General features: G+C 72.1%; 163 protein-coding genes and 10 pseudogenes (2 of these 173 only partly in view). 98 read left to right on the top strand and 75 right to left on the bottom strand.

What is annotated here, in order from left to right:
• Positions 1 to 1,577, bottom strand: the 5' portion of a protein-coding gene (locus tag R2E43_RS07495; RefSeq protein ID WP_011030705.1) for a PucR family transcriptional regulator. It extends 133 nt beyond the left edge of the window; only the first 1,577 of its 1,710 coding nucleotides appear in the window; the start codon lies at positions 1,575 to 1,577; the stop codon falls past the left edge of the window.
• 316 nt (positions 1,578 to 1,893) lie between these two features.
• Here R2E43_RS07495 and R2E43_RS07490 point away from each other — a divergent pair, with 316 nt between their 5' ends.
• From R2E43_RS07490 to R2E43_RS07465, 6 genes are all read left to right on the top strand, one after another.
• Positions 1,894 to 2,784 (top strand): FAD binding domain-containing protein, encoded by an 891-nt coding sequence (locus R2E43_RS07490; RefSeq protein ID WP_011030706.1) that lies wholly within the window; start codon positions 1,894 to 1,896, stop codon positions 2,782 to 2,784.
• Positions 2,784 to 3,374: a (2Fe-2S)-binding protein gene (locus tag R2E43_RS07485; RefSeq protein ID WP_011030707.1), complete on the top strand. Its 591-nt coding sequence runs from the start codon at positions 2,784 to 2,786 to the stop codon at positions 3,372 to 3,374. The genes R2E43_RS07490 and R2E43_RS07485 overlap by 1 nt, the downstream gene beginning before the upstream one ends.
• Before the next feature lie 2 nt (positions 3,375 to 3,376).
• Positions 3,377 to 5,863 (top strand): xanthine dehydrogenase family protein molybdopterin-binding subunit, encoded by a 2,487-nt coding sequence (locus R2E43_RS07480; protein WP_332056041.1) that lies wholly within the window; start codon positions 3,377 to 3,379, stop codon positions 5,861 to 5,863.
• Between the two features lie 157 nt (positions 5,864 to 6,020).
• Positions 6,021 to 7,478 (top strand): NCS2 family permease, encoded by a 1,458-nt coding sequence (locus R2E43_RS07475; RefSeq protein WP_011030709.1) that lies wholly within the window; start codon positions 6,021 to 6,023, stop codon positions 7,476 to 7,478.
• A gap of 51 nt (positions 7,479 to 7,529) precedes the next feature.
• Positions 7,530 to 8,717 (top strand): XdhC family protein, encoded by a 1,188-nt coding sequence (locus R2E43_RS07470; protein ID WP_265700573.1) that lies wholly within the window; start codon positions 7,530 to 7,532, stop codon positions 8,715 to 8,717.
• A gap of 4 nt (positions 8,718 to 8,721) precedes the next feature.
• Entirely contained in the window at positions 8,722 to 9,705 is a 984-nt protein-coding gene (locus R2E43_RS07465; RefSeq protein WP_037897355.1) for an alpha/beta hydrolase, read from the top strand.
• A gap of 8 nt (positions 9,706 to 9,713) precedes the next feature.
• On the opposite strand, the gene R2E43_RS07460 is transcribed toward R2E43_RS07465, so the two are convergent.
• The 3 genes from R2E43_RS07460 to R2E43_RS07450 all read right to left on the bottom strand — a co-directional run bounded on the left by R2E43_RS07460 (position 9,714) and on the right by R2E43_RS07450 (position 11,966).
• Positions 9,714 to 10,595: an endonuclease/exonuclease/phosphatase family protein gene (locus R2E43_RS07460; protein ID WP_030865254.1), complete on the bottom strand. Its 882-nt coding sequence runs from the start codon at positions 10,593 to 10,595 to the stop codon at positions 9,714 to 9,716.
• Positions 10,596 to 10,680: 85 nt separating this feature from the next.
• Positions 10,681 to 11,121, bottom strand: coding sequence for an SRPBCC family protein (locus R2E43_RS07455; RefSeq protein WP_003972747.1), 441 nt, complete (start codon positions 11,119 to 11,121; stop codon positions 10,681 to 10,683).
• Between the two features lie 20 nt (positions 11,122 to 11,141).
• A complete protein-coding gene (locus R2E43_RS07450; RefSeq protein ID WP_162495273.1) occupies positions 11,142 to 11,966 on the bottom strand; it encodes a polysaccharide deacetylase family protein in 825 nt (274 codons plus the stop codon).
• Positions 11,967 to 12,095: 129 nt separating this feature from the next.
• Between R2E43_RS07450 and R2E43_RS07445 the strand changes: the two genes are divergently transcribed.
• From R2E43_RS07445 to R2E43_RS07390, 12 genes are all read left to right on the top strand, one after another.
• Positions 12,096 to 13,088: an NAD-dependent epimerase/dehydratase family protein gene (locus tag R2E43_RS07445; RefSeq protein ID WP_011030715.1), complete on the top strand. Its 993-nt coding sequence runs from the start codon at positions 12,096 to 12,098 to the stop codon at positions 13,086 to 13,088.
• Positions 13,089 to 13,208: 120 nt separating this feature from the next.
• Positions 13,209 to 14,849, top strand: a complete 1,641-nt coding sequence (locus R2E43_RS07440; protein WP_093457259.1) for a carbamoyltransferase family protein — start codon at positions 13,209 to 13,211, stop codon at positions 14,847 to 14,849.
• A complete protein-coding gene (locus tag R2E43_RS07435) occupies positions 14,846 to 15,880 on the top strand; it encodes a glycosyltransferase (RefSeq protein WP_011030717.1) in 1,035 nt (344 codons plus the stop codon). The genes R2E43_RS07440 and R2E43_RS07435 overlap by 4 nt, the downstream gene beginning before the upstream one ends.
• Positions 15,877 to 16,734 (top strand): D-glycero-alpha-D-manno-heptose-1,7-bisphosphate 7-phosphatase, encoded by an 858-nt coding sequence (locus tag R2E43_RS07430; protein WP_078653084.1) that lies wholly within the window; start codon positions 15,877 to 15,879, stop codon positions 16,732 to 16,734. Before R2E43_RS07435 ends, R2E43_RS07430 begins: the two co-directional genes overlap by 4 nt.
• On the top strand, positions 16,731 to 17,738 hold the full coding sequence (locus R2E43_RS07425) for a glycosyltransferase family 9 protein (RefSeq protein WP_011030719.1): 1,008 nt from the start codon (positions 16,731 to 16,733) through the stop codon (positions 17,736 to 17,738). Before R2E43_RS07430 ends, R2E43_RS07425 begins: the two co-directional genes overlap by 4 nt.
• Positions 17,735 to 18,685, top strand: coding sequence for a glycosyltransferase (locus tag R2E43_RS07420; protein WP_011030720.1), 951 nt, complete (start codon positions 17,735 to 17,737; stop codon positions 18,683 to 18,685). Before R2E43_RS07425 ends, R2E43_RS07420 begins: the two co-directional genes overlap by 4 nt.
• Complete coding sequence (locus R2E43_RS07415; RefSeq protein WP_193485382.1) at positions 18,682 to 19,902, top strand: glycosyltransferase family 4 protein; 1,221 nt, start codon at positions 18,682 to 18,684, stop codon at positions 19,900 to 19,902. Before R2E43_RS07420 ends, R2E43_RS07415 begins: the two co-directional genes overlap by 4 nt.
• Positions 19,899 to 20,594: a D-sedoheptulose-7-phosphate isomerase gene (locus tag R2E43_RS07410; protein WP_011030722.1), complete on the top strand. Its 696-nt coding sequence runs from the start codon at positions 19,899 to 19,901 to the stop codon at positions 20,592 to 20,594. The genes R2E43_RS07415 and R2E43_RS07410 overlap by 4 nt, the downstream gene beginning before the upstream one ends.
• Before the next feature lie 8 nt (positions 20,595 to 20,602).
• On the top strand, positions 20,603 to 21,982 hold the full coding sequence (gene rfaE2 / locus R2E43_RS07405) for a D-glycero-beta-D-manno-heptose 1-phosphate adenylyltransferase (protein ID WP_161270276.1): 1,380 nt from the start codon (positions 20,603 to 20,605) through the stop codon (positions 21,980 to 21,982).
• Positions 21,983 to 22,662: 680 nt separating this feature from the next.
• A complete protein-coding gene (locus R2E43_RS07400; protein ID WP_161270568.1) occupies positions 22,663 to 23,679 on the top strand; it encodes a glycosyltransferase family 9 protein in 1,017 nt (338 codons plus the stop codon).
• On the top strand, positions 23,676 to 24,629 hold the full coding sequence (locus R2E43_RS07395; RefSeq protein WP_011030725.1) for a glycosyltransferase family 2 protein: 954 nt from the start codon (positions 23,676 to 23,678) through the stop codon (positions 24,627 to 24,629). The genes R2E43_RS07400 and R2E43_RS07395 overlap by 4 nt, the downstream gene beginning before the upstream one ends.
• Positions 24,626 to 25,522: a glycosyltransferase family 2 protein gene (locus R2E43_RS07390; protein ID WP_106518870.1), complete on the top strand. Its 897-nt coding sequence runs from the start codon at positions 24,626 to 24,628 to the stop codon at positions 25,520 to 25,522. The genes R2E43_RS07395 and R2E43_RS07390 overlap by 4 nt, the downstream gene beginning before the upstream one ends.
• Positions 25,523 to 25,570: 48 nt before the next feature.
• Here R2E43_RS07390 and R2E43_RS07385 read toward each other — a convergent pair whose 3' ends face one another.
• Positions 25,571 to 26,509, bottom strand: a complete 939-nt coding sequence (locus tag R2E43_RS07385) for a polysaccharide pyruvyl transferase family protein (RefSeq protein WP_016327645.1) — start codon at positions 26,507 to 26,509, stop codon at positions 25,571 to 25,573.
• 414 nt (positions 26,510 to 26,923) lie between these two features.
• On the opposite strand from R2E43_RS07385, the gene R2E43_RS07380 reads away from it, so the two are divergent.
• Complete coding sequence (locus R2E43_RS07380; protein WP_106518872.1) at positions 26,924 to 28,030, top strand: winged helix DNA-binding domain-containing protein; 1,107 nt, start codon at positions 26,924 to 26,926, stop codon at positions 28,028 to 28,030.
• A 322-nt stretch (positions 28,031 to 28,352) separates the two neighbouring features.
• Here R2E43_RS07380 and R2E43_RS07375 read toward each other — a convergent pair whose 3' ends face one another.
• Together R2E43_RS07375 and R2E43_RS07370 are read right to left on the bottom strand one after the other, a co-directional pair.
• Positions 28,353 to 31,184 (bottom strand): helix-turn-helix transcriptional regulator, encoded by a 2,832-nt coding sequence (locus R2E43_RS07375; RefSeq protein WP_332056040.1) that lies wholly within the window; start codon positions 31,182 to 31,184, stop codon positions 28,353 to 28,355.
• Positions 31,185 to 31,343: 159 nt separating this feature from the next.
• A complete protein-coding gene (locus tag R2E43_RS07370; protein ID WP_011030730.1) occupies positions 31,344 to 32,183 on the bottom strand; it encodes a helix-turn-helix transcriptional regulator in 840 nt (279 codons plus the stop codon).
• A 124-nt stretch (positions 32,184 to 32,307) separates the two neighbouring features.
• Between R2E43_RS07370 and ibuL the strand changes: the two genes are divergently transcribed.
• Together ibuL and lbuL are read left to right on the top strand one after the other, a co-directional pair.
• The gene (gene ibuL, locus R2E43_RS07365; RefSeq protein WP_193485381.1) at positions 32,308 to 33,984 is read left to right on the top strand and encodes an isobutyrate:CoA ligase IbuL; all 1,677 of its coding nucleotides are present in this window, start codon (positions 32,308 to 32,310) and stop codon (positions 33,982 to 33,984) included.
• Complete coding sequence (gene lbuL / locus R2E43_RS07360) at positions 33,981 to 35,606, top strand: linear/branched/unsaturated fatty acid:CoA ligase LbuL (RefSeq protein WP_106518886.1); 1,626 nt, start codon at positions 33,981 to 33,983, stop codon at positions 35,604 to 35,606. Before ibuL ends, lbuL begins: the two co-directional genes overlap by 4 nt.
• A 185-nt stretch (positions 35,607 to 35,791) precedes the next feature.
• Here lbuL and R2E43_RS07355 read toward each other — a convergent pair whose 3' ends face one another.
• Entirely contained in the window at positions 35,792 to 36,334 is a 543-nt protein-coding gene (locus R2E43_RS07355) for a hypothetical protein (RefSeq protein WP_011030733.1), read from the bottom strand.
• Positions 36,335 to 36,910: 576 nt separating this feature from the next.
• Here R2E43_RS07355 and R2E43_RS07350 point away from each other — a divergent pair.
• Positions 36,911 to 40,381 carry an ALF repeat-containing protein gene (locus tag R2E43_RS07350; RefSeq protein ID WP_003972727.1) on the top strand — a complete coding sequence of 1,157 codons (3,471 nt, stop codon included), beginning with the start codon at positions 36,911 to 36,913 and terminating at the stop codon, positions 40,379 to 40,381.
• A gap of 231 nt (positions 40,382 to 40,612) precedes the next feature.
• A complete protein-coding gene (locus R2E43_RS07345; RefSeq protein ID WP_241965818.1) occupies positions 40,613 to 42,760 on the top strand; it encodes a trypsin-like serine protease in 2,148 nt (715 codons plus the stop codon).
• An 8-nt stretch (positions 42,761 to 42,768) separates the two neighbouring features.
• Here R2E43_RS07345 and R2E43_RS07340 read toward each other — a convergent pair whose 3' ends face one another.
• Positions 42,769 to 43,461, bottom strand: coding sequence for a hypothetical protein (locus tag R2E43_RS07340; protein ID WP_030865303.1), 693 nt, complete (start codon positions 43,459 to 43,461; stop codon positions 42,769 to 42,771).
• Positions 43,462 to 43,608: 147 nt separating this feature from the next.
• Here R2E43_RS07340 and gcl point away from each other — a divergent pair, with 147 nt between their 5' ends.
• On the top strand, positions 43,609 to 45,393 hold the full coding sequence (gene gcl / locus R2E43_RS07335; protein ID WP_011030737.1) for a glyoxylate carboligase: 1,785 nt from the start codon (positions 43,609 to 43,611) through the stop codon (positions 45,391 to 45,393).
• Between the two features lie 153 nt (positions 45,394 to 45,546).
• On the opposite strand, the gene R2E43_RS07330 is transcribed toward gcl, so the two are convergent.
• From R2E43_RS07330 to R2E43_RS07310, 5 genes are all read right to left on the bottom strand, one after another.
• Entirely contained in the window at positions 45,547 to 46,194 is a 648-nt protein-coding gene (locus R2E43_RS07330; RefSeq protein WP_093457272.1) for a TIGR04222 domain-containing membrane protein, read from the bottom strand.
• Positions 46,195 to 46,261: 67 nt separating this feature from the next.
• Positions 46,262 to 46,522: a hypothetical protein gene (locus R2E43_RS07325; protein WP_161270281.1), complete on the bottom strand. Its 261-nt coding sequence runs from the start codon at positions 46,520 to 46,522 to the stop codon at positions 46,262 to 46,264.
• A 442-nt stretch (positions 46,523 to 46,964) separates the two neighbouring features.
• A complete protein-coding gene (locus R2E43_RS07320) occupies positions 46,965 to 48,428 on the bottom strand; it encodes a catalase (protein ID WP_003972723.1) in 1,464 nt (487 codons plus the stop codon).
• A 204-nt stretch (positions 48,429 to 48,632) separates the two neighbouring features.
• Positions 48,633 to 49,523 (bottom strand): 2-hydroxy-3-oxopropionate reductase, encoded by an 891-nt coding sequence (locus R2E43_RS07315; RefSeq protein WP_003972722.1) that lies wholly within the window; start codon positions 49,521 to 49,523, stop codon positions 48,633 to 48,635.
• Positions 49,524 to 49,570: 47 nt separating this feature from the next.
• Positions 49,571 to 50,410, bottom strand: coding sequence for a TIM barrel protein (locus R2E43_RS07310; protein WP_003972721.1), 840 nt, complete (start codon positions 50,408 to 50,410; stop codon positions 49,571 to 49,573).
• Positions 50,411 to 50,552: 142 nt separating this feature from the next.
• On the opposite strand from R2E43_RS07310, the gene R2E43_RS07305 reads away from it, so the two are divergent.
• The 9 genes and pseudogenes from R2E43_RS07305 to R2E43_RS07265 all read left to right on the top strand — a co-directional run.
• The gene (locus tag R2E43_RS07305; RefSeq protein WP_063646595.1) at positions 50,553 to 50,819 is read left to right on the top strand and encodes a hypothetical protein; all 267 of its coding nucleotides are present in this window, start codon (positions 50,553 to 50,555) and stop codon (positions 50,817 to 50,819) included.
• Entirely contained in the window at positions 50,816 to 51,184 is a 369-nt protein-coding gene (locus tag R2E43_RS07300) for a helix-turn-helix domain-containing protein (protein WP_003972719.1), read from the top strand. Before R2E43_RS07305 ends, R2E43_RS07300 begins: the two co-directional genes overlap by 4 nt.
• A gap of 149 nt (positions 51,185 to 51,333) precedes the next feature.
• Positions 51,334 to 51,849 (top strand): 2-oxo-4-hydroxy-4-carboxy-5-ureidoimidazoline decarboxylase, encoded by a 516-nt coding sequence (uraD, locus tag R2E43_RS07295; RefSeq protein ID WP_003972718.1) that lies wholly within the window; start codon positions 51,334 to 51,336, stop codon positions 51,847 to 51,849.
• The gene (gene uraH / locus R2E43_RS07290; RefSeq protein ID WP_003972717.1) at positions 51,846 to 52,247 is read left to right on the top strand and encodes a hydroxyisourate hydrolase; all 402 of its coding nucleotides are present in this window, start codon (positions 51,846 to 51,848) and stop codon (positions 52,245 to 52,247) included. The genes uraD and uraH overlap by 4 nt, the downstream gene beginning before the upstream one ends.
• A 7-nt stretch (positions 52,248 to 52,254) precedes the next feature.
• On the top strand, positions 52,255 to 53,190 hold the full coding sequence (gene pucL / locus R2E43_RS07285; protein ID WP_003972716.1) for a factor-independent urate hydroxylase: 936 nt from the start codon (positions 52,255 to 52,257) through the stop codon (positions 53,188 to 53,190).
• Between the two features lie 64 nt (positions 53,191 to 53,254).
• Positions 53,255 to 54,668 (top strand): annotated as a pseudogene (locus tag R2E43_RS07280) (nucleobase:cation symporter-2 family protein).
• A gap of 73 nt (positions 54,669 to 54,741) precedes the next feature.
• Positions 54,742 to 56,139 (top strand): 8-oxoguanine deaminase, encoded by a 1,398-nt coding sequence (locus tag R2E43_RS07275; protein ID WP_332056039.1) that lies wholly within the window; start codon positions 54,742 to 54,744, stop codon positions 56,137 to 56,139.
• Positions 56,140 to 56,394: 255 nt separating this feature from the next.
• The gene (locus R2E43_RS07270) at positions 56,395 to 57,783 is read left to right on the top strand and encodes a nucleobase:cation symporter-2 family protein (RefSeq protein WP_003972712.1); all 1,389 of its coding nucleotides are present in this window, start codon (positions 56,395 to 56,397) and stop codon (positions 57,781 to 57,783) included.
• Between the two features lie 400 nt (positions 57,784 to 58,183).
• Positions 58,184 to 58,321: pseudogene (locus R2E43_RS07265) on the top strand (winged helix-turn-helix transcriptional regulator); the annotation flags it as partial.
• Positions 58,322 to 58,337: 16 nt separating this feature from the next.
• Here the strand turns inward: R2E43_RS07265 and R2E43_RS07260 are convergent.
• The 3 genes from R2E43_RS07260 to R2E43_RS07250 are packed head-to-tail and all read right to left on the bottom strand — an operon-like array spanning position 58,338 to position 60,125.
• Entirely contained in the window at positions 58,338 to 58,760 is a 423-nt protein-coding gene (locus tag R2E43_RS07260) for an acyl-CoA thioesterase (protein ID WP_003972711.1), read from the bottom strand.
• A gap of 56 nt (positions 58,761 to 58,816) precedes the next feature.
• Positions 58,817 to 59,467, bottom strand: a complete 651-nt coding sequence (locus R2E43_RS07255) for a hypothetical protein (RefSeq protein ID WP_038534274.1) — start codon at positions 59,465 to 59,467, stop codon at positions 58,817 to 58,819.
• Between the two features lie 58 nt (positions 59,468 to 59,525).
• Positions 59,526 to 60,125, bottom strand: a complete 600-nt coding sequence (locus tag R2E43_RS07250) for a histidine phosphatase family protein (RefSeq protein WP_003972709.1) — start codon at positions 60,123 to 60,125, stop codon at positions 59,526 to 59,528.
• Positions 60,126 to 60,314: 189 nt separating this feature from the next.
• Here R2E43_RS07250 and R2E43_RS07245 point away from each other — a divergent pair, with 189 nt between their 5' ends.
• The 3 genes from R2E43_RS07245 to R2E43_RS07235 all read left to right on the top strand — a co-directional run bounded on the left by R2E43_RS07245 (position 60,315) and on the right by R2E43_RS07235 (position 71,341).
• Positions 60,315 to 64,100 (top strand): LamG domain-containing protein, encoded by a 3,786-nt coding sequence (locus tag R2E43_RS07245; protein WP_332056038.1) that lies wholly within the window; start codon positions 60,315 to 60,317, stop codon positions 64,098 to 64,100.
• Between the two features lie 136 nt (positions 64,101 to 64,236).
• Complete coding sequence (locus R2E43_RS07240; protein ID WP_332056037.1) at positions 64,237 to 70,788, top strand: RHS repeat domain-containing protein; 6,552 nt, start codon at positions 64,237 to 64,239, stop codon at positions 70,786 to 70,788.
• 91 nt (positions 70,789 to 70,879) lie between these two features.
• Positions 70,880 to 71,341 carry a hypothetical protein gene (locus tag R2E43_RS07235; protein ID WP_332056036.1) on the top strand — a complete coding sequence of 154 codons (462 nt, stop codon included), beginning with the start codon at positions 70,880 to 70,882 and terminating at the stop codon, positions 71,339 to 71,341.
• A gap of 10 nt (positions 71,342 to 71,351) precedes the next feature.
• Here R2E43_RS07235 and R2E43_RS07230 read toward each other — a convergent pair whose 3' ends face one another.
• Positions 71,352 to 72,560 carry a pyridoxal phosphate-dependent aminotransferase gene (locus R2E43_RS07230; protein ID WP_093457275.1) on the bottom strand — a complete coding sequence of 403 codons (1,209 nt, stop codon included), beginning with the start codon at positions 72,558 to 72,560 and terminating at the stop codon, positions 71,352 to 71,354.
• Positions 72,561 to 72,647: 87 nt separating this feature from the next.
• On the opposite strand from R2E43_RS07230, the gene R2E43_RS07225 reads away from it, so the two are divergent.
• Positions 72,648 to 73,298 carry a winged helix-turn-helix transcriptional regulator gene (locus R2E43_RS07225; protein ID WP_332056035.1) on the top strand — a complete coding sequence of 217 codons (651 nt, stop codon included), beginning with the start codon at positions 72,648 to 72,650 and terminating at the stop codon, positions 73,296 to 73,298.
• A 53-nt stretch (positions 73,299 to 73,351) separates the two neighbouring features.
• Here the strand turns inward: R2E43_RS07225 and R2E43_RS07220 are convergent, their stop codons facing one another.
• The 3 genes from R2E43_RS07220 to R2E43_RS07210 all read right to left on the bottom strand — a co-directional run bounded on the left by R2E43_RS07220 (position 73,352) and on the right by R2E43_RS07210 (position 77,021).
• Positions 73,352 to 74,167, bottom strand: a complete 816-nt coding sequence (locus tag R2E43_RS07220; RefSeq protein WP_003972703.1) for a hypothetical protein — start codon at positions 74,165 to 74,167, stop codon at positions 73,352 to 73,354.
• Positions 74,167 to 75,432 (bottom strand): vWA domain-containing protein, encoded by a 1,266-nt coding sequence (locus tag R2E43_RS07215; protein WP_332056034.1) that lies wholly within the window; start codon positions 75,430 to 75,432, stop codon positions 74,167 to 74,169. Before R2E43_RS07215 ends, R2E43_RS07220 begins: the two co-directional genes overlap by 1 nt.
• A 62-nt stretch (positions 75,433 to 75,494) precedes the next feature.
• A complete protein-coding gene (locus tag R2E43_RS07210) occupies positions 75,495 to 77,021 on the bottom strand; it encodes an IucA/IucC family protein (protein WP_319230116.1) in 1,527 nt (508 codons plus the stop codon).
• Between the two features lie 139 nt (positions 77,022 to 77,160).
• On the opposite strand from R2E43_RS07210, the gene R2E43_RS07205 reads away from it, so the two are divergent.
• Both R2E43_RS07205 and R2E43_RS07200 read left to right on the top strand, forming a co-directional pair.
• The gene (locus tag R2E43_RS07205; RefSeq protein WP_319126959.1) at positions 77,161 to 78,714 is read left to right on the top strand and encodes an IucA/IucC family protein; all 1,554 of its coding nucleotides are present in this window, start codon (positions 77,161 to 77,163) and stop codon (positions 78,712 to 78,714) included.
• Between the two features lie 66 nt (positions 78,715 to 78,780).
• Positions 78,781 to 79,395, top strand: a complete 615-nt coding sequence (locus tag R2E43_RS07200) for a TOPRIM nucleotidyl transferase/hydrolase domain-containing protein (protein WP_210984296.1) — start codon at positions 78,781 to 78,783, stop codon at positions 79,393 to 79,395.
• A gap of 7 nt (positions 79,396 to 79,402) precedes the next feature.
• Here R2E43_RS07200 and R2E43_RS07195 read toward each other — a convergent pair whose 3' ends face one another.
• The 3 genes from R2E43_RS07195 to R2E43_RS07185 are packed head-to-tail and all read right to left on the bottom strand — an operon-like array spanning position 79,403 to position 82,620.
• Positions 79,403 to 80,284, bottom strand: coding sequence for a carbohydrate ABC transporter permease (locus tag R2E43_RS07195; protein WP_319126958.1), 882 nt, complete (start codon positions 80,282 to 80,284; stop codon positions 79,403 to 79,405).
• On the bottom strand, positions 80,281 to 81,255 hold the full coding sequence (locus tag R2E43_RS07190) for a carbohydrate ABC transporter permease (RefSeq protein WP_011030753.1): 975 nt from the start codon (positions 81,253 to 81,255) through the stop codon (positions 80,281 to 80,283). Before R2E43_RS07190 ends, R2E43_RS07195 begins: the two co-directional genes overlap by 4 nt.
• A 42-nt stretch (positions 81,256 to 81,297) precedes the next feature.
• Complete coding sequence (locus R2E43_RS07185) at positions 81,298 to 82,620, bottom strand: ABC transporter substrate-binding protein (protein WP_003972696.1); 1,323 nt, start codon at positions 82,618 to 82,620, stop codon at positions 81,298 to 81,300.
• A gap of 271 nt (positions 82,621 to 82,891) precedes the next feature.
• Between R2E43_RS07185 and R2E43_RS07180 the strand changes: the two genes are divergently transcribed.
• The 3 genes from R2E43_RS07180 to R2E43_RS07170 all read left to right on the top strand — a co-directional run bounded on the left by R2E43_RS07180 (position 82,892) and on the right by R2E43_RS07170 (position 87,785).
• Complete coding sequence (locus tag R2E43_RS07180) at positions 82,892 to 85,354, top strand: glycoside hydrolase family 2 protein (protein WP_319215647.1); 2,463 nt, start codon at positions 82,892 to 82,894, stop codon at positions 85,352 to 85,354.
• Complete coding sequence (locus R2E43_RS07175) at positions 85,351 to 86,379, top strand: LacI family DNA-binding transcriptional regulator (protein ID WP_003972694.1); 1,029 nt, start codon at positions 85,351 to 85,353, stop codon at positions 86,377 to 86,379. Before R2E43_RS07180 ends, R2E43_RS07175 begins: the two co-directional genes overlap by 4 nt.
• A 251-nt stretch (positions 86,380 to 86,630) precedes the next feature.
• The gene (locus R2E43_RS07170; RefSeq protein ID WP_030865343.1) at positions 86,631 to 87,785 is read left to right on the top strand and encodes a cellulase family glycosylhydrolase; all 1,155 of its coding nucleotides are present in this window, start codon (positions 86,631 to 86,633) and stop codon (positions 87,783 to 87,785) included.
• A 63-nt stretch (positions 87,786 to 87,848) separates the two neighbouring features.
• Here the strand turns inward: R2E43_RS07170 and R2E43_RS07165 are convergent, their stop codons facing one another.
• Both R2E43_RS07165 and R2E43_RS07160 read right to left on the bottom strand, forming a co-directional pair.
• Positions 87,849 to 88,094, bottom strand: coding sequence for a DUF397 domain-containing protein (locus tag R2E43_RS07165; protein WP_059300404.1), 246 nt, complete (start codon positions 88,092 to 88,094; stop codon positions 87,849 to 87,851).
• Entirely contained in the window at positions 88,091 to 88,933 is an 843-nt protein-coding gene (locus R2E43_RS07160; protein ID WP_332056033.1) for a helix-turn-helix domain-containing protein, read from the bottom strand. The genes R2E43_RS07165 and R2E43_RS07160 overlap by 4 nt, the downstream gene beginning before the upstream one ends.
• Before the next feature lie 149 nt (positions 88,934 to 89,082).
• On the opposite strand from R2E43_RS07160, the gene R2E43_RS07155 reads away from it, so the two are divergent.
• Together R2E43_RS07155 and R2E43_RS07150 are read left to right on the top strand one after the other, a co-directional pair.
• Positions 89,083 to 89,565 carry an ATP-binding protein gene (locus tag R2E43_RS07155; protein WP_136208362.1) on the top strand — a complete coding sequence of 161 codons (483 nt, stop codon included), beginning with the start codon at positions 89,083 to 89,085 and terminating at the stop codon, positions 89,563 to 89,565.
• Positions 89,566 to 89,617: 52 nt separating this feature from the next.
• On the top strand, positions 89,618 to 90,283 hold the full coding sequence (locus R2E43_RS07150; protein ID WP_332056032.1) for a maleylpyruvate isomerase family mycothiol-dependent enzyme: 666 nt from the start codon (positions 89,618 to 89,620) through the stop codon (positions 90,281 to 90,283).
• Between the two features lie 225 nt (positions 90,284 to 90,508).
• Here the strand turns inward: R2E43_RS07150 and sigJ are convergent, their stop codons facing one another.
• Both sigJ and R2E43_RS07140 read right to left on the bottom strand, forming a co-directional pair.
• Positions 90,509 to 91,480: an RNA polymerase sigma factor SigJ gene (gene sigJ, locus R2E43_RS07145; protein WP_332056031.1), complete on the bottom strand. Its 972-nt coding sequence runs from the start codon at positions 91,478 to 91,480 to the stop codon at positions 90,509 to 90,511.
• 83 nt (positions 91,481 to 91,563) lie between these two features.
• Positions 91,564 to 92,298 carry an SDR family oxidoreductase gene (locus R2E43_RS07140; protein ID WP_030865358.1) on the bottom strand — a complete coding sequence of 245 codons (735 nt, stop codon included), beginning with the start codon at positions 92,296 to 92,298 and terminating at the stop codon, positions 91,564 to 91,566.
• Positions 92,299 to 92,532: 234 nt separating this feature from the next.
• Here R2E43_RS07140 and R2E43_RS07135 point away from each other — a divergent pair, with 234 nt between their 5' ends.
• Positions 92,533 to 92,865: a hypothetical protein gene (locus R2E43_RS07135; RefSeq protein ID WP_332056030.1), complete on the top strand. Its 333-nt coding sequence runs from the start codon at positions 92,533 to 92,535 to the stop codon at positions 92,863 to 92,865.
• A 96-nt stretch (positions 92,866 to 92,961) separates the two neighbouring features.
• Complete coding sequence (locus tag R2E43_RS07130; RefSeq protein ID WP_003972685.1) at positions 92,962 to 93,876, top strand: HipA family kinase; 915 nt, start codon at positions 92,962 to 92,964, stop codon at positions 93,874 to 93,876.
• 66 nt (positions 93,877 to 93,942) lie between these two features.
• Here R2E43_RS07130 and aceB read toward each other — a convergent pair whose 3' ends face one another.
• Together aceB and R2E43_RS07120 are read right to left on the bottom strand one after the other, a co-directional pair.
• On the bottom strand, positions 93,943 to 95,565 hold the full coding sequence (gene aceB / locus R2E43_RS07125) for a malate synthase A (protein ID WP_093457286.1): 1,623 nt from the start codon (positions 95,563 to 95,565) through the stop codon (positions 93,943 to 93,945).
• A gap of 184 nt (positions 95,566 to 95,749) precedes the next feature.
• Complete coding sequence (locus R2E43_RS07120) at positions 95,750 to 96,373, bottom strand: nucleotidyltransferase family protein (protein WP_011030764.1); 624 nt, start codon at positions 96,371 to 96,373, stop codon at positions 95,750 to 95,752.
• A gap of 153 nt (positions 96,374 to 96,526) precedes the next feature.
• Between R2E43_RS07120 and R2E43_RS07115 the strand changes: the two genes are divergently transcribed.
• Positions 96,527 to 96,841, top strand: coding sequence for a DUF5955 family protein (locus tag R2E43_RS07115; protein WP_003972682.1), 315 nt, complete (start codon positions 96,527 to 96,529; stop codon positions 96,839 to 96,841).
• Positions 96,842 to 96,863: 22 nt separating this feature from the next.
• On the opposite strand, the gene allR is transcribed toward R2E43_RS07115, so the two are convergent.
• The gene (gene allR, locus R2E43_RS07110) at positions 96,864 to 97,676 is read right to left on the bottom strand and encodes an allantoin degradation transcriptional regulator AllR (protein WP_003972681.1); all 813 of its coding nucleotides are present in this window, start codon (positions 97,674 to 97,676) and stop codon (positions 96,864 to 96,866) included.
• A gap of 255 nt (positions 97,677 to 97,931) precedes the next feature.
• Here allR and allB point away from each other — a divergent pair, with 255 nt between their 5' ends.
• Both allB and alc read left to right on the top strand, forming a co-directional pair.
• Entirely contained in the window at positions 97,932 to 99,269 is a 1,338-nt protein-coding gene (allB, locus tag R2E43_RS07105; protein WP_003972680.1) for an allantoinase AllB, read from the top strand.
• 64 nt (positions 99,270 to 99,333) lie between these two features.
• The gene (alc, locus tag R2E43_RS07100) at positions 99,334 to 100,464 is read left to right on the top strand and encodes an allantoicase (RefSeq protein WP_011030765.1); all 1,131 of its coding nucleotides are present in this window, start codon (positions 99,334 to 99,336) and stop codon (positions 100,462 to 100,464) included.
• 71 nt (positions 100,465 to 100,535) lie between these two features.
• On the opposite strand, the gene R2E43_RS07095 is transcribed toward alc, so the two are convergent.
• Positions 100,536 to 101,312, bottom strand: a complete 777-nt coding sequence (locus R2E43_RS07095) for an SDR family oxidoreductase (RefSeq protein WP_332056029.1) — start codon at positions 101,310 to 101,312, stop codon at positions 100,536 to 100,538.
• Positions 101,313 to 101,436: 124 nt separating this feature from the next.
• On the opposite strand from R2E43_RS07095, the gene R2E43_RS07090 reads away from it, so the two are divergent.
• Together R2E43_RS07090 and R2E43_RS07085 are read left to right on the top strand one after the other, a co-directional pair.
• Positions 101,437 to 101,967 (top strand): MFS transporter, encoded by a 531-nt coding sequence (locus R2E43_RS07090; protein WP_240804637.1) that lies wholly within the window; start codon positions 101,437 to 101,439, stop codon positions 101,965 to 101,967.
• A gap of 88 nt (positions 101,968 to 102,055) precedes the next feature.
• A complete protein-coding gene (locus tag R2E43_RS07085) occupies positions 102,056 to 102,613 on the top strand; it encodes an NADPH-dependent FMN reductase (RefSeq protein ID WP_003972676.1) in 558 nt (185 codons plus the stop codon).
• A 297-nt stretch (positions 102,614 to 102,910) separates the two neighbouring features.
• Here R2E43_RS07085 and R2E43_RS07080 read toward each other — a convergent pair whose 3' ends face one another.
• Positions 102,911 to 103,111, bottom strand: a complete 201-nt coding sequence (locus R2E43_RS07080; protein WP_003972674.1) for a hypothetical protein — start codon at positions 103,109 to 103,111, stop codon at positions 102,911 to 102,913.
• A 178-nt stretch (positions 103,112 to 103,289) separates the two neighbouring features.
• Here R2E43_RS07080 and R2E43_RS07075 point away from each other — a divergent pair, with 178 nt between their 5' ends.
• Both R2E43_RS07075 and R2E43_RS07070 read left to right on the top strand, forming a co-directional pair.
• Complete coding sequence (locus tag R2E43_RS07075; RefSeq protein WP_003972673.1) at positions 103,290 to 104,543, top strand: sensor histidine kinase; 1,254 nt, start codon at positions 103,290 to 103,292, stop codon at positions 104,541 to 104,543.
• Between the two features lie 44 nt (positions 104,544 to 104,587).
• Positions 104,588 to 105,277, top strand: a complete 690-nt coding sequence (locus tag R2E43_RS07070) for a response regulator transcription factor (protein WP_332056028.1) — start codon at positions 104,588 to 104,590, stop codon at positions 105,275 to 105,277.
• 59 nt (positions 105,278 to 105,336) lie between these two features.
• Here R2E43_RS07070 and R2E43_RS07065 read toward each other — a convergent pair whose 3' ends face one another.
• Positions 105,337 to 106,350: a Gfo/Idh/MocA family protein gene (locus tag R2E43_RS07065; protein WP_003972671.1), complete on the bottom strand. Its 1,014-nt coding sequence runs from the start codon at positions 106,348 to 106,350 to the stop codon at positions 105,337 to 105,339.
• 128 nt (positions 106,351 to 106,478) lie between these two features.
• Here R2E43_RS07065 and R2E43_RS07060 point away from each other — a divergent pair, with 128 nt between their 5' ends.
• The 9 genes from R2E43_RS07060 to scbB all read left to right on the top strand — a co-directional run bounded on the left by R2E43_RS07060 (position 106,479) and on the right by scbB (position 118,584).
• The gene (locus R2E43_RS07060; protein ID WP_011030772.1) at positions 106,479 to 107,216 is read left to right on the top strand and encodes a myo-inositol degradation transcriptional regulator; all 738 of its coding nucleotides are present in this window, start codon (positions 106,479 to 106,481) and stop codon (positions 107,214 to 107,216) included.
• A gap of 228 nt (positions 107,217 to 107,444) precedes the next feature.
• Complete coding sequence (locus R2E43_RS07055; RefSeq protein WP_136208369.1) at positions 107,445 to 108,449, top strand: sugar ABC transporter substrate-binding protein; 1,005 nt, start codon at positions 107,445 to 107,447, stop codon at positions 108,447 to 108,449.
• The gene (locus tag R2E43_RS07050; RefSeq protein WP_136208370.1) at positions 108,446 to 109,486 is read left to right on the top strand and encodes an ABC transporter permease; all 1,041 of its coding nucleotides are present in this window, start codon (positions 108,446 to 108,448) and stop codon (positions 109,484 to 109,486) included. Before R2E43_RS07055 ends, R2E43_RS07050 begins: the two co-directional genes overlap by 4 nt.
• The gene (locus R2E43_RS07045; protein WP_011030774.1) at positions 109,483 to 110,274 is read left to right on the top strand and encodes an ATP-binding cassette domain-containing protein; all 792 of its coding nucleotides are present in this window, start codon (positions 109,483 to 109,485) and stop codon (positions 110,272 to 110,274) included. Before R2E43_RS07050 ends, R2E43_RS07045 begins: the two co-directional genes overlap by 4 nt.
• Before the next feature lie 115 nt (positions 110,275 to 110,389).
• Positions 110,390 to 111,538 carry an ROK family glucokinase gene (locus R2E43_RS07040; protein WP_011030775.1) on the top strand — a complete coding sequence of 383 codons (1,149 nt, stop codon included), beginning with the start codon at positions 110,390 to 110,392 and terminating at the stop codon, positions 111,536 to 111,538.
• The gene (locus R2E43_RS07035; RefSeq protein WP_319711186.1) at positions 111,535 to 112,116 is read left to right on the top strand and encodes a sugar kinase; all 582 of its coding nucleotides are present in this window, start codon (positions 111,535 to 111,537) and stop codon (positions 112,114 to 112,116) included. Before R2E43_RS07040 ends, R2E43_RS07035 begins: the two co-directional genes overlap by 4 nt.
• A gap of 157 nt (positions 112,117 to 112,273) precedes the next feature.
• Positions 112,274 to 115,207 carry a DEAD/DEAH box helicase gene (locus R2E43_RS07030; RefSeq protein ID WP_319711185.1) on the top strand — a complete coding sequence of 978 codons (2,934 nt, stop codon included), beginning with the start codon at positions 112,274 to 112,276 and terminating at the stop codon, positions 115,205 to 115,207.
• Positions 115,204 to 117,633 carry an SWIM zinc finger family protein gene (locus R2E43_RS07025; protein ID WP_332056027.1) on the top strand — a complete coding sequence of 810 codons (2,430 nt, stop codon included), beginning with the start codon at positions 115,204 to 115,206 and terminating at the stop codon, positions 117,631 to 117,633. Before R2E43_RS07030 ends, R2E43_RS07025 begins: the two co-directional genes overlap by 4 nt.
• Before the next feature lie 162 nt (positions 117,634 to 117,795).
• Positions 117,796 to 118,584, top strand: a complete 789-nt coding sequence (scbB, locus tag R2E43_RS07020; protein ID WP_011030779.1) for an A-factor type gamma-butyrolactone 6-reductase ScbB — start codon at positions 117,796 to 117,798, stop codon at positions 118,582 to 118,584.
• Positions 118,585 to 118,699: 115 nt separating this feature from the next.
• On the opposite strand, the gene R2E43_RS07015 is transcribed toward scbB, so the two are convergent.
• Positions 118,700 to 119,347 carry a ScbR family autoregulator-binding transcription factor gene (locus tag R2E43_RS07015; RefSeq protein ID WP_003972660.1) on the bottom strand — a complete coding sequence of 216 codons (648 nt, stop codon included), beginning with the start codon at positions 119,345 to 119,347 and terminating at the stop codon, positions 118,700 to 118,702.
• Positions 119,348 to 119,464: 117 nt separating this feature from the next.
• On the opposite strand from R2E43_RS07015, the gene scbA reads away from it, so the two are divergent.
• Positions 119,465 to 120,409, top strand: coding sequence for a gamma-butyrolactone biosynthesis protein ScbA (gene scbA, locus R2E43_RS07010; RefSeq protein ID WP_003972659.1), 945 nt, complete (start codon positions 119,465 to 119,467; stop codon positions 120,407 to 120,409).
• Positions 120,410 to 120,524: 115 nt separating this feature from the next.
• Positions 120,525 to 121,379 (top strand): butenolide phosphate reductase ScbC, encoded by an 855-nt coding sequence (gene scbC, locus R2E43_RS07005; protein ID WP_011030780.1) that lies wholly within the window; start codon positions 120,525 to 120,527, stop codon positions 121,377 to 121,379.
• 50 nt (positions 121,380 to 121,429) lie between these two features.
• On the opposite strand, the gene R2E43_RS07000 is transcribed toward scbC, so the two are convergent.
• The 4 genes from R2E43_RS07000 to R2E43_RS06985 all read right to left on the bottom strand — a co-directional run bounded on the left by R2E43_RS07000 (position 121,430) and on the right by R2E43_RS06985 (position 127,033).
• Positions 121,430 to 122,251, bottom strand: a complete 822-nt coding sequence (locus tag R2E43_RS07000) for a sensor histidine kinase (protein ID WP_332056026.1) — start codon at positions 122,249 to 122,251, stop codon at positions 121,430 to 121,432.
• Between the two features lie 68 nt (positions 122,252 to 122,319).
• Positions 122,320 to 123,372, bottom strand: a complete 1,053-nt coding sequence (locus R2E43_RS06995; protein ID WP_332056025.1) for a 2-oxoacid:ferredoxin oxidoreductase subunit beta — start codon at positions 123,370 to 123,372, stop codon at positions 122,320 to 122,322.
• Positions 123,365 to 125,257, bottom strand: coding sequence for a 2-oxoacid:acceptor oxidoreductase subunit alpha (locus tag R2E43_RS06990; protein ID WP_332056024.1), 1,893 nt, complete (start codon positions 125,255 to 125,257; stop codon positions 123,365 to 123,367). Before R2E43_RS06990 ends, R2E43_RS06995 begins: the two co-directional genes overlap by 8 nt.
• Positions 125,258 to 125,260: 3 nt before the next feature.
• Positions 125,261 to 127,033: an acetyl/propionyl/methylcrotonyl-CoA carboxylase subunit alpha gene (locus tag R2E43_RS06985; RefSeq protein ID WP_332056023.1), complete on the bottom strand. Its 1,773-nt coding sequence runs from the start codon at positions 127,031 to 127,033 to the stop codon at positions 125,261 to 125,263.
• 308 nt (positions 127,034 to 127,341) lie between these two features.
• Between R2E43_RS06985 and R2E43_RS06980 the strand changes: the two genes are divergently transcribed.
• On the top strand, positions 127,342 to 128,988 hold the full coding sequence (locus tag R2E43_RS06980) for an FAD-binding oxidoreductase (protein WP_332056022.1): 1,647 nt from the start codon (positions 127,342 to 127,344) through the stop codon (positions 128,986 to 128,988).
• 93 nt (positions 128,989 to 129,081) lie between these two features.
• On the opposite strand, the gene R2E43_RS06975 is transcribed toward R2E43_RS06980, so the two are convergent.
• From R2E43_RS06975 to R2E43_RS06965, 3 genes and pseudogenes are all read right to left on the bottom strand, one after another.
• Positions 129,082 to 135,501, bottom strand: coding sequence for a thioester reductase domain-containing protein (locus R2E43_RS06975; RefSeq protein ID WP_456300771.1), 6,420 nt, complete (start codon positions 135,499 to 135,501; stop codon positions 129,082 to 129,084).
• A gap of 95 nt (positions 135,502 to 135,596) precedes the next feature.
• Positions 135,597 to 146,324: pseudogene (locus R2E43_RS06970) on the bottom strand (SDR family NAD(P)-dependent oxidoreductase); the annotation flags it as partial.
• 160 nt (positions 146,325 to 146,484) lie between these two features.
• Positions 146,485 to 160,161 carry a type I polyketide synthase gene (locus tag R2E43_RS06965; RefSeq protein WP_332056019.1) on the bottom strand — a complete coding sequence of 4,559 codons (13,677 nt, stop codon included), beginning with the start codon at positions 160,159 to 160,161 and terminating at the stop codon, positions 146,485 to 146,487.
• A gap of 326 nt (positions 160,162 to 160,487) precedes the next feature.
• Between R2E43_RS06965 and R2E43_RS06960 the strand changes: the two genes are divergently transcribed.
• The 6 genes from R2E43_RS06960 to R2E43_RS06935 all read left to right on the top strand — a co-directional run bounded on the left by R2E43_RS06960 (position 160,488) and on the right by R2E43_RS06935 (position 169,753).
• Positions 160,488 to 161,810 (top strand): FAD-dependent oxidoreductase, encoded by a 1,323-nt coding sequence (locus R2E43_RS06960; RefSeq protein WP_003972649.1) that lies wholly within the window; start codon positions 160,488 to 160,490, stop codon positions 161,808 to 161,810.
• Entirely contained in the window at positions 161,807 to 162,667 is an 861-nt protein-coding gene (locus tag R2E43_RS06955) for an alpha/beta fold hydrolase (RefSeq protein ID WP_003972648.1), read from the top strand. Before R2E43_RS06960 ends, R2E43_RS06955 begins: the two co-directional genes overlap by 4 nt.
• Before the next feature lie 42 nt (positions 162,668 to 162,709).
• The gene (locus tag R2E43_RS06950) at positions 162,710 to 164,347 is read left to right on the top strand and encodes an MFS transporter (protein ID WP_016327682.1); all 1,638 of its coding nucleotides are present in this window, start codon (positions 162,710 to 162,712) and stop codon (positions 164,345 to 164,347) included.
• A 10-nt stretch (positions 164,348 to 164,357) separates the two neighbouring features.
• Positions 164,358 to 165,914 carry an aspartate aminotransferase family protein gene (locus R2E43_RS06945; RefSeq protein WP_003972646.1) on the top strand — a complete coding sequence of 519 codons (1,557 nt, stop codon included), beginning with the start codon at positions 164,358 to 164,360 and terminating at the stop codon, positions 165,912 to 165,914.
• 318 nt (positions 165,915 to 166,232) lie between these two features.
• On the top strand, positions 166,233 to 167,852 hold the full coding sequence (locus R2E43_RS06940) for an AfsR/SARP family transcriptional regulator (RefSeq protein ID WP_234308216.1): 1,620 nt from the start codon (positions 166,233 to 166,235) through the stop codon (positions 167,850 to 167,852).
• 263 nt (positions 167,853 to 168,115) lie between these two features.
• Complete coding sequence (locus tag R2E43_RS06935; RefSeq protein WP_011030793.1) at positions 168,116 to 169,753, top strand: FAD-binding oxidoreductase; 1,638 nt, start codon at positions 168,116 to 168,118, stop codon at positions 169,751 to 169,753.
• A 201-nt stretch (positions 169,754 to 169,954) separates the two neighbouring features.
• On the opposite strand, the gene R2E43_RS06930 is transcribed toward R2E43_RS06935, so the two are convergent.
• Positions 169,955 to 170,725: an SDR family oxidoreductase gene (locus tag R2E43_RS06930; protein ID WP_003972643.1), complete on the bottom strand. Its 771-nt coding sequence runs from the start codon at positions 170,723 to 170,725 to the stop codon at positions 169,955 to 169,957.
• A 144-nt stretch (positions 170,726 to 170,869) separates the two neighbouring features.
• Here R2E43_RS06930 and R2E43_RS06925 point away from each other — a divergent pair, with 144 nt between their 5' ends.
• The 3 genes from R2E43_RS06925 (at position 170,870) to R2E43_RS06915 (ending at position 173,752) form a co-directional block, all read left to right on the top strand.
• Complete coding sequence (locus R2E43_RS06925; protein ID WP_003972642.1) at positions 170,870 to 171,715, top strand: NAD(P)H-binding protein; 846 nt, start codon at positions 170,870 to 170,872, stop codon at positions 171,713 to 171,715.
• A gap of 166 nt (positions 171,716 to 171,881) precedes the next feature.
• Positions 171,882 to 173,474 (top strand): acyl-CoA carboxylase subunit beta, encoded by a 1,593-nt coding sequence (locus R2E43_RS06920; RefSeq protein ID WP_003972641.1) that lies wholly within the window; start codon positions 171,882 to 171,884, stop codon positions 173,472 to 173,474.
• A gap of 14 nt (positions 173,475 to 173,488) precedes the next feature.
• The gene (locus tag R2E43_RS06915) at positions 173,489 to 173,752 is read left to right on the top strand and encodes a hypothetical protein (RefSeq protein WP_003972640.1); all 264 of its coding nucleotides are present in this window, start codon (positions 173,489 to 173,491) and stop codon (positions 173,750 to 173,752) included.
• Positions 173,753 to 173,913: 161 nt separating this feature from the next.
• Here the strand turns inward: R2E43_RS06915 and R2E43_RS06910 are convergent, their stop codons facing one another.
• Entirely contained in the window at positions 173,914 to 174,588 is a 675-nt protein-coding gene (locus tag R2E43_RS06910; RefSeq protein ID WP_003972639.1) for a ScbR family autoregulator-binding transcription factor, read from the bottom strand.
• A 237-nt stretch (positions 174,589 to 174,825) separates the two neighbouring features.
• On the opposite strand from R2E43_RS06910, the gene R2E43_RS06905 reads away from it, so the two are divergent.
• From R2E43_RS06905 to R2E43_RS06875, 7 genes are all read left to right on the top strand, one after another.
• The gene (locus R2E43_RS06905; RefSeq protein ID WP_003972638.1) at positions 174,826 to 175,632 is read left to right on the top strand and encodes a thioesterase II family protein; all 807 of its coding nucleotides are present in this window, start codon (positions 174,826 to 174,828) and stop codon (positions 175,630 to 175,632) included.
• A gap of 145 nt (positions 175,633 to 175,777) precedes the next feature.
• A complete protein-coding gene (locus R2E43_RS06900) occupies positions 175,778 to 176,623 on the top strand; it encodes an AfsR/SARP family transcriptional regulator (protein WP_016327685.1) in 846 nt (281 codons plus the stop codon).
• Positions 176,624 to 176,803: 180 nt separating this feature from the next.
• Complete coding sequence (locus tag R2E43_RS06895) at positions 176,804 to 177,967, top strand: NAD(P)/FAD-dependent oxidoreductase (protein WP_408649138.1); 1,164 nt, start codon at positions 176,804 to 176,806, stop codon at positions 177,965 to 177,967.
• Positions 177,964 to 178,218 (top strand): (2Fe-2S)-binding protein, encoded by a 255-nt coding sequence (locus tag R2E43_RS06890; protein WP_326648099.1) that lies wholly within the window; start codon positions 177,964 to 177,966, stop codon positions 178,216 to 178,218. The genes R2E43_RS06895 and R2E43_RS06890 overlap by 4 nt, the downstream gene beginning before the upstream one ends.
• Positions 178,211 to 179,728 carry an FAD/NAD(P)-dependent oxidoreductase gene (locus R2E43_RS06885; protein WP_332056017.1) on the top strand — a complete coding sequence of 506 codons (1,518 nt, stop codon included), beginning with the start codon at positions 178,211 to 178,213 and terminating at the stop codon, positions 179,726 to 179,728. The genes R2E43_RS06890 and R2E43_RS06885 overlap by 8 nt, the downstream gene beginning before the upstream one ends.
• On the top strand, positions 179,725 to 180,621 hold the full coding sequence (locus R2E43_RS06880; RefSeq protein ID WP_011030799.1) for a dihydrodipicolinate synthase family protein: 897 nt from the start codon (positions 179,725 to 179,727) through the stop codon (positions 180,619 to 180,621). Before R2E43_RS06885 ends, R2E43_RS06880 begins: the two co-directional genes overlap by 4 nt.
• Before the next feature lie 2 nt (positions 180,622 to 180,623).
• On the top strand, positions 180,624 to 181,625 hold the full coding sequence (locus R2E43_RS06875; RefSeq protein WP_011030800.1) for a proline racemase family protein: 1,002 nt from the start codon (positions 180,624 to 180,626) through the stop codon (positions 181,623 to 181,625).
• Between the two features lie 244 nt (positions 181,626 to 181,869).
• Here R2E43_RS06875 and R2E43_RS06870 read toward each other — a convergent pair whose 3' ends face one another.
• Entirely contained in the window at positions 181,870 to 182,547 is a 678-nt protein-coding gene (locus tag R2E43_RS06870; RefSeq protein WP_016327688.1) for a GntR family transcriptional regulator, read from the bottom strand.
• A gap of 259 nt (positions 182,548 to 182,806) precedes the next feature.
• On the opposite strand from R2E43_RS06870, the gene R2E43_RS06865 reads away from it, so the two are divergent.
• Complete coding sequence (locus R2E43_RS06865) at positions 182,807 to 184,777, top strand: ABC transporter ATP-binding protein (RefSeq protein ID WP_332056016.1); 1,971 nt, start codon at positions 182,807 to 182,809, stop codon at positions 184,775 to 184,777.
• On the opposite strand, the gene R2E43_RS06860 is transcribed toward R2E43_RS06865, so the two are convergent.
• The 5 genes from R2E43_RS06860 to R2E43_RS06840 all read right to left on the bottom strand — a co-directional run bounded on the left by R2E43_RS06860 (position 184,716) and on the right by R2E43_RS06840 (position 190,001).
• Positions 184,716 to 185,195: a thioesterase family protein gene (locus tag R2E43_RS06860; RefSeq protein ID WP_003972629.1), complete on the bottom strand. Its 480-nt coding sequence runs from the start codon at positions 185,193 to 185,195 to the stop codon at positions 184,716 to 184,718. The genes R2E43_RS06865 and R2E43_RS06860 overlap by 62 nt on opposite strands.
• The gene (locus tag R2E43_RS06855) at positions 185,192 to 186,148 is read right to left on the bottom strand and encodes a 3-hydroxyacyl-CoA dehydrogenase NAD-binding domain-containing protein (protein WP_189285365.1); all 957 of its coding nucleotides are present in this window, start codon (positions 186,146 to 186,148) and stop codon (positions 185,192 to 185,194) included. Before R2E43_RS06855 ends, R2E43_RS06860 begins: the two co-directional genes overlap by 4 nt.
• Positions 186,145 to 187,071, bottom strand: coding sequence for a BKACE family enzyme (locus tag R2E43_RS06850; RefSeq protein WP_016327689.1), 927 nt, complete (start codon positions 187,069 to 187,071; stop codon positions 186,145 to 186,147). Before R2E43_RS06850 ends, R2E43_RS06855 begins: the two co-directional genes overlap by 4 nt.
• A 106-nt stretch (positions 187,072 to 187,177) precedes the next feature.
• Positions 187,178 to 188,035: a TetR/AcrR family transcriptional regulator gene (locus R2E43_RS06845; protein WP_003972626.1), complete on the bottom strand. Its 858-nt coding sequence runs from the start codon at positions 188,033 to 188,035 to the stop codon at positions 187,178 to 187,180.
• Positions 188,036 to 188,153: 118 nt separating this feature from the next.
• Entirely contained in the window at positions 188,154 to 190,001 is a 1,848-nt protein-coding gene (locus tag R2E43_RS06840; RefSeq protein ID WP_093457306.1) for a glycoside hydrolase family 3 protein, read from the bottom strand.
• Positions 190,002 to 190,257: 256 nt separating this feature from the next.
• On the opposite strand from R2E43_RS06840, the pseudogene R2E43_RS06835 reads away from it, so the two are divergent.
• Positions 190,258 to 190,470 (top strand): annotated as a pseudogene (locus R2E43_RS06835) (DUF6215 domain-containing protein); the annotation flags it as partial.
• A gap of 68 nt (positions 190,471 to 190,538) precedes the next feature.
• Here the strand turns inward: R2E43_RS06835 and R2E43_RS06830 are convergent.
• Genes R2E43_RS06830 through R2E43_RS06805 form a run of 6 tightly spaced genes read right to left on the bottom strand, consistent with a single transcriptional unit; the run spans position 190,539 to position 196,659 of the window.
• Positions 190,539 to 191,510, bottom strand: coding sequence for a fumarylacetoacetate hydrolase family protein (locus tag R2E43_RS06830; RefSeq protein WP_319217684.1), 972 nt, complete (start codon positions 191,508 to 191,510; stop codon positions 190,539 to 190,541).
• Between the two features lie 47 nt (positions 191,511 to 191,557).
• Positions 191,558 to 192,490: a VOC family protein gene (locus tag R2E43_RS06825; RefSeq protein WP_003972622.1), complete on the bottom strand. Its 933-nt coding sequence runs from the start codon at positions 192,488 to 192,490 to the stop codon at positions 191,558 to 191,560.
• A gap of 5 nt (positions 192,491 to 192,495) precedes the next feature.
• The gene (locus R2E43_RS06820) at positions 192,496 to 193,494 is read right to left on the bottom strand and encodes an amidohydrolase family protein (RefSeq protein ID WP_259332916.1); all 999 of its coding nucleotides are present in this window, start codon (positions 193,492 to 193,494) and stop codon (positions 192,496 to 192,498) included.
• Between the two features lie 50 nt (positions 193,495 to 193,544).
• Positions 193,545 to 194,675 carry an FAD-dependent oxidoreductase gene (locus tag R2E43_RS06815; RefSeq protein WP_319217686.1) on the bottom strand — a complete coding sequence of 377 codons (1,131 nt, stop codon included), beginning with the start codon at positions 194,673 to 194,675 and terminating at the stop codon, positions 193,545 to 193,547.
• Between the two features lie 23 nt (positions 194,676 to 194,698).
• The gene (locus R2E43_RS06810) at positions 194,699 to 195,661 is read right to left on the bottom strand and encodes a cyclase family protein (RefSeq protein WP_332056015.1); all 963 of its coding nucleotides are present in this window, start codon (positions 195,659 to 195,661) and stop codon (positions 194,699 to 194,701) included.
• Positions 195,658 to 196,659, bottom strand: a complete 1,002-nt coding sequence (locus tag R2E43_RS06805; RefSeq protein WP_136208144.1) for a fumarylacetoacetate hydrolase family protein — start codon at positions 196,657 to 196,659, stop codon at positions 195,658 to 195,660. Before R2E43_RS06805 ends, R2E43_RS06810 begins: the two co-directional genes overlap by 4 nt.
• A 127-nt stretch (positions 196,660 to 196,786) precedes the next feature.
• On the opposite strand from R2E43_RS06805, the gene R2E43_RS06800 reads away from it, so the two are divergent.
• The 3 genes from R2E43_RS06800 (at position 196,787) to R2E43_RS06790 (ending at position 200,165) form a co-directional block, all read left to right on the top strand.
• Positions 196,787 to 197,758 (top strand): LysR family transcriptional regulator, encoded by a 972-nt coding sequence (locus tag R2E43_RS06800; RefSeq protein ID WP_332056014.1) that lies wholly within the window; start codon positions 196,787 to 196,789, stop codon positions 197,756 to 197,758.
• A 461-nt stretch (positions 197,759 to 198,219) separates the two neighbouring features.
• On the top strand, positions 198,220 to 199,563 hold the full coding sequence (locus tag R2E43_RS06795) for a cytochrome P450 (protein WP_003972616.1): 1,344 nt from the start codon (positions 198,220 to 198,222) through the stop codon (positions 199,561 to 199,563).
• 179 nt (positions 199,564 to 199,742) lie between these two features.
• Positions 199,743 to 200,165 carry a hypothetical protein gene (locus R2E43_RS06790; RefSeq protein WP_003972615.1) on the top strand — a complete coding sequence of 141 codons (423 nt, stop codon included), beginning with the start codon at positions 199,743 to 199,745 and terminating at the stop codon, positions 200,163 to 200,165.
• A gap of 48 nt (positions 200,166 to 200,213) precedes the next feature.
• Here R2E43_RS06790 and R2E43_RS06785 read toward each other — a convergent pair whose 3' ends face one another.
• The 3 genes and pseudogenes from R2E43_RS06785 to R2E43_RS06775 all read right to left on the bottom strand — a co-directional run.
• Complete coding sequence (locus tag R2E43_RS06785) at positions 200,214 to 200,861, bottom strand: ScbR family autoregulator-binding transcription factor (protein ID WP_003972614.1); 648 nt, start codon at positions 200,859 to 200,861, stop codon at positions 200,214 to 200,216.
• Positions 200,862 to 200,988: 127 nt separating this feature from the next.
• Entirely contained in the window at positions 200,989 to 201,294 is a 306-nt protein-coding gene (locus R2E43_RS06780) for a hypothetical protein (RefSeq protein WP_003972613.1), read from the bottom strand.
• A gap of 138 nt (positions 201,295 to 201,432) precedes the next feature.
• Positions 201,433 to 202,239 (bottom strand): annotated as a pseudogene (locus R2E43_RS06775) (DUF475 domain-containing protein); the annotation flags it as partial.
• A 23-nt stretch (positions 202,240 to 202,262) separates the two neighbouring features.
• Here R2E43_RS06775 and R2E43_RS06770 point away from each other — a divergent pair.
• From R2E43_RS06770 to R2E43_RS06750, 5 genes and pseudogenes are all read left to right on the top strand, one after another.
• On the top strand, positions 202,263 to 202,691 hold the full coding sequence (locus R2E43_RS06770; protein WP_003972611.1) for a DUF3500 domain-containing protein: 429 nt from the start codon (positions 202,263 to 202,265) through the stop codon (positions 202,689 to 202,691).
• A 38-nt stretch (positions 202,692 to 202,729) separates the two neighbouring features.
• Positions 202,730 to 202,933: pseudogene (locus tag R2E43_RS06765) on the top strand (IS5/IS1182 family transposase); the annotation flags it as partial.
• A gap of 668 nt (positions 202,934 to 203,601) precedes the next feature.
• Positions 203,602 to 204,273: a hypothetical protein gene (locus R2E43_RS06760; RefSeq protein WP_234328594.1), complete on the top strand. Its 672-nt coding sequence runs from the start codon at positions 203,602 to 203,604 to the stop codon at positions 204,271 to 204,273.
• Positions 204,270 to 204,926 carry a Fic family protein gene (locus tag R2E43_RS06755; protein WP_332056013.1) on the top strand — a complete coding sequence of 219 codons (657 nt, stop codon included), beginning with the start codon at positions 204,270 to 204,272 and terminating at the stop codon, positions 204,924 to 204,926. Before R2E43_RS06760 ends, R2E43_RS06755 begins: the two co-directional genes overlap by 4 nt.
• On the top strand, positions 204,923 to 205,318 hold the full coding sequence (locus R2E43_RS06750; protein ID WP_030862982.1) for a DUF5958 family protein: 396 nt from the start codon (positions 204,923 to 204,925) through the stop codon (positions 205,316 to 205,318). The genes R2E43_RS06755 and R2E43_RS06750 overlap by 4 nt, the downstream gene beginning before the upstream one ends.
• 18 nt (positions 205,319 to 205,336) lie before the next feature.
• On the opposite strand, the gene R2E43_RS06745 is transcribed toward R2E43_RS06750, so the two are convergent.
• Positions 205,337 to 205,636: a DUF4253 domain-containing protein gene (locus tag R2E43_RS06745; protein ID WP_106517828.1), complete on the bottom strand. Its 300-nt coding sequence runs from the start codon at positions 205,634 to 205,636 to the stop codon at positions 205,337 to 205,339.
• A 213-nt stretch (positions 205,637 to 205,849) separates the two neighbouring features.
• Entirely contained in the window at positions 205,850 to 206,383 is a 534-nt protein-coding gene (locus tag R2E43_RS06740; RefSeq protein WP_030862984.1) for a TerD family protein, read from the bottom strand.
• Between the two features lie 448 nt (positions 206,384 to 206,831).
• Here R2E43_RS06740 and R2E43_RS06735 point away from each other — a divergent pair, with 448 nt between their 5' ends.
• Positions 206,832 to 207,569 carry a DUF3152 domain-containing protein gene (locus tag R2E43_RS06735; protein ID WP_332056012.1) on the top strand — a complete coding sequence of 246 codons (738 nt, stop codon included), beginning with the start codon at positions 206,832 to 206,834 and terminating at the stop codon, positions 207,567 to 207,569.
• 126 nt (positions 207,570 to 207,695) lie between these two features.
• On the opposite strand, the pseudogene R2E43_RS06730 reads toward R2E43_RS06735, so the two are convergent.
• Together R2E43_RS06730 and R2E43_RS06725 are read right to left on the bottom strand one after the other, a co-directional pair.
• A pseudogene (locus R2E43_RS06730) lies at positions 207,696 to 207,872 on the bottom strand (transposase); the annotation flags it as partial.
• Positions 207,873 to 208,338: 466 nt separating this feature from the next.
• Positions 208,339 to 208,998 carry a ScbR family autoregulator-binding transcription factor gene (locus tag R2E43_RS06725; RefSeq protein ID WP_003972602.1) on the bottom strand — a complete coding sequence of 220 codons (660 nt, stop codon included), beginning with the start codon at positions 208,996 to 208,998 and terminating at the stop codon, positions 208,339 to 208,341.
• Between the two features lie 394 nt (positions 208,999 to 209,392).
• On the opposite strand from R2E43_RS06725, the gene R2E43_RS06720 reads away from it, so the two are divergent.
• A complete protein-coding gene (locus R2E43_RS06720; protein WP_003972601.1) occupies positions 209,393 to 210,103 on the top strand; it encodes an HAD family hydrolase in 711 nt (236 codons plus the stop codon).
• 109 nt (positions 210,104 to 210,212) lie between these two features.
• Here R2E43_RS06720 and R2E43_RS06715 read toward each other — a convergent pair whose 3' ends face one another.
• The 6 genes from R2E43_RS06715 to R2E43_RS06690 all read right to left on the bottom strand — a co-directional run bounded on the left by R2E43_RS06715 (position 210,213) and on the right by R2E43_RS06690 (position 214,071).
• On the bottom strand, positions 210,213 to 210,476 hold the full coding sequence (locus tag R2E43_RS06715; RefSeq protein ID WP_003972600.1) for a hypothetical protein: 264 nt from the start codon (positions 210,474 to 210,476) through the stop codon (positions 210,213 to 210,215).
• Positions 210,473 to 211,948, bottom strand: a complete 1,476-nt coding sequence (locus R2E43_RS06710) for a diacylglycerol/lipid kinase family protein (protein WP_332056011.1) — start codon at positions 211,946 to 211,948, stop codon at positions 210,473 to 210,475. Before R2E43_RS06710 ends, R2E43_RS06715 begins: the two co-directional genes overlap by 4 nt.
• A 27-nt stretch (positions 211,949 to 211,975) precedes the next feature.
• On the bottom strand, positions 211,976 to 212,422 hold the full coding sequence (locus tag R2E43_RS06705; RefSeq protein WP_003972598.1) for a DUF7144 family membrane protein: 447 nt from the start codon (positions 212,420 to 212,422) through the stop codon (positions 211,976 to 211,978).
• Between the two features lie 30 nt (positions 212,423 to 212,452).
• Positions 212,453 to 212,926, bottom strand: a complete 474-nt coding sequence (locus tag R2E43_RS06700) for an SHOCT domain-containing protein (RefSeq protein WP_003972597.1) — start codon at positions 212,924 to 212,926, stop codon at positions 212,453 to 212,455.
• A 382-nt stretch (positions 212,927 to 213,308) separates the two neighbouring features.
• A complete protein-coding gene (locus R2E43_RS06695; RefSeq protein WP_003972595.1) occupies positions 213,309 to 213,512 on the bottom strand; it encodes a hypothetical protein in 204 nt (67 codons plus the stop codon).
• A 25-nt stretch (positions 213,513 to 213,537) separates the two neighbouring features.
• Entirely contained in the window at positions 213,538 to 214,071 is a 534-nt protein-coding gene (locus R2E43_RS06690; protein ID WP_332056010.1) for an HdeD family acid-resistance protein, read from the bottom strand.
• A gap of 339 nt (positions 214,072 to 214,410) precedes the next feature.
• On the opposite strand from R2E43_RS06690, the gene R2E43_RS06685 reads away from it, so the two are divergent.
• Positions 214,411 to 215,043: a potassium channel family protein gene (locus R2E43_RS06685; protein ID WP_003972593.1), complete on the top strand. Its 633-nt coding sequence runs from the start codon at positions 214,411 to 214,413 to the stop codon at positions 215,041 to 215,043.
• The gene (locus tag R2E43_RS06680) at positions 215,040 to 216,449 is read left to right on the top strand and encodes a DUF2252 domain-containing protein (RefSeq protein ID WP_003972592.1); all 1,410 of its coding nucleotides are present in this window, start codon (positions 215,040 to 215,042) and stop codon (positions 216,447 to 216,449) included. Before R2E43_RS06685 ends, R2E43_RS06680 begins: the two co-directional genes overlap by 4 nt.
• A gap of 46 nt (positions 216,450 to 216,495) precedes the next feature.
• On the opposite strand, the gene R2E43_RS06675 is transcribed toward R2E43_RS06680, so the two are convergent.
• The 4 genes from R2E43_RS06675 to R2E43_RS06660 all read right to left on the bottom strand — a co-directional run bounded on the left by R2E43_RS06675 (position 216,496) and on the right by R2E43_RS06660 (position 221,814).
• Entirely contained in the window at positions 216,496 to 216,693 is a 198-nt protein-coding gene (locus R2E43_RS06675; RefSeq protein ID WP_003972591.1) for a hypothetical protein, read from the bottom strand.
• Positions 216,694 to 216,834: 141 nt separating this feature from the next.
• A complete protein-coding gene (locus tag R2E43_RS06670) occupies positions 216,835 to 217,368 on the bottom strand; it encodes a hypothetical protein (RefSeq protein WP_003972590.1) in 534 nt (177 codons plus the stop codon).
• Entirely contained in the window at positions 217,365 to 219,038 is a 1,674-nt protein-coding gene (locus tag R2E43_RS06665) for an MFS transporter (RefSeq protein ID WP_003972589.1), read from the bottom strand. Before R2E43_RS06665 ends, R2E43_RS06670 begins: the two co-directional genes overlap by 4 nt.
• 97 nt (positions 219,039 to 219,135) lie before the next feature.
• Positions 219,136 to 221,814 carry a LuxR C-terminal-related transcriptional regulator gene (locus tag R2E43_RS06660; RefSeq protein ID WP_016327708.1) on the bottom strand — a complete coding sequence of 893 codons (2,679 nt, stop codon included), beginning with the start codon at positions 221,812 to 221,814 and terminating at the stop codon, positions 219,136 to 219,138.
• Between the two features lie 909 nt (positions 221,815 to 222,723).
• Here R2E43_RS06660 and R2E43_RS39115 point away from each other — a divergent pair.
• Positions 222,724 to 223,822 (top strand): annotated as a pseudogene (locus R2E43_RS39115) (IS110 family RNA-guided transposase).
• A 748-nt stretch (positions 223,823 to 224,570) separates the two neighbouring features.
• Here the strand turns inward: R2E43_RS39115 and R2E43_RS06645 are convergent.
• Positions 224,571 to 227,948 (bottom strand): type ISP restriction/modification enzyme, encoded by a 3,378-nt coding sequence (locus R2E43_RS06645; protein WP_332056009.1) that lies wholly within the window; start codon positions 227,946 to 227,948, stop codon positions 224,571 to 224,573.
• A 265-nt stretch (positions 227,949 to 228,213) separates the two neighbouring features.
• On the opposite strand from R2E43_RS06645, the pseudogene R2E43_RS06640 reads away from it, so the two are divergent.
• Positions 228,214 to 228,410: pseudogene (locus R2E43_RS06640) on the top strand (VapC toxin family PIN domain ribonuclease); the annotation flags it as partial.
• A 3-nt stretch (positions 228,411 to 228,413) separates the two neighbouring features.
• Here R2E43_RS06640 and R2E43_RS06635 read toward each other — a convergent pair.
• Positions 228,414 to 229,496 carry a hypothetical protein gene (locus tag R2E43_RS06635; protein ID WP_332056008.1) on the bottom strand — a complete coding sequence of 361 codons (1,083 nt, stop codon included), beginning with the start codon at positions 229,494 to 229,496 and terminating at the stop codon, positions 228,414 to 228,416.
• A gap of 920 nt (positions 229,497 to 230,416) precedes the next feature.
• On the opposite strand from R2E43_RS06635, the pseudogene R2E43_RS39110 reads away from it, so the two are divergent.
• A pseudogene (locus R2E43_RS39110) lies at positions 230,417 to 230,686 on the top strand (IS110 family RNA-guided transposase) (it continues 842 nt past the right edge of the window).

The raw sequence follows: 230,686 nt of genomic DNA, 5'->3' as shown, positions 1-230,686 counted from the left end.
CGCGTCCAGGATCCGTCGCTGTCGAGGAACGCCTCCAGCGTCGGGATCAGCTCGGCGCGGTGGCGGCGGTCGTAGTCCCGCAGCGGGTCCAGCAGCCGGGCGGTGAAGGCGCGCCGGACGTCGTCGGGGACGAAGGGGAGCAGCAGCACGTGCGAGGCCAGCTCCTGGTGGCCGGCCGCGCAGACCCGGCCGGGGCGGGCCGCGGCGACCCGGCGCGCGTGCCGGGCCTCCTCCAGCGCCCCGCGCAGCCCCTCCGCCGAGTGCACGGCCGCGCTGACGCCGAGCGTGACGCGCCCGTCGCCGTCCAGGCCCGCCGTCAGCGGCTCCCGTACGGAGGCGAGCAGCGCTTCCGCGAGGACCCCCGCCTCGGAGCCGTCGTGCTCGCTGGAGACCGACGGCAGCGGTACCAGGGCGACCGCCTCCTCACCGGTGTGCGCCACGGCGATACGGTCCGACTGCTCGGGCCCGGTGGCGTGCGGGTCGACGAGTATCTCCTCCAGCAGGGTCTGCGCGACCCGGCCGGTCTGCTCGTCGCCGTCCTCCCACTCCACCCGGGCCACCACGACCTGCCAGTGCGGCGCGGCGCCGAGGCCGGGCAGCAGCACCGGCGCCGCCACCCGGAGCCGGGCCGCGATCTCGGCCGGCGCGGCGCCCGTCTGCACCAGCTCCAGGACCTCCTGGGCCAGCCGCCGCCGCACCGTGCGCGCCGCGTCCCGCCGGTCCCGCTCGACCGCGATCAGCTGGGTGACGCCGTACAGCAGGTCGAGGCGCTCCTCGGCCCAGTCCCCGGCGTCCGCCTCCACCACCAGCAGCCAGTCGGACAGCACCGTCTCGCGCACGTCCCGCCCCGCACCGGCGCCCTGCGGGGAGCGCGCCCCCGGCGGCGTGACCGGGGGCTGCCCCCGGCCGCGCACCGGGAAGAGGCTGTACGTCGTCGCGCCCACGGTCACCCGGTGCGGCGCGCGCCGGCCCGTGCGGGTGGCCGCGAGGTGCTCGGCCGCCAGCTCGGCGCACACCTGCGCGGAGAGCGCGGGCTCCGCGTCCTTCGGCCCGGCGACCTGCCGCCCGGTGGGGGAGAGCACCCACGCCCGCAGGTCGAGGTCGGAGCCGAGCAGGTCCAGGACCACGTCGGGGCCGCCGCCCGCCGGTCCCGAGGTCATCATCCGGCGGTGCCGGTCCACCACGGCCGCCAGGTCCCCGGCCCGCTCGCCGGACACCTGGCGCACGACGTGCTCGGTGATCGTCGCGAAGGCCACCGACTCGTGCACCGCGAAGAGCGGCAGCCGGTGCCGCGCGCACGCCGCCACCAGGTCCTCCGGCACGTCCCCCAGCTCCGCCTCACCGGCGGCCAGCGCCGCCACCTGGGCCTGCACCAGGAGGCGGACGAACGGTTCGGAGTCGGCGGCGCCGCGGCGCCAGGCCAGACCGGTGAGCACCAGTTCGCCGCCCGACAGGTAGCGGCTGGGGTCGCGCAGGTCGGTGGTCATCACGCCCCGGACCGTGCGGTCCAGCTCGTCCTCGCCGCCGAGCAGCTTGAGGCCCAGCGCGTCGGTGTCCAGCAGTGCGCGCAGCCGCATTCTCGTCGCCGCCGTTCTTTGTCTCGAAGTGTTCCAGGTCACGCGGCTGTGTCGCCCGATTCCAGAGGAGAACAAGGAGGCAATTGAGCACCTCCGTTCATACGAATCTACAAGATGCCCGCCCTGGCCAGCCAACTCCTTCATGGTTTCTGCGACTGACCCTGGTGGAGTACACGACGGTGTACTGAGGCCATTCCACGTGAACAGCACATGAACGAGCCGGGCCTCCCGTACCCGCAGGTGGCTCAATCCGTACGCCCCGGTCCGCGACGCCCCGAGCCATGCGCACCCGATCAGACGAGGAAGAGAGCCGGTCATGGACTTCCTTCGCCCCGCCAGCTGGGAGGAGGCGCTCGCCGCGAAGGCCGAGCACCCCACCGCGGTGCCGATCGCGGGCGGTACCGACGTGATGGTCGAGATCAACTTCGATCACCGCAGGCCCGAGTACCTCATGGACCTGGGCCGCATCGGCGACCTGACCGAGTGGGAGGTCGGCGAGACCTCCGTACGGCTCGGTGCCTCGGTGCCGTACACCCGGATCATGGAGGACCTGGGCACCGAGCTGCCGGGTCTCGCCCTCGCCTCGCACACGGTCGCCTCCCCGCAGATCCGCAACCGCGGGGGCGTGGGCGGGAACCTCGGCACCGCGTCCCCGGCCGGCGACGCCCACCCGGCGCTGCTCGCCGCCGGCGCCGAGGTCGAGGCCGAGTCGGTGCGCGGCACCCGCCGCATCCCCATCGACGCGTTCTACACCGGCGTGAAGCGCAACGCGCTGGAGCCCGACGAGCTGATCCGCGCCGTGCACGTCGCGAAGGCCGACGGACCGCAGCAGTTCTCCAAGGTCGGCACCCGCAACGCCATGGTCATCGCCGTGTGCGCCTTCGGCCTCGCCCTGCACCCCGCCACCCGTACCGTCCGCACCGGCATCGGCTCGGCCGCGCCCACCCCGATCCGCGCGACGGCCGCCGAGGAGTTCCTGAACGCCGCGCTCGACGAGGGCGGCTTCTGGGAGAACGGGAAGATCGTCACCCCGTCGGCGGTCAAACGGTTCGCGGACCTGTGCGCCGCCGCCTGCAACCCCATCGACGACGTCCGGGGCACCGCGGACTACCGCCGCCACGCGGTCGGCGTCATGGCCCGCCGGACGCTCACCTGGACCTGGGAGTCGTACCGCGGCGCCCGCCGCACCACGGAAGGAGCCGCGTGATGCGCGTCAACCTCACCGTCAACGGACGTCCGCAGGAGGCCGACGACGTCTGGGAGGGCGAGTCCCTGCTGTACGTGCTGCGCGAGCGGATGGGCCTGCCCGGTTCCAAGAACGCCTGCGAGCAGGGCGAGTGCGGCTCCTGCACGGTCCGCCTGGACGGCGTGCCGGTGTGCTCCTGCCTGGTCGCGGCCGGCCAGGCCGAGGGCCGCGAGGTCGTCACCGTCGAGGGCCTCGCCGAGTACGCCCGCCGGCGCGCCGAGGGCAGCACCACGACGGGTACGCGCGCCGGGGAGAGCGCCTCGCTCGACGCGGCACGGCGCTGGCAGGCCGGCGGGACCGACTCACAGACCGGCGAGAACATCGAACTGGCCCCCGTGCAACAGGCGTTCATCGACGCCGGCGCCGTCCAGTGCGGCTTCTGCACCCCCGGACTGCTGGTCGCCGCCGACGAGATGCTGGAGCGCCACCCGAACCCGAGCGACGAGGACATCCGCGAGGCGCTGTCGGGCAACCTGTGCCGGTGCACCGGCTACGAGAAGATCATGGACGCGGTCCGCCTGGCCGCCGCCCGCCGGTCCGAGGAGGCCTGAGCATGGCTGCCAACGGCGCACCCGCCGGCCTCACCCAGGGCTCCGGGACCAAGGGCGGCATCGGCGAGTCCACGCTCCGCCCGGACGGCGTCCTCAAGGTCACCGGCGAGTTCGCGTACGCGTCCGACATGTGGCACGAGGACATGCTCTGGGGCCAGATCCTGCGCTCCACCGTCGCACACGCCGAGATCGTCTCCGTCGACACCGGCGAGGCGCTCGCCACCCCCGGCGTGTACGCCGTCATGACCTACGACGACCTGCCTACCGACGTGCGCCACTACGGGCTGGAGATCCGGGACACCCCGGTCCTCGCCCACGGCAAGGTCCGCCACCACGGCGAGCCGGTCGCGATCGTCGCCGCCGACCACCCGGAGACCGCGCGCCGCGCCGCCGCCAAGGTCAAGGTGGAGTACCGGGAGCTGCCGCTCGTCACCGACGAGGCCTCCGCCACCGCCCCCGGCGCGGTCCTCGTCCACGAGCACCGCACCGACCACCACAGCGGCCACGTCCCGCACCCCAACATCGTGCACCGCCAGCCGATCGTGCGCGGCGACGCCGCCGCGGCCGCCGCGCGCGCCGACGTGATCGTCGTGGGCGACTACCACTTCGGCATGCAGGACCAGGCCTTCCTCGGCCCCGAGTCGGGTCTCGCCGTGCCCGGCGAGGACGGCGGCGTCGACCTCTACATCGCCACCCAGTGGCTCCACTCCGACCTGCGCCAGATCGCCCCCGTGCTCGGCCTGCCCGAGGACAAGGTGCGGATGACCCTGTCCGGCGTCGGCGGCGCCTTCGGCGGACGCGAGGACCTGTCGATGCAGATCCACGCCTGCCTGCTGGCCCTGCGCACCGGCAAACCCGTCAAGATGGTCTACAACCGCTTCGAGTCCTTCTTCGGCCACGTCCACCGCCACCCGGCCAGGCTCCACTACGAGCACGGCGCCACCCGCCACGGCCGGCTCACCCACGTGAGGTGCCGCATCGTCCTGGACGGCGGCGCCTACGCCTCCGCCTCCCCGGCCGTCGTCGGCAACGCCGCCTCGCTCTCGGTGGGACCGTACGTGGTCGACGACGTGGACATCGAGGCCCTCGCCCTCTACTCCAACAACCCGCCCTGCGGCGCCATGCGCGGCTTCGGCGCGGTCCAGGCGTGCTTCGCCTACGAGGCGCAGATGGACAAGGTGGCGGCCGGACTCGGCCTGGACCCGGTGGAGTTCCGCCGGATCAACGCCATGGAGCAGGGCACGCTCATGCCCACCGGACAGCCCGTCGACTCCCCGGCGCCGGTCGCCGAACTCCTGCGCCGCGTCAAGGCGATGCCGATGCCGCCGGAGCGCCAGTGGGAGTCCAGCGAGGGCGCCGACGTACGGCAGCTGCCCGGCGGCCTGTCCAACACCACGCACGGCGAGGGCGTCGTGCGCGGCGTCGGCTACGCCGTCGGCATCAAGAACGTCGGCTTCTCCGAGGGCTTCGACGACTACTCCACCGCCCGGGTCCGCCTGGAGGCCGTCGGCGGCCGCCCCGTCGTCACCGTGCACACGGCGATGGCGGAGGTCGGACAGGGCGGTGTGACCGTCCACGCGCAGATCGCCCGCACCGAGCTGGGCGTCACCCAGGTCACCATCCGGCCCGCCGACACGCGGGTGGGCTCGGCCGGCTCCACCTCCGCCTCCCGGCAGACCTACGTCACCGGCGGCGCCATCAAGCACGCCTGCGAGCTGGTGCGGGAACGGGTCCTGGAGCTCGGGCGCCGCAGGTTCGGCTCGTACCACCCCGCCTGGGCCACCGCCGGACTGCTCCTGGAGGGCGGCAAGGTCGTCACCGACGGCGGCGAGGTCCTCGCCGACCTCGTGGACGTCCTGGAGGACGAGGCGGTCGAGGTCGAGGAGGAGTGGCGGCACCGGCCGACCCAACCCTTCGACCCGCGCACCGGCCAGGGCGACGGACACGTCCAGTACTCCTTCGCCGCGCACCGCGCCGTCGTCGAGGTCGACACGGAACTCGGCCTGGTCAAGGTGATCGAGCTGGCCTGTGCCCAGGACGTCGGCAAGGCGCTGAACCCCCTCTCCGTGGTCGGCCAGATCCAGGGCGGCACCGTCCAGGGCCTGGGCATCGCGGTGATGGAGGAGATCGTCGTGGACCCGGTGACCGCCAAGGTCCAGAACCCGTCCTTCACGGACTATCTCCTCCCCACGATCCTCGACACGCCGGCCCTACCGGTCGACGTGCTCGAACTCGCCGACGACCACGCGCCCTACGGGCTGCGCGGCGTCGGGGAGGCGCCCACCCTGTCGTCCACCCCGGCGGTCCTCGCGGCCATCAGGGACGCGACCGGGCTGGCGCTCGACCGCACGCCCGTACGACCGGAACACCTCACCGGCACGGCGGGCTCCGATCGGCACCCCCAGGACCCTCCGGGCGGCGCACGGAACGTCACACCCTCCGCGCCGCCCGGAGCACCGGCCAAGTCCCGCTCCGCTCGCGGCACTTGAAGTACCACCAGTGTCACCCGTACCAGTACCAGTACCAGCACCAGCACCACCACACATGCGTTCGTCTCGGGCCGTCCCCCGGGTCGTGCATATCCCAAATCCCGCGGCCGCCCCAGCGGTCGGCCGGGTGCACCTATGAACCTTGGGAGACGGCCCCATGACCCAGCAGTCAGTGGAGCCCGAGATCACCGCCGAAGACGCGGGCGCGGGCTCCCGCGTCCCGGGCGGACGGTCTTGGCTCGACCGGTACTTTCACATATCCCACCGGGGATCCACGGTCGCGCGTGAGGTGCGCGGCGGCATCACCACCTTCATGGCGATGGCCTACATCGTCCTGCTCAACCCCGTGATCCTCTCCGGCAAGGACGCCGCCGGGGACACCCTGGGCCAGAAGGCCCTGATCACCGCGACGGCCTTCGCCGCGGCGCTCACCACGCTCCTGATGGGCTTCGTCGGCAAGGTGCCGCTCGCCCTGGCCGCCGGGCTCTCGGTGTCCGGCGTGATCGCCGGCCAGGTCGTCCCCCAGATGACCTGGCCGCAGGCCATGGGCATGTGTGTGATGTACGGCGTGGTGATCATGCTGCTCGTGGTCACCGGGCTCCGCGAGATGATCATGAACGCGATCCCGCTCGCCCTCAAGCACGGCATCACCATGGGCATCGGCCTGTTCATCGCCATCATCGGCCTGGTCAAGGGCGGCTTCGTCCACGCGGGCGAGGCGACCCCGCTCACCCTCGGCCCGGCCGGGGAGCTGGCCGGCTGGCCGGTCCTGCTCTTCGCGGGCACCCTGCTGCTGATCTTCATGCTCCAGGCGCGCAACATGCCCGGCGCCATCCTGATCGGCATCGTCACCGGCACGATCGTCGCGGCGATCCTCAACGCCACCGGGGTCATCGACCCCGAGCAGTGGGCCAACGGTGCCCCCGAACTGCACGGCAGCGCGGTCTCCATGCCGGACTTCTCGCTCTTCGGCGACCTGGAGTTCGGCGGCTGGGGCGAGGTCGGCGCGATGACGGTCGGAATGATCGTCTTCACGCTGGTGCTCGCCGGGTTCTTCGACGCGATGGCCACCATCATCGGCGTCGGTACCGAGGCGAAGCTCGCCGACGACAAGGGCCGCATGCCGGGCCTGTCGAAGGCGCTGTTCATCGACGGCGCCGGCGGTGCCATCGGCGGCGTGGCGGGCGGCTCCGGCCAGACCGTCTTCGTCGAGTCCGCGACCGGCGTCGGCGAGGGGGCGCGCACCGGGCTCGCCTCGGTCGTCACCGGCCTGTTCTTCGCGGCCTGCCTCTTCTTCACCCCGATCACCGCGATCGTCCCGCAGGAGGTCGCCTCCGCCGCGCTGGTCGTCATCGGGGCGATGATGATGATGAACGCCCGGCACGTGGACTGGGCCGACCGGGCCACCGCGATCCCGGTCTTCCTGACCGTCGTCCTGATGCCGTTCACGTACTCGATCACGGCCGGTGTCGCCGCCGGAGTCATCTCCTACGTCGCCATCAAGGTCGCGCAGGGCAGGGCGCGGGAGATCGGGGCGTTCATGTGGGCCCTGACGGTGATCTTCGTCGTCTACTTCGCCCTCAACCCGATCGAGAGCTGGCTGGGCGTGCACTAGCCGCCACGACGGGAACCCTGCACGTACCCGTCGGCCGAGGAGGACCGGAACATGCTGGACATCGCCGAAGAGCTGCACCGGTGGGTCGAGCAGGGGCGCGACTTCGCCGTGGCCACCGTGGTGGCCGTGGGCGGCAGCGCCCCCCGGCCGACCGGCGCCGCGCTCGCGGTGGACGCCGGGGGCACGGTGGTCGGCTCGGTCTCCGGCGGCTGCGTGGAGGGAGCCGTGTACGAGCTGTGCCGGCAGGCCCTCCAGGACGGCGAAACCGTCCTGGAGCGCTTCGGCTACAGCGACGAGGACGCCTTCGCCGTGGGGCTGACCTGCGGCGGGGTCATCGACGTCCTCGTCACCCCGGTACGGGCGGCCGACCCGGTCCGCCCGGCCCTGGCCGCGGCCCTCGCCGCCGCCGCACGCGGTGAGACGGCGGCCGTGGCACGCGTCGTGAGCGGCCCGGCGCAGCTGCTGGGCCGCGCGCTGGTCGTCCGGGCGGACGGCTCCCGCACCGGCGGCTTCGGCGGCCACCCCGAGCTGGACCGCACGGCGGCCGCCGAGGCCGGCGCCTTCCTGGACGCGGGGCGCACCGGCACCCTGGAGACCGGTGAGCGGGGCTCGCGCTGCGGAGCACCGCTCACCCTGCTGATCGAGTCCTCCGTCCCGGCACCCCGCATGATCGTCTTCGGCGCGATCGACTTCGCCTCGGCGCTGGCGCGGGCCGGCAAGTTCCTCGGCCACCACGTGACCGTGTGCGACGCCCGCCCCGTCTTCGCCACCCCGGCCCGCTTCCCGGACGCGGACGAGGTCGTCGTCGAGTGGCCGCACGAGTACCTGGCGCGCACCGCCGTGGACGCGCGCACGGTGCTGTGCGTCCTCACCCACGACGCCAAGTTCGACATCCCGCTGCTCCGGCTGGCGCTGCGCCTCCCGGTGGCGTACGTCGGCGCGATGGGCTCCCGCCGCACCCACCTGGACCGTGCGGCGCGCCTGCGCGAGGCCGGGGTGAGCGACCTGGAGCTGTCCCGCCTCAGGTCGCCGATCGGCCTCGACCTCGGCGCCCGCACCCCCGAGGAGACGGCCCTGTCCATCGCCGCCGAGATCGTCGCGGTCCGCCGCGGCGGCACGGGCACCTCCCTGACCGGCGCCCACACCCCCATCCACCACGACGGCCCGCCGGCAGGGTGGTCCTGGGTCCACCCCCGTGGGGGTGCTGGACCGCTGGTGGGCCGAACGGGCCCTTCATAGCGTTGTGTTCATGACGGATGACACGAACGAAGAACGAGAAGGCGCCACCCGGCGGACGGCGCTGCGCGGGCTGGGACTCGCGGTGGGAGGCATGGCGCTGGCCGCCGGGCCCGGAACCTCGCCGGCCGCGGCGGCCCCGCGCCGCCGACTCGTCACCTACGTGCTGGTGCACGGTACGCACAGCGCCGGCGCGTTCTGGACGCCGATCGCGCGGGAACTGGGGCTGCGCGGCCACCGCGTCGTCATGGTGGACCAGCCGCGGCACGGAGCGGAGGCCTTCGTGGCCGAGTCGTACCAGCGGCAGGACCTCGCGGCGATGGCGGTCGAGCCCTCCCCGCTGAAGGGCCTCGGGCTGGACGACTACGAGGCGCGCGTCACGGGCATCGTGCGGCGGGCCGCACGGAACGGCCCGGTGGTGCTGGTCGGGCACAGCCTGGGCGGCGTCTCGGTCAGCCGTGTCGGCGAAGCCGTCCCGCACCTGCTTCACCACATCTGCTACATGGCGGCCTTCTGCCCCAGCCGCGTCCTGCCCACGGCGGACGCCTGTACGGCGGCCCCCGAGAACGCGAACGCCGTCAGCCCGGTGGAGCTGACGGTGGGCGACCCCGACCGGCTCGGAGTACTGCGGCTGAACTTCCGTACGGGCGTCAGCGGTGAGCTGGCCCTCCTGAAGGAGATGATCTGCGCGGACTACCCCGACGCCGACTTCCGCCGGATCCTGGCCGGCATGCAGACCGACGAGCCCGTCGCCGCCTATGCCGGCCGAGCGGTCGGCCGGGCCGGCCGGTGGGGACGCGTCCCGCGCACGTACCTGCGTTTCGGCAGGGACCGTACGATCGCCACCGCGCTCCAGGACCGGATGATCGCGGAAGCCGACGCGGCCACACCCGGCAACGGCTTCCGCGTGCACGATTTCCCCGAGGCGTCACACGTCGGCCCGCTGGACCCCACCCCGGTCGCGGACGTCCTGGACAGGCTCGCGGGGTAAGGCCGGTCTCAGTCCCGGCCGGGGGTCCTCCTGGGCAGGGACACGTCCGCGACCACCGGGCGGTGGTCCGAGGCCGCGGGCTCCTCCGGCACCGCGGTGCGCCGGATCCGCACGTCCTTGCCGGCGGTCACGTAGTCGATGCGCTTCACGGGGGCCTGGGCCGGATACGTGGCGGGGGTCCCCGCCCCCGCGTCGCTCAGCTCCTTCCACAGCGGCGCCAGTTCGGGTGCCGCGGGCTCGGCGTTGAAGTCGCCCAGCAGGAACTGGTGCGCGCCCGGCAGCTCGGCCCGCTCCCGGGCCATGATCCGCCGGGTGTCGGCGACCTGGGCCCGGCGCACCGCCGGGTCCGCCCGGTAGTCGAGGTGGGTCACGAAGACCTGCACCGGAACCCCGCGCACCTTGAGCGTCACCTCGCCGAATCCGGGCGCGGGCGCCGGCAGCGGGTTCTCGTCCTGCGTGGACAGGCGCGTGATCTCGTGGTTCGTCGCGGAACGGACCGGGAAGCGGGAGAGCACCGCCACGCCGTACTCGCGCCGGGGTTCCCCCGCCGTCACGGGGTCGAGGCTGTAGATCGGCGCGAAGGACACCCGCATGCCGAGCCGCCGGGCCAGCTCCCCGGCCAGGTCGAGCCCCTGACTGCGGGCTCCCCAGTGCACGTCGACCTCCTGGAGGCCGATCACGTCCGCGTCGAGGGCGCGCAGCGCGGCGGCCTGCCGGTCGAGGTCGAAGACGCCGTCCGAGCCCGCCCCGGCGTGGATGTTGTAGGTGGCGATGCGCAGCGGGACCGAGTGGCCCCGGTCGGCGGCCAAAGCGGGCTGGGCGGTCACGGCCAGGGTCAACAATGCACCCGCGAGGGACAGTTGGGTGAAGGTGCGCGCTCTGAGAGACATGCCGGCACGGTACGCGGGAATCGGCCTCCGCGAGGCGTGCGGCGCGGTTGTGACCGCGCCCCGTCCCCGGCCCGCAACCTCCGGTTCACGGGTGCCGCAGCAGGTGGGTGACCGTGCGGCCGAAGACGTGGCGGCCCGAGCGGGCGAGGAGGCCGTCGAGGAAGGACGGGAGGAGCCGGACGTCCAGTTCCTCGCGCCACACCACGCGCGCCCGGCCGCCGGGCCCGGCCCCGACCTCGATCTCCGCCCAGCCCCCGACCACCCGGCCGCGCTTCTCCAGCCGGCACCGGCCGGGGGCGTCCTCGCGCGGCGGCCGCCAGACCGTCACCTCCATGGTGTCGTCGAAGGCGAGCGGCCCGGCCCCGGTGCGGGCCACGACCAGCGTGCCCGGGCGGGTGGGGCCGGGCGGGCGGGCGGTGACCCGGGTCAGCGGCACGGTGTCGCCGTGCCGCTCCCACCGGGTGAGGCGGCGCCAGGCCTCGTCCGGGGCGAGCGGAACGGTGCGTTCGAGCGAGAAGACGGCCACCGGACGATCGTAGGCACAACTCAGCGGTAGACCTTGCCCGGCTCGGCCTTCCCCGGGGCCAGCAGCTGCGGAACCGTCACGAAGACGTAGCCCCGCTTCTTGAGCGCGTCGATGATCCCGGGCACGGCGGGCACCGTGCCGTCGTAGATGTCGTGCAGCAGGATGATGCCGTCCCGCGACGACTGGTCCAGGACCCGCTCGGTGATCAGGTCGGAGTCGTTCGTCTTGTAGTCCTTGGCGGTCACGGTCCACAGCACCTCCGCCAGCCCCAGCTCGCGGGAGATGTCGTGCACCGTGTCGTCCGTGCGGCCCTGCGGCGGGCGCATCAGGGTCGGCCGCTCGCCCGTCAGGCGCTCTATCTCCTTGTTCGGGCGCTCCAGCTCCTCGCGTATCTCGTCCGGCTCGGCGTCCGTGAGGATCTTGTGCGTCCAGGTGTGGCTCGCCACCTCGTGACCCTCGTCGGCCATGCGCCTGACAAGCTCGGGGTACGTGTCGATGTGCCGCTTGCCGAGCAGGAAGAAGGTCGCCGGGACCTGCTTCTCCTTGAGTATGTCGAGCAGCCGGGCGGAGTTCTCGCTCGGTCCGGCGTCGAAGGTCAGCGCGATGCACTTGGTGTGCGCGCAGTCCACGGTGCCGAGCCCGCCCGCGCGGGCCTGGGTGCCGGACGCGTCGGCCTTGCCGTCGGCCGCCTGGGCGTCGGCGGCGTTGCGGACGGAGCTGGGGGAGTGCGTCTCCAGCTTCGTGCAGCCGCTCAGCGCGAGGGTCAGCGAGGCGGCGGCCGCGAAGGTCGCGAGCACACGCAACCTGGTCCCCGTTTTCGTCGTCTTCCTGGTCAGCGAAGGCATGCGAGGACTATACGCTGCGTGTATATACGCGGTTCATAGTGCCCCCTCGAATAACAGTTCGAGATAGATGAGGGGCGGCCGGGCTACTCAAACCGACACATAAGTGACGGTGAGCGTGAGGAGAAGCCCGTGACCGAGAGTCCCGGGGCCACCGGCCCCCGAAGCGGACGCACGTGGCGCCGGGCCCTGGTGACCGGCGGAGCCGGATTCGTGGGATCCCACCTGTGCGGCCGGCTGCTCGACGCCGGTACCGAGGTCGTCTGCCTCGACAACCTGGCCACCGGCTCCCGCGCCAACGTGGCCGACCTGGAGCGCCGGCGCGGCTTCCGGTTCGTCCGGGGCGATGCCACCGACCCGGCGGCCCTGCGCGGCCTGCCCGGCCGGTTCGACCTGGTCCTGCACTTCGCCTGCCCCGCCTCGCCCGCCGACTACCTCCGGCTGCCCCTGGAGACCCTCGACGTCGGCAGCACCGGCACCCGCAACGCCCTGGAACGGGCCCACGCCGACGGCGCCCGCTTCCTGCTCGCCTCCACCTCCGAGGTCTACGGCGACCCGCTGGAGCACCCGCAGCGCGAGACGTACTGGGGCAACGTCAACCCGATCGGCCCGCGCAGCGTCTACGACGAGTCCAAGCGCTTCGCCGAGGCACTGGTCACCGCCCACCGCCAGGTGCACGGCACCGACACCGCCATCGTCCGGATCTTCAACACCTACGGCCCCCGCATGCGCACCGGCGACGGCCGGGCCGTCCCGACCTTCATCGCACAGGCGCTGGACGGCATGCCGCTCACCGTCGCCGGCGACGGCGGCCAGACCCGCTCCCTGTGCTACGTCGACGACACCGTGGCGGGCGTCCTGGCCCTGGCCGCGTCCGGAGAGAGCGGCCCGATGAACATCGGGGGCGACGACGAGATCACCATGCTGGAACTGGCCCGCCGGGTCGTCGGCCTCACCGGCTCCGGCTCCCGCATCCGCTTCGTCGAACGCCCCGTCGACGACCCCTGCCGACGCAGGCCCGACACCACCCTGGCCCGGGAACGGCTGGGCTGGCGGCCGGGCGTGAGCTGGAACGAGGGGCTGGAGCGGACCATCGGCTGGTTCGCGCACGCCGTCGCCGCCTGACACGGGTCCAAGAAGGCTACTTACGGTGATACATCCGCCTTTCTCCGGAAGCGACCTGTCTCCAAGTGTTTGAGGCAACCGCCCCGCGGCACCCGCGACGCCGAGAGAGGAGCCCGCCCCATGCGCATCCTTGGTATCAACGCCCTGTTCCACGACCCGGCCGCCGCGCTCGTCGTCGACGGCCGGACCGTTGCGGCCGCCGAGGAAGAGCGGTTCAGCCGACGCAAGCACGGCAAGCGCCCGGTGCCCTTCTCCGCGTGGGAGGTCCCGGAGCTGTCCGCGCGGTGGTGCCTGGAGCACGCCGGGGTGCGGCCGGGAGAACTGGACGCCGTCGCCTACTCCTTCGACCCCAAACTCGCCCGGCCCGCCCGCGACATGGGCCTGGACGACCCCTGGGACCCGCTGCGGCTCGAGTACGCCCGCCGGGCCCCCGAGTTCCTCGCCGACGCGCTGCCCGGGCTCGACCCCGACCGGGTCGTCTTCGTCCCGCACCACGTGGCGCACGCCGCCTCCGCGGGACCGGCCTCACCGCACCCGGACAACGACGTCCTCGTCCTCGACGGCCGCGGCGAGTCCGCCTCCCACCTGGCCGGCCGCTACCGCGACGGCAAGCTCGACGTCCTCGCCACCCAGGCGCTGCCGCACTCGCTCGGCCTCGTCTACGAGGAACTGACCGAGCACCTCGGCTTCCTGCGCAGCAGCGACGAGTACAAGGTGATGGCCCTCGCCTCCTACGGCACCCCCCGCCACCTCGACCGGCTCCGTGAGCACATCCACGCCACCGGCGACGGCGGCTTTAACGCCCACGGCGTCGGCTGGGCCGCCCTCGCCCCGCCGCGCGCCAAGGACGAGGACTGGACGAAGGACCACGCCGACCTGGCCGCGAGCACCCAGGCCGTGCTGGAGGAACTGCTCCTCGAACTCGTCCACTGGCTGCACGGGGAGGCCGGGGGCGAGGCCCTGACCATGGCCGGCGGCGTCGCGCTGAACTGCGTGGCCAACTCGAAGATCGCCGCCCGCGGTCCCTACCGGCACGTGTGGGTGCAGCCCGCCGCCGGTGACGCGGGCACGGCCCTCGGCGGCGCCCTGCACGTGGCCGCCGCCCAGGAGGGTGCCGCGCCCGAGCCGATGCCCGGCGCCGACCTCGGCCGCGGCTGGCGCGACGACGAGATCCGCGCCTGGCTGGAGACGGCCGCGATCCCCTACGAGGAGCCGGACGACATCGCCGAGACCGTCGCCGAGGAACTCGCCCGGGACGGCATCGTCGCCTGGTTCCAGGGCCGCAGCGAGTTCGGGCCGCGCGCCCTCGGACACCGCTCCCTGATGGCCCACCCAGGCCGGTCGGAGAACCTGGAGCGCCTCAACCATGTGAAGGGCCGCGAGGAGTTCCGCCCCGTCGCCCCCATGGTGCTCGCCGACCGGGCCGCCGACATCTTCACCGGGCCGGTCCCCAGCCCGTACATGCTCTTCGTGCACGACGTCGCCCCCGCCTGGCGCGACCGCGTCCCGGCCGTCGTCCACGTCGACGGCACCGCCCGCATCCAGACCGTCGAGGAACGCCGCGAGCCGCTCGTCGCGCGGATGCTGGCCGCCTTCGAACGGCGCACCGGGCTGCCCGTCGTCGTCAACACCAGCCTCAACACCGCCGGGCGACCCATGGTCGACGACCCGCGCGACGCCCTGGAGTGCTTCGGGTCGGCACCCGTCGACCTGCTGGCCATCGGCCCCTTCGCGGTGCGCCGGGGACGGGCGTTCGCATGAGCACCGCCCCCGGAACCGGCGGCCCGCGCACCGGCTACGCCGTCGTCGTCCCCACCCTCGTGCGCGACACGCTGGCCGACTGCCTGGCCGCGCTGGTCGCCGCGCACGGACCCGACCCCGACGAGATCGTCCTGGTCGACGACCGGCCCGCCCCCGACGCCGACCCGGACGCGCTGGAACACGCCCTGACCGTCCTCGGCGACCTGCGCGAACGCACGGTGGTGCTGCGCAGCGGGGGCCGCGGGCCCGCCGCCGCCCGCAACACCGGGGCGCGCGCGGTCACCTCCCCCTGGACCGCCTTCCTCGACGACGACGTCCAGGTCGGCCCGCACTGGTGCGACCAGCTGCTCCAGGACCTCGCCGAGGCGGCACCCGACACCGGCGCGGTGCAGGGCGTGATCGCCGTACCGCTGCCGGGCGAGCGCCGCCCCACCGACTGGGAGCGCGGCACCGCCGGCCTCGCGCAGGCCCGGTGGATCACCGCCGACATGGCCTACCGCACCGACGTGCTCAAACAAGTCGGCGGCTTCGACGAACGCTTCACCCGCGCCTTCCGCGAGGACGCCGACCTCGCGCTGCGCGTCCTCGACGCGGGCTGGCGCATCCGGCGCGGCCGCCGCACCACCCGCCACCCCGTGCGCCCCGCCGCGCGCTGGGTCTCCCTGAAGCAGCAGCGCGGCAACGCCGACGACGCCCTGATGCGGCGGCTGCACGGCCCCGACTGGTGGGCCAAGGCGGTCGCACCCCGGGGCCGGATCCGGCGGCACGCGGCGATCACCGCCGCCGGAACCGCGGCGCTCGCCCTCGCGGTGGCCGGCCGCCCCCGGGCCGCCGCCGTCGCCGGGGCCGGCTGGGCCGCGGGCACCGCCGAGTTCGCCTGGGCCCGCATCGGGCCCGGACCGCGCACCCGGCACGAGATCACGACCATGCTGATCACCAGCGTGCTCATCCCGCCCGCCGCTACCTGGCACCGGCTCAGCGGACTCTGGCGCCACCGCGACGCCCCCGCGTGGCGGGAGGTGACCGCATGAACCCCGCCGACAGCCCGGTCAAGGCCGTCCTCTTCGACCGCGACGGCACCCTCGTCCACGACGTCCCCTACAACGGCGACCCGGAGCGGGTCCGTCCGGTCGAGGGCGCACGCGAGGCGGTGGCGCTGCTGCGCGCCCACGGCATCCGCGTCGGCGTCGTCACCAACCAGTCCGGCGTGGCCCGCGGCCTGATCAGCGACGGCGACGTCCGGCGGGTCAACCGCCGCATCGACGACCTGATCGGCCCCTTCGACGTCTGGGCCGTCTGCCCGCACGGCCCGGACGACGGCTGCCACTGCCGCAAGCCGCGGCCCGGCCTGATCCTGTGGGCGGCGGGCCGCGTCTGCGCCGCCCCCGCCGACTGCGTCGTCATCGGCGACATCGGCGCCGACACGGAGGCCGCCGAACGCGCCGGCGCCCACGGCATCCTCGTCCCCAACGACCGCACCCGCCCGGCCGAGACGGCCGCCGCGGCCCACGTCGCCCCCGACCTCCTCACCGCCGTACGGGCCCTCGTCACCGGCCCGCCCAGGGGCCGGGTGCCGGCCGACGAGCGGCCCGTCGAGGCGGCGTACGGGACGGACCCGGCGAGCACCGGTCCGCGGACCGCCGCCGCCCAGGACGACGACCTTCCCGGCCCCGCGGGGACCCCGTTCGCCACGGCTCCCGGACCAGGCGCCTTCCGCCCCGGTGACGCCGCCCACCGGCCGCCCCCCGAGCCCCGCCCGGGCGGGGCCGGCACCCCGGCCGGGAACGGGGCGGACACCGCCGAGCCGGCCCGTACGCGTGCCGTGCCGGATGCCGGGGCGGTACGCGGGCCGGGCGTCGGTCACAGACGCGGGAGGTCGTCGTGAAGGCGCTCGTCACCCGGCTCGACAGCTTCGGCGACGTGCTGCTCGCCGGGCCCGCCGTGCGGGCCGTCGCCGCGCGGGCCGACCACGTGACCATGGTGTGCGGATCCCGCGGCGCGCCCGCCGCCCGGCTGCTGCCCGGCATCGACGAGGTGCTGGTGTGGGAGGCACCCTGGGGCGGGTTCGAGCCGCCCGACGTCAGCCGCCCGGACATCGACGCGCTCGTGGAACGCATCGACGCCGACACCGCGCTGATCCTCACCTCCTTCCACCAGTCCCCGCTGCCCACCGCCCTGGTGCTGCGCCTCGCCGGCGTCCGGTACATCGCCGCCGACAGCGAGGACTACCCGGGCTCCCTCCTCGACCTGCGCCACCACCGCGCCCCGCACGCCCACGAGGCCGAGGCCGCGCTCGACCTCGCCGAGGCGGCCGGGTTCCCCGCGCCCGACGACGGCCGGCTGCGCGTACGCACCCCGCCGCGCGCCGACGCCCTCACCGGGCCCGGCCCCTACGTCGTCCTGCACCCCGGCGCCAGCGTCCCGGCCCGCGCCTGGAGTCCCGGGCGCGCCGCCGAGGCCGTACGCGAACTCGCCGCCGCCGGACACCGCGTGCTGGTCACCGGCGGCCCCGACGAGCGCGGCCTCACCGCGCACGTCGCCGGCGCCCACGGCACCGACCTCGGGGGCCGCACCGACGCCCCCACCCTGGCCGGCGTCCTCGCGGGCGCCGCCGCCGTCGTCACCGGCAACACCGCGCCCGCGCACCTCGCCGCGGCCGTCGGCACCCCCGTCGTCTCCCTGTTCGCCCCCGTCGTACCCGCCGAGCGCTGGCGACCGTACGGCGTCCCCCACGTCCTGCTGGGCGACCAGGACGCGCCCTGCGCCGACAGCAGGGCCCGGGACTGCCCCGTCCCCGGGCATCCCTGCCTGGACACCGTCACGGCCACCGACGTGGCCGCCGCCGTCGAGAAGCTGATCGCCGTCACGCAACCGATGGGGGAGACATGAGGATCCTCATGTGGCACGTGCACGGGTCGTGGACCACGGCCTTCGTGCAGGGCCCGCACACCTACCTGGTCCCCGTCACCCCCGACCGCGGTCCCGACGGCCTCGGCCGCGCGCGCACCTGGGACTGGCCCGAATCCGTCGTCGAAGTACCGCCGGAGCGGCTGCGGGACGAGGACATCGACCTGGTGATCCTCCAGCGCCCGCACGAACTCGACCTGGTCGACCGCTGGCTGGGCCGGCGCCCGCCGCTGGTCTACCTGGAGCACAACGCCCCCGACGGCGACGTGCCCCGCACCCGCCACCCGGCCGCGGACGTCCCGGGCGTCACGCTCGTCCACGTCACCCACTTCAACCGGCTGATGTGGGACGCCGGTCCGACGCACAGCACCGTCGTCGAGCACGGCATCGTCGACCCCGGCCACCGCTGGACCGGCGAGCTGGAACGCGCCGCCGTCGTCGTCAACGAGCCGATCAGGCGCGGCCGCACGACCGGGACCGACCTGCTCCCCGTCTTCTCCCGGGCCGCGCCGCTCGACGTGTTCGGCATGCGCACCGAAGGCCTCGCCGAACACCTCGGCGTCGACCCCGGCCGCTGCCGCACCCGGGACGTCCCGCAGAGCGAGCTGCACACCGAACTGGCCCGCCGCCGCGTCTACGTCCACCCCGTCCGCTGGACCTCCCTCGGCCTGTCCCTGCTGGAGGCCATGCACCTGGGCATGCCCGTGGTCGCCCTCGCCACCACCGAGGTCACCGAGGCCGTGCCGCCCGGCGCCGGGGTGGTCTCCAACCGTATCGACGTACTGACCGACGCCGTACGCGACTTCCTCGCCGACCCGCCGCACGCGCGGGCGGTCGGTGAGGCGGCCCGTGCGGCGGCCCTGGCCCACTACGGGCTGCCCCGCTTCCTGGACGACTGGGAGCGGCTGCTCAAGGAGGTGACCCGATGAGGATCGCCATGGTGTCCGAGCACGCGAGCCCGCTCGCCGCGCTCGGCGGCGTCGACGCCGGTGGACAGAACGTCTACGTGGCCCGTCTCGCCGAGGAGCTGGCGGGACGCGGCCACGACGTCACGGTCTACACCCGCCGGGACGCCACCGACCTGCCCGCCCGGGTGCCGCTGCCCGGCGGCGCGGTCGTGGAACACGTGCCGGCCGGGCCGCCCGTGGCCGTCCCCAAGGACGAACTCTTCCCCCACATGCCCGCCTTCGGCGCCCACCTGGCCCGCGCCTGGGCCCGGGAACGGCCCGACGTGGTGCACGCCCACTTCTGGATGTCCGGCATGGCCTCGCAGATCGGCGCGGCCCCGCACGGCATCCCCCTCGTCCAGACCTTCCACGCCCTCGGCACCGTCAAGCGCCGCCACCAGGGCATGCGCGACACCAGCCCCTACGAGCGCATCGGCATCGAACGGCAGCTCGGCCGGACCTGCGAACGGGTCCTGGCCACCTGCACCGACGAGGTCGTCGAACTCGGCGACATGGGCGTCCCGGCCCGGCAGGTCTCCGTCGTGCCCTGCGGCGTGGACGCCGAGCACTTCCACCCCGCCGCCGACACCGGCCGCACCCCCGAACGACGCCTGCGGCACCGGCTGCTCGCCTGCGGACGACTCGTCCCCCGCAAGGGCTACGACCAGGCCGTCCGCGCCCTGGCCCACATCCCCGACGCCGAACTCCTCATCGCCGGAGGCCCGCCGGCCGGTGCCCTGGAGACCGAGCCCGAGGCCCGGCGCCTGACCGGCATCGCCCGCCGCGCCGGCGTCGCCGACCGGGTCCGGCTGCTCGGAGCGGTCGACCCCGACGACATGCCCGCCCTGCTCCGCAGCTCCGACCTGGTGCTGTGCACCCCGGTGTACGAGCCGTTCGGCATCGTGCCGCTGGAGGCCATGGCGTGCGGTGTACCCGTCCTCGCCACCGACGTCGGCGGCCACCGCGACTCCGTCGCCGACGGCGTCACCGGCCGCCTGGTCGCCCCGCAGGACCCCGGGGCCGTCGCGGCGGCCGCCCGCGAACTCCTCGCCGACGAACGGCTGCGCCGCCAGTACGGCAGGAACGGCCGCGAACGCGTCCTGCGGCACTACACCTGGGCGCGCGTCGCCGACGGCGCGGAACAGGTCTACCGGCTGACCCGCTCCGAGCACGCGCTGTCGACGGAGGTGGCGTCATGACCGTGCACCCGCCCGTCGTCGGGCACTGCGACGAACTCCAGGTGGCGCTCGGGGCGTTCCGCGCCTCCGCGCACGTCACCCAGCGGTGGGGCGACCGGCTCGCGGCGGTACTCGGCGGCGGCGGCCGGCTGCTCGCCGCGGGCAACGGCGGCAGCGCCGCCCAGGCCCAGCACCTGACCGCCGAACTCGTCGGCCGCTACCGCGACGACCGCCCGCCGTTCTCCGCGATCGCTCTGCACGCCGACACCTCCTCCACCACCGCCATCGCCAACGACTACGGCGTCGACGAGGTGTTCGCCCGCCAGGTCCGCGCCCACGGCCGCAAGGGCGACGTCCTGATGCTGCTGTCCACGTCCGGCGCCAGCGCCAACCTGCTCTCCGCGGCGGACGCGGCCCGCGCGGCCGGAGTACGGGTCTGGGCGCTCACCGGCCGCGCCCCCAACCCGCTCATGGCGGGCAGCGACGAGTCCCTGTGCGTCGAGGCGCCGTCCACGGCCACCGTGCAGGAGATCCACCTGGTCGCCGTCCACATGATCTGCGCGGCCTTCGACGCGGCCCTGGAGCGGGGGGAGCACGGCGCACGGGCCGCGGGGAGCGCGGCGAGCACGGGACGTGCGGCGCGCAGGGAGCGTGCGGCGAGCACGGGACGCGCGGCGGGCGCGGGGCGCGCGGCGCAGCGGAAGCGGAGGTGACCGGACCCATGGCCGTCAGGACGGACAGGACCCCCCTGGTCGTGGTCGGCGACGCGCTGCTCGACCGCGACCTGACCGGCACCGCCGACCGGCTCGCACCGGACGCGCCCGTCCCGGTTGTCCAGGAGTGCGCCGAGCGGATCCGCCCGGGCGGCGCCGCCCTCGCCGCGTACCTCGCCGCCCGCGACGGCCGCGAGGTCACGCTGATCGCGGGCGTGGGCGAGGACCCGGCCGGTCTCGCCCTGCGCGAACTGCTCGCCCCCTGGCTGAAGCTGATCCCGTTGCCGCTGACCGGCACGGTGCCGGAGAAGACCCGGGTCCTCGCCCAGGACCGCCCCGTGGTCCGCCTCGACCGCGGCGGCGGCCGGGTCCGCGAGGCGACGGACGAGGCCCGCGACGCGCTGGGTTGCGCCCGTGCCGTCCTGGTCTCCGACTACGGCCGCGGCGCGGCGGACGCCCTGCGCGACGTGCTCGCCGCGCGCCCGCCGCTGGTCTGGGACCCGCACCCGCGCGGTGGACCGCCGGTTCCCGGCACCCGCCTGGTGACGCCCGCCGAGAAGGAGGCGCACGGCTTCGCGCCGTCCGAGGGCCGCCCGGGGGGCGGGCTGCGGGCCGCCGCGCTCAACGCCGCCGCCCTGGTACGCGACTGGCGGGTGGCCGCCGTGACGGTCACCCTCGGCTCGCGCGGCGCGCTCCTGTCCTACGGCGAACACCCCCTCCTCGTCCCCGCGCCCGCCGCCCACCACGGCGACTCCTGCGGCGCGGGGGACCGGTTCGCGGCCACCGCGGCCGGGCTGCTCGCCGACGGCGCGCTGGTGGGCGAGGCCGTCGAGGGCGCGGTGGGCGCCGCCACGGCCTTCGTCGCCGCGGGCGGCGCGGCCGCCGTGCCGCCGGCCGGCTCCGAACGGGCGCTCGCCGCACTCCCCGACACCGACGACCCCGGCGCCCTGGCCGCCCGGATCCGCGCCGAACACGGCACGGTCGTCGCCGCCGGCGGCTGCTTCGACCTGCTGCACGCCGGACACGTCGGCCTCCTCCAGGCCGCCCGGCGGCTCGGCGACTGCCTGGTCGTCTGCGTCAACTCCGACGCCTCGGTCCGGCGCGGCAAGGGCGGCGGCCGCCCCGTCAACCCCCTCGCCGACCGCGTCCGCGTCCTGCGCGCCCTCGCCTGCGTCGACGCGGTCGCCGTCTTCGACGAGGACACCCCCGAACGCCTCCTCGGCGAACTGCGCCCCGACGTCTGGGTCAAGGGCGGCGACTACGCCGGCGCCGACCTCCCCGAGGCCGGGCTCCTGAAGGAGTGGGGCGGACAGGCGGTCCTCCTGCCCTACCTCGACGGCCGCTCCTCCACCGCCCTGCTGGCCCGCGCCGCCGAGGGAGCCCGATGAGGCCCGCCGCCCCGGCCCGCCCCCCGGCCGGCGCCGCGCCGGTCCGTCCTCTCGTCGGCGCCGCGGCGGTCCGTCCCCTCGCCGCCGGCACCGAGCCGGGCACCCAACCGCCCGCGGTCGTCGTGAGCCACCCGACCGACCCGCCCCCGCCGACGCACGCGCTCCGCGCGCCGGGACCGGGACCGCAGCCCTCACGGCACGGCGCACGGCCCACGTCGGCCACGGCGTACGACCGTCCACCGGCCGGCCCGGGAGGGCCCGCCCGGGCGACGAGGATGACGGGCCCGGCGTCCGGCGTCCGGCCGTCCGCCGTCCTGAGAGGGCACACGAACGGCGCGGGGACGGTGGCGTCGCCGGCCGGGCCGGTCCACAAAGCGCCGGTCCGGGCGGCACGCGGCGGGATCGTCGGTGCCGGGCGGCGCGGCGGGGACCGGGCCGTCGTCGGCCAGGGGCAGGGGGCCCGTGCCGTGCGTGCCGCCCGTGGCGCGACCCCGGCCCGGCCGGCGGACGCCCGTGACGTGTCCGCGGGCGGCCGGGTGGCCGGTTCGGGTGCGGCGACGCCGCTGTCCCAGCCCGGGGAGGGCCGCTCCGGGTTCCCCGGGTCGGCCGGCGGGCCGGTGACTGGTGACCCGGTGCATCCGCCGGTCGCCGCCACTGTGCGCCGGGGTGGTGCCGGGACGGTGCGGGAAGGACCGGACCCGGTCGGCAGCGGCGAGGGCGGAGGCGTCCCCCGCGTGCTCGTGCTGCGGGCCCTCGGGCTCGGGGACCTGCTGGCCGCAGTGCCCGCCCTGCGGGCGTTGCGGCGGGCTTATCCCGGGCACGAGCTGGTGCTGGCCGCCCCCGCCGAACTGGCCCCCGTGGCCGCGGCCACCGGCGCCGTGGACCGGGTACTGCCCGCCGCCGCACCCGGGCGGGCCGTCCCGCACGCCCTCGACTGGACCGGGCCGCCCCCCGACGTCGCCGTCGACCTGCACGGCAACGGGCCGCCCAGTCACCGCCTGCTGAGCCGGCTCGGCCCGCGGCGGCTGCTGGCGTTCGCGCACCCCGGGACCCCCGAGGTGGACGGCCCGCCCTGGTACGCCGAGGAACACGAGCGCGAGCGGTGGTGCCGGCTGCTGCGCGGGTACGGCATCGACGCCGACGCCCGCGACCTGCGGCTGCCGCGCCCCGACGCACCGTCCCCCGCCCCCGGCGCCGTCGTCCTGCACCCCGGGGCGGGCGCCCCCGCCCGCTGCTGGCCCGTGGAGCGGTACGCGGTCGTCGCCGAGGCGCTGCGCGCCCGCGGGCGCCGGGTCGTCGTCACCGGGGGAGCGGACGAGGCGGACCTGGTGGCCCGGCTGGCCAAGCGGGCCGGCCTGCCCGACACGGACGTGTTCGGCGGCGGCCTGCCCTACGGCCGGCTCTCCGCCCTGGTCGCGGACGCCCGCGCCGTCGTCAGCGGCGACACCGGCATCGCCCACCTCGCCGTCGCCCACGCCACGCCCTCCGTGACCCTCTTCGGCCCGGTCCCGCCCAGCCGTTGGGGCCCGCCGCCCGACCCCCGCCACCGCGCCCTGTGGCATCCGGGCCCGGACGGCGACCCGCACGGCCGACGCACCGACCCCGCGCTGCTGCGGATCACCCCCGACGCCGTACTCGACGCATGTGACGCGCTCGACGCGCTCGACACCCCGGACGCCCCGGAAGAGGGACCATGAACCACCCCGCGCACCACGGCCCGACGGTCACCCCAAAACGGCGCCACCCCGACTCCACCGGAGCGGCCCCCGTCGGCATCGTCATCGCCACCCGGAACCGCCGCGCGAGCCTCGCCGTCACCGTCCGGAACCTGCTCGCCCTGCCCGAACGGCCCGACGTCCTCGTCGTCGACAACGCCTCCACCGACGACACCCGCGCCATGCTGGCCCGCGACTTCCCCCAGGTCCGCGTCCTCCCCCTGCCGTACAACCGCGGCGCCCTCGCCCGCACCCACGGTGTGCGCGCCCTCGACACCCCGTACGTCGCGTTCAGCGACGACGACTCCTGGTGGGCGCCGGGCGCCCTCGGCGCCGCCGCCCGGCACTTCGACGACCACCCCCGGCTCGGCCTGCTCTCCGCCCGCACCCTCGTCGGCCCCGGCGACGCCGCCGACCCCCTCAACGACCTGCTCGCCGACTCCCCCCTCGGCACGGCCACCGACCTCCCCGGCACCCAGGTGCTCGGCTTCCTCGGCTGCGCCGCCGTCGCCCGCCGCACCGCCTACCTGGACGCGGGCGGCTACCACCCGCTGCTCTTCTTCGGCGGTGAGGAGACCCTCCTCGCCTACGACTTGGCGGCCCGCGGCTGGGGCGTCACGCACTGCCCCGACGTCATCGCCCACCACCACCCGCACCCCCGCCCGCGCACCGGCCGTCCGGCCGTCGTACGGCGCAACGCACTCCTCACCGCCTGGCTGCGCCGCCCGCTGCCGCACGCACTGGCCCGCACCCGGGCCCTCGCCGCCGACGCCCGCCGCGACCCGCACGCCCGGCACGCCCTGCGCGAGACCCTCACCCGCCTGCCCGCCGCGCTGCGCGCCCGCAGGCCCCTGCCCCCGCACGTGGAACGGGCCGCACGCCTCCTCGACGGAGCCGACGGACCCGACGGACCCGGCGGGGCGGTCTCATGACGGACGCCCGGACCACCGTCGTCGTCATCACCCACAACCGGTGCGCGGAACTCCTGCGCACCCTGGACCGGCTCGCCGAACTCCCCGAGCGGCCGGCGGTGATCGTCACGGACAACGGTTCCACCGACGGCACGGCCGCCGCCGTCGCCCGCCACCACCCCGGCGTACGGCTCCTGCGCTCCGGCCGCAACCTGGGCGCCGTCGGCCGCAACCTGGCGGTCCGCCAGGTCACGACCCCCTACGTCGCCTTCTGCGACGACGACTCCTGGTGGGCGCCCGGTTCCCTGTCCGGGGCCGCGGACCTGCTCGACCGGTACCCGGCGGTCGGCTCGGTCACCGCCCGCATCCTGGTCGAACCGGAGGGCACCGAGGACCCGATCGTCGAGGAACTGCGCGACTCGCCCGTGCCCCGCCCCGACTGGCTCCCGGGACCGGCGCTCGGCTCCTTCCTGGCCGCCGCGACCGTCCTGCGCACCGACGCCTTCCGGGCCGCGGGCGGCTTCCACCCCCGGCTGTGGCTGGGCGGCGAGGAGGAGCTGCTCGCCGCCGACCTCGCCGCGAACGGCTGGTGGCTGACGTACGCCGGACAACTGACGATCCATCACCATCCGTCCGGGATACGGGACTCGACCGTGCGCCGGTCCCACGGCATCCGCAACACCCTGTGGTTCACCTGGCTGCGCCGCCCGGTCGGCCCCGCCCTGCGCCGCACCCTGCACCTGGCCCGTACCGTGCCCCGCGACACCGCGTCCCTGCGCGCCTTCGCGGAGGCGACGGCCGCCCTGCCGTGGGTGCTGCGCGAACGCCGGGTGCTGCCGCCGGAGGTGGAGGCCCGGCTGCGCGCCCTGGAACCCGCCCAGCGCGACTCGACGGCCCGCAGCTACACCGGCTGACCGGGCCCGTCGCCGTGCCGGGACCCGGCCAACCGCCCGGCGGCGCCGTCATCGCCACCGCACCGCGTCCGACGTGTCCCGCAAGGCCGCCACCAGGCCGTCCGCCGCGTCCGGCACCGGGTCCGCCGCCCGGAACTCCGCGGCGATCCGCGCCGCCGCCGCCCGCCCGTCGGCCAGGCACCAGTCCCACCAGGGCCCCAGCACCCCCTCCGCGGGTGCCCCCGCCAGCCGTTCGGCGGCCACCAGCGCCGGCCAGGCGCAGGCACGGGCCTGCGCCGTCACCTTAGCGCCGCCCTCGACCGGATCCACCGCCAGCACCGGCACACCGGCCCGCAGCGCGAGCACCAGACCGTGCAGCCGGTCGGTGACCACCAGGTCCAGGCGGGCCAGCACGGCCTCCAGCTGGGCCGGTGTGCCGCACAGCCGCCAGTCGTGCGCGTCCAGCCGGGTCTCCAGCTCCAGCCGGGCACAGTCCCGCCCGGCCAGCCAGCCGGTCAGCGCGGCGGCGACCTCCTCGTGCCGTCGCCGCCCCGCGTACTCGTGCTGCCCGTGGGTGAGCACCACCCCGACGACGGGCACCTCGGGGAGCGCCGGAGCGCGGGCCGCGAGGTCCACGCCCGGACCGGTGCCGGCGGCGTCCCGGGCCAGCACCCGGTGGAAGCCGGTGACGGCGGGGGAGCGGGGATCGACCACGGAGACCCCGACGGCGATCCGCACGCAGTGCGCGAACCGCCGGTGCAACTCCTCGACCTGCGGCCCGTGCACCGGCCCGCACACGAACACCAGCCGGGAGTACGCCGCCGGGTCCACGTCGTCGAAGTGCGTGCCTTCGGCGCGGAACCCGGGGCTCCACACGACGTCGTACGCCAGCCCCGCGTCCCGCAGCACCCGCTCCACCCGCGCCAGCGCCAGCACGTCCCCGGCCGTCGCCTCCCCGTGCAGGAAGCTGAACCAGCCGGTCACCAGGATTGCGTCCCGTCCGTGCACAGTGCCACCGGGTGCCCAGCCGACGGCCCGGCAACCAACGGCACGGCGACCGCGTGCGCCGGGGCAGCGGGTCCCCGGGGCCGGGGAGACGGCGCCGGGACCCGGAGCGGAGGGGAGCGGCTCGTGAACCCGTCGCGCAACGCGGTCAACCGCACCCTGCTGACCGGGGCCGCCCTGCCGGCCGGCGGCGGACGGCTGGCGCTCACCTCGGACCCGGTCGCCGGGCGACTGCCCGGATGCCTGTCCCCCTGGCAGCGGGGACGGTGCCGCTGGACCGGGGCGGCCCCGCCGGCCTGCGCGACCGCGCCCGGCCCGGCTCCGGGAGCGCGCCGTGCCCCCGTCCGGCCGCGGACCCCGGCGCTCGCCGGGGAAAGAGGACAGGGTCCGTCCTCGATCCCGGCTACCGTGCAGGGCATGACGACCAAGGCAGGAACGACCGCCCCCGTCCTCGGTATCCGCGCCCTCAACCGCGCCACCCTGGCCCGCCAGTTGCTGCTGCGCCGCGCGTCGATGTCCGCCGAGGCCGCGGTCGCCCACCTCGTCGGGCTCCAGGCCCAGAGTGTGAAGCCCCCGTACTACGCGCTCGCCGCCCGCCTCGACGGCTTCACGCCCGAGGACCTGTCCGCGCCGATGGCCGACCGCCGCGTCGCCCGGCTCGTCACCCTGCGCTCGACCATCCACACCCACACCGCCGACGACTGCCTCACCCTGCGGCCCCTGGTGCAGGCCGCCCGCGAACGGGAGTTGAGAACGTTCCGCGAGGGACTGACCGGCGTCGACCTGGACCGGCTCGCCCGCCTCGCCCGGGAACTGGTCGAGGCCGAGCCGCGCACTCCCGGGCAGTTGCGTCAGGCCCTCGGCGCCGAGTGGCCCGACGCCGACCCGCAGGCCCTGTCCGTCGCCGCCCGCTGCCGGCTCCCGCTCGTCCAGGTGACGCCGCGCGGCCTGTGGGGCCGCAGCGGTCAGGTCACGCTCACCACCGCCGAGCACTGGCTGGGCCGCCCCGCGCGTCCGGAGCCCGCACCGGACGACACCGTGCTGCGCTACCTGGCCGCGTTCGGACCCGCGTCGGTGAAGGACATGCAGACCTGGGCCGGCCTGACCCGGCTCCGGGACGCCTTCGAGCGGCTGCGCCCCCGTCTCGTCACCTTCCGGGACCCCGGCGGCACCGAACTCTTCGACCTCCCCGACGCGCCGCGCCCCGACCCGGACACCCCGGCCCCGCCGCGCTTCCTGCCCGAGTTCGACAACCTGCTCCTCTCCCACGCCGACCGCGCCCGCGTCGTCCCGCCCGCGCACAAGGGCCGCACCTGGAAGAAGAACCAGGCCTACCGCGTCCTGCTCGCCGACGGCTTCGTGGCCGGACTGTGGAAGCTCGAGGACGACGCCCTGGTCGTCGAGGCCTTCGACCGCCCCCCGAAGCGGCAGCGGGACGAGATCGCGGCCGAGGGCGAGCGGATGCTCGCGACCATGCACCCCGGCACCGCGTACGACGTCCGCTTCGGGACCGTACGGGACTGACATGGAGAGGGGGCGCTGCGGGCCGCTCGTGGAGGCCCGCAACGCCCCCCGGTCTTGCACCTGAGGGATGCTCAGGGTGTCAAACGGTGGCGGTCGGTCTGGAGCGGGTGAGCCCGGACATGAGTCTCCTCAAGGGGTAGCCGGTGGGGGGTCGCACGGGCGTGGGGGGTTTGACGGGGGTCTCGGGACAGACCCCCGTTTGCCCGGGCGAGCGGCACAGGCTCACGCTAGAACCGGCGGTCCGGACCGCCCAATGAGGGAACCCCCTAAGGGCGTCGGGCAGGGAAAACCCTCGGTTTACCGCCGGTAAACCCGGCCGTTCTCAGTCGGGGCGCCGGCCCGCCGCCAGGCGGACGATGTCGACCCGGGACCGGATCCCCAGCTTGCGGTAGACGCGTGTGAGCGTCGCCTCCACGGTCTTGACGCTGACGAACAGCCGGGCGGCGATCTCCCGGTTGGTCGCGCCCTCCATCACGAGCGCGGCCACCTGACGCTCCATCGAGGCCAGCCCCGCCAGACCGTCCGGCTCGGCGGCCGGCACCGGGGCCGGTCCGGACGCCCGCACCGCGACGGCGGCCTCCACCCGCCGCAGCCAGGGCAGCGCCCGGCACCGCCGGAACAGCCGCGCCGCCTCGTCGTACGACGCCGGCTCCGGGGCCCGCCCCGGCCGTTCGGCGTGCAACTCGGCCAGCGCGAAAACCGCCCGGGCCTCCTCCAGACCGAAGCCCAGCCCGGCCAGCCGCTCCCGTGCCGACGTCAACCGGGCGACGGCCGCCCGGTGTTCGCCCCGCGCCGCCCGCACCAGCGCCTCGGACCGGTCGAGGGCGGCGAGCACGCTCTGGCGCCCGAGCCGCAGCGCGTGCGCCCGGGCGACCTCGATGACGTCCATGGCCTCGGCCGGCTCCCCGGTGCGCACCAGCGCCTCCGCGAGATCGCCCTGCCACCGGCCGCGCGCCGGGTCGGTGATGCCCGCCCCCGCCTCCAGCTCCCGCACCCGGCGCAGCGCCCGTACGGCCGCCGTCGCGTCGCCCGCCACCAGGTGCGCGTGACCGAGCGCGGCCAGCGCCCGGGACAGGTACACGGCGTCCCCGTCGCCCTCCGACCGCCGTACCGCCTCCCGGGCCAGCTCCAGGGCCCGGTCGGGGTCGCCGCCCGCGGCCTCGGCGAGCGCGGCCTGCATCGCGCCCGCGCCCTCCCCGATGCCCGCGTCGCGCGCCAGGGTGAGGCTCTCCCGGGACAGTTCGAGGGCCCGGCCGCAGTGGCCGGAGTGCAGCTCGGTCTCCGCGAGGAAACGCAGGTAGTGGACCTCGCTCTCGGCCATGCCGCGGCGGCGCACCTCGCGCAGCAGCGCGGTGACGGTGGTCCGCGCCTCGGCCAGCCGGTCGCTCATCACCAGCCACCGGAAGCGGGAGGAGCCGGCCCCGTTGTGATGGCACGCCACCCGCGGGTCCTGCGGCTCCTGGAGCGCCCGCTGGATGGTCGCCGGAGCACCCGGATGACCCATCAGCGTCTCCGCCTGCGCCTGGAACGCGAGCGCGAGCAGCTCGGTACTCCGCTCCCCGGCCCGCGCCGCCAGCCGGGCCGCGTGCGCGGCCTCCTCCCGGCCCTGGGCGAAGTCGCCCTGCACCACCAGGGAGCGCCAGGCCAGCTGGTAGTGGACCAGGGCGAGCAGCCGGGGATCGTCGCCCGCGTCGGCCAGCGCCTGCGGGAAGACGGCGTCGACCTCGCCGATGGCCTGCCCGGCCGCCTCGATCACCGCCATCCAGGCCCGCACCCGCTCGCCGGGCGCGGTGGCCCGGGTCAGCACCTCCCGGGCGACGTCCCGCGCGAGGTCCTGCTCGCCCGCGGTGATCGCGTCCTCGGCGGCCGTCAGCCGGCGCTCGTCCGGGCCCGGCGTGCCGTCCGCCGGGGTGTGGCGGGCGGCGAGCAGCCCCAGCGAGGCGGCCACCGACGGCGCCCCGCGGTCCCGGGCCAGCGCGGCGGCCTCCGCCAGCCGGGCCGCCACCTCGGGGTCGGTGCCGGTGGTGGCCAGCGCCAGGTGCCGGGCGCGCTCGATCGGGTCGGAGGCGGCCGTGGACAGCGCGGCGTGCGCGGCCCGCCGTTCCGGCGCCGGAGCCTCGGCGTACAGCGCGGCCGAGATCAGCGGGTGCGCGAACCGCAGGGTCGGGCCCTCCGGGTCGGGCGCCAGCAGCCCGAGCGCCGCCGCCTGCGCGGTCTCCGCCTCGGCGTTCTCCCGGCCGGCCGCGCGCAGCAGCGCCGGGGTGGGGCGGGCGCCGGCGCTGGCCACCAGGAGGGTGCGGCGGGCCTCGCCCGAGAGCATCTCCAGGCGGGACAGGACCAGGGCGCGCAGCGAGGTCGGCACCGGCAGCGGCTCGCCCGGGCGCGGTGCGGCGGGGCTCTCGGCCAGCGCCCGGCCCAGCTCCAGGGCGAACAGCGGGTTGCCGCCGCTGGTGCGGTGGATGTCCCGGACGGTGGAACGGTGCAGGCCCGAGTAGCCGCGTTCGTCGAGCAGCGCCGACACCTGGGCGCGGGTCAGCGGCCCGAGGCGGACCGCGCGGGTGTCCGGCGGCGAGGCCCGCAGATGGCGGTCGTACTCGGCGTCGTCCGTCTCGGTCCCCTCGGTCCGCACCGCGCACAGCAGCCGTACCGGGGTCTCGCCCAGGCGGCGGGCGGCGAAGCCGAGGAGCTCCGCGCTGGCCGGATCGAGCCACTGGAGGTCGTCGGCGACGACGAGGACGGGCCCCTCGGCGGCGAGGGCGCGCAGCGCGGACAGCACGGCCAGGCGCAGCGCCAGCCCGTCGCGCCGCAGGGTGGACTCGCCGCGGCCGGTGAGCGCCGACTCCAGCGCGGTGCGCTGCGCGGCGGGCAGCGCACCGGAGACCTCGTCGAGGACCTGCCCCAGGAGGTCGGCGAGGGCGAGGAAGGGGAGATGGGACTCGGACTCGGTGGCCGAGCAGCGCAGTACGGTGTGCGCCGTGCGGGCGTACTCCGCCGCCAGGGTGCGCAGGACCGTCGACTTTCCGATTCCGGCGGGGCCGTGCAGCAGCACACTGCCGCCCCGGGCGAGCTGCTCACGCGCCGCGCCGAACGACCCCTCCCGCCCGATGACCAGGTCGGAGCGGTATCCGGCAGCCTCCGCGAAGTCCCGTGGCACGGTGACCGCTCCCCTCCGTGTGGCGTGTCCGGGCCAATATTAGGCAACGGCGCATCGCGTTACGGAGGGTCGGCGAGGTGACCCGAACAACAAACGGGCCACCGGAGAGAATCGAGCACGGCCGGAAAGGCCCGCGCCCGCCGCGTCCCGGCCCGCCCCCTACGGCAGCCACCCCGTCCGGCGGGCGGCCGCGACGGCCTCCGTGCGGGTGCGGGCGCCCAGCTTGCGCATCGCCGAGCGCAGATAGCTCTTGACGGTCTCCGGACCCACCCCGAGCCGCTCCGCCGCCGCCCCGTTCGTCGCGCCCGCCGCCACGCAGGCCAGTACGTCCACCTCGCGCGGCGCCAGCCGGGGCCCCGGCACGGGGCCGCTCCCCGCCACCAGCAGACCGCACGCGCGCAAAAGCTCGTCCCGCAGCGCCGGGTCCGTGATCCTCGGGACCAGCGCCCGCAGCGCCGCGTGCGCCTCCCGCACCTGTTCCCAGCCCGCGCCGCCCGCCGCACCCGGCGCGGGCGCACCCGGCGCGGCCGCCGCCAGCAGGTCGTCCGCCTCGTCCCGCAGCACCAGCGCCTGCTCCGCGTCCCGCGCCGCCGCCACGGCCGCGCTCAGCGTGCGGTCGCCCAGCGGCTGGGCCGTGCGCAGGGCGCCGTACAGGACGCCGCGCACCCGGCGCCGTACGACCACCGGCACCGCGAGGACCGAGCGCAGGCCCTCGGCGGCGACGGGCAGGTCGTACTCGTGGCTGATCTGCCGGGAGACGGAGTAGTCCGTCACCGCGCAGGGCCGCGACAGCGCCACCGCCCGGCCACCGAGCCCGTTGCCCGCCGTCACCGCCAGCGCGCTGAGCGCCGTCGTGGCGGTGCCGCTCAGCTCGCTGATGCGCACCTGGCGCCGTCCGGACTCGACGAGACCGCCGAAGGCGACGGGCAGCCCGGTCGTGCGCCGCAGCCGCACCAGCGCGCTGCGGATCTGAGCCGCGTCCACCGCGTCCACCGCCACCCGTTCCGCCCTCCCTCGTGATCGTTCCGGGACGCACACCCCCGTTCGGGGGTAGTGAGACCCACATCACGGATTACACGATGGCACAGAGCCGCCCGGCAAGGTCCGGCACCGAGGAGGACAGATGACGACGGCCACGGAGCTGTTCCGCACCGCACGGGACTTCCTGCTGGAACACCGCGAGGACTACACCGCCGCCTACGAGGGGTTCCGGTGGCCCCGCCCCGCGAACTTCAACTGGGCGCTGGACTGGTTCGACGTCGTCGCCGAGGGCAACGGGCGCACCGCCCTGCACATCGTCGAGGAGGACGGCCGCGAGGTCCGGGTCTCCTTCGCCGAGATGTCCGCCCGCTCCAACCGGGTCGCGAACCGCCTGCGCGAATGGGGCGTCGGCCCGGAGGACCGCATCCTCGTGATGCTCGGCAACCAGGCCGAGCTGTGGGAGACCGCGCTGGCCGCGATGAAACTGCGCGCGGTCGTCATCCCGGCCACCACCCTGCTCGGCCCCGCCGACCTGCGCGACCGCGTCGACCGCGGCCGGGTCGGGCACGTGATCGCGCGCGCCGAGGACACCGGCAAGTTCGACGACGTGCCCGGCCACTACACGCGCGTCGCCGTGGGCGGCGCAACGCCGGCCGCCGGCTGGCGGGCCTACGAGGACGTGTACGGCGCCTCCGACACCTTCACCCCGGACGGCCCGACCGCCGCCGACGACCCGCTGATGCTGTACTTCACCTCCGGCACCACCGCCCGCCCCAAACTGGTCGAGCACACCCACGTGTCGTACCCCGTCGGCCACCTGGCGACCATGTACTGGATCGGGCTCAAGCCCGGCGACGTGCACCTCAACATCTCCTCGCCCGGCTGGGCCAAGCACGCCTGGTCGAACCTGTTCGCGCCGTGGAACGCCGAGGCCACCGTCTTCCTGTACAACTACACGCGGTTCGACGCGACCCGCCTGATGGCCGAGATGGACCGGGCCGGGGTGACCACCTTCTGCGCCCCGCCCACCGTGTGGCGCATGCTCATCCAGGCCGACCTCACCCGGCTCGCCACCCCGCCGCGCGAGGTCGTCGCCGCCGGTGAGCCGCTCAACCCCGAGGTGATCGAACAGGTCCGCCGCCTGTGGGGGAGGACCATCCGGGACGGCTTCGGCCAGACCGAGACCGCCGTCCAGGTCTCCAACAGCCCCGGCCAGGTGCTGAAGACCGGCTCGATGGGCCGCCCCAGCCCCGGCTACCGCGTCGAGCTGCTCGATCCGGTGACCGGCGCGCCCGGCGCCGCCGAGGGCGAGATCGCCCTGGACCTGTCCGACCACCCCGTGGGCCTGATGACCGGCTACCACGGCGACCCCGACCGCACCGCCGAGGCGATGGCCGGCGGCTACTACCGCACCGGCGACATCGGCGCCCGCGACGAGGACGGCTACCTCACCTACGTGGGCCGGGCCGACGACGTGTTCAAGGCCTCCGACTACAAGATCAGCCCCTTCGAGCTGGAGAGCGCGCTGCTGGAGCACGAGGCGGTCGCCGAGGCCGCGGTCGTGCCCGCCCCGGACGCACTGCGCCTCGCGGTGCCGAAGGCGTACATCGTGCTCGCGGCGGGCTGGGAGCCCGGACCGGACACCGCGAAGGTGCTCTTCGAGCACTCCCGCGACACGCTCGCCCCCTACAAGCGGGTGCGCCGCCTGGAGTTCGGCGAGCTGCCCAAGACCGTCTCGGGCAAGATCCGCCGCATCGAACTGCGGGAGGCCACGGCGGCCGGTTCCGTGAACGAGTACCGCGAGGAGGACTTCCGGTGACCGCACCCGCGCCCCAGCCGTCGTACGCGCACGGCACCAGCACCACCCCGCTGCTCGGCGACACCGTCGGCGCCAACCTCGGCCGCGCGATCGCCGCCCACCCGGACCGCGAGGCCCTCGTCGATGTCCCGTCCGGACGGCGCTGGACCTACGCCGAGTTCGGCGCCGCCGTCGACGAGCTGGCCCGGGGGCTGCTCGCGAAGGGCGTCACCAGGGGCGACCGGGTCGGCATCTGGGCGGTCAACTGCCCCGAGTGGGTCCTCGTCCAGTACGCCACCGCCCGCATCGGCGTCATCATGGTGAACGTCAACCCGGCGTACCGGGCTCACGAGTTGGAGTACGTCCTCCAGCAGTCCGGCATCAGCCTGCTGGTCGCCTCCCTCGCCCACAAGAGCAGCGACTACCGGGCGATCGTGGAGCAGGTCCGCGGCCGCTGCCCCGCGCTGCGCGAGACCGTCTACATCGGCGACCCGTCCTGGGACGCGCTCACCGCGGGCGCCGCCGCGGTGGAGCAGGACCGGGTCGACGCCCTGGCCGCCGAACTGAGCTGCGACGACCCGGTCAACATCCAGTACACCTCCGGCACCACCGGCTTCCCCAAGGGCGCCACCCTCTCCCACCACAACATCCTCAACAACGGCTACTGGGTGGGCCGCACGGTCGGCTACACGGAGCAGGACCGGGTCTGTCTGCCGGTGCCCTTTTATCACTGCTTTGGCATGGTGATGGGGAATCTGGGTGCCACCTCCCACGGCGCCTGCATCGTCATCCCCGCCCCGTCCTCCGAGCCGGCGGCCACGCTGGAGGCGGTGCAGCGGGAGCGGTGCACGTCCCTGTACGGCGTCCCGACCATGTTCATCGCGGAGCTGAACCTGCCGGACTTCGCCTCCTACGACCTCACCTCCCTGCGCACCGGCATCATGGCGGGCTCGCCCTGCCCGGTGGAGGTGATGAAGCGGGTGGTCGCCGAGATGCACATGGAGCAGGTCTCCATCTGCTACGGCATGACCGAGACCTCCCCGGTCTCCCTGCAGACCCGCATGGACGACGACCTCGAACACCGCACCGGCACCGTCGGCCGCGTCCTGCCGCACATCGAGGTCAAGGTCGTCGACCCGGTCACCGGCGTGACCCTGCCGCGCGGCGAGGCGGGCGAACTGCGCACCCGCGGCTACAGCGTGATGCTCGGCTACTGGGAGGAGCCCGGGAAGACCGCCGAGGCCATCGACCCGGGCCGCTGGATGCACACCGGGGACCTCGCGGTGATGCGCGAGGACGGATACGTCGAGATCGTCGGCCGCATCAAGGACATGATCATCCGGGGCGGCGAGAACATCTACCCGCGCGAGGTCGAGGAGTTCCTGTACGCCCACCCGAAGATCGCGGACGTCCAGGTCGTCGGCGTCCCGCACGAACGCTACGGCGAGGAGGTCCTGGCCTGCGTCGTCGTGCGCGACGCCGCCGACCCGCTCACCCTGGAGGAACTGCGCGCCTACTGCGCCGGGCAGCTCGCCCACTACAAGGTGCCCAGCCGCCTCCAGCTCCTCGACTCCTTCCCGATGACCGTCTCGGGGAAGGTGCGCAAGGTGGAGTTGCGGGAGCGGTACGGAACGCGCCCCTGACGGAAAAGGCCACCGACTGTTTCGGAATCAGCTTGATCCATCGCTTTCGGCACCGGTATCGGCCGCGGCGAAGAGGACCCTGAATTCCCATCCGGGGTCGGAATAAGGGGTTGCCCGCAACACGCCGGCCGGTGCGGCGAGGCGCACCGGCCGGGGGAGGGGCCGACGATGCTGATTGCAGGTCTCTACTTGGACGTCCTGATCTCGAGCAGCGCGAAATCGCGTCCCTCTTCGTCCGCGGTTTGCCCGACAGCCGTCCAGAGGTTCTTCTCGACGTCGAAGCTCTTCTCTTCGCCCTCGGTGGTCATGTCGACCTGAGTGTTGAAGTCGTTGCCCCGGATGCCGAAAACGGAGGGGATTTCCAGTGTCAGCCACCCGGATTTTCCGGAGACGTTGAAGCAGATCGCTTCGACCGACTCGTAGGACCAGACTTCGAGCTGATTGGTTCCGCTCTTGCAGTCGGCCAGCACGATGTGGCCGTCGCCCCGCTTGAGCCGGATACCCTTCTCCGCGAAGATCTGGTCGGCCTGCGGGTAATTGAAGTCCTCGACCGCGTAACCCGGGGCCTCGTCGGCGGCCGGCACGGCGGTTCGAGCCGCCGCGTCCGGCGAGCTACCCGAGCCGAAGACCACGATTGAGGCAACTCCGGCCGCCACGCAGACGGGCAGGGCTCGCCGCAAGAGCACTCTCCGCTTCGAACGCGACCCGTTCACACTGGTTGTGCTCATCACCACTCCCCCAGCAGCCCATTTAGCTGGCTATCCATACGAAGATCCATTGGCGGGCCCATTGAAGCCCACCATTTGAGCTTTGTCCACCGCAGCCGGTAGTCAAAATTCAGCCACGGGCTCGACGGGCGGGGGTGGGAGTCACTTGGTGTGATGTCGCCCCTTTTGTTCGCTGACGCGTTGTTGATCCCCGTCGTGGATAAAGCCTCATATGCCCTCACAGAACGTACGTGGTCAAGCTCCCGTATGTGTCGTCGACCGGACGCGCCGGGGCTGAAACGCGTCGTTCGAAGCCGGTTCCTGCAAAACGAGATATGCGAAGGAATGATTCCGGTTTGCATTGTTGAATGCAAACTCGGCCAGCTGTTCAATCGTGATCCTTGTCACGGATCGAACCCGATCAACTTCTGGTCAACTACACGCCTGCTCTTCTACGTTTCTTCCGGATGTCATTCATACGTGCGCGTCGCTTCCTTTCTGAGCGCACCGGTCCGGACAGAAACATGCCCAGTCGGCACGCCCAGCGGTCGCCCGCCGCCCCGCGTCGTGGACCGGGCTCCAAATCGAGGGGATTTCATGGACACCACTTACTGGAGCAGACGTCGCGTCCTCACCGTGCTCGGCGCCGCCACCGCGGCGACCTCGATCCCTCTCGCCGCCCCGTCCCGCGCTCTCGCCGCCGTCGGCGCCTCGTCCGTGGGTGACCTGCCGAAGCTTCCCGAACTGCCCGACACCGCTCGCGCCAAGGCCGTCACCGCCTGGAAGGTCGGCGGCCCCACGGTCAAGTTGACGGGAGCCCGGGCCCTCGCCGGTTCCGCGACGGACATCGACGGCTTCCTGGCCGAGGGTCTGGCGAAGGCGACCGCCGAGGACAATCGCCGGACCGTTCTCGGCGCCATGGCCCTCTCCGGCCGGGGCATGGCCACGGCCTCCGCGGCGGCACTGGAGGCCGGCGAGGAGGCCGTCGCCGCCTTTCTGGACGGCGGGTTCAAGACCGCCGAGCTCCAGGACCTGCGCTTCAACACGCTGAGTATCCAGAACAGCGCCGGAAGAGGGCTCAAGAACGCCGCTCAGACGGCGCTCAGCGACGGAACCAGCGACGCCCTCTCGGTCTTTCTGCTCGACACGCAGTTCACCGCGCGGAACACCGACGAGCGGGTCGAGGTGTTCACCATCCTCGCCAACGCCTCCCCGGAGGTGGCGAAGTACGCCCAGCGCGCCCTGGACGAGGGCACCCCCTCGGCGATCCACTGGTTCCTTGCCATCGGCCAGTACATCGCGCGGGCCCGGGACGAGGAGACCGCCACCGTCGACCAACTGGTGGCGATCGTCGAACGCGAGGGCAAGCGGGCGCAGATCACGTCCGACCGCGCGGTCGCCGCCTCGGACAAGGCCAAGGAGGCGGCGGCCAAGGCGAAGGAAGCGGCGCTGACAGCCGCCGCCGAGGCGGAAGCGGCCCGTGAGGACGTCGCCAAGTCGGCCGCCGCGGCGCGCAAGGCCGCCAACGCGGCCAAGGGCGCGGCCTCCGCCGCTCGCACCGCCGTTCAGGCCTCCTCGGCGGCGCACAACGCCGCTCGTCGGTCCGCGTTCGCCGCCACCGCAGCCGCCCAGGCGGCGGCCACGGCCGGACGGGCCGCCTCCCTCGCCTACTCGGCAGCCGTCGCCGCGGCGCGGGACGCCTCCAAGACGAAGGCCGCCCGGCTGGCCGCCGAAGGAGCGCGCAACGCGGCCGCCAAGGCCCGTAAGGCGGCGCAGGCCCTGGCCGCCGCGCAGACCGCCACTCAGGCGGCGGCTGCGGCCGGCATCTCGGCTGCCGCCACGGCACGGGACTCCGCGGCGGCGGCCCAGCAGGCCGCGGTGGCGGCCCAGGCCTCGGGCGCGGCCCAGTCGGAAGCCGCCGTGGCCAGGGCGGCCGCCGCCGAGGCCGACGCCCAGGCGGCGCGTGCCACCAAGGCCGCGAACCGGGCCCAGTCGTTGGCGAACACGGCGGCGAGCGCGGCGGCCGCCGCCCGGAAGGCGGCCGACTCGGCCGCCGCCCACGCCGAGAAGGCGGCCGATGCGGCGGACGCGGCCGCGGATGCCGCCGGCGAGGCGGACGACTACGCCAACAAGGCGAAGGCCTGGGCCGCTGATTCGGTCGCGGCCGCCGAGTTGGCGGCGAAGGCGGTCGACGACGCCAGGGCCGTCGAGGCGGCCGCGCGCGAGGCGGAGGCCGAGAAGCTGGCGCACGACACGGAGCAGTCCCTGGCCGAGGCCCGGGAGATGGCGGCCGCCGAGGCCGAGGACCGGGAAGCGGCCCGCAACGCAGCGACGGAGGCCGACCGGCTGGACGCCCAGACCAAGGACTTCATCAGCCGGGCCGAGGCGGCGTACGCCTCCGGGGACACCGCTTCGGCCCTGGCCAACGGCCGCAAGGCCGCGGTGAACCTGATCTCCACCACCATCGGCACCTGGTCCCGGGCCGCCGCCGAGTACGCCCTGGCGGGAGAGGACGAGGACGTCCTCACCTGGGTCTCCACCGACCGGCAGATCGCTCAGCGCCAGGACGACAGCGAAACGGCCCTCGCCGTGGCAAACGTCTCCACCGAGGCCGTCGCCAACGCCGCCGCGGACGCGATCGAGAACAGCGACCCGCAGTCCGTACGGAACTTCCTGACCACCGGGATCCACGAAGCCGCCGCCCTGGACAGGCGGGTCGACATCCTCCGGATCCTGGGCGACAACCCCGGCAAGGCCGTCAAGGACGCGGCGCAGGCAGCCCTGGACGACGGCTCCCCCTCGGCACTGCACGCGTTCTTCAGGGCCCTCCCCGACAAGGCCGCCCTGGACGACCGGGCCACCATCCTCACCATCCTCAACACCGCGGGTCCCTACACCGCCGCGGCAGCCCAGGTGGCCCTCGAGGGAACCTCGTGGATGCGCCGCGACTTCATCACCACGGTGCAGCACAGCGCCGCCCAGCTCGACTACGACAACGCCGCGCACATCGCGGCCATCCGCTCGACCATCGCCCGGGCCGCGAAGATCGCCCAGGACGCGCAGAAGGACGCCTACGAGGCATCCAAGGCCGCGGCCGAGGCGCGCAACGCCGCCGACGACGCAGAAATGTGGGCGAACAAGGCGAAGGCTTCGGCCGACAAGGCCAACACCTACGCCACCGAGGCCGACACGCACGCGGACGACGCCGAACAGTCCGCGCGAGACGCGCAGGCGTCGGCCAACAAGGCGAAGAACGCGGCCGTTTCCGCACGCCGCATGGCACGGCAGGCGAACTATTCCGCGAACCAGGCGACGGCCTCCGCCTCCGCCGCGGCACAGTACTCCGCCCAGGCTCAGGCGTCGGCCAACGCCGCCGCCCAGTCCGCCCTCGAGGCCGAGCAGGACAAGCAGGCTGCCGCCAAGGCGGCCTCCGAGGCCCGCCAGATCTACACGGAGAAGAAGAGGCAGGAGGACGCCGCCGCCGCACGCGCCGCCGCCGAGCGCGCGAAGGCGCGCAAGGAGAGCGGCGTCGACCCGGCCGACAACGCCGACAACGACGTCGTCAACTCGGCCCGCGGTGACGGTTCGGACGACGGCGCTTCGGGCTGGCAGAAGACCGCCCAGGTCCTCAACGTCATCAGCGGTGTCTCCGGAACCGTGGCCGCGTTCTCCCTCCTCATTCCGCCGCCCGCCGGTGAGGCGATCGCCGGCGTGGCCGGAACCATCTCCTGGGTCACGGGCATCGGCTCGGCGGTCATCACCGGATTCACCGACGGCCCGGAGGCGTTCCTCCAGTCGGTCGGCGGACTCGCCGTCGGCGCCATGTGCGGCGGCCTCAAGTTCGCCAAGCAGATCCCGTACCTGAGGAAGATCGACATCAAGGGAGTGTCCCAGATCCTCGAGGACGCGTCCCAGGGCCTCAAGAGCGGGGCCGTGACCGCCTCGCGGATCGGCCACGAACTCGTGGGATCGGCGATCACCTTCGGCACGACGTCGTGGGACACGGTCGGCGACGTGGCAGGGGACATCGGGGGCGCGATCTCCGACGGCTGGAACTCCATCTTCTAGGCAGCCGGAACACTCTTCTCCATGAAACCCGCGTAATCGCCGAGACCTCATGAGCGCCCACGCTCATGAGGTCTCGGCTCGAAACGGGACGCCGGTCGTCGTTCACACCTTGTACATGTCCGGTGGTCCCCTCTTGAGAGGCTGTTCGTGCACCGCACAAGACCCGGGGGCCACCCCCGATCCATACGCTTCGCCACACTCGCGATCTCCCTGACCGCGGGCTCCGCGCTCATGACGGCGTCACCGGCCGTCGCCGTCACCGGCCCCGCCGCCGCCGACTCCGACACCACGCACGCCTACACCGCGCAGCTGGTGATCGGCGACCACGACCGCGGCTGCTCCGGCGTCCTGGTCGACACCGAGTGGCTGCTGACCGCCGCCAGTTGCTTCGCCGACAACCCCGCCGAGAGCCTCGCCGTGCCCCCGGGCAAGCCCGCCCTGGCCACCACCGCGACCATCGGCCGGGCCGACCTCACCGGTTCGGGGGGCGCCGTCCGCAAGGTCGTGGAGCTGGTGCCGCGCACCGACCGTGACGTGGTCCTGGCCCGGCTGAACCGCCCGGTCACCAATGTCACCCCGCTCGCCCTGGCCACCGCCGCCCCCACCGCCGCCGAGGAGCTGACGCTCGCCGGGTACGGCCGCAGCGCGTCCGAGTGGGCGCCGCTGAACCTGCACACCGGCGTCTTCTCGGTGGACGCGCCGGACGCCACCACCGCGACGGTGACCGGCAAGGACGGCGCGGCCGCGTGCATGGGCGACACCGGCGGCCCGCTGGTGCGCACTGTGAACGGCACCCAGCAGCTCGCCGCCCTGAGCAGCCGCTCCTACCAGGGCGGTTGCTACGGCATCGACGCCGCCGAGACGCGCACCGGCGGCATCGTCGCCCGCGTCGACGACCTCGGCTCCTGGGTGGCGTCCAAGACCGGCGCCAACCGGATCACCGACTTCAACTGCGACGGCGTCGAGGACGTCGCCGTCGCCGACCCGATGGCCGACGTCGACACACACGCCAAGGCGGGCCTGGTCAGGGTCGTCTACGGCGGGGGCAAGGGCACCGCCGAGATCACCCAGGACCTCGACTGGGTCCCGGGCGGCTCCGAGGGCAACGACCAGTTCGGCACGACGCTGGCCGTCGTCGACTACGACGAGGACGGGTGCAGCGACCTCGCGGTCGGCACCCCGCGCGAGAACCTCGGCGAGGCCGTCGACGCGGGCATGGTCGACGTCCTGCACGGTGGCCGGGGCGGTCTCGGCACCTCGGCGACCAAGGCCACCCACTTCGAGCAGGGGGCCGGAAACGGGACCATCGGCGCCTCCGCGTCGGAGACCGGCGACCTGATGGGGCAGGCCCTCGCGGCCGGTACCACCGCCGCCGGTGAGCCGTTCCTCGCCATCGGCGTGCCGGGCGAGAGTCTCGGTTCCGTCGCCAAGGCGGGCCAGGTCTACTACGTCCGGGGCGGCACCAACGCGGGCATCCACCAGGACCGGCTGGACGTGCCCGGCGCCGTCGAGGCGAACGACGGTTTCGGCGCGGTGCTCGCCGCCGACGCCAACCACCTCGTCATCGGGGCACCCGACGAGGCCATCGGCGCCGACGCCGCCGCCGGCAACCTCGCGGTCTTCTCGCACACGCTGAACAGCGAGAAGCGGCCCACCCCGCTGTTCGGTCTCGACCAGGACCTGGACACCGTCTCCGGCGGTGCCGAGGCCGGCGACCGCTTCGGCGCGGCCCTGGCCCTCGCCCCGTACCGTCCGTCCGGTGCGGCGCGCGCCGACGAGTCGATCCTCGCGGTCGGTTCACCGGGCGAGATGCTGAGCATCAACGGTGCGAACAAGGCGGAGACGGGCAGCGTCTACACCTTCAGGATCGCCGCCGACGGCACCTACAAGCAGCTCAACGGCTTCTACTCCGGCACCAACGAGGACGACATCTCCGGCGCCTCGGAGGCGGGCGACCACTTCGGGTCCACCCTCACCGCCGTCAACACCGCGCCGCGTGCGGTGAGCACCACGGCGACGATGAAGCTGGCCGTCGGCATCCCGGACGAGGCACTCGGCTCGACGGCCAGTGCCGGGGCGGTGCACGTCTTCTCGCTGCTCGGTTCGCCCGGCGCCAACGACAAGTGGATCGAGTCCGGCGACGGCGACGGCATCCCCGGGACCCCGGGAGCCAACCAGCGCCTCGGCTCCAGCATCCACTTCACCGGCACCCACCTGTACGTGGGCATGCCCTACGGTCCGACCAGCACCGGCGCGCTGTACGCCCTGCCGATGTCCAACGTGACCCTCGGCGAGACCAACACCGCGGTCACCGCCTACCAGCCGGGACAGGGCGGTCTCCCCGCCTCCGGCACCACCTTCGGGTTCGCGGCGCGGTAGTCGCCGCGTCAGTCCCAGCCGGCCGTGGCGTCCAGCGCCACGGCCGGCGCGTTCGCCGGGCGCGGCACGCCCGACGGGTCGAGCACGAACAGCGCGACGTCCAGCAGGTCGCCGCGGACCCGGGCGTCCTCGGCGTAACCGGCGAGCGAGAAGTACACCCCCCGCGCCGACTCCGCCATGGCCGTCAGCCACAGGCACTCCACGTCCCGCACCGAGGCCGGGCCCACCGTCGGATCCACCTGGACGACGAGGCCGGGCGCGGCCAGCCCGATGCCGGGCAGCGGGCGCTGGTCCGCGCGGCGCACGTCCCGGTGCCCGAGGCCGCGCAGATACAGCACGGCGGCCGTGACCGCGTCGCGGGCGGTGCGGATCGGCACGGCCCGGTGCGCCGGGACCCGTGACCCCGGAGTGCGCCCGGACCGGCCCGCGGCCGCGGGGTCCACCGGCACGCACAGCACCGTCCCGCAGGGGCAGCCCAGCTCCGGGCGCGGCCACCGGCTCTCGGCCCCGCAGGCCGCACAGCGCACCCCGGTCCACTCCTCGTCCCAGGCCCGGTGGGTGACCGCGGTCGCGGCCCCTCGCGGGTCCAGCTCCGGGGCGACGGGCGCCCCGCACACGCAGGGGTACGACGGTGCCGTGTAGCGGTGCCGGCGCCCGCAGGCGGTGCAGCACACCGAGATGGTCTCGGACATGACCCCCATCGTCCTCTCTTGACGGCCCCCGGCTGCCCACTTACATTACTTCCAGATCGTAGAAAACAAATTTCGCTATACGGAAGTTGCTACGGAAGAAGCTCACCGCGGGGCGCGACGGGAGTGCGAATCCGACAGCCGGATCAGGAGTACTCGATGGCTCGTATGACCGCTGCCCGAGCGGCAGTTGAGATCCTCAAGCGCGAGGGCGTCACCGACGCGTTCGGTGTGCCCGGTGCGGCGATCAACCCCTTCTACGCGGCGCTCAAGGCGTCCGGCGGTGTGCAGCACACCCTCGCCCGTCACGTCGAGGGCGCCTCGCACATGGCCGAGGGCTACACCCGCACCCACCCCGGCAACATCGGCGTCTGCATCGGCACCTCGGGCCCGGCCGGCACCGACATGATCACCGGTCTCTACTCGGCGATCGGCGACTCGATCCCGATCCTGTGCATCACCGGCCAGGCACCGACCGCCGTGATCCACAAGGAGGACTTCCAGGCCGTCGACATCGCCTCCATCGCCAAGCCGGTGACGAAGATGGCGGTCACCGTCCTGGAGGCCGCGCAGGTCCCCGGGGTCTTCCAGCAGGCGTTCCACCTGATGCGCTCCGGCCGGCCCGGACCGGTCCTGATCGACCTGCCGATCGACGTCCAGACGACCGAGATCGAGTTCGACCCGGAGACCTACGAGCCGCTTCCGGTCTACCGGCCCGCCGCCACCCGCGCCCAGATCGAGAAGGCGATCGGCCTGCTCAACGCCGCCGAGCGGCCGCTGATCGTGGCCGGCGGCGGTGTCATCAACGCCGACGCGGCCGACCTGCTCGTGGAGTTCGCCGAGCTGACCGGCACCCCGGTCGTGCCGACCCTGATGGGCTGGGGCCTGCTGCCCGACGACCACGAGCTGAACGCCGGCATGGTCGGCCTGCAGACCTCGCACCGCTACGGCAACGCGACCTTCCTGGAGTCCGACTTCGTCCTCGGCATCGGCAACCGCTGGGCCAACCGCCACACCGGCAAGCTGGACGTCTACACCGCCGGGCGGAAGTTCGTCCACGTCGACGTCGAGCCGACCCAGATCGGCAAGATCTTCGCCCCGGACTACGGCATCGCCTCCGACGCCAAGGCGGCCCTGAAGCTGTTCGTCGAGGTCGCGCGCGAGCTGAAGGCGGCCGGCAGGCTGCCCGACCGCTCCGCGTGGGCCGCCTCCGCGCAGGAGCGCAAGGCCACCCTCCAGCGCCGTACGCACTTCGACGACATCCCGATCAAGCCGCAGCGCGTCTACGAGGAGATGAACAAGGCCTTCGGACCGGAGACCCGGTACGTCTCCACCATCGGCCTCTCCCAGATCGCCGGCGCCCAGATGCTGCACGTCTACCGGCCGCGGCACTGGATCAACTGCGGCCAGGCCGGCCCGCTCGGCTGGACCGTCCCGGCCGCCCTCGGCGTCGCCAAGGCCGACCCGGACGCCCAGGTCGTGGCGCTCTCCGGCGACTACGACTTCCAGTTCATGCTGGAGGAGCTGGCCGTCGGCGCGCAGCACCGGATCCCGTACGTGCACGTCCTGGTGAACAACTCCTACCTGGGCCTGATCCGCCAGGCGCAGCGGGCGTTCGACATCGACTTCCAGGTCAACCTGGAGTTCGAGAACATCAACTCGCCCGAGCTGGGCGTCTACGGCGTCGACCACGTCAAGGTCGCCGAGGGCCTGGGCTGCAAGGCGATCCGGGTGACCGACCCGAACGAGCTGGGCGCGGCCCTGGAGCAGGCCAAGAAGCTGGCCGCCGAGCACCGGGTGCCGGTCGTCGTCGAGGCGATCCTGGAGCGCGTCACCAACATCTCCATGTCGGGCACCAACGACATCTCCAACGTGGTGGAGTTCGAGGAGCTGGCCACGGAGCCGGGGCACGCCCCGACCGCGGTCAGGACGCTGAAGGTCTGACGGACCCGGCGTCAAGGGCCGAGAGCGGCCCGTCCCTCTCCTCGGGGGGACGGGCCGCTCTCACCTGTGTACGCGCCTCACTTGGAGGGACCCCACGTGTACGGACCCCACGTGTGCGAGCCCCACATGTGTGCGGACCCCATGTGCGTTCGCTCAGTCCGAGCCGCCGCCGCCCCCCGAACCGCAGCCGCCCGAGTGGTCCCCGTGGCCCGTGCCGCCCCAGTCGCCCGAGACCGAGTCCTCGTACTCGTCGCGCCACCTCAGGAACCTGCCCCGGCCCAGCGAGAAGCGCACCCCGTCGGCCGGTGCGCCCGGATGCATCAGTCCGGTCCGCAGCGCGAAGCGGGGCAGGAGCAGGCGCAGGGCGGCATCACCGTGCAGGGCGACCGCGAGCAGCGTGTCCTCGTCCGTCAGCCCGTGCCTGACCGCCGGCAGCGGATGCCGCTCCCGCCAGAACGCCACGCGCCGGCGGGCGCCCCGGGTGGGCCTGAGCCAGGGGTGGGTCAGCAGTCCGTCCTCGGCGAGCGGGATGCGCGTCAGGGCCAGGGCCAGGCGCACGTCGGCGTGCCGGACCAGCTCGCGGGCGGTGAGCGGCTCGCGCAGACAGTCCAGGACGGTTCCCTCGAACGGCCCCAGTCCCTCCGGCTCCGGGCCCGTCGCGCACAGCGTCCTGCCCGGGCCGGTCTCCACGGCACCCAGCAGGTGCAGGGCGACCAACGCCACCGTGACGGCGGCCCGCGGTCCGCCGCCCAGCAGCGCGACCTCGTGCGGCTCCCACCCGATCTCCGTGCCACCGTCCACGACACCACCCCCGTGCGCCCCGTGTTGTGCCGGGGTTGTGCCCGCTGCGGGTGGCTCCTACGCGCCTTCACTCACCGCGGTGCTCGTGGTGCTCGTGGTGCTCGTGCAGCCCCGGCCAGTCCTCCGGGCCGCCGCCCTGCCACTCGACCAGGTCGCTCGATTCGACGTCGGTCACGTACAGGTCGGCCAGCCGCAGCAGCTCGGCCACGTCGTCGACGTGCGAGGCGATGCCCAGGGTCTCCTCGCCCGAGGTGACCCGGCGGGAGCCGTCGAGGGCGGGGGAGTGGACGACGATGTGCGGATGCTCGGGCGGGTGCGCGGTTGCCATGCCTCCAGGCTGCTGCGCGGGAGGAGAATCCGCACCCGGTAGAACGCCGGGCAGCGCCGGATGCGGGACCGTCCGCATCCGGCGCTGCCCGGCCGGTGAAGGTTCTCGGTGCGAGGCGTCTTCACGTGGTGCCCGTCCGGCGGCGCGAGGCTGGGCGCGACAGGTCGTTCGCGCCGCCGGACGGAGTGTGTGGGGCCTCTGGATCAGGAGAGGCGGGTGGCTGGGACCGCGGCGGTGCGACGGGCCGGAACGGTTCCTCCCCTCAGGTCGTAGGAGGAACGTCCTTGCCCTTCACCACCGCACTGGCTCGCTGGCCGCCGCGGTCCTCGCCCTGCCCGCGCCGGCACCTGGCGGTCACCCCTCATCCGGGTCGCTTCGGTGCCTGCGCGGGCCGCGCACACGGTCCCGGCCTCCCCGCCGGGTGCCGTGCGCGAGCCGGTGGTCAGTCCTCGCGCAGGGCGCGGACCGCCTCCTCCACGCGCTTGCCGTACTCGGGGTCGGCCGCGTGGAAGTGTGCGAGGTTCTTCTCGACGACGTCGTTGCGCGAGACCTGGGACAGACCGCCGGCCAGGTTCGCGACCAGGCGCTGCTTCTCGTCCTCGCTCATCAGCCGGTACAGCGCACCGGCCTGCACGAAGTGGTCGTCCTTGGTGTGCAGCGGCGCCTCGTGGGTGCCGGTGTGGCCGGACACCGCGAGCGGAGCCGCCAGCGGCGTGCCGGTCTCGGCCGGGCCGTCGTAGGAGTTCGGCTCGTAGTTCTTGGCGTACCGGCCCTGCGGGTTGGCCGCCATCAGGCCGTCGCGGCCGTAGTTGGCGGCGCCGCCGGGCACGGCCTTCGGGGCGTTCACCGCGAGCTGGGTGTGGTTGACGCCCAGGCGGTAGCGGTGCGCGTCCGCGTAGGCGAACAGGCGGCCCTGGAGCATCTTGTCGGGGGAGGGACCGATGCCGGGGACGAAGTTGTTCGGGGAGAACGCGGCCTGCTCGACCTCCGCGAAGACGTTGTCCGGGTTGCGGTCGAGCACCAGCCGGCCGACCCGCTTGAGCGGGTAGTCGGCGTGCGGCCACACCTTGGTCACGTCGAACGGGTTGAAGCGGTAGTTCGCCGCCTCGGCCACCGGCATCAGCTGCACGTGCAGCGTCCAGGACGGGTACACGCCCCGCTCGATCGCCTGCACCAGGTCCGTCTGGTGCGAGGTCGGGTCCTCGCCCGCGAGCTTCGCGGCCTCGTCGGCGGTCAGGCAGCGGATGCCCTGGTCCGTCTTGAAGTGGTACTTGACGAAGAAGGACTCGCCCCTGGCGTTCGTCCACTGGTAGGTGTGCGAGCCGAAGCCGTCCATGTGGCGGTACGAGGCCGGGATACCGCGGTCGCCCATCAGCCAGGTGATCTGGTGCGTCGCCTCGGGGGAGTGCGCCCAGAAGTCGAAGACGTTGTCCGGCTCCTGACGGCCCGTGAACGGGTCGCGCTTCTGCGAGTGGATGAAGTCCGGGAACTTGATGGGGTCCTTGATGAAGAACACCGGGGTGTTGTTGCCGACGAGGTCGTAGTTGCCCTCCTCGGTGTAGAACTTCAGCGCGAAGCCCCGCGGGTCGCGGACCGCGTCCGCGCCGCCGAGCGAGTCGGCCACCGTGGAGAAGCGCAGGAAGACCTCGGTGCGCTTGCCGACCGTGTTCAGGAAGTCGGCGTGGGTGAAGCCGCTGACGTCGTCGGTGACCTCGAAGTGGCCGTAGGCGCCGGAGCCGCGGGCGTGCACCACGCGCTCCGGGATGCGCTCGCGGTTGAACCGGGCGAGCTTCTCGATGAGGTGCTGGTCCTGGATCAGGAGGGGGCCGCCGATGCCGGCGGAAGCGGAGTTCTGGTTGTCGGCGACCGGGGCGCCGGACTCGGTGGTGAGCACGCGCTGCGACATCGTGGACCTTCCGTGGCCTTGCAGACGAGGGTTCAGCGGAAACATTTAGTGGAAACTTGTTTCCGCTTCGTGGAGCCTAGATTTGGGACGGTGGCACGTCAACAGTTTGTTGAAGTGGGTTCCGGGCGGCGCCGCCGCTCGGGCGCGACATGACAGGTGTCAGCGACCGCGCCGCCCGGAGGTCTCAGGGGGCCGGTGCGGCGGTCAGACCTGGTCGCCGGAGAGGCGCTCCACGGCGCGCAGCAGCGCCGAGTGGTCCAGGCCGCCGTCGCCCTGGGCGCGCAGCGAGGCGACCAGCTGGGCCACCACGGCGCCCACCGGCAGCGCGGCGCCCACGTTGCGGGCGGCGTCGGTGACGATGCCCATGTCCTTGTGGTGCAGGTCGATGCGGAAGCCCGGCTTGAAGTCGCGGCCGAGGAAGTTGTCCTTCTTCCGCGTCAGCACGGTCGAGCCGGCCAGGCCGCCGTTGAGGACGTCCAGGGCGGCCTTCAGGTCCACGCCGGACTTCTCCAGGAAGACCACGGCCTCGGCGCACGCCTGGATGTTGACGGCGACGATCAGCTGGTTGGCGGCCTTCACGGTCTGGCCCGAGCCGTGCGGACCGCACAGCACGATGGTCTTGCCGAGCGCCTCCAGGAGCGGCTTGGCCTCGTCGAAGTCGGCCTGCTCGCCGCCGACCATGATGGACAGCACGGCCTCGATCGCACCGGCCTCGCCACCGGAGACGGGGGCGTCCAGGACGCGGATGCCCTTGTCCTTCGCGGCCTTCGCGAGGTCCACCGAGGTCTGCGGGGTGATCGAGGACATGTCGACCAGCAGTGCGCCGGACTTCGCGTTCTCCAGGATGCCGTCGGGGCCGTAGGCGATGGCCTCGACCTGCGGCGACGCGGGCACCATGGTCACGACGACGTCGGCGTCGCGGACGGCCTCGGCGATCGAACCGGCCACGCCGCCGCCGGCGGCGGCGAGGCGGTCCAGCTTCTCCTGCTCCAGGGTGAAGCCGGTGACCTGGTAACCCGCCTTGATCAGGTTCTCGGACATGGGCGAGCCCATGATGCCGAGACCGATCCAGGCGACCTTGGGGAGCGTGCTCATGATGGGTACCTCTCTGGAAAATCTCTGAAGAGTTCTGCGGGTGGCGCTCAGCGGGCCGCGCGGGCCCCGGCCGGCAGCCAGGAGAAGGACTGGGCGCTGGGGTCGTCGCCGGGCTTGTACTCCAGGCCGACCCAGCCGTCGTACCCGGCCTTCGCGAGGCGGTCGAGCAGGTCCTCCAGCGGGAGGGAGCCCGTACCGGGGGCGCCGCGGCCCGGGTTGTCGGCGATCTGCACATGGCCGGTCTTCGCGGCGTACGCGTCGATCACCTGCGGCAGGTCCTCGCCGTTCATGGACAGGTGGTAGAGGTCCATGAGGAACTTGGCGTTGCCGAGCCCGGTGGCCTCGTTGACCCGGTCCACGACCGCGATCGCGGCCGGCGCCGACACCAGCGGGTACCGCGGCGACTCGGGCTTGTTGAGCGCCTCGACCAGCAGGACCGCGCCGATCCGGTCGGCCGCGCGGGCCGCGAGGACCAGGTTCTCCAGCGCAAGCCTGTCCTGCTCGGCCGGGTCCACGCCCTCGACGCGGTTGCCGTACAGGGCGTTGAGCGCCGTGCAGCCCAGTGACCTGGCGAAGTCGGCGGCCACGTCGATGTTGGCGCGGAAGCGCTCCGACTCCTCGCCGGGGATGGACAGGGCGCCCCGGTCGGGTCCGGGCAGCTGCCCGGCGTAGAAGTTGAGCCCGGTGAGCTGGACGCCCGCGTCCTCGATGGCCGACTTCAGAGCGTCCAGCTCGGACTGCTCGGGGGTGGGCGAGTCGATCCAGGGCCACCACAGCTCGACCGCGGTGAAGCCGGCCGCGGCGGCGGCCGCGGGGCGCTCCAGGAGCGGGAGTTCCGTGAAGAGGATCGACAGGTTGACGTTGAAGCGCTGGTCTGCGAATCCCATAGGGTGCCGCGCTCCCTTCCGCTTGAGGGTGTATTTCCGTATTACGGAAGTTCGTTTCTGCTTGATGGAAGGTTGCCCGGGGAGTGCGGCTGTTGTCAAGAGGGGGCGGCGCAAAGCGGTCACCCCGCGTTAGGTTGACCGCGTGCGATTGAGAGTGGAGTTCACGACCGAGCCCTTCGACCTCGACGAGGCGCCCGCCCATGCGGTGGTGGCCCGGGAGGTCGTCGAGGCGGCCGAGCTGGACGCGGTCGACGTCGGCCCCTTCGGCAACACCGCCGAAGGCGGCGCCGACCGGGTGCTCACCGCCGTGGACGCGCTGCTGCGCCGTTCCCTGGAGGCAGGTGCGACCCGGATCTCGCTCCAGGTCAACGTGGTCGGAGCGGCCGTCGAGGGAGAGGGTGAGCGGTGACCGGCCCCGCCGAGGAGCCGTTCATCGCGGCCGTCAAGCCCCTGGTCGACGCCATGGGCGGCGAGATGCTGCCGCCGGACGAGGCGGGTCTCGAGGACGTCGTGCTCTCCTGGGAGGGTGCCGACGTCGTCGCCGTACGCCTGCCCCAGCTCGCCGACTCCCTCGACCACATCCTGGCCGCCATGGAGCGCCGGCAGGGCAGACCCCTGGCCGACCTGGACCGCCGCACCAAGCAGGAGGTGGTCCGGGCCCTGGAGGCGCGCGGCGCCTTCGCCGTACGGCACGGCGTGGAGACCGTCGCGAGCGCCCTCGGCGTCAGCCGCTTCACCGTGTACAACTACCTCAACCGCGAGAAGGGCACCTGACCTGCACGGTTCCTTCGCGTCGCCAGCCGCCGTCCGGTCACCGGGCGGCGGCTTTTCTGACCCCGAATTTTCAACAAAGTGTTGACGGCTTGTTTCCGAGGGCGTTAGCTATCGGCACGCCCGCTCAGCACAAGGCCACGGAGGCTCCCGTGACGTCCACTTCCGCGTCGGGCCTGGCCCGCTTCAACACCCTCGAGGAGACCGCGGCACTCGCGGAACTCCACGAGGCGTGCGCCGCCACGGCGTGGGCCCGGCACCTGCTCGCCGCCCGCCCCTTCGCCACCGCCGAGGACCTGTACGCCGCCAGCGACGCCGCCATGGCCGAGCTGAGTGCCGAGGACCTCGCCGAGGCGATGGCCGGACACCCGCCGATCGGCCGCCCCAAGCCGGGCGATGCGACCTCGTCCCGCGAACAGGCGGGCATGGCCGGCGCCGCCGAGGAACTCAAGGCGGAGATGCTCGAACTGAACCTGGCCTACCAGGACAAGTTCGGCCACGTCTTCCTCATCTGCGCCACCGGCCGGACCGGTGAGCAGATGCGCGACGCGGCTCTGGAGCGGATCGGGAACTCGCCCGAGCAGGAACGGGAGATCGTCCGCACCGAACTGGGGAAGATCAACCGCATCCGCCTGACCCGACTCGTCGAACAGGACGCCCGACCATGAGCACCAGCACCACCGCCTCCGTGTCCACGCACATCCTGGACACCAGCGTCGGCCGCCCCGCCGGGGACGTCGCCGTCCGCCTCGCCGCCCGTGCGGGCCGCGAAGCGGACTGGCAGGCACTCGGCGGCTCCGCGACCGACGCCGACGGCCGGTGCAAGGACCTCCCGGCCCTGCCGGAGGGCACCACCCACGTACGGCTCGACTTCGACACCGAGACGTACTTCGCCAAGAAACAAGCCGCGGCCCAGCAGGACGCCCCCGCGCTCCGGGACAGCGAGAACGGCCGGCCCGTGTTCTTCCCCGAGGTCACCATCACCTTCGCGGTGGTGCCCGGCGAGCACTACCACGTTCCGCTGCTGCTCAACCCGTTCGGCTACTCCGTTTACCGAGGGAGCTGACCGAATCATGACCCGTTTCGTCCTGGGACAGAACCAGTACGGCAAGGCAGAGAACCGCGTCGTCAAGATCACGCGTGACGGCGACACGCACCACATCAAGGACCTGAACGTCTCCGTCGCCCTGTCCGGCGACATGGAGGAGGTCCACCGCAGCGGTTCCAACGCCAACGTCCTGCCGACCGACACCACCAAGAACACGGTGTTCGCCTTCGCCAAGGAGCACGGCATCGAGAGCGCCGAGGACCTCGGCGTCAAGCTCGCCCGTCACTTCGTGGACAACAACGAGCCGATCCACCGGGCCCGCATCCGCATCGAGGAGTTCGGCTGGGAGCGGATCGAGACGTCGAAGGGCGGCGCCCGCTTCGTCGGCGCGGAGGAGATCGCCCACTCCTTCGTCCGCACCGGCCAGGAGACCCGCGTCGCCGAGATCACCTACGACGGCCACGGCATCCAGGTGCTCTCCGGCTTCAAGGACCTGACCGTCCTGAACTCGACCAACTCCGAGTTCTTCGGCTACCTGAAGGACAAGTACACGACCCTCAAGGAGGACTACGACCGGATCCTCGCCACCACCGTCTCCACCTGGTGGCGGCACAACTGGGACGGTGTCGACTCGCACGCCCCGGACTGGGACCGCTCGTACCACGGAGTGCGCAAGCACGCGCTCCAGGCGTTCGCCGAGACCTACTCGTACTCGCTCCAGCAGACCCTCTTCGAGATGGGCGTGCGGGTGCTCAACTCCCGCGACGAGGTCGACGAGATCCGCTTCTCGATGCCCAACAAGCACCACTTCCGCTCGGACCTGTCGCCCTTCGGGATCGACAACGAGGCCAAGGACGGCGCCGTGTACTACGCCGCCGACCGCCCGTACGGCCTGATCGAGGCCACCATCCTGCGCGACGGCGCCGAGCAACTCATCCCGGTCGACATGACCAACCTCTGACGCGGGACGCGCGCCACCGGCCCGGCCGCTCGGGCCGGTGGCGCGTCACACCGGAGGGAACACCATGGCACAGCCTGCAACGGAGCCGGCGAAAGGCTCAAGTTCCACCCCGTCACCGGAGCACACCGAGGACGCCGTCACGTCCGTGCACCCGGTGGACGAGAAGCTCCACCCCTCGCGGCTCGTCCCCGCCGCACTCCAGCACATCGCCGCCATGTACGCGGGCGTTGTCACTCCTCCGCTCATCATCGGGCAGGCCTGCGGACTCGACATCGAGGGCCGCACCCGGCTGATCGCGGCCTCGCTGCTCATCGCGGGCGTCGCCACCCTGCTCCAGACCCTCGGCGTCAAGGGCTTCGTCGGCAACCGCCTGCCGTTCGTCAACGCCGCCCTCGGCCGGCATCGCGCCCATCCTCGCCATCGTCGAGACCAACGCGAAGGGCAGCCAACTCCCCGCCGTCTACGGCGCGGTGATGGTCGCCGGCGTCTTCTGCCTCGCCGTCGGCCCGTTCTTCGGCCGACTGCTGCGCTTCTTCCCGCCGCTGGTCACGGGCGTCGTCATCACCCTCATCGGCGTCACGCTGATGCCGGTCCCGGTCGGCTGGGCCCAGGGCGGCGACAAGACCGCCGCCGACTTCGGCTCGATGCGCAACCTCGCGCTCGCCGCCTTCACCCTCGCGGTCATCCTCGTCATCCAGCGCTTCGGCAAGGGCTTCGTCAAGCAAGTGGCCCTGCTCTTCGGCCTGTTGATCGGCACGCTGGCCGCCATCCCCTTCGGCATGGCCGACTTCGGCGCCCTGAGGTCCGCGCCGGTCGCCGCGCTGCCCACGCCCTTCGCCTTCGGCGCCCCCGAGTTCCAGCCCGCGGCCATCCTGTCGCTGTGCATCGTCATGCTGGTCCTGATGACGGAATCGTCCGCCGGCATGCTCGCCCTCGGTGAGATCTGCGACCGCCGCGCCGACGCCAGGGTCATCACCCGCGGCCTGCGCACCGACGGCCTCGCCACCCTGGTCGGCCCCGTCTTCGGCGGCTTCCCCACCTCCGCCTTCGCGCAGAACGTCGGCGTCGTCTCCCTCACCCGGGTGCGCAGCCGCTACGTCGTCGCCGTCGCCGGCGCCACCCTGCTGGTCCTCGGCGCCTTCCCGGTCCTCGGCGCGGTCGTCTCGCTGGTGCCGATGCCGGTGCTCGGCGGCGCGGGCATCGTCCTCTTCGGCTCCATCGCGGTCAGCGGCATCCGTACGCTGTCCGAGGCCGGACTCGACGACAGCTCCAACATCATCCTGGTCGCCGTGGCGCTCGGCGCGGGCATCATCCCGCTCGCCGCGCCGACCTTCTACGCCGAGTTCCCCGCCTGGGCCCAGACCGTGCTGGGCTCCGGCATCAGCGCCGGAGCGATCGTCGCGGTCGCCCTCAACCTGTTCTTCCACCATCTCGGCACCCGGAGCCGCGGCACGGTTCCGGCACTCAAATCCTCCTAGGGTCCTGCCGTGCCCTCCCCGTGGGTACTCGACTCCCCGCCCCGCGGGCCCCACCGAAAGGCAAGGAAGCAGCATGGCAGCCATGGCAGCAGCATCGGCAACCGAACGCACCGTCATCGAGAACTGTGCGATCGCCACCGTGGACGCGGGCGGCACCGAGTACGCCTCCGGTCACATCGTGCTCGCCGGCAACCGCATCGAGTCCGTCGGCGCGGGCGGGGCGCCCGAGGACCTGGCGAACGTCGTACGCCGGATCGACGCGACCGGCCATCTGGCCACCCCCGGACTGGTCAACACCCACCACCACTTCTACCAGTGGCTCACCCGCGGCCTGGCCACCGACCACAACCTGTTCGACTGGCTGGTCGCGCTGTACCCGACCTGGGCGCGCATCGACGAGCCGATGGCCCACGCGGCCGCCCAGGGCTCGCTGGCCATGATGGCCCGCGGCGGCGTCACCACCGCCGCCGACCACCACTACATCCACCCGCGCGGCGCCGGCGACCTGTCCGGCGCGATCGTCCGCGCCGCCCGCGACCTGGGCGTCCGCTTCACCCTCGCCCGCGGCTCCATGGACCGCGGCGAGTCCGACGGCGGGCTGCCGCCCGACTTCGCGGTGGAGAGCCTGGACGACGCGCTCGCCGCCACCGAGGCCACCGTCCGGGAGCACCACGACCCCTCCTTCGACGCGATGACCCGGGTCGCCGTCGCACCCTGCTCGCCCTTCTCCGTCTCCACCGAACTGATGCGCCAGGGCGCCGAGCTGGCCCGCCGGCTCGGCGTGCGGCTGCACACCCACGGCTCGGAGACCGTCGAGGAGGAGAAGTTCTGCCACGAGCTGTTCGGCATGGGCCCGACCGACTACTTCGAGTCCACCGGCTGGCTCGGCGAGGACGTGTGGATGGCGCACTGCGTCCACATGAACGACTCCGACATCGCCGCCTTCGCCCGCACCGGCACCGGCGTCGCCCACTGCCCGTCCTCCAACGCCCGCCTGGCCGCGGGCATCGCCCGCGTCCCCGACCTGCTCGCCGCCGGCGTCCCGGTCGGCCTCGGCGTCGACGGCACCGCCTCCAACGAGTCCGGCGAACTCCACACCGAACTGCGCAACGCCCTGCTGATCAACCGCCTCGGCGCGCACCGCGAGGCCGCGCTGAACGCCCGCGGGGCGCTGCGCCTGGGCACGTACGGCGGCGCACAGGTCCTCGGCCGGGCCGCCGAGACCGGCTCCCTGGAGCCGGGCAAGCTCGCCGACCTGGTGCTGTGGCGGATGGACACCCTCGCCCACTCCTCGATCGCCGACCCGGTGGCCGCCCTGGTCCTCGGCGCTCCCGCCCCGGTCACGGCGTCGTTCGTGGACGGACGGCAGATCGTCGAGGACGGCAGGCTGCTCACGGTCGACGAGGACGCCGTCGCCCGCTCCACTCGGGACGAGGCACGGCGCCTGGCGCGGACCGCCGCGCGGGGCTGAGCCGGACGCCGCCGAACACCGCACAACACAACACCACTTGATCTCCGGCCGGGAGGGACGGCTCCCGGCCGGTAACCGTGGACCCGAGCGGGGTCCACGGTGGCCTACTCCGGGGTGTGCGCCCCTGCGCGCACGCCCCGGAGCGGTCGCCCGTTCCCCCGAACGGTCCGTCCCGGTCCCGCACGACCACCACTAGCTCCACCTCCCTGACACCCACGTCAGAGCCGACGTGTAAACGACCGGAGGAACGCCGCCGTGGCCGACCACCCTGTTGACGAGAAACTCCCGCCACTGAAGATGGCGACGACCGGCCTGCAACACGTGGCCGCCATGTACGCCGGGGTCGTCGCCCCGCCCCTGATCGTCGGCGCGGCCATCGGCCTGAGCGCCACCGAGCTGACCTTCCTCACCGGCGCTTGCCTGTTCACCGCGGGCCTGGCCACCTTCCTCCAGACGCTGGGCATCTGGAAGATCGGCGCCCGGCTGCCCTTCGTCAACGGCGTCACCTTCGCCGGTGTCGCCCCCATGACCGCGGTCGTCGCCTCCACCGACGACAAGTCCGACGCGCTGCCGATCATCTTCGGCGCCGTCATCGTCGCCGGACTCCTCGGCTTCGTCGCCGCCCCCTTCTTCAGCAAGGCGATCCGCTTCTTCCCGCCGGTCGTCACCGGCACCGTCATCACCCTGATAGGGATATCCCTGCTGCCGGTCGCCTTCGGCTGGGCACAGGGACCCAGCCCCACCGCGGACGACTTCGGCTCGGCGACCAACCTCGGCCTGGCCGGGATCACCCTCGCCATCGTCCTCTTCCTGCGCCGCTTCACCCGGGGCTTCGTCAAGCAGATCGCGGTGCTGCTCGGCCTGGTCGCGGGCACGCTCGTCGCCATCCCGTTCGGGGTCACGGACTTCGGCCCGGTCGCGGACGCGGACGTCGTCGGCTTCCCGACACCGTTCCACTTCGGCGCCCCGCAGTTCCAGATCGCCGCGATCATCTCCATGTGCGTGGTGATGGTGGTCTCGATGACCGAGTCCACCGCCGACATGCTCGCCCTCGGCGAGATCGTGGACCGCCCGGCCGACGAGAAGACCATCGCCGCCGGGCTGCGCGCCGACACCCTCGGCTCCGCCCTGAGCCCGGTCTTCAACGGCTTCATGTGCAGCGCGTTCGCCCAGAACATCGGCCTGGTCGCGATGACGAAGATCCGCAGCCGCTACGTCGTCGCGGTCGGCGGCGGCTTCCTGGTCCTGATGGGCCTGTGCCCGATGGCGGCGTCGCTCATCGCCGTGGTCCCGCGCCCGGTCCTGGGCGGCGCCGGCGTGGTCCTCTTCGGCTCGGTCGCGGCCAGCGGCATCCAGACCCTGGTCCGGGCGAGCCTGGACAAGGACAACAACGTCCTGATCGTGGCGGTCTCCCTGGCCGTCGGCATCATCCCGATCGCGGCGCCGGAGTTCTACCACTCGTTCCCGGAGAACGCGCGCATCATCCTCGACTCGGGCATCTCGACCGGCTGTGTGGCCGCCGTCCTGCTCAACCTGGTCTTCAACCACATCGGCGGCCGGGGACGGGACGCGGAGGACGTCACCCACCCGATGGAGGCGGGCGACGAGATCACGGAGTCGTCCCGGGAGGCGGCGATGAAGTGACGCCGGCGTCCCGTGCGGTCTGACCGCCGGACGCGTCCCGGGCGGCACGCCGTGTGCGGGCATGCCGCCCGGGACGAAGCGTGTGCGCGTGCCGCCCGGGACGAAGCGTGTGCGCGTGCCGCCCGGGACGAAGCGTGTGCGCGTGCCGCCCGGGACGAAGCGTGTGCGCGTGCCGCCCGGGACGAAGCGTGCGGGCGTGCCGCCCGGGACGAGATGTCCCGCCCCGGTCGACCGCGGGCCCCCGCGCGACGCCGCAGCACGACCGCCGCCAGGCCCAGGGCGCCCGTCGCGACCACGGCCGCCACCCGGAACGCCAGTTGGCAGCCCTCGGCCGTGGCCGTCACGGCCGCCACCCCCTCGTCGAGCAGTCCGCCGGTGCGGGCCGCCGCCCGCGCCGACAACGCTGACGCCCGTGGCCCGGGAACTGCACGCGTCGCTGTAGCAGCTGACGGACTGGGCCGAGCGCAACCGGCTGTACGTCGCCGGGGCCCGCGCGGCCTACGACATCGAGCACGACCCGGAGCTGACGGACGCCTGACGCGGCCCCGCCCCGCCTACAGTCCGAACAGGCCCGGCTCCGCCGCCAGTTCCTTGAAACGCTGCCGCGGGTCCGGCACCAGCCTGCGCTCGCCCAGGTCCATCAGCCCGCCGACGGCCTCGATCTCGGCGGCGACCGTGCCGTCCGCCTTGGTGACGAGCTGCCGGATCCGGAAGGTCTTGCCCGTACCCCACTCGAAGGCACAGGTCACCGTGACCTCGTCACCGGCGAGCAGTTCCCGCTGGAACCGGATGGTCGTCTCCAGGGCCACCGGACCGACCCCGCGGGCGACCAGGTCCGCCTGCCGGATCCCGGCCGCCTGGAGCAGCGACCAGCGGGCGTGCTCGGCGTAGTTCAGGTACACCGACTGGTTCAGGTGGCCCTGGGTGTCGGTCTCGTACCCGCGGACGGTCACCGGTACGGAAAACGGCTCGCTCACCGCTGCTGCCTCTCTTCGCACATCTACGGACGGGTCCCGATCCTGACATGCGGGCCTCACACCTTCCGCGGGGAGGCCAGCAGATAGCGGGCCCGGGTGCGCGCCTCGGTGTGCTCCCCGACCTGCCAGCCGGCCCGCTCCAGCGTCGCCGCACAGGCCCGCAGCGCGCCGCCGTCCGGCTCGTACACGGCGACGGCCTCCGGCTGCGGCGTCGCCCGCACCCGGTACCCGTCGCCGCCGCCCGGCCCGGCCGGACGGTGCCCGGCCGCCTCCAGGGCCAGCGCGGCGGCCCGCACGAGATGCGACCGCTCCCACGCGCACGGCCGGTCCGTGCTCCCGTCGGGATGCGTCATCCGGCGCAGCTCCAGGAGCCCCTGCCAGGCGCCGCGCACCTCCCGCAGCCGAGCGGGTCCCGGGTCGCCCGGGGCGGCCTCCTCCCCGCCGACCCGCGCGGCGAACACACCCCCGGTGTCCGGTGCGGCGGGCGCCTCGGACGGCACCGCCACCGCCTCCGGACCGTCCGCCGCCTCCCGTATCCGGTGCCCGGCCGGGGTCAGGAAGTGGTCGTGCGGCGGGCGCGGATGCCGGAAGGCGAGCCCCCGCTTCACCAGCGCCGCAAGCTGCGCCGGCGTACCCCGCAACCGCCCGGTGACGGGATCGGCGGCGTCGATGATCCGCCGCTGCGCGGCGGTGGGGGACAGGGCCACGGCGCGGCCCCCCTTCTCTCGTCTTCTCTCGTCGGCTCACCGGTGACGCCTTCGAAGACTACGACGGGGGTCTGACATTCCAGGCGGCGATCACCGGCCGCCCATGCTCCGTGCCCAGCCGGCACAGCGTGCCCGTGCCCAGCTGGAACAGCGCCCCGTGCGAGGGCGGAAGGCCCAGGTGCCGGGCGGTCAGCACGCGCAGGAAGTGCCCGTGCGCCACCAGCACCACGCACCCCTCGGTGTTGGCGAACGCGGCATCCACCGTGGCCAGCACCCGGTCGGCCCGCTCACCCACCTGCTCGGGCGTCTCCCCGGGGTGGTCCGGCGGTCCGGGCGTCACCCCGTCCGTGAACAGGAACCAGTCCGGCCGGCTCCGGTGGATCTCGACGGTGGTGATCCCCTCGTAGCCGCCGTAGTCCCACTCGTGCAGGTCCGGTTCGATGCGCACATCGTGCAGCCCGATCAGCTCGGCCGTCTCCCGCGCCCGCTGGAAGGGGCTGACGAACGCCGCCCCGATCCGGTGGGACCGGATCAACGGCACCAGACTCCGCGCCTGTTCCCGCCCCTTCTCGGTCAGCGGGACGTCCGTCAGCCCGGTGTGCCGGCCCGAACGCGACCACTCGGTCTCACCGTGCCGGACCAGAAACAGATCACCCATGGACCTCCGCCTTTCCACCGTACTCATCAGCACGGTGTCACATGGGAGAGCGTTCCCCGTACATCAGGCGGCGTCATTTTGTCCCCATGGCATATGTGTTGGGCATCTGTGTGATCACGAACACGCTTGTCGTGGGCGACGCGCCGCTATTTACTGACGCGGACATTGTGAAGATTGCATGAGAAATCCATGGGGGATGCGCGAGTGCGCTGGTACAACCTGGCCGGGGGCACCCGGCACAGACGGGCTGTCAGTCCGATCCGACTGACGGCCGGAATCACCTCGGCGGCCCTGGTGGCCTCCCTGTCGGCGTTCACCGTGCCCGCCGTCGCGGCCCCCGCGGACCGGGCGGTGACGACCTCGGCCTCCTCGGACGCCGTGATCGACCACGCCACGGCCGCCCGGCGCGCCGCGGCCAGTGGGGAGCAGGTGGAGGTCACCGGTGAGCGCACCGAGTACACCACCACCACGGCCAACCCGGACGGCACCTTCACCCTGGTGCAGTCCGCGGTACCGCAGCGGGCCGAGGGCGACGACGGCACCTGGCATGCCGTGGACGCCACGCTGGAGCGCAGGCCGGACGGCACCGTAGGCCCCCGGGCCGCCGTGGTCGACCTGTCCTTCTCCGGCGGCGGAGACGGCTCGGGCCTGATCCGCCTGGCCAACGACGAGGGCAGCCTGCACCTCGACTGGCCCGGCCGGCTGCCGGAGCCCCGGCTGGAGGGCGCCAAGGCCGTCTACCCCGAGGTGCTCGACGGCGTCGACCTGGAGCTGACCGCCACCGCCGAGGGATACCGCGAGGTCCTCGTCGTCAAGACCGCCCAGGCCGCCGCCGATCCGGCCCTGGAGCAGATCGAGCTGACCGCCTCCACCACCGACCTGCGGCTGATGCCGGGCGCGGGCGGTGGTGTGCGCGCCGTCGACACCGACGGCAACACCGTCTTCAAGGGCCCGGCCGGCCAGATGTGGGACTCCGCCGGCCAGGACGGCCGTCCCGCCGCCGACGGCGTGCGCACCCAGCTCGCCACCGCCGCCGGCACGGGCGGCGAGGTCCCCGACCCGGTCGAGGAGGGCACCCAGCCCGGCGCCGGGGACGCCAGCGCCGTCATGCCCGTCCAGGTCGACGGCGACAGCGTCACCGTCGCGCCGGACCTCGGCCTGCTGCGCGGCAAGGACACCGTCTACCCCGTCTACATCGACCCCTCGGTCGGCCTCGGCGTGTCCGAGCGCACCGTGCTGTCGTCCGACGGCGACAAGTTCTGGCAGTTCAACGGCGACTACGGTGTCGGCCGGTGCAGCGTGTCGGGCCCGTACTACTGCGGCAGCAACTACACGAACCGCATGTACTTCGAGTTCTCGCCGTCCAAGCTCGCCGGCAAGTACGTCCTCGACGCCACCTTCCGCGCCTACGAGACGTGGTCGTTCAGCTGCTCCGCCAAGTGGGTGGACCTGGAGCGCACCAACAACATCTCGGAGGGCACCCGGTGGCCCGGCCCGACCCAGCTGGACCAGATGGGCGACCGGTACGTCTCCGCCGGACGCGGCAGCCAGTGCAGCCCGGACCAGCCCGACCAGTGGATCGAGTTCAACGACAACCCGGACGAGACCGACGAGAACCTCGCCTCCACGGTGCGCAAGTTCGCCGACGGCAAGATCAGCCGGCTCACGCTGATGCTGCGCGCCAAGGACGAGTCCGACCCCGAGGCGTGGAAGCGGTTCGACGACAACGCCGAACTGAAGGTGACCTACGCCTTCAAGCCCGGCGTGCCCACCAGCGTCGGCGTCATCCCGGGCGACGGCACCACCGCCTACTGCCGTACCTCCTCCTCCGACCCGCTGATCGTCACCCGGATCGACCCCATGGTGCAGTCCCGGGTGCAGACCCAGGTCGAGCACCACCTGGGTGACGAGGAGGGCTCCCTCCAGGCCGAGTTCGTCGTCGAGCGCGGCGACGACGCGGCCTGGCACCAGGTGTGGTCCGGCTACCGGCCCTCCTCCGGCTGGGACCCGGACGAGACACTGGAGAAGATGCGCACCTCCAACCGGGCCGACGGCGGTCTGTACCGGCTGCGCTCACGCACCCAGTCCCACTGGTCGTACAGCGGCAAGTCCGGCGACCTGTTCTCCTCGTACTCCTCGTGGTGCTACTTCAAGATCGACTCGACGGCCCCCAAGGCCCCGGTCATCACCTCGCTCTCGCCCTACACCCAGTGCACCGCCGACCTGTGCGAGGGCAAGGGCGGTCCGGGGACGGCCGGTTCCTTCACCTTCCAGCCCAACGCCGCCGACACCGACATCACCGGCTACCGCTGGCGGCTGCTGACCACCTCGGCCAAGGAGGCCAAGGCGGTCACCGGCAAGTCGGTCACCGTCTCCGACGTGACACCGTCGCTGTCGGGTACGCAGGTGCTGTCCGTGGAGGCCAAGGACGTCCGCAGCCGCTGGGGCGCCCCGGCGGAGTTCAGCTTCAAGGTCGCCCCCGCGGCCGGCGCCACGGGCACCTGGCACTTCGACGACGCCCTGCCCGGATCGGGTGTGACGATCGCCAAGGACACCGCCGCCGAGGGCACCCGGCACGACGCCACCCTCTACACCGCGGGCGCCGGCTGGTCCACGCTGGCCCGGCGCGGCGACGCCGACAACTCGCTGTGGCTCAACGACGGTTCGGACACGACGCAGCGGGCCGGCTACGCCGCGACATCGGCCCCGGCCGTGAACACGAGGGACTCCTTCACCGTCTCGGCGTGGGCCTATCTGACCGACACCTCCCAGACCCGGGTGGTGATGGCGGCCCCCGGCACCTATGGTTCGGCGTTCACGCTGTACTACTCGGCCTCGTACAAGAAGTGGGTCTTCAACCGGACCGCCGGCGACGTCAAGGACAAGCCGGTCTACCTCCGGTCGCTCGGTGACGCCACCGCCCCGCCGTTGAAGGTGTGGACCCACCTGGCCGCGGTGTTCGACACGAAGAAGGACACGAACAAGGCGAACGACACCATCCAGCTGTTCGTCAACGGGCGCCCGCAGGGTGAACCCGTCGTACTCGACGGCGTGTCGACCGCCTATCAGCCGTGGGTCTCCTCCGGCGGGCTGCAGATCGGCCGCTCCCTGGTCGGCGGTACCTGGGGCGAGCACTTCCGCGGCCGCCTCGACGAGGTGAACGTGTGGCAGCGCGTGCTGACTCCGGACGAGATCACCCAGCAGGCGCAACTCCTCGAGGAGGGCGTGCCGGCCAACGAGCTCGTCGCGCAGTGGGACGCCGCCTCGTCCACCGGCACCACGGTCAAGGAGCTCTCCTCCTACCCCGCCCCGAGCCTGACGCTGTCGGCCGCCGGGGCGGTGCTGGACGAGGAGAACAACGCCCTCGTCCTGGACGGATCGGCGGGCTACGCCTCCGCGACCGGCCCGGTCGTCGACGAGACGGGTTCCTTCACGGTCTCCGCCCGCGTCCAGTTGGACTCGGCCAAGCTCGCCTCGAAGCCGGTCGGTTATGAGGCACTGGTGGCCGGGCAGCAGGCAAGCGCCGGTGAGTCCTCCTGGGCACTGTGGGCGGTGAAGCCCGCCGACGGCGTCTACCAGTGGAAGTTCACCCGCACCGACGTCGGCGCCGACGGCAAGGTGACCCAGTCCGCCGAGGCGCCGGGCGGCGACATCGCCGAGACCGACACCTGGGTGCAGGTCACCGGCGTCTTCGACGCCCAGGAGCCCTGGGAGTGGACGGACCCGGCCGACTCGGCGAAGACGGAGACCCGCTACGGCAGACTCCACCTCTACGTCGGCGAGTTCGACCAGCCGTCGGAGACCGCGTCCGGGTTCACCACCCCCCAGTACGGCGCCGGTGCCCTGGCCGTGGGCCGCGGCAGCCGGGGCGGCACCACCGGGCACCACCTGCCCGGCGCCCTGGAGGAACTGCGGGTGTGGACCGGCGCGATGAGCGCCGACCAGGTCCGGTCGCAGGTCCTCGGCGGCGTCTGAACGACGCCCTCCCCCCCTCTGAACCGGTCCGGGGCGCGGTCACCCGTGCCCCGGACCGGCCCGCTGCGTCCGTCGTGGACCGGCGTCCGCCTTGGCGCCGCGTCCCTTCGACGTGCCTTCTCGGACAAGGAATCCCATGAGACACCACCCCCTGGGGGTCCCCGGCGCGGGGACCGGACCAGGCCCCCACCGGCGCCGGGCGGTACGCCCCTGGATGCGCCGTGTGAGCGCGGTCGTCGGCATCGCCCTGCTGCCCGGCCTGCTCGCCCCCGCCGCCACCGCCGACGACGTGGACCCGCTCGGCCGGCCCGAGCTGTCCACGCCGCGCGCCCAGCACGTGGCGCCGTTCAAGGCGAGGCCGGACGCCCGGACCGCGGCCGTCGTACGCGACTCCGCCCGCGCCGACCAGTCGGCGGCCGGCCGTGCCGTCAAGGACCGGTCCCGCGGCACCAGTTGGCCCACCGCCGGCTCGGCCCGGCTGACCGCGTCCGGGGGCGCGGCCGACGAGGCCGCCCCCGGTCGGCTGCCCGTCACCCTTGCCCCGCCGGCGGCGAAGAAGGCCAAGCGCGCCGACCGCGTCAAGGTCGATGTCCTCGACCAGAAGGCCGCCCGCCGCCTCGGCGTCAAGGGCGTCGTCCTGAAGGTCACCGGCCCCGCCGACGGCGGCGCGGCCCGCCTCGGCATCGACTACTCGGCGTTCGCCGCCGCCTACGGCGGCGACTGGGCCGGCCGCCTCCAGGTGCTGCGCCTGCCCGACTGCACCACCGCCTGCCCGCCCGCGACGCCGGTGAAGTTCACCAACGAGCGGGGCGACGAGCGGCTCACCGCCGATCTCGCCTTCGCCCCGAAGGCGGCTTCCGGGCAGACCATGACTCTCGCCCTGGCGGCCGGCACCGCCTCCGCCGACGGCGACTACAAGGCGACACCGCTCGCGCCGTCCTCGACCTGGGAAGCCGGCGGCAGCTCCGGCTCGTTCACCTGGTCCTACCCGCTGAAGGCGCCCGAGCCGGCCGCCGGCGAGGCCCCGAAGCTGGAGATCTCCTACGACTCCGGCAGCGTCGACGGCCGCACCTCCACCAGCAACAACCAGGGCACCGAGGTCGGCGAGGGCTTCGACATCACCTCGTCCTTCATCGAGCGCAAGTACGGCTCGTGCACCGACGACGGGCACGCGGACCGGCACGACCTGTGCTGGAAGTACGACAACGCCTCCCTGGTCCTCAACGGCAAGGCCACCGAGCTGGTCAAGGACGACACCACCGGGCAGTGGCGGCTGAAGAACGACGACGCCTCCAAGGTCACCCACTCCACCGGCGCGGACAACGGCGACGACAACGGCGAGTACTGGACCGTCACCACGGGCGACGGCACCCGCTTCGTGTTCGGACAGAACAAGCTCGACGGCGCCGCCGCCGACGTCCGCACCAAGTCGGTGTGGACCGTGCCGGTCTTCGGCGACGACGAGGGCGAGCCCGGTTACGCCGACGGAACCGGCTTCACCTCGCGCGACGAGAAGCAGGCGTGGCGGTGGAACCTCGACTACGCCGAGGACACCCACGGCAACGCCACGACCTACTGGTACGAGGACGAGACCAACAACTACGACAAGCTCGGTGACGACGACACCGGCACGTCGTACGTCCGCGGCGGCTACCTCAAGGAGATCCGCTACGGACAGCGGGCCGGCGCCCTCTTCTCCGGCACACCCCAGGCCTCGCACAGAATCGTCCTCGGCCACGACGAGCGCTGCCTGGCCTCCGGCACCGGCTGCGACGCGCTCACCGAGGACACCCGGGACAACTGGCCCGACGTGCCCTTCGACCGGATCTGCAAGGACGGCGACAAGTGCCCGTACCTGGACAGCCCGTCGTTCTTCACCCGCAAGATGCTGACCTCGGTCAGCACCTACGCGTGGGACGCCGCGGCGGCCACCCCCGCCTTCTCGCCGGTCGACACCTGGACCCTCGAGCACCTCTACCTCGACCCGGGCGACACCGGTGACTCCACCGACCAGTCGCTGTGGCTGGACGAGATCAAGCACACCGGCAAGCGGGGGACCGACCTCTCCCTGGACGCGGTGAAGTTCTCCCACGTCTTCATGCCGAACCGGGTGGACGGCCCCAGCGACGACATCCTCTCCTTCGAGCGGCCCCGCCTGCGGACCGTCGTCTCCGAGACCGGGGCGCAGACGATCGTCGACTACCTGCCCGCGGACTGCGTGGCGGGGCAGACCATGCCCAAGGCGGACGAGAACACCAAGCGCTGCTTCCCGGTGTACTGGTCGCCCTACGGCCAGGAGGAGCCGATCCTCGACTGGTTCCAGAAGTACCCCGTCAGCTCCGTGCGCACCACCGACCCGCTGGGCGGCTCCGAGGCCGTGCAGCACACCTACGAGTACTCCGGCGGCGGAGCCTGGCACTACAACGACGACCCGCTGACCCCCGCCAAGGAACGCACCTGGTCCCAGTGGCGCGGCTACGGCAAGGTCACCCACTACACCGGGCCGTCCGGCGGCACCCGGGCCAAGACCGTCACCGTGTACCTGCGCGGCATGGACGGTGACCGGGTCCTCGGCGGCGACGGCAAGACGCCCGACCCGGACCGGCGCCGGAAGGCGGAGGTCTCCGGCGTCACCGCCGCGGCCGTCACCGACTCCGACCAGCTGGCCGGCTTCCAGCGCGAGAGCGTCGCGTACGACGGCGACAAGGAGGTGTCCGGCACCGTCAACGACCCCTGGTCCAAGCGGACGGCGACCCAGCACAAGTCGTACGCCGACACCGAGGCGTACTACGTGCGTGTGGGCGCCTCGCACGCCCGCACCCGCATCACCAGCCGGCTCAACCCCTACGACCGGGTGCGCACCACCAGGACGGGCTACGACGACTACGGCATGCCCGTGTCGGTGGAGGACCTCGGCGACGACTCCGTCACGGGTGACGAGAAGTGCACCCGCACCTGGTACGCGCGCAACGACGCCGCGGGGCTGACCGCGCTGGTCTCCCGGACCCGCATCGTCGGCCGGGCCTGCTCGGTCACCGACTCCGCCCTCGACCTGCCGGCGGACGCCGCACGCCCCGGCGACGTCGTCTCCGACAAGGCCACCGCCTACGACACGACCACCTGGTCGGCGACGCAGAAGCCCACCAAGGGCGACGCCCGCTGGTCCGGCCGCGCCAAGGGCTACGGCGGCGACGACCGCCCGCTGTGGCAGACGACGGCCGTCACCGACTACGACACGCTGGGCCGCCCGGTCCAGGTGAGGAACACCGACGACGTCATCACCTCCAAGACCGAGTACCAGCCGCCCGCGGCCGGTCCGCTGACCTCGACCACGGTCGTCAACGCCAAGGGGCACCGGACCACCACGGTCAAGGACTTCGCGCTGGGCGCGGACCTGAAGGTCACCGACGCCAACGGGAAGGTGACCGAGTCCGCCTACGACAGCCTGGGCCGCGTCACCTCCGTGTGGCTGCCGAACCGCTCCCGCGCGCTCGGCAAGACCGCCAACTACGTCTACGGCTACAGCGTCAAGTCCACGTCCCTGCCGTGGGTCTCCAGCGCCACCCTGAACGGCGACGGCTCCGGCTACCGCACCACCTACGAGATCTACGACTCGCTGCTGCGCACCCGACAGGTGCAGGCGCCCTCGGCGCAGGGCGGCCGGGTCATCGCACAGACCCTCTACGACGGTCGTGGCCTGCCGGTCACCGCACAGGCGGACATCTGGGACGACACCGCGGCCCCGGCCGGCAAGATCGTGCAGATCGACGGCGGCCAGGCGCCCCGGCAGACCGACAGCGTCTACGACGGCATGGGCCGCGTCACCAAGGCGGTCACCAAGAGCTACGGCGTGACCGAGTGGGCCGTCGACACCGCCTACCGGGGCGACCTGGTCCTCACCGGCGCCCCGGAGGGCGGCTCGGCCAACGCGGTGGTCACCGACGCGTTCGGACGGACCGTCGAGCGCCGTGACTACGCGGGCACCCAGCCGGCCGGCACGGACTACATGACCACCCGGTACGCCTTCGACGCCGCCGACCGGCAGAAGTCGATCACCGCGCACGACCGGTCCGCGTGGACCTACACGTACGACCTCTTCGGCCGCCAGGTGTCCGTCACCGACCCCGACAAGGGCACGACGGTCACCGAGTACGACGCGCTCGACCGGGCGGTGAAGTCCACCGACGGCCGCGGCGAGGTGCTGCTGTTCGAGTACGACGTGCTCGGCCGCAAGACGGGCATGTGGCAGTCGGCCAAGACCGGCGCGAACAAGCTGGCGGCCTGGTCCTTCGACACCCTCGCCAAGGGCCAGCAGGACACGGCCGTGCGCTACGAGGGCGGCGAGACCGGCAGGGCCTACACCCAGAAGGTCACCCGCTACGACCCCCTGTACAAGGTCACCAACAACGAACTCACCCTCCCCGCGAACGACCCCCTGGTCGCGGCCGGCGTGCCCGCCAGGCTGGCCTTCTCCACGGGCTACAACCTCGACGGCACCGTCAAGCAGGCGGCCGCGCCCGCGGTGGCCGGCCTGTCCGCCGAGACCGTGTCCTACACCTACGACGGGCTCGGCCAGGTCCTGACCGCCAAGGGCACCACCGGCTACCTCCAGCAGGCGGCCTACTCGCCGCTGGGCGACCTGCGCCAGATGACGCTCGCCACCGACCCGACCGGGGCGAAGAAGGTCTACCTCAACAACGACTACGAGGCCGGCACCCGCCGCCTCACCCGGTCGTACGTCACCGACGACGTCCACGGCTTCATGCTCCAGGAGCTGAAGTACCAGCAGGACGACGCCGGCAACATCACCTCCGTCTCCGACGCCACCACGCTGGGCGGCACCGGCAAGGCGGACCACCAGTGCTTCACCTACGACGGCCACCGCCGGCTGAGCGAGGCCTGGACGCCCGAGACCGCCGACTGCTCCACGTCCGGCCGCACCGTCGCGGGCCTCGGCGGGGCGGCGCCGTACTGGACCAGCTACCAGTACGACGACTCCGGGCTGCGCTCGAAGCAGACCGAGCACCGCATGTCGGGCGACGACGTCACCACCGAGTACGAGTACGGCACGGCTGAGGGTCAGCCGCACGCCCTGTCCGCCACGGTGACCGGCGCCGAGAACGCGTCGTACACCTATGACGAGACCGGCAACACCGAGACCCGGCCCGGGGTCCGGGCCACCCAGACCTTGGACTGGAACGCCGAGGGCAGACTCGCCGGCGTGAGCGAGCCCGCCGCGGGCGGCAAGCCGGCCACCGGCACCGCCTACGTCTACGACGCCGGTGGCGACCTGCTCATCCGCCGCCCCACCACCACGGACGGCGAGACCGTGCTGTACCTGGGCACCACCGAGGTCCACCTCAAGGTGAGCGGCAACGGCGCGGCCAAGGCGCTGTCCGGCGCCCGCACCTACAAGGCGGGCTCGGCCGTCATCGCCGTCCGCACCTCCACCGCGGGCGTCTCCGGCACGAAGCTCACCTTCCTTGCCGGCGACCACCACGGCACCTCGGGGCTGGCGATCAACGCCGACACGCTGGCCTTCGCCAAGCGCTGGTCGACGCCGTTCGGCGCTCCGCGCGGCACGGCCTCCGGCGCCTGGCCCGACGACAAGGGCTTCCTGGGCAAGCCGGCCGACGCCGCGACCGGCCTCACCCAGCTCGGCGCCCGCCAGTACGACCCGGACACCGGGCGGTTCCTGAGCGTCGACCCGCTGCTCGAACCGGACAAGCCGAACACTCTCAACGGCTACGCCTACGCCAGCAACAGCCCGGTCACCAACTCCGACCCGAGCGGCACCAGTGACGGTCTCGGCGGTCTCCTCGGTGCCATCGGGGCGATCATCGGCGGTGTCGTGGGCGCGGTGATCGGCGCGGTCGGTGCCGCGATCATGGCCGTCGGCTCGCTCGGCGGTGGTGGCGGCGGTGGCTGGGGCGGCACGGCGCCCACCTCGTCCGGCGGCTGGACACAGCCGCTGACCAAGCAGTGGACGCCGGGGGCGACCTACAACTTCATCACCAAGTCGTGGGACCTGCCCTTCAACCCGCCCTCCCAGAGCCTGGAGGAGATGCTGGCGTCGATGCCCGACTGGGGCATAGTCAGCGACCCCAAGGCCGCCAACCGCTGGGAGACCTCGCGCTCCCTGTTCTTCGGCTGGCTGTGGGGCGGTGGCTACCCGCTGCGCGAGCACCAGGACTTCCGCGGAGGCGACGCCTTCACGTCCATCCTGGCGCAGGACGAGACCATCTCCGGCCTGCGGTCGAAGATGGTCGGCCAAGCCCGCAAGGGCACGAAGGGCGCCTTCGCCAAGGAGGTCGGCTTCCAGTACGTGGACGAGGGTCCCGAGCCCGGCAGCCCCTGGTACAAGTTCAACTCGCTGCGCGGTGCGGCGAAGGACATCGCCGGTGTGCTGACGAACGGCGCCGTGGGCACCGGCAACCAGGCCGACGCCTTCCTGGGCACGTACAGCGGCAAGGCCAGGATCAGCTCGATCAACAAGAAGGAGGGTTCGGTCACGCTCAAGTTCAGCGCCTGGAACGGCTCCGACTGGCGGTCCGCGACCCACGTCGTTCCCCGTTCGTGGAACCCCGCGTTCGAGGACACCTTCGGGGCGGCGGTCCGGGAGGACTTCTCGTGGGAGGAGAAGTGGCCCATCAACGAGTGCGTGAACTACTCGGAGTGGCTGGAGTAGCACTACCGCGTCCGTGACAGACGCCCGGTGGTCCGGGGCGGCCCGCCGCCCCGGACCACCGCCGTATCCTGCACCCTTCTAGGATTCCTCCGTGCTCAAGACACCCTTCGCACCCGCCGTCCGCTGGACGGCCGCCGTGCTGATCACCCTGTTGGCGGCCACGGCGTGCGACGACACCGGCGCTCGGGCCGCGACGGTCCCCGCCGACCGCGTCACCGGCGCCTGGCAGGCCGGCGGCGGCACGGCCCTCACCCTGTCCGCCGACCGCACCTTCACCGCGTCCGGGCTCGACTCGGGCAAGCTTGCCGGCACCGGCTGCCCCGGTGGGGACACCGGCGGCGACTGGGCCTTCTTCGCCGACGACGGCGACGGCCTGTACATGACCTCGCCGCGGGCCCGGTCGGGATCGGAGATCGGCCTGTCCTTCGCCGAGCAGTCCGACCAGCCCTGCCGGCTCACGCTGACGGTCGTCGACGACGGAGACACCCTGTGCGCCACGTCGGACCCGGAGACCCCCTGCGACCTGGGCGTCCGCTTCACCCGGAAGGACTGAGGTCCGGCCGCTACTGCCGGTAGCCGCTCAGGAAGCGCCCGATGCGCCCGATCGCGGCCTCCAGGTCCTCCGCGTGCGGCAGGGTCAGGATGCGGAAGTGGTCGGGGGAGGGCCAGTTGAAGCCCGTCCCCTGCACCACCTGGATCTTCTCCCGCAGCAGCAGGTCCAGGACGAAGCGCTCGTCGTCGTGGATCTTGTGGACGGCCGGGTCGATGCGCGGGAAGGCGTACAGCGCGCCCTTGGGCTTGACGCAGGAGATGCCGGGGATCTCGTTGAGCTTCTCCCAGGCGACGTCCCGCTGCTCGTGCAGCCGTCCGCCGGGGGCCGTCAGCTCGCGGATGGACTGGCGGCCGCCGAGCGCGGCCTGGATGGCGTACTGGGCGGGCGCGTTGGCGCACAGGCGCATGGAGGCCAGCATGGTCAGGCCCTCCAGGTAGTCCTTCGCGTGCTGCTTCGGCCCCGTCACCACCAGCCAGCCGGAGCGGAAACCCGCCACCCGGTACGTCTTGGACAGGCCGCAGAAGGTCAGCACCACCAGGTCGGGGGCGAGGGACGCGGCCGAGTGGTGCACGGCGTCGTCGTACAGGATCTGGTCGTAGATCTCGTCGGCGAGGACCATCAGGCCGTGCCGGCGGGCGAGGTCGAGGATGCCCTCGACGATCTCCTTGGGGTAGACGGCGCCGGTGGGGTTGTTGGGGTTGATGATGACGACCGCCTTGGTGCGGTCGGTGATCTTCGCCTCCATGTCGGCCAGGTCGGGGTACCACTCGGCCTGCTCGTCGCAGAGGTAGTGCACCGCCTTGCCGCCCGCGAGGGTGGTCACCGCCGTCCAGAGGGGGAAGTCGGGGGCGGGGATCAGGACCTCGTCGCCGTCCTCAAGGAGGGCCTGCACGGCCATGGAGATCAGCTCCGAGACGCCGTTGCCCAGGAAGACGTCGTCCACGTCCACCTCCAGGCCGAGCGCCTGGTAGCGCTGGGCGACGGCCCGGCGGGCGGAGAGGATGCCGCGCGAGTCCGTGTAGCCGTGCGCCCGCGGCAGCATGCGGATCATGTCCTGGACGATCTCCTCGGGCGCCTCGAACCCGAAGAGCGCGGGGTTGCCGGTGTTCAGGCGCAGCACGCTGTGCCCCGCCTCCTCCAGCGCGTTGGCGTGCTCGATGACCGGGCCGCGGATCTCGTAACAGACCTCGCTGAGCTTGTTCGACTGCCGGAACTCCATGCGCGGCTTCCCCTCCGGAATCTGGTGTTGCTTGGTTTTACCAAGTAGTCGCTTGGAAAGTCCAACAACTTGTCTACACTGCGTCGCATGTCACCTCGCCGTAGCTACGACCAGTACTGTTCCGCCGCCCGCGCGCTCGACGCCGTCGGCGACCGCTGGACCCTGCTGATCGTCCGGGAGCTGCTCGCCGGGCCGCGGCGCTACACCGACCTGCACGCCGACCTGCCCGGCGTCAGCACGGACGTACTCGCCTCGCGGCTCAGGGACATGGAGCGCGAGGGGCTGACGACCAGGCGCCGGCTGCCCCCGCCGGGTGCGGCGTACGTCTACGAACTCACCGCACGGGGACGCGGCCTGCTGCCCGTCCTGGAGGCGCTCGGCGCATGGGGGGCGGGCGACTTGGGGGAGCGGCGGCCGACCGACGCCGTACGCGCGCACTGGTTCGCCCTGCCCCTGCTGCGGGCCCTGCGGGAGGCCGGGGCGGGGGAGGGGCTGGTCGAAGTCCGGCTGGAGGAGGGGGACTTCCATCTGTACGCCGACGCCCGCGCCGAGGGGGAGGACGGTCCCGTGTACGGCGAGGGGCCCGCACCGGGCGAGCCCGACGCCCGGCTCGTGCTGGACGCCGTGACGTGCGCGGCCCTCGGCCGCGGTGAGACGGGTCTGCGGGAGGCGGTGCGGGACGGCCGGGTCCAGGTGACCGGCGACGGCACGGTGGCCAAGGCGCTGCGGGAGGGGTGAACAGGAGGGGACAACGACAGGAGGCCCGCCGGAGCGGGCCTCCTGAGGACGCGTCAGGCGCCCGGCGGCACCCGGGTCGGACGTCCCGAACCACGGGTCAGCGCGTAACCGCCGATGCCGGCGAGGGCGGCCAGGACGGCCCCGATCCCGCTCCACACCCAGCGGTCCGACCACCAGCCCGACGACCAGCCGTCCTCCGGCTCGATCGCGGACAGCACGGCGCCGCGGTCGTCCTCGTCGTCCTCGGAAGCGCTGCCGGTGCCCGACGTCACCGCGATGCCCGGCACCAGCGGCTCGGCCAGCGAACCGTCCACCGCCGCGGCCCCGCCGATGTCCTTGGAGTCCGCCCGCACCTCGGCGGAGACCGGTACACCGAGGTCGGAGGTGGGCACGTTCACCGCCGTGAGCCGGACGTAATAGGTGCCCGGGAGAGGGTCGTTGGCCCACGGCTCGGTCCAGGCGCGCACGGTGCGCAGGACGCAGGCCAGCTCGACGGAGGAGGTGCCCGCGTCCGCGGTGCGGGCCTGCGCGCCCCACTGGCAGGCCTGGCGGCGGCGCAGGCCGTCGTACACGTCGACCCGCCAGGTCTGGGCGGCGTGCGTCTCGGGCAGCTTCACCGTGGCCTTGACGGTGGGCCGCTGCCCGGCGTCGGCCGGGAACGACCAGTACAGGTAGTCGCCCGCGGCCCCGCTCGCCGTGGCCGCCTGCCCCTGCTCGAACTCGGTCGCCGTACGGAAGGACGTGCCCGCCGTGGTCGGCGCGTCACCGTCCCCCGAAGGGCTCGCGGAGGGCGAGGAGTCGGCCGCCGCGGGAGCCGCGGCCAGGCCGAGCAGCACTACGGCCGCGCTCAACGCTCGGGTGAATCGCATCAGTTGGTCCTCCAGATCGCGAACCGCCAGCGCGAGAGCCAGCCCCACAGCAGACCGGCGACGAAGCCGACCAGCACCAGCAGGCCGAGCAGCCACCAGCCGCGCCCGAGGCCGAAGGCGGCCACGTCGTCGGAGTCGCCCGGGCCGTCCACGACGTCGACGGTCAGCTCCAGCGGCAGACCCGGCGTGGTCTTCACGCCGTTGGCCACGGAGAAGGAGTTGGTCACCTGGAGGCACACGGCCTCGGCCGGGGCGTCGTCCTCGTCGCTCTTTGCCTTCGGGTAGCGCAGCCCCGTCGAGAGCACGTCGGTGCGGCCGTTGCCCGCCGCCTCACCGCGCACGATCTCCCGGCCGTGCACGGTCACCGCGCGCAGCAGCACCCCGTAGGACGGGTTCACGGCGCGGTCGGCGCCCACGCTCACGGAGGCGCGCAGTTCCTGGCCGGGCTCCACGTCCACCCGGTACCAGCGCTGCTGCCCGAACTCCTCGCGGTCGGTGTACAGCCCCGACTTCAGCGTCGGCGCCTTCGCGCACGCGTCCGCGCCCTCGGTGGCCACCGGCGTCACCACCGGGTCGGCCGCCCGGTCCACCAACTGGTTCACCTTGTCGGTCAGTTCGTCGGTGTGCTCGACCGAGGTGTACGTGCCGCCGGTCGCCTCGGCGATGCAGCTGAGCTGCTGCCGCATCTTGGTGTTCGGGACCAGTCCCAGCGTGTCGATGGTCAGCCCGATGCCCTTGGCGGCGATCTCGCGGGCCACCTCGCACGGGTCCAGCGGGGCGCAGGTGTCCTCGCCGTCGCTGATCAGCACGATCCGCTTGGAGCCGTCGCCGCCGTCGAGGTCGTCGGCCGCCTTCAGCAGCGCGGGCCCGATCGGCGTCCAGCCGGTCGGCGACAGGGTCGCCACCGCCGTCTTCGCCTCGGTGCGGTCCAGCGGGCCGACCGGGTAGAGCTGCGCGGTGTCCTTGCAGCCGGTCTTGCGGTCGTCGCCCGGATAGTCCGCACCGAGCGTCCGGATGCCCAGCCGCACCTCTTCCGGCGTCGCGTCGAGCACCTCGTTGAACGCCTGCTTCGCCGCCGCCATGCGCGTACCGCCGTCGATGTCCCGCGTCCGCATCGAACCGCTGACGTCGAGCACGAGGTCGACCTTCGGCGCGTCCTCACCCGTGGGTTCACCGGCGCTCGCCCCGGCCGGGAACGCCATCCCGGCCGCCAGCGCGGCGAGCAGGGCACAGGCACCCGCCGCCAGCCGTGTTCTTGTGATCATCGGCGGATCCTATTGATCAGTGGTGCCGCGCTCCAAAACGAGACCGCGCCGAGGCCCCGGCTTCACCTCCACCGCAGTGGATTGGGCAGCTCCGTCCACAGATCGCCCGCGATCCCCGGCGAAGTCCGCATCACCGTCAGCGCCTTGACCGGCAGCGGCTCCTCGCACAGGGCCACGACGTCCTCGGTGCGGGGCAGTTCGGGCACCGCCGCTGCCAGGGCCGCCCGCAGGGCCGGACCCGAACCGGCCGTGGCCGCCAGCGCGCCTCCCACCAGCGAGCCGAACAACTTCCGGCGCAGTGCGAGCGGTTCGTCGGTCCGTACCCGGGCGGGCAGGCCGTGGGCCGCGATGCCGTGCCGGGCCAGGCGGGCCGGGGAGACGCGGATGTCGGCCAGGTCGCGGTAGACCAGGCGCAGCGGGTCGCCCGCCGCGGACAGCACGACCAGGAGGTTCTGGCCGTGCGCCTCCAGGGCCACGCCCAGCTCCAGCGCGCGCAGCCCGACGGTGAGCGCCAGACGGGCGAAGGCGGCGAGCCACGCGGCGGAACGCGGCAGTCCGGTGGTCGCCAGCGCGGCCACCGGAACGACGTGCTCGCCGCCCGAGGCGTACACCTCGGGCGCTTCGCGCAGTACGGCGGCCAGGTCGGGGGAGTGGGCGGTGGCCGCGCCCAGCGTGCGGGTCACGTGGAGCAGGCCGTCCAGACGCGCCGCCAACCGCTCCCCGAACGACGACAGATCGGCCGACGCGGCGATCGAGGCGACCGAGATGTCCCGCACCGAGGACGTCAGCCGGGCACTCAGCGCGGTCTTGACGTGCACCGAGCCGGGCACGGCGAGGGTCCGCAGGGACATCAGCGGATGCGCGGCGGGCCCGGTCGCGTACGACTGCTTGAGCACGTGCGCGGCCTGCCACGGATGCACCGGGACCAGCACCCGCGCCCCGTCCCGCAGCTCCCCGGGCCACACCCCCGTCACCAGGCACTCCGCCGCCGGGACCGGCACGAGCCCCAGCTCCACCACCGGCCCGTGCTCGGGCCCGTAGGCGAGCTGCTCCGCCACCGAGAAGCCGGGCCGCGCACGGCAACCGGGGTGGTACGGGTGCCCGTCGACCACCCGCCGCTCCCAGCCCCAGCCGCTGTCCGGCCACTCGTCCGGGTGATTCCCGGGCGCCCCCTCCCGGGCCGCCCGGGGCTGTGCCGCACGCGACAGCGCCAAGGACGCCGCACTGTGCCCGAGTTCGGCGGCGAAGGAGGCCGAGTGCGGTACGGCCAGGTCGGTCAGCAGCCGCTCCGGGTCGTCGTACGCGACCTCGTCCAGCCGTACCACCGGGACATACGCGTCCGTGCGGTACGGGTCGGCGCTCGGACCGCTCAGCCGGCGGCCGTCCCGCAGGCGCAGGACGAGCCCGTCGCCGGACCGCTCCCGGCCCTCGATCCACGGCAGCGGTTCGAAGGCGAGGGCACGCCACAGTCGTGACAGCACGGCCGCGCGGGCCCCTGGCCGCTCGGCCGCGAACCGGGCGGCCAGAGCGGGACGGACGGCCGCCAGCTCCTCGGCGACCTCGGCCGCCGCACTGGGGGGACGATGCACGGGCAGGCTCCTCGGGTACGGGTCGGAGTACGGGTACGAGTACGAGTACGACGTCACGGCGGAGGACCGACGACTGTCATGACGAGAGACATACTGATCGTCTCCGTCCTCTCCGCCATGGACCGACCGTAGGGAACGAGTGGAACGCGTGGATCTCCTGCCCCCGCCCACCGGCGCCGACGCCCCCCTCCCGGACGGCGCCGCCGCCCAGGACGACGTGGCGCGCCGCGCCGACGCCCACGCGGCCGTACCGCTGCTGAACTGCCTGCTGCGCGAGGTGGCCGAACCGCTGCCGGGCCCCGGCGCCCGCCCCGTGTACCGGCTGCCCGGCGGCAGACTGCTGCGGGTGCGCCCGGGACGGCGGCCCGCCGAACCGGAGGTCCGCACGCAGGGCGGGTGGCACCGGGTCGACCACGCCGAACTGGTGAAGCTCGTCGCCGAGGCCCTGCGCCGGCACACCGGTGTGCCCAACCACGAACTGCCCACCGAGATGACCGACAGCCGCGACGCGATGGCCGCCCTGCTGACGGCACGCGCGCGTGCCACCCCGCCCGCCGACCCGTACCTCCGCTCCGAGCAGGCCCTGCTCACCGGCCACACCCACCATCCCGCCCCCAAGGCACGCGGCGGCGGCCCGCACGCCGGGTGGCTGCCGTACGCGCCCGAGGCACACGCCCGCTTCCCGCTGGCGCTGCTCGCCGTGCGCGAGGACACCGTCGTCGACGAGGGCGACACCGCCGCCCTGGACGCCCTCGGCAAGGCCCCGCCCGGCTACCGGCTGCTGCCCGCCCACCCCTGGCAGCTGGAGCTGACGGCACCGGCCCTCGCCCCCGCCTTCGCCGACGGCCGGCTCGTCCGGGTGGGCACGACCGGCTTCTTCGCCTGGCCGACGGCCGCGATCCGCACGGTGTACGCGCCCGAGTACCTGCCCGGACGGGACCTCTTCCTGAAGTTCAGCCTCGACGTGCGCGTCACCAACGACATCCGCCGCCTGTGGCGCCACGACCTGATGCGACTGCGCCGCACCGACACCGCGGTCACCGAGGCCTTCGCCTCCGTCGGACCCCCCGCCGCCTGGCTCGCCGACCGCGGCCACCGCACCGCGGACTTCGCCTTCGAGGAACTGGCCGTCGTCGTCCGCGACGGCCTGCGCGACCACCTCCTGCCCGGCGCGACCCCGCTCCTGGCCGCCGCCCTCGTGGAGGGCTTCCCCGGCAGCCCGCTGACCGCCACCGCGGACCCGGCGGCCTGGTGGGAGGCGTATCTCGCCGCCGTCGTGCCGCCCGTCCTGACCGCCTTCGCCGACGACGGCGTCGTCCTGGAGGGGCACCTGCAGAACACCCTGGTCGCCGTGGACGCGACCGGCATGCCGGTGCAGGCCCTGTTCCGGGACGCGGAGGGCGTCAAACTGCTGCCGGACACCCCCCGGGCGGCCGGCTGGGAGCGCCTGGTCTACTGCCTGGTCGTCAACCACCTGTACGAGATCGCCGCCGCCCTCGCCGAACACCACCCCGGCCTCGACCCCTGGCCCGCCGTCCGCCGTGAACTGGCCCGCCACGACCTCCCCGAGATCCCCGCGCTGCTCACCGCCCCCGCCCTCCCCGCCAAGACCAACCTGCTGCTGCGCTGGACCGGCGCGGACGGCGCCGACGCCCGCTACCGCCCCCTGGCCAACCCGCTGCGCGGGGTCTGAGCGGCGACCCTCCACGCGCCCGATAATCCCGTGCCGTACCGCTCCCCGGTGGTGCACACTCACCGCATGGCGGACATGGACGCGTTCCGGGACGAGATCGCCCGCTGGGCGGCGGGCGGCGCCGGGGACACGGCGGCGGAGCTGGCGGCAGGCCTCGGACTGCGGACGGCGGTGCTGCTGGAGGGCCCCAGCGACCTCGCCGCCGTCCAGGCCCTGGCCGCCCGCGAGGACCGCGACCTGACCGCCGAGGGCGTGGCCGTGGTGTCCATGGGCGGCGCGATGAGCGTCGGCCGCTACGCCGGCCTGCTCGGCCCGCCCGGCCTCGGACTGCGCCTGACCGGCCTCTGCGACGCCCGGGAGGAGCCCTTCTACGTCCGCGGCTGGCAGCGGGCGGGCGCCGCGCGCGACTTCCACGTCTGCGTCGCCGACCTGGAGGACGAGATGATCCGGGCGCTGGGCCCGGCGCGAGTCGAGGAGGTCATACGGTCCGAGGACGAACTCCGCCCCTGGCAGACCTTCCTGGCCCAGCCCGCCCAGCACGGCCGCCCCCGGGAACAGCAGCTGCGCCGCTTCCTCAGCACGAAGAAGGGCCGCAAGATCCGCTACGGCAGCCTCCTGGTGGAAGCCCTCGACGGCGGACGGCCACCGGCCCCGCTGGCGGATCTCCTCGCGGGGCTGTGACCGTCGGCTACTTCGTGGCCCCCTGGGCGAAGCCGTTGTAGATGTAGCGCTGGAGGAACAGGAAGATCACCAGCGTCGGCACGATGACGAGGACGGCCCCGGCGGAGATGTTCTCCCAGTGCGCCCCGAAGGGCCCCTTGAACCGGAAGAGGGCGGTCGACATGGTCCCGAGATCCTCGTCCGGCATGTAGAGGAACGGGATGTAGAAGTCGTTGTACGTCGTGATGCCCTTGATGATGACCACGGTCGCGACGGCCGGCTTCAGCAGCGGAAAGATGATCTTCCGGTAGATGGTGAAGGAGTTCGCGCCGTCGAGTCGCGCCGCCTCGTCGAGGGACCGGGGTATGCCGCGGATGAATTGCAGGAAGATGTAGATGGCCACGATGTCGGTGCCCATGTACAGCAGGATCGGCGCCCAGCGGGTGTTGAACAGCCCGAAGCCGTTGACGACCTGGAAGGTGGCGACCTGGGTCGTCACCGCCGGCACCAGCGTGGCGATCAGGAACAGCGCCATGACGAGCTTCTTGAGGCGGAAGTCGAAGCGGTCGATGGCGTACGCGGTCATCGAGCCGATGATCACGGTGCCGGTGATGGAGAACAGCAGGATGAAAGCGGTGTTGCCGAAGGCTTGCAGAAGGTGGCCGTCGCTGAAGGCGGTGGCGTAGTTGGAGAAGTTGAGCCAGTCGTCGGGCGGGGCCAGGGCGCCCTGGCCGTCGGAGACCTCCCCGTAGGACTTCAGCGAGGTCAGGAAGACCACGAGAAGCGGCAGCAGCACCACGGCGGACGCGACGACCAGCGACAGGTACGTCAGGGCGGTGCTGATGCGCGGACGGCCGCGCGGACGGCTGCGCGGCCGTTCCTGCGGGCGGACGGGGGCCGTGAGGGTCATACGAGGTCCACCTTCTCGTCGGGCACGAGGCGGCGCTGGATCCAGGTGATCAGCAGGATGATCGCCAGCAGCACCACCGCACAGGCCGAGGCCAGGCCGGTCTTGTTGAACTGGAAGGCGTACTTCACCGTCTGGATGACGAACGTCGAGGTCTCCGTCGCGCCGCCGGTCATGATGTACGGGATCTCGAAGACGGAGAGCGAGCCGGAGATCGCCAGGATGACGCTCAGGCTCAGCACCGGCCGGATGCTCGGCGCGATGATGTGCCGGAACTGCTTCCACCGGCCGGCGCCGTCCAGTTGGGCGGCCTCGTACAGCTCGCCGGGGATCGACTGGATCGCGCCGAGGAACAGCACGAAGTTCAGGCCGGTGAACCGCCACACGGACACCCCGGCCATGGAGGTGTTGGCCGACTCGGGACTGCCCAGCCAGGCGTGGTCGGTGCCGGCGCCGAACCAGGAAAGGACCGAGTCGAGGGTGCCGCCGTCCTGGAAGAAGTACAGGAAGACGAAGCCGATCGCGACGCCGTTGATCAGGTACGGGAAGAACAGGATGCCCTTGAACAGGTTCCTGAAGCGCAGGTCGAAGCTGAGGACGGCGGCGAAGTACAGGGCGATGACGATCTGCACGACGGACGCCGCCAGGTAGTAGAAGCTCACCGCGAACACCCGGAGCAGCTCGGGGCGGGTGAAGATCTCGGTGTAGTTCTCCGCGCCGACGTAGTCGCGGTCGGGGCTGACACCGTCCCAGTCGGTGAAGCTGTAGTAGATCATGTTGCCCACCGGCACGTACGTGAACGTGATCAGCAGGGCCAGCGGTGCCAGCAGGAACAGCCACGGGGTGAGCTTGCGCAGCGGCCGGCCGCGCCACGGGGAGCCGGCCCGTGCGCGATGCCGGGAGGGTCGTTTCCCGGTCCGCCCCGGCCCGGCGGCCGGGGCGGGTGGCGAAGCGGTGGAAGCGGTTCGGGTCATTGCGGAGCCAGGGCCTTTCGTCGTCCGCCGAGGGCGCCGGGGTCAGGAACCGACCGTCTGCCTGGCCGCTGACCAGCGCTTGTTCAGGTCGTCGAAGTAGCCCTCCAGGGACCCGTCCGTGACGCCGCGGGCGATGTCGATGAGCTTCTTGCGGTAGTCCGGCTTGTTGAGCCCGATCTCGGAGGCGTTGTCGATGGCGTTGACGTCGGCCGTCTTCGCCTCGGAACGCTCAATCATCTTGACATCGTTGTCAACGTAGTCCTGGAGTGTCTCCGGCATCCCCTCGGACTTCAGGGCGGAGACGGCGCCCTCCTCGGCCGCGTACCCGGACTTCTCGGTGAACCAGTCGATCCACGCCCGGGCGGCCTCCTTGTGGTCGGAGTGGATGTTGACCGCCTGCTGGTAGTCGGAGACCAGGGTGGCGCAGAACGTGCCGTTCTTCTGGGACGGCACCGGCATGAAGCCGATGTCGTCCGGGTTCTGCCCGGCCGCCTCGGCCGCGTCCCGCATCTGGTCGACCGCCCAGGAGCCGAGCATCATGCTCCCCACCCGGCCCTTGGCCAGGAGGGTCTTGGAACTCTCCCAGTTGGTGGTGGCCGGGTCCTTCTCCGAGAGCTTCTCGTGGACGATGTCGTAGAGCAGCGTGTCGAGGGTGTTGAGGTCGTTGCCCTCGGTCCAGGGTTCGTCCATGGCGGCCAGCTTGTCGGAGGCCTGGCTGTCGCAGCTGATCGAGCCGACGCCGTTGGTCCAGGGACTCTCCAGCGGCCAGCCGTCCTTGAAGTTGGTGTAGTACGGGGTCGCCCCGGTCTTCTCCTTGACGGCCTCGAGGTCGTCGAGGAACTGGCCGGTCGTCGTCGGCCAGTCGGTGATCCCGGCCTTCTTCCACAGTGCCTTGTTGTAGACGAGGCCGTTGGCGGTTCCGAAGGTGGCGATGCCGTAGGTCCTGCCGCCGACGTCCGTCTTGTCGGTGAAGCGGTACTTCGGCTCCATCGACGAGGTCTCGCCGAGCGGGGCGAAGAACTTCGGGTAGTCGCCCTTGGCGACCGCCGACGGGATCAGCAGGACGTCGCCGTAGTCCTCCGTGTTCATCCGGATCTTCACCTCCCCCTCGTAGTCGGTGAGGCCCTCGAACTCGACCTTCACGTCGGGGTAGGTCTTGTTGAACTCGGCGGCGTACTTCTTCATCGTCCCGTCCTCGACCAGGTCGGTGCGATTGGTCAGCACGGTGATGTCCCCCGAGACGCCGTCCGGGTTGACCGGCGCGGCGGCGGTCTCGCCGGCGTCCGCGCCGCCTCCTGCGCCGCACCCCGCGACGGTCAGCATCGTGGTGGCGAGCAGTGCGACGCTCAGCGTCCTCTTCCCCATGTGCCCAGCTCCTTTCCAAGGATCACGGCTCGGGCTCCGGTGTGGTGACGGCGACTATGTCAGCCGCTCGTTAACCGGTAAAGCTCGTGCATCTCTCGCGATATCCAATCGTTACCTCTGGTGGTGCAGGGGACTTGGCCGAACCGTGTTTCGGAGGGGTGGGTATCGGTGCTCTCGTCAGGTAGTCAGGACTAGACCGGTTCACTTCCCTGGCGTTAGGTTGAGGCGCGTTGCCCACGACACCGAGTCCGTCCCGCCGAAGGAGCCGTACATGAAGGAAGTCGTCCCGCTCGCCGAGGGCTGGAGCCTCCGCCACAGTGATGACCTGCTGCCCGCCCAGGTCCCCGGCTGCGTCCACACCGATCTGCTCACGGCCGGCCTGATCCCGGACCCCTTCCTCGGCGTCAACGAGTCCGACGTGGCCTGGGTCGGACAGCGGGCCTGGACCTACGTCCGCGACCTGCCGGCCACCTGCACCGATACCGCCACCGCCGCGCCCGAGCACGAGCGGACGGACCTGGTCTTCGACGGCCTGGACACCGCCGCGACCATCACCCTGGACGGACGGGAACTGGGCCGCACCCGGAACATGCACCGGCGCCACCGCTTCGACGTCACCGGGCGCCACGGGCTGCTGGAGGTGGACTTCGCCTCCGCGTACGACGAGGCGGCCTCGGTGCGGGCACTGACCGGGGAGCGTCCCAACGTCTACCCGGAGCCCTTCCAGTACATCCGCAAGATGGCGTGCGGCTTCGGCTGGGACTGGGGCCCGACCCTGGTGACCGCCGGCATCTGGCGTCCGGTCCGGCTGGAGCGGTGGTCGACGGCCCGGCTGGCCGGCGTACGCCCGCTGGTGACGGTCCACGGCGGCACCGGCCGCGTCGAGCTGCGGGTGGAGGTCGAGCGGACGGCGCAGGGGACGACCCGCCCGCTCGCCGTGCGCGCCACCGTCGGAAACGGCCTCGCCGAGGCGCGCGGCGCGGTGGAGGGGACGCACGCGGTGCTGACCCTTCAGGTGCCCGACGCCGACCTGTGGTGGCCCCGCGGCTACGGCGACCAGCCCCTGTACGACCTGGAACTCGCGCTCGTCGAAGAAGCCGCCGGTCCCGGTGGCGAAGAGCGCTCCCTCGACACCTGGCACCGGCGGATCGGCTTCCGGACCGTGGAAGTGGACCGCTCGGCGGACTCGCACGGCACCGGATTCACCCTCGTCGTCAACGGCGAACGCGTCTTCGCACGCGGCGTGAACTGGATCCCCGACGACGTCTTCCCGTCCAGGATCACCCCGGAGCGCTACCGCACCCGGCTGCGTCAGACGGCCGACGCGGGCGTGGACCTGGTACGGATTTGGGGCGGCGGCATCTACGAGGACGACGCCTTCTACGACGCCTGCGACGAACTGGGCCTCATGGTCTGGCAGGACTTCCTCTTCGCCTGCGCCGCCTACCCGGAGGAGCAGCCGCTGCGCGGTGAGGTCGAGGCCGAGGCCCGCGACAACGTTGTCCGGCTCATGCCGCACCCTTCACTCGTCCTGTGGAACGGCAACAACGAGAACCTCTGGGGCTTCCGCGACTGGGACTGGGAGCCCGAGCTGCGCGGCGACTCCTGGGGCGGCGGCTACTACCTGGACCTGCTCCCGCGGATCGTCGCCGAACTCGACCCCACCCGCCCCTACACCGCGGGCAGCCCCTGGTCCGGCTCCTGGGACCACCACCCCAACGACCCGGCCCACGGCACGTACCACTCCTGGGAGGTCTGGAACCGCCGCGACTACGCCGAGTACCGCGACTCGGTGCCCCGGTTCGTGTCGGAGTTCGGCTGGCAGGCGCCGCCCGCGATGGCGACCCTGCGGCGCGCGCTGCCCGGCGAACGGCTGGCGCCCGACTCGCCCGGCATGCTGCACCACCAGAAGGCCGAGGACGGCAACGGCAAGCTCAACCGCGGTGTGGAACGCCACTTCGCACTGCCCGAGGGCGACTTCGACCGCTGGCACTACCTCACCCAGGTCGTGCAGGCCCGCGCGATCGCCACCGGGATCGAGCACTGGCGCTCACACTGGCCGGTCTGCGCGGGCACCGTCGTCTGGCAGATCAACGACTGCTGGCCGGTCAGCTCCTGGTCGGCCATCGACGGCGACGGCCGGCTCAAGCCGCTCTACCACGAGCTGCGCCGGGTCTACGCGGACCGGCTCCTCACGGTGCAGCCGGGTGACGGCCACGGGGGCCCGCCCGTGCTCGCCGTCGTCAACCAGTCCGCCGAACCCTGGCAGGCCCGCGTGACCCTGCGCCGCCTGCGCGCGGACGGCACCGAGGCGGCCGGGCGCGCGATCGACGTGACCGTGCCCGCCCGTTCGGTGCACCGGCGGACCGTGCCGCAGGAACTGGCCCCCGCCCCTCGGTCGGCCAAGGAGTTCCTCGTCGCCGACAGCGAGGATCTGCGCAGCGTGCACTTCTGCGTGACGGACCGGGACTTCGCCTACCCGGTACCGCACTACGACGTGGCCGTGGAGTCCCCGGTGGGATCCGGTACCGGTAATGTCGAGGTCGTGGTAACCGCACACACCCTCGTACGCGACCTCCTCCTCCAGGCCGACCGACTCGGGCCGGACGCGGTCTGCGACACCGGACTGCGCACCCTGCTCCCCGGCGAGCGGCTGCGCCTGCGGGTCACGGGCGCGGCCGAGACCGGGGCCAACGCCGTACGGGCGGCTCTGTTCTGCGTGGAACCGGCGTGAGTACACCGTCCGTCCGCGTGACCATCAAGGACGTCGCCGCGGCCGCCGGTGTGTCCAAGGGCGCCGTGTCCCTGGCCTTCAACGACAAGCCGGGCGTCTCCGACGCCACCCGCGAACGGATCTTCGCGGTGGCCCGGCAGCTGGGCTGGGCCCCGAACTCCTCGGCCCGCAGCCTGTCGCGCCAGTCCGTCGACACCGTGGGGCTGGCGATCTGCCGCCCCGCGCGGCTGCTGGGCCTCGAGCCGTTCTACATGGAGTTCGTCTCGGGCATCGAGAGCGTGCTGGCCGAACGCGACTGCTCGCTGCTGCTGCGCCTGGTCGGCTCCCTGGAAGAGGAGATCGGGCTCCAGGAACGCTGGTGGCGGGAGCGGCAGGTGGGGGGCTCGATCCTGGTCGACTTCCACCAGGAGGATCCCCGGATCGGCCCGCTCGGGCGGATCGGCCTGCCCGCCGTGGCGGTCGGCCACCCGTCCCTCACCGGCGGGTTCCCGTCGGTGTGGACGGACGACGCCGCCGCCGTCGCGGAGGCGGTGCGCTACCTGGCGGTGCTGGGACACCGGCGCATCGCGCACGTGGGCGGTCCCCGGGGGCTCGGGCACAGCGCGATCCGGACGACGGCGTTCGAACGGACCCTGAGCGAACTCGGGCTCGACCGCGGGCCGCACGTCGAGACGGGCTTCTCGGGCGAGGACGGCGCGCGCGCCACCCGCTCCCTGCTGCTGTCCGCCGAGCGGCCCACGGCGATCCTCTACGACAACGACATCATGGCCGTCGCCGGACTCGGCGTCGCCGCCGAGATGGGCGTCTCCGTGCCGGACGACCTGTCGCTGCTCGCCTGGGACGACTCCCAGTTGTGCCGGCTGACCCATCCGACGCTGTCGGCGATGAGTCACGACGTGCACGGCTTCGGCGCGCAGGTGACGCGGGTGCTGTTCGACGTGCTGGCGGGCAAGGACGTGACGTCCCGGCCGGTGGCGACTCCGTCACTGGTGCCGCGGGCGTCGACGGCGTCGCCGCGTTCGTAGCGGCGGAACGGCCACCGGGAGGGGCGCGGCATCATGTCGCGCCCCTTCTTTTTGCTAAACCGCTAAACGCGCTGACCAGAGTGTGAAGCCCGCGTATCCAGGTCGTTCACCTGCGTCAACTGCCCCTGCATGACGGATTGACAGGCTTGCCAGGTGTCCCTACGGTCCCTATCGGTTAACCGGTAAATGTCCGCCCCGGGGTGCGGGACAACGTTGTCAGGTGCATGCTCGCCCGCCATCGAAGGAGACACATGCGTAAGCCAAGAAGCACGCTGATCACGACCGCGGGGATGGCGTTCGCCGCCGTTCTGGGCCTGCTGTTCGCACTCGCCGGTCCTTCCGCCGGAAGGGCGGAGGCCGCGGCCGGTGGCATCCACGTCAGCAACGGACGTGTCGTCGAGGGCAACGGCAGCGTGTTCGTCATGCGCGGGGTCAACCACGCCTACACCTGGTATCCCGACCGCACCGGCTCCATCGCCGACATCGCGGCCAAGGGAGCCAACACCGTCCGCGTCGTGCTCAGCAGTGGCGGCCGCTGGACGAAGACGAGCGCGTCCGAGGTCTCGGCGCTCATCGGCCAGTGCAAGGCCAACAAGGTCATCTGCGTCCTTGAGGTGCACGACACCACCGGCTACGGCGAGGACGGCGCCGCGACCAGCCTGGACCAGGCGGCCGACTACTGGGTCAGTGTGAAGAGCGCGCTGGAGGGCCAGGAGGACTACGTCGTCGTCAACATCGGCAACGAACCCTTCGGCAACACCAACTACACCGCGTGGACCGACGCGACCAAGTCGGCCATCGGCAAGCTCCGCGGCGCCGGCCTCGACCACGCCCTGATGGTCGACGCGCCCAACTGGGGCCAGGACTGGTCCGGCACGATGCGGTCCAACGCGGCCTCGGTCTTCGCCTCCGACCCCGACCGCAACACCGTCTTCTCCGTCCACATGTACGGGGTCTACGACACCGCCGCCGAGGTGCGGGACTACCTGAACGCCTTCGTCGGCAGCGGACTGCCCATCGTCGTCGGTGAGTTCGGCGACCAGCACAGTGACGGCAACCCCGACGAGGACGCCATCATGGCGACGGCCCAGTCCCTCGGCGTCGGCTACCTCGGCTGGTCCTGGAGCGGCAACGGCGGCGGCGTCGAGTACCTCGACATGGTCAACGGCTTCGACCCGAACTCGCTGACGAGCTGGGGCAACCGCATCTTCTACGGCAGCAACGGCATCGCCGCGACGTCCAGGACGGCCACCGTGTACGGCGGTGGCGGCGGCAGCACGGGCGGCACCGCGCCCAACGGTTACCCGTACTGCGTGAACGGCGGTGCGTCCGACCCGGACGGTGACGGGTGGGGCTGGGAGAACAGCCGGTCCTGCGTCGTCCGGGGCAGCGCGGCGGACCACTGACCCGACCGACGGCGACGCCCCACCCTGGGGTTCCGGGGCGGGGCGTTTCCAGTGGGCGGCCGGTCAGCGGTCGGTCGTGTACGTGAGGAAGCGGGTCCACGCCGTGGGGGAGACGGTGAGCTGGTCCCCGTCCCGGACCTTGGAATCACGGACGTGCACGGTGTCAGGGCAGGAGGCCACCTCGACGCAGTCGCCGTCACTCCCGCTGCTGTAGCTGGACTTGTGCCACGTCATCGCCACTTCGACGCAGTCGTCGCCTTGGGAGCCGCTGTAACTGCTCTTGAACCAGGCCAGGTCGGACGTGTTCATAGCGCTCCTCGCATTCGCCTCAACAGGCCCACGGAGTCCTCGGGGGTCAGGGCCTGTGAACGCATCTTGGCATAGCGCTGGTGAAGTCGGCTGATCTCCTTGCGATCAGTGATCAACCGCCCGTTCTCCTGTCCCTCTGAGTAACCGAACCACTGGTTGTCCGGCGTCTCCGCCAACCGCATCGGGCCGTCCAGCCCTGCATGCACCGGCTGCCGCAGCGGCATCAGTTGCAGCTCCACGTTCCAGTGGCGCTCGATCACGCCCAGCAGGTGGTCGTACAGCTCGCGCGTCACCTCCTCGCCACCGGTGCCGCGCTCCAGGACCGCCTGCTCCACAATGAAGCTGAACGCCGTCGGAGGGGTCCGGCTCGTCGCGAGGAGTTCGTGCCGGGCCATGCGCGCCGTGATCCGGTCGTTCATCTCCTGCTCGGCGGGCAGCGGCGGCACGCTGAACGACACCGCCCGCGCGTACCCCTCCGTCTGCAACAACCCCGGCACCACCCGGCATTCATAGGTATACAGACTCACCGCCTCCGCCTCGAACCGCGTCCACTGCCGGAACCAGCTGGCCAGCCCTGGTTGCCGCGACAGGTGCCGTGCCGCACCTCGCAGCGCGCCGAACGCGTCGAGGGCTGCCTCCGCGCGCTCCACGAAGTCCACCGGAGGGAACCGTCGCCCCTGCTCGATGGAGGCCACCGTCGGCACCGAGTACCGCACTTGTGGCGCGAACTCCTCCTGGGTCAGTCCCGCCCGTTTGCGGAAGGCCTTGACGACCTCGCCGAACGCCTTGAGGCTGTCCGACGCCTCCGGTTCACCCGCGCCGCCCGTACCGTCCGTCATCCGGGACACCTCCCACCCGTCACGCCCACTCAACGGGCCCATGGTCACGGACGGTTACTCCTACTGTCCACCGTCCGCACCCGTACGCTCACCGTGCGTACCGGTCGCGGATCTGGTGGGACGGCGTCATCCCAGGTGGGATGGGTGGCATGAGACCAGCCTCCACTCCCCGACTCCCGGTCACCGCGCGTGTGTTCGTCCAGCGGTTCAGCTCCACCCCGCGCGGCGCCCGCCTGGCCCGGCATCTCGTCGTGCACCGACTGGACGCGTGGGGCGTCCCGTACGGCTCGGCTCTGTCCGACACGGCGGCGCTGCTCGTCGCGGAGCTGGCGGCGAACGCCGTGACGCACGGGCGGGTGCCGGGGCGGGACATCGAGGTGCTGCTGCGGCTGGACGCGTACACGCTGCGGATCGACGTCTCCGACAGCCGGGGTGAGCGCCGCCCGACGGTCACGATGGTCACGGCGGCCCCGGAGGCCGAGCACGGGCGGGGGCTGCTGCTCGTGGAGGCGCTGGCGGACCGGTGGGGCGTGCTGGACCGCGTACCCGTCGGCAAGACGGTCCGCGCGGAACTGGATCTGCTGCCCCGCGACCAGAGATCCCGCACGGCCGATGACTTCGCGCGGGAATGAGAGTCTCCTTCACGACCCCGGTCCGTGAGATGACGACAGGAGACCTTCCCGCATGACTGATCCGGAGCTGACCGCGGAACGTGGCCAAGGGACGGGCGTCTGGCCCTTGATCCGTACGGAGCGGGCGGCGCTGGCCGCCGATCTCGCGGAGCTGACCGGCGAGCAGTGGGCGACGCCGTCGCTGTGCGCCGGCCTGACGGTGCGCGAGGTGCTGGCGCATCTCACGGCGGGCGCGAGCCTCAACACCGTGCGCTGGTTCGCGGGCGTGATCCGCTGCCGGTTCGACTTCGACAAGCAGGTGGCCGTGCGGCTGGCCGAGCAGCTGGGCGCGGATCCGGCCGAGACGCTCGCCCGGTTCCGGCGCGTCGTGCCGAGCACCACCAAGCCGCCCCTGCCCGCCATCGCCATGCTGGGCGAGACGCTGGTGCACGGTGAGGACATCCGGCGTCCGCTGGGCATCCGCCACGACTACCCGGTCGACGTCGTCACGCGCGTGGCCGAGTATTACCGGGGCTCGGACCTCGTGGTCGTCGCCAAGAAGCGCGTCGGGGGGCTGAGACTGGCCGCGGACGACGGGCCCTTCACGACCGGCTCCGGGCCTGTCGTGTCCGGCCCCACCATGGCCCTGGTGATGGCCATGACCGGACGCGAGTCGTACTGCGACGACCTCGAAGGGGACGGTGTGGAACTCCTCCGCGACCGCTGCCGGACGGCGTGAACGCGTCCCCGCTCGGCTGGGAGCTGCTTTGGCGACCATGTGCGGAGCCGGATGGGTAAAGGCCGCAGCGGTTGCGTTTCTTGTACCGCTCTTCGTCGAAGCCGGGTGGACGTCCGCCGTGACACCGTTTGGCTGCGTGCGCGGCCTGCCCCGGCCGGACTTCGCAACGCGGATCTTCTCCAGCACCGGCCTGCCTGGCTTGGGTAGGTCGTCAGTCTGAGACGATCAGCAGTCGAGTGGCCAGTTCGTCAGCTTCATTGGATTCAGCATGAGCCACACGTTCGTGACGCATTCACCACTGACGTCAAATGTGACCATTCCGTATCGGCGCTCTTCGTCTCGAAGAATGTATCCGAGACCGTCAGCTGTTTCGCGTCGTTCAAGGCGGAGGCCGGGCTGTTTGCGCATGACTCCCTGGAACCACCGGGCTACGTGATTCGACCCGTGGATGACCTGAGGTGCGGCATTGACGAAGCCACCGCCGTCTACTCGTAGTTCGACGTCTGGAGCCAACACGCGGAGCAGGTCCTCGATGTCCCCTCCGACAGTTGCGTCACGGAAAGCCCGAACGACCTCATCGTGCTGGTGGGGAGAAACCCGTGCGCGTCTTCCTCGTCGAACGTGGCGGCGTGCGGACGTCGCCAATTGTCTTGTTGCTGCCGCTGAACGACCTACGACGCCAGCGATCTCGCCGAACGGGACGCCGAACACGTCATGCAGCACGAACGTCACTCGCTCCGCTGGGGTCATGGCCTCGAGAACCGTCAGCAGTGCCATGCTGACGGCATCATCGAGGGTGACGCGATCGAGTGGATCAGCAGCAGAACTACCGGAGTTCAGTGGCACCTTCGCTGTGTCGGCAAAAAGGTCGGCCGGAACGGGCTCCGGTAGCCATTGCCCGACGTACATCTCCCGTCGTGCCCGCGCGGAACCCAGCAAGTCGAGTGAGATGCGGCTGGCGACTCGCATCAGCCATGCTGCGGGCACGGCAATGCTGTCGCGTTCCTCGGGCTCAAGGCGGTACCACCTGACATATGTCTCTTGTACGACATCCTCGGCATCGGCCAGGGTGCCCATCATGCGAAAGGCCAGCGACAGCAGGCGATGTCGCTCTGCCATGACTGAATCGAGAGCTGTTGATTCATCACCCTCGGCTCCTCCGAACTCGGCGGATTCCGCAGGAGTGTCTTCCGGCATGGGGGCACCCTTTCCCATTGGAGTGCAGCGCGCCCAGCCCATTGCCTGGCGCTCAGGCGTCCCTCCTCCATTCACTATCGCATTCAGGCGGTGGGGATCCCTGTAATCGGGTACCGCACAGTGCCTGTCCGGTACGCGCCGCGCGGAACCATGACGTCGGGTGCCCCTTCCGCGTCCACGGTCACCACCTCACGATCGTCTCCGCGGTCAGCCAGAGTGGCACGGAAGAGGTCGTCGTGGTAAAAGCGGTCGGGTCCGGCGATCTCGACCTCGCTTCCCGGTTCCAGCGTCGTGGCGGCCTCGGCGAGCAGCTCGATGACTTCGTCCAGCTCGACGGGCTGGACGAATGACCTTGGAGCAATAACCTTGCCGTCCACGGTGTGCTGGTCGATGAGGACAGGAATGTAGCTCTGGAACTGGGTGGCCCGAATGATGGTGGCGGGGATCGAAGCGGATCGCACGGCCTTTTCCTGCGCCACCTTGCCGAGGTAGTACCCGACCTCAGACGCGTCCCCTTGCCCAACGCCGACGATGGAGAGCACGATGTGATGACGCACGCCTGCCCGCTCTCCCTCCGCAGTCAGGTTGTTGATCGCTCCCTCGAAGAACGAGATTGCCCCCTCCGCATCAAAGCGGGGGGTGTTGAGGACATTGACGATGGTGTCGACTCCGGCGAGAGCCTCGGTCAGCCCCTTGCCCGAGATGACGTCGATCCCGTCCTCAAGCCCTCCCGAGACCACCTCGATGCCCTTGGCCTCCAGGTTGTCAGCAAGGAGGGACCCCACGCGGCCGCGCCCACCAGCGATGAAAACCTTCATTTTCCGTACTCCGTTCCGGGGCACCAGTCGCTGCCCTCAGCAACATGACGACGCAGGCCGGAAGAATGTGAGGTTGCGACGGCAGAGTCTCCTCGCCCGCCTGATGGAGGTGTGCAGACGACCGGGCGACCGACTGGCTCGAGCCCGCCAGAGCAGTAGCCGCTCGCTCCGGCAAGCGCGGCTACGGCTTCCTCCGGATCGCGACCGCCGAAGCCCCGTCATCTGGCTCCGTGCATGATCGGCCGGGCACGTCATCGTTACCGAAACGGTCATGAGGTCTGCGGCTGCCGTCCGCGGAGCTGTTCGGTCAGCCGCTCGACCGGCCCGGGCGAGGACACGGTCCGCGAGCGCTACCTCGCGGCCTTCGCGCGCGTCCTGCCCGGCCTTTCCCCGGGGGAGCTGCGGTTCCGGATGCGGGGGATCCTCGCCGTGACGGCCGTCGACCGCCTCGAGGTCCACCAGCAGCCCTCCCCGGGCTGCGCGTCCCCGGCAGCGGACGAGGCGGCCCAGCGATGGGCGATCACGTTCCTGACGGCAGCGATGAGTGCGCCACCGACCCGGACCTGACGACCCAGGACAGACGCCGGCGGCGGGGGAGCGAGTGGGCCCGGGACGGCGCGTGCGCGTTCCGCGCCCGGGCGCGCGCGTCCATATGCTCGTCCCATGCTCACCGAAGTCACCGCCACCCGCTACATCGAGCCCCTGCACTCCGGCGGCTCCGTGCCCGCCGTGGTCGAGGCCGACGATCTCGGCACCTACGTCCTGAAGTTCACCGGCTCCGCGCAGGGCCGCAAGGCGCTGGTCGCCGAGGTGGTCGTCGGGGAGCTGGCGCGGGAGCTGGGGCTGCGGGTGCCGGAGCTGGTGCTCGCGCACTTCGACCCGGCGATCGCGGAGGCCGAGCCGCACCAGGAGGTGCGGGAGCTGCTGCACGCCAGCGCGGGGCTCAACCTCGGCATGGACTACCTGTCGGGCGGCGCCGACTTCACGCCCGAGCTGGCCGAGGTGTTTCCGGTGGACGCGCGGGAGGCCGGGCGGGTCGTCTGGCTGGACGCCCTCACCGTGAACGTCGACCGGACGGTGCACAGCTCCAACCTGATGGTCTGGCCCACCCGCGGCACCGTGCCCCCGCGCCTGTGGCTGATCGACCACGGCGCGGCCCTCGTCTTCCACCACCGCTGGGGCGCCTCCCCGCCCGAGAAGGCGTACGACTTCCGGCACCACGCCCTCGGCCACTACGCGCCCGACCTCCCGGCCGCCGACGCCGAGCTGGCGCCGAAGGTGACGCGGGAGCTGCTGCGCGAGGTGGTGGGGCGGGTGCCCGAGTCCTGGCTGACCTGCGAAGGTGACCTCGACACGCCGGAGAAGGTGCGCGCCGCCTACGTGGACTACCTGCACGCGCGCGTACAGGCCTCCCGGCAGTGGCTGCCCACCGGATTCCCGAGCCGCGAGGAACTCGCCGCCGAGAACGCCGCCCGCGCGGCGCGCACCCAGCGGGGGCGGCCCGACTGGCTGAAGCGCGTCCCCGACCTGCACGGCAAGCCGCCCGCCGAGCAGGACTGGTCGGTCCACCTCGGCTGACACACGCCCGCGCCCCCGGTGCCGTGCTGCGGCACCGGGGGCGCGGACCAGGGAGCGTGTGCGGCGTCAGCCCTTGAGCTGCTCGTACGCCGGCAGCGTCAGGAAGTCGGCGTAGTCCTCGTCGAGCGACACCGTGAGCAGCAGGTCGTGGGCCTGCTGCCAGTTGCCGGCCGCGAAGGCCTCGTCGCCGATCTCGGCGCGGATGCCCGCCAGCTCCTCGGCGGCGACCTTGCGGGCCAGGTCGGCGGTGACCTGCTCGCCGTTGTCCAGGACGACCTCCGCGTTGATCCACTGCCAGATCTGCGAGCGGGAGATCTCGGCGGTGGCCGCGTCCTCCATCAGGTTGAAGATGGCGACCGCGCCGAGGCCGCGCAGCCACGCCTCGATGTAACGGATGCCGACCTGGACGGCGTTGACCAGACCGGCGTACGTCGGCTTGGCCTCCAGGGAGTCGACGGCGATCAGGTCGGCCGCCTTGACGTCGACGTCCTCGCGCAGCCGGTCCTTCTGGTTGGGCTTGTCGCCGAGCACCTTGTCGAAGGACTCCATGGCGATCGGGACCAGGTCCGGGTGGGCGACCCAGGAGCCGTCGAAGCCGTCACCGGCCTCGCGGTCCTTGTCGGCGCGGACCTTCTCGAAGGCGACCTTGTTGACCTCGGCGTCCCGGCGGGACGGGATGAACGCCGCCATGCCGCCGATCGCGTGCGCGCCCCGCTTGTGGCAGGTGCGGACGAGAAGTTCGGTGTACGCCCGCATGAACGGGGCGGTCATCGTCACCGCGTTGCGGTCCGGCAGGACGAACTTCGCGCCGCCGTCACGGAAGTTCTTGACGATGGAGAACAGGTAGTCCCAGCGCCCCGCGTTCAGCCCGGAGGCGTGGTCGCGCAGCTCGTAGAGGATCTCCTCCATCTCGTACGCGGCCGTGATCGTCTCGATCAGGACGGTGGCGCGGACGGTGCCCTGCGGGATGCCGACGTAGTCCTGCGCGAAGACGAACACCTCGTTCCAGAGGCGGGCCTCCAGGTGCGACTCCGTCTTCGGAAGGTAGAAGTACGGGCCCTTGCCGAGGTCCAGCAGACGCTGCGCGTTGTGGAAGAAGTACAGGCCGAAGTCGACCAGGGCGCCGGGGACCGGGCGGCCGTCGACCTGGAGGTGGCGCTCGTCGAGGTGCCAGCCGCGCGGGCGCATGACGACCGTCGCCAGTTCGGCGTCCGGGCGCAGGGCGTAGGACTTGCCGGTGCGCTCGTCGGTGAAGTCGATGCTGCGGGTGTAGGCGGAGGCCAGGTTGAGCTGGCCGAGGACCACGTTCTCCCAGGTCGGCGCGGAGGCGTCCTCGAAGTCCGCGAGCCACACCTTCGCGCCCGAGTTGAGCGCGTTGATGGTCATCTTGCGGTCGGTGGGGCCGGTGATCTCGACCCGGCGGTCGTTCAGCGCGGCCGGGGCGGGGGCCACCTTCCAGGAGTCGTCCGCGCGGATCGCGGCGGTCTCCGGGAGGAAGTCGAGCGTGGAGGTGCGGGCGATCTCGGCGCGGCGCTCCGCTCGGCGGGCGAGGAGCTCGTCACGCCGGGGCGTGAACCGCCGGTGCAGCTCGGCCACGAAGGCGAGCGCCGCATCGGTGAGGACCTCCTCCTGCCGGGGCAGGGGCTCGGCGTCGACGATGGCCAGCGTGGACGGCGCTGGTGCGGACATGAGCTGTCACTTCCTTCAGCGGTGGCACCGGGTGCCAGAGGGTGCGTATGGGGCATTACGCACTCGCCGTGCAGCGGAGTGCTTCTGGTCAGTGGATAGTAGTTTCCTCATCGTGGAACTTCAATGGTTTGTTGATGTCGAGATTCTCCGGGTCGAGGCAAGGTGGCGCTCGGTGCCACCTCGCTCACTCAAGGTGGACCAGGTCCGCCTCGGTGTCGATGTCGTACGGCCGTGCCACGTCCCCGCACTCGACGAGGGCGATCTCCGCCTCGTGTTCCCTCAGATAGGCGCGGGCACCCCGGTCCCCGGAGGCGGTCGCCGCGACGCCCGCCCAGTGCGCGGCGCCGAGCAGTACGGGATGCCCGCGCACGCCCGCGTACGCCGCCGAGGCCAACGACGTCTCGTCCCGGAACCGGGCGCGCACCCGGGCCGTCGCCGCCGCCCCGATGCCGGGCTGGTCCACCAGGCAGACCAGCGCGGCCCGCGCCCCGGTCGCCGCCAGTGAGCCGAGCCCGGCGCGCAGCGACGACCCCATGCCCTGCTCCCAGTCGGGGTTGTCCACGAGGGTGCAGCCGTCGAGCGCGGCCCGCGCGCGCACGTCCGCGGCGCGCGCCCCCAGAACGACGTGCACGCGGGCGCAGCCGGCCGTGCGGAGCACTTCGACCGCGTGTTCGACGAGTGGGTGTCCGCGATGTTCGAGCAGTGCCTTGGGGCGGCCGCCGAGCCGCCTGCCGCCTCCGGCGGCCAGCAGCAGCCCCGCCACCCGGTCGCCCACCTGGTCTTCTGCCGGGGTCTCGTTGTCGGTCATGGCTCCTGCATACCTGACCGACCGCCAAACGCTCCCGCGTGCAGGGGATTTCCGGAGACTTTCCGGAGGCTGAATTTCGGTCCGCGCGGTGGCGCGTGCGGTGCGCGGTGGCGTTTACTGACCCGCGCACAACGGAGTGCTAGGGGGAGGGCTGTGTTGCGGAGCTTGGGGCAGAGGCACGTGACCGTCGGCGACGAGGACGTGAGGGTGGTGGCGTTGCGGACCGCGGTGTCGCGGTTGCGCCGCCGGCTCGCGCTGCTGCCCGCCGACTTCCCGGACCGCCAGATCGCGGAGGACGAGCTGGCCGACCTCGCGGCGATGGTGGGTCACGGCGTCCCCGAGGTGCCGCGACTGCGCCGCTCCCTGCTGCTGATAGCGGGCGCGATCGGCTCCGTCAGCGCCCTCGCACCGGGACTGACGGAGGTCCGTCGCGCCGTGGAACTCTTCGGGGACCCGCCGCGCCGCTGAGCCCCGTGACGGGAGGGCCGCCTCAGGCGGCCGGGTTGCCGTTCGAGCCGTTCGAGGTGAGCAGGGCCTCGGACAGCTCCGCCGCCACCTGCTGGAGCAGGGGTACGATCCGGTCGGTCGCGGCCTCGGTGACGCGGCCCGCGGGGCCGGAGATCGAGATGGCCGCGGCGGTGGGGGAGTCCGGCACCGGGACGGCCAGGCACCGGACGCCGATCTCCTGCTCGTTGTCGTCGATCGCGTAGCCCTGGCGCCGCACGTCCTCGAGCGCCGCGATGAAGCCGTCCGGCGTGGTGATGGTCTTGTCGGTCGCGGCCGGCATGCCGGTACGGCCCAGCAGGGCCCGCACCTCGTCTGCCGGGAAGCTCGCGAGCAGCGCCTTGCCGACACCCGTGGAGTGCGGCAGGACGCGCCGCCCGACCTCGGTGAACATGCGCATGGAGTGCTTGGACGGCACCTGGGCGACGTACACGATCTCGTCCCCGTCGAGCAGGGCCATGTTCGCCGTCTCGCCGGTCTCCTCGACCAGGCGGGCCAGGTGCGGGCGGGCCCAGGTGCCCAGCAGCCGGGAGGCGGACTCGCCCAGGCGGATCAGGCGGGGGCCGAGCGCATAGCGGCGGTTGGGCTGCTGGCGTACGTATCCGCAGGCCACGAGCGTGCGCATCAGGCGGTGGATGGTCGGCAGCGGCAGCCCGCTGCTGGCGGAGAGCTCGCTCAGCCCGACCTCGCCCCCCGCGTCCGCCATCCGTTCGAGCAGGTCGAAGGCGCGCTCCAGGGACTGGACGCCACCGGTGGCGGACCTGGCGGAGTCGGTGGTGCTGGCGCTGGACGTCGGCACGGCACGTTCCTTTCGGGGCTGGCGGGAGGAAAGAAGCGTACCCGGCACCCGGTTGACTACCGGCTTGTACGTAGCTACGTTCTGCTTGCTGGAATTCTAATTCCGCTTTGTGGAAACGTCCAGAGCGGGGTCATTGGGCATGCCGTCACAAAGGGTGCCTCTTGACGGCCTCGGAGTGGGAGTGAAGACTCCTTCAACAGAACGTTGAAATTCGACGGCAGAGGCAGACACGTACAGGCAGAGAAGGGGATCCGGGTGTCCGAAGCTGAACTGGTGCTGCGCTCGACGCGCGTCATCACTCCCGAGGGGACCCGCGCCGCGTCCGTCGCGGTCACCGGGGAGAAGATCACGGCCGTGCTGCCGTACGACGCCCCCGTCCCGGCGGGCGCCCGGCTCGAGGACGTGGGCGACCACGTCGTCCTGCCCGGCCTGGTCGACACCCATGTGCACGTGAACGACCCCGGGCGCACCGAGTGGGAGGGCTTCTGGACCGCCACCCGTGCCGCGGCCGCCGGCGGCATCACCACCCTCGTCGACATGCCGCTCAACTCCATTCCGCCGACCACCACGGTCGACAACCTGCGCACCAAGCGCGAGGTGGCCGCCGACAAGGCCCACATCGACGTCGGCTTCTGGGGCGGCGCCCTGCCGGACAACGTCAAGGACCTGCGCCCGCTGCACGAGGCCGGGGTCTTCGGCTTCAAGGCCTTCCTGTCGCCGTCCGGCGTGGACGAGTTCCCGCACCTCGACCAGGAGCAGCTCGCCCGGTCGCTGGCGGAGATCGCCGCCTTCGACGGCCTGCTGATCGTGCACGCCGAGGACCCGCACCACCTGGCCGCCGCCCCGCAGCAGGGCGGCCCCAAGTACACCCACTTCCTCGCCAGCCGCCCGCGCGACGCCGAGGACACCGCGATCGCGACCCTGCTCGCGCAGGCCAAGCGGTTCAACGCGCGGGTGCACGTGCTGCACCTGTCCTCCAGCGACGCCCTGCCGCTGATCGCCGAGGCCCGCGCCGACGGCGTGCGGGTGACGGTCGAGACCTGCCCGCACTACCTCACGCTCACCGCCGAGGAAGTGCCGGACGGCGCCAGCGAGTTCAAGTGCTGCCCGCCGATCCGCGAGGCCGCCAACCAGGACCTGCTCTGGCAGGCGCTGGCGGACGGCACGATCGACTGCGTCGTCACCGACCACTCCCCGTCCACCGCCGACCTCAAGACCGACGACTTCGCCACCGCCTGGGGCGGCATCGCCGGACTCCAGCTCAGCCTGCCGGCCATGTGGACCGCGGCGCGCGGGCGGGGCCTCGGCCTGGAGGACGTCGTGCGCTGGATGTCGGAGCGCACGGCCGCCCTGGTGGGGCTGGACGCGCGCAAGGGCGCCATCGCCCCGGGCCACGACGCGGACTTCGCCGTGCTGGCCCCGGACGAGACCTTCACCGTCGACCCGGCCGCCCTCCAGCACCGCAACCGCGTCACCGCGTACGCGGGCAAGACCCTGTACGGCGTCGTGAAGTCCACCTGGCTGCGCGGCGAGCGCATCGTGGCGGACGGCGCGTTCACCGACCCGAAGGGACAGCTCCTCGACCGGGCCTGACGCGCCCGGACACTCCCTGAACCCAGTACCCCCCGAACAGCCCCGAAAGGAACACCTGATCACCGTGACGGCCCAGCAGAACACCTCGTTGGCCAGCTTCACCGGCGACGCCCAGCCCTACGGAGGCGGCGACCCGTACGCGGACTACCGCACCGCCGACCTCCCCTTCACCCAGTACGCCAACCTTGCCGACCGGCAGCTCGGCGCGGGTGTCGTCGCCGCCAACGACGAGTTCTTCGCCCAGCGCGAGAACCTGCTGGTGCCCGAGCCCGCCGAGTTCGACCCCGAGCACTTCGGGCACAAGGGCAAGGTCATGGACGGCTGGGAGACCCGCCGGCGCCGCGGCGTCTCGGCCGAGCAGCCCTGGCCCACCGAGGAGGACCACGACTGGGCGCTGATCCGCCTCGGCGCCCCCGGCGTGATCCGCGGCATCGTCGTCGACACCGCCCACTTCCGCGGCAACTACCCGCAGGCCGTCTCCGTCGAGGGCGCCTCGGTCGCGGGCTCCCCCTCCCCGGAGGAACTGCTCGCGGACGACGTGAAGTGGACGACCCTCGTCCCGCGCACCCCGGTCGGCGGCCACGCGGCCAACGGCTTCGCCGTCTCGGCCGAGCAGCGCTTCACCCACCTGCGCCTCAAGCAGCACCCCGACGGCGGCATCGCCCGCCTGCGGGTGTACGGCGAGGTCGTCGCGGACCCCGCCTGGCTCGCCGCCCTCGGTACCTTCGACGTGGTGGCCCTGGAGAACGGCGGCCAGGTCGAGGACGCCTCCAACCTCTTCTACTCCCCGGCCACCAACACCATCCAGCCGGGCCGCTCCCGCAAGATGGACGACGGCTGGGAGACCCGCCGCCGCCGCGACAAGGGCAACGACTGGATCCAGTACCGCCTGGTGGACCGCTCGCAGATCCGCGCGATCGAGATCGACACGGCGTACCTGAAGGGCAACAGCGCCGGCTGGGCCTCCGTCTCCGTCAAGGACGGCGAGGCGGGCGAGTGGCGCGAGGTGCTCCCGCGCACCCGGATGCAGCCCGACACCAACCACCGCTTCGTCCTGCCGGAGGCGGCCGTCGGCACCCACGCGCGCGTGGACATCTTCCCCGACGGCGGCATCTCCCGGCTGCGCCTGTTCGGCTCCCTGACCGAGGACGGCGCGGCCCGCCTCGCCGCCCGCCACCAGGAACTGGGCGGCTGACCCGCCGCACACCGACCCGCGGGGCGCACCGGCAGGACAGCACCGGTGCGCCCCGCGTACGCGCGGGACGGCTACGCCGCGTGGCCGCCGTCGACCGCGAACTCCGCGCCCGTGACGTACGTGGCGGTCGCCAGGTACGCCACCGTCGACGCCACCTCGTCGGCCGTGCCGAAGCGGCCCAGCGCGGTCAGGGCCGCCTGTCCGTCCGCGTAGGGGCCGTCCGCCGGGTTCATGTCGGTGTCGATCGGCCCCGGGTGCACGATGTTCGCCGTGATCCCGCGCGGGCCCAGTTCCCGGGCCAGCGCCTTGGTCAGCCCGATCAGCGCCGACTTGCTCGTCGCGTACAGCGTCCCGCCGGGCCCCGGCACCCGCTGGGTCATACAGGTGCCGACGGTGATGATCCGCCCGCCCTCGGTCATGCGGGCCGCGGCCGCCTGCGAGGCCAGGAAGACGCCGCGGACGTTCACCGCCAGCAGCCGGTCGACGTCGGCGGGGGAGAGGCTCTCCAGCGGGCCGAGCAGGCCCAGGCCCACGTTGTTGACCAGCACGTCCAGGCCGCCGCCGAGCGCCGTGGCGGCCCGCTCGACCGCCCCCGCCGCCTCGCCCGCGTCGGCGGAGTCGGCCCGCAGGGCGACCGCCCGGCGCCCCAGCGCCCCGACGGCCCGTACGACGTCCTCGGCCGCGTCCTTGCCGTTCACGTAGGTGAGGGCCACGTCCGCGCCCTCCCGGGCCAGCCGCAGGACGGTCGCCGCGCCGATGCCCCGGCTGCCACCGGTCACGAGGGCGGTACGGCCGGCCAGGGGAGCGGTGGTGGGGGCGAGTGGGTTGGGGTGCGTGTTCGTGTTCATGGGTCCATCCCAGCCCGGCCGCCGTACCCGTGCTGGCGGTGAACGGACGTCGACCTGAGCGGTGCGCCGCCGGATCGTCTGCCAGACGGCCGCGACGGCCGGCCCGTCGCCGAGGCCCTCGTCGGTGGCTACCGCCGTGGTCTCCCTGGCGCTCTCGCCCAGGCTGAACCTCCGCTTCGGCTCCCGCAACGTCCTGCTCGCCGGGCTGCTGCTGATCGCGGGCGCTCTGGTGCTGGCGGGCCGCGCACCCGTCGAGGCCGAGTACTGGATCGACGTCCTGCCCATGATGGTGCTGCTCGGCGGCGGCGCCGGTCTGTCGATGCCCGCGGTGATGACCCTGGCCATGTCGGGGGCCACGCCCCAGGACGCGGGCCTGGTCTCCGCGCTGGCCGGCACCACCGGCATGGTCGGCGGCTCACTGGGCCTCGCCGTCTGGACGGCGCTCGCCGCCGGCCGCACAACGGACCTGCTGGCCGACGGCCGGGCCCCGCTCGAAGCGCTCAACGGCGGCTTCCACTACGTCTTCTACCTGTCGGCGGGCGTGGTCGTGGTCTCCGCGGTCGTCGCCTTCCTGATGCTGCGCACCCCCGTCGCCCCCGCCGGGCCGCCGCCCGCGCCCGCCACCACCGACGAACCGGCCGCCAGCGCGGGCTGATCCACCGCACCGAGCTGCTACCCCCCTCTTCTTCTCCTTCACGCCTCCCGCCAACCGTGGGTCAGGCATGTCCTCGAAAGGTACGACCATGACCGAAGTCGCCATCGTCATCGGTTCCACCCGCCCCGGGCGCGTCGGCGAAGCCGTCGCGCGCTGGGTCCACGAACTCGCCGCCAAGCGGGGCGACGCCGAGTTCGAGCTGGTCGACCTCAAGGACTACGACCTGCCGCACCTCGACGAGATGATGCCGGCCGCCATGGGGCAGTACAGCCAGCCGCACACGCGGGCCTGGGCGGAGAAGGTCGCGGGCTTCGACGCCTTCGTCTTCGTCACCCCCGAGTACAACCACTCCACCACCGGCGCCCTGAAGAACGCCATCGACTTCCTGCACGCCGAGTGGCACAACAAGGCCGCCGGCTTCGTCAGTTACGGCAGCAACGGCGGCGTGCGCGCCGTGGAGCACCTGCGCCTCGTCCTCGGCGAGCTCCAGGTGGCGGACGTCCAGGCCCAGGTCGCGCTCTCCGTGTTCACCGACTTCGAGCACTTCACCGCCTTCAAGCCCGGTGAGCACCACGAGGCCACCCTGAACACGATGCTCGCCCAGGTCGTCGCCTGGGGCGAGGCGCTCGCTCCGCTCCGCACGTAGTCAGGCTCTCCCCGTCCCTCCCCGCCGACGAGTCCAGGACATGCGGGCGGCATGCGCGCGAGGCCGGCGGCGCGGTCCGGGCCGCCGACGAGAGCGAGGCGTACACGAAGCGGGCGGCCTGAGCGGCAAAGCCGTCGTCGAGGAGACAGCGTGGTCAACGCGACCCGCTACCAGGCGTTCTTCCGGCTCGACGAGGCCGTCGAGGGCATCGGTCGCACAGGGGAGTGAGAACCGGCCGCAGCGCTTCGCCCCGAGCGAGCCGCACGTCGCCCGCGCGGAGTCCGCCTGCCGCCGGACTCACCCGGAATCGCGGCTCTCGGCGGCGGCGAACAGCGCACCGCCGAGAGCCAGCAGCGCGACGCTCGCGTAGACCTCGTAGCCGTCCAGGAAACCGATCCGCCGCACCAGTCCCAGGTTCCAGTCGGTGAATTCGTGCACCAGGCCCATCACGCCCTGGAGTACGGCGAGCAGACCCAGGAACTCCAGCAATTGCTTCATGATCCCGACTCTCGCCCTGCGGTGCCCGCACCCGCATCGGCCGCGGGGCGAGGCCTGCCCGACCGAAGGCTTCTTCGCGCGCCGGCCGCGCGCCGAAAGTCGCCGCCCGTGCGACTTTGGTCGACGGTCCCGCGCGACCGGCCGTTCCCGGCGTCAGCCCTGCGTAGATTTGTCGACTGTGAACAGTAGTGACGAGCGGACCACGGTGCCCCCGGCCTTCGCGAAACGGCGCTGGGTACTGCCGGCGGCGCTGGTCGAGGACCTGTACCCGCAACCCCGGCGGCCCGGCGGCCGGCCCCGGCGCACCGCACGCGACTGGGCCGTCGACTTCGCCTGCTTCCTGCTCGCGGTCACCATCGGCCTGCTGGCCGCCGACGCGCTGGACCAGGAGCCGGGCCTCTCACCCGCCATGGCCGTCGCGGACCAGCTGATCGGCGCCCTGGCCTGTGCCGCCGTCTGGCTCCGGCGGCGGTGGCCGGTCGGGCTGGCCGTGGCCATGGTGCCCGTCTCCCTGGTCTCGGCCACCGCGGGCGGCGCCGTCCTCGCCGCCCTGTTCACGCTCGCCGTGCACCGGCCCTTCCGGTACACGGCCTGGATCGGCGGCGCGAGTCTCGCCGTGACGCCGCTCTACTACTGGATGCGCCCGGAGCCCGGCCTGCCCTTCCTGGCGTCCCTCGTCATCGCCGTCCTGCTCGCGGTCACCGTGCTCGGCTGGGGCCTGCTCGTCCGCTCCAAGCGCCAGCTCCTGCTCAGCCTGCGCGACCGGGCCCGGCACGCCGAGGCCGAGGCGCGGCTGCGGGCCGAGCAGGCGCAGCGGCTGGCCCGCGAGGCCATCGCCCGCGAGATGCACGACGTACTCGCCCACCGGCTGACGCTGCTCAGCGTGCACGCGGGCGCCCTGGAGTTCCGGCCCGACGCACCCCGGGCGGAGGTCGCGCGGGCGGCGGGCGTCATCCGGGAGAGCGCGCACGAGGCCCTCCAGGACCTGCGGCAGATCATCGGCGTGCTGCGGGCGGCGGACTCCGACGACGCGGGCCGTCCCCAGCCCACGCTCGCGGCGCTCGACGCGCTGGTCGCCGAGTCCCGCGAGGCCGGCATGAAGGTCACCCTCGCGGAGCGCGTGCCCGACCCCGACGCCGTCCCCGCCGCCGTCGGCCGCACCGCGTACCGCATCGCCCAGGAGGCGCTGACCAACGCGCGCAAGCACGCGCCCGGCACCGAGGTCACCGTCCGGGTCACCGGGGCACCGGGCGACGGACTCGCCGTGTCGGTGCGCAACGCCCCGCCCCGGGGCGAGGTGCCCCCCGTGCCCGGTTCGGGTCAGGGGCTGATCGGGCTGACCGAGCGGGCGACGCTCGCGGGCGGCACCCTGGAGCACGGGCCGACTCCCGGGGGCGGCTTCGAAGTACGGGCGAGGCTGCCGTGGGGCTGAGCCACCCCCAAGCGGCCGGTGGCGACCGTGATTACGTAGGACGCATGACTGCGATCAGACTGCTCCTCGTCGACGACGACCCGCTGGTGCGGGCCGGGCTGTCCCTCATGCTGGGCGGTGCCGAGGACGTGGAGATCGTCGGCGAGGCCGCCGACGGTGACGAGGTCGTGGCGCTCGTCGACCGCACCCGCCCGGACGTCGTCCTCATGGACATCCGGATGCCGGGGACGGACGGACTCACGGCGACCGAACGGCTGCGGAGCCGCCCGGACGCGCCCCAGGTCGTCGTGCTCACCACCTTCCACGCCGACGAACAGGTGCTGCGGGCCCTGCGCGCCGGAGCCGCCGGGTTCGTCCTCAAGGACACGCCGCCCGCGGAGATCCTCCGCGCGGTGCGCAGGGTCGCGGCCGGCGACCCCGTCCTGTCGCCCGCCGTGACCCGACGGCTGATGGAACAGGCGGCCGGTACCGCCCCCGACGCACGTCACGCGCGCCGCACGCGCGCGCGTGCCCGCGTGGACACCCTCAGCGACCGCGAGCGCGAGGTCGCCGTCGCGGTCGGCCGCGGCATGGCCAACGCCGACATCGCGTCCCACCTCTTCATGAGCGTCGCCACGGTCAAGGCCCACGTCTCCCGCATCCTGGCCGGGCTCGACCTCGACAACCGGGTCCAGATCGCCCTGCTGGCGTACGACGCGGGGCTCCTCGACGGCTACCACGACGACACGCCTTAAGGCCGACGGGTACCGGGACGGCAACCCCTGAAGGCCGACGGGTACCAGGACGGCACGCCTCAAGACGTGAGCGTCTCGGGCACCTCCGCCAGCCGTACGGGTCTGCGCTCGCGGCGCGAGACGTCGCAGGCCTCCGCGATCCGCAGGGCCTGCAACGCCTCGCGCCCGTCGCACGGGTTGGCCCGCTCGCCGCGCACCACCTGCACGAAGGTGGTCAGCTCGGCCTCGTAGGCGGGTCCGAAGCGCTCTACGAAGCCGGTCCACGGCTTGTCCGCGGCCGGGGGCCCGGTCGGCTCGGTGGACGCGATCGGCGTACGGTCGTCCAGGCCCACGACGATCTGGTCCAGCTCCCCGGCCAGCTCCATGCGCACGTCGTACCCCGCCCCGTTCAGCCGCGCCGCGGTCGCCGTCGCCAGCGTCCCGTCGTCCAGCGTGAGCAGCACCGCGCCGGTGTCCACGTCGTCCGCCGCGCGGAACATCGGCGGACCGGCGTCGGACCCGGCGGCGTACACGTCGACGACCTCCCGCCCGGTCACCCAGCGCAGGACGTCGAAGTCGTGGATGAGCGTGTCCCGGTAGAGCCCGCCGGACTGCGGGAGGTAATCGGCCGGCGGCGGGGTCTGGTCGCTCGTCACCGCCCGGACGGTGTGCAGCCGGCCCAGCCGCCCGGACCGCACCGCCTCCCGGGCCCCGGTGTAGCCGGTGTCGAAGCGGCGCTGGAAGCCCATCTGGAGGACCGTCCCGGCGGCCTCCACCTCGGCGATCGCCTGTAACGTGCCCGGCAGGTCCAGGGCGATGGGCTTCTCGCAGAACACCGGGAGCCCCGAGCGGGCCGCCCGGCCGATCAGTTCGGCATGGGCCGGCGTCGCCGTGGTGATCACCACCGCGTCCACGCCCCACTGGAAGATCTCGTCCACCCCTGGTGCCGCCGTCTCGCCCAGCCGGTGGGCCAGCTCCTGCGCCCGCGCGATGTCGGCGTCCGTGAGGATCAGGGATCCGACGTCGCGGTGGCGGCTGAGCGTGTTGGCGTGAACGGTGCCGATGCGGCCCGTTCCGATGACCCCGATGCGCATGGAATCAAAGTGGGCTCACAGCCGCTTTCTGTCAATGCGTATGTCCGGACAATCGAACTGCGCAGCTTCCCGTCACCTCGGCACGGAGCTACGCTCGGCCCGTGCCGAAACCAGAAGTGGACCCGACCGTGTCGCTGGACCTCAGCGTGGATCGCAGCAGCCCGGTGCCGCTGTACTTCCAGCTGTCGCAGCAGCTGGAGGCGGCGATCGAGCACGGCGCGCTGACCCCCGGCAGCCTGCTGGGCAACGAGATCGAGCTGGCCGCGCGGCTCGGCCTGTCCCGGCCCACCGTCCGCCAGGCCATCCAGTCGCTCGTCGACAAGGGCCTGCTCGTGCGCCGCCGCGGCGTCGGCACCCAGGTCGTGCACAGCAAGGTCCGGCGCCCCCTGGAACTCAGCAGCCTCTACGACGACCTGGAGGCGGCGGGCCAGCGCCCCGCCACGAAGGTCCTGGTCAACACCGTCGTCCCGGCCACCGCGGAGATCGCCGCGGCGCTCGGCGTGGCCGAGGACAGCGAGGTGCACCGCATCGAGCGGCTGCGGCTGACGCACGGGGAACCGATGGCGTACCTGTGCAACTACCTGCCGCCCGGCCTCGTCGACCTGGACACCGGACAGCTGGAGGCCACCGGTCTCTACCGGCTGATGCGCGCCGCCGGGATCACCCTGCACAGCGCCCGGCAGTCCATCGGCGCCCGCGCCGCGACCTCCGGCGAGGCCGAGCGGCTCGGCGAGGACGCGGGCGCCCCGCTGCTCACCATGGAGCGCACCACCTTCGACGACACGGGACGCGCGGTCGAGTTCGGCACCCACACCTACCGGCCGTCCCGCTACTCCTTCGAGTTCCAGCTGCTCGTGCGGCCCTGAGCCCCGCGTCCGGCGACCGCGTCCGGCGGTCGCTCCCCGGCCGCTCCCACCGGCGGCCCCACCGTGCGGGTTCGTCGCAATGTCCGGACAATGTGACCGTCGGCCGATCCCCGGAGGCAAGCGCTCCGCTTGTGTGTCGGACAATGGGGCGTTTGGGGTTTCCAGACCCGGCCGGGGCCGGGCAGGCCCCGCACGCACAGCACGGCACAGCAAGAAGGGCACGGCCTCGTGGCACGGTTTCGGACATGGGTGGGCATCGCGCTGGCAGGGGCACTGTCGGTGTCCCTGGCCGGCTGCAGCAGTACCGGCGGCAAACGCGCCGAGGACGCCCGCAAGGCCGCGTCGGCCGAGGGCAGGGCGGCGGTGGACACCCCCCGCTGGACCTTCGCGATGATCACCCACTCGGGCGACGGCGACACCTTCTGGGACATCGTCCAGAGCGGCGCAGAGCAGGCCGCGGTCAAGGACAACATCAACTTCCTGTACTCCCACGACGCCGAGGCGCAGCAGCAGGCCCAGCTGGTGAACGCGGCCATCGACAAGAAGGTCGACGGCATCATCGTCACGCTCGCCAAGCCCGACGCGATGAAGTCCGCCCTCGCCCGAGCGCACAAGGCGGGCATCCCGGTGATCACGGTGAACTCCGGCTCCGAGGAGTCCAGGGAGTTCGGCGCCCTCACCCACGTCGGCCAGGACGAGACCATCGCGGGCGAGGCCGTGGGCGAGGAGCTGAACGAGCGGGGCCGCGAGCAGGCGGTCTGCGTGCTCCACGAGCAGGGCAACGTCGGCCACGAGCAGCGCTGCGACGGAGTGGAGAAGACCTTCGACGGCAAGGTCCAGCGGCTCTACGTCAACGGCACCAGCATGCCGGACGTGCAGTCCGCCATCGAGGCCAAGCTCCAGACCGACAAGTCCGTCGACGCCGTCGTCACGCTCGGCGCCCCCTACGCCGACACCGCGGTCAAGGCCAAGCAGGGCGCGGGAAGCAAGGCCGAGATCGACACGTTCGACCTCAACGCCAAGGTGGCCGCCGGACTGGCGGACGGCACCCTCGGCTTCGCCGTCGACCAGCAGCCCTACCTCCAGGGCTACGAGGCCGTCGACCTGCTCTGGCTGTACAAGTACAACGCCGACGTCCTCGGCGGCGGCCGTCCGGTGCTCACCGGGCCGCAGATCATCACCAAGGACGACGCCGCCGCGCTGGCCGACTACACGAAGCGGGGCACGCGATGAACGCCACGCAGGTGAAGGCGGTTGACGAAAGGATTCTGCAGACCTCTCGGCTGCGGAAACTCCTCGGCCGCCCCGAGCTGGGCTCCGTCGTCGGCGCGATCGCCGTCTTCGTCTTCTTCGCGTTCTTCGCCGACAGCTTCCTGCACGCCGCCAGCCTCAGCACGGTGCTCTACGCCGCCTCCACGATCGGCATCATGGCCGTCCCGGTGGCGCTGCTGATGATCGGCGGGGAGTTCGACCTGTCCGCGGGCGTCATGGTCACCTCCTCGGCGCTGGTGTCGTCGATGTTCAGCTACCAGATGACCGCCAACGTCTGGGTCGGCGTCGTCGTGTCGCTGCTGGTCACCCTGGCGATCGGCGCCTTCAACGGCTTCATGCTCACCCGCACCAAACTGCCCAGCTTCATCATCACGCTCGGCACGTTCCTCATGCTGACCGGCCTGAACCTGGGCTTCACCAAGCTCGTCGACGGCACCGTCTCCACCAAGTCGATCGCGGACATGGAGGGCTTCCCCTCCGCCCAGGACGTCTTCGCCTCCACGATCACGATCGGCGGCGTCGGCTTCAAGGTGACCATCCTGTGGTGGCTCGCCCTGGTCGCCGTCGCCAGCTGGATCCTGCTGCGCACCCGCGCGGGCAACTGGATCTTCGCGGTCGGCGGCAACAAGGACGCCGCCCGCGCGGTGGGCGTCCCGGTCGCCAAGACCAAGATCGGCCTCTACATGGGCGTCGGTTTCGGCGCCTGGATCTCCGGCCAGCACCTGCTCTTCTCCTACGACGTCGTCCAGTCCGGCGAGGGCGTCGGCAACGAGCTGATCTACATCATCGCGGCCGTCATCGGCGGCTGCCTGATCACCGGCGGCTACGGCAGCGCCGTCGGCTCGGCGGTCGGCGCGTTCATCTTCGGCATGACCAGCAAGGGCATCGTCTTCGCCGAGTGGAACCCGGACTGGTTCAAGTTCTTCCTCGGAGCGATGCTGCTCCTCGCGACCCTGCTCAACGCCTGGGTCCGCAAGCGCGCGGAGGCCACCAAGTGACGCGGAACGAAGACCGTACGGCGCTCGTCGAGCTGTCCGGCGTCAGCAAGAACTACGGCAACGTACGCGCGCTCGAAGGCGTGTCCCTGGAGGTCCACGCCGGCGAGATCACCTGCGTGCTCGGCGACAACGGCGCGGGCAAGTCCACCCTCATCAAGATCATCGCCGGGCTGCACCAGCACGACGGCGGCACGCTGAGCCTGGACGGCGAGGAGACCCGGCTCTCCTCCCCGCGCGAGGCCCTGGACCGCGGCATCGCCACCGTCTACCAGGACCTCGCCGTCGTCCCCCTCATGCCGGTCTGGCGCAACTTCTTCCTCGGCTCCGAGCCGCGCAAGGGCGTCGCCCCGTTCAAGCGCATGGACGTCGACCACATGCGCCGCACCACCCACGCGGAACTCCTGCGCATGGGCATCGACCTCCGTGACGTCGACCAGCCCATCGGCACCCTCTCCGGCGGCGAGCGCCAGTGCGTGGCGATCGCCCGCGCGGTGTACTTCGGCGCGAAGGTGCTCGTCCTGGACGAGCCGACGGCGGCATTGGGCGTGAAGCAGTCGGGTGTGGTCCTGAAATACGTGGCGGCGGCACGTGACCAGGGACTCGGTGTTGTGCTGATCACCCACAACCCACACCACGCGTACCTGGTGGGCGACCGCTTCGTCCTCCTGAAGAGGGGCACGATGGTCGCCAATCAGACGCGTGACGAGGTGACGCTGGACGAGCTGACCCAGCAGATGGCCGGTGGAACGGAGCTGGACGATCTACGTCATGAGCTGGAACGCGGGTAAGGGGCGCGGGGGACCGCACGACCAGCAACGACGTACTGGCACCCGGCAACGAACCGCTCCGCCCGCCCCCTGTCCATTCGGCACCCGGCACACCCGTGCGGCACAATCGCACCCGATGAGCACCTACCGCGACTTCACCGCCCCCATCGGCTCCCGCCGCGCCCCGGTCCTGCGCACCGTGGGCACGAGGGAACGCCGCTCGCACCTCACGGCACCCCGCGTGCCCACGGTCGGCATCGACATCGGCGGCACGAAGGTCATGGCGGGTGTCGTCGACGCCGACGGCAACATCCTGGAGAAGCTCCGCACGGAGACCCCGGACAAGTCCAAGAGCCCGAAGGTCGTCGAGGACACGATCGTCGAACTGGTCCTGGACCTCTCCGACCGGCACGACGTGCACGCCGTCGGGATCGGCGCGGCCGGCTGGGTCGACGCCGACCGCAACCGCGTCCTGTTCGCCCCCCACCTGTCCTGGCGCAACGAACCGCTGCGCGACCGCATCGCCGGCCGCCTCGCCGTGCCCGTCCTGGTGGACAACGACGCCAACACCGCCGCCTGGGCCGAGTGGCGCTTCGGCGCGGGCCGCGGCGAGGACCACCTCGTCATGATCACGCTCGGCACCGGCATCGGCGGCGCGATCCTCGAGGACGGCCAGGTCAAGCGGGGCAAGTACGGCGTCGCCGGCGAGTTCGGGCACATGCAGGTCGTCCCCGGCGGCCATCGCTGCCCGTGCGGCAACCGCGGCTGCTGGGAGCAGTACAGCTCCGGGAACGCCCTGGTCAGGGAGGCCCGGGAGCTGGCCGCCGCCGACTCCCCGGTGGCGTACGGGATCATCGAGCACGTCAAGGGCAGCATCGGCGACATCACCGGCCCGATGATCACCGAGCTGGCCCGCGAGGGCGACGCCATGTGCGTCGAGCTGCTCCAGGACATCGGACAGTGGCTCGGCGTCGGCATCGCGAACCTCGCCGCGGCCCTCGACCCGTCCTGCTTCGTGATCGGCGGCGGGGTCAGCGCCGCCGACGACCTGCTGATCGGCCCCGCGCGCGACGCCTTCAAGCGCCAGCTCACCGGCCGCGGCTACCGCCCCGAGGCCCGCATCGTCCGCGCCCAGCTCGGCCCCGAGGCCGGCATGGTGGGCGCCGCCGACCTGTCCCGGCTGGTCGCCCGCCGCTTCCGCCGGGCCAAGCGGCGCCGGGTGGAGCGGTACGAGCGCTACGAGCGGTACGCCGAGGCCCGCCGTGAGTCCCGGGAGTCGCTGTGACGGAGTCCCTGCCCCACCAGCCCGGCCCCCCGGAGCCGGCCGGCGCCGCTGCCGAGGGCCGCCGGCACATGATCCGCCGCCGGACGCTCACCCTGCTCATCATCGTGCTGCTCATCGGCGTCCCGGCCGGTTACCTGGTGATCTCCGCCAACCAGAGCCGCGACAGCGGCCGGGACAAGGAGGCGAAGTACGCGGCGACCGGTATGACCAGCGGCTGGCCCTCCAAGCTGCAACGCCGCATCTACGAGGTGCCCGTCCCGGTCCCGGCCGAAGAGGTCGCGTACTACGAGACGAACAACTGGAAGACCAGCCGGCTCTACGTCCAGTTCGAGACCACCGGTGCCGGTCTCGACGTCTTCCTGGCGGGGCTGGGCGTCGACCGGGACGCGCTGAGGAAGGGCAAGATCGCGATCAGTGACCGCGCCCAGCGGGTCACCGGCTGGCAGTTCGGCGGGTCCGGCTCCTGGTGGGGTGTCGTCAACGAGCAGAAGAATCCGGCGCCGACCCAGGACGTCGTCGTGAACATGGACAATCCCGACTACCCGATGGTGTACGTGGTCTCGCACACCGTTCCGTAGGGCCGTGCCCCCCGCCTTTGCCTTTGCCTTTGCCTTCGCCCGCCCCGCCCCGCCCCGTCCCAGGGACTGGTGGCAGGCCGTCGGAGCCGATTGTCAGACCCCGCCCGTAGAGTCGAAGACATCTGATCGGGTGGACGGGCGGGAGGTGACAGAACGTATGGGCGACATGGCCGTGACGGAGGCAGGGCGGGCCGGGGCGACGACGGCGTGCGTCCCCGTCGGGCTCGCGGCCGTCTTCCTGCCCGCACCACTCCCGCGCGAGGGACGGATCGCCTTCTGGAATCCCGACGGCGGGCCGGTAGACGCAGCAGAGGACTTCGGGGGAGCGGCCGCCGGGGACGGGCACGGGCACGGGGACGGCGAGCGGTCCGGCGGGCCGACGGAGCTGACCGTCGTGCGGCGGCACGGCGCCGGCGTGCGGCGCGGGACCGCGCCCGCGCTGTCGCTGCCGCTCGCCGAGGCGCTGCCCCACCTGGTGCGCGCCCGGCACGACCGGGCCGCCCACCCGGCCACCGCCTGCTGGGGCGCGGCGGCCCTGCACGCCCTGCGGCTCACCGCGCGCGGCCGCCTGCTGCCCGGCCTGACGCCGACCGGTCACGACGCCTGGCGGGCCGGGCCACTCGACCCCGACGACATCGCGCACCTGCGGGCCGTGGCCGCCGCCCTGCCGCCCGAGGGCCACGCGGTCCCCCTCGACGGCCCCGGACCGATCCGGCTGCCGGAGCCGGAAGCGCTGGTCCGCGCCTTCCTGGACGCGGTCGCCGACACCCTGCCCCGCACCCCGGCCGCGCCCCACGCCTCAGGACGGCCGTTCGCCGCGAGCGAGGCCCGGCGCCTGCCGGACGCCCACGACTGGGCCGCGGAGGTCGCCGCCGGCATGGACGCGGGCGTGCGCATCTCGCTCCGCCTGGACCTGTCGGCGTACGACCTGTTCGACCGGGAGGGGGAGGGAGCCCCCGGGAGCGGGAGCGGAGGCGTCGGCGCGCGCAACGCCGGCGCGGCCGTCGTCCAGGTGCACAGCCTCGCCGACCCCACCCTCGTCGCCGACGCGGCGGACCTGTGGTCGGGGACGGCGGACGCGGCGTTCGGTGCCCGCACGCGCGTGGACACCGCCCTGGCGGTGCGCCGCGCGGCGCGGGTCTGGCCGCCGCTGGACCGGCTCACCGACCAGGACGTGCCCGACGTACTCGCCCTGTCCGAGGAGGAGGTCACCGACTTGTTGGGAGTGGCGGCCGGCCGGCTGGCCGCCGCCGGGGTCGCCGTGCACTGGCCCCGCGACCTGGCCCAGGACCTCACCGCGACCGCGGTGATCAGGACCGCGCCCGGTTCGGCGACCGACGGCACGGGCTTCTTCGAGAGCGAGGACCTGCTCCAGTTCCGCTGGCAGCTCGCGATCGGCGGCGATCCGCTCACCGAGGCCGAGATGGACACCCTCGCGGAGGCCCACCGCCCGGTCGTCCGGCTCCGCGACCGCTGGGTGCTGGTCGACCCGGCGCTCGTCCGCCGGGCCCGCAAGCGCGACCTGGGCCTGCTCGACCCGGTCGACGCCCTCTCCGTCGCCCTCACCGGCAGCGCCGAGACCGACGGCGAGACGGTCGAGGTGGTGCCCGTCGGCGCGCTGGCCGCCCTGCGCGACCGGCTCACCGCGGGGGTGCGCCCCGCCGAAGCACCGCCCGGCCTGCACGCCACCCTGCGCGACTACCAGTTGCGCGGCCTGGCCTGGCTGGACCTCATGACCTCGCTCGGCCTCGGTGGCTGCCTCGCCGACGACATGGGCCTCGGCAAGACCGTCACCGTCATCGCCCTGCACCTCAGGCGCGCCCGCACCGAACCGACCCTGGTGGTCTGCCCCGCCTCCCTCCTGGGCAACTGGCAGCGGGAGATCAACCGGTTCGCGCCCGGAGTCCCGGTCCGGCGTTTCCACGGCCCCGACCGCACCCTCGACGACCTGACGGGCGGCTTCGTCCTCACCACCTACGGCACCATGCGGTCCGCCGCCACGACCCTGGCCGAGCAGCCCTGGGGCATGGTCGTCGCGGACGAGGCCCAGCACGTGAAGAACCCGTACTCGGCCACGGCGAAGGCCCTGCGCACCATCCCGTCCCCGGCGCGGGTGGCCCTGACCGGCACCCCGGTGGAGAACAACCTCTCCGAGCTGTGGGCGCTGCTCGACTGGACCACGCCCGGGCTGCTCGGCCCCCTGAAGTCCTTCCGAGCCCGGCACGCGCGCGCGGTGGAGAACGGCGAGGACGACCAGGCGGTGGAGCGCCTCGCCCGCCTCATCCGCCCCTTCCTCCTGCGCCGCAGGAAGTCCGACCCGGGCATCGTCCCCGAGCTGCCGCCGAAGACCGAGACGGACCACCCCGTCCCGCTCACCCGCGAGCAGGCCGCGCTGTACGAGGCGGTGGTGCGCGAGTCGATGCTCGCCATCGAGGAGGCCGAGGGCATCGGCCGCCGCGGCCTCGTCCTCAAGCTGCTGACCTCGCTCAAGCAGATCTGCGACCACCCCGCGCTGTTCCTGAAGGAGGAGCACCCGCCGGGCGGGACCGACCGGATGACCGCCCGCTCGGGCAAGCTCGCCCTGCTGGACGAGCTGCTGGACACGGTGCTCGCGGAGGACGGCTCGGTGCTGGTCTTCACGCAGTACGTCGGCATGGCCCGCCTCATCACTTCCCACCTGGCCGCCCGCGCGGTCCCGGTCGACCTCCTGCACGGCGGTACGCCGGTGCCGGAGCGCGAGCGGATGGTGGACCGTTTCCAGAGCGGGGCGACTCCGGTGCTCGTCCTGTCCCTGAAGGCCGCGGGCACCGGCCTGAACCTCACCCGCGCCGGCCACGTCGTGCACTTCGACCGCTGGTGGAACCCGGCCGTGGAGGAGCAGGCCACCGACCGCGCCTACCGCATCGGCCAGACCCAGCCGGTCCAGGTCCACCGGCTCATCACCGAGGGCACGGTCGAGGACCGCATCGCCGAGATGCTCCAGTCCAAGCGGGCCCTGGCCGACGCGATCCTCGGCTCCGGAGAGTCGGCCCTCACCGAACTGACGGCGCGTGAACTGTCCGACCTGGTGTCCCTGCGGAGGCCCTCGTGACCCCCCGGCCCGCGGACGAGGCCCGCCGCGCCCTGCGGGAGGCACGCGAGCGCGGCGAGGGTACGGGCGCGGACGCGCACCGTGGGCCGACGCCGACGCCGACGCCGACGCCGACGCCGACGTCTCCGCCACCGCCACCGCCACCGTCTCCGGCACCGTCGGAGACGGAGTCGGCACGGGGCCAGGACGGGCGCCAGGAAGATGACCAGGACGGGAAGCCGCCGGAGCACGACCGTCCGCGCCCCGGAGACGTCGCCCGGGCCGCGCTGCGCAGTGCGCTGACCGCGCGGCGGACGGGGGCGCACAGTCCCGCGGACCTTCCCGACGCACCTGACGCCCCGGGCGCCGCTGACACCTTGGAGACTGGTCCGGGTGACTCCCGGAAGCCGGGAGGGCGTGGAGAGGCGGCGGATTCGGGCGAGACGGCGTTCCGGCCCGACGCCATGACCGACCCGACCGCCTCCACCGACCCGACCGCCTCCACCGACCCGACCGCCTCCACCGACCCGACCGCCTCCACCGACCCGACCGCCTCCACGGACCCGGCCGTCCCCACCGGCCCGGCCGCCCCGGTTGACCCGACCGGTCCCACGGCCGCCCCCGCTGACCCGACCGGTCCCACAGACCCGACCGGCTCGCCCGTCCCGCTCGGTCCGCCCGTCGCGGCCGTTCCCGAGGAGGAGTCCCTCCCCGGCTCCGGTGACGCGGGCGGCGGCCGACCGGCGGATGTGGCGCGTGAGGCGTTGCGGGCGGCTCGTCGGCAGGCGAAGGCGGAGGCGGCGGCCGAGGGCGTCTCGGCCCAGGGCGCCGCGCCCGCGCGGTGGTCGTCCCGCCCGGCCGCTCGTCAGCGACCGGCGGGCGGTCCGGGCACCGCCGACGCGCGCGCCCGCGCCGTGCGGGACTTCGCCGCCGGCGCCTTCCGGCTGCCCCCGGAGGCGGACCAGGCCGAGGAGCCCCTGCCCGCCGGGGAGCAGGCCGGTACGTCCTCCGCCGAGGGCGGGGCGACGGCACACGCGGAGCCCGCCCCGTCGCCCGGCACGGCACACGCGGAGCCCGCCTCGTCGCCCGGCGCGGACACGGGGCAGTCCGTCTCGGCGGTGCGTGGCCGGGCCGTCTCCTCCGCACCGCCCGCGAAGGCCCGCGCGCCCCGCTCGATGGCCGCCCCGGACCGTGACGGCGACCTCCGGCGCACCTTTCCCGCGCTGCCGCCCCGGGAGGCCGCGGCGGAGGGCTTCGCCGCCACCTGGTGGGGGAACGCGTGGGTGACCGCGCTGGAGGAAGGCGCCCTGGACGCCGCCCGGCTGGAACGCGGGCGCGGATACGCCGAGCACGGGCACGTCGACGCCATCACCGTGACGCCCGGGCTGGTCCTCGCCTACGTGCGGGGCAGCCGCTCCCGGCCGTACCGCGTGCAGGTGCGGCTGCGCACGCTCGGCGACTCCGACTGGGACCGGTTCCTCGACGCCGCCGTCGAACGCCCCGGGCACATCGCGGCGCTGCTCGACGGGGAACTTCCCCACTCCCTGGCCGACCTGGCCGACCGCGGCGTCCCGCTGCTGCCCGGACCCGGCGACCTGGCCCCGCGGTGCAGCTGCCCCGACTCCGGGCACCCCTGCAAGCACGCCGCCGCCCTCTGCTACCAGACGGCACGTCTGCTCGACGCCGACCCCTTCGTCCTGCTGCTGCTCCGCGGCCGGGGCGAACGCGCGCTGCTCGACGCCCTGTCCCGGCGGAACGCGGCCCGCGAGGCACGCGCGGCCCAGGACCGCGGCCCCGGACCGCTGCCCGGCGTCCGGGCCGGCGCGGCGCTGACCCCGCGCGCCCTGCCGCGCCTCCCGGCGCCGTTGCCCGCGCCGCCGCACCCCGAACAGCCGCCGGCCTACCCGGCCGCCCCGGGCGGCCCCGACCCCTTCGCGCTGGACCAGCTGGCCACCGACGCGGCCGCCCGCGCCCACGCCCTCCTCACCACCGGACGCGACCCGGTCGGCGGACTGACGCTGTGGCAGGACGCCGTCCGGCTCGCCGCCGCGCGCCCCGGTTCCGGCCTCACCGCGGGTACCCGCGCGCTCTACGCGTCGCTCGCCTCGGCCGCCGGACGCGACACGGCGGAGCTGGCGCGGGCCGTCGCCGCCTGGCGGCAGGGCGGGTTGGCGGGTCTCGACGTCCTGGAGGAGCCCTGGGACCCGCCGGCCGGCCGTTTCGACCGCGCCCGCCCCCTGCTGCTCGCCGCCGACCTCCCCGCCTTCCGCCCCTGGCGCAACCGCCTCACCCACCCGCGCGGCCACGTCCAGCTCAGACTCGGCCGGACCGGGCTCTGGTACGCGTACGAGTCGGAGCCGGGCCGCGAGGACTGGTGGCCGCGTGGCACGCCCGACCTCGATCCGGTCGGTGCCCTGACCGGCCTGGGCGGTCCCGGCGACCCCTGACCCCTGACCGGCGCCGGTTCCCCGTGCGCGCCGCCCGATCTGGCCCCAGCCGTCCAACCGGGCCACTCCGGCCCCGTCTGACGCGGTCACAGGTAGGCTGTGACCGTCGATTCGAACGGCCGAGCGGCCGCCATGGGTCGCTCACGCACGGCGGGGGCTGATATGCGTGCACATGGGACGAGGTATGGAAGACCGCTGGAGGGCAAGACCGCCCTGGTGACCGGGGGAAGCCGGGGCATCGGACGCGGTATCGCCCTGCGGCTGGCCGCGGACGGGGCGCTCGTGGCAGTCCACTACGGCAGCAGCGAGGCGGCGGCGCGAGAGACCGTCGAGACCATCCGGAGCAGCGGCGGACAGGCGTTGGCCATCCGGGCCGAACTCGGCGTCGTGGGTGACGCGGCCGCGCTCTACGCGGCGTTCGACGCCGGGATGGGCGAATTCGGAGTGCCGCCCGAGTTCGACATCCTGGTGAACAACGCGGGCGTCAGCGGCTCGGGACGGATCACGGAAGTCACCGAGGAGGTCTTCGACCGACTGGTCGCCGTCAACGTCCGGGCACCGCTGTTCCTGGTCCAGCACGGACTGAAACGACTGCGCGACGGCGGGCGGATCATCAACATCTCGTCTGCCGCGACCCGGCGCGCGTTCCCCGAGTCCATCGGATACGCGATGACCAAGGGTGCGGTGGACACGCTCACGCTCGCCCTGGCCAGGCAACTGGGGGAACGGGGGATCACGGTCAACGCGGTGGCGCCGGGTTTCGTGGAGACGGACATGAACGCACGGCGGCGGCAGACCCCCGAGGCGGCCGCGGCACTGGCCGCCTACTCCGTGTTCAACCGCATCGGCAGACCCGACGACATCGCCGACGTGGTGGCCTTTCTGGCCTCCGACGACTCACGGTGGATCACCGGCCAGTACGTCGATGCCACAGGCGGAACGATTCTCTGACCCGCCACGCTTCGGTACGCAGGGCAGACCTACGGGCCCGCCGCCGGGCCCGTAGGCGGCCCCGGTCGGCCGCTCGGGCACGGCGGGTCGGTATCCGGTGCGGGCGCTTCGGCGGTCAGTCCTTCCCGGTCGGTGCCAGTTCGGCCGCGAGGCGTGCTCCGCGCTCCTCGGAGAGATCGAGCGCGGCCAGCACGGAGGGAACCGCGATGGCGGGCAGGATGTGCTTCTGCAGCAGCGCGTAGCGGTGTTCGAGGTCCTGGTAGTCGCTGACCGTCTGGGACACGACCTGTATCCCGGCGAACGTGCCCACGTAGAGATCGGCCGAGTCGGTGGTGACCACATGGGGCAGCAACTCACCGTTCTCCTTGGCCTGGTTCAGCAGCTTCAGGAGTGTCTCGTGCCAGCGACGGAAGGGTCCTCGGCGATCGAGACCGTGCGCCTGCTGGTCCATGGAGAGGCGCACGCCGGCCCGGGCCACGACGTTCGTGCGCAAGCGGTGACAGAACAACATGCCCATGTCGATGAGTTCTTGCAGCCGGAGGGGTTGCTCCGGAACGGCCTGTGGTGGTTCCTGGGCGTCGAAGACGCCCAGCGCCAGTTCTTCCTTGGACTGGAAGTGGAAGTAGAGGGCTCCCTTGGTCACCCCGGCCACCTTGAGGATCTCCGTGATCGTGGCAGCTTGGTAGCCCTGCTTCTCGAAGACCTGCGCCGCGGCGTCCAGGATCGTCTGCCGCGTGCGGATCGCCCGGTCCTGCTTGGCCATGCCTGCCTCCTTGTTCATGTCTCCCCCGGGAAGGATAGAAAAAAAACCGCTCAGTCTGTATCTTAACGTTCGCGCATACAGAACAGCTCGGCATCACATGATTCCTGGGGGGGACCCATGCCCGAAGCAGTAGTTTTGATCAATTCTGCGTCCGATGCCAACTCGATCGAACAAACCGCATTGCCGGTTCCGATGGCGCTTGTCCACCGGACCAGGGTGCAGGACGCGTTCCCGGTCAGCTGGATACCGAAGGGCGGTGACCGGTTCTCGGTCACCGCCGTCCTGCCCCACGACCACCCGTTCTTCGCACCGGTCCACGGGGACCGACACGATCCGCTGCTGATCGCCGAGACCCTGCGTCAGGCGGCGATGCTCGTCTTCCACGCCGGCTACGGCGTGCCGGTGGGCTACCACTTCCTGATGGCCACGCTGGACTACACCTGCCACCTCGACCACCTCGGCGTGTCGGGCGAGGTCGCGGAGCTGGAGGTGGAAGTGGCCTGTTCCCAGCTGAAGTTCCGCGGCGGGCAGCCCGTACAGGGACAGGTGGACTGGGCCGTGCGCCGCGCCGGACGGCTCGCTGCCACGGGGACTGCCACGACGCGCTTCACCAGTCCTCAAGTCTACCGGCGGATGCGCGGCGACTTCGCGACTCCCACCGCATCGGTGCCCGGGACCGCGCCCGTGCCCGCGGCGCGCGCCGGTCGCACCCGCGACGAGGACGTGGTCCTGTCGGCGAGTTCGCAGCAGGACACGTGGCGACTGCGGGTGGACACCAGTCACCCGACCCTCTTCCAGCGCCCCAACGACCACGTACCGGGCATGCTGCTGCTCGAGGCGGCACGGCAGGCGGCGTGCCTCGTGACCGGTCCGGCGCCCTTCGTGCCGTCGATCGGCGGCACCCGGTTCGTCCGGTACGCGGAGTTCGACAGCCCGTGCTGGATCCAGGCGACGGTCCGGCCGGGTCCGGCGGCGGGGCTGACCACCGTGCGGGTCACCGGGCATCAGGACGGCAGCCTCGTCTTCCTCACCACGCTGTCCGGCCCCGCGTTCTCCGGCTGAGCACCGGCCCCGGGGCGCGAACATCGCCGGTTCGCGCCCCGGGGCCAGATCCTGCCCTTCCCCTCATATGTATGTTCGGAGGCGCCCCTGCCTCGCTGCCCGAGAGGAGCCCCGAGTGATTCTTGTGACCGGCGTGACCGGTGTGGTCGGCCGTCAGGTCGCCCACCTGCTGGCCCGGACCGGTCCCGTCAGAGTCCTCGCCCGGCGGCCGGAACGGGTGACCGTCACCGGCCCGAACGTCGAGGTCTGCGCGGGCGAGTACGCCGACCGCCCGGGCCTGGACCGGGCCCTCAACGGGGTGCGGGCGGCGTTCCTCGTCACGAACAGTGCCACCGAGCCGGACGACGAGCGTTTCGCGGCGGCGGCGCGCGAGGCCGGCGTCCGGCACCTGGTGAAGCTGTCCATGCTCGCGGTGGGGGAACCGGGCGCGGACGACTTCATCACGCGGCGGCAGCGCGAGAACGAGCGGGCCGTACGCGAGTCCGGGCTCGACTGGACCTTCCTGCGGGCCAGGACCTTCATGTCCAACACGCTGTCCTGGGCGCCCGCCATCCGGTCCGACGGCGTGGTCCGCGCGCTGTACGGCACGTCCCCGGTTGCCTGCGTCGATCCGCGCGACATCGCGGAAGTGGCGGTCAGGGCACTGACCCGGCCCGGTCACGAGGGACGGGCGTACGCGCTGTCCGGGCCCGAGGCGATCACCGCCAGGCAGCAGACGGCGCGGCTCTCCGAGGTGCTGGGGCGCTCACTGCGTTTCGAGGAGCTGGGGCTGGAGGCGGCGCGCGAGCAGCTGCTCCGGAAGTATCCGAGGCCCGTCGCCGACGCGTTCCTGGAGAGCGCCGAGCGGCAGCGGGCGGGGGCCAAGGCGCAGGTCGTGCCGACCGTGCGGGAAGTGACGGGCCGGCCCGCCAGGCCGTTCCGCATCTGGGCGGCGGACCACGCGGAAGCCTTCGGCCGAAGCCAGGGGTGATCCGTCCGCGGACGTGGCCCTCCCATGGCGTCACGTCCGCGGTGCGGTGCTCACTTCCGGGGGCGCAGTGGGAGATGGACGTCGATGTGCGTGCCGCCGGCGGGGCCGCTCACTATCAGGAGCCGCCCGCCGACGTCCTCGATGCGGTCGGTCATCGAGCGCAGACCCGGTGCCCGGTGGCCGGGAACGAGTACCGCGTCGGCGTCGAACCCGACGCCGTCGTCGACGATGCCGGCGTGTGCCCAGCGGCGGGTGAAGCGCAGGGTCACGGTCACCCGATCGGCGTGTGCGTGGTGGAAGGCGTTGTGCAGGGCCTCGCGTACGGCGAGGAACAGTTCACGGCGGCAGACGTCCGACAGGAGCCGTTCGTCTCCGGTGGTCCTGATGCGGACCTCGGTCCCCGGGGGACGGGTGGTGGCGGCGAACTCCCCCACCGCCTGGGCCAGCGGCGGCAGTACGGTCTGCGCCTGGAGCTCGCCGGTCAGCCTGCGGGCGACGGCCATCGCCTCACGCAGTGAGTGCCGGGCGGCGTCGAGACGGGGGGTCCCGCCGGTCTCGGCGGCGTGCAGCTCGATGTGGTGGGCGGCCGTGGACAGAGCCGTGCCCAGATCGTCGTGGACCTCGCGCGCCAGTCTGCGGCGCTCGGCCCAGACGTGGTCGTCCCGGCCGTCGCGGTCCGTCCGGACGGGGCCGGCCGCTGGGTCACGACCGTCTGCGGGGAGCCCTGGATGTGCCGTGCCGGTGGTCTGCCGGGCGCGGCCGAAGCGGGAGCGGCTGAGCCCGTCCTGCAACGTCTCCGTGAAGCCGTCCCCCACGATGGCTCCCAGCCAGGTCATGCCGTGCTGGGGTGCGGGGGCAGAAGTGGCGCTCAACTGTCCTCCTCGATCTCGAAACAGGTCGGTCCAGGGAACATGGGATTAACAAACCTCCTCGCCGGTTTTCAATGGGAGAAGGTGTCCCCACCGTTGAACAACGTGGCGAGGTCGCCCTTGCCGTCTGTTTCGACGGCGGTGTCGAGCTGTTCGGACATGAGGGTGTCGTAGACGGGGCGTTCGACGCAGCGCAGGACGCCGATGGGGGTGTGGTGCAGGGTGTCGGGGTCGGCGAGGCGGGAGAGTGCGAAGGCCGTGGTGGGGGAGGTGGCGTGGGCGTCGTGGACGAGGATGTCTGCTTCGTTGTCCGCGGTGACGGTGACGATGTCCAGGTCTCCGGTGTGCGGGTTGCGTAGGACGCCCTTGGTGTTGTCGGTGCCGAAGCGGATCGGCTGCCCGTGTTCCAGGCGGATCACTGCTTCTTCGGCCTGCTGTTTGTCCTTGAGGGCGTCGAAGGCGCCGTCGTTGAAGATGTTGCAGTTCTGGTAGATCTCGATCAGGGCGGTGCCGGGGTGTTCGGCGGCCTGGCGCAGGACGTCGGTGAGGTGTTTGCGGTCGGAGTCGACGGTCCGGGCGACGAAGGAGGCCTCCGCGCCGAGGGCGAGGGAGATGGGGTTGAAGGGCGCGTCCAGCGAGCCCATCGGTGTCGACTTGGTGATCTTCCCGACCTCGGAGGTGGGGGAGTACTGGCCTTTGGTGAGGCCGTAGATCCGGTTGTTGAACAGCAGGATCTTGAGGTTGACGTTGCGGCGCAGGGCGTGGATGAGGTGGTTGCCGCCGATGGAGAGGGCGTCGCCGTCCCCGGTGACGACCCAGACCGACAGGTCGCGGCGGGAGGTGGCGAGGCCGGTGGCGATGGCGGGGGCGCGGCCGTGGATGGAGTGCATCCCGTAGGTGTTCATGTAGTACGGGAAGCGGGAGGAGCAGCCGATGCCGGAGACGAAGACGATGTTCTCGCGGGCGAGGCCGAGCTGGGGCATGAAGCCCTGCACGGCGGCGAGGATGGCGTAGTCGCCGCAGCCGGGGCACCAGCGCACTTCCTGGTCGGACTTGAAGTCCTTCATGGACTGCTTGCCCTCGGCCTTGGGGACGAGGGGGAGCAGTGCGCCCGCGTCAGGCATCGATGGCCTCCTTCAGGACCGTGGCGAGCTGTTCCGCCTTGAACGGCATGCCGTTGACCTGGTTGTACGACTGGGTGTCGACCAGGTATTTCGCCCGGATCAGGGTGGCGAGCTGACCGAGGTTCATCTCCGGGACCACCACGTTGTCGTACCGTTCGAGGACCGCGCCGAGGTTGGCCGGGAAGGGGTTGAGGTGGCGCAGGTGGGCCTGGGCGATCTGGCCGCCCTCCTTGCGGATCCGGCGCACGGCGGCGGTGATCGGCCCGTAGGTGGAGCCCCAGCCCAGCACGAGGGTCCGTGCGCCGTCCGGGTCGTCGACGGCCAGGTCGGGGACGGTGATGCCGTCGATCTTGGCCTGGCGGGTGCGGACCATGAAGTCGTGGTTGGCCGGGTCGTAGGAGATGTTCCCGGTGCCGTCCTGTTTCTCGATGCCGCCGATCCGGTGCTCGAGCCCGGGGGTGCCCGGTACCGCCCAGGGGCGGGCCAGGGTGTGCGGGTCGCGCTTGTAGGGCCAGAACACCTCACTGCCGTCGTCCAGGGTGTGGTTGGGGCCCTGCGCGAACTGCACCGTCAGATCCGGCAGTTCGTCCGGCTCGGGGATCCGCCACGGTTCGGAGCCGTTGGCGAGATAGCCGTCGGAGAGCAGGAAGACCGGAGTCCGGTAGGCCAGCGCGATCCGCGCCGCCTCCAGGGCGGCGTCGAAGCAGTCGGCCGCAGTCTGCGGGGCGAGGACCGCAACCGGTGCCTCGCCGTTGCGCCCGAACATCGCCTGCAGCAGGTCGGCCTGCTCCGTCTTGGTCGGCAGACCCGTCGACGGGCCGCCGCGCTGGATGTCCACCACCAGCAGCGGCAACTCCAGACTCACCGCGAGCCCGACCGTCTCGCTCTTGAGCGCCACCCCCGGACCGGAGGTGGTGGTCACCGCCAGCGCACCGCCGAACGCCGCCCCCAGCGCCGCCCCGATCCCCGCGATCTCGTCCTCCGCCTGGAAGGTACGCACCCCGAAGTTCTTGTGCTTCGACAGCTCGTGCAGGATGTCGGACGCCGGAGTGATGGGATACGAGCCCAAAAACAGCGGCAGATCCGCGCGCCGGGACGCGGCGATCAGACCGTAGGCCAGGGCCAGGTTCCCGGAGATGTTGCGGTAGGTGCCGGGCGGGAACGCCGTCGCCGCCGGCGCCACCTCGTAGGAGACCGCGAAATCCTCCGTGGTCTCACCGAAGTTCCAGCCCGCACGGTAGGCCGCGATGTTCGCCGCCGCGATCTCCGGCTTCTTCGCGAACTTCGACCTCAGGAACTTCTCCGTGCCCTCGGTGGGCCGGTGATACATCCACGACAGCAACCCGAGCGCGAACATGTTCTTGCTGCGCTCGGCCTCCTTGCGGCTGAGGTCGAACTCGCCCAGCGCCTGGACGGTCAGCGTGGTCAGCGGCACCGGATGCAGGTGGTAGCCGTCCAGGGAGCCGTCCTCCAGCGGAGAGGTGTCGTAGCCGACCTTCTGCATCGCCCGCCTGGTGAACTCGTCCGTGTTGACGATGATCTCCGCGCCGCGCGGCAGGTCGCCCACGTTCGCCTTCAACGCGGCCGGGTTCATCGCCACCAGCACGTTGGGCGCGTCGCCCGGCGTGAGGATGTCGTGGTCGGCGAAGTGCAGCTGGAACGACGAGACGCCCGGCAGGGTGCCCGCGGGTGCCCGGATCTCGGCCGGGAAGTTCGGCAGCGTCGACAGATCATTGCCGAACGACGCCGTTTCCGAGGTGAAACGGTCACCGGTGAGCTGCATCCCGTCGCCGGAGTCCCCCGCGAACCTGATGATCACCCGGTCCAGCCGGCGGACATCCTTCACGGTCTCGTCGCCGACGGGCATCGTGTCTGCGGTCGTCATCGTTCAGTCCTTGATCTCGCAGATGGCGGCGCCGGAGGTGAGGGAGGCGCCGACCTCGGCGGTGAGGCCCTTGATGGTGCCGGACCTGTGGGCGTTGAGGGGCTGTTCCATCTTCATCGCCTCGAGTACGACGATGAGGTCGCCTTCCTGGACTTCCTGGCCCTCCTCGACGGCGATCTTGACGATCGTGCCCTGCATCGGGGAGGCGAGGGTGTCGCCCGAGGCGGCGGGGCCGGACTTCTTGGCCGCGCGGCGCTTGGGGCGGGCCCCGGCGGCCAGGCCGGTGCGGGCCAGGGACATGCCCAGGCTGGAGGGGAGGGAGACTTCCAGGCGCTTGCCGCCGACCTCGACGACGACCGTCTCCCGGCCCGACTCCTCGTCCGTCTCGGTGTCGGCGGGCGTGGTGAAGGGCTTGATCTCGTTGACGAACTCCGTCTCGATCCACCGGGTGTGGACGGTGAAGGGGTCCGTGGAGCCGGTGAGTTCGGGGGCGAAGGCCGGGTCGCGGACGACCGTGCGGTGGAAGGGGATGGCGGTGGCCATGCCCTCGACGGTGAACTCGTCCAGGGCGCGGGCCGCGCGCTGGAGTGCCTCGGCGCGGGTGCGGCCGGTGACGATCAGTTTGGCGAGGAGGGAGTCCCAGGCGGGGCCGATGACGGAGCCGGACTCGACGCCGGCGTCCAGGCGGACGCCGGGGCCGGTGGGCGCGTCGAAGAGGGTGACGGTGCCGGGGGCGGGCAGGAAGCCGCGGCCGGGGTCCTCGCCGTTGATGCGGAACTCGAAGGAGTGGCCGCGCAGGGCGGGGTCGTCGTAGCCGAGTTCCTCGCCGTCGGCGATGCGGAACATCTCGCGGACCAGGTCGATGCCGGCGACTTCCTCGGTGACCGGGTGCTCGACCTGGAGGCGGGTGTTGACCTCCAGGAAGGAGATCGTGCCGTCCATGCCGACGAGGAACTCCACGGTGCCGGCGCCGACGTAGCCGGCTTCCTTCAGGATGGCCTTGGAGGACGAGTACAGCTGCTCCGTCTGGGCGTCGGAGAGGAAGGGCGCGGGGGCCTCCTCGACGAGCTTTTGGTGGCGGCGCTGGAGGGAGCAGTCGCGGGTGGAGACGACGACCACGTTGCCGTGGGTGTCGGCCAGGCACTGGGTCTCCACGTGGCGGGGCTTGTCGAGGTAGCGCTCGACGAAGCACTCCCCGCGGCCGAAGGCGGCCACGGCCTCGCGGACGGCGGAGTCGTACAGCTCCGGCACCTCTTCGAGGGTGCGGGCGACCTTGAGGCCGCGCCCGCCGCCGCCGAAGGCGGCCTTGATGGCGATGGGCAGGCCGTGCTCCTTGGCGAAGGCGACGACCTCGTCCGCGCCGGAGACGGGGTCGGGGGTGCCGGCGACCAGGGGGGCGCCGGCCCGCTGGGCGATGTGGCGGGCGGCGACCTTGTCGCCCAGGTCGCGGATGGCGTGCGGGGTCGGGCCGATCCAGATCAGCCCGGCGTCCAGGACCGCCTGCGCGAACTCGGCGTTCTCCGAGAGGAATCCGTAGCCGGGGTGGATGGCGTCCGCGCCCGACTCGCGCGCGGCTTTGAGGACCTTGGCGATGTCCAGATAGCTGGTCGCGGGGGTGTCACCACCCAGGGCGAACGCCTCATCAGCGGCACGGACGTGCAACGCGTCCCGGTCCGGATCCGCGTAGACGGCCACGCTCGCGATCCCGGCGTCCCGGCAGGCCCGGGCCACGCGGACAGCGATTTCGCCACGATTGGCGATGAGCACCTTGCGCACGAAGATTCTCCTCACTCACTCGACTACTGATCGGGGCTCGCCGACGGCCAACGGTTGGAATTCACGCCGCCCTGTTCGGAACAGTCATGCGCAGAACGTATCGGCCGGTATTCAGCCGCCCGTCCATCCCGCGGTAATCACCCGCCCCCCGGGCGGAGCAGGACCAGTGCCGGAAGGGGCCGTCCGGTTCGCGGTTGCCCCGGGGTTACCGGCTCGTGAGACATGGCTGGAATGGTCCGGCGTGCGTTGTCGGAACTGGGCACTTCCGCCCACATTTCCTTCTCTCTTGTTCTCACGGAGGTTCGGTCATGACCGAGGTGTCCCGCCGGAAACTCATGAAAGGCGCCGCGGTGTCCGGCGGCGCGCTGGCGCTGCCCGCGCTCGGCGCACCGCCGGCGACGGCCGCGCCCGCCGCAGGCCCCGAGGACCTCCCCGGCCCCGCAGCGGCCGCGGCAGGGCGCCGGCCGGCCCCGGTCCATGTCACGCGCTCCGACCCGCGCTATCAGGGGCTGATATCGGGCTCCAACCAGCGATGGGTCGGCAACCCCGACTACATCCGCGTCGTCAGCTCCGCCGGCCAGGTGGTCCGGGCCGTCCAGGAGGCCGTCGACAAGGGCCTGAAGATCGCGGTCCGCAGCGGCGGTCACTGCGACGAGGACTTCGTCGGCAACCGCGACGTCCGGGTCGTCATCGACATGGCCGGTATGGACTCGGTCACCTACGACCGCGAACGGCGGGCCTTCGCGGTCGGACCGGGCGCTCGGCTGGGCACGGTGTACCGGACCCTGTACACGCGCTGGGGTGTCGTGCTGCCCGGCGGCACCTGTCCGACCGTCGGTGCCGGAGGCCACATCACGGGCGGTGGTTACGGGGCGCTGTCCAGGTCGCGCGGACTGACCGTCGACCATCTGTACGCCGTCGAGGTCGTCCACGTCGACGCGAGGGGCCGGGCGCGCAAGGTGGTCGCCACCCGCGAGGAGGACGACCCCAACCGCGAGCTGTGGTGGGCCCACACCGGCGCCGGGGGCGGCAACTTCGGCGTCATCACCCGCTACTGGCTGCGTTCCCCGGACGCCGTCGGCGACGACCCCTCGACGCTGCTGCCGGCGGCGCCGTCCGAGGTGCTGCTGTCGGACGTCAGCTGGTCCTGGGACGACCTGGACGAGGCGAGCTTCACCCGTCTGCTGCGCAACTTCACCGAGTGGCACGCGCGCAACTCCGCGCCGGACTCGCCCGGCCGCTTCCTGTTCAGCCAGCTCAAGACCATGCACAAGGCGGCCGGTTACTTCCGCATGAGCACGCAGGTCGACGCCGCGGCTCCGGACGCCGACCGGCTGCTCGACGACTACCTGGCCGCCATCAGCGAGGGCACGGGCGTCACCTACCACGTCGGCGACCGTTACCGGGCCCCATGGCTGTACGCGGTCACCGAGTGGTCCGGCTTCGTCGAGGCCTCCGTCCCGCGCTGGAAGTCCAAGTCGGCGTACGTCCGCGAGGTCATGCCCGAGGAGCAGCTGCGGGCGGTGTACCGGCAGCTGACGCGGGACGACTACCCCGGACCGTACGGAATGATCGCCATCGTCGGCTTCGGCGGGAAGATCAACGAGGTGGCTCCGGGCGACACCGCCACCGCACAACGCGACTCGATCGCGAAGATGCTCTACTGCAGCCTGTGGTCCGACCCGGCCGACGACGCGCTGCACCAGCGGTGGATCCGCGAGGCGTACGAGGACGTCTACGCCTCCACCGGCGGCGTGCCCCGTCCGGGCGGCGTCAACGACGGCTGCTACATCAACTACGCCGATGCCGACCTCGCCGACCCGGCCCTCAACCGGTCGGGCATCCCCTGGCACGAGCTGTACTTCAAGGGCAACTACCCCCGGTTGCAGCGGGTCAAGGCGACGTGGGACCCGAGGAACGTCTTCAGCCACCGTCTCGGCATCCGCAAGCCGTAGCCGTAGCCGTAGCCGTAGCCACAGCCACAGCCACAGCCGTGGAAAGAAGCCCCCGCCGGCCTCGGGCCGGCGGGGGCTTTCGCGTGCGGTGGGTCACCCGGCCGCCGGGAAGTGTCCCTCCTCGACGAAGAAGGCCACATACTTCTCGAACAGCTCCCGCGTCAGCACCGGAATCCCGATACCGGTTCCCTCCAGCGCCGCCACCGTCTCAGCGGTGTCGATCGGCGGGTAGAAGCCGTCGGTGTCCGACGTCATCATCTCGAAGGCGTCGAGCAGCGGCAGCAGCGCGTTGTCACCGGACGTCACCACCTGAGTCCAGGTGTCCCAGTCGACCTCGTCCAGCTCGTATCCGAGCGAGCGCAGGAGCTCCACGCACTGGCTGAGCGCCAGCGAGCTCTGGTTGAAGAGGTGGAAGGTACGGCCGACCGTACCGGGCTGCCGGGAGATACCGGTGATCGCGGCGCTCACGTAGTCCACCGGCAGCAGGTGGAAGCGGCCCTCGGTGCCCTTGGGCACACTGCGGGCCTGGATGAGCCCCTTCAGCGTCAGCCAGACGAAGTCACGGGTCTGGCAGGCACCGTTCACCCGGTCGCCGGAGATGACGTCCACCCGGTAGACCGACACGGGCAGACCCCGGTCCCGGGCCACCTCGATGACCTGCTCCGCCACCCACTTGGAGCGCAGATATCCGCTCGGCAGGGACTCGGCGGGCCCGGTCGGATCGGTGACCCTCAGCGGCACGCCGGGCTCCCGCACCCCGTCGAACACGCCGACGGTGGAAACGTAGTGCACCGGAACCGTGCGGTGCCGGGCGGCCAGCCGCAGCACCTCCTCCGTACCCGTGACGTTGGAGGCCTTGAGGGTCTCGTACGGCAGCAGCCAGTGCACCCGCGCGCCGTTGTGGTAGACCACGTCGACGGTACGGGCGAGCGCGTCGAAGCTCTCCTCGTCCAGGCCCAGCCGCGGCTCGGCGAGATCGCCGAGGACGACCGAGACCCGCTCCGGGTCGATGTCGTCCCACACCCGGTACCACTCGGCGTTCGCCTTCAGCCGCTCCATGGCCGCCGTCTCGTCCGCCCCGCGGACCAGGCAGTGCACCCGGGCGGTGGTGGTCCGCATCAGGTCGCGCAGCAGGAACGCGCCGAGGAACCCGCTCGCACCGGTCAACAGGATCTCCTTCGGGTCCGCGGCCGTGGTGATCACCTCGTCGGCCGGCCGGACGTCGTCGGCGAGCCGGACCTCGGCGGCGAAGTCCACGCCCGGCCGGCTCGCGGAACCGTCCGCCGACAGTTCCGCCCGCACCTCGCCGTGCAGGTACTCGGCGAGCGCGACGGGCGTCGGATGGTCGAAGACGAGCGTGGGCGGCAGCCTGAGTCCCGTGCTCGTGCCCAGCTGGTTGCGCAGTTCCACCGAGGTCAGCGAGTCGAAACCGAGCGCGGTGAACGACCGCTGCCGGTCGATGCCGGTGGCGTCGGAGTGCCCGAGGACCACGGCGGCCTGCCCCAGCACGATGCCGAGGACGGCCTCGCGCTGCTCCGCGTCGCCCAGCCCCGCCAGCCGCTCGGCCAGCGACTCGCTGCTCACCTCGGCGTTCTGCGCGGTACGGCGGACCGGGGTGCGGGCCAGCTTGCTGAGCAGCACCGGCACCTGCACCTGCTCGCGCAGCGCGGTCAGGTCCATGGGTGTGGCGACCAGGCCCGCCCGTCCGACGGTCAGCGCGATGTCCAGCAGCGCGGGACCCTGCTCCGACTCGACCGGGCGGAAACCACTGCGTGCGATGCGTTTGAGGTCCGCCTCGTCGAGATGACCGGTCATCCCGCTGGTCTGCGACCACAGTCCCCAGGCCAGCGACGTGGCCGCCAGCCCGCGCGAGCGGCGGTGCTGCGCCAGCGCGTCGAGGAAGTGGTTCGCGGCCGAGTACGTGGACTGGCCGGGCCCGCCGACGACCGCGGCGATCGACGAGAAGAGCACGAACGCCGACAGGTCCATGTCCCGCGTCAACTCGTGCAGGTTCCACGTCGCGTCGACCTTGGGACGCAGCACCGCCGACAGACGCTGCGGGGTCTGCGAGCCGATCAGCCCGTCGTCCAGGACACCGGCGGTGTGCAGGACGCCGGTGAGCGGATACTCCGCCGGGATGTCCGCGAGCACCGCCGCCAGCGCGGCCCGGTCGGCCGCGTCGCAGGCGGCGATCTCGACGCGGGCGCCGAGCGCCGTGAGCTCGGCCTCCAGCTCTGCCGCGCCCTCGGCGTCCCGGCCCCGCCGACTGGTCAGCAGCAGGTTCCGGACGCCGTGCTCCACCACCAGGTGGCGGGCGAACAGGCCGCCCAGGCTGCCGGTGCCGCCCGTGATCAGCACGGTGCCCCGCCGATCCCAGGCACCGGTGGCGGCGCCCGCCGGCGCCTCGGGAACCCGCCCGAGCCGCGGCACGAACACCTGCCCGTCCCGCACCGCCGACTGGGGCTCACCGGACGCCACCACCGCGGGCAGGATCCGAGCCGAAGCCTCCTCGTCGTCGACGTCCACCAGGACGATCCGCCCCGGGTTCTCCGACTGCGCCGAGCGCAGCAGACCCCAGACCGCCGCCGCTCCGAGATCGGTCACGTCCTCGTCGCCCGCCGTGGTGACTCCGCCACGGGTGCGCACGACCAGCCGGGTGCCGGCGAGCCGCTCCTCCGCCAGCCAGTCCTGCACCAGGGCGAGCGCCTCGCGGGTCACGTCGTGTACGTCGGCGACGCGGTCACCCGTGTCACCGGTCTCGGTACCGACCAGGGCGACATCCACGGACTCGCCCGCGGCCACCGCCCGGGCGAGCGACGCCACATCCGGGTAACGCCGCGCCCCGGGCTCGTCGGCGCCGAGCGAGACCCACCGCTCCGTGCCGGCCGAGGGGGCCACCGGGAACGGCGCCCAGTCCACGTGGAACAGCGAGTCCCGGTTGCGGGCCAGCGCGTTGGACACCTCACCGACCGCGATCGCACGGCAGGCGACCGAGGAGACGGAGGCCACGGGGCGCCCGGCCCGGTCGGCCAGCTGGACGTTCAGCGCGCCGTCCGCGTCGGGAGCCAGCCGGACCCGCAGCCGGTCGGCGCCCGTCGCATGCAGGCGTACGTCCTTCCAGTCCGTGGAGATCCAGACCGCGCCCTCCGGGCTGCTGCCGTACCCGGCGAGGCAGGATGCGGCCAGCGCCGTCTCCAGCAGGGCCGGATGCAAGCCGAAACCGCCGATGCCGGTGCGGGAGCCCTCCGGCAGCCTGACGTCGGCGTACACCTCGTCACCCAGCCGCCAGACGTGCTCCAGCCCCCGGTAGACGGGACCGTAGACGTAGCCCTGGACGGCGAGCTTGTCGTACGCCTCGTCGAGCGGCACCTCCTCCGCGCCCGCCGGTGGCCACTGGGCGAGCGAGAACGGGGCGTCAGGGCCGCGGAAGCTCAGCCGCCCCCGGGCGTTGAGCGTCCACGGCACGTCCGCGTTGTCGGGGCGCGAGTAGATCGACAGCTCCCGCAGACCCGACGCGTCCGGCGAGCCCACGCTCACCTGGACGTGCACCCCGCCCTTGCCCGGGAGCACGAGCGGCCCGAGCACGGACAGATCGTTCAGGACCGTGCTGCCCAGCTCGTCACCGGCGCGGATCGCCATCTCCACCAGCGCGGTGGCCGGCACCAGCGTCTGGTCGAGCACGATGTGGTCGGCCAGCCAGGGGTGCGTCCGCAGCGACAGCCGGCTGGTGAACAGCACCTGATCGGCGCCCGCGACGGTGACCGCCGCGCCCAGCATCGGGTGCCCGGCGGACTCGAGACCGAGATCGGAGGCGTCGGCGGCGACCCCGGACGTCTCGACCCAGAAGCGTTCGTGTTGGAAGGCGTAGGTGGGTAGGGGGGTGTGTTTGGCGGGGGTGGTGGTGAAGAGGTTTTTCCAGTTGATGGGGATGCCGCGGTTGTGGAGGCGGCTGATGGCGGTGAGGAGGGTGTGTGTTTCGGGTTGGTTGTGGCGTAGGAGGGGGATGGCGGTGGTGGTGTCGAGGGTTTGCTGGGTGAGGGGGGTGAGGGTGGCGTCGGGGCCGATTTCGGTGTAGGTGGTGACGCCGGCGGTGTGGAGGGTGTGGATGGCTTGGGTGTAGCGGACGGTGTTGCGGAGTTGGTCGGTCCAGTAGGTGGGGGTGCGGAGGTCGTTGTGGGTGGCGAGGTTTCCGGTGAGGGTGGAGACGATGGGGATGGTGGGTTCGTGGTAGGTGAGTTGGGTGGCGGTGTGGTGGAAGTCGTGGAGCATGCCGTCCATGTGGGGGGAGTGGAAGGCGTGGGAGACGGTGAGGGTTTTGGTTTTGCGTCCTTGGGCCTGGAGTTGGGTGGCTATGTGTTGGGCGGCGGTTTGGTTGCCGGAGATGACGAGGCTGGTGGGGCTGTTGATGGCGGCGATGGTGAGGTGGTGTTCGTGTCCGGTGAGGTGGGGGAGTATTTCTTGTTCGGTGGCTTGGAGGGCGATCATGGTGCCGTGGGTGGGGAGGTTTTGCATGAGGCGGGCGCGTGCGGTGACGAGGGTGCAGGCGTCTTGGAGGGTGAGGATGCCGGAGATGTGGGCGGCGGTGAGTTCGCCGATGGAGTGTCCGGCGAGGTAGTCGGGGGTGATGCCCCAGGTTTCGAGGAGTCGGTAGAGGGCGACTTCGGTGGCGAAGAGGGCGGGTTGGGTGTTGCCGGTGTGGTGGAGGTGGTGGCCGGTGGTGATGGTGTGGTGGAGGGGTTGGTCGAGGTGGGGGTCGAGTTGGGCGGTGATGGTGTCGAAGGCGTGGGCGTAGGCGGGGAAGGTGCGGTAGAGGTCCATGCCCATGCCGGTGCGTTGGGCGCCCTGGCCGGTGAAGAGGAACGCGGTCTTCCCGGTTTGCCTGGTGTCCTGGACGACGCCGGTGGGGGTGGTCCGGCCCTCGGCGAGGGCTCGTAGTCCGGTGAGCAGTTCCTCCCGGTCCGACCCCACCACCACCGCACGGTGCTCCAGCGCGGAGCGCTCGGCGGCAAGCGAGTACGCCACGTCCAGCGGATCCTCCGCGGGCCGTTCCTCGACGTGCGACAGCAGCCGCCGCGCCTGGTCACGGAGGGCCGGCGCGGTCCTGGCCGACAGCGCCCACGGCAGTACCGGGAGCGCCGTGACGGCCGTGTCGGCCGCCTCCTCGGGCTCCTCGGCCGGGGGCTCCTCGAGGATCACATGGGCGTTGGTACCGCTGACCCCGAAGGCCGACACACCGGCCCGGCGCGGCGCACCGGTCTCCGGCCAGGGCCGGGCCTCGGTCAGCAACTCGACCGCACCCGCCTCCCAGTCGACCATCGGGGTCGGCTCGTCCACGTTCAGTGTTTTCGGCAGGATCCCGTGGCGCATCGCCATGATCATCTTGATCACGCCGCCGGCCCCGGCCGCCGCCACGGTGTGCCCGATGTTGGACTTCAGCGACCCCAGGTACAGCGGCCGGTCCGCCGGACGCTGCCGGCCGTACGACGCCAGCAGCGCCTGGGCCTCGATCGGGTCGCCGAGCCGGGTGCCGGTGCCGTGCGCCTCCACCACGTCCACGTCGGAGGCGTTGAGCCGGGCGCCTGCCAGCGCCTGGTGGATCACCCGTTCCTGGGAGGGGCCGTTGGGTGCGGTGAGGCCGTTGGAGGCGCCGTCCTGGTTGACCGCCGAGCCGCGGACGACCGCCAGCACCCGGTGGCCGTTGCGGCGGGCGTCGGACAGCTTCTCGACCAGCAGCAGGCCGACACCCTCGGACCACGCGGTGCCGTCGGCGGCAGCGGCGAAGGACTTGATCCTGCCGTCCTCGGCGAGCCCGTTCTGCCGGGAGAAGTCGACGAAGCCGCTCGGGTTGCCGGACACGGTGGAACCGCCCGCCAGCGCCATCGTCGACTCGCCCTTGCGCACCGACTGCACCGCCAGATGCAGCGCGACCAGGGACGAGGAGCACGCCGTGTCCACGGACACGGCCGGACCCTCGAAACCGAAGGTGTACGCGATCCGGCCGGACGCGACACTGCTCAGCTTGCTGGTCATCAGATAGCCCTCGAGCTCCTCCGGGCCCTCCAGGCCGAGGTAGCTCTGCTCCACCACACCGGCGAAGACACCGACCTGGCTGCCCCGCAGCGTGGCCGGATCGATCCCGGCCTGCTCGAAGGTCTCCCAGGCGGTCTCCAGCAGCACCCGCTGCTGCGGGTCCATGGCGAGGGCCTCACGCGGCGAGATCCCGAAGAACCCGGGATCGAACTGCGCGGCGCCGTCGAGGAACCCGCCCTTCCTCGTGTACGACTTCCCGGGCTTGCCGCGTTCCGGATCGTAGATCGCGTCGATGTCCCAGCCGCGGTCGGTGGGCCAGTCGGTGATTCCGTCGGCCTCGTCCATGACCAGTCGCCACAGGTCGTCGGGGGAGGCCACACCGCCCGGGAAGCGGCAGGCCATACCGACGATCGCGACCGGCTCGTCGTTACCGGCCTCCAGCTCCGCGAGCCGCTGCCGTGCCTTCTGCAGGTCGGTCGTCACCCACTTGAGGTATTCGACCATCTTCTGTTCGTTGGACATGCGTAATCAACTTCTCCTGAGAGCCGGGTGGGGGCGGAATTCGGGGTCGGGGGCCATCAGTTCGCCGATCGTCCGAGCTGGTTGTCGATGAAGTCGAAGAGGTCGTCGGCCGACGCGGAATCGAGGCTGCTCACCACATCCGAACTCTCGTCCGGTCCGGCGGCCTCGTTCAGCCGGGACAGGATCGTCTGGAGCCGGACGGAGACCGCGGACCGGGCGCGGCCGTCGCCGGCGAGTGCCGAGAGCGACGCCTCCAGCCGGTCCAGTTCGGACAGCAGCGGCTGCGCGGGGTCGCCGGCCGCCTCGGGTGCCACCTCGCCGAGAAGGTGCTCGGCGAGGGCCTCCGGAGTCGGGTGGTCGAAGACCACCGCGGCGGCGAGCCGTGCCCCGCTCGCGGCGATGAGCCGGTTGCGCAGCTCGACCGCGGTCATCGAGTCGAAGCCCATCTCCTGGAAGGCACGCTCGGCCGGCACGGCGTCCGGCCCCGAGTGCCCCAGCGCGGCGGCGACTTCGGCCCGCACCAGGTCCAGGGCCGCCTGCCGCCGCTCCGGTACGGACAGACCGGCAAGCCGCTGCGCGAACGACTCCGCCGCGACCGTCCCGGACTGGGCGGTGCGCCGGTTCGCCACCCTCACCAGAGCGCCGAAGACCGCCGGGACGCGGCCGTGCGCCCGCATCGCGGACAGGTCGGCCGGCAGGGCCACCACCGTCGCCGCGGAACCGTCCAGCGCGGCGTCGAACAGTGCTGTACCCGCCTCGGGCGAGACCTGACGGAACCCCTCCCGGGTGAACCGCTTGAGGTCGTTGGCGTCCAGGCCCGCGTTGATCCCGTGGCCGAGGTCCCACAATCCCCAGGCGAGCGACTTCGCGGGAAGACCAAGCCGGGTCCGGTGCTCGGCGAGCGCGTCGAGGAAGGCGTTGGCCGCCGCGTAGTTGGACTGGCCGGGCCCGCCGACGACGCCCACGCTCGACGAGAACAGCACGAACGCCGACAGGTCCACGTCCTTCGTCAGCTCGTGCAGATGCCAGGCCGCGTCCGCCTTGGGCCGCAGCACGGCGGCCAGGCTCTCCGGCGTCTGCGCGGAAACCAGGCCGTTGTCCAGGATGCCCGCCGCGTGCACCACGCCGGTGAGCGGGTGGCCGTCCGGCACCGTGGCCAGGGCGGCGGCGAGCGCCTCCCGGTCGGCGACGTCCACGGCCCGTACGGTGACTCGGGCCCCGAGCGCGGCGAGGTCGGCCATCAGCTCGCCGGCCCCCGGCGCGTCCTCGCCCCGCCGGCTGAGCAGCAGCAGGTGGCGTACGCCGTGCCGGGCGACCAGATGCCGGGCGAACAGACTGCCGAGTGCGCCCGTACCGCCGGTGACGACCACGGTGCCCTCCGGGTCCCAGACCGGTTCGGCCGGGGAGCCGTCGGACGCCCTTGCCGGCAGCCGACGCAGTCTCGGCAGCAGGGTCTCGCCGCCACGCAGCGCCGCCTGGGGTTCGCCCGACGCGACGAGCGCGGACAGCGGGGCAGACGACACCGACGGCTCCGTGCCCTCGTCGGCGTGGTCCAGGTCGACGAGCACGATCCGGTCGGGGGCCTCCGCCTGCGCCGAGCGCAGCAGCCCCCAGACGGTCGCCGCACCGACGTCCGGCGCGTCTTGCTCCCCACCGGCGTGCACCGCCCCTCGTGTCGCCACCACGAGCCGGGTGGTGGCGAGCCGGTCGTCGGCCAGCCAGTCCTGTACGAGGTTCAGCGCACCGCGCGCAGCCGCGTGCGCGGCCGTCGGCGCACCGCCGGTCCCCTCGGGCGTGATCCGTGCCAGCACCGCGTCCACCGGGGCATCGGTCCCGGCTGCCTCCGCCGCCTTGCCGACGGCCGCCACGTCCTCGAACGCCATGATGCCGTCGGCCGGTCCGTCGAACCGGACGCCGTCACCAAGGACGCCCCAGCGCACCGGGGAAGCGGGCTCCGGAAGCGCGGTCCGGTCCCAGTCGACCCGGAACAGCGGCCGGCTGCCCTCGGAGTCCACCGCGAACTCGGCGTCCGGAACATTCCGGAAGGTCAGCCTCTCGACCGTGGCGACCGGCTGCCCTTCGGCATCGGACAGCAGCACGCTGACGCCGTGCTCGTCCGGGGCGCCGACCCGGACCTGTACGGCGGTGGCACCCGACGCGTGCAGCCGCACGCCCCGCCAGTGGGCCGGTACCGGCGTGGTGCCGGCCTCCCCGGTCCCCGCGGCCGCCATGACCGCCGCCTCCAGCAGGGCCGGATGCAGCTCGTAGCGGGCGGCGTCCGGCAGCAGTTCCTCGGCCAGCCGCACGTCGGTCGCATCCGCGTCCGACGACGGACCGGGAAGCGGCGCACCGCCGTCCGCGGACTCGAAGGCACCATGGGCGTGCACCTTCCAAGGAGCGTCCGCGTCGTCCACCCTGCTGTGCACGGTGAACGGCCGCCGTCCGGCCTCGTCCGCCGGCCCCACGCCCAACTGGAGCTGCATGAAGCCCTGTTCGGGCAGAACGACTGGCGTGCGCAGGTCCAGCTCCGCGAGCCCGCCCGGGACCCCCAGCTCGTCGCCCGCCCGGAGGGCCAGCTCCACCAGGGCGGACACGGGCAGTACGGGCGCGTCGAACACCGCCTGCTCGGCCAGCCACGGATGACCGTGCGCCGACAGCCGGCTGGTGAACAGCACCTGATCGGCGCCGGCCACGGTGACCGCGGCGCCCAGCAGCGGATGGCCCGTCGGGCTGAGCGCGTGGCCCGCGTCGCCGGACCGCGCCGAGCCCTTCAGCCAGAAGCGTTCGTGTTGGAAGGCGTAGGTGGGTAGGGGGGTGTGTTTGGCGGGGGTGGTGGTGAAGAGGTTTTTCCAGTTGATGGGGATGCCGCGGTTGTGGAGGCGGCTGATGGCGGTGAGGAGGGTGTGTGTTTCGGGTTGGTTGTGGCGTAGGAGGGGGATGGCGGTGGTGGTGTCGAGGGTTTGCTGGGTGAGGGGGGTGAGGGTGGCGTCGGGGCCGATTTCGGTGTAGGTGGTGACGCCGGCGGTGTGGAGGGTGTGGATGGCTTGGGTGTAGCGGACGGTGTTGCGGAGTTGGTCGGTCCAGTAGGTGGGGGTGCGGAGGTCGTTGTGGGTGGCGAGGTTTCCGGTGAGGGTGGAGACGATGGGGATGGTGGGTTCGTGGTAGGTGAGTTGGGTGGCGGTGTGGTGGAAGTCGTGGAGCATGCCGTCCATGTGGGGGGAGTGGAAGGCGTGGGAGACGGTGAGGGTTTTGGTTTTGCGTCCTTGGGCCTGGAGTTGGGTGGCTATGTGTTGGGCGGCGGTTTGGTTGCCGGAGATGACGAGGCTGGTGGGGCTGTTGATGGCGGCGATGGTGAGGTGGTGTTCGTGTCCGGTGAGGTGGGGGAGTATTTCTTGTTCGGTGGCTTGGAGGGCGATCATGGTGCCGTGGGTGGGGAGGTTTTGCATGAGGCGGGCGCGTGCGGTGACGAGGGTGCAGGCGTCTTGGAGGGTGAGGATGCCGGAGATGTGGGCGGCGGTGAGTTCGCCGATGGAGTGTCCGGCGAGGTAGTCGGGGGTGATGCCCCAGGTTTCGAGGAGTCGGTAGAGGGCGACTTCGGTGGCGAAGAGGGCGGGTTGGGTGTTGCCGGTGTGGTGGAGGTGGTGGCCGGTGGTGATGGTGTGGTGGAGGGGTTGGTCGAGGTGGGGGTCGAGTTGGGCGGTGATGGTGTCGAAGGCGTGGGCGTAGGCGGGGAAGGTGTGGTAGAGGTCCATGCCCATGCCGGTGCGTTGGGCGCCCTGGCCGGTGAAGAGGAACGCGGTCTTCCCCGTTTGCCTGGTGTCCCGCACCGCTGTCTGCTTCGTAGCACCGGAAGCCAGCGTCCGCAGCCCGGCCAGCAGTTCCTCGCGGTCCGCGCCGACGACCGTCGCCCGGTGGTCGAACTGCGACCGGCTGACCGCCAGCGAGAGCCCGATGTCCGCCGGAGCCGCCTCGGGGCGTGACTCGACGAACGACAGCAGCCGCTGCGCCTGTCCGGTCACGGCCTCCGGGGTCCGGCCCGACAGCACCCACGGGACGGCCGGCAGCGGGGCGGCGGACACCGGCTCCGGCTGCTCGGGCCGACCGGTCGGCTCCGTCGGCTCCGGCTGCTCGGCTTGCTCGATCACCACGTGGGCGTTGGTGCCGCTGATGCCGAAGGACGAGACGGCGGCGCGGCGCGGACGGCCGTACGTCTCCCACTCCCGGGCCTCGGTGAGCAGTTCGACCGCGCCCGTCTCCCAGTCGACGTGCGGGGACGGCGCGTCGACGTGCAGGGTCCTGGGCAGCACCTCGTGGCGCATCGCCTCGATCATCTTGATGACGCTGCCGACTCCGGCGGCGGCCTGGCTGTGTCCGATGTTGGACTTGAGTGAGCCGAGGTACAGGGGGCGTCCGTCGGGCCGTTCCCGGCCGTACGTCGCCAGCAGTGCCTGGGCCTCGATGGGGTCGCCGAGGGTGGTGCCGGTGCCGTGTGCCTCGACGGCGTCGACGTCGGCGGGGGTCAGGTCCGCGTTGGCCAGGGCCTGGCGGATGACCCGTTCCTGGGAGGGGCCGTTGGGTGCGGTGAGGCCGTTGGAGGCGCCGTCCTGGTTGACGGCGGAACCGCGGACGACGGCCAGTACCTGGTGGCCGTTGCGGCGGGCGTCGGAGAGCCGCTCGACGAGCAGCAGGCCGACGCCCTCGCTCCAGCCGGTGCCGTCCGCGGCGGCCGCGAATGGCTTGCAGCGGCCGTCCGGCGACAGGCCCCGCTGCCGCGAGAACTCCACGTAGGAGGTCGGGCTCGACATGACGGTGACCCCGCCCGCGAGCGCGAGGTCGCACTCACCGGAACGCAGCGCGTTCGCCGCCATGTGCAGGGCGACCAGCGACGAGGAGCACGCCGTGTCGACGGTGACCGCCGGTCCCTCCAGGCCCAGGTTGTACGAGACCCGGCCCGAAGCCACACTGCCGGCGTTGCCGCTGGCGAGATAGCCCTCCAGGTCCTCGGGGACCGTGTCCAGCTGGGAGCCGTAGTCGTGGTACATCACGCCGGTGAACACACCGGTGCGGCTGCCGCGCAGCGACGCGGGGACGATGCCCGCGTTCTCGACCGTCTCCCAGGCGGTCTCCAGCAGCAGCCGCTGCTGCGGATCGGTGGCGAGCGCCTCGCGCGGCGACATGCCGAAGAACTCCGGGTCGAACAGGTCGGCGTCGTGCAGGAAACCGCCGCCCCGGGCATACGTCGTCCCCACGTGCTCAGGGTCAGGGTGGTACAGGTTCTCCAGGTCCCAGCCCCGGTTGACGGGGAACTCGGTGACGGCGTCCACACCGTCCGCCACCAGCCGCCACAGCTCCTCCGGCGAGGACACCCCGCCCGGGTAGCGGCAGGCCATGCCGACGATCGCGACCGGCTCCAGGGACGCCGAGCCGGCGGCCACCACGGCCGGCCCGCTCGACTCCTGCTCGCCGAACAGCTCCGCCGAGAGGTGGGCGGCGAGAGCGGCGGGGGAGGGGTGGTCGAAGACGAGGGTGGTGGGCAGGCGCAGTCCGCTCGCGGTGCTCAGCTGGTTGCGGAGTTCGACGGCTGTCAGTGAGTCGAAGCCCAGCTCCTGGAAGGCCCGGCCGGACTCGATCGCGCCGGGGTCAGAGTGCCCGAGCACCGCCGCGACCTGGACGCGCACGAGATCCGTGAGTGCCCGCTCGCGCTCGGCCGCGGACAGCGGAGCCAGCCGCTGCTCCAGCGACGAACCGCCGTCGGCCTGCGCGGCGGCCGCCCGGCGCGGGGCGGCCGGGAGGAGGCCGCGGAAGAGGACGTGCGGGCCGTCGCTCTGCTTGCGCAGTGTTCCGAGGTCCAGCCGGGTGGCCGCGAGGACCGCTTCGCCGGTGGCCGGGGCCGCGTCGAACAGGTCCATCGCGTCGGCGGACGACAGCGGCAGCAGCCCGGTGCGCTCCATGCGCTTCAGGTCGGTCTGGTCGAGTTGTCCGCTGATGGTGCTGGCCTGGGCCCACAGGCCCCAGGCGAGGGAGACGGCGGGCAGTCCGAGTGCCCTGCGGTGCTGGGCGAGGGCGTCCAGGAAGGTGTTTCCGGCGGCGTAGTTGGCCTGGCCGGCGTTGCCGATGAGGCCGGCGACGGAGGAGTAGAGGACGAATGCCTCCAGGTCGTGGTCCTTGGTCAGTTCGTGCAGGTTCCACGCCGCGTCGACCTTCGGACGCAGCACATCGGCGAGCCGCTCCTCGGTGAGCGAGGAGAGCAGACCGTCGTCGAGGACGCCGGCGGTGTGGACGACGGCGGTGAGGGGGTGTTCGGCGGGGATGTCGTCGAGTACGGAGGTGAGGGCGTGGCGGTCGGCGGCGTCGCAGGCGGTGATGGTGACGGTGGCGCCGAGGGCGGTGAGTTCTTGCTGGAGTTCTTGTGCGCCGGGGGCGTTGGTGCCGCGTCGGCTGAGGAGGAGAAGGTGGCGGGTGCCGTGCTGGGTGACGAGGTGGCGGGCGAGGACGGTGCCGAGGGCGCCGGTGGCGCCGGTGATGAGGACGGTGCCGCGGTCCCAGCGGGGCCGGTCGGTGGGCTGGTCGGTGGGCTGGTCGGTGGTGCGGGCCAGGCGAGGGACGAGGAAGGTGTTGTCGCGCAGGGCTAGTTGGGGCTCACGGCTGGTGACCGCGGTGGCGGTGGTGGGGATGGTGTCGGTGTCGGTGTCGAGGAGGGCGATGCGGCCGGGGTTCTCGGTCTGGGCGACGCGGAGCAGGCCCCAGAGGCCGGCTTGTACGGGATCGGTGTGCTGTCCTTCGCGGGTGGCGAGGGCGCCCCGGGTGACGACGACGAGGGTGGTGTCGGTGGTGCGGTCGTCGGCCAGCCAGGACTGCGTGGTGCTGAGGGCGTCGCGCAGTGCGGCATGGGCCGCTTCCGGCACGTCACCGTCCGGGACCGGGGGAGCGTACAGGACGGTGTCCGGGACGGAATCGGCGTTCGCCACGGCGCCGAGGTCGGCGTGCCTGCTCGCTCCGTCGACCGTCAGGTCGCCGACGACGGCCCAGCCGGTGGTGTCGGTGGTGTCGGTGGGGGTGTCGGTGGTGGGCAGTGTGTTCCAGGCGATGCGGAAGAGTCCGTCGCGGGCGGTGGAGGCGGCTTGGCGCAGTGCGTCCTTGGACAGGGGGCGCAGCAGCAGGGATTCGACGGAGGCGACCGGGGCGCCGGTTGCGTCCGCCACCGTCAAGGCCGCGACGTCGGCCCCGGTGAGTGTCAGCCGCACGCGCAGTACGGAGGCGCCCGTGGCGTGGATGGTGACGCCGGACCAGGCGAAGGGCAGCAGTGCCGCGCGGTCCTGGTCGGCGACGCCGGGCAGCAGGGGGTGCAGCGCGGCGTCGAGCAGGGCCGGGTGCAGGACGTAGCGTCCCGCGTCGGCGCGCTGCTCCTCGGGCAGGGCGACCTCGGCGTAGATCTCGCCGTCGCCGCGCCATACCCGCCGCAGACCCTGGAAAGCCGGACCGTACGCGTACTCCTGGGCCGCCAGTCGGTCGTAGACGCCGTCGAGCGGCACCTCACTCGCACCCGTCGGAGGCCAGACCGGCAGACCGTCCGCCGCCGTGCCGGTTCCGGTGGCGGGCGCCAGCACGCCCTTGGCGAGCGCGGTCCACGGGCGGGCCTTGGCAACGGCGCCGGGTGTCTCGTCGCCGCCGTCGGGACGCGCGTACACGTAGACCACCCGGCGGCCCGCGCCGTCGGCCTCGCCGACCGCGAGCTGTATCCGCACGCCGTCCCGCTCCGGCAGGACCAGCGGAGCCGAGAGCGTCAACTCCTCGACCCGCGGGCAGCCCAACCGCTCACCGGCCAGCGCGGCCAGTTCCACGAAGCCCGTACCCGGCAGCAAAGTGGTGCCGGCCACGGTGTGGTCGGCCAGCCAGGGATGTGTGCGGAGGGACAGCCGACTGGTGAAGAGGGTCTGCTCGCCGTCGGCCAGATCGAGCGTGGCACCGAGGATCGGGTGGTCCGTCGGGGTCAGCCCGAGGCCGGCGGCGTCGGCGGCGGCCTCCGTGACGTCTAGCCAGTACCGGTCGCGCTGGAAGGCGTACGTCGGCAGGTCCACGGACACGGACTGGCCGGGCCGGCCGCCGAAGAACGCTTCCCAGTCGACGCGTCGGCCGCGTGCGTGCAACTCGCCGACCGCCGCGAGGACCTGCTGCGGCTCGGGGCGGCCGGCGCGCAGGGTGGCGATGGCCGCCACGCCGTCGGAGTCCTCGACCGTGCTCGCGGTGAGGGGGGTGAGGGTGGCGTCGGGGCCGATTTCGGTGTAGGTGGTGACGCCGGCGGTGTGGAGGGTGTGGATGGCTTGGGTGTAGCGGACGGTGTTGCGGAGTTGGTCGGTCCAGTAGGTGGGGGTGCGGAGGTCGTTGTGGGTGGCGAGGTTTCCGGTGAGGGTGGAGACGATGGGGATGGTGGGTTCGTGGTAGGTGAGTTGGGTGGCGGTGTGGTGGAAGTCGTGGAGCATGCCGTCCATGTGGGGGGAGTGGAAGGCGTGGGAGACGGTGAGGGTTTTGGTTTTGCGTCCTTGGGCCTGGAGTTGGGTGGCTATGTGTTGGGCGGCGGTTTGGTTGCCGGAGATGACGAGGCTGGTGGGGCTGTTGATGGCGGCGATGGTGAGGTGGTGTTCGTGTCCGGTGAGGTGGGGGAGTATTTCTTGTTCGGTGGCTTGGAGGGCGATCATGGTGCCGTGGGTGGGGAGGTTTTGCATGAGGCGGGCGCGTGCGGTGACGAGGGTGCAGGCGTCTTGGAGGGTGAGGATGCCGGAGATGTGGGCGGCGGTGAGTTCGCCGATGGAGTGTCCGGCGAGGTAGTCGGGGGTGATGCCCCAGGTTTCGAGGAGTCGGTAGAGGGCGACTTCGGTGGCGAAGAGGGCGGGTTGGGTGTTGCCGGTGTGGTGGAGGTGGTGGCCGGTGGTGATGGTGTGGTGGAGGGGTTGGTCGAGGTGGGGGTCGAGTTGGGCGGTGATGGTGTCGAAGGCGTGGGCGTAGGCGGGGAAGGTGTGGTAGAGGTCCATGCCCATGCCGGTGCGTTGGGCGCCCTGGCCGGTGAAGAGGAACGCGGTTTTGCCGGTTTGTCTGGTGTCCTGGACGACGCCGGTGGGGGTGGTCCGGCCCTCGGCGAGGGCTCGTAGTCCGGTGAGCAGTTCCTCCCGGTCCGACCCCACCACCACCGCACGGTGGTCGAACACCGACCGGTCGCGGACCAGTGACCGGGCGACATGGGCGGGCTCGACGTCTTCGTGCTCCGTCGCGTACGACAGCAGCCTGCGCGCCTGACCGGCCACGGCCTCCCGGGTGCGCCCGGACAGCACCCACGGCAGCACCGGCGGCGCCGAGACGTCCGCCTGCGCCGGAGCCTCGGACGTGGGCTCGTCCCTGTCCCGCGCATCCTCGTCCGTCGGCTCCACGGCCTGCTCGATGACCACGTGCGCGTTGGTGCCGCCGAAGCCGAACGACGACACTCCGGCCCGGCGCGGCGCGCCGGTCTCCGGCCAGGGCCGGGCCTCGGTCAGCAATTCGACCGCGCCCGCCTCCCAGTCGACCCGGCTCGAACGCTCCTCGGAGTGCAGGGTCGCGGGCAGCACACCGTGCTGGATCGCCTGCACCATCTTGATGATCCCGCCGACTCCGGCGGCGGCCTGGCTGTGTCCGATGTTGGACTTGAGTGAGCCGAGGTACAGGGGCCGGCCCTCCGCCCGGTCCTGGCCGTACGTCGCCAGCAGTGCCTGGGCCTCGATGGGGTCGCCGAGGGTGGTGCCGGTGCCGTGTGCCTCGACGGCGTCGACGTCGGCGGGGGTCAGGTCCGCGTTGGCCAGGGCCTGGCGGATGACCCGTTCCTGGGAGGGGCCGTTGGGTGCGGTGAGGCCGTTGGAGGCGCCGTCCTGGTTGACGGCGGAGCCGCGGACGACAGCCAGTACCCGGTGGCCGTTGCGGCGGGCGTCGGACAGCCGCTCGACGAGCAGCAGCCCGACCCCCTCCGCCCAGCCGGTGCCGTCCGCGTGCTCGGAGAAGGACTTGCAGCGACCGTCCGGAGCCAGTCCGCGCAGCCTGGAGAACTCGACGAAGGCGGTCGGCGTGGACATCACGGCCGCGCCGCCCGCGAGCGCGAGGTCGCACTCACCGGAACGCAGCGCACCCGCCGCCATGTGCAGCGCCACCAGCGACGACGAGCACGCCGTGTCCACCGTCACCGTCGGGCCCTCCAGCCCGAAGGTGTACGCCAGCCGGCCCGAGGCGATGCTGCCCGCGCTGCCGCTGAACAGATAGCCCTCGTTCCCCTCGGCGGGGAGGTTCGGGCGGGAGCCGTAGTCGTTGTACATCAAGCCCGTGAAGACGCCGGTGCGGCTGCCGCGCAACGACTCCGGATCGAGGCCCGCCCGCTCGAACGCCTCCCAGGTGGTCTCCAGCAGCAGCCGCTGCTGCGGGTCCACGGCGAGTGCCTCGCGCGGCGACATCCCGAAGAACTCCGGGTCGAACTCGTCGGCCTGGTGGAGGAAGCCGCCCTCGGTCGTGTACGAGGTGCCCGCGGCGTCCGGGTCCGGGTCGTACAGCCGCTCCAGGTCCCACCCGCGGTTGACGGGGAAGCCGCCGACCGCGTCCACGCCGTCGTCGACCAGCCGCCACAGGTCCTCCGGCGTGGCGACGCCCCCGGGGTAGCGGCAGGCCATGCCGACGATCGCAATGGGCTCGTGGGCCTTGTCCTCGGCTTCTCGCAGGCGCTTGCGCGCGTCGCGCGCATCGGCGATCGCCCGCTTGAGGTACTCGCGGAGTTCTTGCTCGTTGGCCACGTGATTTCAGCTCCCCGACGTGATGTGGCTCGTGGGTGATGGTTGGTTGGCGGTGCGGCCGGCGGGGCGGGGGCGCGGCGCGTGCCGCGTCCCCGTGCTGCCCGCCGGCCGGCGGAACCGCGTGTCGCTGTCCGGTGCCCGGTCAGCCGAGGTCGTCGAGGAGGGCGAACAGCTCCTCGTCGCTGGCTGTGTCCAGGTCCCGGTCGGTGTCGTCGTCCCCGGCCGCGCTGCCGTTCGCCGTGTCGGCGACGTCCAGCAACTCGCGCAGCCGACCGGTGATCCGGTCGAACGCGTCCCGGTCCACCGAAGCGGACCGGATGGCCGACTTCAGACGGTCCAGATCCGCGAGGACCGGAGTGGCGGCCGCCCCCTCCTCGACCGTGATCCGCTGCCGCAGATGGGCGGCGAGGGCGGCGGGGGAGGGGTGGTCGAAGACGAGGGTGGTGGGCAGGCGCAGTCCGCTCGCGGTGCTCAGCTGGTTGCGGAGTTCGACGGCTGTCAGTGAGTCGAAGCCCAGCTCCTGGAAGGCCCGGCCGGGGTCGACGGAGCCGGGATCGGAGTGGCCGAGCACCGCGGCCACCTGGACGCGCACGAGGTCCGTCAGAGCCTCGACGCGCTGCTCCTCGTCCGGCAGGGCACCGAGCCGCTCCGCCAGCGAGGGTCCGCCCTCGGTACCGCCGGTGTCCGCCGCCGCACGGCGCGGCGCGGCCGGCACGAGGTCCCGCAGCAGCGGGAGCAGATGCGCGCCCTGCTTGCGCAGTGTTCCGAGGTCCAGCCGGGTGGCCGCGAGGACCGCTTCGCCGGTGGCCGGGGCCGCGTCGAACAGGTCCATCGCGTCGGCGGACGACAGCGGCAGCAGGCCCAGCCGGGCGAGCCGGCGCAGGTCGGTCTGGTCGAGTTGTCCGCTGATGGTGCTGGCCTGGGCCCACAGGCCCCAGGCGAGGGAGACGGCGGGCAGTCCGAGTGCCCTGCGGTGCTGGGCGAGGGCGTCCAGGAAGGTGTTTCCGGCGGCGTAGTTGGCCTGGCCGGCGTTGCCGATGAGGCCGGCGACGGAGGAGTAGAGGACGAATGCCTCCAGGTCGTGGTCCTTGGTCAGTTCGTGCAGGTTCCACGCCGCGTCGACCTTCGGACGCAGTACCTTCTCCAGCCGCTCGGCCGTCAGATCCGCCAGGACGGTGTCGTCGAGGACGCCGGCGGTGTGGACGACGGCGGTGAGGGGGTGTTCGGCGGGGATGTCGTCGAGTACGGAGGTGAGGGCGTGGCGGTCGGCGGCGTCGCAGGCGGTGATGGTGACGGTGGCGCCGAGGGCGGTGAGTTCATGCTGGAGTTCTTGTGCGCCGGGGGCGTTGGTGCCGCGTCGGCTGAGGAGGAGAAGGTGGCGGGTGCCGTGCTGGGTGACGAGGTGGCGGGCGAGGACGGTGCCGAGGGCGCCGGTGGCGCCGGTGATGAGGACGGTGCCGCGGTCCCAGCGGGGCCGGTCGGTGGGCTGGTCGGTGGTGCGGGCCAGGCGAGGGGTGTGGAAAGTGTTGTCGCGGAGGGCGAGTTGGGGTTCGTCGGTGGTCAGGGCGGTGGTGGGGATGGTGTCGGTGTCGGTGTCGAGGAGGGCGATGCGGCCGGGGTTCTCGGTCTGGGCGACGCGGAGCAGGCCCCAGAGGCCGGCCTGTACGGGATCGGTGTGCTGTGTGTGGTGGGTGGCGAGGGCGCCCCGGGTGACGACGACGAGGGTGGTGTCGGTGGTGCGGTCGTCGGCCAGCCAGGACTGCGTGGTGCTGAGGGCGTCGCGCAGTGCGGTGTGGGCCGCTTGCGGCACGTCACCGTCCGGGACGGGCGGGGCGTACAGAACCGTTCGGGGGATGTTGTCTTCGGCCCTCACGGCGTCCAGGTTTGTGTGTCGGGTCGCTCCGTCGACCGTCAGGTCGCCGACGACGGCCCAGCCGGTGGTGTCGGTGGTGTCGGTGGGGGTGTCGGTGGTGGGCAGTGTGTTCCAGGCGATGCGGAAGAGTCCGTCGCGGGCGGTGGAGGCGGCTTGGCGCAGCGCGTCCTTGGACAGGGGGCGCAGCAGCAAGGACTCGACCGAGGCCACCGGGGCGCCGGTTGCGTCCGCCACCGTCAAGGCCGCGACGTCGGCCCCGGTGAGTGTCAGCCGCACGCGCAGTACGGAGGCGCCTGTGGCGTGGATGGTGACGCCGGACCAGGTGAAGGGCAGCAGTGCCGCGCGGTCCTGGTCGGCGACGCCGGGCAGCAGGGGGTGCAGCGCGGCGTCGAGCAGGGCCGGGTGCAGGACGTAGCGTCCCGCGTCGGCGCGCTGCTCCTCGGGCAGGGCGACCTCGGCGTAGATCTCGCCGTCGCCGCGCCAGACCCGCCGCAGACCCTGGAAAGCCGGACCGTACGCGTATCCCACATCGGTCAGCCGGTCATAGACCCCGTCGAGCGGCACCTCGCCGGCGCCGGCGGGCGGCCACGGCAGCGGCGGCTCACCGAGGACGCCGGCGGCCGGGGCCAGGGCACCGCTCGCGTGCAGCGTCCACGGACGGTCCGCGGTGACGTCGCCGTCGTCGAGCCGTGAGAAGACCTCGACCGTGCGCCGCCCGGCACCGTCGGCCTCGCCGACCACCAGCTGCACCTGGACACCGCCCTGCTCGGGCAGGACCAGCGGCGCCGACAGCATCAGCTCCTCGACCCGCTCCGCGCCCAACTGCCCGCCGACCCGCACCGCCAGCTCCAGCAGCCCCGTCGCCGGCACCAGCACCGTGCCGTGCACCGCGTGCTCGGTCAGCCAGGGCTGGGAGTGGCGCGACAGGCGGCCGGTGAACAGGTACTCGTCGCGGTGCGCCATGCGCACGGCGGCCCCGAGAAGGGGGTGACCGGCGGCGGACAGGCCGAGCCCGGCCGCGTCGGTGGATGTCTCGGGTGCGTCCAGCCAGTACCGCTCGTGCTGGAAGGCGTACGTCGGCAGGGCGACCCGGCGGGCGCCGGGGAAGACCGTGTCCCAGGCGGGGGCCGCGCCGCGCAGCCGCAGTGCGGCGATCGCCGCGGCGACGGTCTCGGCCTCGGGCCGGTCCCGGCGCAGCGCCGCGACCAGGACACCGGCTTCCTCTTCCAGACTGCCCCGGGTGAGCGCCGTGAGCACCGCGTCCGGGCCGAGTTCCAGGAAGTCGGTGACGCCCTGGGCCTCCAGGTAGCGCACTCCGTCCAGGAAGCGCACCGCCTCCCGGATGTGGGTGGCCCAGTAGTCAGGCGAGGTCAGCTGCGCGTCGGTGGCGAGGGTGCCGGTCACGTTGGAGACGACCGGGATGCGCGGCGGCCGGAAGGACAGCCCGGAGGCGACCTCGCGGAACTCGTCGAGGACCTCGTCCATGTGCGAGGAGTGGAAGGCGTGCGACACCGGCAGCCGCTTCGTGCGGACCCCGTTGGCCCGCCAGGCCGCGGTGACCTCCTCCACGACGTCCTCGTCCCCGGAGATCACCAACGACTCGGGGCCGTTGACCCCGGCGATGCCCACCGCGTCGCCGTACGGCGCGATCGAGGCGTACACCTCCTCCTCGGAGGCCTGCACGGCGGCCATCGCGCCTCCCTCGCGGGCGGCCTGCATCAGCCGGCCGCGCTCGGCGACCAGACAGCAGGCGTCGTCCAGGTCGAGCACCCCGGAGAGATACGCGGCGGTGACCTCGCCGATGGAGTGGCCGAGAAGATAGTCGGGAGTGAATCCGTGATGCTCGAAGAGCCGGTACAGCGCGACCTCGACGCAGAACAGCGCGGCCTGCGTGAACGCGGTCTGGTCGATCAGGGCGGCGGTCGCGGAGTCCTCCTGGGCGAACAGCACGTCCTTGACGGGACGGGCGAGTTCGGCCCGGAAACGGGAGCACACCTCGTCCAGCGCCTTCGCGAACACGGGACTGCTCTCGTAGAGTTCGCGTCCCATGCCGAGCCGCTGGCTGCCCTGCCCGGTGAACAGGAACGCGGTCTTCCCCGGCCGTGCCGAACGGGCCCGGACGACCCCGGCCGACTCACCGCGCTCGATCGCCGCGAGCCCCCGCAGCAGCGACTCGCGGTCGGCGCCGACGACGGCCGCACCCTGGTCCAGGACCGCGCGGGTGGTCGCGAGGGAGTGGCCGATGTCGGCGGGTGACAGGTCCGGGTGGTCCAGCACGTACTGGTGCAGCCTCCGTGCCTGGGCCCGCAGCGCGGCCTCGTCCTTCCCGGACACGATCCACGGCACCACGCCGCCCGAGGACTCCGGGCCGGCGGCCGGGCGGCGGTCCACCGGTGCCGCGGGAGCCTCCTCCACGATCACGTGGGCGTTGGTGCCGCTGATGCCGAAGGAGGACACGCCCGCCCGGCGGGGGCGGCCGGCGGCCGGCCAGGGGGTCTCCTCCGTGAGCAGCGCCAGGGTGCCCGTCTCCCAGTCGACGTGCGGGGACGGCGCGTCGACGTGCAGGGTCCTGGGCAGCACCTCGTGGCGCATCGCCTGCACCATCTTGATGATCCCGCCGACTCCGGCGGCGGCCTGGCTGTGTCCGATGTTGGACTTCAGCGAGCCGAGGTACAGGGGGCGGCCCTCCGCCCGGTCCTGGCCGTACGTCGCCAGCAGTGCCTGGGCCTCGATGGGGTCGCCGAGGGTGGTGCCGGTGCCGTGTGCCTCGACGGCGTCGATGTCGGCGGGGGTCAGGTCCGCGTTGGCCAGGGCCTGGCGGATGACCCGTTCCTGGGAGGGGCCGTTGGGTGCGGTGAGGCCGTTGGAGGCGCCGTCCTGGTTGACGGCGGAGCCGCGGACGACGGCCAGCACCTGGTGGCCGTTGCGGCGGGCGTCGGAGAGCCGCTCGACGAGCAGCAGGCCGACGCCCTCGCTCCAGCCGGTGCCGTCCGCGCCCGCGGCGAAGGACTTGCAGCGGCCGTCCGGCGACAGACCCCGCTGCCGTGAGAACTCCACGAACGTGCTGGGACCGTTCATCACCGTCACCCCGCCCGCCAGGGCGAGGTCGCACTCACCGGAACGCAGCGCACCCGCCGCCATGTGCAGCGCCACCAGCGACGAGGAGCACGCCGTGTCCACGGTGACCGCCGGACCCTCCAGGCCGTACGTGTACGACAGCCGGCCCGAGACGACGCTGGACAGGTTCCCGGCGAGCAGGAAACCCTCGAACTCCTCCGGAGCGGACGCCAGCCGCGACGCGTAGTCGTCGTACATCGCGCCGGTGAAGACACCGGTGTTGGAGCCCCGCAGCAGGGCGGGGTCGAGGCCGGCGTTCTCGAAGGTCTCCCAGGCGGTCTCCAGCAGCAGCCGCTGCTGCGGATCGGTGGCCGTCGCCTCGCGCGGCGAGATGCCGAAGAACTCCCGGTCGAACAGGTCGGCATCGTGCAGGAAGCCGCCCTCGCGGACGTACGAGGTACCGGTCTGCTCCGGGTCCGGGTCGTACAGGTTCTCCAGGTCCCAGCCCCGGTTGACGGGGAACTCGGTGACGGCGTCCACACCGTCCGCCACCAGCCGCCACAGCTCCTCCGGCGAGGACACCCCGCCCGGGTAGCGGCAGGCCATGCCGACGATCGCGATCGGCTCGTCGGCCGGACCGCGCCGCCGGGCCGCCGTCGGTGCGTCGGCCGGCCGCGAGCTCTCGGAGACCCGGGAGAGCAGATGGGCCGCCACGGCCCCCGGCGTCGGATGGTCGAAGACCACCGTCGCGGGCAGCCGCAGACCCGTGGCGGCACCGAGGCGGTTGCGCAGGTCAACACCGGCCATCGAGTCGAAGCCGATGTCGTTGAAAGCGCGTTCGGGGTCGACGGAGGTGCCGCCCGCGTGGCCGAGGATCGCGGCGACGGTGTCCCGGACCAGGCCCAGGACCGCGTCGCGGCGCTTGTCCTCGGGCAGTGCCGCGATCCGGCGCGCCCAGTCCGATCCGGCACCCCCGGTGCCCGCACCGGCCTGCACGGCGCGGCGGGCACGGGTGCGCACCAGCCCGCGCAGGAGCGCGGGCAGCGGCTCGGCGCCGGTACGGAAGCGGGCCAGGTCCAGCGCCACCGGTACCAGCAGCGGCTCGGTGCCCGTCAGCGCGGTGTCGAACAGGGTCAGGCCCTGCTCCGGGGTGAGCGGGGTCATTCCGGCGCGGGCCCAGCGGGCGAGGTCGGCCTCGCCGAGGGTGCCGCCCATGCCGTGCGAGGCGTCCCACAGCCCCCAGGCGAGCGAGGTCGCGGGCAGCCCGGAGGCGCGGCGGTGCGCGGCCAGGGCGTCCAGATAGGTGTTGGCCGCGGCGTAGTTGGCCTGGCCCGCGGTGCCGGTGATGCCGGAGACCGAGGAGAACAGTACGAAGGCCGCCAGGTCGAGGTCCTTCGTCAGCTCGTGCAGATGCCGGGCCGCGTCGACCTTGGGGCGCAGCACCGTGGCGAGTTGCTCCGGTGTGAGCGACTGCGCGGTCGCGTCGTCGAGGACGCCCGCGGTGTGCACCACCGCCGACAGCGGGTGCCGGGCGTCGACGGCGGCGAGCAGCCCGGCGACGGCGTTCCGGTCGGCGGCGTCGGCGGCGACCACGGTCACCTCGGCGCCCAGCGCGGTCAGTTCCGACCGCAGCGCGTCGGCGCCCGGCGTGCCGGGGCCGCGGCGGCTGCTGAGCAGCAGGTGGCGCACGCCGTGCTCGGTGACGAGGTGCCGGGCGACGAGCGCGCCGAGCCCGCCGGTGCCGCCGGTGACGAGGACGGTGCCGTCCAGGGCCGGGGTCGGTGCGTTCCGTCCGGGCGCGGGGTCGCGGCGGGCCAGCCGTGGGGCGTACAGCTTGCCGCCGCGGACGGCGAGCTGGGGTTCCCCGGCCGCGAGCGCGGCGGGCAGCAGACGGTCGTCGTCACCGTCGAGGTCCACCAGCACGACACGGTCGGGGTGCTCGGACTGCACCGAGCGGATCAGGCCCCACACCGGCGCCGCGGCGAGGCCGGTGACGTCGTCGCCGGGAAGTGCCGCGACGGCGCCGCGGGTGACGAACGCCAGCCGCCCCTCGGCGAACCGTTCGTCGGCCAGCCACCGCTGGACCACTTCCAGCGCGTCGCGCACGGGCTGGTGCGCGCCCTCGGCGGTGTCTGGCGCGCCGGGCGGCCGTACGACCACGATGGCGGAGCCCGTGGCGGCGTCGAGGCCGTCGGCCGCCTCGGCCCAGTCCGGACCGGCGCCGGCCGGGAGGGGGACGGGGGCCCACTCCACCGTGTGGAGCGCGGCGGCCGGGGCGGCGTCGGCGTCGGCCGCGAGCCGGCGGGCGTCGACCGGGCGCAGGGTCAGCGACTCGACGCCGGCGACCGGCGCGCCCGTGTCGTCGGCCATGGAGATGCGGTAGGTGTCGGGGCCGCCGGGGGAGATCCGGATCCGCAGGCCGGTGGCGCCGGTGGCGTGCAGGACGACCCCGGACCAGGCGAAGGGCAGCCGGATCCGGCCGGAGTCGCCGTCGGCTCCCGCGTCCAGCACCAGGGGGTGCAGGACGGCGTCGAACAGTGCGGGGTGCACACCGAAGCCCGCGGCGGCCTCCCGGTGTTCCTCCGGCAGCCGCACCTCCGCGTACAGGTCCTCGCCGTGCCGCCACAGGGCCCGCAGCCCCTGGAAGGCCGGTCCGTAGTGGTAGCCGAGCGCGGCCAGCCGGTCGTACACGCCGTCCAGCGGCTCGGCCGCGGCGCCCTCCGGTGGCCAGACGCCGAAGACGGGGTCGGGCTCGGGGACGGCGGCCTCGGCCTCGGCCTCGGTGGCGAGGGCACCGCTCACGTGCCGGGTCCAGGGGCGGTCGGTGCCGTCGTCGCCGGTGTCGGGACGGGCGTGGACGGAGAACGGCCGCAGCCCCGAGGCGTCCGGGGCGCCGACGGCGACCTGGACCCGCACGGCGTCCCGGCCGGTCAGCGGCAGCGGTGCCTCCAGCGTGAGGTCCGCGACCCGGCCGGCGCCGAGGTGGTCCCCGGCCGCCATGGCGAGTTCGACGAAGGCGGTGGCGGGTACCAGCACGGCCGAGCCGATGGTGTGGTCCGCCAGCCACGGATGGCCGCTCAGCGACAGCCGACCGGTGAACAGCGTGTCCTCCCGGCCGGCGAGTTCCACGGAGGTGGACAGCAGCGGGTGCTTCGAGGCGTCCAGGCCGAGGCTGCGGGCGTCGGTGGGCGACGCGGGCGCCAGCCAGTAATGGGTGCGCCGGAAGGCGTACGTCGGCAGGCCGTCGGCGGTGGCCGCGCCGGGGAAGAACGTCGCCGCGTCCAGGGCGGCCCCCGCGGCGTGGGCGCCCCCGAGGCCCAGGGTCAGCGTCTCGGCCTCCGGTCGGCCCGCGCGCATCAGCGGCACGGCCGTGGCTCCGGTGTCCTCCAGCGCGGCCCGGGTGAGCGCGGTCAGCACGGCGTCCGGTCCGGCCTCGACGAACACGGTGGCGCCCTGGGCGGCGAGTTCGCGGGCCGCGTCGAGGAAGCGGACGGCCGCGCGGATCTGGTTCGCCCAGTACTGGGGTGAGGTGAGTTCGGCCTCGGTGGCGAGCCGGCCCGTCACGGTGGAGACGATCGGCACGGTGGGCGCCGAGAAGGCGACCGTGGACGCGACCTCGCGGAACGCGTCGAGGACGCCGTCCATGTGCGGGGAGTGGAAGGCGTGCGAGACCGTGAGCCGCTTGGTCCTGCGGCCCGACGCCCGCAGCAGTTCCGCGACCTCGAGGGCCGGCTCTTCGTCGCCGGAGATCACCACGGACGCGGGTCCGTTGACGGCCGCGACGGAGAGCCCGGCCGCCCTGCCCTCCAGATACGGAAGAACCTCCTCCTCGGCGGCCTCGACGGCGATCATGGCGCCGCCGGAGCGGGCGGCCTGCATCAGCCGGCCGCGCGCGGCGACCAGTTTCGCGGCGTCGTCCAGGGTCAGCACCCCGGCCGCGTGGGCGGCGGACAGCTCACCGACCGAGTGCCCGGCCAGCAGACCGGGGGTGACCCCGTGGTGCTCCAGGAGCCGGAACAGTGCCACTTCGAGGGCGAACAGCGCGGGCTGCGTGTACGTCGTCTCGTCGAGCAGGGCGGCCTCGCGGCTGCCCTCCGCGGCGAAGACCACCTCGCGCAGCGGCAGGTCCAGATGGGCGTCGAGCGCGCCGAACGCGGCGTCCAGTGCCTCGGCGAACACCGGATGGCGCGCGTACAGCTCCCGGCCCATGCCGGCCCGCTGGGCGCCCTGACCGGTGAAGAGGAACGCGGTGCGGCCCGCGCTCCGGGCGCTGCCGGTGACGACGCCGGGCGCGTCGGCGCCCCGGATCAGCGCGTCCAGACCGGCCAGGTAGCCGGCCCGGTCCTCGGCGAGGACGACGGCGCGCTGCTCGAAGGCGGTACGAGTGGTGGCGAGCGCCCGGCCGATCGCCGCCGGTTCCGGCGCCCGGTCACCGTCCGCGTACGCCCGCAGCCGCTCGGCCTGGGCCCGCAACGTGTCGGGGTCACGGGCCGACAGCAGCCAGGGCGCGGGCACGGCGGGAGCCTGGGTGGCCGGCGGCGCGGCGGACGGCGGCGGCGCGTCCGGGGCCTGCTCGAGCACGACGTGCGCGTTGGTGCCGCTGATGCCGAAGGAGGACACGGCGGCCCGCCGGGGCCGGCCGGTGTCGGGCCAGGCCCGTTCCCCGGTGAGCAGCTCCAGCGCGCCCGCGTTCCAGTCCACGCGCGGTGACGGCTCGTCGACGTGCAGCGTCCGGGGCAGCACCCCGTGCCGGATCGCCTCGACCATCTTGATGACACCGCCGACACCGGCGGCCGCCTGGGCGTGGCCGATGTTGGACTTCAACGAGCCCAGGTACACCGGTGGGAGCCCGTCCCGGCCGGTTCCGTAGGTGGCCATGAGGGCCTCGGCCTCGATGGGGTCGCCGAGCCGGGTGCCGGTGCCGTGCGCCTCGACCGCGTCGACCTCGGTGGCGGCCAGACCGGAGTCGGCCAGGGCCTGGCGGACGACGCGCTGCTGCGACAGGCCGTTGGGTGCGGTGAGGCCGTTGGAGGCGCCGTCCTGGTTGACGGCGGAACCGCGGACGACGGCCAGTACCTGGTGGCCGTTGCGGCGGGCGTCGGAGAGCCGCTCGACGAGCAGCAGGCCGACGCCCTCGCTCCAGCCGGTGCCGTCCGCGCCCGCGGCGAAGGACTTGCAGCGCCCGTCCGGCGCCAGACCCCGCTGCCGCGAGAACTCCACGAACATGCCGGGCGACGACATCACGGTCGCACCGCCGGCCAGCGCCAGGCTGGTCTCGCCCGAGCGCAGGGAGCGGATCGCCAGGTGCAGCGCGACCAGCGAGGAAGAGCAGGCGGTGTCGGTGGTGACCGCCGGTCCGAGCAGCCCGAGCTGGTAGGCGATCCGGCCGGACATGACGCTCGTCGTGCTGCCGGTCAGGACACTGCCCTGGACGGACTCCGGTGCCTCGTGCATCCGCGGGCCGTACTCCAGCGCGGTGGCGCCGACGAAGACGCCCGTACGGGAGCCGCGCAGCGTGTCCGGGTCGATCCCGGCCCGCTCCACGGCCTCCCACGCCGACTCCAGGAGCAGCCGCTGCTGCGGGTCCATGGCCATCGCCTCGCGCGGCGAGATGCCGAAGAAGTCGGCGTCGAACTCGCCCGCGTCGTGCAGGAATCCGCCGTGCCGCACCGCGCTGCGGCCGGGGCGGTCGGGGTCGGCGTCGTAGAGGTCGTCGGGCCAGCCGCGGTTCACGGGGAACTCGGTGATCGCGTCACCGCCCTCCGACACGAGCTTCCACAACTGCGCCGGGGAGGTGATCCCGCCGGGGAAGCGGCAGGCCATGCCCACGATCGCGATCGGTTCGCCGGCGTCGGCGGGCCGGATGAACTCCTCCCCGGCCTCCGGCTCGTCCGTCGTGTCCGCCAGCCGCGTGGCGAGGAACGCGGTCAGCTCCCGCGGGGTGGGGTGGTCGAAGAGCAGGCTGCCGGGCAGGGCCAGTCCGGTGGCCTCGGCGAGGGCGGCGCGCAGTTCCGTGGTCATCAGCGAGGTGAACCCGAGCTTCTGGAACGGGACGCGCGGATCGAGCCGTTCGCCGTCCCCGTACTCCAGGACGGCGGTGACATGGCTCGTCACCAGGTCCTCGGCGTACCGCAGGCGCTCGGCCCGGCCGGCCGGCACGGACGGGACGCCGGACGCCGCGGCCGGTGACCGCACCTCATCGGCCGCCGGGGCGATCGCCCGCGTCTCCTTGCGGGCCGCGGCGTCGAACCAGTGCCTACGGCGCTGGAACGCGTACGTGGGCAGCGGCACGGAGCGGCCGCCGGCGTCCGCGTGGACCGCGCGCCAGTCGACGTCGGCGCCGCGGACGAACGCGGTGGCGACCGCGGTGAGCAGCGTCCGGGTCTCGGGGCGCCCGGCGCGCAGCGTGGGGGTGGCGTCGGCGAGCGAGCTGAGGACCGCGTCCGGGCCGACCTCCAGGAGGACCGTCGCGCCGAGCTCGCCCAGGGTGCGTACGGCGTCGGCGAAGCGCACGGCGTGCCGGACCTGGTCCGTCCAGTAGCAGGGGGTGCGCAGGTCGTCGCCCGAGGCGAGAGCGCCGGTGAGGGTGGAGACGACGGGTATCCGCGGGGCGTGGTAGGTGAGTTCCTTGGCGACCTTGTGGAACTCCTTGAGCATGCCGTCCATGAGGGGCGAGTGGAAGGCGTGCGAGACGGTGAGGCGCTTGGTCCGGCGCCCGGCTTCGGCAAGCCGTGCCGCCACGTCCTCCGCCGCGTCCGCCTCGCCCGAGATCACCACCGAGGCGGGCCCGTTGACCGCCGCGAGGGACAGGCGTGCCTCCAGTCCCTCCAGGTGGGGGAGGACCTCCTCCTCGGTGGCCTCGACGGCGATCATGGCGCCGCCGGCGGGCAGCGCCTGCATCAGCCGGGCCCGGGCCGCGACCAGCCTCGCCGCGTCGTCGAGGGACAGCACGCCGGCGACGTGGGCGGCGGCCAGCTCGCCGATCGAGTGTCCGGCGAGGAAGCCGGGCCGCACGCCCCAGGACTCCAGCAGCCTGAAGAGCGCCACCTCGATCGCGAACAGCGCCGGCTGGGTGCGACCGGTCTCGTCCAGGCCCTCTCCGGAGGCGATGACCTCCCACAGGGGCTGCTTCAGCATCGGGTCGAGCCGCTCGGCCACGGCGTCGAAGGCGTCCGCGAACACGGGGTGCGCGGCGTAGAGTTCCTGGCCCATGCCCGGTCGCTGCGCCCCCTGCCCGGTGAACAGCAGGGCGGTGGCACCGGCCTCGCCGCGGCCCCGTACGACCCCGGCGCCCGGCCGGCCCTCGGCCAGCGCCCGCACACCGTCCAGCAGGGCCGCGCCGTCGGCGCCGACCACGACCGCGCGGTGTTCGAAGACCGTACGGTCCGTCGCCAGCGAGTACCCGGTGTCGCGCGGGTCGGGCGCGTTCTCGGCGCCGGCGAACTCGGCGAGCCGCGCGGCCTGTCCGCGCAGCGCCTCCTCGGAGTTGGCGGTGACCACCCAGGAGAGCGAGGAGGGGGCCGCGGAGCCGGTGAGGGTGTCCGGCTCCGCGGCCGGGAGGGGAGGCTCGCCAACGACGACGTGCGCGTTGGTGCCGCCCATGCCGAACGAGCTGACGCCGGCCACCAGCGGACGGTCCGGACGCGGCCAGGCGGAGAGCTCGCGCTGAACCTCCAGACCCAGTTCGGCCAGCGGGATCGCCGGGTTGGCGGTCCGGAAGTTCAGGCTGGCGGGAAGTTCCCGGTGGGTGATGGCGAGCAGCGTCTTGATCAGGCCCGCCATGCCGGCGGCGCCCTCCAGGTGCCCGATGTTGGTCTTGACCGAGCCGACCCGCAGCGGGCCGTCCGCGTCGCCGCGCTCCGCGCCGAGGGCGGCGCCGAGCGCGGCGGCCTCGACCGGGTCGCCGACCGGGGTGCCGGTGCCGTGCAGTTCGACGTACTGGACCCGCTCGCCCGGGCCGAGGGCGGAGCGCCGGTGCGCCTCGCGGATCAACTGCTCCTGCGCGGTGCCGCTGGGCACGGTGAGCCCGTCGGCGGCGCCGTCGTTGTTGACCGCCGTGCCGCGGATCACGCCATGGATCCGGTTGCCGTCCGCGAGGGCGGCCGACAGCGGCTTGAGCACCACCACGCCGCCGCCCTCGCCGGGCACGAAGCCGTTGGCACGGGCGTCGAAGGTGTACGAGACACCGTCGGGGGACAGTGCGCCGAAACGTTCCTCCGTAGTGGCGTTCTCGGCCAGCAGATTGAGGTTCACACCGGCCACCACAGCCGTCGTCGACTCCCCGCTGCGCAGGCTCTCGCACGCCAGGTGCACGGCGACCAGCGACGACGACTGGGCCGAGTCCACCGTGAGACTCGGACCGCGCAGCCCCAGGTGGTACGAGACCCGCCCCGCGATGACGCCTCGGTTCACCCCGGCCATCGTGTGCTGGGTGACCGCCTCGTCCCCGTACTGGTACAGCAGGTTGGTGTAGTCGTCGCGCAGGGTGCCCACGAACACCGCGGTCCTGCTGCCGCGCAGCGACGCCGGTACGATCGCGGCGTCCTCCAGCGCCTCCCACGTCAGTTCGAGCACGAGCCGCTGCTGCGGGTCCATCGCGGCGGCCTCACGCGGCGAGATGCCGAAGAATCCGGCGTCGAACCGGTCGACACCGTCCAGGAACGCCCCGCGCCGGCCCCCGGAGCCCGAGCCGGGCGCCGCGTCCGCGGGCACGTCCCAGCGGCCCGGCGGCACCTCGGTCACGGCGTCGGAACCGCTGTGCAGCAGCTCCCAGAACGCCGCGGGGTCCGCGGCCCCGGGGAGCCGGCAGGACAGTCCCACGACAGCGATCCGCTCCACCTGCCCGGTGTGCGCCCCGGCTGCTACGGAATTGTTCTCACTGGTGACCACGCTCGGCTGCCCTTTCCTGGCTGTGTCGTCCGGACATCTGCCCGCGAAAACGCACGCGGCCGCGACCCGAATCCTCTTCCAGACCTTGCAAGCAATGTGACGAAAGACTAGAAACACCGGGTAGGTGATCAGTCACGGCGTGGTAACTGCCGCCGCTGGAATGCCTGATGACCGGCCCGTTGCCGCGCAGTGAGCGAGCGGTGGAACGCCTGCGGATACCGTCTGGGCGGACTCACGCGATTCCGCGCGGCCAGGTCGTCCCACTGATTTCTGATTGCCGCGACTTTGTTGTTCCCACTCCGCTTGTCGAAGGAGAGTAAATCGCTATGAGCAGAAAGCGCGAAGGCCGCGCGATAGTGCTCGGCGGGAGCATGGCGGGCCTTTTCTCCGCCCGTGCTCTCTCCGAGACCTTCGCGAACGTCACGGTCGTGGACCGCGACGAGCTGACCGGTCCGAACGAACTGCGCCGCGGCCTGCCGCAGGGGCACCACCTGCACGGCCTGCTCGCCCGCGGCCAGCAGATCACCGAGGAGTACTTCCCGGGCATCACCGAGCAGATGAGGGCGGCCGGCGCCCAGACCGGTGACGTCGCCGACGACGTGCGCTGGATCATCAACGGCAAGCGCCTCGCCAAGGTCGACTCCGGGCTGATCGCCCTCACCTCCAGCCGCCCGTTCCTCGAGCGCCACGTGCGCGACCGGGTGCTCGCGCTGCCCGAGGTCTCGTTCCTGGAGCGGGCCACCGTCCAGAGCCTGGTGACCACGGCGGACCGGCGCGAGGTCAACGGCGTCGTCGTGCGCCGCGCGGACGGCACCGAGGAGACCCTGCACGCCGACCTCGTCGTGGACGCCACCGGACGCGGTTCGCGCACCTCCGTCTGGTTGCAGGAGTTCGGCTACGAGGCCGTCCAGGAGGAGAAGCACAAGATCGGCCTCGGCTACACCACCCGCTACTACCGCGTCCCTGACGAGGCGTTCGAGGGCAACATCTCCATCAACACGGTCGCCTCCGCCGGCGTGCCGCGCGGCGCGATCTGCCAGAAGATCGACGGCGACCGCGCCATCGTCACCGCCTACGGCATCCTCGGCGACCACCCGCCCACCGACCCCGAGGGCTTCATCGGCTTCATCAAGTCCCTCGCCGCACCCGACATCCACGAGGTGCTCACGGTCTCGGAACCGATCGACGACCCGGTCGCCTACAAGTTCCCGACCAACCTGCGCCGCCACTACCAGCGGATGACCGACTTCCCGGCCGGCCTGCTGGTCATCGGCGACGCCGTGTGCAGCTTCAACCCCAGCTACGCACAGGGCATGACGGTCTCCGCGCTCGGCTCCCTGGTGCTGCGCCGCCACCTCGCCGACACCCACCGCCCGGACCCGCTCCGGTACTTCGAGGACCTCGCCCGGGACGCCGTCGACGGCTGCTGGGAGATGGCCGTCGGCGCCGACCTCAGCTTCCCCGAGGTCGAGGGCGAGCGCACGCCCGAGGTGCAGGAGGCGCACGCCTTCATCGCCCAGGTGCAGGAGGCCGCCACCCGCGACGCCGCGGTGGCCCGCGCCTACTCCCGGGTCATCGGCCTCGTGGACTCCCCGGCGGTCCTCCACGACTCGCCGATCGAGGCCGCGATCGCCGGAGCCCAGCGGTGACGGCGACCCGGATCGGCCTCGACGGCCTGGTCTTCGACGTCGATGTCGCCGGTCCCGAGGACGGCGAGCCGGTACTCCTGCTGCACGGGTTCCCGCACAACAAGGAGTCGTGGACCGAGACGGCGCCGCTGCTGCACGCGGCCGGCCTGCGCACCGTCGCCCCCGACCAGCGGGGCTACTCGCCGGACGCCCGCCCCGCCGCCGTGGCGGACTACCGGCTGCCGCACCTCGCCGCCGACGCGCTCGGCGTCCTCGACGCCCTGGGCGTGTCCTCGGCCCACGTGGTCGGTCACGACTGGGGCGCCGCGGTGGCCTGGTACCTGGCGGCCCGGCACCCCGGCCGGGTGCGCACCCTGACCGCGCTGGCCATCCCGCACCTCGACGCCTACCAGCACGCCTACCGGGTCGACGAGGAGCAGCAGCACAGCTCACAGTACGTCGAGTTCCTCGTCTCGGACGGCGCCGCCGACCACTTCCTGGCCGACGGCGCCGCCCAGTTGCACGCCTGGTTCACCCAGGCCGGAGAGGGCGTCCTCACCGATGCCCAGATCGCCCGGTACGTGGCCACGCACACCGCCGCCGGCACGCTCGACGCCGCCCTGAACTGGTACCGCGCCAACAACCTCCTCGGTGACCCGCTGGACTTCGGTCCGGTCACCGTCCCCACCACCTTCGTCTACAGCCGCACCGACACGGCGGTCAGCGAACTGGCGGTCGCGAAGACCGAGGAGTACGTCACCGGGCCGTACCGGCTCCTGACGCTCGAGAAGACCTCGCACTGGCAGCCCCAGCAGGATCCGGACACCGTCGCCGCCGAGATCCTCGCCCGCGTCCGCGCGTACCGGCAGACCCACTGACCGACCGACACCCACAGGCACAGAGAACGAAAGAGGGAACCCATGTCTTCGAACACCGCTCCCGCGGTGGAGCTGCGGGCCGGGCCGCGCGAGTGGTTCGGACTGCTGGCGCTGCTGCTTCCGGTGACGCTGATGACCGCCGACCTCGGCGTGCTGTGGCTGGCCACGCCCTACCTGACGGCCGACCTTCAGCCGACGAGCTCCCAGCTGCTGTGGACCACCGACCTCTACGGCTTCATGACCTGCGGCTTCCTGGTGGTCATGGGCACGCTCGGGGACCGCATCGGCCGCCGCAGGCTGCTGATCCTCGGCTCGCTCGGGGTGATCGCGGCCTCGGTGCTGGCGGCGTACTCCACCAGCCCCGAGATGCTGATCGTGGCTCGCGCCCTGCTCGGCGTGGCCGGCGCCGCGGTGCTGCCCTCGACGCTGTCGCTGATCATCCACATGTTCAAGGACGACCGGCAGCGGGCGACCGCCATCGCGACCTGGGTCACCGCCCTGTCGGTGGGCATCGCGATCGGACCGGTCATCGGCGGTGTGCTGCTGGAGCACTGGTGGTGGGGTTCCGTCTTCCTGATGGGCGTCCCGGTCATGCTGGTGCCGGTGCTGCTTGCCCCGGTGTTGCTGCCCGAGTACAAGGACCCGGGCGCGGGGCGGCTCGACCTGGCGAGCGTGGTGCTGTTCCTGGCGGCGATCCTGCCGGTCGTCTACGGCATCAAGAAGTTCGCCGAGCACGGGTGGAGCCTCGCCAACCTGGCGGCGATCGTCATCGGTGCCGCCTTCACGGTGGTCTTCGTGCGCCGTCAGAACAGCCTGGAGACCCCGCTGCTGGACATGCGGCTGTTCAGGACCCGCGCCTTCACCGGTGCCCTGCTGACGCTGCTGTTCGGCATGATGGCCCTGAACGGCGTCGAGTACCTCGTCCCGCAGTACCTGCTGGTCGCGGGCGAGCTCACCCCGCTCGCCGCGGGTCTGTGGCTGCTGCCCGGGGCCGCCGGGCTGATCATCGGCTCCCAGCTGACCCCGGTGCTCGCCAAGCGCTTCCGTCCGGCCTACGTGATCACCGCGGGCCTGGTCGTCACCCTGATCGGCTTCTGGCTCACCGCCGTGGCCGGGCCGGACGACTCGGGCATCGTGCCGGCCGCGGCGGGCCTCGCCGTGATCATGTTCGGGGTGGCCCCGATCAGCGTGCTCGGCACCGCCCTCGCCTCCGGCGCGGCCCCGCCCGAGAAGGCCGGTGCCGCGTCCGCGACCGGGCAGACCGCCTACGACCTGGGACTGGCGTTCGGCATCGCGGTCACCGGCAGCGTCGCCGTCGCCGTCTACCGCTCCGGGATCGCCGACACCGCTCCGGCGGGTATCCCGGCCGCGGCGGAGGAGGCCGCCCGGGACACCGTCGGCGGGGCCGCCAAGGCCGCGGAGTCGCTGCCGCAGGACGTCGGCGAGCAGCTCCTCACCGCCGCCCGCGAGGCGTTCACGTCCGGTTTCCACGCCACCGCCTGGGTGAGCGCGGGCATGGCCGTACTGACCGCCGTCGTCGCCCTCGTACTGCTCCGCCACATCCCGGCCATCGGCGCCGGGGCCGCCCCCGACGCCGCACCCGAGAGCGGCGAGCCCACGGCCGGTCCGGCATCCGCCGCGTCCGCCGCGGCCCGCGAAGAACCCGTCACCAGCGCCTGAAGGGACCGACATGACCGACCAGCCGACCACACGGGACGGCTTCGCCGAGCCGTTTCTGCTGGAGGTGCTCGCCTCCGGCGGCCTGGACGCCGCCTACGTGCGCGCGGAGGGCAACACCCTGTACCGGCGCGGTGAGGACGGCGAGGAGATCGCCGTACTCGACTTCGTCGGCGGCTACGGCTCGCTGATGCTCGGGCACAACAACCCGGAGATCAACGACCGGGCCAGAGAACTGCTGGACCGGCAGACGCCCGTCCACGCGCAGTTCTCCCGCCATCCGTACGCCGACGAACTGGCGGCGGAGCTGAACCGGATCGTCCAGCGCGAACGCGGCGACGACGAGTCGTACTACGCCATCTTCGCCAACAGCGGCGCGGAGGCCGTCGAGGCGGCGATGAAGCACGCCGAACTCGACCGCGGACTGCGGCTGTCGGCACTCACCGAGGAGATCGACGCCCACCTGGAGGAGGTCCGGGCCCGGGTCGCCGACGGCACCGCCACGGTCCCGCCACGGGTCGCCGGGTCCGCCGACGAGCTGATCGCGGACGTCCGGCGCAGGAACGAGGAACAGCTGGCCCGCGGCCCGCTGTTCCTCACCCCGGAAGGCGCCTTCCACGGCAAGCTCGCCGGCAGCGTCCAGCTCACCCACAACCCGGGCTACCGGCTGCCGTTCAAGTCCCTCGCCGCGCAAGCCAGGTTCGTGCCCCGGGACCAGCCGGGGGCGCTGCGCAAGATCGTCGACGAGGAGCGGCCGCACCTGCTCGACCTGGTCGTGGAGGGCGGCCGGGTACAGGTCGTCGAGCGGGACCACCCGCTGTTCACGGCCTTCGTCCTGGAGCCCGTCCAGGGTGAGGGCGGCATCCACGAGCTGTCCGCCGAGTTCGTGGCGGAGGTCCAGGAGGTCTGTGCCGAGGCCCGGATCCCGGTCGTCGTCGACGAGATCCAGAGCGGCATGGGACGCACCGGCAGCTTCCTGGCGGCCACCCGGCTGGGGCTGAAGGGCGACTACTACACGCTGGCCAAGAGCCTGGGCGGCGGTATCGCCAAGTCCGCGGTGCTGCTCGTCCGCAAGCCGCTCTACCACGGGCAGTTCGAACTGGCCCACAGCTCCACCTTCGCCAAGGACGCCTTCTCCTGCCTCATCGGGCTCAAGGTGCTCGAGATCATGGAGGCCGACGGCGGTGCGGTCTACCGCCGGGCGGCGGAGCGCGGTGAGCGCCTGCTCGGAATGCTCCGGTCGGTCCGGGCGGACTTCCCCGAGACGGTGCGGGACGTGCGCGGGCGCGGCCTGATGCTGGGGCTCGAGTTCCGGGACCAGTCGGACGCCACGGCCGACCCGCTGCGGCAGGTCGCCCGGAGCGGGTTCTTCGGCTACTTCGTCGCGGGCCACATCCTGCGGGAGCACCGCGTCCGTGTCTTCCCGACGTCGAGCGCGGTGAACACTCTGCGGTTCGAGCCGTCGGTGTACGTCACGGACGAGGAGATCGACCGGCTGGAGGCCGCGCTGCGCGACGTGTGCGCGATCATCCGGGACACCGACGGAGCGCGGCTGGCTCCGATCGGCTGACCGTCCCGGCGGTCGCCGGACGGGCCAAAACAGACTGTGTTAGCTGTTTCAGTCTCGAAAACCGCTACACTGAGCACGTGAAACACCCTCATGTCGGCCCACCTCAGGGTCACCGACGCTCCGGAGGGCCTGGGCAATCCCCCGTCCCAGGCCCTCCGGTCTCTTGTTTTACCAGGTGAGCGGCGGGTTCCTGCGAAGCGTGCTGTATGTGTTCACATTCGAACGGTCTCTGCTTTGACAAACCGGTGTGCTGGTTTGTAAAGTCGTGGCCAGGAGAATACGACAGCGTGCAGGACTGGGGGAGTTATGCGCTTTCGGATGCTCGGTCCACTCGAGGTGTTGTCCGGCGAGCAGTCCTTGCCGCTGGGGGGCGTCAAACAGCGGGCGACCCTCGGGTACCTGCTGTTGCAGGCCAACCAGGTGGTGCCCACCAGCCAGTTGCTGTCCGCGCTGTGGAGTACCGACAACGCGCCCGCCACCGCGCGGAAGATCCTGCAGAACGCGGTCTGGGGACTGCGCGGGATGCTCAGTGAGCACGGACCCGCGGCCGGCGCGGCGGGCGAACTCGTCACCCGCGCTCCCGGCTACATGATCCGGGTCGACCCCGACCGGGTGGATCTGCACCTGTTCCGCCGCCGGGTGTCCGAAGGGCGGGCCCGGCTTTCCGCCGGAGCCCAGCACGAGGCGGTCCGCCTTCTCGGAGAGGCCCTCGACCTGTGGCGCGGACCCGTCCTCGCCGACCTCGTCGAGACCGGCACGATGTGGCCGGAACTCACCGCCGTGCAGAACAGCCGCCTCGATGTCCTGGAGGACTACCTGGAGGCGAAGCTGCGGTGCGGCGAGCACTACGCGGTCCTCGGCGAACTGGAGACCACGGTCGAGGCGGAGCCACTGCGGGAACGCAGCTCGGGTCTGCTCATGCTCGCTCTCTACCGGTGTGGCCGCCAGGTGGACGCGCTGTCCGTCTACAACCGCATCAGGGCCACCCTCGTCGAGGACCTCGGCCTCGAGCCCGGCCACGAACTGCGCCGACTGCAACAGGCCATACTGGCCCAGGACCAGACCCTCGACCTGGCGTCGGCGCCCCTCGGCACGGCGGCCCCGGTCCCGGTCCCGGCCGCGCCCGCCGCCCAGCCGCCGCCCGCCGCCGCTCTGCCCGGGTACCGGGACGCGGCCGCGCAGTTCAGCGGTCACGAGGACCGCCGGCCGCTCCTCGCCGCCGTCGCCTCGCCGGCGCACCGGACGCGGAGCGACGAACGGCAGGTCGCGGTCGCAAAGTGGCCGGCGCAGCCGCGCGGCGCCCCCGTCCACAGCCGGACAGCCGTCCGCACCGCACCGGTGGCAGAACGCCCGCACCTCAGTGTGCTCCTCGTCCAGAACCGGCTCACGCCCGGACACAACGGCTTCCGGCCGGAGTCCATGGACGAGGACTTCGAGCACCTCAACGCGGTCACGCGGAAGCAGATCGAGCGCCTCGGCGGGGAACCCGTGGCCACCATCGGCGCGGTGACACTGGGTCTGTTCCGCCCGTGCTCCACGGCCGCGGACGACGGGACACGCCGCGCGCAGGAGCCCGGCGCGGCGCTACGGGCGGTACGAGCCGCGGCGGCCGTCCGCGACCGCCTCGCCGTCCCGGTCCCGCAGCCCGCCCGGCCCGCCCCGCCCGGGCTGACCTTCCACGCCTCCGTGGCCACCGGCCGGGCACTGGTCCGCTTCCAGCCCGGCGACGGCACCGCGCCCACCGTCAACGGCGCCCTGCTCGATCTGTGCCAGGCTCTGCTGACCGTCACCGCGCCCGGCGAGATCCGGGTGTGCGCCGCCACCCGCGCCGCCACCGTCTCCGTCGTCGCCTACGGGCTGGCCGACGGCTCCCCGTCCGCCTGGCGGGCGCTGGACCTGCCGGCCGAGGACTCACCCGCCGGAGGCGGGGCGATCTGACCCCCGCTGCTCCGAGCCCGCCCGCGGCCCACCGTCTCCGCCGTCCCCTGCGCCTCCACAAGCGGAATTGGTGTGCGATTACTTGGCGATGGAATTCGGCCAATAGTGTGCGTCCTGATTGGGACTGGCTGTCATGAATTCCTCCCCGCCCCCCGGGCCGGAGAGGGCTGTGATGTCGAGTTCCGTACCACTGCGGTTCGAAACCACCCCCACAGCGCGACCGCAATTCCTGGTCAGTCAGTTCCTCATGGAGGTGCACAGTCATGTCCGCCATTTCTCGCCGACGTTTCATCAGACACGGTGCCGTCGCCGGCGGCGCCGCGGTGGCGCTGCCCGCCCTCGGCGGCTGGGCAGGCGAGGCGTTCGCCGCACAGCCCTCACCCGCCGCGGCGATCGCCGGGGGCGAACTCGTCAAGGTCACCCCCGGCGACCCGCGCTACGCGACGCTCGTGGCCGGCGCCAACGGCCGATGGAAGGGCACCCCGGACTACGTCCTGGTCGCGAGCGACGCCGACCAGGTGGTCCAGGCCGTCCGGGAGACGCTGGCCAAGGGACTGCGCTTCGCCGTCAAGAGCGGCGGGCACTGCTACGAGGACTTCACCACCAACAGCGGCGTCCGCGTCCTCATCGACATCTCGGCCATGGCGGCGATCGAGTTCGACGCGTCCCGCCGCGCCTTCGCGATCGGCCCCGGCGCCCAGCTGGGCAGCGTCTACCAGAAGCTGTACGACGGCTGGGGCGTCACCCTGCCCGGCGGCACCTGCCCGTCCGTGGCCGTCGGCGGCCACATACCCGGCGGCGGCTACGGCCCGCTCGCCCGCTCCCACGGCATCACGGTCGACTACCTGTACGCCATCGAGATCGTCGTCGTCGACCGGGCCGGCACGGTCCGCAAGATCGTCGCCACCCGGGAGCACGACGACCCCAACCGTGAGCTGTGGTGGGCCCACACCGGTGCGGGCGGCGGCAACTACGGCATCGTGACCCGCTATTGGTTCCGCAACGACGCCGGCGGCCTCGACCCGGCCGCGCTGCTGCCCCGGGCGCCCAGGGAACTGATCATCTCCGAGGTCACCTTCCCCTGGGACAACACCATGACCGAAGCGGCCTTCTCCAGGCTGCTGCGGAACTTCTCGGCCTGGCACGTGGCCAACGCCTCCGCCGACCACCCCTACGCCCGGCTCTTCAGCGCCCTCAAGCCGCGCCACCGCTCCGCGGGCGAGTTCCTGATGTCGACGCAGATCGACGCGGCCGTGCCCGGCGCGGACGCACTGCTCGACGCCTACCTCGCCGAGATCGTCGCCGGCACGGGCCTGACGTACACGGTCGTCACCCGCAAGCGGGTCGACTGGCTCTACAACGTCCTCAACTGGCCCGGCCTCGGCGGGGACGGCTTCGAGGGCAAGGGACGCTTCAAGGCGAAGTCCGCCTACCTGCGCAAGACCCTGCCCGACGCCCAGATCAAGGCGTTCTACAAGCACCTCACCCGCACCGACTACGACAACCCGGCGGCTCTGGTCGAGATCGCCGGCTACGGCGCCGCGGCCAACCTGCCCGCCTCCTGGGCCACCGCCACCGCGCAGCGCGACTCGGTCATCAAGATGCTCTTCGTCAATCTCTGGGCCACGGAGGCCGAGGACCGCCGGAACCTCGCGTGGGTCCGCGAGTTCTACCGCGACGTGTTCGCCGCGACCGGGGGAGTCCCGCGGCCGAGCGGAGTCAATGACGGAGCCTTCATCAACTACGCCGACGCGGACCTCGCCGACCCCGCACTGAACACCTCGGGGATCGGTTGGAACACCCTGTACTTCAAGGACGGCTACTGCCGGCTTCAGGCCGCGAAGACGCAGTGGGACCCGCGGAACGTCTTCACCCACGCCCTGGGTATCGAGCCGGCCTGACCCTCCCCGCACCCCGCCGAGCGGCCTCCGCAAGCCCGGGGGCCGCTCGGGCGTGCGGTGTCCGTCTCTCCGGTGGAACCCGGTGGACACGGATGCCGACACGGATGCCGGACACGACAAAGAACGCCGCCCTCGTCCTCTGTGTGCGGCAGGGAGAAGGGCGGCGTTCTTCCGGGCGGGCGGCGAGCCCCCCGGCGGAGCTCAGAGGCCGAGGCCGGAACCGCCGCTGGCGTCGATGTTCTGGCCCGTGACCCAGCGGGCGTCGTCGGAGGCCAGGAAGGCGACCACGTCGGCGACGTCGTCGGGCTGGCCGACGCGGTTGAAGACCGAGAAGCCGGCCGCGTGGGCCTTGGCGGCGGGGTCGGCCATCCACGGGTGGATGTCGGTCTCGATGGTGCCGGGGGAGACGGCGTTGACGGTGATGCCGCGCGAGCCCAGGGTCTGGGCCAGGGTGAGGGTCAGGACCTCGACCGCGCCCTTGGCGGCGGCGTAGGAGGTCATGCCCGGGAAGGCGACCTTGGTGACACCGGAGGAGATGTTGACGATACGGCCGCCGTCGCGCAGACGCTCCAGGCCCTTCTGGATGATGAAGAAGGGGGCCTTGGCGTTCACCGCGAACACCTTGTCGTACTCGGCCTCCTCGACCTCGTGGATGAGGCCCGGGCCGGCGATGCCCGCGTTGTTCACCAGGATGTCCAGGCCGGAGCCACCGTCCGCGTACTGACCGATCTGCGCGTCGAAGGCCTGCCACAGCGCCTCGGCGTCACCCGGCACGCCCAGCTGCGAGCGGAAGGCGAAGGCACGGCCGCCCGCCGCCTCGATCGAGTGGACCGTCTCCTTGGCGGCGGCCTCGTCACTGGAGTAGGTCAGGGCGACCAGCGCGCCCTCCTTGCCCAGCCGCTGGGCGATGGCACGCCCGATGCCCCGGCTGCCACCGGTGACCAGCGCCGTCTTGTTCGTGAGGGCAGTCATGCGGAAACTCCTCAATCTCTCAGTCATTCGCGACCGCAGAAGCCAGGGCCGCAAATGTGATGCTGCCGCTCCCCTCCCACTCGCCGTCCACCGCCGGTTAATTCCCCGGTCGGGACGGACAATTCTGCAATTACCCTCGGCGGTATGACGACAAAACCCGTACTTGTTATCGGCGGCACCGGAAAGACCGGGCGCCGCGTCGTGCGCCTGCTGAGGGAACGGGGCGTGCCCGCGCGGCCGGCCTCCCGCTCCGGCGAGGTGCGCTTCGACTGGCTGGACGAGTCCACCTGGGGACCCGCGCTCGACGGCGCCTCGGGCGTCTACATCGTCCAGAACGACGGCGATCCGCGGACCCGCGCCCTGGTGCGGACGGCGGTGGCGAGCGGGGTGCAGCGGCTGGCCCTGCTCTCCGCCCGGGGCGTCGACACACCCGGCTACTACGGCGAGGACCCCGCCACGAGCGAGGCCTTCCTGGAGGGGGAGGCGGCCGTCCGTGAGTCGGGCGTCGACTGGACCGTGCTGCGGCCGGGATGGTTCGCGCAGAACTTCGACGAGGGGTTCTTCAACGAAGGAGTGCTTGCCGGCGAGTTGCGGCTGCCGGCCGGTGACGGCGCGGCGAGCTGGATCGACGTGGAGGACATCGCGGCGGTGGCGGTGGCCGCGCTGACCGAGGACGGCCACGCCGGCCGCACCTACGAACTCTCCGGACCCGCACCGCTGCCGCTCGCCGAGGTCCTGTCCGTCATCGAGGCGGCGGCCGGCCGCAAGGTGCGGTACACCCCGCTCACCACCGAGGAGTTCATCGCCGAACTCGGTGCCCAGGGAATCCCGGCCGAGGAGGCCGGGTTGTGGGCCGCCGCGCTGTACCCCGTCGAGCGCGGCTTCGAGAGCAAGGTCTCCGACGGCGTGCGGCAGGCCCTGGGCCGAGCCCCGCGGACCTTCGCCGAGTACGCAGAGGCGGCCGTGGCGGAGGGCGCCTGGCGCGACTGAGCAGTCGTAGCGGCCTGGTCGGGTGCCGCCCCGCCGGTCCCGCCCCGGTGGGACGGCACCGGCGGCAACCCCCGCCGCCCGCATCTCCCCAGCCACTCTCCAGGGCGCCTTGAGAGGTTAAGGCCATGATGTGTCGGTCTGTTGGACTCGCCTGGAAAGGACTCGTATGAGCACCGTCGAGGAACGACCGGCGGGCGGTTCCCTGCCCGTGACCATGGACGCGCGTGTGGCGGAGCTGGCCGAGCTGCGCGAGCGCGTTCTGGCCGGTCCCAGCCAACGTGCGACCGAGGCGCAGAAGGGAAAGGGCAAGCTGACCGTACGCGAGCGGCTTGAACTCCTCTTCGACAAGGGGACGTTCGCCGAGACCGAGGCCTTCCGCCGGCACCGCGCGACCGGCTTCGGGCTGGAGGACAGGAAGCCGCACAGCGACGGTGTCGTCACCGGGTGGGGACAGATCGACGGCCGGACGGTCTTCGCCTACGCCCACGACTTCCGCATTTTCGGCGGCGCGCTCGGCGAGGCGCACGCGCAGAAGATCCACAAACTGATGGACCTCGCCGAGACCGCCGGGGCACCGGTCGTCGGACTCTGCGACGGCGCCGGCGCCCGCATCCAGGAGGGCGTCACCGCGCTCGCCGGCTACGGCGGGATCTTCCAGCGCAACGTCCGCAACTCCGGCGTCATCCCGCAGATCAGCGTGATCATGGGCCCCTGTGCCGGCGGCGCGGCCTACTCGCCCGCCCTGACCGACTTCGTCTTCATGGTGCGCGGCACCTCCCAGATGTTCATCACCGGACCGGACGTCGTCCAGGCGGTCACCGGCGAGCAGATCACCCAGGAGGGGCTGGGCGGCGCGGACGTGCACGCCGGCACGTCCGGCGTGGCGCACTTCGCCTACGACGACGAGGAGCAGTGCCTGGAGGACGTCCGGCACCTGCTGTCGTACCTGCCCGCCAACAACCGCGAACTCCCGCCCGCCGAAGTGCCGGACGACCCGGCCGACCGGCGCACGGAGGCGCTGCTGACGCTGGTGCCCGCCGACCCCAACCGCGCGTACGACATGCGACGGGTCATCGAGGAGATCGCCGACCACGGCGAGTACTTCGAGGTGCACGAGCGCTGGGCGCCCAACATCATCTGCGCCCTGACCCGGCTGGGCGGACAGGTCGTCGGCATCGTCGCCAACCAACCGCAGTCCATGGCCGGTGTGCTGGACATCGAGTCCTCGGAGAAGGCCGCGCGGTTCGTCCAGACGTGCGACTCGTTCAACATCCCGCTGGTGAGCCTGGTCGACGTACCCGGCTTCCTGCCCGGTGTCGACCAGGAGCACAACGGCGTCATCCGGCACGGCGCGAAGCTGCTGTACGCGTACTGCAACGCGACGGTCCCGAGGATCTCCCTGGTGCTGCGCAAGGCCTACGGCGGCGCGTACATCGTGATGGACTCCCGCTCGATCGGCGCGGACATCGCCCTGGCCTGGCCGACGAACGAGATCGCGGTCATGGGCGCGGAGGGCGCGGCCAACGTGGTCTTCCGCCGGGAGATCGCGGCGTCCGACGACCCCGAGGCGGTGCGCAAGGCCCGCATCGACGAGTACCGCGACGAGCTCATGCACCCGTACTACGCGGCGGAGCGCGGTCTCGTCGACGACGTCGTCGACCCGGCGGAGACCCGGTCGGTACTGATCGGCGCGCTGCGCATGCTGCGCGACAAGCACGCGCCGCTGCCCACCCGCAAGCACGGCAACCAGCCCCAGTAGCCCGAGGAGGACACATGGCGAACCCCATGTCCGAGATCCTGTCGGCCCAGTCGTGGCGCATCACCAGCGGCTCGCCCAGCGCCGAGGAGGTCGCCGCGGTCGCGGTGGTCCTGTCCGCGGCCATGGCCGCGGAAGCGGCCCGCGCTGCCGAGGACGAGCGCGAGCGCTCCGGCGAACGGCGCCGTGCGGGCGCCCGCTGGCTCCCTTCCGCGGCCCGGCGACGCGCCGCGACCTCGTGGGCGTCCCCGGCGTCGCCGAGCTGGCGGAACGCGGCGTAGCAACGTGCGGTGGCCCGGACCCCGGAGCGGGGTTCCGGGTCACGAGCAGGCGCGGAGGGCCGGGTACGCACGTCCGGTACGGCCCCGCGGACGTCGGCCGGCCCGGTATCCGGACGGCCGGCCGCGGCGCGGCGCGGCCGGGCCGCGACGCGGGGTCCGGTTCAGTGCGGCGCGTCCTGCCGCTCCGGCCACCAGCGCGGACCCGGCACAACGCCGCCCGGGGCACTGGTGCCTTCCGGAGCGACCGGTCCCGTGCCGTTGTCCGCCGAGATCCGCGGCAGCAGCAGCCGCCACAGCCGGGTGAACATCTCCCGCGTCGACCACTGCGGATCCGTCCGTCCCATGGCCTCGAACCCCAGCGTCGTCGCTGCGATCACCGCCAGCGCGTCGCCCGTGGCGACGTCGTCAGCCAGGGCGCCGTCCAGGGCGACCACGGTCAGGCCGCTGCTCACCCAGTCCACCCAGTGGCGGCGCAGATCGGCCCGTTCCTTCCAGGTCGTGTCCCCGCTCAGCCCGAAACCGGCCCGCAGCACGACATCGTCCTGGAGTCGCTGGGCCAGCGTGTGCGAGGTGTCGACGAGGGACTGGAGCGAGGGCGTGGTCCCCTCCGGCCACGCGTGGGCGATCTGCCGGAGCACCGACAACGCCTCGCCCTGCACCGCCTCGGCCACCGCGTTCTTGTTCGCGAAGTGGAAGTGCAGTGCCCCGTTGCTCACCCCGGCCCGGGAGCTGATCATCGTGAGCGACGCGGGCGCGAACCCCTCCTGGTCGAACACCTCGGCGGCGGAGAGAATCAGAGCTCGACGCGTACGTGCCGCCCGCTCCTGCTTGGTCATGTCGTGCTCCGTGGTCGCGATCGTCGAGCCCCAAGGCGGGATAAGTGGCACCCCAGTGTCACGTGCCGCCCCCACCGGGCAGTAATCGCGCGACCACCACGCGCTCCCTCTGGCGGATCTCATGCTGTCCACCAGCGGCAGGGTCCACCCTGGTCCCGTCCGCTCCGGTCCTGGCCCGCACCGCGTCGGGTTCGCCGCGGGCGGGCCGCACTCGTCGAACGGTAAGGGGAAAAGGCGATGGGAAGTGACTGGTTCAGGCGGTTCGGTCCCGCACCCGACAGCGACGTCCGGCTGATCTGCCTCCCGCACGCGGGCGGCGCCGCGGGAGCGTTCCTCGCGCTGGCGCGGGAGCTGACGCCCGAGTTCGACGTCCTGTCCGTGCAGTACCCGGGCCGTCAGGACCGCAGGCGGGAACCGCCGCTCGCGGACATCGGCCTGCTGGTGGACGCGCTCGCCGGGGAGATGGCCCCGCTCGCCGACCGCCCCCACGCGTTCTTCGGGCACAGCATGGGCGCGCTGCTCGCCTACGAACTCGCCCGCGAACTGCGGCGGCGCGCCCTGCCCGGACCGTGCCACCTGTTCCTGTCCGGCCGGTTCGCGCCCACGCCGCAGGGCAGTGACAGCGACCGGCTGGACACCGACGAGAAGGTCATCGCCATGATCCGCCGGCTCGGCGGCACGGTGGGGAAGGTCTTCGACGACCCGGACGTGATGGAGATGGTGATGCCGCCGCTGCGCGCCGACTACCGCGCGGTCGGGGCCTACACCTGGCAGCCGGGTCCGCCGCTCGCCGTCCCGGTCACCGTCCTGGTCGGGGACCAGGACCCCGTCGTTCCCGTGGCGGCGGCCGCCGCGTGGCGCGAGCACACCACCGCCGGATCCGACCTGAGGGTGTTGCCGGGCGGTCACTTCTATCTCGACCAGAGCGTGCCGGAGGTCGCCGGTATCGTCCGGTCCGCACTGCGCGCCACGGCCGTACCCGGCCCCGGGTGGCGGGCGTTGCTTCATGGTGAGTCCCCAGTGGGTACTCCTGGCCCACAATGAAACGGACCGCTCGGTCTCTTCTCTCGACTCCGCGGTCCCGCCACCCGGCGGCCGGTGAGTCCCGCGTTCCGCGGCGGCCGGATCTCCGTGTACGTACGACATCCGCGGCACGGCAAACCGTGTGCCGGGACAGGAGTGTGAGGCAGTGCGGTTCAATCTCATGGGCCCGTTCGAGATCGTCGGCGACGACGGCAGGGTGCACCTGCCCACCACGCCCAAGGTCTGCCAGACACTCGCCCTGCTGCTGACCCGGCCGAACGAGATCGTCGCGGCGGACTCGGTCATCCAGGAGCTGTGGGGCGACGACCCGCCGCGCAGCGCCCACGCCACCGTCCAGACCTACATTCACCAGGCGCGCCGGATGTTCCGCGACCGGCGGCTCACCGACGACGAACGCCGGCCGCTGGCCACCCACGCCCCCGGCTATCTCATCCGGGTCGCCGACGAGGAGGTCGACAGCACCGTCTTCCAGCGGCTCGTGGACCGGTCGAGGACGGAACTGGACCAGGGCCGACCGCAGTCCGCCGCCGACAGCGCACGCACCGCGCTCGCCCTGTGGCGTGGCCCCGTGCTGTCCAACGTCCCGGTGGGCCGGGCGCTCACGGCGCGCGTCGTGCACCTGGAGGAGGTCCGCATACGAGCACTGGAACTGGCACTGGAGGCGGACCGCCGGCTCGGCCGGGAACGCGGATCGATACCCGAACTGCGTTCGCTGGTACACGACTTCCCGCTCAACGAGTGGTTCCACGGGCGACTGATCCGCGCGCTGCACCGGGCCGGCCGGCGTGCGGAGGCGCTGGAGGCGTACCAGTGTCTCTACCGGATCCTGGACACCGAGCTCGGTCTCGAACCCTCGCCGGAGATCCAGCGCCTCCAGTCCGAGGTGCTCGACCCGCCGCCGGGCATCGGTCCGTCGCTGCTCGGTTCCGACGACCTCCTCGCCCCGTACGACGGCCACCGCGACCGGGTCGGCGCTCCGCTCCGGGCGTGACGCGCCCGATCTCGACCCGGCCGGTGCCCTGACCGGCCCGGGCGCCCGGGTCGATTGCTCACCCGCTCCGAGCGCCGGCGGTGAAGTGGGCGTTGTCTTCCGCCTGCCGGATGTATAGCCTCACTCATGGCATGTGACATTGCACAGTGAGGTGCGTGCACGGAGGAGGAGCCGTTGACCCTGAAGGTCGTCGTCGTGGGCGCGGGAGTCGTGGGCGCCGCCTGCGCCTTCCACGCCGTCTCGGCGGGCATGGACGTCACGGTCACCGACCGCGGTCCCGTAGGCGCCGGGACGACCAGCCGCGGAGAGGGCAACGTCCTCCTCTCCGACAAGGCACCCGGCCCCGAGCTCGCCCTGGCACACCTGAGCCGCACGCTGTGGGACGAGGCCGGCCGGGAGCTGGGACCCGACTCCCTCGAACTGGAGGCCAAGGGCGGCCTGGTGGTCGCGAGCGGCGTCGAGAACCTCGCGGCGCTCCAGGAGTTCGCCGCCCGGCAGGAGGCGGCCGGGGTCCGCGTCGAGCAGGTCGACCAGGTGCGGGACCTGGAACCCCACCTCGCGCCCGGGATCCCCGGCGGCGTCCACTACCCGCAGGACGCGCAGGTGCAGCCGGTGCTGGCGGCGGCCGTGCTGCTGCGGGCCGCCGTACGGCGCGGTGCGCGCTTCCACCCGGGCGAGGTGGCCGGGGCGGTGACCGGCCGGGACGGCCGCGTCACCGGTGTGCGGACGGCCGCCGGTGACGTGCTGCCCGCCGACGCCGTCGTCAACGCCGCCGGGACCTGGGGCGGTGAGGTCGGGCGGCGGCTCGGCGCCCCCGTCGAGGTGCTGCCGCGCCGCGGCTTCGTCCTGGTGACCGAACCGCTGCCGCCGATGGTCCGGCACAAGGTCTACTCCGCCGACTACGTGGCCAACGTCGCCTCCTCCGACGCGGGCCTGGAGACCTCGTGCGTCGTGGAGGGCACGCGCGGCGGCACGATCCTCATCGGCGCCAGCCGGGAACGCGTCGGTTTCGACACCACGATGAACACCGCCGTGGTAGCCCGGCTCGCGGCCCAGGCGTGCCGCCTCTTCCCCTTCCTGCGCGGAGTCCATCTGATGCGCGCCTACCGCGGCTTCCGGCCGTACTGCCCGGACCACCTGCCGGTGGTGGGCCCCGACCCGCGGGTGCCGGGCGTCGTCCACGCGTGCGGCCACGAGGGGGCCGGCATCGGCCTCGCCCCCGCCACCGGCGCGCTCGTCACGGCCCACCTGCTCGGCCGGCCCTGGCGGGGCGCCGATCCGGCCGCCCACACCGCCCTGCTTCCCGACCGCTTCCTCACCACCCCCGGAGGTGCGCCCCAGTGAACGAGATCGTCGTCGACGGCGAGCCCCTGCCGTACACCGAGGGCCAGACCGTCGCCGCGGCCCTCGTCGCGGCGGGCCGTGTCGCCTGGCGCACCACCCGCGTCGGACACCGCCCGCGTGGCGTCTTCTGCGGCATCGGCGTCTGCTTCGACTGCCTCGTCACCGTCGACGGAGCCCGCGGGCAGCGCGCCTGCCTGGTGCCGGCCCGGCCCGGCATGACCGTCACGACCCTGGAGGGTGACGATGACTGAGCCCGCGGACCTCGTCGTCGTCGGCGCGGGCCCGGCAGGCATGGCCGCCGCGGCCACGGCGCTGGCCGGTGGACTGCGCGTCGCCCTGCTGGACTCCGGAACCGCCCTCGGCGGTCAGTACTGGCGCCACCCGCCCGAGCACGCGCGAGCGGCCGTACCGACCGACGACCTGCACCACGGACTGGACCGGTACCGCGCCCTGTGCCGGGCGCTGGCGGCGCACCGGACGGCGGGCCGGCTCGACCTGCGCCTGGAACACCACGCGTGGTCCGCGGTCCGCGAGGGCGACGGATTCGCGGTCCATGCGGCCGACCGCCGCGAGGCGCCGCGGGAGACCGCCGTCGTCCTGCGGGCGCCGAGACTCCTGGTGGCCACCGGCGCCTACGACCGTCAACTGCCCTTCCCGGGATGGGACCTGCCCGGCGTGCTGACCGCGGGCGGGATGCAGGCCCTGCTCAAGGGCGGCTCGGTGGCCGCCGGCAGCCGGGTCGCGCTGGGCGGCACCGGCCCGTTCCTGCTGCCGGTCGCCGCCGGACTCGCGGCCCGCGGCGTCGAGGTGGTCGCGGTGTGCGAGGCGGCCCACCCGCGGGCCTGGCTGCGGCACCCCGGCCCGCTGCTGAGCAACCCCGACAAGTGGGCCGAGGGCGCCGGGTACGCCGCCACGCTCGTGCGCCACCGCGTCCCGGTCCGCCCGCGCACGGCCATCGTCGCCGCGGAGGGCGGCGAACGCGTGACGTCGGTACGGATCGCCTCGCTGGCCCCGGACGGCAGCCCGCGCCCGGGTACGGAACGACGCGTGGAGGTGGACGCCGTCGGCGTCGGCTGGGGCTTCGCACCCCAGCTCGACCTGCTCGTTCCCCTCGGGGCTTCGCTCACGGACTCGGCGGACGGCAACGCGGTGGTCGCGGTCGACAGGGGCCAGCGCACCACCGTCCCCGGCCTCTACGCGGCGGGGGAGACGTGCGGGGTGGGCGGGGCGGCACTCGCCGTGAACGAGGGCCGGCTGGCCGCGGCGTCGGTCCTCGCCGACGCCCGCGCCACCACCGTGCCGATGAACAGGCGCCTGGCGGCGCTGCGTTCGGCGGTGGACCGGCAACGCGCCTTCGCCCGGGCGATGGCGCTGGCCCATCCGGTTCCTCCGGCCTGGTCCTCGTGGCTGACCGACGAGACCGTCGTGTGCCGCTGCGAGGAAGTGACCGCCGGCGCGATCCGGACCGCCCGCGCCGACGGCGCACCCGACCACCGGCAGATCAAGCAACTGACCCGGGCCGGCATGGGCTGGTGCCAGGGGCGGATGTGCGGACCCGCCGTGCACTGCCTCACGACGCGGCACCGGGCCTACGAGCCCGCGGAACGGCTCGTCGCGACGCCCGTCACCCTCGGGGCCCTCGCCGACCTCGACGAAGACCCGCCGGTGTCGACGGCATCGCCCGTATCGGCGGCATCGCCTGTACCGGCGACTTCGACGGAACCGACGGACAGCAGTGAAACCGACAAGGAGTGTCCATGAGCGAGACCCGCAAGCCCTGGCACGGCGTCATCGTCGCCACCAGCCTGCCGTTCGACGACGATCTCTCGGTCGACTTCGGCGCGTACGGCGAGAGCGTCGCCCACCTCGCCGCGCAGGGGATGCACGGCGTCGCGCCGAACGGATCGCTGGGCGAGTACCAGACCCTCACGTACGAGGAGCGCGACCGCGTCGTCGAGACCGCCGTCGCCAACGCCCCCGAGGGCTTCACCGTCATGCCGGGCGTCGGCGCCTACGGCGGTCGCGAGGCCGAGCGGCACGCCCGGTTCGCCAAGGACGCGGGCTGCCAGGCCGTCATGTGCCTGCCGCCCAACGCCTACCGCGCCGACGACCGCGCGGTGCTCCAGCACTTCGAGCGGGTGGCCTCGGTGGGCCTGCCCGTCACCGCGTACAACAACCCCATCGACACCAAGGTGGACCTGCGCCCCGACCTGCTGGCCAAGCTGCACGCCGAGGGGTACATCGTCGGGGTCAAGGAGTTCTCCGGCGACGTCCGGCGCTGCTACGAGATCTCCGAGCTGGCCCCCGGCCTCGACCTCATGATCGGCACCGACGACACCGTCCTTGAGGTCGCCCTCGCCGGGGCCAAGGGCTGGGTCGCCGGCTATCCGCAGGTCTTCCCCCGGGCCTGTCTCGCGCTGTACGAGGCGTCCGTCCGGGGCGACCTGGAGGCGGCGCTGCCGCTCTACCGGCAACTGCACCCGGTGCTGCGGTGGGACAGCAAGACGGAGTTCGTCCAGGCCATCAAGCTCGGCCAGGAGCTGACCGGCCGCCGTGGTGGCCCCTGCCGCCCGCCGCGACAGCCGCTCGCCCCGGAGACCGAGGCGGTCGTGCGCGCCGCCACCCAGGCCCTCGTCGACGCCGGGGTGAACTGACGATGCGTTCGACGGTCTGCTACCACGCCGTCGACTCGCACACCGAGGGGATGCCCACCCGCGTGATCACGGGCGGGGTGGGCGTCCTCCCCGGCGCCACGATGTTCGAGCGGCGGCAGCGGTTCGTCGCGGAACGCGACCACCTGCGCACCCTGCTCATGTGCGAACCGCGCGGACACGCGTCGATGTCCGGGGCCATCCTGCAACCCCCCACCCGACCGGACGCCGACTACGGCGTGCTCTTCATCGAGGTCTCCGGCTGCCTGCCGATGTGCGGGCACGGGACCATCGGTGTCGCGACGGTCCTGGTCGAGACCGGCATGGTCGAGGTCACCGAGCCGGAGACGACGGTCCGGCTCGACACCCCGGCCGGACTGGTCACGGCCCGGGTAAGGGTGCGCGACGGCCACGCCGAGTCGGTGACCCTGGAGAACGTCGCGTCGTACTCCCATGCCCTCGACCAGGTCGTCGACGTCCCCGGACACGGGGAGGTGCGCTACGACATCGCCTACGGCGGCAACTTCTACGCCTTCGTCCGGACCGACGACCTCGGCATCCCCTTCGAGCGGGCGCACAAGCAGCCGCTGCTGGACGCCGGACTGGCCGTCATGGACGCGATCAACAAGCAGAACCCGGTGTCCCACCCCGAGAATCCGGACATCGACGTGTGCCACCACGTCTACCTCGAAGCGCCCGGATCGACCGCGGAGCACTCGCGGCACGCCATGGCGATCCATCCGGGATGGTTCGACCGCTCGCCCTGCGGCACGGGCACCAGCGCCCGCATGGCGCAACTGCACGCCCGTGGCCTGCTGCCGGCCGGCCGGGACTTCGTCAACGAGTCGTTCATCGGCTCCCGCTTCGTCGGGCGCGTCCTCGGGGAGACGACGGTCGGGGGCCGCCCGGCCGTCCTGCCCTCCGTCACCGGCCGGGCCTGGATCACCGGCACCGCGCAGTACCTGCTCGACCCCTCGGACCCCTACCCGGCGGGTTTCACCCTCTGAGCACGGGACCACCCCCGCGGCCCGGGGCGGCCTCGCGCCACCCCGGGCCTCGGCGCGTCGATCGCTCCCGCGCCGGGTCCGCGCCGGGTCAGTAGCCGGTTGCGACGGTCACCCGTCGAAGCCGTCCACCGCGTCAGGCTGACGCAGTGGGTGCCGGCGTCGGACGGGATCACGGCCCAACGGCTCCCGCCGTCATCAAGTGGCCTGCATCGAAGGGGACTTGAGGGCGAGGGTGCTCTTCGGCTCAGTCCTCGGCGTTCGTCCTGCCGTCCGCCCACAGTGTGCGGACGTGCGCGAGATGGCGGCGCATGCACTCCTCGGCCTCGCCGCCGCGGCCGGCCGCCATCAGGTCCAGGAGGTCGACGTGCTCCTGGGCGGAAGCGACCAGCCGCCCCGTCTCGTTCAGGCTGCCCAGCCCGAACAGGCGCGAACGCTTGCGCAGATCGGCCACCACCTCCACGAGATGGTGGTTGCCCGCCAGGGCCAGCAGCTCCAGGTGGAACCGGTGATCGGCTTCGAGGTACTTGAGGACGTCGTGCTTCCGGGCCGCGGTGACGATCTGCTGTGCCAGCGGGCGCAGCGCCTCCAGTTGCTCCGCGGTCGCCGTCGCGGCGACGCGGCCCACGGTGGGAACCTCGATCAGGGCTCGGATCTCGGTGAACTCGTCGAGGTCCCGCTCGGTCATCTCGGTGACCCGGAAGCCCTTGTTGCGCACCGCTTCGACCAGGCCCTCCCTGGCCAGGTCCAGCATGGCCTCGCGCACCGGAGTCGCGGAGACGCCCAGCTCGGCGGCGAGGGTGGGGGCGGAGTAGACGACCCCCGGACGCAGGTCACCGGCGATGAGGGCGGCGCGGAGCGCGTCGCCGACCTGGTCGCGCAGATGGGTCTGGACGGAGATCGCCTGGGACTTGAGATGCGGCATCCGTGCTCCTGCGTCCTGCGCCCGACCAGCCAATGACCTCCCACTATACAATGTCACGTTGCGTCGAAAGCCGGTGCGGGCCCACGCGTCGAGTCCCGCGGCGACGGCGCGCATCGCGGCCTCGTGGAAGGCCCGGACACCCCGGAACGGGCGGCGGCGCCGTGCGGTGTCCGGTTATCGACGGTCCGCGTTAAATGCCTGGACTGTGGACCCCGTCCGACGGGAGACTTCCGGCTTCCGAACCTCCGGGAGTGTGACGGTGACGACAGACACGCGAGGACCGGCCCCGGGCAGGAGCGCGGTCGTCCTGGCGCTGCGCCACTACGGCCGGGAACTGCTGCGCCTGCGGCGGCTGGCCCTGCCCGCGCTGCTGCTGCCGGCCGTGGGCAACATCGGCATCCGCTACATCGCGCCCCTGCTGATCGCCAAACTGGCCGGGCAGGCCGCCGACGACGGCGGTCTCACCCTGGGCCGGGCGCTGCCGTACGTGCTGGGCTTCGGCCTGACACTGCTCCTCGCCGAGGCCGTCTGGCGGGTCGGGCAGCACTGCCTGAACCGCGTGGACGCCCTCGGCATGGAGCACCTGTACGTGAGCGGCATGGACGAACTCCTCGCCAAGGACGCCGCGTTCTTCCACGACAACTTCGCCGGCTCCCTGACCAAACGGGTGCTCAGCTTCGGCAAGCGCTTCGAGGACTTCGTCGACACGGTGACGTACCGGATCGTGGGCAGCCTCGTCCCCCTGGTGTTCGGGGCCGTGGTCCTGTGGAGCTACGAACCGATGCTCGTCGTCGGCCTGTTCCTGATGATCGGGCTGACGGTGGTGGCCGCGACACCGCTGATCCGGCGCAGGCAACGGCTCGTCAACGACCGGGAGGCCGCGATCGCCCGGGTCTCCGGCCATGTCGCCGACAGCCTCATGAACATGGAGACCGTCCGGGCGTTCGCGGCCGAGCGGCGGGAGGCGGCCGAACACCGCGGCAGGGTCGCGGACTCCCGGCGCCTGACGCTGAGATCGTGGGACTACGGCAACCTGCGCGTCGACACCCTGATCGCGCCCATGTCCGTACTGACCAACGTCCTGGGCCTGTTGGTCGCCATCGCCTTCGGCGGCCCGGGCCAGGGGGTGGAGGAGGTCGTCGTCGCCTTCACCTACTACTCCAACGCCACCCAGATCATGTTCGAGTTCAACCAGATCTACCGGCGGCTGGAGAGCTCGACGACCGAGGCCGCCCAGTTCACCGAGTTGCTGCTTGATCCGCCCACCGTGGTCGACGCCGACGCGCCCGCACCCCTCGCGCCGCGGGACTCCGGCATCCGCTTCGAGGCGGTGACCTTCGCGCACGCGGGCGCGAAGCCGATCTTCCGGGGGCTCGACCTGGACGTGCCCGCGGGCGCCCGGATCGGCCTGGTCGGCAGGTCGGGCGGCGGCAAGACCACGCTCACCCGCCTCCTGCTGCGGATGTCGGACATCGAGCGCGGACGCATCCTGATCGGCGGTCAGGACATCAGCCTGCTGCGCCAGAGCGACCTGCGCTCTCTGATCGCCTACGTCCCGCAGGAACCCGCCATGTTCCACCGCAGTCTGCGGGACAACATCGCCTTCGCCCGGCCCGGCGCCACCGACGAGGAGATCCACGCGGCCGCCGCGGCCGCACACGTCACCGAGTTCGCCGACCAGCTCCCGGACGGCTTCGGCACGCTGGTGGGGGAGCGCGGGGTGAAGCTGTCCGGCGGTCAGCGCCAGCGCGTCGCCCTCGCCCGGGCCATCCTGCGCGACGCCCCGGTCCTGCTGCTCGACGAGGCGACCAGCGCGCTGGACTCGGAGAGCGAACTCCTGGTCCAGGACGCCCTGTGGCGGCTGATGGACGGACGTACGGCCCTCGTGGTCGCCCACCGCCTGAGCACCGTCGCCGGCATGGACCGCCTCGTCGTCCTCGACCGCGGACGTGTCGTCGAGCAGGGCCCCCACGAGAAGCTGCTCGCGGCGGACGGCGCCTACGCCAGGCTGTGGCGGCACCAGTCGGGCGGCTTCCTCGGCGAGAGCACCGGCCCGTCGGTCGACGGGGACGGCCGCGACGACGGGGACGGTCGTGACGACGGGGACGGTCGTGACGACGGGGACCGCCGCGACGCCGGGGACCGCCGCGGCGGCGGTCCCCCGCACGTCAGGCCACGGCGGGGATCGAGCGGCCCGCCCAGTGAGGAGGCGGCTCGGTCAGCTCCGTGAAGCGGCGCCGGACCGACTCGGGGAACTCGGTGGCCCGCCCCGCCTGCTGGTCGACGTGGACCGCGAGCAGCTCGGTCGTCGCGACCGCGGCCGCGTCGGGCGCCGGCTCCGCCTCCGGCCCGGGCACCACGTACATCTCGTGCGTGAAACGCGCCTTGCGGGCCGCCGCGCCCAGCACACGGGTGCGGACGGCCAGATGTGCCCCCTCGGACACGTCGCGGAGGAAGCGGATGTGGGACTCGACCGTGTAGAGGGAACAGCGGGTGGACTCGCGGTAGCCGGAGTCCAGGCCCGTCCCGGTCATCAGCGCGTCCGTGGCGTGACCGAAGACGAGGACGTAGAAGGCCTCGCTCAGGTGGCCGTTGTAGTCGATCCACTCCGGTCGGACCGTGCTGTGGAGCAGCGGGAGCCCGGTCATCGGGAGTCCTCCTCGGGGCCCAGGCGGCCGGTGGCGCGCAGTACCTCGACGACGCCCCGGTCGCGTTCGGCCACCAGGTCGGCGATGGAGCGGCCGTCCGCCGCCTCGTCGCAGCCGGCCACCACCGCGTCGTACAACTCCTTGTCCAGTTCCGGCGCCGCCAGGCGCGTCCACGGCGACTTCAGGGACGGGCCGAAGTGGTCCAGCATGTGCGCCATGCCGCCCTCGCCGCCCGCGAGCGCGAACGTCAGCATCGGCCCCATCACCGCCCAGCGCAGCCCGGGTCCCTCGGTGATCGACAGGTCGATGTCCCGGACCGTCGCCTCGCCGCTCGCGACCATGTGCAGCGCCTCCCGCCACAGCGCCTCCTGGAGGCGGTTCGCGATGAAGCCCGGCACCTCGTTGTCCATCGTGATGACGGACTTGCCCGCGACCTCGTAGAAGCGGGAGGCCCAGGCCACCGCCGCCGCGTCGGTGCGCTCGCCGCCGACGACCTCGACGAGCGGGATGAGGTAGGGCGGGTTGAACGGGTGACCGACGACCAGGCGCGAGGGGTCCGCGGCCGTCGTCTGCATGTCGGTCATCGGATAGCCGGAGGTGGACGAGGCGATGACCACGCCGGGTGGTGTCGCCGCGTCCAGGCGGGCCAGCAGATCGCGCTTGAGGGCGAGCTTCTCGGGCGCGCTCTCCTGGACGAACTCGGCGTCCGCGACGGCTTGTTCCAGGGTGCCGGTGACGGTGAGCCGGTCCGTCGACGTGCCCTCGGCGAGGCCGAGCCGGGTGAGCGTCGGCCACGCCGCCTCGACCAGGCGGCGCAGCCTCGGTTCGGCGTCGGGCGCCGGGTCCCAGGCGGTCACTTCGTAGCCGCGCGCCAGGAAGTGGGCCACCCAGCCGCCGCCGATGACTCCGGCGCCGACACAGGCGACGCGGCGGACGTTCTCGGGCGAGGTCATCGGATGCGCTCCTTCGTCGGCGCGGCGGACCGGTCGCGGGGCCGGAGACCGAGGGTGGCGCGGGCCTCGTCCGGCGTCGCGACGCGGGCGCCCATCGACTCGGTGAGGGTCACGGCCCGTTCCACGAGCTGGGCGTTGGTCGCCTTGTTGCCCCGGCCGAGGTACAGGTTGTCCTCCAGGCCCACGCGGACGTGGCCGCCGAGCAGGATGGACTGCGCGACCCACGGCATCTGCATCCGGCCGAGCGCGAAGCTCGCCCAACGCGCGCCGTCCGGCAGCATGCCGACCATCGACTGGAGGACCCCGGGGTCCGCGGGCGCGCCCCACGGGATGCCCATGCACAGCTGGAAGACGGTCGGGTCGTCGAGCAGGCCCTCGGCGAGCAACTGCTTGGCGAACCAGAGCTGACCGGTGTCGAATATCTCCAACTCGGGCCGCACACCCAGCTCCTGGATGCGCCGTGCGCCCGCGCGCAGCATGTCGGGAGTGGAGACGTAGAGGTTCGAGCCGTCGCCGAAGTTGAGCGAGCCGCAGTCCAGCGTACAGATGTCGGGAAGCAGGTCCTCGACGTGCGGAAGGCGCTCCAGGCCGCCGACGAGGTCGGTGCCGGGCAGGTGGGTGAGTGGATCGTCCGGGTCGATGACCAGATCGCCGCCCATGCCGGCGGTGAGGTTGATGACGACGTCGGTGCCCGTCTCCTTGACGCGCTCGACGACCTCCCGGTACAGCTTCGGGTCGCGGGAGGGGTCGCCGGTCTCCGGGTCGCGTACATGGATGTGGACGACGGCCGCTCCGGCGGCGGCCGCCTCGACGGCGTTCCTGGCTATCTGTTCCGGGGTGACGGGGACGTGGGGGCTCTTGCGGACGGTGTCGCCGGCGCCCGTGAGCGCGCAGGTGATGATGACGTTCTCGGTCATGGGCATGCGGGGGCCTCCCGAGGTCTTCCCACTCCGGCGGTGCCGGGGCAGGGTGCGGGCAGGGGCAGGGGCAGGGGCAGGGGCAGGGGCAGGGGCTTCCGCGGCTCGGGCGCTACGGAGCCAGGATGGTGTCGTTGACGTGGGTGGTCAGCGCCGTGTGCATCGCGTCCGCGGCACCGGCGGACGCCGTTCCGTCCACCGACAGGACGTGCGTCGCCAGGCCGTCGATCAGAGCGGTCAGCGTCAGTGCCGCCGCCTGCGGGTCGAGCCCGGCGCGGAAGACGCCCTGTCCGACACCGCGGCGTACGACGTCGGCGACGGTCTCGCGCCACTGCCGGTAGTACTCGGAATGCAGACGGCCCACCGTCGTGGAGCGAGCGGCCTCGGCCCACAGGTCGAGCCACACCGCCCACTGGCGGCGCTGCTGCGCGGTGCGCGGCGTCTGCAACGCGATGAGCTGGGACAGCTCCGCCGCCGCGTCGTCCGCCTCGGCGAGACGGGCGGCACGGCGCGCGGTGTCCTCGTCCATGCACCAGCGCACGGCCGCCTCCAGGAGCTCGGCGCGCCCCGGGAAGTGGTAGTGGATCGCGGCACTGCTGGTGGCGCAGGCGCGGGCGATGTCGGCGACCCGCACCGCGTGGAATCCGTGCTCCGCGATCAGCCGGACCGTCTCGCGGACGATCTGCAGCGGTCGCCCGCCCTCGACATGGGTCGCCGGTGGCGTGGCCTTCTCGCGGGACCGGGTGCCGAGCAGCCGGCCCGCGTCGATCCGCCCCTCGTCGGCGATCCGTGCCAGCTCCGCGACCGTGAAGCGGCGGGTGCCGCTCAGCGAACGCGACAGCTTGGACGGATCCATGACGACGCGGCGCGCGAACTCGCGCTGACTGACACCCGCGGCCGCGATGACCTCGCGGACGCGGGCGGCGGTGTCGGCGTTCGGTGCGCCGCCGGGGACGTCGTCGGTTTCCACGGGCCACGACCTTAGACATGTGTTGCGGAAAACTCAACATGTCCGAAGGGGAAACCGCTGAACCAGTAGCCCGTTGAGACCCTGACTGTCGCATCAGTCAGGGGACGGGCAACGGCCGTCAGCGCCCCCAGTGGCCGTCGTACGACAGCCCGTGCCCGGCGCGGAAGAGGACCTCGGCCGGGTCGTCGGCCCGCTGGACGGGCACGGGCAGCTTGCCGCGCGGCTCGACCCGGCCGGCGATCACCCGGGCCGCGGCGCGCAGTTCGACCTCGGTCCAGCAGTAGGAGGCCAGCGAGGCCCGGACGTCGCCGAGGTGGGCGATGTCGTAGGGGTTGCGGACCGCGAGGTGGACGACCGGCACTCCCGTCGCGAGCAACCGGGACACCAGGGTGCGCTGGGCGCTGGTGGCGTTGACGTTGTCGGTGGTGACCACCACCGCGTCCCGTCCCCGCGCCGCGGCCACCGCCTCGTCGATCTTCGCCGCGTCGGGCGCCCGGCCGGTGGCGAGATGGGAGGTGCGGTAGCCCAGTTCGTCGAAGGCCGCGGCCAGCTCGGGCACCGTGGTGCGGGTGTCGTCGGTCGGGAAGGCCGGGCTGGCGCCGACCACGAGCAGCCTCCGCTGCCGACGGCGCAGCGGGAGCGCCTCGTCCTCGTTGACCAGCAGGGTGGTGGTGCGTTCGGCGATCCGCGCGGCGGCGAGCCGGTGCCCGCGGGCGCCGACGACCCGGTCGACCTCCTTGCGGGAGGCGTAGGGGCTCCCGTCGAACAGGCCGGCCTTGTCCTTGACGCGCAGGATGCGCAGGACCGACTCGTCGAGCCGCTCCTCGGTGATCTCGCCGGCGCGGACGGCGGTCAGGACCCCGTGGTAGGCGACGTCGATGTCCGGCGGGAACAGCAGTTGGTCCGCACCGGCCTTGAGGGCGAGGACGGGCACGCGGTCGTCGCCGTACTTCGTACGGACGCCTTGCATGTTGAGGGCGTCGGTGACGATCACGCCGTCGAATCCGAGTTCGTCGCGCAGCACGCCCTGGAGGATCGCGGGCGACAGGGTGGCCGGGTCGTTGCTGGGGTCGAGCGCGGGGACCTGGAGGTGCGCGGTCATGATCGAGTCGACACCGGCTGCGATCGCGGCCCTGAAGGGCGGGGCGTCGACGCGCTCCCACTCCTCGCGGGTGTGGGTGATCACCGGCAGACCGGTGTGGCTGTCCTGACCGGTGTCCCCGTGGCCCGGGAAGTGCTTGGCGCAGGCCACGACGCCGACCTGCTGGTACCCCGTCACCTGGGCCGCCACCATGCGGCCGACCTCGCGGGCGTCGGCGCCGAAGGAGCGGACGTTGATGATGGGGTTGGCCGGATTGACGTTGACGTCGGCGACCGGGGCGAAATTCTGATGGATGCCCATGGCCGCGAGTTCGGTGCCCGATATCCGCCCGGCGGTGCGCGCGTCGGAGAGCGAGCGGCCCGCGCCGAGCGCCATCGCGCCCGGCAGCTGGGTGGCGCCGCTGCCGATGCGGACGTTGACCCCGTGCTCCTGGTCGATGGAGATCAGGGACGGAATGGGCGTGGGCAGGGCGAGCGAGGCCCGCTGCACACCGTTCGACAGGTCCGCGATCTGGTGGGGGTCCTGGATGTTGTTCGCCCAGCCGTGGAAGTAGATGACTCCGCCGATGTGGTACTTGGCGATGAGCTCGGCCACGGTGCGGACGCCGAGTTCCCCGAGGTTGCGGTCCTGGTCGAACTGGCTGGGGGAGGTCGCGGACGTTCCGTAGAAGTACGGGACGAACAGCTGGCCGATCTTCGCCTCGATGCTCATCCGGGAGATGATCTTCTTGAGGCGCCGGTCGCGCCGGTCGCGCCCGTGCGCGGCCGCGGGGGTGGCCACGGCACCTACGACGCCCGTCGCGCTCGCGGCGACGACGGTCGCGGAGGCGATGACGGTTCGTCTGGACAGACTCCGGTCCTGCATGCGGACATGCTCCTTCCAGCCTTGCCCATCAGGGGAATTGAAGGAAACGTGGAGAACTCCGAACAGCGGGAAACGTAGCCCGCCGATCTGGGCAGGACAAGAGGTCTAGACAAAATAGGTCTAGACAAAAGGCCGAGGCGGATCCGACTCCAGGCGTACGAAGGGGAACGCCCGCCCGGCCCGGCGCAAGGCCGAGGCGCTGCCGTCGGAGGGCAGGCCCATGAACCCGCACAGCCGGCGTGCCGTGTGGGGGCGGCGCGCCGAGATCAACCTGGGGAGCGGCGGGTCCGGCGGACCGGTGGAGCAGGGCCCCCTGGCCCGAACCCTGTCCGTGGCCCTCGACGGCAAGGACCCGGGCGGCTACTACGAGATCACCGTGTGGAGCACGTCCGGCGCCCTTCCGGAGGACAGGGTCCTCCTCGGCATCGCGGAGAAGGTACTCCCCACGCTTCCCGAACGGACCGTGTGACGGAGGGCGCGGGCGGCAAGTGCGGGTGCCGGAGACGGACTCCACCCCGCCCGTGTGCGGTCAGGCGCTCACGGCCGCTCCCGGCTGCGCCGTCGGCCGGCCGGCAGCGGTACGGGGTCCGGGCCGGGAACGACGGTGTTCGTCAGGGTGCCGATGCCCTGCACGGTCAGGGCGACGGTGTCGCCCGCCCGCAGCGGCGGCGGGTCCTGCTTTCCGCGCCGGCCCCACAGTTCGGCCAGACAGCCGCCGTTGCCGCAGGTGCCCGAGCCGAGGACGTCGCCGGGGACGACGCGGGTGCCGCGGGAGGCGTAGGCGGTCATCTCCTCGAAGGTCCAGCTCATGTTGGACAGCAGGTCCTCGCCGACCCTCTCACCGTTGACCTCGGCGGTCAGGGCCAGGCGCAGGAACCCGTCGGCGTCCCGGTACGGCTCCAGCTCGTCGGCGGTGACGAGGTACGGGCCGAGGGTGGTGGCGCCGTCCTTGCCCTTGCAGGGACCGAGGCCCACCGTCATCTCCGCGCCCTGGAGGTCGCGTGCGGACCAGTCGTTGAACACGGTGTAGCCGACGATGTGGTCGCGGGCCTGCTCGGGGGTGAGGTCGCGGCCCTCCCGCCCGATCACCGCGCCGACCTCCAACTCGAAGTCCAGCACGGCCGAACCGGGCGGTACCGGGATGTCGTCCCGGTGGCCGTGGATCGCGTGCGGGTTGGTGAAGTAGAAGGTCGGCGCCGCGTACCACTGCTCGGGGACCCCGGCGACGCCGTCGACCGAGCGGCGTACGCCCTCGACGTGCTCCTCGAACGTGACGAAGTCCCGTACCGACGCGGGCCGCAGCGGGGCCAGCAGCCGCACCTGGGACACGTGGGGGCCGCGCGGGACGCCGAGGGCGGCCCGGCCGGCGGCGAGCAGGCCGGGCAGTCCGTCGGCCCGCGCGAGCAGGTCGGTGAGTGAGGTGACGCCGGGCAGCGGGCGGAGGGAGCCGTCCTCCTCCACGACGGCCACGCGGTGACGGTGGCGGTGTTCGTAGGCGGCGAAACGCATGGTCCGGCTCCTGTTGTGCGGGGGTGGTCGGTCGAGGTGGACGCGGATCAGACCGGCGGGGCGACGAACACACCGCGGTCGGGGTCGTTGAACGACTCCTTGGCGACCAGTTCGTTCATGGGGTTGGCGGTGCCCCACTGGTCGGTGACCTCGGGCCGGGAGAAGTCGTAGACGTGCGGGTGCCAGGTGTCCTCGTCCAGGTTCTCCAGCTCGGTGGTGTACTCGACGGTGTTGCCGTGCGGGTCGAGGAAGTACGTGAACGTGTTGTCCCCGGCCAGGTGCCGGCCAGGACCCCAGATCTTCCTGAAGCCCGCCCGCATGACCCGGCCCGAGCCGCGCATGTACTCGTCGAGGCCGCGCATCTCGAAGGAGATGTGGTGCAGGGCGGTGTGCGGGCCCTTCGCGAGGGCCATCGAGTGGTGCTGGTTGCTGATCCGCATGAAGTGCATGACCTCGCCCATGTGCGGCGAGCTGAGCGTGTCGGACAGGGCGAAGCCGAGGTGGCGCTCGTACCACTCGCGGGTGCGGTTGAGGTCGGGGGAGTTGAGGACGACGTGGGAGAGCTTGACCGGGATGGACTCCTTCTCCTCGATCCTGCGGTGCTGCCGCACCTCGACGTCGGCGGAGACCTCGATGGTGCGGCCGTCGACGTCGAAGAAGCGGAAGCCGTAGCCGCCGCCGGGCGTGTCCACCGTGCCCGGCCGGGAGATCAACTGGACGCCGCCCGCGAGCAGCCGCTCGGCGAGGGTGTCGACGTCCGCCGCGCTCGCGGCGCCGTAGGAGACGAGGTCGAGGCGCTTCTCCTCGGCCTTGCGCAGCCGTACGACGTACTGCTCGGGGGAGCCCTCGGCGGCCAGGAAGGAGATGCCGGAGTCCTCGGCGACCTTGGTCAGGCCCCAGACGCCGGAGTAGAAGTCGAGCTGCTTGTCGTAGTCCGGCACGGCGAGGTCGACGTGCCGCAGGTGGGTGAGCAGGCGCATGGCGGTCAGTCCTTCCGGAGGAGGGCGGCGGCGTTTCCGCCTCGTACGGCGTGGAAGTCGGAGTCGGTGAGGCGGGCTGCGCGCAGGGCGCCGACCGGGTCCTCGGTGCCCATGTCGAAGGGGAAGTCGGAGCCGAGGAGCACCCGGTCCGCACCGGCCGCCCGGATCAGCTCCCGCAGCACGTGCCGGTCGTGGACCAGGGAGTCGAAGTACAGGCGCTTCAGGTAGCTGCTGGGCGGGTGCGCGCAGCCGGCGCCCGCGTCGGAGCGGGCCGACCATGCGTGGTCGGAGCGGCCGATGTGGGTGGGCAGGTAGCCGCCGCCGTGCGCCGCGATCAGCCGCAGGCGCGGGTGGCGGTCGAGGACACCGGAGAAGATCAGGTGGGAGAGGGCGACGGCGTTCTCGGTGGGCTGGCCGACGGTGTTGGACAGGTACCACTGGTCCAGCCGCTCGTCGAGGGTGCATCCGAAGGGGTGCAGGAAGATGATCGCGCCGGTTTCCCCGGCCCGGGTCCAGAAGGACGCGTAGGCGGGGTCGGACAGCTCCCGGTCGGGGGCGTGGCTGGAGATCTCCACCCCGGCCAGGCCCTGCTCCAGGGCGTGGTCCAGGGCCCGGACCGCCTGCTCGGGGTGCTGGAGGGGGACCAGGCCGAGACCGCGCAGCCGCTCGGGGGCGGCCGAACAGTGCGCGGCCACGGCCTCGTTGGCGAGCCGGTACAGCTTCTCGGCGGTGTCCTCGTCGGTCCAGTAGTGGTAGTGCGAGGGGGAGGGGCTGACCAGCTGCACGTCCACGCCCTGGGCGTCCATCGAGGCCAGGCGCAGGGCGACATCGGTCATCCGGGGGACGCGGTCGCGCACCATGGGTCCGTTGACCGCGAGTGCGGCGGGACCGTTGCGCCGGGCGTCCAGCTCCCGGGCCCCGGCGTGGCCGGGCAGACCGGCCACGAGCGCTTCGACCTCGGGCAGCAGGACGTGGGCGTGCACGTCCACGGTGGGCGTGTGCACGGCTGGAGCGTTTGCGGCTGGAGTGGGCACGGCTGGAGTGGGCACGGCGGTCACGGCAGCTCCCGGAGCATGGTCATGGTGCGGCCCATCAGGCCGGGCAGGTCGGCGTCGCGGACGCCGTCGAGCTGCCACTGCCCGATCTGCACCGACGCCGCCACGACCGGCCGGACCCGGGCGATCCGCCGCTCGTAGTACGCCTGGAACAGGGCGTCGTCCCACACGTCGGACCCGGTCAGCATCTGGACGAGAACCCAGGCGTCCTCCAGGGACAGCGCGGCGCCCTGGGCGAGGGTGGGCGGGCAGCAGTGGGCGGCGTCACCGACGAGCACCACTCGGCCGCGGTGCCAGGAGCCCTCGACCAGCAGCCGGTCGAACCAGGTGTAGTTGACCTTCGCCGGGTCGGTGATGTGCTCGGTGATGTCCGGCCAGAAGCCGCCGTAGTGCCGGGTCAGGCCGCGCATCTCGTCCGCGTACGACGCGGGCGGTATCCCGGCGCGGTCCCGGTTGGCCTCGACGACGTACGCGTACAGGGTGGTCTCGCCGGTCGGGCAGTAGCCGGCGATGTGGGCCGGGCCGCCGTAGGCGAGGTCGGTGCGGGTCAGGCCGGCGGGACGCGGTGCGGCGATGCGCCAGATGGCCATGCCGGTCGGTTCGGGCTTGTCGGTGATGCCGATCGCGGCCCGGGTGGCGGAACCGAGGCCGTCGGCGGCGACCACCAGGTCGTAACGGTGCTCGGAGCCGTCGGAGAGCCGGACGTGCACACCGTCGGAGTCCTGGTCCAGGATCTCGGCCGTGGTGCCCAGCCGGACCGACGCCCCGCTCGCCCGCACCGCCTCGATGAGGATCTGCTGGAGCCGCGGCCGCTGCATGCCGACGGTGGCGGGCAGGTCGTCGCCGCCGGTGCGCAGGTCGTCCTGGACGTGCAGGACGGTGCCGTCGGGGGTGGTGATGCCGACCGAGCCGAAACCGAATCCGGACGCCTCCACCTGCTCCCAGACGCCGAGTTCGCGCAGCACGCGCAGGGCGTTGCCCTGGAGGGTGATGCCGGAGCCGGCGGTGGCGTTCCAGTCGTCCTTGGCCTCGACCAGGTCCACGGTGAGACCGGCGCGGCGCAGCAGGATCGTCACGGCGTTGCCGGCCGCGCCGCCACCGACGACGAGGACCGTGCGGGGCTGGATCATGAAGAACTCCCTTGTTCCTCGGTCTACTTGACCGCGATCGGGTTGACGGGTGAGCCGACCGCGCCGGTGATGGGCAGGGGCGCGGCGGTGAGCCAGAAGCCGTACTCGCCGTCCTCCGCGCAGTCCACGGCGAGGGCGTCCAGGTCCCACATCTCGCCGATCAGCAGGCCGATGTGGGGGATGGCGACCTGGTGCAGCGGCTGGAAGGCGTGCTCGAACTCGTTGGGGCGGACCTCGAAGCCCCAGGTGTCGGTGGCGATCGCGGCGACCTCGGTGCCGTGCAGCCAGCCGGCCGTGGTGAACGACAGGCCGGGGGCGGGCCCGCCCGCGTAGTCGCCCCAGCCCTCGCGGCGCGCCCGGGCGAGCCGGCCGGTGCGGACGAGGACGATGTCGCCGCGGCCCACCCGGACACCGTGCGCCCCGGCGGTCGCGGCCAGGTGCTCCTCGGTGATCGCGAACCCGTCCGGCAGCTCACCGTCCTCGCCGACGACCCGGCCGACGTCCAGGAGCACCCCCCGTCCGGCCACGTGCGGGGCCATGTGCTCGATGCCGGTGACCAGATCGCCGTCGGAGGTGACGACCTGCTCGGCGGGGCGGCCGTTCCACGCCTTGCCGTGGTCGAAGATGTGGCCGAGCCCGTCCCACTGCGTGGAGCACTGCAACGGCATCGCTATGACGTCGTCGGCACCGCCGATGCCGTGCGGGAAGCCCTGGTTTCCGAGGGCGGCGTCGGTGCCGGTGTCCAGCATGGTGTGCACCGGGTTGGTGCGGCGGCGCCAGCCCTTCTGCGGGCCGTTCATGTCGAAGCGCTGGGAGAGGGAGAAGCTGACGCCCCGCCGGACCAGTGCGGCACCCTCGCTGCGTTTGGCCCCGTCGAGGAAGTTCAGCGTGCCGAGCACGTCGTCCTCGCCCCAGCGGCCCCAGTTGGAGTACGCCTTCGCGGCGCGCGCTATGGCCCCCTCGGGGTCGGTGCGGTCCAGTGTCATCGGGCCGCCTCCGCCACACAGCGGGTGCGCTGGGCACCGAGCCCGGTGATCGAGGCGTCCATGACGTCGCCGTCGCGCAGCAGCCGGCCCCAGTGCATGCCGTTGCCGGCCGGGCTGCCGGTGAGCACCAGGTCGCCGGGGAGCAGCCGGGCGGTCTGCGAGGCGTAGGAGACCATCCGCGCCACGTTGAAGATCATGTCCTTGGTCGACTCGTCCTGCATGGTCTCGCCGTTGAGCTTCAGCGTCAGACGCAGGTCGCCCGGGTCCCCGACCGAGGCGGTGGGCACGATCCAGGGGCCGAGCGGCGTGAATCCGGGGGCGTTCTTGCTGCGCAGCCAGTCGGTGCCGATCTGCGGCATGTCCCGGCGGAAGACCGTGGCACGGTCGGTCAGGTCGTTGGCGATCGTGTAGCCCGCGACGTGGTCCAGGGCTTCCTCGACGGACACCCGGTGGGTCGGGCGGCCGATCACCGCCGCCAGCTCCAGCTCCCAGTCGGGCTTCTCGGCCCAGGCCGGGAGTACGACGTCGTCGTAGGGGCCGGTCACCGCGCTCGGCAGGCCGATGAACACGTACGGCAGGTCCTCGGCGGCCCGCCGGTCCATGATCTCGGCGGCCTCCGCGCGCCGCTCCTCCTCCGGCCGGTCGTCGTCCGGGGCCCGGTGCGCGACGTGCAGGTCGATGACGTGCTGCCGGTAGTTGGCTCCCGACTGGAACACCTGGCGCGGCTCCACCGGCGCGTGCACGCGGAACTCCGCCAGTGGCCTGCGCGCGGCGGCGTCGTCGACGGCCAGTGCGGCCAGCCGCGGCGCCACCGCGTCCCAGTCGTCGAGGAGCCCGCGCATGCTGAGGCCGGTGTCCTCGAAGGCGGACCGCAGGTCGGTCACCCGGGCGTCGGGAGTGACGAGAGCGGGGAAGGCAGCACCCTCGGGAGCGGAAAGGGTGGCCAGGGCGAAGGGTCCGGCGAAGAGGGCGGACGCGGCTTCAGGTTTCACGGACATGTCCTCCTGATTGCGGTGGCACTAATCTGGACCCGCCACTCGCGATCAGGGAAATCGATTCTATGGATGGCAGCCATCCATACGACGAATTCTCGCAGGTCGTCGCCGGACAGCAAGGAAGATCGCCGTGAATCTCGGTCGCCTGGACCTCAACCTCGTCGTCCCCCTGCGCGCCCTGCTGGAGGAGCGCAACGTGACCCGTGCCGGGCAGCGCGTCGGCCTCAGCCAGCCGGCGATGAGCGCGGCGCTCGCCCGCCTGCGCCGGCACTTCGACGACGACCTCCTGGCCCGGGTGGGCGGCCACTACGAACTCACCGCCCTCGGACAGGTCCTCCTCGACCGCGCGTCCACCGCCTACGACCTGCTGGAACGGCTGTTCGCCAGCCAGGCGGACTTCGACCCGGCCAGGGAGAGCCGTGAGTTCAAACTCGTGGCGTCCGACTACGCGGTCGCCGTCTTCGGCGCCGAACTCGCCCGGGTCGTGCACCAGGAGGCTCCGGGCATCCGGCTGCGCTTCGCCCAGACGCCGACCAGCGTGGTGGACGCCACGGACGCCCTGCTGAGCACCACCGACGGCCTGTTCATGCCGCACGGCGTCATCAGCGGTTTCCCCGCCACCGACCTCTACCAGGACCGTTGGGTCTTCCTCGTCGCCGACGACCACCCGAGTGTCGGCGACCGGCTGACCCGGGAAGACCTGGCCCGGCTGCCCTGGGTCACCTACCAGCGCACCTACGACGCCCCGGCCGTCCGCCAGCTCGGCATGCTGGGCATCGAGCCCCGCGTCGAGGTCTCCGTCGACAGCTTCCAGATCATGCCGCTGCTGGTCGACGGCACCCGGCGCATCGCCCTGATCCAGGCCCGCCTCGCCCGGCTCCTCGCCCCGCTCGCCGCCGTACGCGCGGTGGAGCCGCCCTACGAGGCGGTGCCGCTGAGCGAGGCGTTGTGGTGGCACCCGGTCCACACCCACGACGCGGCCCACATCTGGCTGCGCGAGACCGCCGCCCGGGTCGGCAGGCGGATGACCGAGGAGCGCCCCCGCCACCACCGCCGTCCTCCCGCTGCTGGCCCCAACAGCCATGAGACCCCTGAGAGTTGAGACTACGGTTTGGTCCCCGTTAGTCAACTGCGCCCTGTGCGACTACGCCTGTGGCTGTTGGACCCGCGCCAGAATGAGGAACGACGACATGGATGTCCATTCCGCGCCCGTGCCACCTCCGGGGCGCCCTGCTCACGACTCCGGTGCCAGGTGCCGCTGTACGGCCCGGACTTCGCGGCCGATCCGCAGGCGTACTACGACCACCGGACGGAGGGCCACTACACGGGCAACCGGGCCTCGCTCGCCTGGAACGCCGGCCCGCACGCCTGCCGGTCGCAGCGGCCGGCGACGGGTATCAGGGAAGTGGTACCAGTTCCCGGCCCGGCTGAGGAAGTGACCACACACCCCATGTGCTCTGCACGGTCGGCCGCACGACGTAACCTGCCTTCGAAGCAACGTCGTTGCCCCGTATCCCACCCCCGGTCCTCCGGGACCGCGCCCCAGGAGCAAGAACAGCACTCATGGACGCCACCACCCCCGCGGTGCCCCCGCCCGGATGCCCCGCCCACGCCGACGCGCGGATACCGCTGTACGGGCCGGACTTCGCGGCCGACCCGCACGCCTACTACGACTACGCACGGTCATACGGCCCCTCCGCACCCGTCGAACTCGCCCCGGGTGTCGACGCCTCCCTCGTCACCGACTACGCGACAGCACTGCGCCTGCTCCAGGACAACGGCACCTTCCGAAAGGACGCGCGCCGCTGGAAGGCCTTCAACGAGGGCCTGATCCCGGCGGACAGCCCCGTCGTCCCGCTGCTCGCCTACCGCCCCAACGCCATGTTCAGCGACGGCGCCGAACACCTGCGGCTGCGCCAGGCGATCACCGACGCCATGGCCCGCATCGACACCGCCCGGCTGGCTCGCAGCACCGAACAGATCTCGGACTACCTGATCTCCCAGTTCGGTTCCCGCGGCTCCGCCGACCTGATGGCCGACTACGCCAAGCAGCTCCCGCTGTTCGTCTTCAACGAACTCTTCGGCTGCCCCGCCGACATCGGCGACCGCATCCTGTTCGGCATTTCCGGCATGTTCGACGGCGTCAACGCGGAACGGGCCGCCGAGGTCCTCTTCGGTGCGGTCGGTGAGCTGGTGGCTCTCAAGCGCAGCCGCCCCGGCGAGGACGTGACCTCGTGGCTGATGCAGCACGAGACCAGGATGACCGACGAGGAGATGGTCTATCAGCTCTCACTGATCCTGGGCGCGGGTGCCGATCCGCTGCGCAACCTGATCGGCAACACCCTGCACCGCATCCTCATCCACGACGAGTACGCCCGCCAGGGCGGACTGATCGACGAGGCGATGGAGGACACCCTGTGGGAGAACCCTCCGGTGCCCAATCTCGCGCCCCACTATCCCGCCGCTGACGTGGAGTTCGCCGGGCAGAAGTTCGAGGCGGGCGAGCTGATCATGGTGAGTTTCGCCGCCGCGAACAACAGCCCGAGCCTGGCCGCCGCCCGGCAGTCCGGCAGCAACCGTTCCCACCTGGCCTGGAGCGCGGGCCCGCACGCCTGCCCCTCGAAGGACCCCGCCCGCCAGATCACCATGGCCGCCGTCGAGAACCTCCTCAACCGGATCCCCGACATCGCGGCCGCCGTGCCCGAGGACAGCCTGACGTGGCGCCCCGGGCCCTTCACCCGCGGCCTCACCGCGCTCCCGGCCCGCTTCACCCCGCTCCCGGCCCCCGACCGGACGCCTGCCCCGGCTCAGGCACCCGCGGGCGAGCGTGCCGAACAGTCCGGTACCGCGCGCAAGGCCGCGGGCACCGGCCGTTGGAGCCAGTTCCTCAACTGGCTCACGAGGTGACGCGCGCGACGAATTGCCGCGCCCCGCTGCCCGCCTAGCGGACCGAACCCGCCTGCGCGGCCGCGGGAAGGGGCTGCGCACCGTGCTGGGCAGCCCCGGGACAACCCAACGTCACTACCCGCGGGAAGCGGCCCGCCCTCAACAGGCGGGCGGCTTCCCGCATCACTCGGAGGTACCTCATGATCCGCCAGGAAACCGCCTGGGTCCTGTTCGCTGCCGGCGTGATCTTCCTGGCAGCACTGTTCCTCGGGGTGTGGAAATGGCAGCAGTCGATGTCGTCCCCGGACGGAACGGCACACCGATACGTCAACGTCGCCCACAACTCCGCACTGCTGTACAGCTTCGCGACATCGGCCGTCGTGGCACCGCTCGTCCAGTTCTCCGGCTGGCCGTCCGCGGTGAACATCATCGCCGCGGCAGCAGTCGTCGGCATGTTCGTCGTGACGATCGCGAACTATGTGCGGCTCGGAATCGAGGGCCGGACCGACAACCAGATGCGCGACCGGAAAACCAGCCTGCGTGGTGTACGCGAAACCCTGATCATCGGTGAGATCGGCGGCACCGCCGTCCTGCTGACCGGCTTCGCCTCGGCCCAGCTGTAGACGAGCGGAGCACCCGGACCGGCCGAGGCGGCCCGGAGGACCACACCGTCAGGTCGTGCCCGTCTCCTGTTCCAGGCGGGCCGCGAGGGTGACGTAGCGGGCGCGCCGGGTCACCGGGACCATGCCCCGGATCAGGATGTACCACATCTCGGCCAGGCGGCGGGGCTGACGTCCCGCCGGTTCGAGGGTGCCGCCCACGACGCAAGTGCCGACGACGGACGAGACGAGGGTGTGGGCGACGGAGTCGACGTCGATGTCCTGGTGCACGTCGGACTGCCGCACCGCGTCCAGCAGCCGGGAGGTGGCGATCTCCCGCCAGTCGGTGAAGGGGTGCGGCAGGGGCGGCCGTACCGGTACGCCCGCGGTGGCCAGCCGCGTTCCGGCCCGCAGAACCGGCCCTTCCTCGTAGACCCGGGCCATGCCGAACGTGAGGCGCATCAGCGCCTCCAGCGAGGAGTAGCCCCGCCCGTCCAGGTCGTTCGCCAGCCGGCGAAAGGTGCGGGACTGCATCTCCATGATGGCGTGCGCGAGGTCTTCCTTCGCCGCGAAGTGGAAGTACAGGGCGCCCTTGGTGACCCCGGCGTGGGCGACGATCTCGCTCAGACTGGTCGACTCGTAGCCGTGGCGGTCGAACAGGTCGGCCGCCGCACGGACAATCGTCGCGCGGGTCCGTTCGGCGCGTAGCTGCCTCGCCATCGGCTGGACTCTCCCGGGCTGAGAACCAACAGACCGTGTGCCTGTTTTTACCCCCCGTACATGATATCTCACCGACAAACTGCCCATCGGATCCCCTGCATGGAACCGACCGGCGGAGTTCGGCTTCTCAGCCTGGTGGATCGGCTCTGAACGCGATCAGCGCGATGTCGTCGCGGTTGTCGGAGAGGCCGCGCTGCAGGGAACCGAGAAGATCGGACAGGCGACTGCCGCGTCGGCGCGCCGACGCGGTCAGCAGTCTGTGCCGGCCCTCGTCGATGTCGGCGTGCTGCGGGTGGAATTGCCTTTGCCTGTGCACGGACGGGACGCCAACCAGGGCGGTGAGCCCGTGAAGGTACTCAGGATCACTCTGTGGGACGGCGGCCACAGCGCGCCGCGCCAGGGCGAGGGCGTTCTCCAGGTTGAACAGCGTCACCCGGCCGGGGCGGCGTCACGCCACCGATCCGGTCTGAGCCTCGATGCCATGAACGACCCGGCGGCTGGGCCCTCGTGTGGACCCAGCCGCATCGTCTCCTCACCGGTCGGCCACCAGAGCTGGGCGCCGCAATGGCGCTTATGAGGTGAGAACCGCTTCGGTCTCGTTCGCTTTGCTCTCACCCTCTGCCGCCGCCAGTGCGCGGTTGCGGCGCACCGAGGAGAAGAAGGACCAGCCGATCAGGGCGACGCCGACGAGGCCGGTGATGATCTCGTGGATCTCGTACTGGATGGTGACCAGCAGGATCACGGCGAGGGCGACGATGGCGTAGTGGGCGCCGTGCTCCAGGTAGACGTAGTCGTCGAGGGTGCCCTGGCGGACCAGGTAGACCGTGAGCGACCGGACGTACATGGCGCCGATGCCCAGGCCGAGGGCCATCAGGACGATGTCGTTGGTGATGGCGAAGGCGCCGATGACGCCGTCGAAGGAGAAGGAGGCGTCCAGGACCTCCAGGTAGAGGAACATGAAGAACGCGGCCTTGCCCGCCAGCCTGACGGCCGACTTGGGCTTGCCGGTGCGCGCGGCTTCCTCTTCCTCCTCGTGCTCCCGTTCCTCCTCCTCTTCGAGTTTGTCCTCGAAGTAGCCGGAGAGACCACCGACGATCATGTAGGTGATCAGGCCCGCGATGCCCGCGAGCAGGACCGTCTCCGCCTTGTCGGCATGGGCGCCGCCGTGCTGGTGGGCGTGGGCGCCGAAGGTGATCGCGGAGACGAGCAGCACGACCAGGGCGATGCAGACCGACAGCATGTCGACCTTGCCGAGCTTGGCCAGCGGACGCTCCAGCCAGGCCAGCCACTTGATGTCCCGGTCCTCGAAGATGAAGTCGAGGAAGATCATCAGAAGGAACATGCCACCGAAGGCGGCGATCGACGGGTGGGCGTCCGTCCTCGACCAAGTCGAACGAGTCGATGAAAGCCGGAACGTTCTCCGACAACGCGGTACAGGCGTACGAGGGCCTGAGCGGGGACGGGCTCAGTGCCGCCCAGAAGAAGAAACTCCTCGCCGTGGTCGAGGTGTTCGTCAGCCGTGCCAAGGCCGACGTTGCCAGGACCAAGATGGCGGAGGTCTCCCGGCACCTCGCCGACACGTATGTCACCTGGGCCGGCGGTATCGCCGACGATTCGGCCTTCTACGTCCGTGTGCACAGCCCCGTCGTCTGGGTCGAGGTCGACTGCCAGGGACCCGGCCCGCTCACCGGCGCCTATGGTGCGACCCAGGGCGGCGACCCCACCCAGCTCCACGTCCATTCGGTCATCCGCACTCCCAACGGCAACGACTACGGCAGGGAACTGCTGCGACAGCACTACCTGACTTCGCCTCACCACAACCGGTCTTGATGCGCTCCGACAACCGACGGGGCCACCCGCGGCGATGACTGTCCCGACGCGGAATCCGGCACCGCGTCGCGCGCAAAGGCATCGAGACCTCACAGCCACGCGGCCGCCACCGCTGGACCATCGGACGCACCATGTCCTGGCTCGCCGGCGGCCGACGACTCCACCACCGCTACGAACGCAAGGCCGACCACTTCCTGGCCTTCACCAGCATCGCCTGCTCCCTCATCTGCCACCGCCGACTCGCCGGCGGATTCAGGGCGTACCCTGTCGCCGGATCGAACACAGGCGAGAGGCAGTTCGCCGGGGGAAGGCACCGTGCCGCGCCTCCGGCCGGGCTGTCCTGGGGGGAAACCATGAACGACGACGACCGTACGGCGCTGCCGCGGCGTGCGACCTGGTGGTGCCGGGTGACAGGGACGGCGGCGCTGGCGGCGGGGGCACTCACGACCCTCTGCCTGCTCTTCCCGACGCCCGAATCGGGTGTCGGGAGCGACCCGGTGGTCAGGTACGCGGCGCTGACCGCACTCCTCGCCACCTTCAGCCCGTCCAGGTTGGGTTGGGCGCTGGTTCGGCCGAAGTCATCCGGCTGTGGTCGGAGCAGGCTGGTGCTCCGGGGCGATGGGACGGTTGTGCAGTGCCATCCCGTTCGGGGTCTGACTCTCGAGATCTTTGACCGAAGTGTCCCGTCACGGGCGTTGCCGACGATCAGGGGCCGTCACAGTTCAGGCCAAGTCCCCAGATTCAACCTCAAGCGGCCTCCCCGCATGGGCTGTTCACGAGTACGTCTGACCAGACGGGACAGAGGCGGTTGAAGATCGCTTCCCAGTCAGCCGGAGATCGTTTCCCGCCGATGAGCCGGCCACTCGATATGGAGTGGAGTCGGGGCGGCCACGCAAGAGAGAGTGGGACGGTGAGTGAACTGTGGGCACGTACCCTGACGTGGGCGGAAGTGGATCCGGCTCAGCATCCGTTCGAGATGGACGCCGATGCGGCGGAGAAGGTGGCGAGCCTTGTCGCGCCCTTACTGCCCAACGCCGACGTCGCTCGCGAGGATCGCCGGCGTTCGCTGGATCCCGTCACCGAGTTCCTGGCGGGCCGGTACGGCCGATGGGCCTGCGGATGGAACTGGTCGGTCGGCGAGGGTGACGTCGACGGAGGCGTCGTCGAGGTGTGGTGCTGTTCATCCGACTCCGTGACAACCCCGGGTGCGACTGCCCCGCTGGTCATCGAGGCTCTTCAGGAATGGCGTGGCTGGCTTGAGGACCTGACGGAGCGGTTCGCGGTCCTGGCTCCACCGGACAGCACGCCGGTGTCTTCGGCGGACCTCTGGCACTGGGAGCGGGCGTGCACGCGCCTGGTCACCGTGGTGGCTGATCGCACCCAGGCCGAGAGCGGCTGGTACGGGCATTGCATGCAAGTCCTCCGATGGTTTCTCGCCTACAACGGCATCGATGAGGGTCAGACCGAGGAGATCGTCAAGAACGCGGTCGGCGGCCGGTTCGGCAGTTGGATCGCACCTGACGTTTCGGTGGTCGACGCCGTGAGTTCGCGGTTCGCCATAGGCGTGGGTGGCATCAGATGAGTTCCGGGCCCGGCCAACCGAACGACAGCCTTGCCGACTGGCTGCTCATCCGGCCGGAGATCTCCTGGCCGCCCTGGCGCGGCGCACGCCTCGTCTCGAAAGCGCCGGCCCGCGACTGCTTCCGGAATTTCTTCATGGCAACGCGAGGCGGACGTGACAGTGAGGGAACCGCGCGGGTCCTGACCGCCCTTGAAGTGGCCTTCGCCGACGCTGAGCAGGGCAGGCCGCTGACCTTCGCCCTCATGGCGAAGTGGCAGCGGGCTGTGCTGGGCCACGACCTCGTCGGTTTCCGCACGATGCCGGCCTTCGCGAAGGGCCGACGGGAGCGCTACGGTCTTGCACCGGATACGCAGGCGCTGTTCGAGCGCTGTCTGTCCGATCGCTCTCAACCTGATCTGCCCCTCCCGTCACGCGCTGCCCGGACCTACCTCGACATCCTCTTCTTCCATCCGTTCGAGGACGGCAACGCCCGCGCGGCCATGCTGGCGTTGGCCTACGTCCTGGCACGCGAAGGCGTCCTGCTCGACCAGGTCCCCCCACTGCAGACCACCCGCTGGGCCGACGACGCAGAAGGCGCGGCCGATCTGGCGGTGCTGCTCGGAATCCTGAACACCGCTGCGGTGCGGCGTCTATCCCACAAGAGGCAGTCGTGAAAGAGCGCGATGTCCTGCTCAACGAGCTCGCGCAGGGGCTGCGCCCGATGTCAGAGGGCATCGAATGGTTCGACGGCCTCGGCCAGGAAGAACAGTCCGAGGTGCTGCTGTTCCTGCGCCATCACTGCGTCCAGGCGCGCGCAGTCACGGAGGACGCACCAGAGAGCATCCGTCGTGCCGGGCTGCGCCTGACTCATACACCCGCAGTGCTGATCTCACGAGGCCGTATAGACGAGCAATTGGGAAAGGTCGCCGGTCTCGCGCCTCTCGACGAGCGCCGCAAGGCGTTCCGGCTGCTGATCGCGGTGCTCGCGATCGCCGATGGACGGCGTCGCGAGCGCTTCTGCTCCGGCGGCTGCAGTCACCGGTGGCACAGACTGTCCGTCGCCTGACAATCCAGCACCGCACTCTCAAGGCCACTTCCCAGGCGAACGTCTTCCGGACAGCGGATCAGTCCCACCAGAAGTCCCGTGGTGGACACCAGTGATCCGCTCGGCGTATGCGGCCAGTGTGTACGGCCTGTTGCCCTGCCACATGTTGTCCGGGCAGAAGGCGAAGTGCTCGGCTGCGACAAGGAGAGCCTCGTGCTCATCCGCTGGAGGCGAGGCGACGCCGAGGTGCAGCGTGGAGAAGCCGACCGCTACGCCACGAGCACCGAACCGGTGCTCCCAACCTCGGACGACTGCTGAGAACTTCGCGGTGTCGTTGATGCCGCGTTGCGGCGTCGGTCACTCGGCCCCACCGGTGGCTCGACAGTTCCGGGTGCCGTGTTGACTCGCTCCAGGTCTGTGACGGGCCTCCGCTTTGTGGCGGGTCTGCTGTGACGGTCCGGCTGGTGCAACTTGGGGCCGAATGTTCCGGTGACCGGCCCCTTCGGGCTCCTCAAGGCTCTCGGTGGTGTACGAGTACGTGCCGTCGCGCGGTCAGGGCCGTGGTGCGCTGCCCATCTCCGTGGCGAAGAGGACGGGGTCACTGTCGAAGCCTCGGACCGCCTCTCGGAACTCCCAGGCGCCGGAGGCGTTGCGGGTGAACTCCGCCACCGTGGCGGCGGTGGCCCCGGCGACCCGCTCGAAGTCGTCCGTCAGAAGTTCCCTGTACCCCTCGGCGACGACCACCCCGGTGTTCGAGACGTCGTCGAAGGTCTTGTGTCCGTTGTCCTGGTGGATCGCCACTCCCACGATCACGCGGGCGAAGGAGGGCGACAGACGGTCGAGTTCGAACGTCATCTCCTCGACGAAGCCGAAACCCTGACCGGTCCGGCTGTGCCGACTCATGTTGATGGTCCCGTCCGGCGATCGCTTGTCGAACTGGACGACGTAGACGGGGCGGCCGTGCGGTGCGTCCGCGGCGTAGGTCGTGGCAATGATGTCGAGATGGTGAGGCGGCCGGTCCCAGGGACTCGGATCCCACTTGAGCCGTACATCGACCTTCTTCAGCCCCTTGGTGTCGCTGCTCACCGGCTTGCCACCCTCTCGTTCCAGGCCACGGCGGGACACTCCCGCAGCGTCAAGTATGGTCTGCCCGGCTTCCGCTGGACCGCTCGCGGCGGTGCGAATGTACGCAAGCGTGGGTGCACCTGCCGGGGGCGCGGGCCATGGTCCTGGGCCGGGACTGCCGACGTCACCACGCAAACGCGCCGGATCCCGGGAAACTGGCCAGGAACCAGATCACCAGCGGCATGAGTACGAGGAGTACGAACGCGGCCAGTACCTTCGCCCATGTTGCTGACCTTCCAGGGCACTCGGCAGACATATCGGCTCCGGTGCGACGCGCGGGGGCGGCGGGCGCCGGGCCCGTTGGGCTGGGCTTACGGTCGGCTAAGGTCGACGTATTGGTCTGAACCATGAGGGGGTGTGGTCTGTGCGGCGGTGGGGGTCCGGTCAGGGGCGCACCGTCCGGAGCCGGATGGGGCGAACGTGGCTCGCCTGCGTGGTGGCCGGCGGTGTGCTGCTGAGTTGTGGAAGCGCGTACGGCCACTGGCGGCACAGCAAGGCCGTGCGAGCCCTTGCCCGTTGCCTGCGGTCCCCCGACGCGGCGTCGCTTGCCGGGGACGGCGTGCGGGGTGCGGCGGCGGTGCCGGAGGTCGGTCCCGGCACGTTCGTCACCGCGGCCGCCGAAGGCCGGGTGGTCGGCACGGGAGCGCGGCTGCGGCGCTACCAGGTGCAGGTCGAGGACGGCAGCGGCGTCGTGGCGGACGCTGCGGCGCGGGAGATCGCCGGGATCCTGGGGGATCCGCGCGGCTGGGGCAGCGACGGCGTGGACTCGTTCCGGCTCGTGGCCTCGGGGCCGCGCGACTTCGTCGTCAAGATCGCCACGCCCCACACGGTGGACTGTCTGTGCGGGTCGGCCGGCCTGGACACGCACGGTGAGGTCAATTGCAGTGTCGGCCGCACCGTGGTGGTGAATCTGCGGCGCTGGCTGCTCGGTTCGCCGGAGTTCGACGGACCGGTCGAGGAGTACCGGGCGCTCATCATCAACCGCGAGGTCGGGCACCGCATCGGGCACGGTCACGAGACCTGTCCCGGTACGGGTCGGCCCGCACCGGCGATGATGCAGCAGATCAAGGGGCTGAAGGGGTGCGTGGCGAACGCCTGGCCGTTCGACGCCGACGGACGCTACCTTGGCGGCCCGCACGTCTCGTGACCGGTGACGGGCGAACACCGAAGGGATACTTTGCGCGGATCGGCGAGCTGAGTCTTCTGTCACCGAGGAGACGCGGCCGTCGGGGTGTCCTGGGCGGGTGCAGTGATCTCAGGGCGCTTTGTTGGCGAGCAGAAGGCGGTGCAACCCTTTGAAGACCCCGGCCTTCTGCCAGCGGTCCAGGCGCCGCCAGCACCTCTGTCCGGAGCCGAACCCCAGCTCCAGGGGCAGAAGTTGCCAGGCGATGTCCTGATGCAGGACGTACAAGATGCCCTGCAGACACAGTCGGTCCGGCACAGCGGGCCTGCAAGATAATGGACGCAAACGGCCTTCGCAGGGTCCGTCTGTACGATGCTCGGGCGTCTTGCCTCACGTACCTGGCCAACAAGGGGTGCCGGACCACCTGCTCGTCAGGTGGGCGGGCACACCAACGTGAAGACGACGAAGAAGTGGTACGTGAAGCCGGACGTGGCGGACCTGCTGCCCGCGGCGGAGGTGCCTCGGCCAGGCGGGCGGCTACTACTACGAGCGCCGAGCCAGCCACTACCGCAACCTCGGCTTCCCTCTCGATCGGGTCGTCAAAGCGTCCTCCACCGCAACAAGGCCGGCGGCGTCGACCGGATCGCCCGGACCCCCCAATTCACCACCAAGATCCGTCAAGCCGCCGTGTCCCAGAGCCGCTACCACATCGAAGGCTGAGCGCCGGCCAGGAAAGCTGCCGGGCTTGCCCACGGCCGATGATGAGTTCGGCTGGTGGGGCCCTGCCCGGTGTCTAGTCATAAGGCGTCACCGAGGGCAGAGGCTGGCGTCCGGCGGCGAGTGAGCCAGCCTCCACTCGTGCAAGAACGTCACAGTCCCCGACGAACCCTCTGAGGGTCAGGTACCACCAGTCGGTCAGGCGGTCGTCGAGGGCGGTCGTGCCCTCGAGTGCCTCGGTGAGGGTGCACAGGCCGAAGAAGGCGGGCACCAGGGTGCGGGCCGCGCGGGCGGGGCGTATACCCCCGTTGACGTGCCCTGCCAGCCGGGCCTGCGCGAGCAGGCGCGTGGTGGCGGCGGTCCAGAGCGCGAACGGGTCGGGGATGGGGGCTTTGATGACGGTACGCTCGGTCCACAGACGGGCACCGGCGCGCGCTACGGGGTCCTGGGTGAGGGCGTGGGCGATGTCGTAGCTGAGGGCGACGAGTCGTTCGAGCGGCGTTACGGTCTCGTCTCCATAGCGTGCTGCGAGCTCGGGCCAGGTGGCGAACCGGTCCTCAACGACGGCGACGGCGATTCCTTCTTTGCTGGTGTAGTGGAAGTAGACCGCGCCGCTGGTCCGGCCCGACCTCGCGCTTATGTCGTTGACGCTGGTGGCCGCGTATCCGTGTTCGGCGAACAGTTGGGCTGCCGCTTCCAGCAGTGATCTGCGGGTTGCCTTCGCCCGTTCCTGCAACGTTCCGTCCGCCCTCGTCTGTTCTGATGTCAGGTATCGAGCCACGAATTTAGTGCGCCAGCGTACGCCCGGAGCCCAAACGGGCACTTTCGGACGGCAATTACGCAGTTCTTTCGAATGCGAACGCGTGCGAGTGGTAATGGGGCACGACGCTCCCGGCCTTGCACGGTCAAGCGTGCGTGCCAACCGCCGGGCAGACACGTGGCGTTGACGTCCTCCACGGCTGCGCCAGGCGGGTCGCCGCACAGGTACCCGTCTGTTTCCGGCACCCATCGAGTCACTGAAAAGGGCTATTGCCCGATTTGCCTGGGCGGAAATAACGTAGCGGAAACTATCTTTCCGTTTCCTGCGGAGACGGGAACGCCACATACATGCGAAAGCATGGGAGGCCCAAGTGACCACCTCGGTCCACGATCTGCTCGACTGGTCGCCCGAAGCCGTTGTCTTCGACTGCGACGGCACCCTGATGGACAGCGAACGCCACTGGCAGGAGGCTCGCGGCCGGGCCTTCCGGGAGCACGGCCTTCAGCCACCGCCCGGGTTCGCGGAGCAGGCCCTTGGCCTGCACTACGAGGACTGCGGCCGGCTCATGGCGCGGTCCGTGCACAAACCCGAACTGGCCGAGAACCTGACAGCCGCGCTACTCGACCACTTCCTGGCACTGGTCACCGACGAGCCGGTGACGATGCCGGGTGCGGTCCGGCTCGTACGGCTGCTCTCCGGCCGCCTGCCGCTGGCGGTGGCCAGCAACTGCCCGAGGGTGGTGGTCGAGGGCAGCTTGGAGCGGGCCGGGCTGCTCGGGCACTTCCAGTACCTCGTCGTCCCCGACGCCGGGGACCGGGTGCGCCCCAAGCCGCATCCCGACGTGTACGCCGTGGCGGCCCGGCTCTGCGGTGTCCCCCCGCACCGGGCGCTGGCGGTGGAGGACTCCCTGACCGGTGTGGAAGCGGCCCGCCGGGCAAGCCTGCGGGTCCTGGGCGTCGGTCCCCGGCCGCAGGGCGACGGCGCCACCCGGGCTGACGGGTGGTTACCGTCACTGGACGCTCCCGAACTGCTGGCCTGGGCCCACGCGCTCGGCAGCTCGCGGGGGCCACAAGCGCCTTGAGGGCCGATCGCGGTCCGGCGACGCCAAGCGCCCCCCGGCGGGTGCAGAAGCCCGGCAGCAGAACCGTGCGGAACGCGTGCTGTACCTGAGGACTAGGCGTGAGCCACGGTCAGCCCCGTCGTCGTGAGTGCCGGCTCGACCGTCGGCGCACGGTGAAGACGCAGGCGAGGACGCCAAGCGCCCAGGCGATCAGGAGGGCACCCCACAGGGGCATCGTGACCATGGGAATGAGGAGGCGGATCTCGACGCTCGACCGGTTCTCGAAGATGAAGACCAGAGCGATCGCAGTGATCAGGGCGAACGGTACGAGGCGGCGGACGGCAGGGCGGGAAAGAAGCGACCTGTGCGTCTTTTCCGTGCTTGGCTGAGTCATGAGGTGCTCCTCATCTCGCTCCCCCTACGATCGGTGTTGCTTCGGTGTACGGACGGCCCTACTGAAGGTGCGGCGCCCGCCGCGGGAGTTTTCGCATCTGTCCCTTCGTCGAGGCCCGGTTGCTTCGGGCGCGGGAGCGGTCGTCCCAGTGCCAGCCGGGTCACGCGAGGCCAGTCGGTCGCTGTCCTGCGGGGCTTCGGCTTAACAGGGCGGTGGCGTGGCACGCGGACCCGTAGGGCTCCGGGCGCGCTGCGGCACACCACAGGACAGGGCAGAAGGACGTGTTCACCGTCGAGACCGACCGGCGTCGTGGCGGTGTCGGTCTCGATGGTGACCTCGCCGGCGCTGAGCCGGACGAGGCCGCCGGAGCGCGGCCGGCTCGCCAGGCGTGCGGCTTCGGCGGTGCTGCCGACCCGGATGCACACCACTCCCAGGAGCCCCGCGTCCAGCCTCTCCCTGCGCCCCGGGCGGGCTGCGTCAATGGCGCGCCCGTAGGAGTTGTTGCCGACTAGCACGGCCTTGAGGCCGGTGACGCGTCGACCGCCGGCTGTCATCCGCAAGGCGAGCGCGGCCTCGCCGGTGAGCAGTCTGGGGAGCTTCTGCAGGATCGTACGGGCCTTCGCGTCCCGGTAGGCGGGGTCGTCGACGACGGCCGCGTACGTGCCGAACGAGGTGTTGTTGACGAAGACGCGGTCAGCGGCGTACCCCAGGTCGACGCGTAGTTCCACACCTCCCGTCAGGGCTTCCAACGCCGCCACCGGATCGTCGCGGTCGAGGCCGAGGTCAAGGGCGAAGTGGTTGCGGGTTCCGGCCGGGATCACTGCGAACGGCACGTCATGGCGGGCAGCGACATCGGCGACCAGAGCCTGGGCGCCGTCGTCACCCGTCACCCCCAGCAGGTCCGCTCCGTCGGCGACGGCCTGCCGGGCCAGCGCGGTGACGTCCTGGCCGGGGTCGAGCACGTGCACACGGCACCCTGCGGCCCGTGCCTTGTCCGCCAGGCGGACCCGCTCGGCCTTGCCGCCGCCGGACCGGCGGTTCACGAGCACCCAGGGGTGGCGGGGCGTTCCGGCGGCCTCTTCGCAGGGGGAGGAGGCGGGGGCCAGGGCACGGCGTGCGGCGGCGACGGCCAGTGCCAGAAGGGCGGACGACAGCAGGGCGGGACCCAGCAGGCCGGCCGCGGCGTGGAGCGCGAGAACGCTGAACGGCGCGGCCACCGACAGTGCTGTTCCGATGATGCGGGCGACACCGGTATGAGCCAGGGCCCACCACACGCCGACGGCCGCGAGCGCGAGTCCCGCGATGCCTGTCAAAGCCCACAGCACGCTGCGCAGCCCGGCGGTAACGAGCGGCACCAGGATGCAGGCCGACAGAGCCAGCAGGGCGATGCGGGCGAGAGCGGTGCCGCCCTCGCTCCCGGGCGGTACGCCCCTTACGCGCCGCCTGCTCGTGTCCGCGCCTCGTGCATCCACGTGTTGCTCTTTCGCTCTGTCACACGTCTAGTCAGGGCTGCGTTCCCCGGACAGGTCGTAGAGGTTGCCGCCGGGCTTGATCACGCTCAGGGCCCAGATGATGAAGCCCGACATGGTGATCATCACGACGGACCACAGCGGGTAGTACGGCATGGAGAGGAAGTTGGCGAGGATCACGAGTGCGGCGATGACCACGCCGGACACGCGCGCCCACGTCGCGATCCTGAGCAGCCCGGCGCCGATGATCACGGCGAGTATGCCCAGGACGAGGTGGATCCAGCCCCAGCTGGTGAGGTCGAACTGGAAGATGTAGTCGGGTGTGGTGACGAAGACGTCGTCCTCGGCAATGGCCATGATGCCCCGGAGGGTGTCGAGAAGGCCGACGAGCAGGAGCATGACGGCGGCGAAGACGGTCAGGCCGGTCGCCCACGCCTGCCTCGACGAGTGCGTCGGCCGGGTGTGTGTGGCGGTCATCGTGCGCCTCGATTCGTGGCGTGCGGATGGTCAGCGGGCGGAAGGGCTGGATGTGGTGGGAGCCCGGCCCGCGTGTTCCGCCGGGCCGTGGCCGCTCAGGACCAGCTCCTTCGCCCTGCGGAACTCCTCGTCCGTGATGGCACCCTGATCGCGGATCTCGGAGAGCCGGGCCAGTTCGTCGACGCTGGAGCGCCGTCCGCCGCTCGCGGTCTTCCTGATGTAGGCGTTGAACTCCTCCTGGCGGGCGCCGGCGTGTTCCGTCTCCCGGCGGCCCATGTTCTTCCCGCGTGCGATGACGTAGACGAATACGCCGAGGAAAGGCAGGAGGAGGCAGAACACCAGCCAGCCGGTCTTGGCCCAGCCGCTCAGCCGGTCGTCGCGGAAGATGTCACCGATGACCCGGAAGAGCAGGACGAACCACATGATCCACAGGAAGACCAGAAGCATCGTCCAGAACATGTTGAGCAAGGGGTAGTCGTACGCCAGGTAGGTCTGCGCGTTCATGTCCGTCCTCCGTCCCGGGCGGGCCGTCGTTGCGTACCGACCTCAGGGTGGTCATGGGACTCAGCGCCCGGCATCACCCGGCACGGGTGAGCTGGCCGCAGGTCCCGCGGCTGCCGCCAGGACCGCCATGGCGATCAGGGCGGCTGAGGTGATCCCGAGGACGAGCGCCACCGTGGTAACCGCGGGGTCGTTCCTGAACAACAACGTCAACGCTCCACGACGGCGCCGGTGGCCCACGTCCGGTGCTTCGCCAGCAGACGTCCCGTGGATCCGGTGTCCGGTCGGTGAGCCGGTCGGTCGAGGCGTCCTGCACGGCCGGTGCGGACGCCAGCGGCGTCACGGTCGCCACGTACCGGTCGGTGTCGGAGACGGTGTCATGCACTCAAGCCGCGACCACGGCCAAGGGGGCGAGCAACAGAGTCAGCAGGAGAAGGACCGAGGAGCCGGCGACGCGGGCCCGCCGGTGCCGTACCGACGCCTGCCGGCGCAGAAGCTCGTACTCCGCCCGCTCACCGGCCGACAGGGCGGGGGAGCGGGCGCCAGGCCCGCCGGAGTCGGGCGATCCGGCCGGGGTGGTCGGGGCCATCGATGTTCCTTCCACCGGCCCGTGGTCAGGTCATGGCTGCGGGCGTTCCTGCCTTCGGCGGGCGTGCCCCGCGCAGCGCGGACCGCCACCCCAGGGCGGCCACCGCCTCGGCCAGCCCCAGCAGGACCAGCCACAGGCCGAGAAGCCGGATCAGGGCACGGGCTGACTCCGCGGGCAGCGCGAGGACGACGATCCCGGCGACGACCGCCAGTACCGCCATCCCCGTGACCAGGCCGCGGTGCGGCAGGTTCTGGGTGACCAGGGCGGCGTAGAGGGTGAGGACGCCGGACACCAGCCAGACCATGCCGACGATCAGTGACAGCGCGGCGATGGTCTGCAGCGGGTTGCGCAGACACAGCACCCCGGCCAGCAGGTACAGCACGGTCAGCAGGAGCCCGGGCAGCCGCTCGTGTCCCTCCCGCGCGAAGACGGCTACGAACCGGAACACACCGGTCAGCAGCAGGTACAGGCCGACGAGGACGGCCAGGAAATGCGGGGTCGCCTCCGGCCAGACCAGGACCAGGACGCCGGGGACCAGTGTGGCGACGGCCGATCCCATGAGCCAGGTCCAGGACCGGCCGAGCCGGGTGAGACGTGCGCAGGGTCGTCCATGGCTCCGGAAACCGCCCCGTCGGACCGCCTCCCCGGCCCGGGGGTCCCGCCGCATCTCGGGGCACGGTCATGGCGCCTCCTCGCGGACCGGGCCGGTCGCCGCCGGACCGCCCGGTGGGGACAGCCCGTGAGCACCGAAGGACTGGTAGGCGTCCGTTTCAGGGTCGGGGCCGGCACCGAGGGCCGGGATCACCCGTCAGGGGTGATCCCGGCCTGACGGCGGGGCAGTGAGGTGGGATTCGGGAACACCTGTCCACCGGGCCCGGACGAGACGAAGAGACGTGAGATGAGCGATACCACCTCAGGAGACAGCAAGGGCCGCACCTCGTCAGGACCGCCCCCACGTGGCGGGCTCCGTTCCCGCCGAGCCGCCGGGGCGATCACGGTCGTGCGCGCTGTGTGCGTCACCGTCGGGCTCGTCACCGCCTACTACCTGCTGCCCCTGGACGAGCGGCTCACGGCCGGTACAGCGGTGCTGCTGGTGTGCGGCCTGCTCGCGGTCCTCCTGGTGTTCTGCTGGGAAGTGCGGGCCATCGCACGTTCCCCTCATCCACGTCTGCGAGCCATCGAGGGCCTGGCCGCGACGCTGGTGCTCTTCCTGGTCCTCTTCGCCGGCTCCTACTACCTGCTGGAGCGCTCCGCGCCCGGCTCGTTCAGCGAGCCGCTGAACAGGACGGACGCGCTGTACTTCACCCTGACCACCTTCGCCACCGTCGGCTTCGGCGACATCACGGCACGCTCCCAGACCGGGCGGGTGCTCACGATGGCCCAGATGACGGGAGGGCTGCTGCTGGTCGGTGTCGCCGCCCGGATCCTGGCGAGCGCGGTGCAGGCAGGACTGAACCGCCGGCGCCGAGGGGCGACGGCTCCGCCGCGTTCCGCAGCCGGGTCCGTGGAAGAACCGGAGGCCGGACCATGACGATACCGAGCGCCTTCACTGCCTCCCTGCCACCGGCCGAGCGAGCCGCGTACGGCAGGAAGGCCCGTAAGCGGGCCTCGCGTTCGTGCCACGGCTGGTACGAGACGGGACAACGACGAGGCGATCCGGTCGACCTGCTGGAGCGCCAGTCCGGCGAGCGCGTCCCGGCCCTGGTGCCAATCCGCTACGGCCGCATGCTGGAGTCGCCGTTCCGTTTCTACCGGGGTGCGGCAGCGATCATGGCGGCGGACCTGGCGCCCCTTCCCAGCAGCGGACTCCAGGTGCAACTGTGCGGGGACGCGCACCCGTTGAACTTCCGGCTTCTGGCCTCACCGGAGCGCCGCCTGGTCTTCGACATCAACGACTTCGACGAGACGCTGCCCGGCCCCTTCGAATGGGATGTCAAACGTCTTGCGGCCGGGTTCGTGATCGCGGCCCGGTCGAACGGCTTCTCGCACAAGGAACAGGACCGCACCGTACGGGCCTGTGTGCGGGCCTACCGGCAGCGCATGCGGAAGTTCGCCGGCATGCCGACCCTGGACATCTGGTACGCCCAGGACGACGCCGACCACATACGGCAACTGCTGGCGACGGAGGCCGCGGGGGAAGCGGAGCCCCGGCTCAGGAACGCAGCCGTGAAGGCCCGCACACGCACCCACACGCGAGCGTTCGCGAAACTCACCCGCGTCACGGCCGAAGGCCGGCGCATCACCCCCGACCCGCCGCTGATCACCCCACTCGCCGATCTGCTCACCGACCCGGCCGAAGCCGGACGGGAGGAGGAACTGCGGTCCGTCCTGAAGGGCTACGCACGGTCACTGCCGCCCGAGCGCCGGCACCTGCTGCGCCACTACCGGCTCGTGGACATGGCCCGCAAAGTGGTCGGCGTCGGCAGCGTCGGCACCCGCTGCTGGGTACTGCTCCTGCTCGGCAGGGACGACGACGACCCCCTGCTGCTCCAGGCCAAGGAAGCCTCGGAATCGGTGCTGGCGGCCCACACGGGCGGCGAACGCCACGCAAACCAGGGCCGCCGGGTCGTGACCGGCCAGCGCCTGATCCAGACCACCAGCGACATCTTCCTCGGCTGGACGCACGTCACCGGCCTCGACGGGAAGGGCCGGGACTTCTACGTACGCCAACTGTGGGACTGGAAGGGCATTGCGCGACCGGAGACCATGGGACCCGAACTGCTCTCCCGCTTCGCCCGGCTGTGTGGAGCCTGCCTGGCCAGAGCCCACGCCCGCTCCGGCGACCCCATCGCGCTCGCGGCGTACCTGGGTGGCAGCGACCGCTTCGACCGCGCGCTCACCGAGTTCGCCCACGCCTACGCCGACCAGAACGAACGCGACCACGAAGCCCTGAGGGCGGCCTGCCGCTCCGGCCGGATCACGGTCGCCCGGGTGTGAGGCCGCCGTGGAACGGCGAGTGGGCCCACGCACGCCGTCCGTGGCGTCATTCCGGGAGTTGCCGCATCTCCATGACGCGCAGTCCCAGTGACTGGCAGCGGGTGAGCAGCCCGTACAGGTGGGCCTCGTCGATCACCGTGCCGAACAGGACGGTCTGGCCGGACATGACGACGTGCTCCAGTTCCGGGAACGCGTTGGCCAGTGTCTCCGACAGGTGTCCCTCGATGCGGATCTCGTAGCGCACGAGCGGTCCCTCCACCGGACGGGGCTCGGGACACCGTCCGGGGCTCCGGGGCGGACGGTGTTCTGTGCGACGATCCTGCGCCTTCTCGCCCTCCGGCGCCCTCACCCGGTACAGGTGACTCCGGCGCAGGACCCGTGCCCTTCAGTGCGTCACTGCGATCTTGACGACGACGATCGCCAGACCGAGCAGTACGTTGACCGTCGCGGTGATGGCCATCAGCCGCAGTGGGGCGCCCGCGCGGTGTGCCGCGGCGACGGACCAGCCCACCTGTCCGGTGATGGCGACGGACAGCGCCAGCCACAGGGTGCCCTGGACGTCCAGCCCCAGCACGGGGCTGACGGCGATCGCCCCGGCCGGAGGCACGGCGGCCTTCACGATGGGCCACTCCTCGCGGCACACCCGCAGGATCACCCGCCGGTCCGGAGTGCGCCGCGCCAGACGCGCACCGAACAGCTTGGCGTGTACGTGGGCGATCCAGAACACCAGGCTGGTGAGCAACAGCAGCAGAACCAGTTCGGCGCGGGGGAACGAGCCCAGGGTGCCGGCGCCGATCACGACGGAGGCCGCGAGCATGGAGCCGTAGACACCGCCGGTGTAGTCCGCGTGGGCCCGGAGCGCGGCGCGCCGCTCCCGCCGGTCCGTGGACCGCCCTGTCCCGGTCTCGCCCGCGGTCACCTGTGTCTCCTCGCGCTCAGCCTGTCGGCCCCGGAAGGCCCGGAAGGCCCGGCTGTCCGGCTCCCGGCACCGGGTTCGGGTTCGGGTTCGGACGGGCGGCCTGCCCGGGCGGTCGGAAGACGTGAGGTGACCAGGAAGCTCGCGAGCGCGACGCCGCCCGTGGCCAGGATCGCCGCCTTCAGCCCATCCAACTGGGCGGAGGCGTAGGAGTCCGTCACGGCGTCGACCTCGGACGGCGGCAGCCCGGCTTCCTCGGCCGCGGAACGCACCTGCTCGGTCGGGACGAAGGTGATGCCGGCTTCCAGACGGACCCCGACCTCGTCCCGGGCGGCCGGGGACAGCCGGGGGTCGTCCGCGACCTGGGTGGTGAAGGCGCCTGCCAGCGCGCCGACCAGTATCGAGCCGATGAGCGCGGTGCCGAGCGACGAGCCCAGATTCTGGGCCGTGAACTGCAGCCCTCCGGCCTCGCTGCGTTCCTCCTCACCGACACCGGACTGCACGACGTTGCCGAGTTGCGAGGCGAGCAGACCGACGCCCGCCCCGAGCACGGCCATCGCCCCGGCGAACTGGGCGTCGTCGATGACCGGGTCGATCGTGGCGAGCAGCCATACCACGGCCGCCGCCAGAATCGCCAGGGCCAGCCGCACCACCCGGCGCGGTCCCATCCTGTGCCCCAGCGCGGACCCGCACAGGGAGGTCACCAGCATGGTGGCCGACACAGGCAGCAGGCGCAGCCCGGTCTGGAAGGCGTTGAAGCCCTGCACCACCTGGAGGTAGAGCGGGATGGCGAAGAACAGGCCGAGGAGGATGAGGTTCTGGCTGAGCAGGGTTGTCAGGCCGGCCCGCAGTACGGGTCTGCCCAGCAGGGACAGGTGTACCAGAGGGTCGGTGCCCCGGGCCTCTCGTCGCCCTTCCCAGACCCGGAACTGGGCCAGCACGGCGATTCCGGCACCGATGACGAACAGGGTGGGGGAGAAGCCCAGGACGGTGAAGGGAGGGTTGCGGGGCTCGATCCAGCCCCAGGTGCTGCTCTGCAGCACCCCGAGGACGCCCAGCCCCAACCCGGCCGCGGAGAGGGCCGCGCCGACCCCGTCCAGTCGGGGGCGCTTCGCGGCCGGGATGGGCGTCGCGATCACCCGCCGGCACAGCAGCACGACCACGACGACGAGTACCTCACCGGCGAAGACCAGCCGCCAGGTGAGGTAGGTCGTCATCCAGCCGCCCAGCAGTGGGCCGACCGCGATCCCGGCGCCGGCGAGCCCTCCGACGACCGCGTAGGCGATGGCGCGGTCCCGTCCGCGGTACGACTCCGCGACCAGGGCGGCCATGGCCGGCAGCACCATCGCCGCCCCGAGCCCCTCGATGACGGACCAGCCCAGCGTGAGCACCCACAGGCTGGGTGCCACGGCGGTCACGGCCGACCCGACCCCGTAGACGGCCAGTCCAGTCAGGAACATGCGCCGCCGTCCCAGGATGTCCCCGAAGCGGCCTCCGATGAGCATGAAAGCGGCCATTACCAGCGCGTACAGGGTGATGACGGCTTGGATGGCGGTGACCTCCGTGTCGAAGTCCTCGACCAACTGGCTGATCGACACGTTCATCACGGAGGTGTCCAGAACCATCAGGAACTGGGCCGTACCGAGGACTGCCAGGGCCCGCCAGTGCTTCACGTCGTCTCACCTCGCCGGGTCGGCCGGTGCGCTGCGGCACGTTCCTCCCATCGCACCTCTGCGGCGGCGCCGCGTGCCTCACCCCTCGCGGGGGAGGTCACAGGAGGCCGAGGTCGCGCGCCCGGCGTACCGCGTCGCCGCGCCGGTTCACCGCCAGCTTCCGATAGGCGCTCTTGAGATGGGTCTTCACCGTGTTGACCGACACGTACAGGTCGGCGGCGATCTCCTCCGCGGACATCATGCGGGCCAACCGGCGCAGCACATCACGTTCGCGTCCGCTCAGCTCCACCGGTACCAGGAGCGCGAGGTCGGGCCCGGACCGCACTGGTTCGCCGTGTGCTCGTGGCCTGCCGGGCCGGAGCCAGCCCTCGGCGAGTTCGTGCAGCGGGGCTGTGGCCAGCAGCGGCTCGATCCAGTCTCCTGCCTGGAGGAAAGGGCGCCGCAGTCGCTCGCGCCGTGCGTCGAGAAGCGCACGTGCGACGAGCCGGCGGGCGGTGGCCGTGTCACCCGACTCCTGCGCCACCCGGGCCCGCACCAGCGCAGCCCCCACACTCACCGCGGGGCCGGTGCGTCCCTCGGCGCGAACGGCGCCGAGCAGTTCGGCCGCCGCGCGGGGACGCCCCGCGGCGACCTGGATCCTCGCCGCTTCCACGGCGCACACAGGTTGGTCACCACCGACGCCGTGGAGAAGGCGCACGGCTTCGTCCGGCCGTCCGTCGGCGAGGCAGGCGGCTGAGCGGACGACCGCCGCGTGACTCTCCGCCCATGGAGACGTCACCGCCGCGGACACGGCCGGATCCGCCGCCTCGGCGGCGGCGTCCGCTTCACCGCTGTCGAGGAGAAGGCGTGAGAGGACAAGGGCCCGACCCGCCGTGGGGACCGGATCGTGCTCCCGGGCCGGGAGCCGGGCCGTCTCGTCGAGCAGTACTCGGGCCGGGCCCAGTTCCTGTCGGTCCACGGCCACCGCGGCCAGGACCAGCCGGCCCAGGCCCGGGCCGGGAGGCCGGGGCAGACCCGCCCGCTCGGCCTCGGCCACCGCGGCCAGAGCCCTGCGCTCCGCCCGGCCGGGCCAGCCGCCCAGGTAGTCGAGCAGGGCCAGGTGCCCCATCGACTCCGTCCGGGGCAGGACGGTGGCGGATCCGCCCGGGGCACTGGCCACACGGGTGAGTACGGCACGTGCGTCGTCGAAGCGTCCTTCCCACAGGCGGGCCGAACTCACGTGTGTCATCAGCAGGGCGGTCAGTTCCGGGTGCTTGTCCAGCAGGTGGTCAGGCAGGTCCTGGCGCAGTTCCTCGGCCGTCGCGGCGGCCTGCTCGGCCCGTGGAGGGCATCCGGTGAGCCGGGCGGCGAGCGCCTCCAGCAGCGCGCAGCTCAGCCGGGCCGCCGCCAGGCCGGGAGACTCCTCGGTCTCGGAGAGCTGTTCCTGGGCCCGTCGCAGCCGGCCCAGCCCTTGATCGAGGTCGCGTCGGTCCAATGCCACGGCCGCCCGCACGAGGTCGCTCGCCGGGCTCCTTGCTTCGGGCCCCATGCCGCTGAAGAGCTGGGCCAGAGCGTCCGAGCGCAGGCCCGTGAAGAGCTGCCCGATCGCGAGGTCGTCGACGAGCGCGCCGGCGGCCAGGTCGAAGTCGCCGCCGGCGGCTCCATGGGCGAGCGTCTCCGGGAGGAAGCCGGAACGGCGTAGCCATCGCGCGGCTCGCAGGTGCAGCTCCGCTTCCGCACTGGGCAGGCGTTCGCGCAGGTGGGCTCGGAGTATCTCCCGGAAGAGAGGGTGCAGCCGGTACCAGGAGTGTCCCAGCCGCTCGATGAACGCGTTCTCCCGGTGCAGGTTTGCGAGGAGCCGTTCGGAGTCGGTCCGCAGTGTGAGGGCGTCGGCCAGGTCCGGGCAGAATCGGTCCAGGACGCTGACCCGCAGCAGCAGGTCCTGCGTCTCCTCCGTCCTCCCCTTAAGGACCTCCGCCAGCAGGAAGTCCGCGACGGTGCTGTGGTCCGCCTCGAACTCCTTCAGATACCGCTCGGGGTCGGTGCTCTCCCGGGCCGCCAGGGCGGACAGCCGCAGCCCGGCGGCCCAGCCCCGGGTGCGGTCCACCAGGGCGGACGTGGCAGGCCCGGGAAGGTGCACCCCGTGCAGTCGCAGCAGTGCTCCGGCTTCCTCCGGCGTGAAGGACAACTCGGCGCCGCGGATCTCGGTCAGTTGGTCGGCCGCCCGGTAGCGGTGCAGCGGGAGCAGGGGCTCGGTGCGGGTGACGAGCACGAGGTGCAGTCCCGGCCCGGAGTGGTGAAGGACGAACTCCAGCTGCCGGGCGACCTCGGGGTTGGTCATCCGGTCGTACTCGTCGAGCACGAGGACCACGGGATGGTCGAAGCCGTTCAGTTCGGCGGCGAGCGACGCCAGCAGCCGTTGCCCCACGCCGCTCGCGTCAGCGGGTGCCCCCGCGGCGTCGGCCGCCCGTGCCCCGCACAGGCGCAGGGACTCGAAGACGTAGGCCCAGAAGACACCGGGCCGGTGATCGCCGGCCTCTACGGTCAGCCAGGCCACCGGCAACCGCAGACCCGCTGCCCAGTCGGCTGTCAGAAGTGTCTTCCCTGCGCCGGCCGACCCGTTGACCAGCGTCAGCGGTGTGCGTAGGGCCTGATTCAGGTGAACGAGGAGCCGCTGCCGCCGCAAGAAGGTGGCGGGCCGAGAGGGAAGCGCGAACCGTGTACGCAGGTACGGATCCCCCAGCGGGTCGGTGCCCGACTCGGCCGGTGACCGCCCAGTGCCGTCGGAGGGGCCCACGTCCCTCACGCCCACGGCCCCGGGCAGAGCCAACGCGAGAACGGCACGTTGAGAGGGGGCGCCGGACGGACGCCCATCTTCGCGCTGAGCGGGATGAGGATGACGGGTGCGCCCGAGCAGGCGCTCCGACAGCGCATCGTGACGCCCCCTTCCGGCGGCGACCGCGCCGCCGCGGTGGCCGGCCGTGGGATCTTCCGAGTCCCAGGGAAGCGTGGCAGGTGCCGCCCTGCGGCTGGTACCAGTATCGCTTCCGGCACCCGTCTGGGCATGTGGAAGGCTTGACCGGCCCCTGGGCAGGCAAGGAAGGCGATCTGGGCGGCCCGCTCCTGGCAACGCTTACTGGACAAACCGAACAGGCGCAGCGCAGGGGCGGTTGAACTGCGAGGCACGGGAGGGTTCGGTTCGAGATCACCGTCGGCAGGGTCCTCGCGATCGCCGTCGGCCGTGCCTCGTGGGCTGCTGTGGGCGACTCCATCCTCGTACGGGTCCGTGGGAGCAGGCAGCGGAGCGTTCCAGGCTGCCCACGCGTGCAGCGCTGCGATGTGTGCGCCGTGCGTGGGACGCCCACCCGAACGAACCGGACGCTTGTCACCCCGATGGGTGATCCGTCCACGCCCAGCACCAGAGGCCCTGTCGGTGCCGTGGTCCCCCGTACGGCGACCACGGGGCACTCGAAGTGTGCGGCGAGTGTGCAGTGCCGTCCCGGACGGGAGCCTGACTCGTGAGACTTTCAACCGAAGTGTCCAGTCACGGGCCTGTCGGCTGCCGTTTCGGGATGCTGCCTGCCACCGAGCCACAGGGCGTGTCCCCATAGGGACCTTGCCGACGATCAGGCGCCATCACAGTTCAGACCGCCCGAGCAGCCGGTGTCATCCACTCAGCACGTCACCACGTGGGAGGCGAACCATCATGACGACCCGACAGAGCAGTACCTCCTCAAGCACGGATCCGCCGGTTCGGCGCGAGGTCGTCCTGGGAGTGGACACGCACGGCGAGGTGCATGTCGCCGCCGTGATCTCCCCGCTCGGGAAGGTCCCGGGAACCGAGTCCTTTGCGGCGACGGCGGCCGGTTACAGACAGTTGCTCGTCTGGGTACGCAAGCGGGGGGCGGTGCGCCGGGCGGGCGTGGAGGGTACGGGCACTTTCGGACGGGCCTCTCCCGCTACCTGCTGGCCCAGCAGATCGAGGTGTTCGAGGTGAACCGGCCCGACCGGTCGGCCCGCCGTCTGCTCGGCAAAGTCGGACCCGCTCGATGCGCGGGCCGCAGCGCGAGCCGTGCTCAGCGGTCGTGCCCGGGCTCGGGCCAAGTCCGGCGATGGTCCGGTGCACAGCGCCCGGATCTTCAAGCTCGCCAAGGGCTCCGCGGCCAAGGCCCGCACCCAGGCGATCAACCAGCTCAAGGCCGTCCTGGTCATCGCCGACCCCGCCCTGTGGGAACGCATGTCGAGCCTCGGTAACGCCGAGCCGTTCCGCACCTGCGCGCACCTCGGCCCACCCGGCGGTGGGGGAGACGAGGACGCGGTGACCCAGGCCACCCGCATGACCCTGCGCATGCTCGCCGAGCGCATCGAGCAGCTCACCGCTCAGATCAACGAGCTGAACCAGCACCTGAACAGGCTCGTCGAACTCCATGCCCCGCAGCTGCTCGAACCGGTGGGCATCGGCCCGGACAGCGCAGTCACTCTCCTGATCACCAGGGGAGACAACCCCGAGCGGCTGAACACCGAGGCGTCCTTTGCTGCCCTTTGCGGAGTCAGCCCCCATCGAGTACTCCTCCGGCCGGCGAAGAACCCGGCGGCTCAACTACGGCGGCGACCGCCGGGCCAACGCCGCCCTGCACCGCATCGTCTTCACCCGGCTACGCGTCGATCCCCGCACCCAGGCGTACTTCGAACGCCGCACCCAGGAGGGCAAGACCCGCCGTGAGATCATCCGATGTCTCAAGCGTTACGCAGCTCGCGAGGTCTTCAACCTGGTCAGACAGGTTCCCTGCACCCCCGCGTTATAGGGGCGTCTGTGAGACGTGAGAGGGTCGGAGCCGTGAGTGAGACACCGCCGAACACCCTGCAATACCGCTTTGACGGGCCAGAAGAGGCCCCGGTCCTGATTCTCGGTCCCTCACTGGGTACCACATGGCACAGGTTGTAGAGACCGTCCAGGGGCGTCTACGCCAGTCCAGTGCGGGCATAAAATAGCAGGTCAGGACCTGCTGGTCTGGGAGGGTCCGCCCAGTTGGTGATCCCGGTGTGACAGACGAGTGATACGGCATGGCCCCGCCTGGGGGCTGTGCGTGGAGCCGTGAGACGACGAAGCCGCACCGGAGAGCTCCGGCGCGGCTTCGTCGTGAGATCGGCTGCGCTGTCGGGCACGATGCGTTGGGCGTCTCATGCGGCCCGTGTCCCTGTAACGTTTTCGGGGCGCGCCTACACTTTGCGATTGCACTCACATATGAGTCTGAAGAGGCGTTTCCTTCAGTGAGCGCTCCACCTCCTCGATCATCACGGATCTGCCCAATCGGGGTGAGGTCGACCTGGGTGTGGACACGCACGGCGAGGTTCACGTCGCCGCTCCAGTCTCCCAGCTTGGGAAGGTCATGGGCACCGAATCCTCTCCGGCAAGGGCCGCCGGCTGCCGACAGCAGACGTGTGCAACCGCCAGACTGGATGCGGTTGCGCCGTGCCGGGGTCTGCGGCGGGGCGTCGTCGCGCAAATATTCCGTTGAGTTGCGGGCGTCAGGCACTCAGGCCGGGCGGGTATCAGTCCGAGAAGCCGAGGCTCTCCTGACCAGGCCCGGGGGCGCGTCGAGACTTCCGCGGCGGTTTCGGTTCCTTGGTTGCGTAGGCAGGTACGGGCAGGATGCCCTCGCGCCGTAGGTCGTCGGTGCTGATGAGCGGACCGCTGCTCACTGCGTCCAGCAGCCGTGCCTGTCGGGGTTCGAGGGCTACGAGGAGCCCGAGCGCGTTGATGAGGTCAAGCAGGTCGACAGTCCACCGGGCAGGCCAGGTCGGGGGCAGGATGTCGTTCAACGGGGTCTGCCGTTCCACGTCTGGCTTGCGCTTGCGGAAGCTGAACCACTTGCGGATCACCTGCACCCCGCCGATCCGATAGTCCCAGACTTCCGGCGCCACCGGACGTATGCAGCCCGTGCCCACCGTGAGGGTTCGCGTGGACGCGTCGTAAGAGATGTCCGCAGGTAACCCGTCGTCCTCTCCGATCACGACGACGCATTCCGGTTGTTCCTCCGGGGGAAGCCTTGGGGACGAGCCAGGTGAACTGTCGTGGTGGGAGGCGAAGCGCTGGCCGTACGTGTGGATCCACACCGTGCGCCTGCCCACTTCCACGAGCTCCGCCCATAGAGCCGGGTCGCGTGTTATGGGGATACGGACACCGCGCTCGGCGAGGTTCGCGGCGAAGCGGCGGGTGTAGCCGCTGTGGCTGGCTGTTCCCGCGATGTACGCGAAGAGGTCCTCGGCGGTGACCGTTACGCCGTGCGTCTTGGTGAGAAGACGCAGCAGGCCAGGGGTGACGTTTGGTTCAGCCTGGTGGGGGTGGCGGTAGAGAGGGGCGACGCGGCCGCCTTCGGTGCCTTTGAAGTGGTGCATGTCGGGCAACAGGGCAGTGAAACTCACCGCCGGCCCCGGACGGCCTGATTCCGTGTGGAGTTCGGACAGGTAGATCTGACGCTGGTCGTTGTGGGCGAACCACAAGGCCGGCCGCGGAAAGTCGATCACTCGTCTGTCCGCGATGATGTACTGCCTGTCGAAGGTCATCCGGCCGTAGGGAACAGTGACCGGCAACGGCTCCTTCTCCGCGGTAAGGCTTTCCCTTTCCTGCTGGCCGGGCAGTGGTGGTTCCGGCTTATCCGGACGGCGGTCTCTGGTGGTTTTCAGCAGTGCGGCCTTGTCCTCCGCTGGGGCTTGGACGAGTCTGCGCCACCGGCTCTCCAGGACGTCGCGGCTGGGTGAGACGGGCCAGCTGCGGTTGTTCTTGTTGCCGGAGCTCGTCCAGGGCAGTAGGGCGTCCACCGTTGGCATTGCCGACCACTCGGAGTCGGACAGGACGTGAAAAGGCGCGGTCCACTGTGTGGGGCATAGTTGCCAGGAGGTCCCGTCGCGATGACCGTCGAGGCCAAGCCCTTCCAGCCAGTTGAACTTCTCCTCGCGTGTGCCCGCGGGGACGTCGAGTCGCCAGACCCGCGCCGGTGTACCCGCATCCGGGGCGCCACGGCGGACGAATACGGCGATGCAGATCTCCCGCTTGACATCCTGGAAGACACGGGTGCGCGTGTCGGAGTAGGCGCCCTCGGGGGAGAGACCGATGATCCAGCCCTCGTCGGCTGCCTCGCGCAGGTAGTGGCGCATGCCGGCCGAGCCCTCGCTGTCCAGGTATCCGGAGTTGGTGATGAGGGCAACGATCCCGCTGGGGGCCTTCGGCGCTCCCGAGGCGGCCAACTGGTCGAAGACCTTCCAGGTGGACCACGCCCAGAAGTAGACGTAAAGGTTGTCGAGGGCGTATCCGACGCGTCCGTTGTCCTCTGGGTGGAAGCGGGCGAGGATCGGGCCCTGGCCGTTCGGGTTGCCCTCGGTGACCCAGCGTCCGATGCCCGACTGTCTCGCACCCCGCAGGTAGGGCGGATTACCGATGACCACCATGACCTTCTCGTCCGCCTTGATCTTGTTCGCCATTCGGCGGTGGCGGGCGATCGCCTCGTACATGAAGCCCAGGTGGTGCTCGACGGCTGGGTCGTCGAGTGTGTCGGCCACCAGAAGCCTCGGCGGGCGGCGCGTGATGTCGGCGTCGTGGGACCGGAAGGCGTGGTGCACACGGAGTTCGGCGACGGCGTACGGCCCGGTCTGTTTCTCCAGCCCGACCAGTCGGCCTGAGAGTTCTCGGAGAAGACCGGACTTGAGCGTCCTGCCGTACTTCAGTGACAGGGACTTGGCGACGTGGTCGATGATGTTGATGAGGAAGGTCCCGGTGCCCATGGCCGGATCGACGACGGTGACGTCCTCGCTTCCGTACCCGTCCTCCTGGCCGAGCCGGTCTCGCAGCACCTCGTCGGTGAAGCCGACCATGAAGCGGACGACCTCGCCGGCCGTGTAGTACGTACCCGTCCGCCGTCGCAGTTCCGGGTCGTAGGCGCTCAGAAAGCCCTCGTACAGGTGGAGGTAGGCGTCTCCGGTCTCGTCCTTGAACATCTCGGGGTCGACGGCCGACAAGACGTCGATCAGCGGGTCGATGATGCCCCGCAGATCGTCGAGGGCGTCGTCCGTCAGCACCGCGAGCGCCTTGCCCATCAAGGAATGCCGCTTGCCCAGTCGGATCGCGACCTCGGGAAGCGTGAGCCTGCCCAGATCAATGTGCTCAAGACGAGCCAGCAGCATGGCAAACGTCAGCGTCTGACTGTATTGGTCCGCGAACTCCTCCGGGCGAGCGTCGGGGAAGAGCAGGTCCTTCCAGTTGTCGGCCAGGATCGAGAACGCAGCGTCAGCCTCTCCGTGCTCCTCGCGGGTGAGACGTTCGGTGACCTCGTCACGCAGTAGGGCGCAGATTCCCGCGATGCGCTTGACCAGTTCGTTGACGCTGTCGTGGACGATGGGCGCCGGCAGGAAGAAGTGCGTGAGGGCACGCTCGAACCCGGTGTCCGCGACGACGAGTTGCCGGCTACCGGAATCAAGGTCTCCGACCAGGATTCCGGTCGGGCCGACCTGTACGCCGAAACGGTAGACCGCCCACTGGTATCCGTCGGTGTACAGCACATTGTGGAGTGCCTTGATCTTCTCCCACTGCTTGCGGTCGTGGCTCTTCACCGACCACTTCTCCGGATCGGCCCCCGAGCCCGGCTGCTTCAGCTCGACGTGCCCTATGGTCCTGCTGCCGCAGGCGATGGCGAAGTCGGGCCGTATCCCGAGTTCCTTGATACGACTCTGACCGTGGACGATGAGCTTGAGGCGTTGCCGCCAGGCCATGCCGCGCAGCAGATGCTCCACCGGCGCGGTCAGGGTGTCCTCCTTACTGCTGACTGCCCCTGCGGGACCTTGCAGCTTGGCCCTGACCTCCTCGCCGAACTGGGTGACGAGGTCCGCGACCGATCCGGTCGTGCCCTTTCCCGCCCAGACGTCCCCTCTTGCCATCGGCCCCCCCCAAGGTTGCACCCACGCCGACGATCAGACCCATACAGAATGCCCATGACATCTCAAGCAGCAAACACCAGTGGATGTAGGTTGATTGGTGACAAGCCGCCAAAGCTGCGCGTACGAAGGTGGGTTGGAGCGTGAGCCCGGAGTGCGTCCCGGGCGTGCGTCAACGTGCGGAGCGCAATCGGTGGACGGTACGGCGATCTTGCAGACACGTTGGGGCGATCGCGGGGGCAGCGTGCGTGCGTCAAACGAAGCCACCATGGCTGCGGGGCTCCTGGTATGTCCCCGCTGCTGCTCTCGGAGATCGACCACGTCGCCACGCGCGAGCTCGGCCGTGAAGCGGCGCTCAGCGCGGTCGACGCTGTCCGACATTGGGTGCGACGAGGCCGCGCCGTTCTGTCCGAGATCACCGATGATCATCTGAGTGCCACCCAGTCGGTGCGCGCCCGCTATCGCGGCTCAGGGGCCGTAGGGGCTCCAGCGCCCGAGGAAGGGTTTCAGGTCGTCGGCGCGTGGTTCGGGGATGTCGGGCAGTCGGGGCGGTGTGTGCAATGGGTCGAGGCGCTCGACGGTGGATGCTGCCCAGCTGATCCATGCTTCGGCTTCGATTCTGGTCTGCCCCGGTGGCATGGCCTCGACGCGTGTGCGTACCGCGCTCACGTACTCGATCAGTCGGGTGGCGTGGCGCCATGCCGCTTCCTGGGATTCCAGGTGCCTGACGCGGTACGCCTCGGCGTACCGGATGCGGGCTTGTTCCATTGCGGCTTCCCAGCGGATCCGCTTCTGGCGTGCCGCTTCGGCTTCGTCCCGGCGTCTGCGTTCGGCGGCTTCGCCGCGCAGCGTGACTTCCTGTGCGATCTCGGCGAGCTGCTCTTCAAGGGGACGGCCGGGGGTGTCGGCCCATTCGCTCGCTCGGTGTGGCTGGCCGCCGCTGATGATGAAGCGGAGGCGTTCGGACGGGGTGTAGTCGAAGCGGGGGATCCTGACCCAGGAGTGCTTCTTGGCGTCGGCGAGTTCCTTCTCGGTGGCGACGTGTTCGGCCGGGTCCTGCTCCTGGGGGACGAGAAACCCCACGGTCTGATCCTGGGCGGTGATGGTGAAGTGAGGATTTGCCCTGCGGCGACGGTGAGATGGGGGTGCGAAGCCAGTTTGACCGGCCGAGCAGGTGTGTCCTTCGTCCTCGGTAGCGGTGATCAGTGCCTGGATGAGCCGGAGAGCGCGTCCTTGGACGGGCTTGGTCAGGCCGAGCGGCTGGCGTTCGTTCTGCATGGCCCGGACCACGGTGTGCGGCCGAGTGAGCCGCGAGGGCACCGGGACGGGTGCGAGGACGGCAAGGCGCCAGGCGGGGATGTCGATGAGCTTGATCTCGTACCCGCCGCGGCACCAGTTTTCGTACAGCTCCTTCGCCTCCGGAATCCGTCCGGATCTGCGTGCGGCGGCGACGCGGGACGGCCACTTCTCGAAGTCGGGACCGCTACCGCTCTTGACGATTCGGCCGCCGGCCTTCGCGAGCTCCTGTAATAGCTGCTCCGTGAGCGTCACACGAGGCTGTGAGGGAGGGCTTGGCTTCCGCAGGGCGGCCTGAGTTGCCTGCGCTCGGGTGGACTGGGGTCGTGGAGCGGCGGCCTGCGTCTTCCGCGGGCTTGACCCGCGGGGAGGGTACGTGCCGTGTGCCAGGTAGTGCTGGCCGGCGCCTGTCAGGGAGACGCTCCACTGCCCGCTTTTCCGGGAGACCGTTACCAGGCCCCGGTTGTGCAGTGCCTGACAGGTGGTCTTGTAGGAGTTGGTCTCCCATACGCCAGCAGGGCACCCGGCTTCCACCCACTGCAACACCGAGAGCTGTCGCTCATTGACCTGCCGTTCCAATGGTCCGCCTTCGACTTGCATTGACGTACCACGGCGGCATGGTGTCAGTTCCGTTGGCAGGCGACCGGTGCTTCGACTCGACTCGTCCGAACGAGCGAGCTGACTGGGTGCAAGCCCGCTAGACATCACGTGGCTACGCGCACCCACGCCACCCTGCAGACGCACCTCGCAACCAGCAGCTGTTCCAACGGCATGAACCCGGAACCCTCGACGGATCTGCCGCCCTCCTCCCACGGGCATGGCCACCCGGTCGAGACTGTCCGGCGGGGACCGGGCGGTCAGTCATTGCCGGTCATGACTGGGTGGGGAGTCAACTCGTTGTCAGCCTGCTCCGGCCAGGTTGGGCATTGGTTCGGGCGAAGCCATCCGGCTGTGGTCGGGGACGTGCCGGTGCGCCGGGATCGATGGGACGGTTGCTATGCCGTCCCGGACGAGGGTCTGACTCATGAGATCTTTGACCGAAGTGTCCAGTCACAGGCTTGTCGACTGTCGTTGCGGGATGGTTTCTGCTGTCACCGAGCCCCATCACGGTTCAGACCGCCCGAGCGGGCCGGTGCCATCCACCCAGCACGCCACCACGCGGGAGTCGAACCACCATGACGACCCGACAGAGCAGCACATCCCCGAGCACGGATCCGCCGGTTCGGCGCGAGGTCGTCCTGGGCGTGGACACGCATGGCGAGGTGCATGTCGCTGCCGTGATCTCGCCGCTGGGGAAGGTTCTGGGAACAGAGTCCTTTCCCGCGACGGCAGCCGGTTACCGACAGCTGCTCGTCTGGGCCCGCAAGCGGGGGACGGTGCGCCAGGCCGGCGTGGAGGGCACCGGCACCTTCGGCGCCGGCTTGTCTCGCTACCTGCTGGCCCAG

It is taken from the genome of Streptomyces violaceoruber, from assembly GCF_033406955.1.
GTDB classification, from domain to species: domain Bacteria; phylum Actinomycetota; class Actinomycetes; order Streptomycetales; family Streptomycetaceae; genus Streptomyces; species Streptomyces violaceoruber.
The sequence above is the reverse complement of the archived record's forward strand: the minus strand, read 5'-3'. Positions and strand labels throughout refer to the sequence as shown.

Coding starts and splice junctions, on each gene's coding strand:
- R2E43_RS07220 (WP_003972703.1), bottom strand. CDS start 74,167: ATGCGATTCACCCGAGCGTTGAGCGCGGCCGTAGTGCTGCTCGGCCTG.
- R2E43_RS07180 (WP_319215647.1), top strand. CDS start 82,892: ATGAAGGAAGTCGTCCCGCTCGCCGAGGGCTGGAGCCTCCGCCACAGT.
- R2E43_RS06945 (WP_003972646.1), top strand. CDS start 164,358: ATGACCGACCAGCCGACCACACGGGACGGCTTCGCCGAGCCGTTTCTG.
- R2E43_RS06905 (WP_003972638.1), top strand. CDS start 174,826: ATGGGAAGTGACTGGTTCAGGCGGTTCGGTCCCGCACCCGACAGCGAC.
- R2E43_RS07275 (WP_332056039.1), top strand. CDS start 54,742: ATGGCAGCCATGGCAGCAGCATCGGCAACCGAACGCACCGTCATCGAG.
- R2E43_RS06805 (WP_136208144.1), bottom strand. CDS start 196,659: ATGTCCGTGAAACCTGAAGCCGCGTCCGCCCTCTTCGCCGGACCCTTC.
- R2E43_RS07130 (WP_003972685.1), top strand. CDS start 92,962: ATGCTCACCGAAGTCACCGCCACCCGCTACATCGAGCCCCTGCACTCC.
- R2E43_RS07230 (WP_093457275.1), bottom strand. CDS start 72,560: ATGGAGTTCCGGCAGTCGAACAAGCTCAGCGAGGTCTGTTACGAGATC.
- R2E43_RS07185 (WP_003972696.1), bottom strand. CDS start 82,620: ATGGGGAAGAGGACGCTGAGCGTCGCACTGCTCGCCACCACGATGCTG.
- R2E43_RS07450 (WP_162495273.1), bottom strand. CDS start 11,966: ATGCCTTCGCTGACCAGGAAGACGACGAAAACGGGGACCAGGTTGCGT.
- R2E43_RS07460 (WP_030865254.1), bottom strand. CDS start 10,595: ATGTCTCTCAGAGCGCGCACCTTCACCCAACTGTCCCTCGCGGGTGCA.
- R2E43_RS06690 (WP_332056010.1), bottom strand. CDS start 214,071: ATGGGATCGGCCGTCGCCACACTGGTCCCCGGCGTCCTGGTCCTGGTC.
- R2E43_RS07190 (WP_011030753.1), bottom strand. CDS start 81,255: ATGACCCGAACCGCTTCCACCGCTTCGCCACCCGCCCCGGCCGCCGGG.
- R2E43_RS07430 (WP_078653084.1), top strand. CDS start 15,877: ATGAACCCCGCCGACAGCCCGGTCAAGGCCGTCCTCTTCGACCGCGAC.
- R2E43_RS07160 (WP_332056033.1), bottom strand. CDS start 88,933: ATGACGGACGGTACGGGCGGCGCGGGTGAACCGGAGGCGTCGGACAGC.
- R2E43_RS06715 (WP_003972600.1), bottom strand. CDS start 210,476: ATGACTCAGCCAAGCACGGAAAAGACGCACAGGTCGCTTCTTTCCCGC.
- aceB (WP_093457286.1), bottom strand. CDS start 95,565: ATGTCCGCACCAGCGCCGTCCACGCTGGCCATCGTCGACGCCGAGCCC.
- R2E43_RS06930 (WP_003972643.1), bottom strand. CDS start 170,725: ATGACTGCCCTCACGAACAAGACGGCGCTGGTCACCGGTGGCAGCCGG.
- R2E43_RS07340 (WP_030865303.1), bottom strand. CDS start 43,461: ATGGGGGTCATGTCCGAGACCATCTCGGTGTGCTGCACCGCCTGCGGG.
- R2E43_RS07410 (WP_011030722.1), top strand. CDS start 19,899: ATGACCGTGCACCCGCCCGTCGTCGGGCACTGCGACGAACTCCAGGTG.
- R2E43_RS07475 (WP_011030709.1), top strand. CDS start 6,021: ATGACCCAGCAGTCAGTGGAGCCCGAGATCACCGCCGAAGACGCGGGC.
- R2E43_RS06860 (WP_003972629.1), bottom strand. CDS start 185,195: ATGACCGGGCTCCCGCTGCTCCACAGCACGGTCCGACCGGAGTGGATC.
- R2E43_RS06950 (WP_016327682.1), top strand. CDS start 162,710: ATGTCTTCGAACACCGCTCCCGCGGTGGAGCTGCGGGCCGGGCCGCGC.
- R2E43_RS07415 (WP_193485382.1), top strand. CDS start 18,682: ATGAGGATCGCCATGGTGTCCGAGCACGCGAGCCCGCTCGCCGCGCTC.
- scbB (WP_011030779.1), top strand. CDS start 117,796: ATGCGTGCACATGGGACGAGGTATGGAAGACCGCTGGAGGGCAAGACC.
- R2E43_RS06790 (WP_003972615.1), top strand. CDS start 199,743: ATGATCCGCCAGGAAACCGCCTGGGTCCTGTTCGCTGCCGGCGTGATC.
- R2E43_RS07200 (WP_210984296.1), top strand. CDS start 78,781: ATGGCGGACATGGACGCGTTCCGGGACGAGATCGCCCGCTGGGCGGCG.
- R2E43_RS07120 (WP_011030764.1), bottom strand. CDS start 96,373: ATGACCGACAACGAGACCCCGGCAGAAGACCAGGTGGGCGACCGGGTG.
- R2E43_RS07135 (WP_332056030.1), top strand. CDS start 92,533: ATGATCGGCCGGGCACGTCATCGTTACCGAAACGGTCATGAGGTCTGC.
- R2E43_RS07490 (WP_011030706.1), top strand. CDS start 1,894: ATGGACTTCCTTCGCCCCGCCAGCTGGGAGGAGGCGCTCGCCGCGAAG.
- R2E43_RS06960 (WP_003972649.1), top strand. CDS start 160,488: ATGAGCAGAAAGCGCGAAGGCCGCGCGATAGTGCTCGGCGGGAGCATG.
- R2E43_RS07390 (WP_106518870.1), top strand. CDS start 24,626: ATGACGGACGCCCGGACCACCGTCGTCGTCATCACCCACAACCGGTGC.
- R2E43_RS07480 (WP_332056041.1), top strand. CDS start 3,377: ATGGCTGCCAACGGCGCACCCGCCGGCCTCACCCAGGGCTCCGGGACC.
- rfaE2 (WP_161270276.1), top strand. CDS start 20,603: ATGGCCGTCAGGACGGACAGGACCCCCCTGGTCGTGGTCGGCGACGCG.
- R2E43_RS07355 (WP_011030733.1), bottom strand. CDS start 36,334: ATGAGCACAACCAGTGTGAACGGGTCGCGTTCGAAGCGGAGAGTGCTC.
- R2E43_RS07315 (WP_003972722.1), bottom strand. CDS start 49,523: ATGAGCACGCTCCCCAAGGTCGCCTGGATCGGTCTCGGCATCATGGGC.
- R2E43_RS07485 (WP_011030707.1), top strand. CDS start 2,784: ATGCGCGTCAACCTCACCGTCAACGGACGTCCGCAGGAGGCCGACGAC.
- R2E43_RS07140 (WP_030865358.1), bottom strand. CDS start 92,298: ATGAAGGTTTTCATCGCTGGTGGGCGCGGCCGCGTGGGGTCCCTCCTT.
- pucL (WP_003972716.1), top strand. CDS start 52,255: ATGACCCGTTTCGTCCTGGGACAGAACCAGTACGGCAAGGCAGAGAAC.
- R2E43_RS06925 (WP_003972642.1), top strand. CDS start 170,870: ATGACGACAAAACCCGTACTTGTTATCGGCGGCACCGGAAAGACCGGG.
- R2E43_RS06830 (WP_319217684.1), bottom strand. CDS start 191,510: ATGCGTTTCGCCGCCTACGAACACCGCCACCGTCACCGCGTGGCCGTC.
- R2E43_RS06770 (WP_003972611.1), top strand. CDS start 202,263: ATGAAAGCCGGAACGTTCTCCGACAACGCGGTACAGGCGTACGAGGGC.
- R2E43_RS07015 (WP_003972660.1), bottom strand. CDS start 119,347: ATGGCCAAGCAGGACCGGGCGATCCGCACGCGGCAGACGATCCTGGAC.
- R2E43_RS07320 (WP_003972723.1), bottom strand. CDS start 48,428: ATGTCGCAGCGCGTGCTCACCACCGAGTCCGGCGCCCCGGTCGCCGAC.
- ibuL (WP_193485381.1), top strand. CDS start 32,308: ATGACGACGGCCACGGAGCTGTTCCGCACCGCACGGGACTTCCTGCTG.
- R2E43_RS06995 (WP_332056025.1), bottom strand. CDS start 123,372: ATGCCTGACGCGGGCGCACTGCTCCCCCTCGTCCCCAAGGCCGAGGGC.
- R2E43_RS06755 (WP_332056013.1), top strand. CDS start 204,270: ATGAGTTCCGGGCCCGGCCAACCGAACGACAGCCTTGCCGACTGGCTG.
- R2E43_RS07030 (WP_319711185.1), top strand. CDS start 112,274: ATGGGCGACATGGCCGTGACGGAGGCAGGGCGGGCCGGGGCGACGACG.
- R2E43_RS06700 (WP_003972597.1), bottom strand. CDS start 212,926: ATGAACGCGCAGACCTACCTGGCGTACGACTACCCCTTGCTCAACATG.
- R2E43_RS07440 (WP_093457259.1), top strand. CDS start 13,209: ATGCGCATCCTTGGTATCAACGCCCTGTTCCACGACCCGGCCGCCGCG.
- R2E43_RS06825 (WP_003972622.1), bottom strand. CDS start 192,490: ATGCGCCTGCTCACCCACCTGCGGCACGTCGACCTCGCCGTGCCGGAC.
- R2E43_RS07155 (WP_136208362.1), top strand. CDS start 89,083: ATGAGACCAGCCTCCACTCCCCGACTCCCGGTCACCGCGCGTGTGTTC.
- R2E43_RS07095 (WP_332056029.1), bottom strand. CDS start 101,312: ATGAACACGAACACGCACCCCAACCCACTCGCCCCCACCACCGCTCCC.
- R2E43_RS07195 (WP_319126958.1), bottom strand. CDS start 80,284: ATGACCCTCACGGCCCCCGTCCGCCCGCAGGAACGGCCGCGCAGCCGT.
- R2E43_RS06935 (WP_011030793.1), top strand. CDS start 168,116: ATGTCCGCCATTTCTCGCCGACGTTTCATCAGACACGGTGCCGTCGCC.
- R2E43_RS06840 (WP_093457306.1), bottom strand. CDS start 190,001: ATGCAGGACCGGAGTCTGTCCAGACGAACCGTCATCGCCTCCGCGACC.
- R2E43_RS06785 (WP_003972614.1), bottom strand. CDS start 200,861: ATGGCGAGGCAGCTACGCGCCGAACGGACCCGCGCGACGATTGTCCGT.
- R2E43_RS07070 (WP_332056028.1), top strand. CDS start 104,588: ATGACTGCGATCAGACTGCTCCTCGTCGACGACGACCCGCTGGTGCGG.
- R2E43_RS06980 (WP_332056022.1), top strand. CDS start 127,342: ATGACCGAGGTGTCCCGCCGGAAACTCATGAAAGGCGCCGCGGTGTCC.
- R2E43_RS06810 (WP_332056015.1), bottom strand. CDS start 195,661: ATGACACTGGACCGCACCGACCCCGAGGGGGCCATAGCGCGCGCCGCG.
- R2E43_RS06915 (WP_003972640.1), top strand. CDS start 173,489: ATGGCGAACCCCATGTCCGAGATCCTGTCGGCCCAGTCGTGGCGCATC.
- R2E43_RS06815 (WP_319217686.1), bottom strand. CDS start 194,675: ATGATCCAGCCCCGCACGGTCCTCGTCGTCGGTGGCGGCGCGGCCGGC.
- R2E43_RS07080 (WP_003972674.1), bottom strand. CDS start 103,111: ATGAAGCAATTGCTGGAGTTCCTGGGTCTGCTCGCCGTACTCCAGGGC.
- R2E43_RS06705 (WP_003972598.1), bottom strand. CDS start 212,422: ATGACCGCCACACACACCCGGCCGACGCACTCGTCGAGGCAGGCGTGG.
- R2E43_RS07470 (WP_265700573.1), top strand. CDS start 7,530: ATGCTGGACATCGCCGAAGAGCTGCACCGGTGGGTCGAGCAGGGGCGC.
- R2E43_RS07215 (WP_332056034.1), bottom strand. CDS start 75,432: ATGATCACAAGAACACGGCTGGCGGCGGGTGCCTGTGCCCTGCTCGCC.
- R2E43_RS07250 (WP_003972709.1), bottom strand. CDS start 60,125: ATGGGTGATCTGTTTCTGGTCCGGCACGGTGAGACCGAGTGGTCGCGT.
- R2E43_RS06880 (WP_011030799.1), top strand. CDS start 179,725: ATGAGCGAGACCCGCAAGCCCTGGCACGGCGTCATCGTCGCCACCAGC.
- R2E43_RS07420 (WP_011030720.1), top strand. CDS start 17,735: ATGAGGATCCTCATGTGGCACGTGCACGGGTCGTGGACCACGGCCTTC.
- R2E43_RS07085 (WP_003972676.1), top strand. CDS start 102,056: ATGACCGAAGTCGCCATCGTCATCGGTTCCACCCGCCCCGGGCGCGTC.
- uraH (WP_003972717.1), top strand. CDS start 51,846: ATGAGCACCAGCACCACCGCCTCCGTGTCCACGCACATCCTGGACACC.
- gcl (WP_011030737.1), top strand. CDS start 43,609: ATGGCTCGTATGACCGCTGCCCGAGCGGCAGTTGAGATCCTCAAGCGC.
- scbA (WP_003972659.1), top strand. CDS start 119,465: ATGCCCGAAGCAGTAGTTTTGATCAATTCTGCGTCCGATGCCAACTCG.
- R2E43_RS06885 (WP_332056017.1), top strand. CDS start 178,211: ATGACTGAGCCCGCGGACCTCGTCGTCGTCGGCGCGGGCCCGGCAGGC.
- R2E43_RS07165 (WP_059300404.1), bottom strand. CDS start 88,094: ATGAACACGTCCGACCTGGCCTGGTTCAAGAGCAGTTACAGCGGCTCC.
- R2E43_RS07050 (WP_136208370.1), top strand. CDS start 108,446: ATGAACGCCACGCAGGTGAAGGCGGTTGACGAAAGGATTCTGCAGACC.
- R2E43_RS06910 (WP_003972639.1), bottom strand. CDS start 174,588: ATGACCAAGCAGGAGCGGGCGGCACGTACGCGTCGAGCTCTGATTCTC.
- R2E43_RS07345 (WP_241965818.1), top strand. CDS start 40,613: ATGACGGCGTCACCGGCCGTCGCCGTCACCGGCCCCGCCGCCGCCGAC.
- R2E43_RS06855 (WP_189285365.1), bottom strand. CDS start 186,148: ATGACCTCGCCCGAGAACGTCCGCCGCGTCGCCTGTGTCGGCGCCGGA.
- R2E43_RS06680 (WP_003972592.1), top strand. CDS start 215,040: ATGACGATACCGAGCGCCTTCACTGCCTCCCTGCCACCGGCCGAGCGA.
- R2E43_RS06685 (WP_003972593.1), top strand. CDS start 214,411: ATGAGCGATACCACCTCAGGAGACAGCAAGGGCCGCACCTCGTCAGGA.
- R2E43_RS07150 (WP_332056032.1), top strand. CDS start 89,618: ATGACTGATCCGGAGCTGACCGCGGAACGTGGCCAAGGGACGGGCGTC.
- R2E43_RS06645 (WP_332056009.1), bottom strand. CDS start 227,948: ATGGCAAGAGGGGACGTCTGGGCGGGAAAGGGCACGACCGGATCGGTC.
- R2E43_RS07240 (WP_332056037.1), top strand. CDS start 64,237: ATGAGACACCACCCCCTGGGGGTCCCCGGCGCGGGGACCGGACCAGGC.
- R2E43_RS06875 (WP_011030800.1), top strand. CDS start 180,624: ATGCGTTCGACGGTCTGCTACCACGCCGTCGACTCGCACACCGAGGGG.
- R2E43_RS07310 (WP_003972721.1), bottom strand. CDS start 50,410: ATGGGATTCGCAGACCAGCGCTTCAACGTCAACCTGTCGATCCTCTTC.
- R2E43_RS06695 (WP_003972595.1), bottom strand. CDS start 213,512: ATGGCCCCGACCACCCCGGCCGGATCGCCCGACTCCGGCGGGCCTGGC.
- R2E43_RS06920 (WP_003972641.1), top strand. CDS start 171,882: ATGAGCACCGTCGAGGAACGACCGGCGGGCGGTTCCCTGCCCGTGACC.
- R2E43_RS06870 (WP_016327688.1), bottom strand. CDS start 182,547: ATGCCGCATCTCAAGTCCCAGGCGATCTCCGTCCAGACCCATCTGCGC.
- R2E43_RS06990 (WP_332056024.1), bottom strand. CDS start 125,257: ATGACGACCGCAGACACGATGCCCGTCGGCGACGAGACCGTGAAGGAT.
- R2E43_RS06795 (WP_003972616.1), top strand. CDS start 198,220: ATGGACGCCACCACCCCCGCGGTGCCCCCGCCCGGATGCCCCGCCCAC.
- sigJ (WP_332056031.1), bottom strand. CDS start 91,480: ATGCCGGAAGACACTCCTGCGGAATCCGCCGAGTTCGGAGGAGCCGAG.
- R2E43_RS07435 (WP_011030717.1), top strand. CDS start 14,846: ATGAGCACCGCCCCCGGAACCGGCGGCCCGCGCACCGGCTACGCCGTC.
- R2E43_RS07040 (WP_011030775.1), top strand. CDS start 110,390: ATGAGCACCTACCGCGACTTCACCGCCCCCATCGGCTCCCGCCGCGCC.
- R2E43_RS06735 (WP_332056012.1), top strand. CDS start 206,832: ATGGGGCGAACGTGGCTCGCCTGCGTGGTGGCCGGCGGTGTGCTGCTG.
- R2E43_RS07395 (WP_011030725.1), top strand. CDS start 23,676: ATGAACCACCCCGCGCACCACGGCCCGACGGTCACCCCAAAACGGCGC.
- R2E43_RS06850 (WP_016327689.1), bottom strand. CDS start 187,071: ATGCCCATGACCGAGAACGTCATCATCACCTGCGCGCTCACGGGCGCC.
- R2E43_RS07225 (WP_332056035.1), top strand. CDS start 72,648: ATGTCACCTCGCCGTAGCTACGACCAGTACTGTTCCGCCGCCCGCGCG.
- R2E43_RS07170 (WP_030865343.1), top strand. CDS start 86,631: ATGCGTAAGCCAAGAAGCACGCTGATCACGACCGCGGGGATGGCGTTC.
- R2E43_RS07350 (WP_003972727.1), top strand. CDS start 36,911: ATGGACACCACTTACTGGAGCAGACGTCGCGTCCTCACCGTGCTCGGC.
- R2E43_RS07325 (WP_161270281.1), bottom strand. CDS start 46,522: ATGGCAACCGCGCACCCGCCCGAGCATCCGCACATCGTCGTCCACTCC.
- R2E43_RS07245 (WP_332056038.1), top strand. CDS start 60,315: ATGGGGGATGCGCGAGTGCGCTGGTACAACCTGGCCGGGGGCACCCGG.
- R2E43_RS06940 (WP_234308216.1), top strand. CDS start 166,233: ATGCTCGGTCCACTCGAGGTGTTGTCCGGCGAGCAGTCCTTGCCGCTG.
- R2E43_RS07380 (WP_106518872.1), top strand. CDS start 26,924: ATGACGACCAAGGCAGGAACGACCGCCCCCGTCCTCGGTATCCGCGCC.
- R2E43_RS07065 (WP_003972671.1), bottom strand. CDS start 106,350: ATGCGCATCGGGGTCATCGGAACGGGCCGCATCGGCACCGTTCACGCC.